We start from the raw sequence: 224,743 nt of genomic DNA on the forward strand, positions 1-224,743 counted from the left end.
CGGCAAGCCGGTGCACATCCTCACCACCAGCGCCAGCCCGCGCCGCATCCTCAACATGACCGCCATCGCCGCCGTCGACGCGCAGATCCGGCAGCAGAGGGAAGATGCGCGCAAGGGCTGAGGGGCCATTGCGGAGCCGGGCATGGCCGACGCCGATGCCTGTCGCCGGCTGAAGCCGGCTCCTGCGGGAAGGCGACGAAGCCCGGCCCCTGGGTAGGAGCCGGGTTGAGCCGGCGCCGCCCTGCCGGGCATGGCCGGCTACGGCCGCATGTCGCCGACGGGGGGCGGTCCCTGTGGCCGGCGCCTGCGGAAAGGGCGACGGAAGCGGGCGACTGCGCCCCGCGGCCGGCCACCGGCCGGCCCGGGAGGTGGTGGCCGGAGAAACCATCTGCGCCGCGCCGCCGCCCGGCCGCGTTTGCGGCGTGGCCGTGTCCCGAGGACAAGCCGCCACAGTGCCGCCCCGGCGCGGCATACGCCCCGGTAGCGAGGCAGGGGGTGCCGGCCTTGCGTTAAACTTGCAAACCCACAAGACATGAGATTGCCGCGCCTCCCGCGCGGCCACGGGAGTGATATGAACTGGCTCAACGAAGTCCTCCAGAACGATCCGGATCCGGTCGAGACCCGGGAATGGATCGAGTCGCTCAAGGCGGTCATCGACCGTGACGGCCCCGAGCGCGCCCACGGCCTGCTGGAGGACATGGTCGAGCTGACCCGCCGCTCCGGCGCGGTCCTGCCGTTCTCGCCCACCACCGAATACGTCAACACCATCGCCCCGCACCTGGAGGCCAAGAGCCCGGGCGACGCAGACCTGGAGTGGCGGATCCGCTCGATCATCCGCTGGAACGCGATGGCCACCGTGGTGCGCGCCAACCGCAAGCCCGGCGACCTGGGCGGCCACATCGCCTCCTTCGCCTCCTCGGCCACCCTGTACGACGTGGGCTTCAATCACTTCTGGCGCGCCCCGTCCGAGCAGCATCCGGGCGACCTGGTCTACATCCAGGGCCACAGCTCGCCGGGCATCTACGCCCGCTCGTTCCTGGAAGGCCGCATCACCCAGAACCAGTTGGACAACTTCCGCATGGAAGTGGACGGCCGCGGCATCTCCTCCTACCCGCACCCGTGGCTGATGCCCGACTACTGGCAGGCCCCCACCGTGTCGATGGGCCTGGGCCCGCTGACCGCGATCTACCAGGCGCAGTTCATGAAGTACCTGGAGCACCGCGGCCTGATCGAGAAGTCCGACCGCAAGGTGTGGTGCTTCATCGGCGACGGCGAGACCGACGAGCCGGAGACCCTGGGCGCCATCTCCCTGGCTGGCCGCGAGGGCCTGGACAACCTGGTGTTCGTGATCAACTGCAACCTGCAGCGCCTGGACGGCCCGGTGCGCGGCAACGGCAAGATCATCCAGGAGCTGGAAGGCGTGTTCCGCGGCGGCGGCTGGAACGTGATCAAGCTGCTGTGGGGCAGCTACTGGGATCCGCTCCTGGCCAAGGACACCAACGGCATCCTCAAGAAGCTGATGATGGAGACCGTCGACGGTGAGTACCAGAACTGCAAGGCCTTCGGCGGCGCGTATACCCGCGAGCACTTCTTCGGCAAGTACCCGGAGACGGCGGCCATGGTCGCCTCGCTGTCGGACGAGGACATCTGGCGCCTGAACCGCGGCGGCCACGACCCGCACAAGGTCTATGCCGCCTACCACCAGGCGGTGAACACCAAGGGCGTGCCGACCGTGATCCTGGCCAAGACGGTCAAGGGCTACGGCATGGGCTCGGCCGGCGAGTCGCTCAACCCGACCCACCAGACCAAGAAGCTGGACGACGACTCGGTGCGCGCCTTCCGCGACCGCTTCAACATCCCGATCAGCGACAAGGAACTGGCCGGGGCCGAGCAGGTCCCGTTCTACCTCCCCGGCGAGGACTCGCCGGAAGTGCAGTACCTCAAGGAGCGCCGCGCCGCCCTGGGCGGCTACCTGCCGCAGCGCCGCCGCAAGGCCTCCAAGTCCTTCACCGTGCCGGCGCTGGACAAGTACGAGCGCCTGCTCAAGGACAGCGGCGAGCGCACCTACTCCACCACCATGGCCTTCGTGCAGACCCTCAACATCGCCCTGCGCGACAAGGAGATGGGCCCGCGCCTGGTGCCGATCGTCGCCGACGAGGCGCGCACCTTCGGCATGGAGGGCCTGTTCCGCCAGATCGGCATCTACGCCCCGTTCGGCCAGAAGTACAAGCCGGTGGACGCCGACCAGCTCATGTACTACCGCGAGGACCAGTCCGGCCAGGTGCTGCAGCAGGGCATCAGCGAGCCGGGCGCCATCGCCTCGTGGATGGCCGCCGGCACCAGCTACTCGGTGTCGAACGTGCCGATGCTGCCGTTCTACATCTACTACTCCATGTTCGGCTTCCAGCGCGTGGGCGACCTGGCCTGGCAGGCGGCGGACATGCGTACCCGCGGCTTCCTGCTGGGCGGCACCGCCGGCCGCACCACCCTCAACGGCGAGGGCCTGCAGCACGAGGACGGCTTCAGCCAGATCGTGGCCGGCGGCATCCCCAACGTGCGCAGCTACGACCCGACCTTCGGCTACGAGGTCACCGTCATCGTCCAGCACGGCATGAAGTCCATGCTCCAGGACCAGATCGACGAGTACTACTACGTCACCCTGATGAACGAGAACTACACCCACCCGGAGATGCCCAAGGGCGCCGAGGCGGGGATCATCAAGGGCATGTACCTGCTCACCGACGCCGGCAAGCCGAAGAAGGGCGAACTGCGCGTGCAGTTGCTGGGCAGCGGCACCATCCTGCGCGAGGCCATCGCCGCGGCCGAGCTGCTGGACAAGGACTTCGGCGTCACCGCCGACATCTGGTCCTGCACCAGCTTCAACGAGCTGCGCCGCGAAGGCTTCGACGCCGAGCGCTGGAACCGCCTGAACCCGGAAGCCAAGGCCCCGCGCAAGGCCTACGTGACCGAGCTGCTGGAAGGCCGCCAGGGCCCGGCCATCGCCGCCACCGACTACGTGCGCGCCTTCGCCGACCAGATCCGCGCGTTCGTGCCGATGCAGTACACCGTGCTGGGCACCGACGGCTTCGGCCGCTCCGATACCCGCGCCAACCTGCGGCGGTTCTTCGAGGTGGACCGGTACTACATCGCCCATGCCGCCATCGCCGCGCTGGCGAAGGAAGGCAAGATGACCGGCAAGGACGTGGCCCGGGCGATCAAGCAGTACAAGATCGATCCGGAGAAGGCGAACCCGATCGGGGTTTGACGGCTCAAGGGCCCTGGGGCCCGCCGGTGGCAATGCCGTGTAGGTCCGGATTTCCCTCCGGAAAACATCTAAAGAAACGGGGCTTGGCTACAAAATGCCAAGCCCTTTTTTTGGTGGATGTGATTTATGGCCGCAACATTTCCCAGAGGACAGGGTCATCACCATCGAGCCGTTCCTGTCCACCCGCAGCCGGGTGGTGGTGGAGGCGGACGACGGCTGGACGCTGGTGGGTGCGAAGGGCAACCGCTTGGCGCAGTTCGAGCACACCCTGATCGTGACCCGGGGCGATCCGATCGTGGTGACCGTGCATTGAGCCTGTCGTCTGGTAACGCCGGGGATGCCATGCGCAAGTTCCGAGCGCGGATGCGAGCGGCCAGGGCGGTGGGGATCGTCCTGGTCCTCCTCGCTTCCATGGCCATGCCCATCCCGGTGGCCTGAACAAGGAGGGCTGCCACAACGGCCGCAAGAACGGTGGCTACCACTGCCATCGTGCCGCCGCGGCCGACAGCGCCTCGCGGTCGGCTCCGAAGCCCTCCGATGTCGCGCCTGTCCGCACGGTCCCGATGCAGGGGCGTGCATTCCGAAATTGCGACGAGGCGCGGCCCCGGTGCGGCGAGGCGAGCCGGGCTACGGGCCGCACCTCGACTGCGACAACGATGGCGTCGGGTGCGAGCCTTATCGCGGCCGCTAGCTGTGTAAACCCATGAGGTTGTTCAGCGGCAGTTGGAGTCGGCTGATAGGGGGCTTGTAGCCCAGGCTGGCGTGCGGTCGATGCCAGTTGTAGCGGTGCAGCCAGGCAGGAAGTGCCTGCTGGCGCTGGTGGGAGTTGTCATAGGAACGGGCGTAGGCCCATTCGCGCAACGCGGTCTGGACCAGCCGTTCGGCCTTGCCGTTGGTGCGTGGCGTATAGGGCCGTGTGCGCAGGTGTCGCAGCCCCAGGCGCTGCAGGAGTCGGCGGAACCGGCGGCTCCTGTAGCAGGCCCCGTTGTCGGTCATCACCCGGGTAAAGGTGACGCCGAGGGTTCGGTAGTAGCGCAGTGTCTGCAGCAATGCGCGACAGGCGCTGGAGCCACGCTCGTCGTTCTCGATGGTACCGAAGGCGACCCGGGAGTGGTCGTCGATGGCCAGGTGGACGAACTCCCATCCGGCGCCGTCGGATGCGCGTTGGCGATCACCGGTGACCCGGTGTCCGGGCCGCCAGAACCGTCCCAGTTTCTTGATGTCCAGGTGCAGCAGGTCGCCCGCCTGCGGGTACTCGTAGCGGTTGTCCGGGCGTGCCGGCGCGAGTTCCGCCAGTCGGTGCAGCCCGGCACGCTGCATCAGTCGGGCGATGGTGCTCAGCCCGACGGGCAAGGTCAGCGAGATCTGGCGATAGGTCTGTCGCTGGCGGCGCAGCGCGATCACCTGCGCAACCACCCCTGGCGGAGTCGCCGTGGGGGATCGGAGAGGACGCGAGGAGCGGTCATGCAACCTGTCCGGGCCTTCCTGGCGGAAACGGCGGAGCCACTTGTACGCCGTACGGATGCTCACCCCGGCGGCGTGGGCGGCTTCCTCGACCCGCAGGCCGTGGTCGATCACCCGCTCGACAAGCAGGGCTCGACCGCGAGGCGTAAGACGGGCATGTTTATGCAGGTTCATCCGGGGCTCCTGGGGGCTGGGTTGGCTTCGCAACCCCCATCTTCCAGAGATGCCCCGGATGAACAACCTACTGAGAGATCACAGCTAGTCGAGGATGTGGCGAACAGCACGCACGGTCATGGGCCGGGAGCAGGGATCGCCCTTTCGCCAGGCCGGTGAAGCGGTGCAAACAGCCTTCCCGCTGCCGCCTCCGTTGCCGTCGAAACTATGGCGGCGGCCTTCTGCAGACACCCATGCGCGCGTTAATATCCCCGTCCGATGGCCGGGCAGGGAGGTGCCCGGAATCGCGACGGCCGCGTCCTCGCTTGCCCGCGCTGGAGCGCCGTTTTCCTCGAATATCCCGTCCGACATGGAGGTCGCATACATGCCAGTCCGTTCGATCCTGGTTTTCCTGGGTGCGCTGTTCTGCGCGCAAGCATTGGCGGCTGAGGCGGCCGCGCCGGTGGAGCGCCCCGCGCGCATCCGCCTGTTCGGCCAGAACGGCGTCGCCCTGACCATGTACACGAATGCGCGGTGCGAGCGCGAGTACGACGAGGAGATCGATGCTTCCGGTTCGCTCTCGCATGGTTTCAGGACGCTGCTGGGGAAGAAGCGCCGGAACGTAACCATCGGCATTCCCGAGACGGACAACACCCGCAACCTGGCCGCGCGCGACAGGCTGATGGCCAACCCCTACTACCTGGAATATCCCCTGGTGCCGGGGCAGCCCGTGATGCTGGAAGCGCAGGTTTCGAACAACCCCCAAGGGTGGGGCTGCGCCCGCCGTGTGCAGGTCGCCTTCGTCCCCGAGCCTGGAGAGGACTACGAGGGCGACATGATCCGCGACTTCGAGAATGGGGTCTGCTTGATGGCGATCCGCCGTGTCGCGGTGGATGGCCAACTGAGCCCGGTCCGCGCCTTGCCCGTACGCCGCGCCTGCGAAGCGGAGCCGACCGAGGCGGTGCCGCTGATGGTCATGCTGTTCGAGCCGGACCGGCTGCAGTACCGGTCCGCGGAAGCGGGCGCCGGCGTGGAAGAGCTGGACGACGACGAGGACGACATCGAGGACTTCGAAGCGGCCATCGCGGAAGCGCCGATCCTGCCGGGCATGACGCTGTGCATCGTCGCGGCCGGGGACGCGGAGGCGAGCCCGCTCGGGAGCCGGCTCCCGGCCTTGCTGGAGGCGCGCGGCACGCAGGTCCGGGTGGTCCGGGGCGACGCCAATGCCCTGCAGGCGGAGTGGCGGCTCACCGAAGAGCGGCCACTGACCTTCCCGCTGGCCGAGTACTACTGCCGCTCCATCGCCGGCTACTGACGGAGCCCGTTCACCCATCGTCGCCGGGGCCTTGGCGCGCAGGCGCGTGGCATCGGCGCAGCGGGAGCTGCGCCGGCCCCGGGCTCTCGGTGCGGCATGCTCGGCGCGGTGGACGGCCGGCCGTGCAATGCCCGGCATGTCCGCAGCCGTGCCATGGCCCCTTGCGTTGGCGGGCACCACCGAATGGACCGGTACGGTGTTCACGGGGACGCCACCTGGCGGGGCGTTACGTTGGAGCCTCCCCCCCCATGGAGCCCCCACGATGGCCACCCCCGCCGAGCTGGAACGGAAATTCTGGAAGACCCTCAAGTCCGACATGACGCTGATGCTGGGCGTGGACGGGCTGGAGGACGGCCACACCCGGCCGATGACGGCGCAACTCGAGCACGAGGAACACGGCCCCCTCTGGTTCTTCGCTTCGAACGACAACGCGTTGGTGCGCCACGCCGGCACGCCACGACGCGCCGTGGCCGCCTTCTCCGCCAAGGGCCATTCGCTGTTCGCGAGCATCGGTGGCGTGTTGCGCGTGGACACCGACCGGGCCGTGGTGGAACGCCTGTGGAATCCGTTCGTCGCGGCCTGGTACGAGGGCAAGGACGACCCCAAGCTGGCACTGTTGCGGCTGGACCCGGACCGGGGCGAGGTGTGGTTGAACGAGAACAACCTGCTGGCCGGCGTGAAGATGCTGATGGGCATCGACCCGAAGAAGGACTACCGGGACAAGGTGGCCAAGGTCGACCTGAGCTGACGGTCGCACGGAACCTGCGGCGGTGCGCCGCCTGGCCTCAGCGGCCGTCGCGGTCGGCGTCTCCGGGCAGCGCGCGTTCGCGCCATGCCAGGCATCGCGGACCGCCGCCCGGGCATCGGTCCAGGCCATGCGCGAGGTGCCCTTGTTCTTCTCTCAGCCGCGCTCCAGGCCAGCCTCGAGTCCCTCGTCTCAGGTGCGCCCGGCATGGGAGTTGCGGGCGTAGGCGCCGTAGGTAGGCCGGGCGGTAGTCGTAATCGCCCCTGCAGTAGTCGGCCGAGCGGTACCGGTCGGCATGGTAGCGACCGGTGGCCTCGTAGGTGCGATAGGTACGGTCGGAGCGGTCGGAGCGGTCGAAGGCATCGTGTACTGCTTCCTTGGCCTGCTCCCACTCCAGTTGCGACTTGCCGTGGCCGTTTCCCAGCCCTGGCGGACGTCGGATTCGAGCGAACCGTCCCGGCGCCGGTCGGCGTACCGGCCGCGCACGCTGTTGCCGTACCCGTGCCGGCGCGTAGTCGGTGTCGTAGCTGTAGGTGTGATCGGGTAGGGCAGGTTGGCGTATTCGGTACGCCAGTAATCGGCTTCGCCGGTGGTGGGCGCAGGAAGCGACCCTGGCCTCATTACGGATTCGTCAGGAATGCTAGTATCGGTTAGCGCTAACATCCGGACGGGATGCCAGTGTTGTGCGCCTCACCGCACAGTCCTTGGGAGGGACACATGTCGATATCGTTTTCCGCACCCCCCACGCGTGGCCGAATCGCTCCGCGCCTGCTTCGCTCGCTCCTGGTCGCGGCCGGCGCGCTGCTGGCGGCGCCCGTCATGGCCCAGCCGTCCGGCGGCCCCTATGGGCCAATCCCGCAGTCCTACGCCGTGCCGGAGACGGGCACCGTCTACTACGTCGCCCCCGATGGCGACGCCGGCGTGCCGGGCACCGCGCTGGCCAAGCCCACCACCCTCGAGTCGGCGATCGCGCGGGTGGTCACCGGCGACAGCATCGTGCTGCGCGGCGGCACCTACCGCACCGGCGGCCTGCAGCTCAACCAGGGCATCACCCTGCAGCCCTACCTGGACGAGCGCCCGGTGCTGAAGGGCACGCGGGTCGCCACCGAATGGGAAGCGCTGCGCGACAACGTGTGGCGCACCAGGTGGGAGCACCTGTTCCCGGCGCGGCCGCTGGCCTGGTGGCGGCTGGAGCGCGAGGGCATGCGCACCCCGCTGCACCGGTTCAACAACGACATGGTCTTCGTCGACGGCCGGCTGCTGCTGTCGCAGGGCTGGGCCGGCGGGCTGGGCGATGAGGGCTACTACATCGACTACGACAACGGCTATGTCTACATCGGCGTCGATCCGGCCGAGCACCAGGTCGAGATCACCGCGCACGACATCGCCCTGCACCGGCCCTCGCGCGAGGTGCATGGCAAGCCGTCCGATGGCAAGGGCCCGACCATCCGCGGCCTGACCTTCACCCAGTACGCCTTCCGCGCCATCGACATCGAGGGCAAGAAGCCGTCCACCGGCCCCAACGACGAACCGACCGACGACCCGGTGGGCGTGTCCGCACGCCATGAGCACGGCAAGGAAGTGGTCGGCACCACGCTGGAGAACGTGACCATCAGCTTCACCTCGCGCGTGGCCGGCTACTTCCGGGGCGACAACCTCACCATCCGCAACTCGCTGATCAGCGACACCGGCACCGAGGGCATCTACCTCATCGGCTCGTCCGACTCGCTGCTGGAGCGCAACATCGTCCGGCGCAACAACATCGAGCAGTTGACCGGCTACTACCCGGCGGCGGTGAAGATCTTCAACCAGTCCTACGACGTGGTGGTGCGCGACAACCTGATCGTCGACCACCCGCACTCCAACGGGGTGTGGTACGACGTGGGCAACGTCGAGGGCGTGTTCGCGGACAACCACGTCGAGGGCACGCTGATCGGGCTGTTCTTCGAGATTTCCAAGGGCATCGTGGTGGCGGGCAACGTGTTCGTGGACAACCAGCAGGGCATCCGGGTGCTGAACAGCTCCGATGCCCGGGTCTACCACAACACCTTCTACAACTCGCCGGCGATGTTCGACCGCAACGAGCGCAGTGCGCAGGCCGACCATTTCGGCTGGCACCCGCAGACCGGCCCGGACGTGGACGAGCGCGAGGGGCACGTGTTCGAGGGCAACCTGCTGGTCGCCGGCGCGGGCTTCGCCGGGCCGCTGCTGCACTTCGACCAGCCGGCCGCCATGTGCGGCACGCTGAAGCGGCCGATGACCACCCGGGTGGACCACAACGCCTACGTGCGGGCCGACGCCGGCGAGCAGCCGCTGGTCACCTGGAGCCCGGTCGCGGGCAAGGACTGCCTGGCCGAGTTCGCCACGCTGGACGCCTTCCGCAAGGCTACCGGGCTCGAGAAGCAGGGCGTGTCCCTGCAGGGCTACGACGGCACGCTGTTCCGCAGCATGGAGCTGAGCCGCTTCGAGCTGGCGCAGCGTCCGCAGGGCATGCGGGAAGTGCCCGTCGCCGCTGAAGCGGCGAAGGTGCTCGGCTGGAGCGAGCAGCCGCGCCTGCCGGGCGCCTATCCGGCCGCCGCGTCGTCCACGCCGACGCGGTAACGCGAAGAAACCCGGACCCGTCCGCGCGACGGGTCCGGGAGCGGCCGTGCGACCCTCCGTCCGCACCGGGCGGCGTCTTCACATGCCCGTGCGCAGGCACGTAATAGCGTGCGCCGCCTCGGTAATCGAAGCGCCAGGCAATCCGCCTGGCGCCGCCGCGCGTCGCCCGGGCCTGCCGGTGCGCGCTGCCCGGCATACCGGACTGATCGCGCCGGCCGGGCGCTGGGACGGGTGGAATGGAAAGGCGCGAGGAAGAAACCGACCCGCAACTGGCGGGCTATCTGGAGCACGTGCGCGCGGTGCTCCAGGGGCCGACCCTGGCACTACAGGCGCTCGCGATCTCGCTGTGGTGCGTCTCGCTCGCGTTCAATCCGCAGGTGGAGCGCGGGGCGACCCCGGCCACGGTTGCGATGCTGGCGGCCCTGCTGGGCATATGCGTCTACAAGGGATGGAAGGCGAGCGTGCTGCGCTGGCGCGTGGGCAACATCCTGTACGCCATGCTGCTGGCCTCGGCGTTCAGGATGATGCTGTCGATGATGGTCCGCCCCCAGGAACTGCTGGTATTGCCGGTGGCCATCCTGGTGTCGCTGGGGTTCGCCAGCGTGGTGCCGCTGCGGCGCGACTACCTGCTCATCCTGGCGGCGGTGTGGGCGATCCTCATGTCGGGCCACCCGGGGGTGGACGCCGACAGCCTGGACCCGGAGAACCTGGCGATCCTGGTGGCGGCGTCGATCCTGGTGGCGCTGGGACTCAACCATGCGGTGGTCACCCACCTGCGGGCCACGTTCCGGCTCAAGGAGGATTTCCGTCGCCTGGCGGAGACCGATGCGCTGACCGGGCTGCCCAACCGCCGTGCGCTGCTGGCGCGGCTGGATGAGGCCTGCGCGGCGGACGGGCGCCAGGCGCGGCATTTCGCGCTGCTGGACCTGGACGACTTCAAGGACGTCAACGACCGCTTCGGCCACGATGCGGGCGATGCGGTGCTGCAGGCGCTGGCCGGCGACCTGCGCAGGCTGCCGCACGCGTTCGCCGGGCGGCTGGGCGGCGAGGAGTTCGGCGTGATCTTCGACGGCGCCGATGGCGAGGAGGTCGGCGCGCTGCTGGAGCGGATGCTCGGGGACGCCCGCCGCGGGGGGATGCGGGAGGGCGGTTTCTCCTTCAGCGCCGGGGTCGTGCGGACCCTGCCGGGAGAGCCTGCCGTGGACGTGCTGCGCCGCGCCGACGAGGCGATGTACCAGGCCAAGCGCATGGGCAAGCGACGGGTGGTCCGGGCGGGCATGGACGCGGGCCGGGGTGCGGGTTGGGCCGGGCCCGCCCTGCGGGTCCGCTGCGATCCACCCGCCGGAGGCGGCCGCCACGGCCCGCCGCCGGGTGCCCACTGGCGTCCGCAAACCTGGAGGTCGTGACGACCGCGAGGGGGAGCGCACGGCGGGATTGACCTGGATCAATGAGGGCCGCGGGGCACCGGGGGAGACTGCAAACACACCAGACGGAGAAGCAGACATGTACAAGCATCTTCTGGTTCCCACCGACGGTTCGCCGCTGTCCGACACCGCCGTCGACCAGGCCCTGGCGCTGGCCAGGGCGCTGGATGCCAAGGTCACCCTGTTCACGGCGGTCGAGCCTTTCCAGGTCTTCGCCTACCTGCCCGAGCAGGTCGCCGAGACCCGCGACGCCTACGAGCGGCACGCCCGGGCGGCGGCGGCCCGGCGCCTGGAGCAGGCGGCGCAGAAGGCCGCCGCGGCCGGCGTGGCGCACGCGAGCGCGGTGGCGGACAGCGCCGACCCGCACGAGTCGATCATCGCCACGGCGAAGGAAAAAGGCTGCGACCTGATTGCGATGGCGTCCCACGGCCGCCGCGGGGTCAAGGCGCTGGTGCTGGGCAGCGTGACCGCCAAGGTGCTCACCTACTCGAACATCCCGGTGCTGGTCTATCGCGACGCCGGCTGAGGCGCCTGGGCACCCCGGGCCGCGACCGCGTGGAGAACGCGGCCGCGGCCCGGTCGTCCGTGGCCGGCCGGTGCCGGCGGCATCGCGCTCCTCGCCTAGAATCGGGGTCTTCCCGCACGGACCGAGGCGACCCCATGGCCACCATCCTCATCACCGGCGCCAACCGCGGCATCGGCCTGTCCCTGGCCCGGCGGCTGCGCGCGCGAGGCGACGAGGTGATCGCGGTGTGCCGGCGCGGCGGCCCGGCGCTGGAAGCCACCGGGGCGCAGGTGGTGGACGGGGTGGACGTGTCCGACGCGCGGACGGTGGCCGCGTTGCCGCAGCGGCTGGCCGGGCGCGTGCTGGACACGCTGATCCTCAACGCCGGCATCTTCACCAACGAGACCCTGGACGCGCTGGACGCGGACGCCTTCGCGCGCATCCAGCGCCAGTTCGAGGTCAACGCGCTGGGGCCGCTGCGCGTGGCCGCGGCGTTGCAGGGGCAACTGGCGCAGGGCGCGAAGGTCGGCATCGTCACCAGCCGCATGGGCTCCATCGCCGACAACGGCTCCGGCGCCTACTACGGCTATCGCGCCTCCAAGGCGGCGGTCAACGCGATCGGCCGTTCGCTCGCCCGCGACCTGGCGCCGCGCGGCATCGCAGTGCTGCTGCTGCATCCGGGCCTGGTGGCCACCGAGATGGTCGGCGGCCACGGCGACTTCACCCCCGAGGAGGCGGCGGCCAACCTCATCGCCCGCCTCGACGGCCTGGACCTGGCCGGCAGCGGCGGCTTCCTGCACGCCAACGGCACGCCGCTGCCCTGGTAGGCCGGTCGCACGGCGCGGGCATCGGCAAGCCGGAACCCATGGACAGCCCGGCCGGCCGGCGCCACCATCGCCCGCATCCATGGGAAACGACGGAGGGGCGGGGATGGGGATGCCGTACCGCGCGATTCTGGCCGTGACGCTGCTGCTTGGCCTAGCGCCAGGCCGGACGCACGCGCAGCCGGGGACCCTCGACCTGACGCCCTACCTGAGGCAGGACGTCTACGAGCGGGTGAAGATTTCGCCCGATGGCGCCCACTACGCGGTGACCGTGCCGCTGGAGGACCGCACCGTGCTGGTGGTCGTCCGCCGCTCGGACCTGCAGCCCACCACCAAGATCCTCGGCCGCAAGGACTCGGCGGTGGATGGCTTCTGGTGGGCCAGCAACGAGCGGGTGGTGGTGTCGATGGCGCACAAGTACGGTTCGCGCGACCAGCCTATCGCCATCGGCGAGCTGCACGCGGTGAACGTGGACGGCACCCAGGCCCGGCTGCTCGCCAGCCCCTACGGGGTGGACGAGGCGCCGGGCATCGTCGCCCGCTACAAGGTGCAGCTCGAGCAGGCGGTGTACATGCTCGATCCCCTGGTGGACGACCCGCGCAACATCCTGGTGTACTCGATGCCGCTCAAGAGCGACCCGTACATCGCCATCGAGAAGCTGGACATCTACAACCGCCGCCGCGTCCTGGTTGCCGCCGCGCCGGTGCGCCGCGCCGACTTCGTGGCCGACGCCCAGGGGCAGGTGCGCTTCGCCCATGGCGCCGATGCCGACAACATGGCCAAGCTGTTCTACCGGGACGCACGCGGTGCGGAATGGCGGCTGGTCAACGACGAGCGGGCCAGCGGCCACCGCGTCTTCCCCCTGGGCTTGAGCGCCGATGGCGCCACGGCCTACCTGCAGGTGGAGCGCGACACCGGGCCGGATGCGGTGGTGGCCTGGAACCCGCACGGCGCCGGCTTCACCGAACTGCTGCGCGACCCGGCGGTGGACCCGTACCGCATCCTCTACGACCTGGACGGCCATACCCCGATCGGCGCGTCCTTCATGACCGACCGGGTGCGCAACCGCTTCTTCGACGAGGACGCGCCCGCGGCGCGCTTCTACCGCAGCCTGGAGAAGGCCTTCGGCACCGATGCCGTGCACATGACCTCGGCCACCGCCGACGGCCGGCTGGTGCTGCTGTACGTGTGGAGCGACCGCAACAACGGCGACTACTTCCTGTTCGACACGGCCCGGCGGTCGGCCGCGCGGGTGTTCAGCCGCCGCGAATGGTTCGTGCCCGACGCGGTCCCGGCGTCGAAGTACGTCCGCTTCCAGGCGCGCGACGGCATGGCCCTGCACGGCTACCTCACCGAGCCGCTGGCCGCCGCCGACGGGCCGCGGCCGATGGTGGTGCTGCCGCATGGCGGGCCGTTCGGCGTCTTCGACGGGTGGTCGTTCGACGACGACGCGCAGATCCTGGCGGCGGCCGGCTACGCGGTGCTGCGGGTCAATTACCGCGGCTCGGGCAACTACGGCCGCGCGTACATGCGCGCGGGCCTGCAGGAATGGGGCGGGCGCATGCAGGACGACCTTACCGACGCCACCGCCTGGGCGATCGGGCAGGGCATCGCGGACGCCTCGCGCATCTGCATCTACGGTGCCAGCTACGGCGGCTATGCCGCGCTGATGGGCGTGGCGCGCGAACCGGACCTGTACCGGTGCGCGGTCGGCTACGTCGGCGTCTACGACCTGGAGCTGATGCATCGCGCCGCCTCCAGCCGCAGCCGCTCCGGCCGGACCTGGGCGCTGGAATGGATGGGCGCGCGCGACACCCTGGCCGCGCGTTCGCCGACCCGGCTGGCCGGGCGGATCAAGGCGCCGGTCTTCCTCGCCGCCGGCGGCACCGACGAGCGCGCGCCCATCGAGCACAGCCAGCGCATGGAAAAGGCGCTGCGCAAGGCCGGCGTACCGGTGGAAACCTTGTACTTCCCCAACGAGGGCCATGGTTTCTACACCGAGGCGCACCGCCGCGAGTACTACACCCGGCTGCTGGATTTCCTGGCACGGCACCTGGGCGGGGCGACCGCGCAGCGCTGAGCCTGCGGCGCCGGGGCGACGGCGCCCTTCAGCGCCTGGACGCCAGGATGCCGTCCAGCGCCGGCTGCGCGCGGAACCCGGCCCTCTCCAGCCGCCGCGCCACCTCGCGCGGGACGTCGCGGCCGCTGGTCAGCCGGTTGGGAGTGCCGGTGTAGTGGAACAACCGGCCGCCGCGGCGCAGGACCCGGGCGAGCTGGTCGTAGAAGGCCTGCGCGTACAGCTCGCCGGCGATGCCGAAGCGCGGCGGGTCGTGCAGCACCGCGTCCACCGAGGCGTCGTCCACGCCGGCGATGGCCTGCGCCACGTCGGCATGGGCCAGGCGCAGGCGCCCGCCGCTTCCCGGCGCGTCCGGGTCGGGCGACCAGGGGTTGAGGGAGCGCAGCCAGAGCACGTCCGCGTTCTTCTCGAACGAGCGGATGCTCGCCACGCCGGCCTCCAGGCAGCAGGCGGCGAAGTAGCCCAGGCCGCCGCAGGTATCCAGCACCGCCTTGCCGCGCGGCGCCACCAGCGCCACCTTGCGGCGCGCGTCCTCGAACGGGGACACCCGGGAGGTGGGCAGCATCTTGATGCCGTCGATCTCGAAGGTCGGCGCGCCCCACCGGGTGGGCACCAGCTTGATCAGCGCGGCGGAGAAGCGCGCGGCCGGCCGCCAGCCGGTGCCGTCGAAGTAGTGGATCGTGCGGTCCTTGAGCGTGCCCGGGTACGGGTATGGCGCGCCCTGCCACTCCCAGCGATCCTGCAGGAGCGTGGCGGTGGCCTGGCTGCGTTCCAGGTCGAGCGAGCCGGTCCATGCCTCCATGCCCGCCTGTCGCGCGGCCAGCAGCGCGGTGGCGGTGTCGCGGGTCAGCAGTGGGCCGGCGGGATGGGGCACGGGCATGGGGACGATGCGGGGTGGGCGGCATCGTAACCGAGCACGGTGCCGCGGCCACGGTGCCTTCGTGCGCCTGTCGCGCGGGATCTCCGGCGGACCCGTGGGCACGAGGCTTCGCCGGCGCGGGCGGGTTGACGGGCCTGCGCGCTTGGGGTCGTATGGACGGTGGGGGGGTGCCGGGGGATCGGGCTTCACGTGGCCGTGGGCGCCGTCCGGTCAAGAATCCCGGCACCGGCCCGATAGTCGTTCTGGGCGAACGGGCTCCAAGCGCCCGCGGCCAGCCGATCCAGTGCGTTTCCCGCGTGGGCGCCGCGCCCGGCGCGGGGCCGCTCGTCTCCGCCGGGAAGCCTTCATGCCAGCGCAGGAAACGCCGCCAGCCTTGCCGGAAGCCATGGACGCCGCCGTGCCGCATGCGCCGGCGCTGGCCTCGCCGGTATGGGCGCTGCTGGTGCTGCTGGCGGGGCTGCTGCTTACCGGCGAACTGGCCCGGCGCGAGTGGGTCGACATGCACGAGCGCGCCGCCGCGATGCACCGCTCGCTGGCCGATGCGGTGCCGGGGCGCCTGCGCGAGCCGCTGGCCACCGCGGCGCTGGCGCTGCGCGCGATGCAGACCGTGTTCCTGTCCAACGACCGGATGGACCAGGCGCTGTTCGCCTACTACCACGACAACCTGCGCGTGCGCGACCGGTTGCCCGGCTACGTGGTCACCGCGTTCGCGCGCCGCCAGCAAGACCCGGCGGCGGAGCGGCCGTCCTATCGCTACGCGTTCGTCGCGCCGCTGCAGGGCAACGAGTCGCTGGTCGACTTCGACATCGCCGGGCAGCCGGAGAACCTGGCCGCGCTGGAGGCCTCGCGCGATGCCGACTGGCCGCTCGCCTCGGCGCCGTTCGACCTGCTCCAGTTCCGGGAAGCCGGCGGCGGCCAGGCGCTGGGGATCACGTTGCGCGTGCCGGTGTACTCGCGCGGGCCGGCGCCGGTCACGGTGGCCACGCGCCGCGCGCGCGAGATCGGCGCGCTGGCGATCAGCCTGCGGCTGGAGCCGATGGTGCGCAAGGCGCTGGAGGGGCGGACCCTGGAATCCATGCACGTGGACATCCGCGACCTGGGTGCCGCGCCCGGGCACGAGGCGGTGTTCGCGTCCGCGCCGGTGCCCGATGCCGGCGCGCAGATCCAGATGCGCCGGATCGAGTTCGGCGGGCGCCGCTGGGAGCTGCGCATGTGGCCGCGCTCGGCCAGGGTGGAGACCGGCCGGCTGTACCTCATCGTCCTGGCCGGCAGCGCGATCAGCATCCTGCTGTCGCTGCTGCTGTGGTCGCAGTCGACCATCCAGCGCCGGGCGCTGGAACTGGGCCGGCGCATGAGCGCGCGCTTCGGCGAGAGCGAGGCGCGCTTCCGCGTGCTCAACGAACTGCTGCCGGCGCTGGTGCTGCTGGCCGACGGCCGCGATGGCCGCATCGCCTATGCCAACCAGGCCGCGCGCCAGCGCCTGGGCGAGGTGGCCGGCGCGCCGCTGGCCTCGCTGTTCGCCGATCCGGAGATGGGGTCGACGGCCCTGGAGGAGGCCGCCCGCGGCGGCGGCTGGGCCAGCCGGGAGGCGGTGATCGTCGGCGGCGGCCGCCGCTTCTGGGCCAGCGCCTCGCTCGCCCGGATCGAGGTGGAGGGCGCACCCTGCCTGCTGATGGTGGCCAACGACACCAGCGAGCAGCGCGAACTGACCGAGCGGCTGCGCTACCAGGCCGCGCACGACGGGCTGACCGAGCTGCCCAACCGCCGCGAGTTCGAGCGCCGCCTGCAGCAGGCGCTGGCGGCGGGCCGGGAGCGTTCGGCGCCGTTCGCGCTGCTGTACATCGACCTGGACCAGTTCAAGCTGATCAACGACGTCGCCGGGCACATGGCCGGCGACCAACTGCTGGTGCAACTGGTGCACGCGATGCACCGCGAGCTGCGCGAGGGCGACCTGCTGGCGCGGCTGGGCGGGGACGAGTTCGGCCTGCTGGCCTTCGGCGTGGACGAGGAGCAGGCCATGGCGCTGGCCGAGTACATGCGCCGCTGCATCGAGGGCGTGGCGTTCGTGTGGCAGGAACGCGCCTACACGGTCAGCGCCAGCATCGGCGTGGTCCTGGCCGACCGCCAGGGCTGCACCCTGAAGGACCTGCTGGCCTGGGCCGACAGCGCCTGCTACCAGGCCAAGGAGGAGGGCCGCAACCGGGTGTGGGCCTACCGCGAGGACGCCGACACCACGCGCCGCCACAGCGAGATGGAATGGGTCAACCGCCTGCGCCTGGCGCTGGAGCAGGACCGCCTGCTGCTGGACTACCAGGAGGTGCTGCCGCTGGACCCGGCCTCGGACGACGGCCTGCACATCGAGCTGTTGCTGCGCCTGCGCGAGGAAAACGGCGAGACCGTGCTGCCGGGCGCGTTCCTGCCCGCCGCCGAGCGCTACGGGCTGATGCCCGCGCTGGACCGCTGGGTGATCCGCACCGCGCTGGCCCATTTCGGCGGGCTGCACCCGCAGGGCGACCGGCTGCGCACCTGCGCGATCAACCTCTCCGGCGCCAGCATCGAGGACGAGGACCTGGCCGAGTTCATCCTCGCCACCATGGACGAGTTCGCCGTGCCGGCGCAGCGGCTGTGCCTGGAGATCACCGAGACGGTGGCGGTGCGCAGCCTGCTCAAGGTGGTGCGGGTGATCGAGCGGCTGCGCACGGCCGGGTGCCGGATCGCGCTGGACGACTTCGGCGCCGGCATGTCCTCGTTCGGCTACCTGAAAAACCTGCCGGTGGACATGATCAAGATCGACGGCAGCTTCGTCCGCGACCTGGGCAGCGACCCGATGAGCCGGGTCATCGTCAACGCGGTGGCGCAGATCGGCCACCAGCGCGGCTTGAAGGTGGTGGCCGAGTGGGTCAGCGACGAGCGCACCCTGGGGGTGCTGCGCGGGCTGGAGGTGGACTACGGGCAGGGCTTCCTGCTGCACCGGCCCGAGCGGGTGGTGTTCCAGCGCCGGCGGGACGAGGGTGGCACCGGGCGGTGACCCGCCGGAGGCTTGCCGCATGGCGCGGGCGTCGCATGCGACGCCCGCGCGGCGATGCGCGCGGCCTGGCGCACCCGGGGCCGGAACAGGGTTCCGGCCGAGGCGCGCCGCCCGCCGCTACTGGCGCAGCAGGTCCTGCGCCGCGTGCACCAGGTAGATGTAGCTGGCGCCGAGGTTGATCACGTACTCGTTCTGGCCCCACAGGAACGGCCAGTCCTCCTTGTTCTCCGGGAAGTCCGGCTTGAGCACCAGCACCCCCGGCACCACGCCGCCGGCGATGAAGCTGAAGTCGGCGCGGTTGTTGCCGTAGGCCACCTGCTTGGACTTGGCGCCCACGGCCGAGACGAAGGAGATGTTGGAGTCGGGGTGGGTGCCGTACAGGTAGTTCAGGCCCTGCAGCGTGTCCTCGATGCCGAACAGGTCCGGGAACGCCTTGTGCAGGCGGTAGTTGGCGGCGGCCATGCCCACCACCGCGCCGTTGCCGGCCCAGCCGCCGCGGGTGATGAGCACCCCGTACGGGTTCTCGGACACCATGGCCGCGCGCTCGGCCTTGAACGCCTCCGCGCGCGCGCGCAGCTTCGCGCCGAAGGCCGCGTCCATCTTCGGCATCGCCGCCAGCGCGTAGGGCGCGTTGAACGGGAAGCGGGCGTCGATGGCCGGCCACAGCTCGCCGATGCGGGCGGCGTACCCGGCGTCATCGGTGGTCAACAGCAGTTGCACCGCCGCGCGCAGTTCCTCGTCCTCCGGGTTGCCGCCGGTGGTGTTGCCGACCTGGAACAGGTTGGGCTCGCGCGAATGCTCGAACTCCCACACCCGCTTGGCCGTGGCCAGGCATTCCTCGGCCAGCGCGTCGTTGTAGCCGCGCAGGGCGCGGCTGGCGGCGGCCAGGGCGGCGGCCGAGCCGTAGTTGAGCGCGGTGGTGTTGGTGGTGAAGGCCAGGCGGTCGTCGTTGGGCGAGTCCGGGTCGCTGGGGTCGTCCACCTTGCCGTCGGTCTTGGTCACCGCGTCGCCCAGGTGGGTGTACTGGCCCAGGTCGGGCTCGACGATGCCGGGGATGGCATGGCCGAACACGCGGTGCTGGGCGATCAGCATCAAGGTGCCGTGCTCGATCTGCTGCAGCATGTCGGGCACGCCGTCGGGCACGTGGATCTCCACGTGCTTCTTCTTCTGGTCGATGGTGGTCTCGTCGCGGGTGGGGCGGAACTGCTCCCAGGTGTCCACCAGCGACATCACCGTGGCGTAGTGGGTCTGGGTGCGCAGGTCGAAGTCGCCGGCGTCGAACCAGCCGCCGATGTCCAGCCCGGGGATGTGCTCGCCCGGCTGGAACGGCGAATCCAGGTCCGGGCCCTGGCCGTAGAGGTCGAAGTGCTCCTTGTTGGGCGCCACCTGGCGGGCGTCGTCCATGTGCGAGCGGCCGTGCCAGACGCGGTAGGCCTCGTTGACGAACATGTGGTCCATCTGCACCGGCATGAACACGTCCAGCGTGGGGTGCCAGGCGGTGGCGTAGACATCCTGCGCGATGCGGAAGGCATGGGTGCGCTGCCCGGCGGCCTCGATCACGTACAGGCCCGGCGTGCGCACGCCGGAGAAGTCGAAGGTGTAGTAGTCGTAGCGCAGGTATTGGCCCCAGCGCGCGGTGTCGGCGGCCAGCGCCTCGTGCTCGCTGCCGTCGGCGTCGATGCGCAGCAGGCGCGCGCTGCCCGGCGCCGGCGCGTTGCGGTCGTTCTCCAGCACCGCGACCTTGCGCTGGGCCGGGTGGTAGCCCACCTGCGAATGGCCGATGACCGTGGGCCGGGTCCAGCCGGGCACGGTGTTGCCGGACAGGGTCCACTCCATCACCGTGCCGCTCTTGCCGGCCGGCAGCAGGGTGCGCACCACGTACCAGCCGTTCTGCGCCTGGTTGCGGCCGTCGTACAGCCCCAGCTCCCCGGTATGGGCCTGGATGGTGACGCGGCGCTGCGGGTCCTCGGGCGCCAGGGTCAGGCGCTTGCCGGTGACGATGGGCAGGCGCACCGTCGCGCCGTCGGCGGCGCGTCCGCTGGGGCCGGTGGGATACAGCGGGAACTGGCCGTCGCGCGCGTCCATGGTCCACGACTTGCCGAAGTAGGCCGAGGGCAGGAACTCCATGTTGAAGCCGGCCCGGCCCTGCAGCGACTTGGGCAGCGGCTTGTCGAGCACGACCTGCATGCGCACGCCGCCGTCCTGCGGCGTCACCCGGATGTCGTACTCGAACTTCTCGTTGGGATAGCCCAGGCGGGTGGTGACCGTGCCGGTCTTCGCATCCACCTTGCGGTCCACCATCAGCGCCACCGGGTCCCACTGCTCGGGCGTGGGGCTCAGGCGCACGTCGCCGTTAGTGGCGGTGCGCACGCCGTGGTGGATCAGTTCCACGCCGGCGTGCTTGGAGTCGCTGAACAGGCCGTCGTAGTAGTTGTTGAACACCAGCACGTCCAGCCCCGGCCGGCTGAAGTACTCCTGCGCGTTGAGCTTCAGCCCCGCGTCGGCGGCCAGCGCCGGTGCGGCGGCGATCGCCAGGATGGCGGCGGCGAGGACGCGGCGATGCATCGGCGCGGGGGGACGGTTGCGATGGGTCATTGCGGGGGGCTCCTCCCTAGGATTCATGTGAACGCTAACATCGACGGCACCGGGATTCCTTCCGCAGCGCAGCACCCACGGCAGCGGCGCGCGCGAAAACCGCCGGACCGTCGACGTCGGTCCGCGTTCGGCGCTGTAGCCGACGGCTTCGGTCGGCGACCGTATTCGCAGCCAGCAAGGCCGGCCTGAACCCCTTACCGGCCGGCCAGGACGTCCCCGACATCGCCATCGCCCGGCGGCAGCGCCAACGCGCCGCGCACCTGTTCGACGTAAGCCTGCAACTGCGGGAAGAAGGCCTCGAAGCCGGCGGCGATCTCGGCCTCGTGGCGGCGCAGGTCGTGCAGGCCGTCCACCAGGCGCTCGCCGTTGCGCGACAGGCGGCCGGCGATGCGGGCCACCGCGCGGTCGACGTTGCCGCGCTCGCGGTAGCCGCCCAGCCAGTCGTGCGCGGCCATCAGCGGCGCGATCCGGCGCAGGCGCTCGGGCAGCGCGTCCAGGCGCTGCAGCAGGTAGGCGTAGAACGGCGCGGTGAACGCGTCCAGCGGCTGGTCGCTGTGGCGGCTCCACGCCCGGGCCAGGCAGTGGTCGTAGTACACGTCCAGGACGATGCCGGCATAGCGGCGCCGGCCCTCGGGGAACAGCGCCCGCGCCGCGGACACCCGCGGATGGGTGTCGGTGTAGCGGTCCACCCGGCGGTGGATCACGATCTCGCGGCGCACCTGCGGGGCGTAGTCCTCCAGCGCGATGCGGCCGAACACGAAGTCGCCCAGCAGCGCGCCGAGCATGGCGGGGTGGCTCTGGCGGGCCAGGTACAGGTGCGCGAGGTAGTTCACGGGCCGGGGCGCGGCGCCCTGCGGAAGGGGGGCGCCAGTGTGGCATGGCCGCCCGCTCGCTCCGCCGCGCGATCGTTGCATGAATGGACGGCAGCGTTCGCCCCGCCGATGCTTTCCGCGGTTGCTGCGCTGCAGCATAATGGCGCGCATGTCCTCCGCGCCCCTGCCCGCCGCCGCCCCGCCCGTCCCCGTCCCCGCGATCGGCCGTGGCCGCCACGCCCTGATCCTCACCGCCCTGACCCTGGGCGGCTTCGCCATCGGCACCAGCGAGTTCGCCGGCATGGGGCTGATGCCGAACATGGTGGCCGAGCTGGGCGTGAGCGAGCCGCAGGTCGGCCACCTGATCAGCGCCTACGCCCTGGGCGTGGTGGTCGGCGCGCCGCTGCTGGCGATCCTCGGCGGCACGCTGTCGCGCAAGGCCCTGCTGCTGGCGCTGATGTCGTTCTACGCCGCCGGCAACCTGGCCAGCGCGCTCGGGCCGGACTACCACAGCCTGCTGCTGTTCCGCTTCATCGCCGGCCTGCCGCACGGCGCCTACTTCGGCGTGGCGGCGCTGACCGCGGTGTCGATCAGCCCGCCGCACCAGCGCGGCCGGGCGGTGAGCCTGGTGATGCTGGGCCTGACCCTGGCGATCCTGGTCGGCACCCCGCTGGCCACCTGGATGGGGCAGATGGTGAGCTGGCGCTGGGCCTTCGCCGCGGTGTCGGTGATCTCCCTGGTCACCGTGGCCCTGACCGCCCTGTGCCTGCCCCGGATGGTGGACGGCCCGCGCGAGCGGGCGCTGGACGAACTGCGCGCCTTCAACCGGCTGCCGGTGTGGCAGGCGCTGCTGATCGGCGCCATCGGCTTTGCCGGCATGTTCTGCGTCTTCAGCTACCTGGCTCCGACCATGGTCCAGGTCACCGGGGTGGCCCCGGCGTGGATCCCGCTGGGCCTGGCCGGCTTCGGCCTGGGCGGGGTGATCGGCAACATGGTCGGCGGCTGGCTGTTCGACCGGCTGAAGTTCCGCGCCGTGCCGGTGGTGCTGGCCTGGGCCACGGTGATGCTGTTGCTGTTCCCGCTGGCCGCGCACGCACCGTGGAGCCTGCTGCTGGCCACCGTGTGCATCGGCTCGATGGGCGCGCTGGGGCCGATCCTGCAGTCGCACCTGATGGACGTGGCCGACGGCGCCCAGACCCTGGCCGCCGCCTCGCACCACGCCGCCTTCAACGCTGCCAACGCACTGGGCCCCTGGCTGGGCGGCATGGCCATCAGCGCCGGGCTCGGCTGGACCTCCACCGGCGTGGTCGGCGCGGCCACCGCGGTGGCCGGCATCGGCTTGTACCTGTGGGCCGCGCGCACCCGCGCGCGCCGTCGACAGGTCTGCCCGGTCGCTCCCTGAGCATCGCTGCAACCGATTGCGCAACGCCCCGGGGACGATCTCCCGGGACGGGGCAGGCCGGCTCGCCGTGTCTTGCCCCGCTTCGCCTTGCATCGCCGCGCCCTCGCACCCCCCGGCGCTTCGCGCCAGCGCCGAGGCGCGACACCGCGCGGCCCCATACGCCCGTGCAGGGCCATCCTCGCACCGGACCACTTAGACTGTGCCCACCCGACGGCGCCGTCGCGCCGCATCCCCGTTCCGCTTCACGAGAGAGTGCCGCGTGGTCATCCATCCCAAAGTCCGAGGCTTCATCTGCACCACCGCCCACCCCGAGGGCTGCGCGAAGAACGTGCGGGACCAGATCCGCCACGTGCAGGCGCACGGCGTGCGCAGCGACGGCCCCAGGCGCGTGCTGGTGATCGGCGCCTCCACTGGCTATGGCCTGGCCGCCCGCATCACCGCCGCCTTCGGCTTCGGCGCCGCCACCCTGGGCGTGTTCTTCGAAAAGCCCGGCACCGACAAGAAGCCGGGCAACCCTGGCTGGTACAACTCCGCCGCCTTCGACCGCCAGGCCAAGGAAGCCGGCCTGTGGAGCCGCTCGATCAACGGCGACGCCTTCTCCGACGAGGTACGGGCCAAGGCCATCGAACTGGCCCGCGAGATGGGCGGCCCGATCGACCTGGTGGTTTACTCGCTGGCCTCCCCGGTGCGCCGCCTGCCCGATACCGGCGAACTCAAACGCTCGGCGCTCAAGCCCATCGGCCAACCGTACGTCGCCACCGCCGTGGACACCAACCGCGACCAGATCATCCAGGCCACGGTCGAGCCGGCCACCGAACAGGAGATCGCCGACACGGTGACGGTGATGGGCGGGCAGGACTGGGAACTGTGGATCGACGCCCTGGACAAGGCCGGCGTGCTCGCCGCCGACGCCAAGACCGTGGCCTTCAGCTACATCGGCACCGAGATCACCTGGCCGATCTACTGGCACGGCGCGCTGGGCAAGGCCAAGGAAGACCTGGACCGCGCCGCCCACGCCATCGACGCCCGGCTCAAGCCGGGCGGCGGCCAGGCCAACGTGGCGGTGCTCAAGTCGGTGGTGACCCAGGCCAGCGCCGCGATCCCGGTGATGCCGCTGTACATCGCCATCGTCTACCGGATCATGAAGGAAAAGGGCCTGCACGAAGGCACCATCGAGCAACTGGACCGCACCTTCCGCGAACACCTGTACACGGCTGCGCCGCCGCCGCAGGACGACTCCGGCCGCCTGCGCCTGGACGACCGCGAGCTGCGCGACGACGTGCAGCAGGCCTGCCGCGACCTGTGGCCGGCGGTGACCAGCGAGAACCTGTTCGAGCTGACCGACTACGCCAGCTACAAGCGCGATTTCCTGAAGCTGTTCGGCTTCGAGCGCGACGACGTGGACTACGACGCCGAGGTCGACCCGGTGGCCGGGTTCGACGTGGTCGACATGACCGCCGGATGATCGCCAGCCGGCCGCGTGACGCGCGGCCGGCCCGGGACCTCCGGCCGCGACGGGCGCACCCTCGCGGGCGGCGCATCGCCCCGGGCTTGCGGCCAGGGCATGCGCGCGCGGCATGCGTGCATGGCCGGGAGCCGCATGGCGAACGCACCGGAACGGCGGCGTCCGGCCATCGGCGCCACTCGAACGCCAGGTGAAGGACCTGCCGCTGCCGCCGCCGCCGCGGGAACCGGCGATGGCCGCGCACGGTCAGGCTGGCGTGCCCTTCGCCTTCCCGCCCCGCCGCCGCTCGAACCCGATGTCCCGCGACGACGAGGTCCTGCCGCGGCTGGCCGCGGCCGCCGCGACCCTGGCGTTGCTGGCCCTGGCCGGCCGCCTGCTGAGCCTGGTGCCGGCCCCGGCGCCGGCGACGGCGCAGGAAACGCGCATCCAGATGCGTTTCGTGCCGCGCACCGTGGCCGTGGCGCCCTTGGCCGCCGGCGCGGAACGGCCATCCGGCGCGAAGGCGCCGCCGCCGTCCGCCCCGTCCGCCATGTCCGCCATGTCCGCCCCGGGGCTTCCCGCCGCGAGTGGCCCGCCGCCGCGGACGGATGCGGCGCCTACCGCCGCCGCCCCGGGCATGGCCCTGTACGACGAGGAAGGCCGCGTGCGCCTGCCCGCCGACACCGTGGCGGCCCCGGCCGTGCCGGCCACGCGCGATCCGCTGCGGCCGCCGAATCCGGTCGACTACCGCGGCACCCGCTTCGAGGACGACTGGATCAGCGACGGCGACGTGGCGGACGTGGCCGAGCAGCAGATCGCGCGTGGGTACCGGCGCGTGGCCGAATGGATGTTCGGCAAGGACGTGCAGCCGGCCCGGGCACGGCCCGCGCCGCAGGTGCGCTACAACCCGGCCCGCCACGAGCGTCCCTCCGACCTGGGCAGCGAGGCCACCGGCGACGCCTGGCGCGCCGCGCCCATCAGCTACGAGCCCGCGCCGGGCCTGGACGGCGAGGCCAGCCGCCGCATCCGCGCGCAGGTGGGCGAACTGGAGCGCACGCATGCCGGCTGCGACCCGCAGCGCCTGGGGCGGCTGATGGCGCCGGTGCGGCAGTACCTGGACGAACTGCAGCGCGCCGAATACGCCTTCGCCCATGGCGCCGACCCGATCCGGGCCGAACACCAGTTGCCGAGCACCGCCAACGGCGCCTATGACCAGGCGCGGCGCGCGCTGTGGTACGCGCAGCGGGAACTGGCCGACTGCCGCCGCTGAGCGCGGCCCGTTCCGGCATTCCTGCCGCAGTCCTGCCGTGCCTGCGCTGCGCATCGCCGGCGGTGCGCGCGCCTTTCGCCGGTACCGGCCGGCACGGGCCCGGCTTCAGGCCGGGTCGTGGAAGTACGGCTCGACCTTGCCCTTGACCTTGATCGTCATCGGGTTGCCGCGGCGGTCGCGCGAACGGCCGACCTGCACCCGGATCCAGCCCTCGCCGACCGAGTATTCCTCGACGTTGTCGCGCTCCACTCCGTTGAAGCGCACGCCCACGCCACGGTCGATCGCGGCGGCATCGTGGAAGGGGCTGCGGGGGTCCAGGGCGAGCCGGTCGGGAGGCGTGTCGGTCATCGTGTCGCGTCGTCCATCGCCGGAACCGCCGGCGCACAGGCGCCAAGGATACGGCCTGCGCGCATGGAAGGCGCGTGGCGCGCGTATCATGCCTTCCCCCCTTTTGCCCGTGCCCGCCGCCGCGCCCGCGCCGCGCCGCCACGGGCCGCAACAGGACATCCCATGGCGCTGAAGGCCACCGTGGTCCGGGCCGAGCTGCAGCTCAGCGACCTGGACCGCCATCACTACGGGACCTATCCGCTCACCCTGGCCCAGCATCCGTCCGAGACCGACGAGCGGCTGATGGTGCGGCTGCTGGCCTTCGCCCTGCATGCCGACGAACGGCTGGAGTTCGGCCGCGGCCTGAGCAACGACGAGGAGCCGGACCTGTGGCTGCGCGACTACACCGGCCAGGTGCAGTGCTGGATCGAGCTGGGCCAGCCGGACGAGTCGCGCATCCGCAAGGCCTGCGGCCGCGCCGCGCAGGTGGTGGTGCTCAACTACGGCGGCCGCGCCGCGGACCTGTGGTGGGACAAGCACGGCCGCGCGCTCGCGCGGCACGGCAACCTGACCGTGCTCGACCTGCCCGCCGCGCAGGTGCAGGCGCTGGCGGCGTGCTATGCGCGCGGCCTGCGCCTGACCGTGGTGATCGAGGACGGCGAGGTGCGGCTGCTGGACGAGGCCGGCGCCGAGGTGCTGCTGCAACCGGCCGTGCGCATGGCCCCGCGCGCGGCCTGAGCCTAGGGCGTGGCGGCCGATTACGATGTCCTGGTGGTCGGTGCCGGCGCCGCCGGGCTGATGTGCGCGCTCACCGCCGCCGGCCGCGGGCTGCGCGTGCTGGTGGTCGAGCATGCCAACAAGGTCGGCAAGAAGATCCTCATGTCCGGCGGCGGGCGCTGCAACTTCACCCACACCGGCGCCGGGCCGGGCAACTACCTGTCGGCCAACCCGCACTTCTGCAAGTCGGCGCTGGCGCGCTACACGCCCTGGCACTTCATCGAACTGGTGGACCGGCACCGCATCGCCTGGCACGAGAAGACGCCGGGGCAACTGTTCTGCGACGAGTCCTCCAAGCTGATCGTGCGGATGCTGCTGGACGAGTGCGCCGCGGCCGGGGCGCAGGTGCGCACCCATTGCGCGATCGAGCGGGTGGAGCATGCCGACGACGGCCGCTTCCGCCTGCATACCGCGCAGGGCGCGTTCGCCGCGCCGGCGCTGGTGGTGGCCAGCGGCGGGCTGTCGATCCCCAGCCTGGGCGCCAGCGGCTTCGGCTACGAGCTTGCGCGCCGCTTCGGCCATGCACTGCTGCCCACCCGCGCCGGCCTGGTGCCGCTGACCCTCAGCGGCAAGCACCAGGAGCGCCTGGCCGACCTGTCCGGCGTGTCGCTGGAAGTGGAGGCGCGCTGCAACGGGCACGGTTTCCGCGAGGCGCTGCTGTTCACCCATCGCGGGGTCAGCGGCCCGGCGATCCTGCAGATTTCCTCCCACTGGCAGGCGGGCGACGAACTGCGCCTGGACCTGCTGCCCGGCCGCGACGCGCACGACTGGCTGCGCGCGCAGCAGAAGCAGCGCCCCGACGCGGAACTGAAGACGGTGCTGGCCGAGGCGCTGCCGCGCCGTTTCGCCCAGCGCCTGTGCGAGGTCTGGCTGCCGAACCGGCCGATGCGCCGGTACGACCCGCCGCAACTGCGCCAGGCCGCCGCGCTGCTGGCCGACTGGCCACTGGTGGCCAGCGGCACCGAAGGCTACCGCACCGCCGAGGTGACCCTGGGCGGGGTGGATACCGACGGCGTGGCGTCTGCCACGATGCAGTCGCGCTCCGTGCCCGGCCTGTACTTCATCGGCGAGGTGCTGGACGTGACCGGCTGGCTGGGCGGCTACAACTTCCAGTGGGCCTGGGCCTCCGGCCACGCGGCGGGGATGGCGCTGGGCTGAGCGGCGGCGGGTTCGCGCCGGCGCTTCCTCGCCGCGCATGGCCGTCGCGCCCGCGGCGCCCGGCTTCACCCGCGTGCGACGGCCAGGCTGGGATGCTGCGCATGCAGGGGGCGGCATCCGCGCCTCGGCGTGGACGCCGGCGGCCGGCAGGAACGAACGACACCATGCACGACAAGCGCACACCGGCGCGCCCGGCGCTGTTGATCGACATCGACCGCGAGCGCGAGCACTGGAAGCCGCGCTACCCCGGACTGCCGCGGGCCAGGGCCATGCGCAGCTTCGCCCGCTACTGGCCGGTGCTGTGCGCGGCCTACGACGTATACCTCAACCATCCCCGCGCCGGCCGCGACGAGGCGCTGGGCCTGTTCCTGCAGCGCTCGGACGTGGCCGCCAGCCCGTTGACCGCCGGGGAGGCGGGCGAGGTGTTCGCGCGGGTGTGGGAACGCATCGGCGGCATGGTGCGGGACCCGCCGCCGCCGCGCTGAGCGCATGCGGCCCGGCGCGGGTCAGGGCGGCCCGGCCTCGGCGCCGCCGCGGCCGAGCGGGTCGGGCAGCGGTTCGCCCGCGCCGACGAAGCCCAGCGAGACCGAGTTCAGGCAGTGCCGCTCGCCGGTCGGCGGCGGGCCGTCGGGGAAGACGTGGCCCAGGTGGCTGCCGCAGCGCGCGCACACGACCTCGGTGCGGATCATGCCGTGGCTGGTGTCGCGGATGCGGGCCACGTGCGCGTCGTCGTAGGGGGCGAAGAAGCTGGGCCAGCCGGTGCCGGAGTCGAACTTGGCCGAGGAGCGGAACAGCGGCAGGCCGCACAGGCGGCACACGTAGGCGCCCTCGCGCTTGTTGTCCAGGAACGCGCCGCAGAACGGCGCCTCGGTGCCGTGCTGCAGGAGCACGCGGCGTTCCTCCGGCGACAGCGCCCCGGCCAGGGCCTGGCGCTGGGCATCCTCGGGCGGGGTGAGGTCGAAACGGGTCATGGCGGGCCTTCGGGAGGGACGAACGGGACCCATGATGCCGCAAGGCACGGGAAGAGGCGGCCACACGGGCGGTAAGGGGAGTGCACGGGCGATGGCCCGCGGTGGCCGGCCCAGGGCGACACCCGCGCCGACGCAATGGTGACTTCGCCTGCGCGGCGCGCTAACACGCCGCCGCGTAGGCTCGCGGCCGATCCCTCAACCATTGGGAGGTGCCATGCGCAGGATCCCGCGCGAAGCTTGGGTACTGGTCGCCGACGGCGCGTCGGCGCGGCTGTTCCGCAACCTCGGCAGCGAGACCGGGCAGGTCCGCCTGCACCAGGAGGAATCGCTGGTGCTGGACCCGGCCGAAGGCGTGATGCCGACGGTGCTGCCGGCCGACACCCCGCTGCGGGAGGCCGAGGAAGCCTCCTTCGCGCGCCAGTTGGCGCAGCGCCTCAACCAGGAGGCGCTGGGCGGGCGCTTCCGCCACCTGGTGCTGGCGGCCGACCCGCAGACCCTGGGCCAAATCCGCCCGCTGCTGCACGAGGAGGTGCGCGCCCGGCTGCTGGCCGAGGTGCCGAAGAACTACACCAACGCCCGCCGCGAGGACATCGAGCGGGCGCTGGCGCCGGAATTCTGAAAAAAACGCCCGATCGCGGGAACCGCGTGGCCGCCGATGCGAAGTCGCTCCGGCGGCCACCCATCTGGCGTGCCGTCCACCTGCAACCGGCCGGGCGAACGGCACGCCCGGGCCGGAACCTGCCGCGCGGCGGCGAGGCGCCGCCCGCGCCCGCGCCTATGCGCGCGGCGGGGCGGGCAGTTCGCGGCGCAGCCAGTCGTCGATCATCCGCTTCTCGTGGCGCAGCGGATCGGTGTTGCCGACCGAGCCGTTCATCAGGTAGTTGGTGTCGTAGAGCTTGCGCTCGCCCTCTTCCAGCACCTGGCCGTCGGCGTCGGTGATGCGCACGTTCACGGTCATGCGCGGCGGGTAGGTGTCGCGCAGGATCCGCACGGAGTCCATCTGGATGCCGCGCCACGGCTCGTAGCGGCCGGCGCGCTGGATATCGGTGATGGTCACGTCCATCCGCTGGCCGTCGGGCAGGCGCTTGCTGGCGCGGTCCTGCAGGTACTCGGCCAACTGGTTGACCCAGTCCCCGCGGTCCGCTTCCCAGCGGTTGCCGCTGAAGCGCAGCTCGGAGAACTGCGCCGGGTCGGTCCAGGACACGCTGACCGGGCCTTCCTGGGGCAGGGCGCGCGGCAGGTCCGGATCGGTGACCCGGGGGGTGGCGGCCAGGGCGGGCAGGCTCGCCGACAGGACCAGCAACAGGGCGGTGATTGGCAGGCGTTTCATGGCGGTGTCTCCAATATCGCTTGGGCCGAATATGCGCCCGCCGCCCGGGGCCGACAAGGCGCGCGCCGGTGGCCGTTGCGCGGGCTTCAGCCAGCGACGGCGGCGGCCGCGCCACTGCAACGCTGTTTCGTGCCGGCGGGCCGCAAGACGCTACCGATGGCACATTCCACGGGCCCGGCGCTGGACTAGAATCCGTCCTCGCATCCCCCCGCCCCCCCCACGCCCATGCATGCTCCCGCACAGGCCCCGGCCCACGCCGCCGGCCTGGCCGTCGTCGTCGCCCTGGCCATCGTCTACGTGGTCTGGGGATCGACCTACCTGGGCATCCGTTTCGCCCTGGAGGGCGGCTGGCCGCCGTTGACCGCGGTCTCCGGCGCGCGCTTCCTGGTGGCCGGCGGCGCGATGTACGCGTTCCTGCGCTGGCGCGGCGTGGCCGCGCCGACCCGCGCGCAATGGAGGAACCTGGCGGCGCTGGGCCTGCTGTTGCTGCTGCTGGGCAACGGCTGCGTGGTGCTGGCCGAGCAGAGCGTGTCCTCGGGCCTGGCCGCGGTGGCGGTGGCGTCGGTGCCGTTGTGGATGGGACTGTTCGGCGCGATGTTCGGGCTGCGGCCCAGCCGCACCGAGTGGCTGGGCATCGGCATCGGTTTCGCCGGCGTGCTCTGGCTCAACGCCGGCGCCAGCCTCAGCGCCAGTCCCGCCGGCCTGGTGCTACTGCTGATCGCACCGGTGGGCTGGGCGTTCGGCTCGGTGTGGTCGCGCGGGCGCGACCTGCCGTCGCCGTTCATGGCCGCGGCCGGGCAGATGCTGTGCGGCGGGGCGATGCTGCTGGCCGCCGGCCTTTTGCGCGGCGAGAGCCTGGCGGTCGCGCCGACCGTGCACGGCACGCTGGCACTGGCCTACCTGGCGGTGTTCGGCTCGGTCGTGGCTTTCAGCACCTACGTATGGCTGCTGCAGCGCGTGCGCCCGGCCCTGGTCAGCAGCTACGCCTACGTCAACCCGGCCATCGCCGTGGCCCTGGGCGCGTGGCTGGCCGGCGAGCGCTTCACCGCGCACGACCTGGGCGCGATGGCGGTGATCCTGGCCGGCGTGGTCATCATCACCCTGGCCCGGGTGATGCGCCGATGAGCGCGGCGCCGGCACAGGGCATCGACCGGCGCGGGCTGGCGGTCACCGCGGGCACCTTCGTCCTGTGGGGCGTGGTGCCGGTGTACTGGCACCTGCTCAAGACGGTGCCGGCGCTGCAGATCATGGCCCACCGGGTGATCTGGAGCGCGCTGCTGGTGGTCGGCTGGCTGCTGCTGCGCCACGGCGGGCAATGGCTGCGGCTGATCGCCGCGCAGCCGCGCGCGCTGGCCGCGCTGGCGCTGAGCGGGGTGCTGATCGCGTTCAACTGGGGCCTGTACATCTGGGCGGTGAACGCCGGCCACGTGGTCGAGACCAGCCTGGGCTACTTCATCAATCCGCTGGTCAACGTGGTGCTGGGCGTGCTGGTGCTGCACGAGCGGCTGCGCCGGCTGCAGTGGATCGCGGTGTCCTGCGCGGCGGCGGGCGTGGCCTGGCTGACCTGGAGCGCCGGTTCGCCGCCGTGGATCGCGCTGGGGCTGGCCGGCTCGTTCGGGCTGTACGGGCTGGTGCGCAAGCTGGTGGCGGTGGACCCGGTGGCCGGGCTGGGGCTGGAGAGCCTGTACCTGCTGCTGCCGTCGCTGGCCTACGTGCTGTGGGCCGAGGCGGGCCACGGCGGCGGTTTTTCCGGGCAGTGGAGCCTGGGCATCGACCTGCTGCTGGTGTTCGGCGGGGTGGTCACGGCGGTGCCGCTGATCGGCTTCGCCTACGGCGTGCGGCGGATCCCGCTGAGCGTGGTCGGGCTGCTGCAGTACATCGCGCCGACGCTGCAGTTGCTGCTGGGGGTGTGGTTCTTCCGCGAGCCGTTCGACGCCACCCGTGCGCTGGGCTTCGGCGCGATCTGGCTGGGGCTGGCGCTCTATGCGGGCGAAGGGGTGTGGCGCAGCCGGCGCAAGGCGCCGGTGGCGTAGGCAAAGAAGACCGGCGGGGCGAAAGCGGAAAGCGGGCGAAGGCGGCGCCACGGACGGTCTTGCGGGCGCCGACCGAAGTCGGCTCCTGCAGGAAGGCGGCGATGGACCGCAATCTCTCTCTTTCTGCAGGAGCCGAGCAGGCTGGCGCGCGCCATGCCGCACCGCCGACGCTTCCGTGGCTCCCGCGCCATGTCGCCGGCCATGGCCGGCTCCTGCGGATGCACGGATGCAGCGTTGCGGCCGCTTCCGCGCTGCGCTCAGACCTCGCGCAGCGCGGCGGTGATCGGCAGCCGCGCCGCGCGCAGCGCGGGGAACAGGCCGCCGACCAGGCCGATGCCCAGCGCCCACTTCAGGCCGCTCCACAGCAGGTCGGGCGTCACGCTGAACTTGAACACCACCGCGCTGAAGTTGCTGCCCATGGTCGAGGCGCTGTAGCCGTTGAACACCAGCCAGGCCAGCAGCCCGCCGAGCACGCCGCCGGCCAGCGCCAGCAGCATCGTCTCCAGCATCACCGCCATCACCACCGGCAGGCCGCGGAAGCCGATGGCGCGCATCGTCGCGATCTCGCGCGCGCGCCCGGCCACCGCCGCATACATGGTGTTGAGCGCGCCGAACACCGCGCCCACCGCCATGATCGCGCCGATCACCGTGCCCAGGATGGTCAGCAACTGGTTGAGCTGGCCGCTCTGCTTGGCGTAGTACGCCTTGGTGGTTTCCACGTCGAGCTTGAGCCGGGGGTCGGCGGCCATCGCCGACTTGAACTGCTCGAAGCCGGCCGCGCCCTCGGTGCGCACGCTGACCGACTGCCAGGCGCCGCGGTCGTAGGTGGCGGACAGGGTCTGCGCGTCGGTCCACAGCTCCGAGTCGTGGACGTCGCCGGAGGCGAACACGCCCACCACCGCCCATTGCTGGTTGCCCAGGGTCAGCGTGGCGCCCACGTCCAGGTCGCGGAACTGCTTGCGCGCGCCCTGGCCGACCACGATCTCGCGCAGGCCGGTGCCGAACTTGCGGCCTTCGACGATCCTGACCTTGTCGTGCACCGCCCAGGCGTGCTCGCCGACGCCGCGGAACTGCACGTTGACGTCGCTGCCGTCGTCGCGCGATACCAGGCTCACCACCTGCGAAAGTTCCGGCGAGGCGATCGGCCGGCCCTCCGCGTCGCGGGCGATGCCCGGCAGGCTGGAGATCAGCGGCACCTGGTCGCGCATGATCACCGAGTTGGTCTCCGCCTGCGAGCCGCCGCGCAGGACGATGGCGGTGGCCTCGTCGCCGGTGCCCGACACCGTGGACTGGAAGCCGCGGCCCATCGACAGCATCGCCACCAGCACGCCGACCACGCCGGCGATGCCCACGATGATGACCGACGAGGCGCCCCAGCGCTGCGGCAGGCTGGCGATGCCGATGCGGGTGGCGGCCAGCGCCAGCCGCCCGCCGCGGGCCAGCAGCAGCCACAGGGCCAGCGCGCCGGCCACCGCGAGCACGCCCCACCACGGCAGGGCCACCCACAGGACCAGGCCGGCGACCAGCGCCAGGACCGTGACGACGTTCAAAAGCCATTGCTTGTTCATGTCCGTCTCCGTTGTGCGCTCAGCGCCCGGCCAGCGCATCGACGATCTTCAGCCGCTTGGCGCGCAGTGCCGGCAGCACGCCCACCACCAGGCCGATCAGCACGATCAGCGCCAGGCCCAGGGCCCAGGTCTGCAGCGGGATGGTGGCCGGCAGCATGCCCTGTGCCCTGCTCGCCAGCCCCGGCAGGATCGCCCGCGCCAGCCCCAGGCCCAGCACGCCGCCCAGGCCCACCAGCAGCACCGACTCCACCAGCACCAGCCACAGCACCAGCCCGTCGCGGAAGCCCAGGGTCTTGAGCACGGCCAGCTCCGGGATGCGCTCGCGCACGGCCTGGGCCATGGTGTTGCCGGTCAGCAGCAGCAGGGTGAAGAACACCGCGCCCATGATCGAGGTGACGATCAGGCCGATGTCGGCGAACTGCTTGGCGAAGGCCTGCTGGAACGCCGACTCGGTCTGGGTCTTGGTCTCGCCGTCGGAGTTGGCCGACAGCGCGTCGACGGCCTGGGCCACGCGCGAGGCGTGGTCGGGGTTGTCCACGGTCACCGTGTACCAGCTCACCTGGCCCTTGATGTAGTCGTTGGACTCGTCGAAGTATTTCCAGTTCATCATCAACTGGCGCTCCTCGCCGCTGGCCGCGGCGCGGTCCCTGGAGCGGAAGACGCCCACCAGCTCCAGCGGCCAGTCGTTGCTGCCCTGGCGCGGGAAGATGGTGGCCTGCAGCGGGATGGTGTCGCCGATCTTCCAGCCGAACTCGTTGGCCAGGGTCTCGCCGACCACCGCGCCGGTGCGGGTGTCCTGGAACGCCTTGAGCTGCTCCGGCGGTAACTGCAGGTTGGAATAGACGTCGAAGTAGTTGGGCGCCACCGAGAAGCTGGGGAAGAAGTTCTTCGGGTCCTGGTAGATGCCGCCGAACCACATCGCGTAGGTCACGTCGCGGACCCCGGCCACGGTGCGGATCTGCTGCTCCAGGCGCACCGGCAGGCTCTGGGTGATGGACAGGCGCGAGGTGGTGACCAGGCGGTTGGCGCCGTCCACGCTGCCGCCGGAGTTGAACGCCACCCGCACCGAGTCGAGCATGCCGAACAGCAGGAACGCGGTGACCACCGACAGCAGGGTCAGCAGCGTCCGCGTCTTGCTGCGGAAGAGCTGCGCCCATACGAGCGAGAAATATTTCATCGCGGCGCTCCGTCAGTGCGGCGCCGGCGCATCGGCCAGCTCGCCCTTGTCCAGGTGGATGGTATGGGTGGCGTATTCGGCCGCCTTCGGGTCGTGGGTGACCATGATGATGGTCTTGCCGTGCTCGCGGTTGAGCAGTTGCAGCAGTTGCAGGATCTCCTCGGCCGAGTGCCGGTCCAGGTCGCCGGTGGGCTCGTCGCAGATCAGGAAGGTGGGGTCGGAGACGATGGCGCGGGCGATGGCCACGCGCTGCTGCTGGCCGCCGGACAGCTCGTTGGGGCGGTGGCGGCGGCGGTCGGCCAGGCCGACCAGGGTCAGCGCGATCTCGGCGTTGCGCTTGCGCTGCGCCGCGCCCAGGCGGGTCAGCAGCAGCGGCAGCTCCACGTTCTTCTGCGCGGTGAGCATCGGCATCAGGTTGTAGAACTGGAACACGAAGCCCACGTGCTGGCTGCGCCAGGTCGACAACTGGCCTGCGCCGAGCTGGTCGATGCGCTCGCCCTCGATCTCGATCTGGCCGCCGCTGGGCGTGTCCAGGCCGCCGATCAGGTTGAGCAGGGTGGTCTTGCCCGAGCCGGACGGTCCCATCAGCGCGACGAAGTCGCCGCGCGGGATGTCCAGGTCGATGCCGTGCAGCACCTGCACCTTCTCGGGGCCGCGCTGGTAGGTCTTGGTGACGTTGCGGAGGGTAACCAGGGCGGTCATCGCATGTTCCTCGTCGTGGCCTTCGCGCGCTGGCGTCGGCGGGTGTCCAGGGTGGTTCGCGCCGGGGCGCGGGGTGTCACATCGGTACGGCGTCAGCGCGTGCCGCCTTCGGCGGCCACGCGCACGCGGTCGCCGTCGTCGAGCGTTTCCGGCGGGTCGAGCACCACGGTCTCGCCGGCGCCCAGGCCCGACAGCACCTGCCGGTCCTTGCCCATCGCCATGCCGGCGCGGACCGCGCGCCGTTCCACGCTGTCGTCGCCGCCAAGCACGAACGCCGCCTCGGCGCCGGCGCGCTGGACGATGGCGGCGGCCGGCACGCGCACGCCCTGCGGCCGCTCCTGGCCGGCCTCGGGCGCCGCTTCCAGGAAGCTCACCCGCACGCCCATGTCCGGGACGATGCGCGGGTCCTTTTCCTTCAGCGCCACGCGCACCTTGACCGTGGCCTTGCCGCGGTCGGCGGCGGGGATGATGGCGATCACCTCGGCCGGGATGCGCCATTCCGGGTAGGCGTTGAGCGTGGCCACCACCGGCATCTCCGGGCGCACCCGGCCGATGTAGGACTCGCCCACCTCGACCTCGATCTCCAGCGACTCCATGTCCACGATGGTGCCGATGCCGGTGCGGGTGTAGCCGCCGGTGGCCAGCGGCGAGACGATCTCGCCGGGCTGGGCCGCCTTGGCGGTGACGATGCCGGCGAACGGCGCACGCACGATGGTGTTGTCCACGCCCTGGGTGGCGATGTGCAACTGGTCGCCGGCGACCTGGGCGTTGCGCCGGGCGGTGGCCAGTTGCGCGCGCAGGCTGTCGCGCTGGGCCACCGCCTGCTCGTACTGCGCGCGAGAGACCAGTTGCCGGCCGACCAGCTCGGACAGGCGCCGGGCATTGGCTTCGGCGTCCACCAGTTGCGCCTGCACGCCGTCGGCCTGGCTGTGCGCGGCGGCCACCTGCGAAGCGGCCAGGGCGCGCTGGGCATCGGCGTCGATCGGGTCCAGCCGCGCCAGGACCTGGCCCTCCTCCACGCGCATGCCTTCCTCGATCAGCACCTCCTTGACCCGGCCGGTCACCTTGGCCGAGACGGTGGCCATGCGCCGGGCGACGACGTAGCCGCTGGCGTCCAGCACCGAGGCGCTGGCATTGCCGGCGGCGATGGCCACCACCGGCGCGGTGCGCACTTCCGGGGCCTGCTCGCGGCCGAGCAGCGCCCAGGCCGCAAGCGCGGCCAGGGCCACCGCCGCGGCCACGGCCAGCCCGATCCACAGCCCGCGCCGGGACGGTGGCGGGGTGGATGGGGTCTTGCTGCGCTCGATGCGGAGTTCCTTGAGCAGTTCGGCGGAAGCGTTCATTGAGTTCTCTTTCGGATCCCGTGCCAGTGTCCGGCGCAAGGGTACAGGCAGACCAGTTGCCGGAAGTCACCAAAGCGGCCTTTCGGAGCGGTCCGCCCCCTCGCCCCGCTCCGCGCGGGCCAGAGCCGGTGCCTTGGCCTTCGACGGCTTCGAGCCGCGGGCCTCCCGCCTGTGCGCGGATGACGATAACGTGTCCGGACGTTCGCCCGTCGCGGCCGGGTCGCCCGGCGCGGCGGTGGACGGGTGCATCCTGCCGGCCCGGGGCCGGATGGCGTAGTGACGGCTGTCATGCCATCGGCATGAGGCGCACGACTGCCGGCGGCCGCTGCCGCGTCGGAGAATGGACGCCCCCGGTGGACTTCCCGCCCGGCCTTCCTGGCCCTTTCCTTCTTCCGGAATTCATCGCGATGTCCCGATCCGCGTTCCGCTGGCTCCCCGTGGCTCCCGATTCGCTGCTGGCCTCCAGCCAGTGCCAGGGCCGCCCGGCCTGGAGCGAAGCCATCCACCTGCTGTGGACGATGTGGGTGTTCATCGTGCCGGTGTTCACCCCGCAGGGCTATGACGCGACGTGGTGGCTGCTGACTGCGCTGTCCTACCCGGTATTCGTGCTGCTGTATGCCGCCGCGCTGTCGTCGCCGCTGCGCTGGGTGCCGGCGTGCGCGCTGGGCATGGCCGCCCTGAGCCTGGCGCTGCTGCGGTGGTATCCGTCGGGGATGAGCTATTTCGTGTTCGGCTGTGTGTTCCTGGGCAGCGGCCAGTGGCGCTCGCCATGGCGGTACGCGCTGTCGCTGCTGCTGCTCAACCTGGTCTTCGTGGGCTGGGCGCGGGCGATCGGCTTCCCCTGGTCGGCGATGCTGTGGATGCCCTTGACCACGGTGGTGGTCGGCCTGCTGGTGTACGTGGACCGCATGGGCCGGCAGAAGAGCGCCGCGCTGCGGCTTTCGCAGGAGGAAGTGCGGCGCCTGGCCGCCAATGCCGAGCGCGAGCGCATCGGCCGCGACCTGCACGACCTGCTCGGCCATACCCTGTCGCTGGTGGCGCTGAAGGCCGACCTGACCGGCAGGCTGCTGCACAGCGACCCGGCCGCGGCCCGGCGCGAGATCGCCGAGCTGGGCCAGGTCGCGCGCGACGCGCTGGGCCAGGTGCGGCGCGCGGTCACCGGCATCCGCGCCGCGGGACTGGCGGCCGAACTGGCCGCGGCCAGGCTGCTGCTGGAAGGCGAGGGCGTGTCGCTGCAGGTGGAGGTGGAAGACGCCGCGCTGCCGGCCGAGCAGGAAACCGTGCTGGCCCTGTGCCTGCGCGAAGCGGTGACCAACATCCACCGGCATGCGCGGGCCACGCGCGTGCGGGTGGGGCTGGGCGGCGATGCGGGAGGCTGGCGGCTGCACGTGGAGGACGACGGGCGCGGCGGTGCGATCCGCCCGGGCAACGGCCTGGGCGGCATGCGCGAACGGCTGGAGATGCTGGGCGGCAGCCTGCGTATCGAACCGGCGCCGCGCCGCGGCACGCGCCTGCTGGCGGAGCTGCCGCACGGGCATGCGGCCATGGCGGCGGTCCCGCCGGCGTTGCCTTGAGCCGCGCGCGGTTTGCTAACGTCGCTCCCATGCCCCTCCGGCGATGCCACCGATGATCCGCGTGCTGCTGGCCGAGGACCAGGCCATGGTCCGCGGCGCGCTGGCCGCATTGCTGGGCATGGAGCCGGACATCGAGGTGGCCGGCGCGGCGGCCGATGGCGAGAGCGCCTGGCGCGAGTTGCAGCGCCTGCGGCCCGACGTGCTGGTCGCCGACATCGAGATGCCCGGCCTGACCGGACTGGAGCTGGCCCAGCGCATCCAGCGCCATGCGCTGCCGGTGAAAGTGGTGATCGTCACCACCTTCGCCCGCGCCGGCTTCCTGCGCCGCGCGCTGGACGCCGGGGTGGTCGGCTACCTGCTCAAGGACGCGCCGGCCGAACGCCTGGCCGAGGCCCTGCGCAAGGTTCGCCACGGCGGCCGCGCGATCGACCCGGAACTGGCGGTGGAAGCGTGGAGCGAGGCCGACCCGCTCAACGAGCGCGAGCGCCAGGTGCTGCGCCTGGCCGGCGAGGGCCGCTCCTCCGGCGAGATCGCCGCGCACCTGGGCCTGTCGCAGGGCACGGTGCGCAACTACCTGTCCGAGGCCATCGGCAAGCTCGGCGTGGGCAACCGGATCGAGGCCTATCGCCTGGCCCGGCAGAAGGGCTGGCTGTAGCGCGCCCGCAAGGCCCGTCGGCGGATCGCCTTCCGCCGGCGTGGTCCAGGCATCCAGGCGCAGATCGGCGAACCAGTGCGCGGCGTGTTCCAGGCGCCGTTGCCGGACCGGCTCAGCGGCAGGTGTAGCCGCCGTCCACCGGCAGGGCCACGCCGGTGACGTAGGACGATTCGTCCGAGGCCAGCCACAGCGCGGCGTCGGCGACCTCGTGGGCCAGGCCGAAGCGCGCCATCGGGATCGCGGCCAGCAGCTTCCGCTCGTTGGCCGCGGTCTCCTCGGGATCGCCGCTGCGGCCGACGAAGCCCTGCTTCATCGGCGTCTCGGTCAGGCCCGGGCAGACCACGTTGACCCGGATGCCGTCGGCCGCGAAGCGCTGCGCGGCCGACTTGGCGAAGCCGACCACGGCGAACTTGGCCGCCGAGTACACCGGGCTCATCATCGAGCCGACCAGGCCGGAGACCGAGGCGGTGAAGATCAGCGAGCCGCCGCCGCGCGCGCGCATGTGCCGGGCCACCTCGCCGGCGGCCAGCACCGCCGAGGTGACGTTGAGGTCGATCGCGCGCCGGTACTCGTCCAGGTCCATGCCCTCGACCGTGGCCGGGCCGGGGATGCCGGCGTGGGCCCAGAGGACGTCGATCCCGCCCAGGCGCGCGGCCGCCTCGTGGATGCTGCCGCGCGCCTGGACCGGATCGGACAGGTCGGCGACGAGGGTCTCCAGCGGGGCATGGCCGTGCTCGGCGACCTCGATCGCCAGCTGTGCCAGCGCCTGCGCATTGAGATCGATCGCGGCCACCCGCGCGCCTTCGCGGGCGAAGCGCAGCACGCCTTCGCGGCCCATGCCCGAGGCGGCGGCGGTGACCACCGCCAGTTTGTCTTTCAGTCGCATGCTCGTGTTCCTGGTTGCGGAAGCGCAGCGGTCACTGCGCGTAGGGATCGGGGAAGCGGCCGGTGGTGCTGACCACGGTGGTGCGGGTTTCCAGGTAGGCGTCCAGGCCTTCCAGCCCGTTCTCGCGGCCCCAACCGCTGTGCTTCATCCCGCCGTAGGGCGTGGACCAGCGCAGGAAGCGGTAGGTGTTGACCCAGACGATGCCGGCCTCGATCCGCGCCGCCACCCGGTGCGCGCGGCTGGCGTCGCCGGTCCACAGGCCGGCGGCCAGTCCGTACTCGGTGGCGTTGGCCAGGGCGACGGCTTCCTCCTCGCCCTCGAACGGGATCAGCGCGGCCACCGGGCCGAAGATTTCCTCGCGGGCCACGCGCATGTCGTTGTTCACGTTGGCGAACACGGTGGGCGCGACGAAGTAGCCGCCGGCCAGCACGCCGTCGTCCAGGCGGGTGCCGCCGGCGACCAGCTCGGCGCCTTCGCCCAGGGCGATGCCGACGTAGGACAGGGTCTTTTCCAGTTGCGCGGCGTGCGCCTGCGGGCCCATGTGGGTGGCCTCGTCCAGCGGCATGCCCACTCGCACCTTCGCGGCGCGGCGGGCGAACTCCTCGACCACGCGGTCGTATACCGGGCGCTCGACCAGCACCCGCGAGCCCAGCGCGCAGCTCTGCCCGCACAGCGCCCAGGCCGAGCCGGTGGCGGCGTTGAGCGCCTGCTCGATGTCGGCGTCGGCGAAGATGATGTGCGGCGCCTTGCCGCCCAGCTCGAAGCTGAAGCGCTTGAGGGTGTCGGCGCCGTTGCGCAGGATCGCCTTGGCGGTGGCGCCCTCGCCGGTGAAGCTGATCTTGTCCACGCCCGGATGCGCGACCAGGGCCGCGCCCGCCTCCGGCCCGCCCGGGATCACGTTGACCACGCCCGGCGGGAAGCCGGCGGCCTCGACCAGCCTGGCCAGTTCCAGGCTGGAGACCGGGGTGTGCTCGGCCGGCTTGAGGATCACCGTGCAGCCGGCGGCCAGGGCCGGCGCCAGCTTCCAGATGGCCGACATCAGCGGTACGTTCCAGGGCGTGATCGCGGCGACCACGCCCACCGGCAGGCGCGAGGTGAACACGTGCACGCTGTCGTCGAAGGGGATGGTGCGGCCGGACAGCTTGTCGGCCAGCGAGGCGTACCAGTGCAGCCACTGGTGGTGGGCGCCGACGTCCACCCGGCTCTCGCGCAGGGCGCGGCCGTTGTCGCGCGATTCGATCCTGGCCAGTTGCGGCGCGTGCCGCTGGTACAGCTCGGCGAACCTGCGCAGCAGCGCGGCGCGCTCGTGCCCGGGCAGGCGCCGCCAGGGACCGGCGAAGGCCTCGCGCGCGGCGGCCACCGCGCGGTCCACGTCGCCCGGGCCGGCGAAGGCCACCCGCGCCCAGGGCCGGCCGGTGGCCGGGTCGATGCTGTCGACGTGCGCGCCGTCCGCCGGTTCGGCCCAGCGGCCGCCGATGAACAGGTGCGGGTAGGGTTCCAGGTCCGGAGTGGCCATGTTCGTCCAATAATTCCAATATGTGAATTTACAATGCACATATGTGATTTAATCGGCAAGCATTGGCGTGTCCCGCGTGTTTGCGCCACCGCGCCGTGGTTCCCATCCGATTGAATGGAAAGGACATTCTTGTGACTGGATCGAGCATGGCCTGCTGCAATGCAGCAGGCGGAAACGCCTGCCGGGGGTGGACGCCATGGGGCCGCTGAACGGGATCCGGGTGGTGGACCTGACCACCGTGCTGATGGGGCCGTACGCGACCCAGGTGCTGGCGCAGATGGGCGCGGACGTGATCAAGGTGGAGGCGCCGGAAGGCGACGTGATCCGCCACGTGGGGCCGGAACGCAACCCCGGGATGGGCGCGCTGTTCCTCAACTCCAACCGCGGCAAGCGCAGCCTGTGCCTGGACCTGAAGCGCCCGCAGGCGCGCGAGGCGCTGCTGGCGGTGCTGCGCGAGGCGGACGTGCTGGTGCACAACCTGCGGCCGCAGGCGCTGGCCCGGCTCGGCCTGGACCACGCCAGCCTGGCGGGCGCGTACCCGCGGCTGCTGCACGTCGGCCTCACCGGCTTCGGCCAGGACGGCCCCTACGCCGGCAGGCCGGCCTACGACGACCTGATCCAGGGCGCCTCCGGCCTGAGCGCATGGATGGCCACGGCCGGCGACGGCACCCCGCGCTACGTGCCCACCGCGCTGGCCGACCGGATGGTCGGCCTGGCCGCGGTCGGTGCCATCTGCGCCGGCCTGCTGCACCGCGAGCGCAGCGGCCGCGGCCAGCAGGTGGAGGTGCCGATGTTCGAGACCATGGCCGCGCTGGTGCTCAGCGACCACCTCGGCGGCCAGACCTTCCAGCCGCCGCTGCCGGGCGAGGGCTACCGGCGCCTGCTCTCCCCCTACCGGCGGCCGTACCGCACCCGCGACGGCCACGTCTGCGCGCTGGTCTACACCGACCGCCACTGGCAGTGCTTCCTCGATGCGCTCGGCCTGGGCGACCTGCCGGTGCACGACCGCCGCTTCGCCAGCTTCGCCAGCCGCACCGCGCACATCGACCACGTCTATGCCTTCCTGCAGGAGCGCTTCCGCGAGCGCACCACCGCGCAGTGGCTGGAACTGCTGGAACGGATCGACGTGCCGGCCATGCCGATGCACGACCTGGCCGGCGTGCTGGCCGACCCGCACCTGGCCGCCACCGGCTTCTTCCAGGAGATCGAGCATCCGAGCGAAGGCAGGCTGCGCGCCACCGCCCCGCCGGTGCGCTGGTCGGATACGCCGGCGCCGGACGTGCGCCCGGCGCCGCGGCAGGGCGCCGACGGCATCGAGGTGCTGCGCGAGGCGGGGTTGGCGGAGGAGGCGATCGGCGCGCTGCTCGCCTCCGATGCCTTGCGGCTGCCGCCCGGGCGGGCGCGGCCGGAAGGGTGAGCGGCGGTGCCGCCTGCGCGGGGATGGCGGGCGGGAGGGGGCACACTAGAATCCGTCGTCCCGCCCACGCCCAGGAAGCCGCATGCACGTCCGCCAGGCCGCCAACGTCCTCGAACTGCTGGAGTTCTTCGCTCGCCGCGGCTCGGTGGCGACCCTGGCCGAGATCGCCGACGAACTCGGCTGGCCGCGCTCGAGCACCTTCAACCTGGTCAACACCCTGGCCGACGCCGGCTTCCTCTACGAGCCGTTCGACCGCCGAGGCTATTACCCCACGCCGCGCTGGCTGATGCTGGCCCAGCGCGTGGCCGAGGCCGAGCCGCTGCCCGGGGCCATCCACGAACTGGCCGCGGAAGTGGCGCGCCGGACCGGCGAGACCACCGCCATCGGCGCGCCGGCCGGGGTGCATGCCAGCCTGCTGGACGTGGCCGAGTCCGCCCACGCGGTGCGCTTCTTCGCCCGGATCGGCGACCGCATCCCGATCCATGCCAGTTCCCTGGGCCGCGCGCTGCTGGCCCAGTACGCGCCCGCCGAGCGCCAGGCGCTGTACCGCAGGATCCGCTTCGAGCGGTACTCGCAGACCACGCCGATGGCGCCCGAGGCGATCGAGTCGGCCATCGCCGAGGGCGAGCGGCGCGGCTACCACCGCAGCGACCACGAGTACCTGCCGGATCTGGCCGGCGTGGCCCTGCCGCTGCCGCTGCCGCACCGGCGGCTGTCCATCGTGGTCGCCGGGCCGGTGTCGCGCTGCCTGGAGCACCGCGATGCGATCGCGCGCACCGTGCGGGACCTGCGCGACCGCTGCCTGGCGGCGCTGGAGGATGGCGGCGCGGGCTGAAGGCGAGGCCCCGCCGCGCCGCGCGCGGCGCCGTGCGTACCGCCTCAGCCGGCGGCGGGCGAGGGTGCGAGCGGATAGCCGCCGAAGGACTTCATCTCGTCCATCAGGAAGTTGGAGGTGATCTTCTCCACGCCGAAGCCGCCTTCCATCATCTCCAGCATCAGCCGCTTCCAGTCGTGCAGGTCGGTGACGACCACCCGCAGCATGTAGTCGTACTGCCCGCTCACCCGCCACGACTCGACCACCTCGCCGGTGCGCGCCACCCACTGGTCGAACCGGCCGAAATGGCCGGGCGAGTGCCGCTCGAACGAGACCTGGGCCAGGACGATGGTCACCGCGCGGATGCGGTCCACCGCCACGTGCGCGTGGTAGCCGGTGATCAGGCGCTTGCCCTCCAGCTCGCGCACCCGCCGCAGGCAGGCGCTGGGCGACAGCGCCACGCGGTCGGCCAGGGCCTGGTTGGAGATCCGCGCGTCCTGCTGCAGCACCTGCAGGATCTTCAGGTCGGTGCGGTCGATGGTGTCTTTCAGGGACATCTGCGGGTGGCCGTGGCGGGCGGAAGTGCCGGCAGTGTCCACAACGCTTCCCCGCGCCACAACCGTGCCCGATCGCGCGCGCGCGCGACCGCAGGATCTGTCGAATCGCCCCGCCCTGGCGTCGCACATCTGCGCAATTGCACCGCCCGGACGCGGGGATTGTTGCGCGCGACCGCAAGGAAATCCTTTTGCATCAATGGGTTGAAGCGATTCGGCGCATGCGCGTGGCGGCTGGACACGGGCCGGTGGCCGGGGCGTAGATAGGCCCGGGAAAACATCGTGCGCGTGTGCGGACTTCAACGCCGCGCACCGCCGGAACTTCGCGGCGCGGCCGCCGCCCATGCACCGCGCGACCTGGACGGGGAAGACGATGGACGAGGGACGCAAGGCAAATGCGCGCGCGCCGGCACGGCGCCCGGCCGCACCGTCGGCATGCGCGCGCGCCGCCGCTCCAGGACCGTCCGCCGACCCGCCCATGGCCGGCCGCCGCACCTTCCTCGCCGCTTGCGCCGGCCTGCTGGCGGGCGCCGTGTCGCCGCGGATCGCGGCGGCGGCCGCGTCCATCTCCGCGCCCTCTCCGTGGCCGCTGCCGCCGGCGGCAAGGCGGATCGCGGCCACGATCGGCCGCTTCGGCCATGCGCGCATCGACCCCTACGCCTGGCTGCGGCCGAAGGACTGGTTCGCGGTGCTGCGCGATCCATCCACGCTGGAGGCGCCGATCCGCGCCCAGATCGATGCCGAGAACGCCTACGCCCAGGCCATGCTCGCGCCGACGCGGCCGCTGCAGCGCCAATTGCGCGAGCGCATCGAACGGCTGGCCGCGCTGCCGCGCCCACTCGCCGGCCTGCGCAGCGGCGGCTTCCTCTACGCCACGCGCACGGCGGGCGGCAACACCGTGCACGTGCGCACGCCATCGGCCGGCGGGCCGGAACAGGTGCTCCTGGACGAGGCCGCCGACACCGGCGGCAAGGCGCCGGCGGCCACCCGCCATAGCGCCGACGGGCGCCTGTTCGGCTGGGCGGTCGAAACGGGCGAGGGACGCCACCGGCTGCGCGTGCGCACGGTCGCCGACGGCCGCCTGCGGGTGGACGACATCGACGATGGCACCGGTGCGTTCGCGTTCTCGCCCGACGGCCGCTGGCTGTTCTGGGCCGCGCACGGGGCCGACGGACAGGGGGCGAGCGTGCTGCGCCGCGACCTCGCCTCCGGCGCGCAGGACGTGCTGTACGCCGAGGCCGACGCCGCCTTCGCGCTGACCCTGCGCACCACCGCGGCCGGCGGCTACCTGGTCGTCCGCGCCGACGATGGCCAGGCCTCGGAGGTGCGGCTGCTGGCGTTGCGCGCACCCGGGGCCGCGTTGCGGCGGGTCGAGCCGCGCACGCCGGGCCTGCGCTACGACGTGGACGAATGGAACGGCGGCCTGCTGGTGCTGACCAATGCCGACGGCGCCCACGACTTCAAGCTGATGGCCGCGCCGCTGGAGCGGCCGGGCCGCGCGGCATGGACGCCCCTGGTGGCGCACGTGCCGGGCCGCCCGATCCACGCGGTGCATCCGTTCGCCGCCGCGCTGGTGCGCGAGGAATGGCGCGATGCCCTGCCGCGGCTGGTGCTGATGCACGCCGACGGTCGCGAGCGGGAGGTCGCGTTCGACGCGCCGGCCTGGGCGCTGCAGGTGGCGCCGGGGCAGGACTGGGACGTGGACGCGCTGGCGTTCGCCTTGCAGTCGCCGCGCATGCCGCCGCAGTCGCGCCTGCTCGACCTGGTGAGCGGCAGGCACGCGGCCGACGCCGCGCAGCCGGCGGCCGCGTCCTCGCCCGCGTTCGATCCGGAGCGCTACGAGGTGCGCCGTTTCGACGTCCGCGCCGACGATGGCGCGCAGGTGCCGGTCACGGTGGTGATGCGCGCCGGGCAGGCGCTGGACGGCAACGCGCCGCTGCTGCTGCGCGGCTATGGCGCGTACGGCCATTCGGCCGAGGCGGCGTTCGAGCCGCCGGTGCTGGCGCTGGTCGACCAGGGCTGGGTACACGCGGTCGCGCACGTGCGCGGCGGCGCCGAGCGCGGCAGCCGGTGGTGGGACGCGGTGCGGCGCACCGGCAAGAAGAAGACCTTCACCGACTTCATCGCCTGCGCCGAGCACCTGGCCGATGCCGGCTACACCGCGCGCGGGCGCATCGTCGGCTTCGGCCTGTCCGCCGGCGGCACCCTGGTGGGCGCGGCGTACACGATGCGCCCGGAATTGTGGGCCGGGATGATCGCGCCGGTCGCGTTCGTGGACGTGCTGACCTCGCTGGAGTACTACGAGGACCACCCGATCGGCGCCCGCGGCATCCCGGTCTGGGGCGACCCGGCCGACCCGGCCGAGCACGCCTACGTGGCCAGCTACTCGCCCTACGACAACCTGCGCGCGGCCGCGTATCCGGCGCTGCTGGCCACCGGCGTGGTCGACGACGACGCGGTCTCGTTCTGGGAGCCGCTGAAGTTCGCGATCAAGGCGCGCGTGCTGACCACGGCCGGGCAGCCGATCCTGTCGCTGACCGCTGCCGAGGGCGGCCACCTCGGGCCGCTGGGTGCGTATCCCGGCGTGGAGCAGCAGGCGATGTACCTGGCCTTCGCCATCTGGGCGGCGGAGCGGCGCTGGGGCGAGGTGCCGCAGCGCGCGCACGGGACCGCCCGGTGAACGGTGCCGCGCCCGCATTGCGCCGCGGCCTGACCTGGCGCTCGCTGCTGGTGCTGGGCATCGCCAACATCCTCGGCGCCGGGGTCTACGTGATGACCGGCACCGCGGCGGCGCAGTACGCCGGGCCGGCGGTGGTGGTGTCGTTCGGGCTGGCCGGGGCGGCCTGCGTCCTGGTCGGCCTGTGCTACGCCGAGCTGGCCGCGTGCATGCCCGAGTCCGGCTCGGCCTACACCTACTGCAGGCGCATGCTCGGGCTGGGGCCGGCATGGGCCCTGGGCTGGCTGCTGTTCCTGGAGTTCAGCGCCGGCGCGGCGCTGCTGGCGGTGGGGTTTTCCGGCTACCTGGGCAGCCTGCTCGGCGACCTGGGCCTGGCCCTGCCGGCGGCGCTGTCCACGCCGCTGGTGCGGGCCGGCGGCAGCGGCGGCCAGGTGGCGCTGGAACTCGGGCACGGGATCAACCTGGTGGCCGGACTGGCGGTGCTGGCGGCGGGCGCGGTGATGGCCTGGGGCATCTCGCATTCCTCGCGGGCCAACGCGGTGCTGGTGGTCATCAAGGTCGCGGTGCTGGTCGGCTTCGTGGCTGTGGGCGCCGGCGCGGTGGACGCGTCCCACTGGCGCCCGTTCGTGCCGCCCAACGAGGGCGGCTTCGCCTACGGCTGGCAGGGGGTGATGCGTGCGGCCTCGCTGCTGTTCTTCGCCTTCCTCGGCTTCGAGACCGTGTCCACCGCCGCGGCCGAGACCGCCGACCCGCAGCGCGACGTGCCGCTGGGCATCCTCGGCTCGCTGGGGGTGTGCACCCTGCTGTACGGGCTGGTGGCGGTGGTGCTGACCGGGCTGGTGCCGTTCCGCGAGCTGGGTGTGCCCGACCCGATCGCCATCGCGGTGGACCGGATCGGGATGCCGGGCTTCGCCGTGCTGATCAAGGTCGGCGCGCTGGCCGGGCTGGCCTCGGTGCTGCTGGCCAACGCCTTCGGCCATTCGCGGGTGTGCTACGCGATGGCGCGCGACGGCCTGCTGCCCGGCCTGTTCGCGGTGGTGCACGCGCGCCGCGGCAGCCTGTGGCAGGCCAACCTGGTGCTGGCGGCGCTGGCCGCCGTCGGCGCCGCGCTGCTGCCGATCGCGGTGATCGCCGACATCGTCAGCTTCGGCGTGGCCTTCATGTTCAGCACCGTGGCCTTCGCCCTGATGCGCCTGCGCGGCGGCCAGCCGCACGCCGGGCACCGCTTCCGCGTGCCGCTGGGCGGACCGACCGTGCGCGGCACCTGGCTGGGCGTGGTGCCGGTGCTGGCCATCGCCTGCAGCGCGGCCATGGTGCTGCCGGTGGCGCTGGACATCCTCGGCCAACTGCGCCGCGGCGACTGGCTGCCGGCGCTGCTGCTGGGCGCCTACGGCGCGCTCGGCGCCGCGCTGTACTTCGGCTATGGCCGCGCCCGTGCGCGCGGCCTCGCCGTGGCCTCGCTTCCCGTCCCCCCCGCTTCCACCGGAACCGTCGCATGAGCGCCACCCCCATGAGCCTGCGCCAGGCCTTCGAGATCGGGCGCCTGGATGCGCACGACCAGGCCGCGCTGCGCCGCCGCGGCGAGGTGTCCGCGCCGGAACTGGCCGAAGCCGCGCTGCTGCGGATCGAGGCGCTGGACCCATTGCTGGGCGCGGTCAGCCATCGCGCGCCGGAACGGGCGCGGGCGCGCGCGGCCGGCCCGCTGGCCGACGCGCCGCTGGCCGGGGTGCCGTGGCTGGCCAAGGATTCGCTGGACTACCCGGGCATGCCGACCCGCGCGTGCTCGCGCAGCCGCAGCGGGGTGCTGGCCGAGCGCGGCCATGCCTACGCCGAGCGGATGGATGCGCAGGGCCTGGTGGCGGTGGGCAAGTCGTCGATGCCGGAGTTCGGCCTGCTCGGCTCCACCGAGCCGCTGGCCGGCCCGGTGACCCGCAACCCGTGGTCGCCGCGGCATTCGCCCGGCGGCTCCAGCGGCGGCGCGGCGGCGGCGGTGGCCGCCGGCCTGGTGCCACTGGCGCAGGGCAGCGACGGCGGCGGTTCGATCCGCATCCCGGCGGCCTGCTGCGGCATCGTCGGGCTCAAGCCGGGGCGCGACAGCACGGTGCGGGTGCGCGCGCGGCACACGATCGAGGACCTGCTGGTCGGCGACAGCCTGATGGCGCGCAGCGTGCGCGACGTGGCCCAGGGCTTCGCCGCCGCGCACGTCGACCCGCGCCGCGCCGCGGTCGCACGCCCGGGCGCCGCGCGGCTGCGGATCGGCGTGATCCAGGCCGGCCTGCTCGGCGATGCGCCGCATCCGGACGTGGCCGAATCGATCCGCGCCAGCGCCGACCTGTGCGCCTCGCTGGGACACGCGGTGGAGGCGGCGCAGTGGCCGCTGGACGGCACGGCCATGCTGCACGCCTTCCAGGACATCTGGACCCACCTGGGCGCCGACTGCGTGGATGCCGCCCGGCCGCTGCTGGGCGGGCGCCGGCTGGAGGATGCGCTGGAGCCCTGGACCCTGGCCCTGGGCCGGCGCGCGCTGGAACTGCCCACCGCCGCGCTGGAACGCGGCTACGCGCAACTGGCGCGGCTGCCGGCGCAGATGGCCGCCTTCCACACGCGCTACGACGTGCTGCTGTCGCCGGTGGTCGCCGCGCCGGTGCCGCCGCTGGGCAGCTTCGGCCCGTCGCTCCCGGCGGAGGAACTGATGGGTACGATGTTCGACTGGATCGCCTACACGCCGCTGCAGAACCTGGCCGGCACCCCGGCCATCTCGCTGCCGCTGTCCTGCGACGCGCAGGGCCTGCCGCTGGGCAGCATGTTCGGCGCCGACCGCGGCGACGAGGACCTGCTGCTGGGCCTGGCGCTGGAACTGGAGCAGGCCCGGCCCTGGCAGGGGCGGTGGCCGCCCGTCTCGGTGGCTTCGCCGCCGGCGGCCGTTCCCGCACCTTCCTTTCCCCTGTCCGTGTGATCCGTCCATGAATCCTCTCTTTTCCGCGCGCGGGCCCGCCGACGCGATCGACCTCTTCGCCGGCCAGCCCCTGGCCTGGATCGTCACCGGCCAGGCCGGGCAGCTCGGCGCCAGCGTGCTGCCGCTGCAACTGGAGTGCGATGCCGAAGGCCGGCCCGTGCGCATCCTCGGCCACTTCGGCCGCGGCAACCCGCAGGTGCGCGCGCTGGCTGCCGACCCGCGCGCCACCATCCTGCTGTTGGGCCCGCACGGCTACATCTCCCCGTCCTGGTTCGCCGACCGCAGCCGCGCGCCGACCTGGAACTACGCCTGGGCGGTGTTCGAGGTGGAGGTCGAACTGCGCGACACCCCGGCCGACGCCGATGCCCTGATCGGCGGCCTGGTCGAACAGATGGAGGCCGGGCGGCCGGCGGCATGGAGCGTGCGCGACATGGGCGCGCGCTACGCGCAGCTCGCGCCGGGCGTGGTCGGCTTCCACGCCCACGTGCGCGCGGCGCGCAGTGCGTTCAAGCTGGGCCAGGACGAACGCGACGACGTGCTGGCCGACATCCTGCGCGGGCTGGACATCACCGGCCAGGACGCGCTGGCGGCATGGATGCGCCGCTTCGCCCAGGACCGGCCGCAGGCGCTGCCCGCGCCGATGCCGGCGCCGGCGCCGCTGGACCCGGAGATCATGCTGTTCATCGACGACGTGCGCGCGACCTGGCAACGCCTGAGCCAGGGCCGCGCGCTTGACTGGCCCGCCCGCCGCGCGCTGGCCGAGGCCTCGCGCGCGCCCTGGCGCGAGGGCGGTCCGGCGATGGGCCGGACCACCGAGCCGAGCGCGCCGACCGAGGCCGGCCCGGTGCGCCTGCGCATCCACGATCCCGCGCCGGGCCGGGCCAAGCCGACCCTGGTCTACATGCACGGCGGCGGCTGGGCGTTGTTCAGCCTGGACACCCACGACCGCCTGATGCGCGAGTACGCCCACGCCACCGGCATGGCCGTGGTCGGCGTGGACTACGCGCTGGCGCCGGAGGCGCGCTACCCGGCGGCGCTGGACCAGGTGGTCGGCGTGGTGCGCTGGCTGCGCGCGCACGGCGCCGACCACGGCCTGGACGGCGAGCGCCTGGCCCTGGGCGGCGACTCGGCCGGCGGCAGCCTGTCCATGGGCGCGGCGCTGAAGCTGCGCGACGCCGGCCAGGGCGATGCGGTCAAGGCGGTGCTGAGCATCTACGGCGGCTTCGGCCCGGACTTCTCCCCGACCGCCCTGCAGCGCTACGCCTCGCCCGAGGACATGCTCACCGCGCAGGAGATCCGCGAGTTCTGGGACAACTACGCCGGCCACGTCCACGACCGCCGCGATCCCTGCCTGGTGCCGCTGCTCGCGCGCCTGGACGGGTTGCCGCCGGTGTTCCTGGTGATCGCCGAGTGCGACGCGCTGGCCGAGCAGAACCTGCAGATGGCCGGCAGCCTGCTCGCGGCCGGCGTCGCGGTGGAGGCGAAGGTCTACCCGGGCGCGCCGCACAGCTTCATCGAGGCGATGGCGGTGTCCTCGACCGCGCGCCGGGCGATCGCCGACAGCGCGCGATGGCTGTGCCGGACCCTCGGCGTGGAGTATCCGGCGCCCGCCGCCGCCGACGGGCAGCGCGCCGACGGGTCCGGGGCCGGGCGCCGATGAGCGCCCGCATCGCGTTCGTCGGCGGCGGCCACATGGCGCGCTGCCTGGTCGGAGGATTGCTGCGGCAGGGCATGCCGGCCGCGGCGATCCGCGTGGCCGAGCCCGGCGCCGCGCAGTTGATGTCGGGTTCGGCGCGGCCTCCGGAGGAACTGCGCCGCCAGGTCGCATCGCCCGGCGGCACCACCGAGGCGGCGCTGTCCACGCTGGCGCAGGGGCGGTTCGTCCCCTTGCTGGTGGAGGCGGTGAGCCACGCCGCGCAGCGCGGGCCGGCGCATGCGGCGGAGGCCGCGCGCGTTGGCGCGGGGAATCGCCTTCACCTAGAATCCTGGCGGTCGGACGCCAGCCGCTCGCCACGTCCCCCACGACCGTCGCCGGTCCCGATTCCCGGGGGCACCATGGGCTTGCAAGTTGCCGCGCGCCGCGCCGGTCCGGCTCGGGATGCCGCCGCCTGCGATGGCATCCCGGCGGCGGGGCCGGCATGACGGCCGCCTGGCTGCTCCTTTCCCTGTTGGCCGCGCTGGGCTTCTACCTGGCCTGCGCGCACCAGAAGCTGTGGCCGCGGCGCGGCGGCCGCGTCCGCGCGCTGCGCATGGCGGCGGGGGCATGCGCGCTGCTGGCGTTGCTGGCGGCGATCGCCGCACTGGGCGTGTGGGCCGGCGTGTTCGCGGCGCTGACCGCGTTCATGCTGGCGGCGGTGCTGCTGCCGTACTTCGATGCCTGGCGCCAGGCGCGCGCGGCGGCGCACGAGGAGCCGCGCCATGTGGGGTAGGTCGCTGGCCGCCGCATTGCTGGGACTGCCGCTGGCGGTGGGCCTGGTGGGCCTGCTCGCCCTGGCGTGGCCGGGGCGGCTGGAGGCGACCACGCTGCCCTGGCTGCTGCTCGCGTTCCCGGTGTGGATCGCGGCGATGTCGCTGGCCTTCGCGTGCAGGACCGGGTTGCGCGCGTGGCTGTGGCTGGGCGGCGCCACGGCGCTGTGCTTCGGCCTGATCCACGCGTGCAAGTGGCTGGGGTGGGTGGAGGTGGGCGCATGAGGGCCGCCACGCTGCGCACCTTCCTGTCGGTGCATACCTGGGTCGGCCTGGTCGCCGGCATGGCGCTGTTCATTGCTTTCTACGCCGGGTCGGTCACCGTGTTCACCCACGAGCTGGGCGACTGGCAGCGCGCCGACGACGGCGCCGTCCACGCTCCGCTGGAACGGTCGCAGGCGCTGCTCGATGCGCTGCTGGCCGCGCACCCGGAGTCGGCCCACAGCGTGTTCCTGGTGCTGCCCGGCGAGCACGGCCCGCAGCCCTCGGCGTACTGGTACAACGAATCGAGCGGGCAATCGCGCCGCTTCGTGCTGGACGCCGCCGGCGTGCTGGAAGAGGCCCCGCCGCGCCTGGGCGCGGTCGACTTCGTCTACGACCTGCACTTCACCGCCGGCCTGCCGCGCACCTTCGGCACCTACCTGTTCGGGGTGGTCTGCGTCCTGTACGGGCTGGCCCTGGTCAGCGGCGTGGTGATCTACGCGCCGGGCCTGCTCAAGGATCTGTTCGCGCTGCGCCTGGGCCGCAACGTCAAGCGCCTGTGGCAGGACGCGCACAACGCGGTGGGCGTGCTGTCGCTGCCGTTCCACGTCGTGTTCGCCTGGACCGGGGCGGTGCTGGCCATCGGCCTGCTGCTGCTGGCGCCGTTCCAGTTCCTGGTCTACGAGGGCAGGCTGCTGGAGATCCTGGAGACGGATTTCGAGGTCGCCCCGCACGTGGAGCCGGCCGGCGTGACCAGGCCGATGCTGCCGCTGGACGAGCTGCTGCGCCGCGCGCAGCGGGAACTGCCCGCGCTGGAGATCAACTCGATCGGCTTCCACGATGCCGGCGACGCCAACGCCCAGGCCACGGTGTACGGCGAACTGGCGCAACGGCGCCTGACCAGCACCGGCGCGGTCGCCCTGAACGCGGCGAGCGGCGAGACGATCGCCACCTCCGAACCCCGCGACTATTCGCCGGGCCGGGCGTTCCTGTACGCGATGTACTCGCTGCATTTCGGCAACTTCGGCCACTACGCGGTGAAGTGGCTGTACTTCGTCCTCGGCCTGGCCGGCGCCTTCCTGTTCTACAGCGGCAACCTGCTGTGGATCGAGGCGCGGCGCAAGCGCAGGCAGGCCGGGCAGCCGCGCCGCACCCGGGTCATGGCGGGGCTGACCCTGGGCGTGTGCCTGGGGTGCGTGGCCGGCGTGTCGGCCACGTTCCTGGCCGGCGCGCTGCTGGCGGACCCGTGGGCGCCGCGCGGCTACTACCTGGTGTTCTTCGCCAGCCTGGCGTGGGCGCTGCTGCGCCCGCCGGCCCGCGCCGCGCACGAACTGCTGTGGGCGTGCGCGCTGCTGACCGCGGCGATCCCGCTGGCCGGGTTCGCCGCGTCCGGCGAACATCCGCTGGCGGCGATGCGGCATGGCCACTGGCACCGCTTCATGGTGGACGCCGTCGCCGTGGCGATGGCCGCCGCCTACTGGCGGATGGCCCGCGCCGCGCTGCGCCGCGGCCTGCACGGCGATCCGAACAGCGTATGGGCGCTGCCGCGGGCGGCGCGGGACTGATCCATGCCGCGGATGCGGCGCAATGGCCGATGCCGGCCGACCATGGGGGACTGCACATGCTGAGATGGATCCGTCGCGTCGCCTTGCTGCTGCTGGCACTGGCCGCGCTGGCCGCGCTTTCGGCCTGGGTGCTGCTGCGCGGCAGCCTGGCCGACCTCGACGGCGAAGCCGGCTTGCCCGGCCTGTCCGCGCCGGTGTCGATCCAGCGCGATGCCCTGGGCACGGTCACCGTGGAGGCGGCCGACGAGACCGACATGGCGCGCGCGCTGGGCTACGTGCACGCCCAGGAGCGCTTCTTCGAGATGGACCTGATGCGCCGCACCGCGGCCGGCGAGCTGTCCGAACTGTTCGGGCCGATCGCGGTGGAGTTCGACAAGCGGCACCGCGCGCATCGCATCCGCGCACGGGTGGCGGCCGACCTGGCGGCGTTCACCGGCGGCCATGCGGCGCAGTTGCAGGCCTATGCCGACGGCGTCAACGCCGGCCTGGCGGCGCTGGCCGTCCGTCCCTGGCCTTACCTGCTGCTGCGCCAGGCGCCGCGCCGGTGGGAGGTGGCCGATTCCGCGCTGGTCGGCTACGCCATGTACTTCGACCTGCAGGACGCGGGCAACGCGCGCGAGCTGGCGCTGTGGAAGATCAAGCCCCACCTGCCGCCGGCGCTGTACGCACTGCTGGCCCACGACGGCAGCCAGTGGGACGCGCCGCTGCTGGGCCAGGCGCGCGGCAATGCGGCCCTGCCCGATGCCGGCGAGGTCGACCTGCGGCGCCTGCCGGTGGCCGCCGCCGCGCGGCAAGGGCTGCCCGAGAGGCTGGCCCCGGGCAGCAACAACTGGGCGGTGGGCGGCGCCCTGACCGCCGACGGCCGCGCCATCGTCGCCGACGACATGCACCTGGGCCTGCGCGCGCCCAACCTGTGGTTCCGCGCGCGCCTGCGCTACGCCGATGCGCGGGCGCCCGGCGGCAGGGTCGAGGTTGCCGGCTTCACCCTTCCCGGCGTGCCGGCGGTGATCGCCGGCAGCAACGGGCACGTGGCGTGGGGGTTCACCAACGGCTACATCGACAACGCCGACTGGCTGGCGGTGCCCCGGGATTCGCCGGACATCCGCCAGTACGAGGAGACGGTCCGCGTCGCCGGGCAGCCGGCGCAGGTCCTGCGGGTGCGCGAGTCCGGCTGGGGCCCGGTCCTGGCCGAGGCGGGCGACGACCTGCTCGCGCTGCGCTGGACCGCCCAGCAGCCCGGCGCGATGAACTTCGCCCTCTCCGGCCTGGCCTCGGCCCGCGACCTCGACGCGGCCTTCGCCGTGGCCGACCTGGCCGGCATGCCGGCGCAGAACCTGGTGGTCGCCGACGCCGGCGGCCGGATCGGCTGGCGGTTGATCGGCGCGCGTCCGCACCGTTCCGGCGATTGCGATCCGGCCACGGTCGCGGCCGGCGCCTGCGAGCCATGGGCGATCGAAAGCGCCGGTGCGCCGAGCCTGGTCGACCCGCCCTCGCACCGCTTGTGGACCGCCAACAACCGCATCCTCGACGGCGCCGACCTGGCCCGCGCCGGCGATGCCGGCTACGCCCTGGGCGCGCGCGCCGGGCAGATCCGCGACGGCCTGTTCGCCCAGGAGCGCTTCACCGAGCGCGATCTGCTGGCCCTCCAGCTCGACGACCGCGCGTTGTTCCTGGAGCGCTGGTGGGCGCTGCTGCAGGCCGAGGCCGGCAAGGGCGCGGCGCTGGGCGAGCTGGCCGCGGCCGCGCGGCGCTGGGAAGGGCGCGCGAGCCCGGAGTCGGTCGCCTACCGGCTGGTCGGCGCCTGGCGCCTGGCGGTGCATGCGCGCATCGCCGATGGCTTGACCGCGCCGGCGCAGGCCGCGCTCGGCGAGGACTTCCAGATGCCGTGGCTGCCGCAGTTCGAGGGCGTGGCCTGGCCGTTGCTGGAACAGCGCCCGGCGCATCTGCTGCCGCCCCGCTTCGCCGATTGGGATGCGCTGCTGGAAGACGCGGCCAAGGAGGTCGGTGCGGACCTGGGCGGCCACGGCGCGCTGGCGCAGCGCCGCTGGGGCGAACTCAACACCGCGCGGATCTGCCATCCGCTGGCGGCCGCGCTGCCGGGCTGGGTCGGGTCCAGGCTGTGCATGCCGGCCGACGAACTGGCCGGCGACACCGACATGCCGCGCGTGGCCGCGCCCGCGTTCGGCGCCAGCCAGCGCATGGTCGTTGCCCCCGGACACGAGGCGGACGGCATCGTCCACATGCCGGGCGGGCAGAGCGGGCATCCGCTGTCGCCGTTCTGGGGCGCCGGGCACCGGGCCTGGGTCGACGGCGAGCCGACCCCGTTCCTGCCCGGCCCGGCCGAGCACGTGCTGGCCCTGTCGCCCTAGGCGCGGATGGACGGGCCAGGCGGATGCGGGCGGCCGCGGTGCGCGGCCGTGGCGCCCCGGCCGCGCGGCATCAGGCGCCGGCGTCCTTCATCGTCGGTGCTGCGCCGGTCCGCCCGCGCAGGCGCAGGACCGCCAGGTAGATGGCGGCGGCGAGCAGGGTCGCATCCAGCGTCGGCACCCCGGTCAGGGTCGCGCGGCAGGCCGACGCCAGCAGCGCGATCGCCACCGAGACGGCCCAGGTGGCCAGCGCCGGCCAGCGGATCGCGGGCAGGTCGCGCAGGGTGGCCGCCGCGTCCGCGTGGCGGAACACGGTGAAGCCGTCGATCACGTAGATCGCGGCGATGGGCGGGATGATCAGCCCCAGGAACAGCAGAAACGGGATGAACGCGTCGATGATGCCCATCAACGCGAAGCAGGCGCCGATCGCGCCGCCCAGCAGGGTGAACATCCACGGCCGCACCGCGGGGAAGGTGGCCGACAGGGACAGGCTGGCCGAATAGAGGTTGGCCGCGTTGATCGTCCAGCACGACAGCACCAGCATGGCCAGCGCCGGCACGCCCAGGCCGAAGCCGACGATCAGCTTCATGATGTCGGTCTGCCCGGTGGCCAGCGCCGGCAGCGCGGCGGCCACCATCAGCAGCGGCGCGGCGACCGGGAAGGACAGGGCCATGCCGGCCAGCGCGCCGCGGGCGGTGCGGATGTAGCGCGACAGGTCGGGCATCGCGGCCACGGTCAGCATGTTGCCGCCGACCAGCGCCGACAGGGCGATGCCGAAGCCCATCGGCACCGGCGGGTCGGGGCTGGGCTGGAGCACGAAGCCGTGCTTGCGCACCGCCGCCACGCACACCCACACCAGGATCGCGCCCAGCAGCGGCACCGCGACCAGGGCCAGCCGCTCCAGGGTGCGGAAGCCGTAGATCGTGGAGACCGTCATCAGCACGCTGCCGACCGCCACGAACGCGGAGAACGGCACCTGCACGCCGTAGAGCTGCTCGGTGGCGGCCACCATCGCGATGCCGAAGAACGACACGTTGACCCCGAACCACCCGTAGTGCACCAGCGCGATCACCAGGTTGACCACCGCCGCGCCGCGGCGCCCGAACGAGCGCTGCACCAGCAGGTAGGTGGTCAGGCGGCTGCGCACGCTGACCACCGAGGTCAGGCAGCCGCCGATGCACAGCAGCGCGCCGGCCAGCAGCGCGGCCAGCACCGCCTGGCCGAAGCCCAGGGCCAGGCCGGTCTGCGCGCCGTTGAGGAAGGCCGGCGCGGCGATGGAGAAGCTGGCCACGATCAGCGCCACGCGCCAGCCCGGGACCAACTGGTGCGCGGGCACCGGCGCGTTGGCGTACTGGGCCGTGGCCGGGGCCGTCATCGGCCGGCATCCCAGCCGTTGAGGGCCTCGATCGGCACGTAGCCCTCGGCGAAGCCGAACGCGGCCGGGCCGACGAAGTCCAGCGCGCGCGCCTCGCGCAGCATCGGCGGCGCCGCGGCGCCGACCACCTTGACCCGCTGCCCGTACTTGAGCCGCTCGGTGGTGATGCTGTCGGCGGTCTCGCGGTCCATCACCGTGATCAGGTCCGGCACCATCGCGCGGACCTGGCCGTCGCGGCGCGCGACCAGGTTCTCGTTCTGGAATTCCAGCAGCATCCGTCCCCCGTCCTCGCCGAAGCCCTCGATCGCCACCCGTCCGACCGAGAAGCCGTTGCGGGTCTCGCGTTCGAGGTCGACGATCTTGCCGTCGAACAGCACGCCGGCGCGAGCATAGAGGCCCGAGCGGCGCAGCGCGTCGAACAGCGCGGCGAACGGGTCGCCGCCGCCGCCGCGCGCCCGGCGCACCGCCGCGCCGATGGCGATGGCCGCCGAGACGCTGCCGCCGATGGCGTGCTCGCGCGCCTGGCGCCCGCTGAGCGGGTACTCGGCCATGTGCGCGATCCCGCCCATCGCCACCGAGACGCCGCGGGCGATGCGCTCGTGGGCCAGGTTGTCCACGCTTTCCACCACCACCAGCGAGCCGCCGGCGTCGGTCAGCACCGAGGGGCAGGCCGACAGCCCGCGGATGTTGAAGATGGCCATTTGCGACTCGGGGAAGGCGCGCCCCATGCCGTCGGCGTCGACCATCGGCACGCCCAGTTGCGCGGCCGCCGTCAGCGGCGCCAGGCCGTTGCCGCCGCCGATCTCCACCGGCATCACCGCGTCGATCCGGCGGTCCAGGATGCGCTCCATCCGGCGCAGGCCGGCGACGGTCTCGCGCCCGCTGGGCAGCTTCTCCACCGACACCGTAGGCGCGCCGATCCAGCCGCAGGGCACCACCAGCGCGTCGTCGGCCAGGTCCTCCAGCGCGACCAGGCCGATGGCGCCGTGGCGGGCCAGCTCGGCCTCGGCCAGCAGCCGGGCGTAATAGGGGTCGCCGCCGCCGCCGGACCCGAGGAAGGCGGCGCCGCAGGCCAGGTCGGCCAGGGCCGTGCGGTCAATGCGCATGGCGCACCTGTGCGGCCGGCAGGGAGGGGGCGCCCGTGGACGCCAGGTCGCCTACCGCGCGCACCCGCACCTGCGCCGCGCGCCCGGGCAGGTAGCTGAGGAATACCTCGTCCACCTCCACCACCTGCACCGTGCGCGGGTCGCCGCCGGCGGCCACGACCCGGCTGCAGGCTTCCGCGCGCAGGCCCTCCAGCGCCTGCGCCCGCGGCAGCGTGTCGTAGGCGACGACCTGCTCCACCTGCGCGCCGACCTGGGCGATGGCCGCGCCCACCGCGTTGGCGACCGCCGCGTGCGCGGGGCGCACCACCCGGGCCACGCCCTTGAGCGCCTCCGGGACCAGGAACGCGCCGCCGCCCACGGCCAGCACGGTGGCGTCCTCGCGCGAGGTCTTCATCCGGTCGGTGCCTTCCTCCAGCATGTGCCGGAAGCGGCCCAGCACCGCCGCCAGCACCGCCGGCGACAGCGCCGGCAGCCGGGCCGGGTCGCCGAAGCGGGCCAGCCCGGCGGCGACCGCCGCGTCGCTGGCGGTCAGGGTCGCGCCGCCGAACAGGCAGGCGTCCTCGGTGAGCCTGAAGCCGACCGAATCCGGGCCCACCCGTAGCGCCGCCTCGTCCAGCCGCGCGGCGCCGTACAGCGCCGGGTCGAGGTGGATGCGGGTGCCGCCGCCCAGGCCCAGGGCCAGGATGTCGGGCATGCGCGAGTTGATCCGCACCCCACCGATGTCCACCGCGATGGACGATTCGCGCGGGAAGCCGTTGCCGAGCACGCCGATGTCGGTGGTGGTGCCGCCCACGTCCATGACGATGGCATCGCCCACGCCGGTCAGGAAGGCGGCCCCGCGCATGCTGTTGGTCGGGCCGGAGCCGATGGTGGTCACCGGGTAGGCGGCGGCCTGCGCGTGCGAGATCAGGGTGCCGTCGTTCTGGCTGATGTACAGCGGCGCGCCCACGCCGATCGAGCGCAGCGCGTCGGCGAAGGCGGCCACGGTGCGCCCGCCCAGCGACGACAGCGCGGCATTGAGGATCGCCGCGTTCTCGCGCTCGATGAAGCCCAGGCGGCCGATGGCGCAGGACAGGGTGATGGCCGCGCGCGGGTGCTCCCGGCGCACGATCGCCGCCGCGCGCTCCTCCATGGCCGCGTTCATCGGTGCGAAGGCGCTGCTGATCGCCACCGCGTCCACGCCGGCCAGGCGCAGGCGGCGGGCCGCGTCGCGCACCCGCGCCTCGTCCAGCGGGGCGATCTCGCGGCCGTCGACCTCGTAGCCGCCGGGCAGCAGGAACACCCACCGGCCGCGCTCGCAGACATGCGCGACCAGTTCCTGCGGCCAGCCGGTCATCGGCGGCAGGGCCTCGCCGGACGGGCTGGCCAGGCGGATGACCCCGGCCGCGGCCAGCGCCCGGCGCTCGACCAGGGCGTTGGTGAAGTGGGTGGTGCCGATCATGACCGACGCCACCTGCGCGGCGTCCACGCCGGCCTCATCCAGCACCGTGCCGATCGCCTCGGCGATGCCCGAGCCGACGTCGCCGGTGGTCGGGCGCTTGGTCCACGCCGCCACCTCGCCGCCGTGCATCAGCACCGCATCGGTATTGGTCCCGCCCACGTCCACGCCCAGTCGCACCGGTCCAGCCCCGCCGTCGCACAAGTCGGGAACCATCCTAGGTGGCGGCGCTCGCGGCGGACAATGCACAAAACGGGTGCAGCGCGCGCCATGGCGGGTAAGCGCGCCGCCGCGACGGGTAATGGCGCGCGCGTCGGCCGGGCGGCCCGCCGGCGCGCGCGCCGGCATTGCTATGCTCGGCCGAAGGCCATCGCCGCCGCCGGCATCGAGCGGCGGTGGCCGCGCATGGGCAAGGACATCGACGTGGACGTGCTGATCCCGACGAAAATCGCGCCCCCCGTGTGGATGGGCGACCAGGTCCGGCGCGAGCTGCTGCTGTCGCGCCTGGACGGCGCGCTCGCGCGCCGGCTGACCCTGGTCCACGCGCCGGCCGGCTACGGCAAGACCAGCCTGCTGGCGCAGTGGCGGCAGCGCCACGACGACGGCTCCATCCTCACCGCCTGGCTGACCCTGGAGCGCGACGACTCCGACCTCAAGCGCCTGGCCCGCTACGTGACCCTGGCGATGAACGGTGGCGTGCACGGGGACGACGACGCGGCGGGCGGCACCGGCCTGCCGCCGCGCGCCGCGCTGTCGGCGATCGTGCGCCAGGTGGCCTCCGAGCGGCGGCCGGTGGTGCTGGTGTTCGACGACTTCCACCGCGCCGAGAGCCCGGCCCTGGCCGAGTTCCTCGGCTCGCTGATCCGGCTGGCGCCGGAGAACTGCCATTTCATCGTCGCCTCGCGCGACTACCCGATGCTGGGCCAGTCGGTGCTGGCCGCCGAGGACCAGGTGCTGGAGCTGACCGCCGAGGACCTGCGCTTCTCCGCGTGCGAGGCGCAGGCGATGTTCGCCCGCGGGCAGGGCCCGGCGATCGACAGCGCCGACGTGCAGCGCATCCTGGAGCGCACCGAGGGCTGGCCGATCGCCCTGCAACTGGCGTTCCTCTCGCTGCGCCGCGGGCTGGACCCGGGGCGGCTGCTCGCCGGGCTCAGCGGCTCCGGCTCGGAACTGGCGCGCTACCTGTCCGAGCAGGTGCTGGTGGGCCTGCCGGCGGACATGCAGGAGGCGGTGCTGCGCACCGCACTGGTCGACCGCCTGGACGGGGACGTGGCCAGCCTGCTGTGCGCGCGCGCCGACGGCTGGCAGGTGCTGGAGCGGCTGGAGCAGCAGGGCGTGTTCCTGATCCCGCACCCGGGCGAGGGCCAGGCCTACCGCTACCACCAGTTGTTCGCCGAGTGCATGCGCGAGCGGCTGGCGCGGCAGGACCGCGCGCTGTTCGTCGCCCTGCAGGGCGACGCCGCGCGCTGGTTCGCCGGGCGCGGCCACGTGACCGAGGCGGTCAACCACGCCCTGCAGGCCGAGGACGAAGCGTTGCTGGCCGGCATCCTGGAGGATGCCGGCGCCTGGCGGCTGATCCCGCGCGGGCTGCAGAACGTGGCCGCGCGCGGCCTGGAGCGGCTGTCGGACGCGGCGGTGTCCGCGCGCCCGCGGCTGGTGCTGGCGCGGGTGTACCTGGCGATCAAGCGCGGCGAGCTGGGCGCGGCCCGCGCCGACTACGACCGGCTGGCCGCGGCGATGGAGGCCGAGCGGCCGCCGGCCGGGCAGGCCAACGAGATCCGGATCGTCGGCGACGTGCTGGCCGAGTACGAGAACGCGCCGGTCACGCTGGAGGACCTGCTCGCGCGCGAGTCGCTGCTGCGCACCCTACCGTCCAGCGACCACCTGATGCTGGGCAACGTGTGCGAGTCACTGGGCGCCAAGTACTACGAGGGCGGCTGGCTGGAGCGGGCGATGGAGCCGACCCTGGCCGCGCGCGAGCACCACCAGGCCCAGGGCTCGCTCTACAGCGACCTGTTCACCCGCTTCCTGGAGGCGCGCATCCGCCGCGCCCAGGGCCGGCTGAAGGAGGCCACGGCGATCCTGGACGAGGCGCGCGCGCAGATCGCCGGCCACTTCGGCGACCGCTCCGACCTGGCCGCCAATTGCGCCGCCTTCGAGGCCGACCTGCTGTGCGAGCAGGACCGGCTGGCCGAGGCCGCGGCGCTGCTGGAGTGGTCGCTGCCGCACATGGAGCAGTCCGACGGCTGGGTCGACGTGTACGCGGCTGCCTACCTCACCGCCGCGCGCATCGCCTGCGCCCGCGGCGCGATGGAGGAGGCGCAGGCGGTGCTGGCGCGCGCGCGCCGGCTGGCCCGGCGCCGGCGCCTGGACCAGCTCGAACTGCTGGCCTGGCTGTGCGAACTGCAGTTGCGGCTGCGCCATGACGGCGCCGGCGACGGCGCGCGCGAACTGGCCGCGCAGCTCGGCCTGGACGCGCTGGCCGACGAGATGGCGCGCGAGTCGGCGGTCTACCGCCAGGTCGCCATCGCCGCCTCGCTGTGCCGCTGCGAACTGGCGCTGCTGGAGGGCGAGGTGGACGCCGCGCTGGCGGAACTGGCCGCGTTGCGGCGCTGGGCCAGCCGCCACGGCGCCGGCCGGCTGCTGATCGAGGTCGACCTGCTGGCGGCCCACGGCCTGCTGCGCTCGGGCGAGGCCGCCGCCGCGCAGGCGCGCTTCGACGAGGCGGTGGGCATGGCCATGTTCCAGGGCATCGCGCGGCCCTTCGTCGATGCCTGGCACCGGATAGAACCGCTGGTCCGCGACGCGCTGCACGGCGGCCCGCAGGGCGACCGGTTCCGCGAGCAGTTCCTGAAGGGGCTGGCGCGCTCGGTGCCGGCGCGGCCGCCGGCCGCCGGCGCGGCCGGGCTGCTGAGCGAGGCCGAGCTGGCGGTGCTCGAACCGCTGTGCCGCGGGCGCTCCAACAAGGAGATCGCACGGCTGATCGGGATGTCGCCGGACACGGTGAAGTACCGGCTCAAGTCGCTGTTCCGCAAGATCGGGGTGAGCAAGCGCCGCGACGCGGTGCGCGTCCTGCGCGAGCGCGGCCTGGTCGCGGGCGAGGACGCGCCGGCGCCCGCGGGCGACGCCTGAGCGCGGCGTCCGGCCGCACCCGCCGCACACCCCGCGTCCCACCTTCCGCCTACGCCCCCCGCGCGTGGCGCCGCCCCCAGCGGTGCCCGCCGCGTTACCCGTATTGCGCCGCCCTTTTACCCGAAAAGCCGCCGTGCGCCGGTTGCGGCTGTAGTTCAATCGGCCCAGGGAAATCGTCTTTTCTGGAGCGCGCACGGCGGCATCGGCGACCACGGATATCCGGCACACACCTGTAAACCTGGAGGGGGCTACGGCATGAAGATCGGGGACACATCGAAGGCGGGCGCGACACGTTGTACCGGAGGCGCATCGGCCATGCGCCGGGTGGCCAAACTTTCGGCATGCTGCGCGCTGGCACTGTCGCCGGCGGCCTTCGGCCAGGAGGCGGCCCCGCCCGCCGACGCGCGGCAGAGCCCGACCGAACTGGACACCATCGTCGTGACCGTGGACCGCGCGCTCACCGGCACCAAGACCGACACCAAGCTGATCGAGACGCCGCAGTCCATCAGCGTGGTGGCCGCCGAGCAGATCGCCGAGCGCACCGCGCTCAACTTCCAGGACGTGTTCCGCTACAGCGCCGGCGTGGCCACCGAGAGCCAGGGCCTGGACGTGCGCGGCGACTTCTTCTCCGCGCGCGGCTTCGCCACGGTGCAATACCTGGACGGGCTCAACCGCATGCCCGACTTCGTCTACGGCGCGCGCCTGGAGCCGTTCACCCTGGAGCGCGCCGAAGTGCTGCGCGGCCCGTCCTCGGTGCTGTACGGCGCCGGCGGCGCCGGCGGCCTGTTCAACGCGGCCAGCAAGCGCCCGCAGCAGGCGTTCGCCGGCGAGGTCGGCGTGGTCGTGGGCAACTACGGGCTGCGCCAGGTGCAGGTGGACGTCACCGGCGGGCTGACCGATTCGCTGGCCGGGCGCGTGGTCGCCCTGGGCCGCGACGGCGAACTGCAGTGGGACACCCAGGCCAACGACCGCACCCTGGTCAACCCGTCGCTGTCGTGGACCGGGCAGGACACCACGGTCACCCTGATCGGCCTGTACCAGAAGGACCGCATCGGCGTGATGAGCTACGCCCTGCTGCCCGAGCAGATGGACGCCAAGGGGCTGGACTACAGCAGCTTCTGGGGCGACACCGACTTCAACCGCATGAACACCGACTACACGTCGGCGACCCTGCTGGTGGACCACGCCTTCAGCGACCGCGTCCGCTTCGGCAGCCGCACCCGCTACTTCGACCAGCGCGTGGACTACCGCGAGCTGTACATCGACGTGGGCGACAGTTGGGAGTCGGTGTTCCTGGACCCGGCGCAGACCCTGCTCTCGCGCGAGTTCTACGTGCACGACGGCAGCTACAAGGGCTACAGCACCGACAACAGCGTGGCCTTCGACTTCGATACCGGCCCGCTCCGGCACAAGGTGCTGGTGGGCCTGGACTACACCGATTTCCGGCGCTCCACCCGCGAGGGCTATTCCTGCGACTGGGCCGAGGGCTATTGCTGGGGCGAGGCCGGCAGCATGCCGGGCAGCGGCAGCCCGCCGCCGCTGGACCTGAAGGACCCGAACCACCGGGTCGACTTCTCCTACGGCTACCTGCCGTGGCCGGAGACCAACGTCCGCGCCGACAGCACCAGCCTGGGCTACTACCTGCAGGACCAGGTGCGCATCGCCGACCGCGTCTCCGCGCTGCTGGGCGTGCGCCGCGACAAGGTGGACACCACCGTCAACGGCTTCAAGGTGCTGGACGGGCAGACCTCCACCACCTACCGCGTCGGCGTGATCGGCGAGGTCGGCGCGGGCTTCTCGCCCTACGTCAGCTATGCCGAGTCGTTCCTGCCGATCGTGGACGTGGACGTGTACGGCGACCCGTACAAGCCGCGCGAGGGCCGCCAGTACGAGGCCGGGGTGAAGTGGCAGCCCAACAGCTCGACCCTGGTCACCCTGTCGGCCTTCGACATCGAAGAAACCAACCACATGGTCCAGGACCCGGACAACCTGCAGAACTTCATCCAGGTCGGGTCGGTCGGCTCCAAGGGCTACGAGCTGGAGGCGGCGGTGCAGTTCAAGGGACTGGAGATCAACGCGGCCTGGAGCTACACCGACGCGCGCGTGCAGGAGGCCAGCGACGGCACCACCGGCCTGCGCGTGGGCGCGGTGCCGCAGCACCTGGCCTCGCTGTGGCTGAGCCGCTCGTTCTGGCTGGGCGACGACCTGCGCCTGCGGATCGGCGCCGGCGCGCGCTACACCGGCGACAAGTACGACACCTACATGCTCTACGAGACCGCGCCGGTGACCCTGTTCGACGCCGTGGCGAGCCTGGAGTACGGGGACTGGAGCCTGGCCCTGAATGGCTCCAACATCACCGGCAAGGACTACATGGCCCATTGCACCCTGTACCAGCCGCAGCTCAACCAGGGCGGCTGCTATGCCGGCGCTCCGCGGATCGTCACCGCGACCGTGCGCTACCGCTTCTGACGATGCGCGCGGCGGGGCGGCAGGCCGCGCCGATTCCTCCCCGACCTCGTTTCCCGAGCCTGTTCCCCCGGGCTTGTTCCCAGGAGCCGGAATGCCCGCCAATTTCCCCACCCCCGTCCGCGCGTGCGTCCGCCCGATCCTGTGCGCGCTGGCGCTGGCCGCCACGCCGGCCTGCCTGGCGTCGCCGCCGCCCGCCGCCGACCTGCTGCTGGGCAACGCCCGGGTCTACACCGTGGACCCGGCACGGCCATGGGCGCAGGCGGTGGCCGTGCGCGACGGCCGCATCGTCGCGGTGGGCAGCGACGCCGAGCTGGCGCGCTGGAAAGGCGCCGCCACGCGCGTGGTCGACCTCGGCGGGCGCCTGCTGCTGCCGGCCTTCGGCGACGCCCACGTGCATCCGGTGTTCGGCGGGCTGAGCCATTCGCGCTGCTCGCTGCACGAGGGCGAGAGCGTGCAGGACTACGTGCGGCTCATCGCCGCCTGCGTCGCCGCCGCGCCGGGCACCGGCACGGTCTACGGCGTGGGCTGGCGCGACGGCCTGTTCCCGCCGGACGGGGTGCCGCGCAAGGAGGTGCTGGACGCGATCTCGGACCAGCGCGCGCTGATCTTCGCCTCCACCGGCGGGCACAGCCTGTGGCTGAACTCGCGCGCGCTGCAGGTCGCCGGCATCGACCGCCGCACGCCGGACCCGGCCAATGGGCATATCGACCGCGACCCGGCCAGCGGCGAGCCGCTCGGCGGCCTGCAGGAGGCCGCGATGGAACTGGTGCAGGCGCAGATCCCGCCGCCCAGCGAGCGCGAGGTGGAGGATTCCATCGCCTGGGCGGCGCGGCACTTCAACCGCCTGGGCATCACCCACTGGCACGATGCCGGCATCGAGGTGAAGGCCGACGGCAGCAGCCCCACGCTGGAGGCCTACCGCGCCGTGCGCGACCGCGGCGAGCTGAGCGTGCGGGTGTCGATCGCCCTGGGCGGGTACGGCATGCAGTGGCAGGACGCGCGCGCGCTGGAGCAGTTGCCGGCGCTGTTCCGCGCCTCGGCGCATGCCCGCGAGCTGGGCCTGGCGGCCGATGCCGTCAAGCTGTATCTGGATGGCGTCATCGTCCAGCGCACCGCGGCGATGCTGGAGCCCTACGAGGGCGGCGGCGAGCGCGGCCAGACCCAGATCCCGGAGGCGGTGCTGCGCCAGGCGGTGGAGCGGATCGATGCGCACGGCATGCAGGTCCACGTCCACGCCATCGGCGACCGCGCGGTGCGCCAGGCGCTGGACGCCTTTGCCGCGGCGGCCGCGCGCAACGGCGTCGGCGACCGTCGGCACATGATCTCGCACCTCAACGTGATCGACCCGGCCGACCAGCCGCGCTTCGGCGAGCTGGGGGTGGCGGCGGTGTTCCAGCCGCTGTGGGCCTGCGAGGAGCCGTACATGCGGTTGACGATCCAGCGCATCGGCCCGCGCCGCAAGGCGCACGTCTACCCGGCCAACAGCGTGCTCCAGGCCGGCGGCCGGCTGGCCTACGGCTCGGACTGGCCGGTGGCCTCGGCCGATCCGCTGGAAGGGATCGAGGTGGCGCTGACCCGCGTCGCCCCCGGCGTGGACGGCACCGCGCCGCTGCTGCCCGAGCAGCGGGTGGGCCTGGCCGAGGCGATCAAGGCCTACACCCTGGACGTGGCCTACGTGAACCGGATCGACGGCATCGCCGGCTCGGTGGAGGTGGGCAAGAGCGCCGACCTGGTGGTGCTGGACCGCGACCTGTTCGCGATCCCGGTGCGGGAGATTTCCAAGGCGAAGGTGCTGCTGACCCTGTTCCAGGGCCGGCCCGTGCATGGCGCGCTGGATGCGCTGGAGCGCGAGTGAGGCGCCGTGCGCGTGCGCGCCGCCGGGCCGGCGCCGTCGCGGCGGCCGCGAGGCCGGCCGGCACCGGTCGTTCGTCGTAGTTGCCGGGAGGGATGGGCATGGATCCGAGAGAGGCGATAGACCGCCGGCCGATGAGCCGCCTGCAGATCGCGGTGGTGGCGCTGTGCATCGCGCTCAACGCGGTCGACGGCTTCGACGTGCTGGCCATCAGCTTCGCCGCGCCGGGCATCGCGGCCGAATGGAGCATCGATCGCGCCACCCTGGGCGCGGTCCTGTCGATGGAGCTGCTGGGCATGGCCGCCGGCTCGGTGCTGATCGGCAACCTCGCCGACCGGATCGGCCGGCGCCCGGTGATCCTGGGCTGCCTGGCGGTGATGGCCGTGGGCATGTTCCTGGCCGCCTGGGCCGACGGCGTGGCGACCCTGTCGGCGACCCGGCTGGTCACCGGCCTGGGCATCGGCGGCATGCTCTCGTCCACCAGCGCGATGGTCGCCGAGTTCTCCAACGCCCGGCGCCGCAGCCTCAACGTGGTCCTGAACATCGCCGGCTACTCGGCCGGCGCCATCGTCGGCGGCGTGATCGCCGCGGCGCTGCTGGAACGCACGGGGCAGTGGCGCTCGGTGTTCCTGGTCGGCGCGGCCGCCACCACCGCGCTGCTGCCGCTGGCGCTGCTGTTCCTGCCCGAGTCCATCGACTCGCAGATCGCACGGCGTCCGGACGGGGCGCTGGACAAGGTCAACCGCACCTTGCGCCGGCTGCGCCTGCCGCCCGCGCAGCGGCTGCCGGCACCGCCGGCGCGGGCCGAGCGGCCGTCGATCCTGGCGCTGTTCTCATCCGGGCACGCCGCCCCGACCGTGCTGCTGACCGTGGCCTACTTCGCCCAGATCATGGCGTTCTACTTCATCCAGAAGTGGACCCCGAAGGTGATCGTGGACATGGGTTTCGAGGCGGCCAGCGCCGGCCGCGTGCTGGTCTGCGCCAACATCGGCTGCCTGCTCGGCGCGCTGGCGGTGGGGCTGGCCTCGCAGCGCTTCCGCCTGCAGCCGCTGGTGGTGGGGTCGATGCTGCTCTCGTTCGCGGCGATCGCCGGCTACGGGCTGGTGCCGCGCGAACTGGGCTGGCTGGCGGCGGTGGCCGCGCTGGCCGGTTTCTTCACCAATGCCGGGGTGGTGGGCATGTACCCGGTGCTGGTGCGGGTGTTCCCGGCGCCGCTGCGCGCCAGCGGCACCGGCTTCGTGATCGGCGTCGGCCGCGGCGGCTCGGCGGTCGGGCCGATGCTGGCCGGCGCGCTGTTCGCCGGCGGCAGCGCGCTGGTGGTGGTGTCCACCACCATGGGCGCGGGCGCCTTGGTGGCGGCCTCGATGTTGCTGGCCTTGCAGCGGCAGCGCGGGCGCAGGATCGGTCCGGCGGCCGGGTCGACGTAGGGCCGGTCGCGGCGCCCGGGCATGCCGCGGGCACGCGGGCCACCTGGGTGTCCATGCTTGGCCGTTGCCGGTTGAGCGGGGACGTGCGGCGTGCCGCGCATCCCTGCGGGCGGGTTCAAGCGCCCGCGCGTGCCTTCAGCATCGCGTAGGCCGCGCGCAGGCCCAGCGCCTCGCCGCCGGGCGGGCGGCCGGGACGGGCGCTGTCGTTCCAGGCATAGGTGTCCAGGTGCGCCCAGGGCAGGCCTTCGGGCACGAACCGCTCCAGGTACAGCGCGGCGGTCACCGCGCCGGCCATGCGCGAGCCGGCATTGGCCAGGTCGGCCACGTCCGAGGTGAGGTAGCGCAGGTACGGGCGCCACAGCGGCATGCGCCACAGCGGGTCGCGGGTGGCGCGGCCGGCGGCCAGCCAGCTCTCGGCCAGGGCGTCGTCGTTGGCGAACAGCGCCGGCAGGTCCGGTCCCAGCGCCACGCGCGCAGCGCCGGTGAGGGTGGCGAAGTCCAGCACCAGGTCCGGCTTCTGCTCGGATGCGTAGGCCAGCGCGTCGCACAGGATCACCCGGCCTTCGGCGTCGGTGTTGTCGATCTCCACGCTCACGCCCTTGCGCGTGGCGACGATCTCGCCGGGGCGGAACGCATCGGGGCCGACCGCGTTCTCCACCGCCGGCACCAGCAGGGTGAGGCGCAGCGGCAGCCCGCGCGCCATCACCAGCCCGGCCAGGGCCAGCGCGTGCGCGGCGCCGCCCATGTCCTTCTTCATGTTGCGCATGCCGTCGGCCGGCTTGAGGTCCAGGCCGCCGGTGTCGAAGCACACGCCCTTGCCAACGATGGCCACGTGCGGGTGCGAGGCCTCGCCCCAGCGCAGCGCGATCAGCCGCGGCGCGCGGTGCGAGGCACGGCCCACCGCGTGGATGGCGGGGAAGCCGTGTTCCAGCAGCGTCTCGCCGGCGAACACCTGCACCTGCGCGCCGTGCGCGGCGGCCAGCTCGCCGGCGATGGCCTCCAGGTGCTCCGGGCCCATGTCCTGGGTAGGCGTGTTGACCCAGTCGCGCACGCGCATGCATGCATCCAGCACGTCCAGCGCCTCGGCGTCCAGCTCGGCCAGGCGCAGCCGCGCCGGCGTGCGCGGCGCCGCCTTGTAGCGCTCGAAGCGGTAGCTGCCCAGGCCCCAGCCCAGTTGCAGCGCGGCGCGCTCGGCCGGCGCCGGTTCGGCGGCGGGCACCCAGGCGCCGGACGGCAGCGCGGCGGGGCCGTGGGCATAGGCGTAGGGGTCCAGGCGGTCGCCGATGCCCAGCACCGCGCCGGCCACGCCGGCTTCGCCGGGCAGCAGCGCCGCGGTGCCCGGCGCGGCCTCGAAGCCCTGTGTCTGCAGCCAGGCGGCGGTGGCCGCCGGCAGGGCCGCAAGCCAGGCGGGGTAGCCGGCGCGATCCAGCAGGTGCAAGGGCAGGGCGGGGCCTTCGGTGCGGACGTAGGCGGGATGGCTCATGCGCGGGTCGGGTCGCTCGGAGGGGTGGGCGGAAGGTGCGCGTCCAGCCAGTCGGCCAGGGCGGCGAGGGTGTCGAACTGCAGGTCCGGGCGCAGGTCCTCGCGCTCCCAGCGCGCGCCGGTGCGGTTGATCCAGCAACTGCGCAGCCCGGCGCGGGCGGCGCCGGCCACGTCCATCTCCGCGTGGTCGCCCACGTGCAGCACCTCGCCGTGGCCGCAGCCCAGGCGCGCGCAGGCGGCGTGGAAGATGCCGGCCTCCGGCTTGGCCGCGCCGTGCTCGCGCGCGCCCAGTTGGAACGCGAAGTGGTGCATCAGGCCGATGCGTTCCAGGTCGGCGTTGCCGTTGCTCAGCGCGGCCACCGGGACGCGCGCGGCGATGCGGGCCAGGGCGTCCAGCGCGTCGGGGTAGCACTGGACCTGGTTGCGCGCGGCGTAGAAGACCTCGTAGGCCGGTTCCAGGAGGTCCAGCGGGGCGCCGCTTCCTTCCAGCGCCTCGTGCAGGGTCAGCCGGCGCAGCGCCGACATGTCGTGGCGCAGGTGGAGGTTGTCGCGGAAGGCGCGCTCGCGCAGTTCGCGCATGGCCGCCACCGGGTACATCGCGGCGGTGGCCGGGCTGTGTTCGAGCAGCCATTCGTGCAGCACCTGGTCCACCCGCGCGCCGATCGGCGCGAACGGCCACAGGGTGTCGTCGAGGTCGAGGGTGATGGCGCGGACGGTGAAGCTCACCGCGGCATTGTAGGCTTCCGCCTGCGGGCGTGCTCGTGGCGGGGGTTGGGCGGCGGAGGCTCTTGCGGCAAGGGCAACCGCAACCGCAAGAGCATGGGGCTTGGCCGGCTCCGGATGGAGCCGCGCCAGGCCCGGGATATCGCTCTCCCCTCGGGCGGGCATCCTGCCCGCACTCGGCGCCGCGGGACATCCATGTCCCGCTTGCCGCGATACCCCGGACCTGGCGCGCCTCGCGCGCGGCGGGTTCGAGGTTTCTTTGGGCGTCCTTCGCAGAGCGGGATTCCTCGCCGTAGGAGCCGGCGGCCGGCAACCGTCACGACCGACGGACCGCGGTCGTTGATCCATGCAGTTGTCGGAAGCCGGCTGCGAACGGCAACGGCAACGACCATGCGATACGCCCGCCTCCCCCGTCTTCGCGTCCGAAGGCGGTCTTGGCCGCATCGCCCGCCCTCTTCGTTCGCCATCGACACGGAATCGTCGCGTGCTTTGGCTTTTTCGCCAGGGCGGAAGAGGCGGGCCCGACGTTCGCGGAGGACGTCGTCCCATGGGGGGCATGGCGCAAGTGGCACATGGATGCGCCACGGCCCCGAGTGCGGACACGGAGGTCCGCCCGAGGGGTAAGCCGTGCCCCCATGGGACGGCGGCCCCTTCCGAAGCCGGCGCTTCTGCTTCGCTCCCGCCCGCCCGCTTGGCGCTGGCCTCCGCCCCGCTTCCAAGGACGAACGGCAGGATCACTCCAGCAGCCGGGCCCACCCATGCATGCCGTCCACCTGGGCCAGCACCAGCTTCACGCATACCAGCAGCGGCACCGCCAGCAGCAGGCCGATCATTCCCCACAGCGAGCCGAACAGCATCAGCGCCAGGATCAGCACCAGCGGCGACAGCGCCATCCGCCGCCCCAGCACGATCGGGGTGACCACCTGGCCCTCGAGCAGGTGCAGCAGCAGGTACAGCGCCGCCGGCAGCAGCGAGCGCCAGGTCTCGTCGAAGGCGATGAAGCCCACCAGCAGCATCAGGCAGGCGCCGATCAGCGGGCCCACGTAGGGCGCGTAGTTGAGCAGCATCACCACCGTGCCCCACAGCAGCGCCTCCTGCGGCGGGAAGCCCAGCAGGTACAGGATGCCGGCGAAGGCCAGCCCCACCACCGCGTTGATCAGGCTGATGGTCAGCACGTAGCGCGACACCTCGCGCTCGATCGCGTGCAGGATCTCCACCGTGAACTTCTTCTGCTGGCGCCCGGGCAGCAGCGCGATCGCGTTGCGCTGCAGGTTCTCGCCGTAGACCATGAAGAAGAACGTCAGCAGCGCCACCGCCAGCACCGAGGCGGCCAGGCGCGGGGTGCGGGCCAGCGCCGCGTACGGGTCGTCGACCCGGGTGCGCACCACCTGGACCTTGCGGCTGGCCTCGCCGGTGGCCGCGCGCGCCATGTCCTCGGCGATGCGGTTGGCCTCGTGCATCGGCCTGGTCACGTCCTGGAGCTGGCGGCCCAGCTTGCGCGCCTCGCGGGGGGCCTGCTCGGCCCAGTCGGTGGCCGGGCCGACCAGTTGCATGCCCAGCGCGCCGGTGCCGGTCAGGCCGGCCAGCAGCACCAGCAGCGCGGCCAGGAAGCGCGGGACGTAGAGCCGGCGCAGCAGCCGGATCACCGGGTTGCCGATCAGGGCGAAGAACATCGCCAGCAGGATCGGCAGGATCACTTCCTGCGCGGCCCACAGCGTATAGCCCACGGCCAGGGTGGCCAGCACCAGCAGCGCGGCCGAGGCGCGCGGCCGCAGCGGGTGCGCATCGGCGGCCACGGGGGCGGGCCCCGGCGCCGCCGGCGCGGGGACGGGGACCGGATCGGCGTCAGGGATGGAAGGCATGCGGCCTCGCGATGGCTGGCGCACCCGGGAGGCGGCCGGCGTCGGCGTGGAGGAAGCGGATCAGCGTTCGGAAATTTCGGTGGCCGCCTCGGCCGGGGCCGGCGGGCGCAGGTGGCCGGATGGATCGGAAGCCGGCGCACGCGTGTCCGCCGTGGCCGCGCCTGCGTCGTCGCTCGCCGGTGCAGGCGCCGGACCGGCCTGCGGTGAAGCCGTGTCCGCGGCGGCGGCATCGGCTTGCTGCGCGGCATCGGCGGCCTGCAGCGACGCCAGCAGGCTGGAAACGGTACCGAGCATCTGCAGCCAGCGTATGCCGCCCACCTTGGACAGCGGTTCGGCGCGGCCGACGAGAAAGCCGGACAGCAGCCCGGCGATCAGGATCCTTCCCGGCGACCAGGCGCGGCGCCAGGCCTGCCCAAGGGCGAGGCGCTGGGTTTGCGCCTGGTCGATGCGGCCGGCCACGCGCTGCTCGGCGCGCTCCACCCGCTGCCGCAGCAGTTCGAACCTCATGCGCGCGGCTCCTCCATCGGTGCCGGGACGGAGGGGCCCTCGGCGGTGCCGCCACGGCCGGCGCGCGTGCCGCGGGCCTCGCCTGGCGCGTCGTCGTCCTCGTCGTCGTGTTCGTCGAACAGGCCCATGCGGCTGAGCTGGCGGCGGGTGGCGTGCAGGCCCATGTAGTCGAAGAAGCGCGCGGTGCGCCATATCGCCAGGCAGGCGACCGCCAGGTTGAACAGCGCGGCGATGCTCAGCGAGGCCAGCCACGACAGGCCCAGCCACTGCATCAGGGCCACGCCCGCGGCGGTGGCCAGCAGCCAGCCCGAGGCGCCGAACACCACCGCCACCCCGGCCCAGGCCAGGCCGCGCCCCAATGCGCTGCGGGCCAGGGCCAGGTCGGCCGAGACCAGGGCGCGCAGGGCGCGCGCAGCGCCGAACGAGGCGTCCAGGGCGGCGCGTCCGGCCTGCCCGACTTCGTGGATGCTCTGGTCCAGCGGCGGCGGGGAAGCGTCCGCGCCGTCGCCGGAGGCGGGTGTCCCTGGGCCGCGCTCCCCTTCGTTCACGACGTCGCGCCGGTCAGCGGTCGCGGCGGCTCAGCGCGGCCACCAGCCAGCCGGCGGCGAAGGCCACGCCGAAGGAGGCCAGCGGGCGTTCGCGGATCAGCTCGGCGGCGCTGTCGACCAGGTCGCGGCCCTTGTCCATCAGCGCGTCCATCTGCTCGCGCGCGGCGTCCCCGCCCAGCTCGGCGGCGGCCAGCCCGGCCAGGGCGCTGTCGGCCAGCTCGGCCTTGACGTTGGCCTTGCCCAGGCGCAGTTCGTCGCCGGCCGCGCCGGCGGCGCCGCGGATGGCCTCGCCGGCCGCGCCGGCGGCCGACTTCAGGTGCGAGCCGGCTTCGCTCAGGTTGTCCTTCAGGTTCTCGGTGGAAGTGGGGCTCATGGGAGGTCTCCGTTCAAGGGTTGGGGCGATGCCGGCATGGCGCGGACCGTCATGGAAGCATGCGCACGGTGTAGGCCCCGTTACGGCCGTGCCGGCGGCGCATTGCGCACGGCGCGCAGGTCACTGCATGGTCAGCCGTCCCTGCACGTTACCGCGGACGATCAGCAGCACCAACTGCCGCGGCGGCTGGACCAGGGTGGCGCGCAACCCGGCCAGGTCGTCGAAGCCGCCGGCGCTGGTGGCGGTGATGACGTCGCCGCGGCGCAGGCCGTTCTGCGCGGCGCGGCTGCCGGCGGCCACGTCCTCCACCAGCACGCCGCGCCCGCGCGACTGGCGCAGCGCCTCGGGCAGCTCGGCCAGGCGCGCGCCGGCCATGCGCGGGTCCAGGGCGCCGCCGTCCAGGCTGCGCGGCGCCTCGCGCAGGGTGGCGGTGGCGGTGACCGCCTTGCCCTCGCGCAGCACCCGCAGCGGCACCCTGGCCCCGACCGGCTGCAGCCCTTCGTAGTTGTGCAGCGCCAGCGGGTTGGCGATGCGCTGGCCGCCGGCCTCGACGATCACGTCGCCCGGGCGCAGCCCCGCCGCCGCCGCGCCGGAGCCTTCGTGCACCCGCGCCACCAGTGCGCCCTGCTGTCCTTCCGGCAGGCCCAGCGAGCGCGCCAGGCGCGCGTCCAGCGGCTGCGCCTCCACGCCCAGGGTGCCGCGGCGCACCTCGCCCACCGTCACCAGTTGGTGGATCACGTCGCGCGCCAGGTTGGAGGGAATGGCCAGGCCCAGGCCGATGTTGCCGGCCGCGCTGCCTTGCGGGTTGAGGCTGGCGGTGTTGATGCCCACCAGCTCGCCGCGCAGGTCGACCAGCGCGCCGCCGGAGTTGCCGGGGTTGATGGAGGCGTCGGTCTGGATGAAGTTCTGGTAGCCCAGCCCGCGGATGCCGCTGCGGCCCACCGCCGAGACGATGCCCGAGGTCACCGTCTGGTTCAGGCCGAACGGGTTGCCGATGGCCACCACGTAGTCGCCCACCTGCAGCCGTCCGCTGTCGCCCAGCGGCAGCTCGGCCAGGTTCTCGGCCGGGATCCGGATCAGGGCCACGTCGGTGTCCGCGTCCGAGCCGAGGAACTCGGCCTTGAGCGTGCGCCCGTCGGCCAGCGACACCGACACGTCGTCGGCGCCCTCGATCACGTGGTGGTTGGTCAGCACGTAGCCCTGCGCCGCGTCGATGATCACGCCCGAGCCCAGCGACTCGTTGATCCGCTCCTGCGGCACCTGCGGGAACATGCGGCGGAAGAACGGGTCGTCGAAGAACGGGTTGCGGATGCGCACCCGCTGCTGGGTGTGCACGCTGACCACCGCCGGCATCACCCGCCGCAGCATCGGCGCCAGCGAGGGCAGCGGCTGGCCGTCCGCGGCGGCGGGCAGCGCGCCGGCGGCCATGGACGGCGCGGCGGCCGCGGCCGCAGGGGCGGGCGCGACGATCGCGGCGGGCGCGGCCTGCGCGCGGTTGTCCAGCGTCTGGTGCAGGGCGATGGCGGCGAAGCCGCCGAACGCGGCGGCGGCGGTGAGGGCGAGCAGGGTGGTCGCGGGGCGCATGCAGCAGGGTTCCTCGCAGGCGGTGGGACGGATGGGCGGCCTGGGAACGGCCATGCTCATCAAACTGAACAGAGTCTGCTGCGCCTGGATTTAACGTCCGGTGAAGTAGCCTGCGTCCTTCGCCGTGGCGCACGGCCGGCCGGGTCCGGCGCCCGCCGCGGGGCCTTCGCCGGCAAGGGCCGCGCGCGGCCCGTGGCGCGGTTGACAGCCAGCAGGGTGGGGGTTAGCTTGACGGTCTGTTGCGCCACTAGATATAGCGTTTTCTCGAAAGAAAGACCCAATCGATGGTGTTTTTCATGAATACGCATCAAAAGGTGCCAGAGCCGGAAGAGGCGACGGAATGAGGCAGGGAGTTGCCATCCACCGCCGCTGCGCCGGCTACCCACGACCCAGTATTTGACCCGGTCCGCGGTGCGGCTGGCGGCCACGCCATGCCCGCGACGGGACATGGAGCAAGATCCAGATGCGGAAGGAGAACCCATCAGCATGAGCACGGTGCGCCTCGAAGTGGTCCAGGACAACACCAAAGCCAGCGGGGAGATCCCCCTGCAGCCCGCGTCCCAGGACATCTGGGACAAGAAGTACCGCCTGAAGACCAAGGCCGGCGTGCCCCTGGACGCGGACATCGACGGCACCTACCAGCGGGTGGCCCGCGCCCTGGCCGACGCCGAGCGGACCGACGACAAGCGCGGCTACTGGTACGAGCGCTTCCTGTGGGCGCTGCGCCGCGGCGCGATCCCGGCCGGCCGCATCACCTCCAATGCCGGCGCGCTGGAACACAAGCCGGCCACCAGCACGATCAACTGCACCGTCTCGGGCACCATCACCGATTCGATGGACGGCATCCTGGAGAAGGTCCACGAGGCCGGGCTGACCCTGAAGGCCGGCTGCGGCATCGGCTACGAGTTCTCCACGCTGCGCCCGCGCGGCGCGTTCGTGGCCGGCGCCGGCGCCTACACCTCCGGGCCGATGTCCTTCATGGATATCTACGACAAGATGTGCTTCACCGTGTCGTCGGCCGGCGGCCGCCGCGGCGCGCAGATGGGCACGTTCGACGTGTCGCACCCGGACGTGAAGGACTTCATCCGGGCCAAGCGCGAGGACGGGCGCCTGCGCCAGTTCAACCTCTCGCTGCTGATCACCGACGGCTTCATGCAGGCGGTGGCCGACGACGCCGACTGGCCGCTGGTGTTCCCGATCAACCGCAAGGAAGAGGGTGACATCGACATCGCCGACGCGGCCAAGGTGGTCTGGCGCGACTGGCCCACCCACGACAACTACATCGTGCGCGACGACGGCCTGGTGGCCTGCAAGGTGTACGGGCACATCCGCGCCCGCCACCTGTGGGACATGATCATGGTCTCCACCTACGACTACGCCGAGCCGGGCTTCATCCTGATCGACAAGGTCAACGAGATGAACAACAACTGGTGGTGCGAGAACATCCGCGCCACCAACCCCTGCGGCGAGCAGCCCTTGCCGCCCTATGGCGCCTGCCTGCTGGGCTCGGTCAACCTGACCACCTTCGTGCGCGACGCGTTCACCGACAAGGCGCGCTTCGACTGGGAGGAATACAAGGAAGTGGTGCGGGTGTTCACCCGCATGCTCGACAACGTCGTGGAAGTGAACGGCCTTCCCCTGCAGCAGCAGCGCGACGAGATCATGCGCAAGCGCCGCCACGGCATGGGCTTCCTCGGCCTGGGCAGCACCCTGACCATGCTGAGGATGAAGTACGGCTCGGCGCCGAGCCTGGAGTTCACCGACCGCATCGCCCGTGACATGGCCGTGGCCGGCTGGGAAGTGGGCCTGTCGCTGGCCCGCGAGAAGGGCCCGGCGCCGATCATGGAGGAACGCTTCGCCGTGACCGCGCAGATGCTGCGCCAGCGCCCGGAGATGGCGAAGGATGGCTGGCGCGTGGGCCAGGAGATCGAGGGCAAGGTGCTGCACGCCCGCTACAGCCGCTACATGCAGCGCATCGCCTCGGTAGCGCCCGAGCTGGTGGAGGAACTGGCCGAGACCGGCGCGCGTTTCACCCACCACAGCTCCATCGCGCCCACCGGCACCATCTCCCTGTCGCTGGCCAACAACGCCTCCAACGGCATCGAGCCGTCCTTCGCCCACCACTACAGCCGCAACGTGATCCGCGAGGGCAAGAAGAGCAAGGAGAAGGTGGACGTCTACAGCTTGGAGCTGCTGGCCTACCGCCACCTGGTCAACCCGAAGGCCATGCCCTTCGCCGAGACCGCCGATGCGCAACTGCCGGACTACTTCATCTCCGCCGACGACATCCATCCCAAGGAGCACGTCGACGTCCAGGCCGCCGCGCAGAAGTGGGTGGACAGCTCCATCTCCAAGACCGCCAACGTGCCCACGGACTACCCGTACGAGGATTTCAAGGACATTTACCGCTACGCCTACGAGCAGGGCCTGAAGGGCTGCACCACGTTCCGCTTCAACCCGGCCGCCTTCCAGGGCGTGCTGGTCAAGGAGAAGGACCTGGAGAACACCACCTACCGGTTCGAGCTGGAAGACGGCTCGGTGGTGGAGGTCAAGGGCAACGAGGAGATCGAGTACGACGGCGAGACCCACACCGCCGCCAACCTGTTCGATGCGCTGAAGGAAGGGTATTACGGCAAGTTCTGAGCGAGGCCCGCGGGAGGCCATGGGGAGGCGCGGCGCGGGGCCCGGGCGGGAAGCCGGTGCCGCCGGCCTGTCGCGGTCCCGGTGAAGGCCCAGGGGCCCCGCCGATTCGAAGGCCGCGGCGCGCGCTGTTCCGGGCGCCCGCCGTGGCCGGTTCCACCGCGGTACGGCGCCCGGAAAGACGTAGCGAGTGTCCCGCACCACATACAGGCAAGAGTAGCGCCCCCCAGGAGGGCCCCATGAGCAATGGCAATGGTGTGACGGCGACTCTGTCCGAGGCCGCCGAAACCGTGAAGGAAACCGTCAGCGAGGTGGGCAGCAGCATCGCCGCCACCGCCAGCGAGGCCGTGGCCAGCGCCGGCGAGGCGGTGACCAAGGCCCGCAAGGCCGCATCCAAGCGCGCGGCCACGGTGAAGAAGGCCGCCACCCGCAAGGTCGCCGCCGCCAGGAAAGCGGTGAAGACCGACGTGGGCAAGGCGAAGAAGGTGGTGAAGAAGGCCGTGTCCAAGGCGAAGAAGAAGCTGACCGCCGCCAAGGACAGCGCCGCCGCCGAGGCCGCCGCCCTGCGCAGGAAGCTGGGCAAGAAGGCCCCGGCGAAGAAGGCGGTCGCCAAGAAGGCCGCCACGAAGAAGACGGCTGTCAAGAAGACGGCGACCAAGAAGGCCGCGAAGAAGCCAGTGGCGAAGAAGCCGTCCGCAAGGAAGGCCGCGCCCCGGAAGGCGGCCGGCCAGGCGCCGGCCAGGAAGGCCGCCGCGAAGAAGGCGGTGAAGAAAGCCGCGCCGAAGAAGGCCGCCAAGGCCGTGAAGAAGGCTCCGGCCAGGAAGGCGGTCGCCAAGAAGGCGAGGAAGTAATCCCGCACCGACACCCCTCCCCCTTCCGGCGAACACCGGGCGGGGAGGGGTGCCGCGGCGTCCGCGCCGCTCCACGCAAAGACCCGAGACACGATAAGGAAACCGCCGCCATGGCCGTCAAGATCGACCAGAAGATAAAGGGCTACGCCGTCGTCACCTCCGAGGACAAGGCGCGCGAGGCCGCCGCCCCGGTGCCGGCCGCCCCGGTCGACCGCGCCGGCGTTCAGGCCGAGGCCAAGGACAACGTCATCCACATGCACGAGCGCATCGAGCGCCCGGAAGTCCTGATCGGCAGCACCTACAAGATCAAGTCGCCGATGGTCGAGCACGCCATGTACGTGACCATCAACGACATCGTCCTCAATGCCGGCACCGAGCACGAGCTGCGCCGCCCGTTCGAGGTGTTCATCAACTCCAAGTCGATGGATCACTTCCAGTGGATCGTCGCCCTCACCCGGATCATGTCGGCCGTGTTCCGCAAGGGCGGCGACGTGACCTTCCTGGTGGAGGAGATGAAGGCCGTGTTCGACCCGCGTGGCGGCTACTTCAAGGCTGGCGGCGTGTACATGCCCTCGCTGGTGGCCGAGATCGGCGCGATCGTGGAGGAGCACCTGAAGTCGATCGGCATGATCCACGACCCGGAGATGAGCGAGCACCAGAAGGCGCTGATCGCCGAGAAGCGCAGGCAGTTCGAGAGCCGCTCGAAAAAAAACAGTGAGGTGAGCGCGGCCCCGGCCGCCGCCGCCCGCGAGGAGGACGTCGCCGTGACCGGCGACGGCACCCGCTTCCCGCCCAGCGCCACCATGTGCCACAAGTGCAGCACCCAGGCGCTGGTGATCATGGACGGGTGCGCGACGTGCTTGAATTGCGGTTATTCGAAGTGCGGGTAAAGGCGGGCAGGAGTTCCTGCCGCCTGCCTGGGTGACGGCCTCCGCGGCGCGGGCGCGGCGCGAGGCGTGGCCCCCGCGATCGGAACCGCGCCGGTGCGGCAGGGCGTTGGAACGAGCCTTGGCATTGTGGATATCGGGGAACCGGATGACGCGAAGCGTCCGCTCGATGTGTCGGCGGGGTCCGGCGATGGGCCTGATGGCGATCGTGCTGCCGTGCATCGGCCTGGCCGGACACGCGACCGAGGCGCGGCAGCCGGGACCGTCGCCCGGGCGGGTGTCCTACGCGATCCTGTACAAGGATGGCGTTCCGCATCGCGAGGCGACTGCGGCCGCGCTGGCGGCGCGCTTTCCTCCGGGCAGCGACGTGGAGGAACTGCTGCTGTTCGTGCGCGAGCGCCTCGGGACATCCCGCGTGCCGCCAGGGGCGGGGACGTTCTCGGTGGAGTTCGACCTGATTCCCTGCCTCTACTCGGCGGGCGCGAAAGGGACGATCGAGGGCGGCAGGATCCAGGCGATCCGCTTCGATGTGGCAACCTATTACTGCGACTGAAGATCACGCCGGCGGGGCGGGCCGGCTTTCCCCGGCAACGACAAGCGCTACCCCGCCCCCGGTGTCCGCGCAGGAAAACCAAGACATGGCAGGAAATGCCCGCGTCCCTCCGCTTGCCCGTGTGCTGGCCTCGCTGATGGCCATGGCCCTGTGCATGGCCGCCAATGCCGCCGAACCGGACGCCCGGCGGCCGGGCGACTATCCGCTCACCGCCGATTCGCTGAGCCACCCCGGCGTGCCGCACGGCCGGCTGGAGGGGCCGTTCGAGTTCCACAGCCGCATCCTCGCCGGCACCGTGCGCCGGTACTGGATCTACGTGCCGGTGCAGTACGACGGCAGCAAGCCGGCAAGCCTGCTGGTGTTCCAGGACGGCCAGCGCGCCACCAATCCACAGGGGCCGCTGCGCGTGCAGAACGTCCTGGACAACCTCATCCATCGCGGCGACATCCCCGTCACCCTCGGCCTGTTCGTCACCCCGGGCAACCGTTCCGAGCGCTACCCGGACGACCTGGGCATGGGCAACCCGGATCACCGCGCAGAGGAATACGACGCCCTCGACGATACCTATGCGCGCATGCTCATCGACGAGATGCTGCCGCTCGTCGGTGCGCGGTACCGGCTCACCGACGATCCCGGGCAGCGTGCGATCGGCGGCACCAGCAGCGGCGCCATCTGCGCGTTCACCGTCGCATGGCATCGTCCCGACGCGTTCGGCAAGGTCATCAGCATGATCGGCAGCTATACCTCGATCGGCTACAGGCCCGCGCAGGAGGGCAAGCCCATGGTGCCCGGCGGTGACCTGTACCCGGGCCTGATCCGCAAGAGTCCGATCCGCCCGATCCGCATCTTCCTGCAGGACGGCTCCAACGACCTGGACAACGAGCACGGCAACTGGTTCCTCGCCAACCAGCAGATGCTCTCGGCGCTGGAATGGGCCAATGCCAATGCCGACAGGAACGGTCTTCCCGGCCCGCGCTACGAGGTGACGCATGCCTGGGGCGACGGCGGCCACTCCGACGGCCACGGCGGCTCGCTGCTGCCGGACATGCTGCGGTGGCTGTGGAGGACGGCCCCTGCGCCTCGCCCCGATCCGTCCGCCGGCTGAGGGCGTGCCGGTCGCCTGGCCGCCTCCGCGGCGGGACCGCCACACAGTCCATGTCCAAGTTCCTCCTCGCCCTCCATGTCGCGCTCGGCGCCAGCCTGCTGCTCTGGCCGGCGCCTGCCTTCCTCGCGCTGTTCCTCCTCGATGCGCCGGGCATCGAGGGGAATCCCATGGCGCCGGCTTTCCTGGCGGCGCTGTTCGGTTATCCGGTTCCGGTTCTCGCCGGCGGCATCGCGTTCTGGCGGCTGCGCAGGGCCCGCCCGCGACGCCATCTCGCCGCATGGACCCTCGTCGCGTGTACCGGTCCCGCGGCGCTGTTCCTGTGCTGGGTCCTGGGCCGGTCGGCCTGAGGCGCGGGCCGCGTTGCCGGCCACCGGGGAATCCCGGCGCCGGGGCGTCGTCGCCCGGGCCTCGGGTAACATGCCGTGCGGTGCCCGGTCCGCGATTCCCGCTCGCGGCCCTGTCGCCCGCGCCCGTCTCGCCGGTACTCGGCCTGGCCCCGGCGGCGGTCTTCGCCATGGCGCGGGCCCTCGGTTTTCGTGCCAGGAACTAGGAATCCCACAGATATGCCCCGCATGGATATGTCCCGCGTCGCCCGCCGCCACCGCGTCCCCGGCGTTGCGCTTGCCGGCGCCTTGATGCTGGCGCTGTTCCCCGCCATGGCCGAATCCATCGATCCGGCGCCCGCCGCCGCAGCCGATCCGGCGCCTGCATGGTCCACGCCGGCCGCTCATGGAACGCCGACGGCGCGCCACGAGAACGGCCTGGTCGCGGTGGGCGGCCGCCTGTACCTGCTGGGCGGGCGGGATGAGCGCCCCCTGGACATCTTCGATCCGGCGACCGGGGCCTGGAGCCGGGGCGCCCGCCCGCCGCGCGAGATCCATCACATGCAGGCCGTCGCGCACGACGGCAGGCTCTACGTCGTCGGCGCCTTCACCGGCGGCTTTCCGGAGGAACGGCCGCTGACCCATGTGCTGGTCTACGATCCGGCCACCGACCGGTGGAGCGAGGGCCCCGAGGTTCCGGCGCATCGTCGCCGTGGCGCCGCGGGCGTGGCGGTGCACGATGGCCGCATCTATCTGGTCGGCGGCAATACCCGCGGGCACATGAGCGGGTACGTGCCGTGGCTGGACGTGCTCGACCCATGGACCGGGCAGTGGCGCGAACTGGCCGATGCGCCGCATGCGCGCGACCATTTCCATGCGGCGGTGATCGACGGGCGGATCTATGCGGCCGGCGGGCGCAAGACCTCGCACGACACCGGCGACACGTTGTCCATGACGATCGCGCAGGTGGACGTGTACGACATCGCCTCCGGGCAGTGGCAGACGCTGGAAGCGCCGCTGCCCACCCAGCGCGCCGGGGCCGGCACGGTGGCGATGGACGGCAAGCTGGTGGTGCTGGGCGGCGAGAGCGTGCGCCAGGTGCCCGGCCACAGCGAAGTGGAAGCCTACGATCCGGCCACGGCGCGGTGGACGACGCTGGCTCCGCTGCCGAGGGGCCGCCACGGCACCCAGGCGACCATGATCGGCCCCGCCCTGCACATGGTGGCAGGCAGTGGCGACCGTGGCGGCGGTCCGGAACTCGAGGATCACCTGGTATTCGAGTGAGAGCGCTTCGGTTCGGGCCATCGGAGGCGATGGCCGGGCGGTGCGGTCGAGGTGGGACGCGCCGCGGCGCTTGCGTACCGGCGGGAATGGAGTGGGCGAGGTCGAGCCTTCCGGCGCGCGCATGCGCGCCCGCGCCCGGAGCGGCTTTGTCCAGCCGCCGAAGCATTGATATCCTGCCGCCGCATTTCAATTCTCGGGGGAGGTGGTGCATGAGGTGGGGAACGATTCTGGGCATGGCCGTACTGATGTCGGCGATGCCCGCGTGGGGACAGACGCCGCTGCAGGAGTTCGCCTTCAGCCGCGGCACCATCGCCGTGGAATACGAGCGCGCCACGAGCGGGGAGGGTGAGGTCGCCCGCCTGGCGGCGGCGCGGGAGTCGATGCCGGTGCGGGTGGTGGTCATGGGCGAAGACACCCCGGACGTGGACGACGAAGTGGCCAAGGCCTACACCGAGGGTCTGCGTGCGCTGTTCGCCGACGTGGCGCGCAGCGAGGACGGCCGGGTGCCGGCCACCGGATACCTGGCCGTGGTCACGGTCGCCGCGGCCGACGAGGAGGTCGAGGGCCGCGAGCAGGTCTTCCAGATGCGCCAGCCCGGAGTGTCCTGCCGCAGCGCCGGCAATTCGGTCGAGTGCGGGGACTTCGGCGGGGTCGCCGTGCCGGTCGGCACGCGGAGCACGACGGAGACGGGCAAGCGCGTCGATACGGTGATCCAGTTCCATCGCCTCGACGGCAAGGGCGGATGGGTGACCGTGTTCGAGGAAAGCTATTCCCTCCATTACCGCGAACCGGAATGCAGGAACGGCATCACCGCCGCGGCCGTCCTGGCCGGTGCCCTGGCCGGGCAGGCGCTGTCCGAGCAGCCGAGGAAGATCCAATTCAACAGCAACGCCGAATTGCTGCGTTGCCGGAAATAGGCGCGTAGCAACGGCATCCGGCGGCCGCCGCACGGCCGCCGGGTGGGCACGCGCATGCATGAAGGCGGCGCGCCGGCCGCAGCGGTTATCGTGGGGGCCTGTTCCTGTGGATGGCCCGCCCATGAAGTCCGCGATCCCGATGTCCCTGGTCGCCGCGTTCGCGCTTGCGGCGTGCTCGCCCTCGCCGCCACCGCCGGCCGGAGCGTCCGCCGGCCCGGTCGCCGCCGCGACGCACGGCGAGGACGATGGCGCCTATCGCGCCTCGATCGAGCGATGGCGCGCCGAGCGCGAGCGGAAACTGCGCGATCCCGACGGCTGGCTCAGCTTCGCCGGGTCGGGCCAGGTCATGCCGGGGGCGCACACGGTGGGCAGCGCCGACGACAACGCCATCGTCGTGCCCGGCGGGCCGGCGCACTGGGGCGTGCTGCGGCTCGGGGCGCAGGGCGCGCTGGCCTTCCAGGCCGCCCCGCGGGCCGGGCTGAGCGTGGATGGCAAGCCGTTCGCCGGCGGGCCGTTGCTGACCCAACTGGACGAAGGCGGCCCGACCGGCATCCATGCCGGTAACCAGCGCTTCTACGTGGTGAAGACCGGGCAGGTGCACGGCTGGCGTTTCCGCGACCCCGAGGCGCCGGCGCTGAAGGCGTTCGCGGGCGTACCGCATTTCCCGGTCGACCCCTCCTGGCGGATCGAGGCGCGCTGGCAGGCCTTCGACGCGCCGCGCACGCTGGAGCTGGTCACCACCAACGGCACGCTGGAACAGGCGCGGGTGCCAGGCCGGGTGGAGTTCGAGCGCGACGGGCGGCGCCACACGCTCCTGCCGGTGCAGGAGAAGGAGGGCGACGACCTGTTCTTCATCGTCGCCGACCGTACCAGCGGCAGGGAGACCTACGGCGGCGCCCGCTTCCTGTATACGGAGCCGGCGCGGGACGGCACGGTGGTGCTGGACTTCAACAAGGCGCAGAACCCGCCCTGCGCGCTCAACGGCCACGTGGTGTGCCCCACCGCGCCGCCGGAGAACCGGCTGGACCTGCGCATCGCCGCGGGCGAGACGACCTACCCGCGCGTGGATTGAGGCGCGGCGGCCGGCGCCCGCCGGCACCTTCCAGGGCCGTCGTTCCACGCCGCCGTCGCGGGGCCTCATTGCACGGCCGGGCGACCTGCGAGGCAGGGGTGGGTGGGTTCTTCAGTCAATCCATACTCATGGTCAAGTAGTCAGGACTTTTCATCGCCATTGGTCCTGGGTGATGCCGCATTCTTTTCTCCACTGGCCCAGCGGCCAGCCCCCCACGAGAAAAGGAGATCGTCATGCAGTCGTTCAAGTTCCTCGCCCTGGCCTCCGCCATCGCCGCCGCTGCCTTCGGCCCCAACGCCGCGGCCGCCGATGCGCCGGACTCCTCCCGGACCACGGTCATCCTGGTGCACGGCGCCTTCGCCGAGTCCGCCAGTTGGGACGGCGTGGTCCCGCGCCTGGCCGCGCAGGGTTACCGCGTAGTGGCCGCCGCCAACCCGCTGCGCAGCGTGGCCGGCGATGCGGAGTCGATCGACGGCCTGGTCGAGCAGGCGCCCGGCCCGGTGGTGCTGGTCGGCCATTCCTACGGCGGTGCGGTGATCTCCAACGCCCGCGCCAACTCCAAGATCAAGGCGCTGGTGTACGTGGCCGCGTTCGCGCCGGACCAGGGTGAGAGCGTGCTGGAACTGACCGGCCGCTTCCCCGGCAGCACCCTGCCGGGCACGCTGGCCGAACCGGTGCAGCGCGCCGGTGGCGGCGAGGACCTGTACATCCGCCAGGATGCGTTCTGGCAGCAGTTCGCCGCCGACGTGCCGCAGGCGCAGGCGGCGGTGATGGCGGCCACCCAGCGCCCGGTGGCGAAGGCCGCGCTGGTCGAGGCGAGCGGGCAGCCGCGCTGGAAGGAGGTCCCGTCCTGGTTCGTCTACGGCGATGCCGACCGCAACATCCCGGCCGCGGCGCTGCAGTCCATGGCCGACCGCGCCGGCTCGCGCGGCACGGTGGTGATCCCGGGCGCCTCGCACGTGGTGATGACCTCGCAGCCGCAGCAGGTGGCGGCGCTGATCGGCCAGGCGGCGGAGCAGGCCGCGAACAGGTGAGGCAGGGGGTGCGGCGGTCGTGCCGATCGCCGCACCCGGTCCCGGCTCCAACCCTGAACGCTCCCGTTCCCCGCCTTCAAGAACCCGTTTCCCACGCCGATAACCGGCGCGACCCGGCATGGGCCGGAGAGCAGGCAGGAAGGAAGCAATGGATATCCAGAGGTACCATCGGGACCACGTGCGCATCCTCGGGCAGATCGAGTCGCTGCGGGCGCTGGCACGGGGAGGCGTACGCGAGAATGCCGAGGAAATCGGCGAATTGATCGTCAGCACCGCCAGCCACATCAAGTTCCACCTCGCCGCCGAGGACCAGGTGCTGTATCCGGCGCTGGCCCGCTCCGGCGATCCGGACCTGGCCAGGATGAGCGAGCGCTACAAGGCGGAGATGCAAGGACTGGCCGAGGCGTTTGCCGGCTTCGTCAAGCAGTGGCGCGTGCCGGCGCGGCTGGCCGCCGATCCGGAGGGCTTCCGGCACGGCGCCAACACCGTGCTCAAGGCGCTGTTCGAGCGCCTGCAGCGGGAGAACGCCGAGCTCTACCCGGCGGCCGAGAAGGCCTGAACGGGCGTTCCTCGCGGCGGCTACGACCAAAGCCGTGTCGCCGCATCGCGGCGGCGGGACTACGATGGCATGCAGTCCCTCCCCCGCACGCCCAGGACACATGGAAGGCCGCCATCCGCCGGGTGTCGCCGTGCACCGGCCCTCTCGCGCGAGCGACGCCGCGCACGCCCACGGCATCCACACCATCGATACCGGACATGTGCGCCCGCGCTTCGATGCGGCCTACCTGGTCGTCGAGGACGGCCGCGCGGCGTTCGTGGACTGCGGCACCCGGCACAGCGTCGCGGCGATGCTGGCCGCGCTGGAGGCGGCCGGGCTGGCCGCGCGGGACGTGGACTGGCTGATCCTCACCCACGCCCACCTGGACCACGCTGGCGGCGCCGGCGCATTGATGCGGCACCTGCCGGCGGCGCGGCTGGTCGCCCACCCGCGTGCGGCACCGCACATGATCGACCCCTCGCGGCTGGTGGCCGGCGCCACCGCGGTCTACGGCGCGGAGGAGTTCGCGCGCCACTACGGCCAGGTGCTGCCGGTGCCGGCCGAGCGCGTGGTGGTGGCCGGCGACGGTCACGTGGTCGACCTGGCCGGGCGCGCGCTGCGCTGCATCGATACGCCCGGCCATGCCCGCGACCACCTGTGCGTGTGGGACGCGCGCAGCGCCGCCTGGTTCACCGGCGACGCCTTCGGCCTGTCCTACCGCGAGATGGACGGCGCGCGCGGCGCCTTCATCCTGCCCACGTCCTCGCCGGTGCAGTTCGAGCCCGAAGCGATGCAGGCCTCGATCCAGCGGATGCTGGCCGAATCGCCGCAGGCCATGTACCTGACCCACTACGGCCGCGTCGCCGGCGTGGCGCGGCTGGCGGCCGAGCTGCACGAGCAGATCGACGCCATGGTCTCGCTGGCCCAGGCCTGCGACGGCGGCGCGGACCGGCACCGCGCGCTGGTGGCGGCGCTGTCGGGCTACTACCTGGAGCGCGCGCAGGCGCATGGCTGCCCGCTGGACGATGCCGGCGTGCTGCGGCTGCTGGAGGTGGACATCCAGCTCAATGCGCAGGGGCTGGAGATCTGGCTGGACCGCGCCCGGCGTCCGTAGGCATGGCGGTCGCCGGCTGTGTCCGGCTCCTGCATGCCTTCCTGCAGCCTTCGCTCCGTCGCCGGGCCGGCCCCTAGGCCGGCAGCTCCAGGTCGTCCAGCAGTGCGCGCAGGAAGCGTGCGGCCTCGCCGCCGGTGGCGGCGCGGTGGTCGAAGGTCAGCGAGATCGGCAGCCGGCGGTGCACCTCGATGCCGCCCATCACCGCGACCACGTCGTGGCCCAGGCGCCCGGCGCCGACGATGGCCACGCACGGCGGCACCACCACCGGGCTGGCGTAGCGGCCGGCGAACATGCCGAAGTTGGACAGCGAGAGGGTGTAGCCGCCCAGCTCGCTGGCCGGGATGCTGCGGTCCAGGACCTGGGCGCGCAGGCGGTCGATGCCGGCGCGGATGCCGTGCGCGTCGAGCATGTCGGCGTTGCGCAGCACGGGCACGAACAGGCCGTCGTCGGTATCCACCGCGATGCCCAGGTCCACCTGCGGGTGGTGGGTCACCGTCAGCGCCTGGCCGTCGAACCAGGCGTTGAGCGCGGGTACCGCGCGCGCGGCGGCGGCGATCGCGCGGACCAGGCGCACGGTGATGTCCTGCTTGCCGATCCAGGCGTGCAGGTCGGCATCGTCCACCAGCGTGGTCGGCACCACCTGCGCGTGCGCATCGGCCATGACCCGGGCCATGTTGCGGCGCACGCCCTTGAGCTGCTCGGGCTGGCCGCTCGCATCGGCCGAACCCGGCGGGCGGGTGCGCATCGGGCGCCCGGACGCGGACAGCGCGGTGCGCCGCGCCGCCTCGCGCATCTGCTGCGGTGCGGGGAGGGGCGCGGATGCGGAGGGAGATGCCGCCGCCGCCGCGCTTCCGTCGGCCGCGGCCCGCTGCACGTCCGCCAGGGTCGCGGTGCCGTCCGGGCCGCTTGCGCGCACGCGCGAAAGATCCACGCCCAGCTTCCTCGCCAGCGCGCGCACGGCGGGCATGGCCTTCACCCCGCCCACGGCCACCGCCTGTTCGCTGCGCACCGCGTCGGAGGACTGCATCGCGCCGACCACCGTGCCGGCGTCGTCGCGCCCGGCCGCGCCGGCGGGCGCCTCCGCCGCGCCGCCATGATGGTGGCCGGTGTCCTGGCCTTCGGCACGCTGGGGCCTGGCGGGGTCGGGCGCGAACACCGCCAGCACCGCGCCGGTGGCGATCACCGCGCCGGCCTCGCCGCCCAGCTTCACTACGGTGCCGGACACCGGCGAGGGTACCTCGACCACGGCCTTGGCGGTCTCCATCGAGACCAGCGGCTCGTCCAGGCCGATGCTGTCGCCTTCCTTCACGTACCACTCCACGATGGTCGCGTCCGGCAGGCCCTCGCCCAGGTCGGGCAGGTGGAAGGGGGTGTGCTCGCTCATCTGGTTCCTCTTCGGTGATCCGGGCGCGCGCGGGCGGGGAAAGGGCGTGGGCCGCGCGCCGTCAGCCGTGTTCCAGCGTCCGCCGCGCCGCGGCGACGATCCGCGCCACGCTGGGCAGGTACTTCATCTCCAGCCGGAACAGCGGCACGTGGGTGTCGTAGCCGGTGACCCGCTCCACCGGGGCCAGCAGGTCGAACATGGAGCGCTCGGCCAGGCGCGCGGCGACCTCCGCGCCGAAGCCGGCGCTGCGCGGGGCCTCCTGCACGATCACGCAGCGGCCGGTGCGCGCCACCGATTCGGCGATGGTGTCGAAATCCAGCGGGCGCAGGGTGGCCACGTCTATCACCTCGGCGCTCACGCCTTCCCGGGCCAGCGCGTCGGCCGCCTCCAGCGCCTCCTTCACCTGCGCGCCCCAGGCCACCAGGGTCACGTCGCTGCCGTCGCGCAGCACGAAGCACACGTCCAGCGGCAGCGCCTGGCCGTCGTCGGGCACGTGTTCCTTGTACTGGCGGTAGATGCGCTTGGGTTCGTAGTACACCACCGGGTCCGGGTCGCGGATGGCGGCCAGCAGCAGGCCGTAGGCGCGCTGCGGCGAGGATGGCATCACCACGCGCAGGCCGGGCACGTTGGTGAACATGGCCTCGTTGGCCTCGCTGTGGTGTTCCGGCGCGCGGATGCCGCCGCCCCAGGGCACGCGCAGCACCATCGGGCAGTGCAGGCGGCCGCGGGTGCGGTTGCGCAGGCGCGCGGCGTGGCTGACCACCTGGTCGATCATCGGGTAGACGAAGCCGTCGAACTGGGCCTCGGCCACCGGCTTCATGCCCTGCGCGGCCAGGCCCACGCTCAGGCCGGCGATGGCGGTCTCGTCCAGCGGCGTGTCGAGCACGCGCTGCGCGCCGAAGCGCCGCTGCAGTCCGGCGGTGGCGCGGAACACGCCGCCATTCACGCCCACGTCCTCGCCCAGCACCAGCACCGCCGGGTCGTGCGCCAGTTCCCAGGCCAGGGCCTGGGTCACGGCCTCGATCAGGGTGATGGGGGTGTCGGTCATCGGCTTTTCTCCGTGGCCGCCGGACGGGACGGGCTGGGCCTCGCCGGCGTCGGCGGGCGCGGGATGCAGCGCATCGCCGTGGCGCGGTTCATCCATGGCCGGCCTCCAGGGCGATGGCCGCCGCGCGCTGGGCCAGCACGTCCGGCGGCGGGTCGGCGTAGAGATGGTCGAACATGGCCTCCACCGGTTGCGACGGGGTGGCCAGGTAGGCGTCGACCTCGATCCCGATCAGGCGTTCGCACTCGGCCTTCCATGCCGCTTCCTCCTCCGCGCTCCAGGCGCCCTGCGTGGTCAGCCACGCGCGCAGGCGCGCGATCGGCTCGCGCTCCCAGGCGGCCTTGACCTGTGCGTCGTCGCGGTAGCGGCGCGCATCGTCGGCGGTGGTGTGGTCGGACAGGCGGTAGGTCATGAACTCGATCACCGTGCCGCCGCGCCCGGCGCGCGCGCGCTCGATGGCCAGGCGCATGGACTCCAGCACGGCCACCAGGTCGTTGCCGTCCACCTGCAGGCAGTGCAGGCCGCCGGCGATGCCCTTCTGCGCCAGGGTCTGGGCGCCGGTCTGCGCCTCGCGCGGCACCGAGATGGCCCAGCCGTTGTTGATCACCGCCAGCACCAGCGGCAGGTCGTAGGCGCCGGCGGAGTTGAGCGCGGCGTAGAAGTCGCTCTTGGAACTGCCGCCGTCGCCGCAGGCGGCCACCGCCACGTGCGGCTGCCCGCGCAGCTTGAACGCCAGCGCCGCGCCGGCCGCGTGCAGGCACTGGGTGGCGATGGGCACGCAGATGGGGAAGTCGATGGCCGCGTCGCTGTCGCGCGGGTAGTCGCTGCCGCGCTCGTCGCCGCCCCAGTACAGCAGCACGTCGCGCGGGCGCACGCCGCGCTCGAACATGGTGCCCACCTCGCGGTAGCTGGGCGCGAACACGTCGCCCGCGCGCATCGCCGCGCCGATGCCGATGTGGGTGGCCTCATGGCCCAGGCAGGGCGGGTAGGTGCCCAGCTTGCCGGTGCGCTGCAGGGCCACCGCCTTGGCGTCGAAGGCGCGGGCGAACAGCATGCGCCTGAACGCCGGCACCAGCGCGGCCGGGTCGCGCAATGCCACGGGCAGCTCGCGCACCGGCCGGCCGTCGGCGCCGAGGTACTGCAGGTATTCGATCTGGAAGCTTGCGGCGAGGGTCATCGCGTGCGTCACCAGCGCGGGAGTGCCTGCGGGAAGGTTGCATATGGTACGGACCGGCGCCGCAAATCCTGCCGTGCAGCGCAACAACGCTTTCAATCCATGTACTTGCGTGTGGCGCGCGGTCCAACCATGGCACCGATGATAACGGCGATGGGCCTTGGCCGTGACCACGCTGCGTTAACCTTGCCGTTTCGCGCCGCCGCGCCCGCCCCCACGCCGATGACCCTCGACCAGAACCAGCGCCCGCTCGAACCGGGCATCCACACCGACCTGCAGGGCCGGATGACCTACGCCGGCTATCTGCACCTGGACCGGCTGCTGTCGGCGCAGCAGCCCCTGTCGCAGCCGCCGCACCACGACGAGATGCTGTTCATCATCCAGCACCAGACCTCGGAGCTGTGGCTGAAGCTGCTGATGCACGAGCTGCAGGCCGCGCGCGCCTTCCTCAAGGGCGACCAGGTCTGGCAGTGCCGCAAGGTGATGGCGCGCAGCAAGCAGGTGCTGCGCCAGTTGACCGAGCAATGGTCGGTGCTGGAGACGCTCACCCCTTCCGAGTACATGGGCTTCCGCCACCTGCTGGGGCCGTCGTCGGGCTTCCAGTCGCTGCAGTACCGCGCGGTGGAGTTCCTGCTGGGCAACAAGAACCCGGCCATGGTGAAGGTGTTCGCCCACGACCCGGACGGTCAGGCGGCGCTGCGCCTGGAGCTGGAGGCGCCGAGCCTGTACGAGGAATTCCTGCGCTACCTGGCCCGCTTCGGCCACCCGATCCCGCAGCGCTACCTGGGCGAGGGCCACGACTGGACCGCCGCGCACGTGTCCGACCCGGCGCTGTTGCCGGTGTTCGAACACATCTACCAGGACACCGACCGCTACTGGCGCGAATACTCGCTGTGCGAGGACCTGGTCGACCTGGAGACCCAGTTCCAGACCTGGCGCTTCCGCCACATGCGCACGGTGATGCGGATCATCGGCTTCAAGCGCGGCACCGGCGGGTCCAGCGGCGTGGACTTCCTGAAGAAGGCGCTGGAGCTGACCTTCTTCCCGGAGCTGTTCGAGGTGCGCACCAGCATCGGCGCGGCGTAGGCCGCCGGCCGCCGCCGCCGCCGCTGCCACGCCGTTGCAGGAGCCGACTCCAGTCGGCGGCATGGCTCCGAATGCCGGAAACCGGGTCGGAAACCGGCTTCGGCGGCGGTGTTCGCATTGACGCCCGGCGGGGTCGTCGGTGATTCTCGGCCCACTCCGAAGGGCCGCAGGCCCTCCAATCCCATTCGCATCCAAGGATTCCCATGAGCGCCGACACCGTCGAGCCCAGCGCCGCCGCCCGCGGCCAGCCACCCGAGTTCGCCCAGGTCATGGGCCATCCGCGCCCGCTGTGGATGCTGTTCATGACCGAGCTGTGGGAGCGGTTCGCCTTCTACGGCATGCGCTGGGCGCTGGTGCTGTACATCGTGGCCCAGTTCCACGCCGGCGACGCCTCCGGCGAGGCGCCGGCCAGCGAACTCTACGGCGCCTACCTGGCGCTGGTGTACGCGGCCGCCATCTTCGGCGGCTACGTGGCCGACAAGCTGATCGGCTACCAGCGCGCGATCCTGCTCGGGGCCGTGTTCATGGCCGCGGGCCTGTTCATGATCACCGTGCCCAGCGATGCGCTGCTCAAGCTGGGCCTGGCCACGGTGATCGTCGGCAACGGCCTGTTCAAGCCGATCATCTCCACCCTGGTGGGCAAGGTCTACGCCAGCGGCGATCCGCGCCGCGATTCGGGCTTCACCATCTTCTACATGGGCATCAACATCGGCGCGTTCTTCGCCCCGATCCTCACCGGCGTGCTGGCCGAGAAGGTCTTCGGCAGCGATGGCATGCCGGCCTACAAGGTGGTGTTCATCGCCGCCGGCATCGGCATGCTGCTGAGCCTGGTGTGGTTCTGGTTCGGCCGCGCCCAGCTCAAGGGCATCGGCGCGGCCCGGGGCGCCACCGCGGGCACGGGCCGGCTGCTGGCGGTGGTGGCCGGCGTGCTGGCGGCGATCCCGGCGGTGTATCTGCTGTTGACCATCGATGCCGGCATGCTCAACTGGATCCTGATCGCGCTGTTCGTGGCGCCGGCGATCCTGCTGCTGGTGGAAGGCATGCGCGAGGGCGCGGTGCAGCGCGACATGGTCATCGCGATGCTGATCATCTTCGGCTTCAACGTGCTGTTCTGGATGTTCTTCGAGCAGGCCGGCAGTTCGTTCAACTTCCTGGCCCAGAACATCGTCGACCGCCAGTTCGGCGGCTGGATCTTCCCGGTGGGCTGGTTCCAGTCGGTCAACTCGGTGGCCATCATCACCCTGGCGCCGGTGCTGGCCTGGCTGTGGGTGAAGATGGGCTCGGCCAACCCGTCGATCCCGCGCAAGTTCGGCCTGGGTTTGATCTTCAACGGCCTGGCCTTCCTGCTGCTGATGTTCGCCCTGTCCAGCCTGGTCGACCCGCAGACCCTGAAGGTCCCGTTCTGGACGCTGTTCATGGTCTACGTCATCCAGTCGGTGGGCGAGCTGTGCCTGTCGCCGATCGGCCTGTCGATGACCACCAAGCTGGCGCCGTCGCGGCTGGCCGGGCTGGCGATGGGCGGCTGGTTCCTGTCCATCGCCATCGGCAACAACCTGTCGGGCATCTTCGCCTCCCGCGTCAGCGGCGAGGGCGGCATGACCGTGCAGTCCGCGCACGCCGGCTACACGTTCGGCTTCTGGGCGCTGCTGGGCTCGGGCGTGCTGCTGTTCCTGCTGGCGCCGCTGGTCAACAAGCTGATGCACGGGGTGAAGTGAGGATGACGGTAACCGGCGGCGGAAGCGGACGCGTGGTCGCCGGCATCGCGCTGGCCCTGCTGCTGGCGGCCTGTGCCGGCGAGGAACCGCCGGCCGTGTCCGGGCCGCCGCTGCCGGTGGACACCTCGCCGCAGAAGCCGGCGGTGGCCGACGCGAACGAGCCGGTGGCCTCGGGCAACACCCGCGCGGCGGCCGACGTGGCCGCCATCGCCGCGCTGGGCGCCGCGTTCGATCCGGCGCGCGACGCGGCGGCCGACCTGGAGACGGCCAAGGTGGAGGCCAAGCGCGGCCGCCGGCGCATCGTGCTGGAACTGGGCGACGCCTCCTGTACGCAGTGCGCCGCGCTGGACGCACTGATCGAGGGCCAGGCGCCGCTGCGCCACCTGCGCGACGCCGGCTTCGTGTGGGTCAAGGTGGACCGCAGCGCACCGGGCAACGCGGGGCTGCTGGCGGGCTATCCGGGAGGCACGGACGCGCCGGCGCCGTACCTGCTGGTACTCGATGCCGACGGCCAGGTGCTGCACGCGCAGCCGGGCCAGGACCTGATGCGCGATGACCGGCCGTGGCAACGCCAGGTGCGTGGGTTCCTCGAACGCTGGGCCCCGCCGGCGCCCTGAGCGTCCGATGGCCTGCGTCGGCCGCATCCGCTGCCTCACCGCCGCCCGCCGTCGTATCCGTCGCGCAAGCCCGCAGGAGCGCCCTTGGGCGCGATGCCTCCCCCGCACCGCTGCCGGGTGCGGCCAATGTGCGACGGCCATCGTGGGCAACGCATCGCGCCCAAGGGCGCTGTCGTGTCCATGCGGCGGGCAGCGGCCATCCCCGGCGCCGATGCGCCGGAACGAAGCCTTCCGGTTCTTTCCCTTGCTCCCCGGCACGGGCGCCCCGACGGCGCCGGCGTGCGTTTCGCCCTTCCCGGGCGCCGCGTCGCTCAGACGCCGTCGCGCAGCGCCGCCAGGCCCGGCCCGGCGAGCTTGCGCAGCAGCCGGTCGAGCACGGCCCGTTCCTGTTCGTCCAGCGTGGCCACCAGGCGCTGCTCGCAGGCCAGCGCCATCGGCGCGATCTCGTCGTAGACCGAATAGCCCACTTCCGACAGCGCCAGCACCGAGCGGCGGCGGTCGTCGCTGTGGATCTCGCGCTTGATCAGGCTGCGCTCCAGCAGGCGGGCCACCGCACGGCTGACGGCCACCTTGTCCATCGCGGTGCGCTCGGCCACCTCGTTGGCCGACAGGTCGGAGAAGCGGCCGAGCACGGCCATCACCCGCCATTCGGTGATCGCCAGGCCGAAGCGCTTCTGGTAGATGTCGGCGATGGTCTGACTGACGCGGTTGGACAGCACGCTCAGGCGGTAGGGAAGGAAGTGTTCCAGCTCCAGTTGCGCATGGCCGGCGGAGGCGTCGGCGTGGCGGCTGCCGGAGACTTCAGGGTCGGAAGAAACGGTCATTGCTGCGGGATACCTTGCATGTGGTTGCACACGTAACTATAAAGGGACCTTACCAGGCCCCGATCCCCGTCGGGGATGCTCAGGAAGCCATCATGAGCGTGCAACCGCAAGTGCTTTCGTCCAGTTCGCCCTCTCCCGGCGGCGCGGCCGCAGGGCGGCTCGAGAACCCCATGGGCATCGACGGCTTCGAGTTCGTCGAATTCGCCGCGCCGGCCGGGCAGGGTGCCGCGCTGCACGACTATTTCCGCAGGCTGGGCTTCGTCCGCATCGCCCGGCACCGCAGCCGGCCGATCAGCACCTACCGCCAGGGCGACTGCACCTTCCTCGTCAACGAGGACCCGGACTCCTTCGCCGCCGCCTTCGCCGCGCAGCACGGCCCCAGCGCCTGCGGCTTCGCCATCCGGGTCAAGAAGCTGGCCGACTGGGTGCGCACCCAGGCGCTGCGCAACGGCGCCGAGCCGTTCGGCGAGCGCGAGCAACTGGGCAAGGCGGTGGCCGCGCCGGTGATCAAGGGCATCGGCGGCTGCATGCTCTACATCGTCGACCGCTACGACGAGGCGGGCACCATCCACGACCCGGACTACGAATACCTGGCGGGCGCCGAGCGCATGCCCAAGGGCTTCGGCCTGACCTTCATCGACCACCTCACCCACAACCTCTACCCGGGCAACATGGCCAAGTGGGCGGACTACTACGAGCGGCTGTTCAATTTCCGCGAGATCCGCTATTTCGACATCAAGGGCGCCAAGACCGGGCTGCTGTCCAAGGCGATGACCGCGCCGGACGGCATGGTCCGCATCCCGCTCAACGAATCGACCGATCCCAAGTCGCAGATCAACGAGTACCTGGACGCCTACCGCGGCGAGGGCATCCAGCACATCGCCTGCTTCACCGAGGACATCCACGACACGGTGGAGAAGATGCGCGCGGCCGGGGTGGAGTTCCTGGACACGCCGGACACCTACTTCGACGTGATCGACCAGCGCATCCCCGACCACGGCGAGGACGTGGCGCGGTTGCGCCGCAACCGCATCCTGATCGACGCCGACCCGGAGACGGGCACCCGCAAGCTGCTGCAGATATTCACCCAGAACGCGGTCGGGCCGATCTTCTTCGAGATCATCCAGCGCAAGGGCAACGAAGGCTTCGGCGAGGGCAACTTCCAGGCGCTGTTCGAGAGCATCGAGCGCGACCAGATGCGCCGCGGGGTGCTTTGAACGGCCGCCTCGAAACGCCGGATCCGCGAAGCGGCGGCCCGGCCCGGCGCCCGGCACGAAGCGTGGCACGACATACAGCGAGGCGAGCATGACCCCCGAGCGTTCCGCCTACATGACCGGCTTCGGCAACGAGTTCGCCACCGAGGCGATTCCCGGCACCCTGCCCGAAGGCCAGAACTCGCCGCAGCGCGCCGCCCGTGGCCTGTACGCCGAGCAGTTCTCGGCCACCGCCTTCACCGCCCCGCGCGCGCACAACCGCCGCAGTTGGCTGTACCGCATCCGCCCGGCGGCCGTGCATGGCGACTTCGCCCCGTTCGCCCAGCATGCCTTCCACAACGACTTCGGCCGCGGCCCGGTGGCGCCGGACCAGATGCGCTGGGACCCGCTGCCGTCGCCGAAGGCGCCGACCGACTTCGTCGAGGGCCTGTACACGGTGGCCGGCAACGGCTCGGCCGAGGCGCAGCAGGGTGTGGCCATCCACCTGTACGCGGCCGACCGCGGCATGGCCGGCCGGTTCTTCTACGACGCCGACGGCGAACTGCTGCTGGTGCCGCAGCAGGGAAGGCTGCGCATCGCCACCGAGCTGGGCGTGCTGGAGCTGGAGCCGCAGCAGGTGGCGGTGATCCCGCGCGGCATCCGCTTCCGCGTCGAGCTGCCCGACGGGCCGTCGCGCGGCTACGTGCTGGAGAACTTCGGCGCGCACCTGCGCCTGCCGGAACTGGGGCCGATCGGTTCCAACGGCCTGGCCAACCCGCGCGACTTCCAGGCCCCGGTGGCCGCCTACGAGGACGTCGAGGGCGAGTTCGAGCTGGTGGCCAAGTTCCAGGGCCACCTGTGGCGCGCGGACATCGGCCACAGCCCCCTGGACGTGGTGGCCTGGCACGGCAACTGCGCCCCGTACCGCTACGACCTGCGCCGCTTCAACGCCATCGGCTCGATCAGCTTCGACCACCCGGACCCGTCGATCTTCACCGTGCTCACCTCGCCCAGCGACACGCCGGGCACGGCCAACGTCGACTTCGCCATCTTCCCGCCGCGCTGGCTGGTGGCGCAGCACAGCTTCCGCCCGCCCTGGTTCCACCGTAACGTGGCCAGCGAGTTCATGGGCCTGGTGCACGGCGCCTACGACGCCAAGGCCGAGGGCTTCCAGCCGGGAGGCGCGTCGCTGCACAACTGCATGAGCGGGCACGGCCCGGACGCGGCGACGTTCGACAAGGCCTCGAATGCGGACCTGTCCATGCCCGACGTGATCGCCGACACCATGGCCTTCATGTTCGAGACCCGCGCGGTGCTGCGCCCCACCGCGCAGGCGCTGGCGGCCCCGCATCGCCAGCAGGGCTACCGCCAGTGCTGGGCCGGGCTGAGGCGCAACTTCCAGCATCCGTAGGGCCGGGCGTGCGGGCCGGCGGCCCGCGATGCCGGCGCGCGGCCATTCCCGGCTTCGGGGCGGTGCCGGTCCTGGTGGGAGGCGCGGCGCATGCTGCGCTCTTCGCCTGGCGTTGACGACGCCTTTGCCAGCCTGCCCGCATCCACCGCGGGGAACACCATGCCGTTGCGATTGCCCGATGCCGCCACGCCCGGCGTGGCCCTGTTCCTGGCCCTGTTCCTGGCCGCCTGCACCCAGCCGCCGCCGGCCGCCGGCCGCTCCGACGCGCAGGCCGACGATCCGTTCATGGACCAGCCGGCCGAGGCCGTGCCGCCCGCCACCGCCCCCGGCGCGGCCGCCGCGCTGGCGCCGCCGACGGCAGACTTCTCCGGCCTCGGCCCGGTGCCCTTCGGTGCCGAGGCCGAGGCACTGAGGCGCGCCTGGGACGGGCCGCTGGAAGGCGCCCCCGATCCGGCCGATGCGGCGGCCTGCCATTACCTGTTCCCGCCGCCGCGCTCCGGGCAGGGCTACGGCACCGCGTTCATGGTCGAAGGCGGCCGCTTCGTGCGGGTGGACGTGGACGACCGCGCGGTCATCGCGCCCGGCGGCGGCCGCATCGGCATGCAGGCGGAGGACATCGCCCTGCTGTACGCGGGACGGATCGAGGAGCGCCCGCACAAGTACGTGGAAGGCGGCCGCTACCTGCGCATCGCCGGCGAGGGCAGCGACGCGGTGCTGGTGTTCGAGACCGATGCGCAAGGCACCGTACAGGCGTGGCGCATCGGCCTGCCGCCGCAGGTGGACTACGTGGAAGGCTGCAGTTGATCCGCCGCCGGCCGTGGCATGCGGCCGGTGGCCACGGCCGCCGCCGGGCATAGAATCGCCCGGGGAAGAACCGCGAGGGGATTGCAATGGCCGAGGCATTGGGATGGTTCGCGCTGGGCTTGCTGCTGCTGGGCCTGGGTGGCGATTCGGCGGTCAAGGGCGTATCCGGGCTGGCCCAGCGGCTGGGGATGCGCCCGTTCGTGGCCGGCCTGCTGCTGCTGGCCTTCGGCACCTCGCTGCCGGAACTGGCGGTCAACCTGCGCGCGCTGGCGCAGCAGCAGCCGCACCTGGCGCTGGGCAATGCCGTCGGCAGCAACCTGGTCAACCTGGGCCTGACCCTGGGCCTGGCGGCGCTGGCCGCGCCGCTGCTGCAGCGGGCGCGGATGCACGTGCCTCTGCTGGTGCTGCTGGCGGTGGCCTCGCTGGCGCTGATGGTGTTCGGCCTGGACGGCTATGTGGACCGCATCGAGGGCGCGGTGCTGCTGGCCGGCTTCGTGGCGGCGGTGGCGTTCCTGCTGCGCCAGGCGCGGCGCGAAGCGGGCGAGGTGCAGGGCGCGATCGCCGCCTTCGCCGCCACCCGCACGGAACTGGCGCTCAACCTGCTGCGCCTGGCCATCGCCATCGCGCTGCTGTTCTACGGCGCGCGCTGGGTGGTGGCCGGCGGCCTGGCCCTGGGCGAGGCCTGGGGCCTGACCCCGCTGATGGCGGGCCTGCTGCCGGTGGCCATCGGCACGGCGCTGCCGGAGATCGCCGCGGCGGTGATGGCCGCGCGGCGCGGGCAGGGCGACCTGGTGGCCGGGCACGTGATCGGTTCGAGCCTGTTCAACCTGCTGGTGATCGTGGGCGGCATGGCGGTGCTGCAGCCGCTGGCGCTGCCGGCCTCGTTCGTGAAGCTGGAGCTGCCCGCCGCCGTGGTGCTGGTGCTGGTGCTCTATCCGATGCTGCGCAGCGACCACCGGGTCGGCCGCGGCGAGGGGGCGGTGCTGGTCGCGGTGTTCGCGGCCTGGGTGGCGCTGGAGCTGCTGTTGATCTGATCGGCTCCGACGCCGGTAGCCCGTGGCGCGACGGCCCCATCCGAAGTCGGCTTCCCAACAGCAGCGTTGCCGCCGCCACCCGGCTCCATGCCGCGCACAAGGCCGGCCCCGTCGATCCGTCCCGGCTCAACTCGCCGCCGGATCGCCCTCGTCCGTGTCCGCTTCCGGCTCCACGCCGGGCTGCGGCGGGCGCTCGGCCATGTGCAGCGACAGCGCCGCCTTGGCCATCAGGTGCGCGCTGATCGGCGCGGTGATGAACAGGAAGGCGGTGATCAGCAGCTCGCGCGGCTGCGGGTCGGTGTCGGCCAGCACGTGGTAGCCGACCGAGGCCAGCAGCACGCAGCCCACGCCCAGGGTGCTGGCCTTGGTCGGCCCGTGCAGGCGCTTGAAGAACTCCGACAGCTTCACCAGGCTGTACGAGCCGACCAGGATGAAGAAGCAGCCCATGGCCAGCAGCAGGGTGAGCACGATGGCGAAGACCCAGCTCATTCGACGATGTCCCGGCGCAGCACGTACTTGCTCAGCACCACGGTGCCGACGAAGCCGAGCATGGCGATGATCAGCGCCACCTCGAAGTACACCGCCGTGCCCAGATGCATGCCGAACAGGATGGTCTGGGCGATGGTGGCCACGAACAGCGTGTCCAGCGCCAGGATCCGGTCCGGCACCGTGGGCCCGCGCAGCAGCCGGTACAGGGCCAGCAGCATGCCCACCCCCACCAGGTGCATGGCCACGATAATGGCGCAGGCCACCAGGTACTGCGGCGTCACGGGAAGATCTCCATCAGCGGCACCTCGTAGCGCGACTTGATTTCGGCGATCACCGCCTCCGGGTCCTTCAGGTCCAGCACGTGGACCAGGAGGTGGCGGCGGTCGTCGGACAGCGAGGCCGAGACCGTGCCCGGGGTCAGGGTGATGATGCTGGTCAAGGTGGCGATGCCGTGGATGTTGTCGATGTCCAGCGGCAGCCAGACGAAGCCCGGGGTGATCTTCGCCTCGTCGCCCAGCACCTGCCGGGCCACGGTGATGTTGCAGCGGACGATGTCCAGCAGGATCGTCGCCACCAGCCGCGGCAGCCGGTACAGGCGGCCGATCCTGGCGAACTCGCGGTCCAGGCGCGCGGCGAACGGCGGGATCAGCAGCGCCAGCAGCAGCGCCATCGCCACCTGGCCGGCGCTGATCTCGTCGTTCATCAGCAGCCAGAAGCAGAACACCATCACGCTCAGGGGAGGCGAGGGCAGCCAGCGCTTGCGCCATTTCCAGGCCATGCTCACGGCTCCCTGCGCACGGGCACGGTCCCGCGCACCTGCTGCACGTAGTCGCCCGGCGCCTGCAGTTGCGCCGCCGCGGCGCGGGTGTAGTCCAGCAGCGGCGCGGCGGCCAGCGCCATCGCGATGCCGTAGCCCACCAGCAGCATCGTGGCCGCCGTCTCCAGCGGCCGGCTGGGCGCCGGCGCCAGGGCGTCGGCCGGGGTGTATTCGGCCAGGCGCTCCGGCGTGGCGTCGGGCCAGGGCTCCACCCGCCAGAACAGGCGGGTGCCCGCGCGCGCCAGCCCGACCAGCATCATGAAGCTGCTGCCCAGCACCAGCAGCCAGATCCAGAACGTGCGCGGGCCGGCGGGGACCGCCTCCAGCAGCATGAGCTTGCCGATGAAGCCCGACAGCGGCGGCAGCCCCGCCAGCGAGACCGCCACCAGCAGGAACAGCACGCCGGGGACGGCGCGGTTGGGCAGCGCGGCGATGCGGTCCTTGTGGTCGTCCGCCCGGCCGCGGCGGCGGCGGATCAGGTCGGCCAGCAGGAACAGGGCCGCCCCGGCGAACGTGCTGTGCGCCAGGTAGTACAGCCCGGCGGCGACGGTGCCGGGTCGTGCCAGGGCGAAGGCGACGAACAGCGTCGCCGCCGAGGCCAGCACCAGGTAGGCGGCCAGCGCGCGCAGCCGCTGCACCGCCAGCACGCCCAGCGACGCCAGCGCCAGCGTGGCCGCGCCCAGCAGCAGCAGCGCCGGCCAGGCGAATCCGTCCAGCGGACCGGCCGCGCCGAAGCTCAGCGTGCCCACGCGCAGCACGGCGTACAGGCCCACCTTGGTCATCACCGCGAACAGCGCGGCCACCGCCGCCGGCGCATGGGTATAGGTTTCCGGCAGCCACAGGTACATCGGCAGCAGCGCGGCCTTGGCACAGAACACCACCAGCAGCAGGCCCGCGGCGGCCTGCACCAATGCCTGGTCCTGCGCCGGCGCTTCGGCCACGCGCACCGCCAGCTCGGCCAGGTTGAGCGTGCCCAGCAGCCCGTACAGCAGGCCCAGCGCGATCAGGAACAGGGTCGAGGCGGCGATGTTGAACGCCACGTAGTGCAGGCCGGCGCGCAGCCGGTCGCCGCGGCCGCCGCTGAGCAGCAGCCCGTAGGAGGCGATCAGCAGCACCTCGAAGAACACGAACAGGTTGAACACGTCGCCGGTGAGGAAGGCGCCGTTGAGGCCCATCATCTGGAACTGGAAGAACGCATGGAAGTGCGGCGCGCGCCGGTCCCAGCCGGCGCAGGCGTGCAGCAGGCAGGCCACCGCCAGCAGCAGGCCGACCAGCAGCATCAGCGCCGACAGCCGGTCCACCATCAGCACGATGCCCAGGCGCGAGGGCCAGTCGCCCAGCAGGTACACGGCGATGCGGCCGCTGTCGGCCTCGCGCGCCAGCAGGCAGGCCACCGCCAGCATCGCCGCCAGCGAGGTCCAGGCCACGATGCGCTGCGGCAGCATGCCGAAGCGGCGGTGCTCGAAGAACAGCGCCAGCGCCGCGGCGAACAGCGGGATCAGCACCGGCAGCAGCGGCAGGTGGTTCATGCGCCGCCCCCGGTCGGTGCGCCGCCGGCGTCCGCGGCCGCTTCCTCGGCGGCCTGCGCGGCCTCGCGCGCCTCTTCGAGGCGCCGCCGCTCGGCGCGCTGGAACTCCAGTTCCGCGCGCCTGCCGTCGACGTGGTCGCTGTGGTTGTCGGCGCGGCTGCGGATCGCCAGGACGATGCTCACCGCGGTCATGGCGAAGGCGATGACGATGGCGGTCAGCACCAGCGCCTGCGGCAGCGGGTCGGTGTGGTGGGCCAGGTCGGCGGCCACGCCGTCGCGCAGCACCGGCGGCATGCCCGGCACCAGCCGCCCGCCGGCGAAGATCAGCAGGTTGGTCGCATACGACAGCAGGGTCAGGCCCAGGATCACGTCGAAGCTGCGCGCGCGCAGCAGCAGGTACACACCCGCGGCGGTGAGGATTCCGATCGCGCTGGACATGGCCAGTTCCATCAGGCGTTCGGCTCCGCGGTGCGGGTGGAGCGCAGGCCCGGCTCGACGATGCCGGCATGCGCCAGGCGGGTGCGCGAAGGCTTGATCGTACCCAGCATCGACAGGATCAGCATGGCCCCGCCGAACACCACCAGGTACACGCCCGTGTCGAAGCCGATGGCGCTGGCCAGCGGCACCTGGCCGACCACCGGCAGGCGCAGGTCCAGGTGGCCGCTGGTCAGGAACGGCGCGTCGAACAGCAGCGAGGCCGCGCCGCTCAGCCCGGCCACCAGCAGGCCCACGCCGATGCAGCGGATGTAGTCGAAGCCGAAGCGCGACTCCACCGAGGCCGCGCCCTGGATCACGTACTGGATCAGCAGCGGCACCGCCAGCACCAGGCCGGCGATGAAGCCGCCGCCGGGCGCGTTGTGCCCGCGCAGGAACAGGAACACCGATACGGTCAGGGTCAGCGGGAACATCAACTGGGCCAGGTCGGCCGGCACCGGCAGCTTGATCGGCGGGCCGAACATGACCTTGTCCGGCGCCATCCGCGCGCGCCGCAGCAGGGCGTGCACGATCAGCGCGGCCACGCCGAACACGGTGATCTCGCCGAAGGTATCGAAGCCGCGGAAGTCCACCAGGATCACGTTGACCACGTTGCGGCCGTAGGCTTCCGGCAGCGAACGCGCCAGCATCTCCACGCTGGCCGGGTCGCCGAGCGGGCGGGTCATCACCGCATAGGCCAGCAGGCCGATGCCCAGGCCGGCGGCGGCGGCCACCGCGATGTCGCGCAGGCGCCGGCGCGGGGTGCGCTCGGGCGGCGAGCGCGGCGGCAGGTAGTGCAGGCCCAGCAGCAGCAGGGCCAGGCTGACCATCTCCACCAGCAACTGGGTCAGGGCCAGGTCCGGCGCGGACAGGAACACGAAGGTCAGGCTGACCACCAGCCCGGCGCCGCCGAGCACGACCAGCGCCAGCAGGCGCTGCCGGTACAGGCGGATCGTCCACGCGGTGCAGGCCACCAGCACCAGCCACAGCAGCCAGCCCAGCAGCGGCATCGGCTGCGGCGCGTGCCACTGCAGCGGCTCGTGCGCGCCGGACAGGAACGGCGCCGCGCCCGCGGCCACCGCGGCCAGCACCAGCCACACCAGGCTGCGCTGGAGGCTGCCGTTGGCCACGCGGGTGGTGAAGCGCTCGGCCAGCGCGTACAGCGCGTCCATGTTCCAGCGGAACAGGCGCCGGCCCAGCGAGCGGCGCACGATCGCGTGCAGGTTCAGCAGCCGGCGCAGGCCGAAGTACAGGGCGATGCCCCCGGCGATGCCGGCCAGGCTCATCAGCAGCGGGACGTTGAAGCCGTGCCAGGCCGACAGGCTGTAGGCCGGCATGGCCGGGCCGAGGATGGCGGCGGCGGCGGCGTGCAGCACGGGCGCCACGGTCCAGGTGGGGAACACGCCCACCGCCACGCACAGCAGCACCAGCACCTCCACCGGGATCTTCATCCAGCGCGGCGGCTCGTGCGGCTCGTGCCTGACCGCGCGCGGGCCACGGCCGAAGAAGGTCTCGTGCACGAAGCGCAGGCTGTAGGCCACGCCGAACATGGCGTACAGCAGCGCGGCCACGCCGATCGCCTGGCGCATGGCCTGGTGGCCGGAGATCTCCAGCGCCTGGGCGAAGAACATCTCCTTGGACAGGAAGCCGTTGAGCAGCGGGATGCCGGCCATCGCCAGCGAGGCGATGATCGCCAGCGCGCTGGTCATGGGCATGAACCGGCGCAGGTTGCCCAGCCGGCGCATGTCGCGGGTGCCGGTCTCGTGGTCGATGATGCCGGCGGCCATGAACAGCGAGGCCTTGAACGTGGCGTGGTTGATGATGTGGAACACGCCGGCCACCACCGCCATCGGCGTGGACAGGCCGAACAGCAGGGTGATCAGGCCCAGGTGGGAGATGGTCGAGTAGGCCAGCAGGCCCTTGAGGTCGTGCTGGAAGATGGCGAACCAGGCGCCCAGCAACAGGGTGATCGCGCCGACGCCGCTGACCACGTAGAAGAACAGGTCGGTGCCGGCCAGTGCCGGATGCAGCCGCGCCAGCAGGAACACGCCGGCCTTCACCATGGTGGCCGAGTGCAGGTAGGCCGACACCGGCGTCGGCGCGGCCATCGCGTGCGGCAGCCAGAAGTGCAGCGGGAACTGCGCGCTCTTGGTGAACACGCCGGCCAGCACCAGGCCCAGCGCCCACGGGTACAGTTCGCTGGCGCGGATCGCGTCGCCGGCGGCCAGCACCGCGTCCAGTTCGTAGCTGCCGACGATGCGGCCGATCAGCAGCACGCCGCCCAGCAGGGCCAGGCCGCCGCCGCCGGTGATCGCCAGGGCCATGCGCGCGCCCTCGCGCGCGTCCTGGCGCTGGTACCAGAAGCCGATCAGCAGGAACGAGCTGATGCTGGTCAGTTCCCAGAACACCAGCATCAGCAGCAGGTTGCCGGCCACCACCACGCCCAGCATCGAACCCATGAACAGCAGCAGGCAGCCGAAGAAGCGCGGGGCGCTGTCCTCCTCGGCCAGGTAGTAGTGCGCGTACATCACCACCAGCGCGCCCATGGCCAGCACCAGCCCGGCGAACATCCAGGCCAGGCCGTCCAGGCGCAGGCTCAGGTTCAGGCCGATCTGGGGAATCCAGGCATGGTCCGCGCGCGGCACCCAGCCCTGCAGCACCGCCGGGGTCAGCCAGGCCAGCAGCGCCAGGCCCAGCAGCGGGGCGGCGGCGGCGAGCCAGGCGCTGGCCGCCCGCGAGCGCGGGCGCAGCCACGCTATCGCCCCAGCCGCCACGAACGGCAAGGCGAGCAGGATTTCCAGGAATGGGATCATCCGGGAGGCGGGGATCGGTGGTCTTTCGGGGGCGCCCGAGTGTAGCAGCCAGGCGCTGAATCCCATGGCAGCGCGGCTCGCGGATGCAAGGCGAGCGGCCTCGACCCCGCGCCCCCAGGAGTGCGGACGGCGGCGGCGCTCGCGGGCGCACCCGCGCGATGAGCGGTCGCGCCGGACGGATGATTCGTTCCTCCGGCGGCGGGCGGGCGCTGCCCGCGCTTCCCGGTCGATGGGAATGGAGCGCCGCTATCCTGTGCCCTGGCGGACGGCATCGGCAGGACGGGGGGGCGGCATGGGCGGGCAGGCGCGGTGCGCGCTGGTGTTCGGGGGCAGCGGTCCGATCGGCCGCCGGGTCTGCGCGCGGCTGGTCGCGCGCGGCTGGCGGGTGACCGCGGTTTCGCGCGCCCCGGGGCTGGCGTCGGCCGGCGTGGAATGGCGGCGGGGGACGTTGCCGGCGGCGGGGGCCGGCGAGGGCTTCGACGCGATCGTCAGTTGCGGCCCGCTGGATCTTTTTTCGCGGTGGTACGCGGATACGCCGGCCGGCGCGGCGCGGGTGGTCGCGTTCGGGTCGACCAGCCTGCACGTCAAGCGCGATTCGTCGGACCCGTCCGAGCGCGACGTGGCCGCGCGCCTGGCCGATGCCGAGGCGCGGGTGGCCGCGGCGGCGCGGGCGCGGGGCGCGGCCGCCACGCTGCTGCGGCCGACCCTGGTGTACGGCGCCGGCGGCGACCGCAGCCTGAGCCGGGTCGCCGCGCTGGCGCGCCGCCATGGTTTCTTCGTGCTGCCGCACGATGCGCGCGGCCTGCGCCAGCCGGTGCACGTGGACGACCTGGCCGATGCGGCGCTGGCGGCGCTGGAGCGCCTCGCGGTGGACGTGCGCGCCTACGACCTGCCCGGCGGGGAGGCGCTGGCCTATCGGGAGATGGTGGCGCGGGTGCTCGCCTCGCTGCGTCCGCCGGTGCGGCTGTGGGTGTTGCCGGGGGCGCTGTTCGGCCTGGCCGCGGCGCTGGCGCGCCGGCTCGGCGCGCACGACGCCGGTGCGGCGGTACTGGCGCGGATGCGCGAGGACCTGGCATTCGATGCCGCGCCCGCACGCCGCGACCTGGGCTATGCCCCGCGCGGCTTCCGTCCCGAGGCGGGCATGTTCGAGCCGCCGCAGGCAGGCTCGACGCCGCGCTGATCGTCGAGGTGCGGCGCTCGCGCCATGCGCACGCCTCGCCTGTAGGAGCCGGCTTCGGTTGGCGATCCCTGGCCCGCGCGATTCGGCGGCATCGGCACGCCAGCCCGCGGTCGCCGGCCGTGCCCGGCGCCTATGGCCGGCCCGGCCGTGCGCGCGGCCGCTTCGCCTGCCGGCTCAGTACTTCCAACCCATCTGCCGGTAGAACTTGGCCAGCACCCAGGCCGGGCCGATCAGCAGGTAGACCAGGTCGGTGAGGAAGCTGGGCTTGCGGCCCTCGTACTTGTGGCCGATGAACTGCGCGATCCAGGCGAGCACGAACACCGCCACCGCCAGCCCCAGCAGCGCCGGCAGGCCCAGGCGGGCCTCCAGCAGCCGGCACAGGCAGCCGCAGAAGAAGAACACCGCCAGCATCCCCAGCCCCAGCGGCCGCGACATCCGGTAATAGAACATCCAGGCGAAGAACATCGCCAGCGCCGCCCACACCCCCGTCTTCAGCAGGGTGCCGAACACCGGGACGCACCACACCAGGGCCACCACCGACCACAGGATCGCGGGCACCGCGACCACGTGGATGCGCTGGTTCAGCCGGTTGCGGTGGTCGCTGGAGTAGCTGGCGAAGTAGCGGTCGATCGGACGTTCGGTGACGGCGTGCATCGGCTTCCCTCCCAGGCGTGCAGGCGAGCATACCTTCGCCGCCGGCCCCTTGCCCCGGCCGGGGCGCCGCCGCGGGACCGGCCGGCGCTCAGTCCAGCGCGATCCCGGCCAGCCTGCGCAGCGCCTCGGCGTAGCGGGCGCGGGTGCGCTCGATCACTTCCGCCGGCAGCCGCGGGCCGGGGGGCGTCTTGTCCCAGTCCCGGGTCTCCAGCCAGTCGCGCACGATCTGCTTGTCGTAGCTGGGCGGGCTGGTGCCGACCCGGTATTCGTCGGCCGGCCAGTAGCGCGAGGAATCGGGGGTGAGCATCTCGTCCATGATGTACAGGCGGCCGTCGGCGTCGGTGCCGAACTCGAACTTGGTGTCCGCCAGCAGGATGCCGTGCTCGGCCGCATGGGCGGCGGCGTAGCGGTACAGGCGCAGGGTGGCGTCGCGCACGCGCTCGGCCAGTTCGCCGCCCACCGCGCGCACCATCGCGTCGAAGTCGATGTTCTCGTCGTGGTCGCCCACGGCGGCCTTGGTCGAGGGGGTGAAGATCGGCTCGGGCAGGCGCTCGGCCTGGCGCAGGCCGTCGGGCAGGGCGATGCCGCTGACCTGGCCGGTGCGCAGGTAGTCCTTCCAGCCGCTGCCGATGAGGTAGCCGCGGGCGATGGCCTCCACCGGCACCGGGCGCAGCTTGCGGGTCACCACCGCGCGCTTGGCGTACAGCGCCGGGTCCACGCCTTCCGGCAGCACCGACGCCACGTCGATGCCGGTGAGGTGGTTGGGCATCAGGTGCGCGGTCTTGCCGAACCAGAAGTTGGAGATCTGGCACAGCATCTCGCCCTTGCCCGGGATCGGGTCCGGCAGGACCACGTCGAACGCGGACAGGCGGTCGGTGGCGACCATCAACAGGTAGCCGTCGGGCGAGACGCCCTCCTGGCCGGCGGCGGCCAGCGCCGCGTCGGGGATCGCCTCGCGCGGCAGGTCGAACACGTCGCGCACCTTGCCGCGATGGCGCAGCGGCAGGCCGGGGAGGTCGGACTGGAGCAGGGTGGTGGACAACGCAGTCTCCGGTGCAGGGCGGGGAACGTCCCGGCCCGCGCCAGACGGTGCGTCGTGCGGCGGCCGGTCGCACAGTGTACGGCGAGCGGGGGCGGCTGTGACGTAGAATCGGACGCTCCGCACGCTGCCCGCCGAATGAACCGCTGGTACGGAAAACTCCTGGGCCTGATCGCAGGCGCGCTGCTGTTCCGCCCCAACCCGCTGTTCGGCGCGGTGGTCGGCCTGCTGGTGGGCCATGCCTTCGACAGCGACTGGTTCGGCCTGCGCCGCCACGGCGACCCCTGGGCGGAGCTGGGCGTGGACGCCGACGCCAGCGACGAGGAGATCGAGCAGGCTTATCGCCGGCTGATCTCGCAGTACCACCCGGACAAGGTGGCCGGCGCCGCGCCGGAACTGCGCGCCCAGGCCGAGCAGCGCTCCCGCGCGATCAACGCCGCCTACGGCCGCATCCGCCGCCTGCGCGGGCGCTGAGCCCCTTCCTTCCCCCTCCCGCGAGCCGAGCATGCAGCCCACCGTCATCGCACCGTCCATCCTCTCGGCCGACTTCGCCCGCCTGGGCGAGGAAGTGGACGCGGTGCTGGCCGCCGGCGCCGACTGGGTCCATTTCGACGTGATGGACAACCACTACGTGCCCAACCTGACCATCGGCCCGATGGTCTGCCAGGCGCTGCGCAAGCATGGCGTCAGCGCGCCGATCGACGTGCACCTGATGGTCGAGCCGGTGGACCGCCTGGTCCCGGACTTCGCCCAGGCCGGCGCCAGCCTGATCAGCTTCCACCCCGAGGCCAGCCGCCACGTCCACCGCACCGTGCAGTTGATCAAGTCGCACGGCTGCCAGGCCGGCCTGGCGCTCAACCCGGCCACCCCGGTGGAGGCGCTGGACTGGGTGCTGGAGGAACTGGACCTGGTGCTGCTGATGTCGGTCAACCCCGGCTTCGGCGGCCAGGCCTTCATCCCCTCGGCGCTGGACAAGCTGCGCGCGGTGCGGGCCATGATCGACAGGACCGGCCGGCCGATCCGGCTGGAGATCGACGGCGGGGTCAAGGCCGACAACATCGCCGACATCGCCGCCGCCGGCGCGGACACCTTCGTGGCCGGCTCGGCGATCTTCAACGAGCCGCGGACCCGCGAGCACTACGCGGACGTGGTCGGGAAGATGAAGGCGGCGGTGGCCGCCGTGCGCGGCTGAGCCCGTGCCGGCCGGCGGCGCTTGCGCGCGCCGCCGGCCCCGCGAGAAACGGGAGGCAATCCCGCCTCCGCCCGTCGTCCCTGCTATGGCCTCCCATGCTGCGGGCCATCGGTGACAGGACGATGACCGCGCGCGGCCCCGCCGTCCGCCATCGCGCGGTTCCCGCGCCCGGCCTTTCCGGCGGCGGCCGGCCGGGCCGGCTGCGCAATGGGCGCCAATGCGGTTAAAGTTGGCGCCATGTTCGGCCAGACGATCAGGCTTCCCCGTTCTTCCGCGCGCCCGTGCTGGCGATGGCGGCCCCTTGCCGTCGTTTGCCATGCCCCGTTCCGCCGGAAGGAAGCCCGTCTTGATCACGCCCGAACAGTTCCAGCGCCACGCCGCTGAACACCGCGACCGCGCCCGCCACGCCCGCGTCCCCGTCGTCCGCGAGGTGCTGTCCGACCTGGACACGCCGCTGTCGGTCTACCTGAAGCTGGCCGACGCCCCGCACACCTACCTGCTCGAATCGGTCGAGGGCGGCGAGCGCTTCGGCCGCTATTCCATCATCGGCCTGCCGGCCAAGCGCACGGTGGCCTTCCGCGGCCACGCCATGGAGCTGCGCGAGGACGGCCAGGTGGTGGAGACGCGCCAGGTCGAGGACCCCTTCGCCGAGGTCGAGGCCCTGCGCGCGTCCTACGCGGTGCCCAGGCTGGAAGGCCTGCCCGGCTTCACCGGCGGCCTGGTCGGCTGGTTCGGCTTCGAGTGCATCGGCTACATCGAGCCGCGCCTGGCCGGCGAGGACAAGCCCGACGAACTCGGCACCCCGGACATCTACCTGATGCTGTCCGAAGAACTGGCGGTGTTCGACAACCTCAAGGGCCGGCTGTACCTCATCGTCCACGCCGACCCGCGCGAGCCCGGCGCCTGGGACCGCGCCCAGTTGCGCCTGGACGCGCTGACCGACAAGCTGCGCTGCCCCGGCAGCTACCCGCCGCCGCTGAGCCGCAACGTGCTGGACGAGAGCCACTTCGTCTCCGGCTTCACCCGCGAGGGCTTCATCGACGCGGTCGAGCGGTCCAAGGAGTACATCCGCTCCGGCGACGTGTTCCAGGTGGTGCTCAGCCAGCGCCTGAGCGTGCCGTTCAACGCGCGCCCGGTGGACGTGTACCGCGCCCTGCGCGCGCTCAATCCCTCGCCGTACATGTATTTCCTGGACACCGGCCAGGTGCAGGTGGTGGGTTCCTCGCCGGAGATCCTGGTGCGCCAGCAGGCCGGCGAGGTGACGGTGCGCCCGATCGCCGGCACCCGCCCGCGCGGCGCCACCCCGGCCGAGGACCAGGCGCTGGAGCAGGACCTGCTGGCCGACCCGAAGGAGCTGGCCGAGCACGTGATGCTGATCGACCTGGGCCGCAACGACGTCGGCCGGGTCTCGGAGGCCGGCAGCGTCGAGCTGGGCGAGCGCTTCGTGATCGAGCGCTACAGCCATGTCATGCACATCGTCAGCGAGGTCACCGGCACGCTGCTGCCCGGGCTGAGCTACGCCGACGTGCTGCGCGCCACCTTCCCGGCCGGCACCGTCAGTGGCGCGCCGAAGATCCGCGCGCTGGAAGTGATCCGCGAGCTGGAGCCGATCAAGCGCAACGTCTACGCCGGCAGCATCGGCTACATCGGCTGGCACGGCGACGCCGACACCGCCATCGCCATCCGCACCGCCGTCATCAAGGACGGCCGCCTGCACGTGCAGGCCGGCGCCGGCATCGTCTACGACTCGGACCCGCAGAAGGAGTGGGACGAGACCATGAACAAGGGCCGCGCGCTGTTCCGCGCGGTGGCGCAGGCGGCCAAGGGGCTGTGACCGGATGGACGGGAAGATCGTGACCAGGGGCGGGATGGCGGGATGGATGGCGCGCTGCCTGCTGGCGGCATGCGTGGTGCCGGCGGCGTGGGCGGACGAGGCCGCGCAGGTCCACCTGCGCGGCGAGACGATCGTGTACCGGGGCGACCTGTCGGACGAGGCCAACGCGCGGGTCCGCGCGCTGCTGGACGGCGGCCACGCCATCCGGTGGCTGGAGATCACCTCCGGCGGCGGCGACATCGCGCTGGGCATGGACCTGGGCGAGCTGGTGCGCGACCACGCGCTGGGCGTGGCGGTGCGCGACTACTGCGCGTCCTCCTGCGCCAACTACGTGTTCCCGGCCGGCAAGCGCAAGCGGCTTCCCGCCGATTCGGTGGTGGTCTGGCATGGCTCGGCGATCCAGGCCGGGATCGACGACATCGCCACGATGGATTTCTCGCAGGTCGAGCGGCAGATGGGGCGCGCGCTCGGCGACGAAGAGAAGGCGGCGCTGGCGGCGCAGGCCGGGCTGTCCGCGCACTTCGACGGCCTCAGGCAGCGGCAGGAGGCGTTCTACGCGGCCATCGGCGTGGACCCGCGGGTGACGGTCTTCGGCCAGGACGTGGGCTGCGACTGCGAATGGACGGTGCCGGTGGAGGACATGCGGCGCTTCGGCATCGACGCGGTGGAGGCGCCGGACGGCTATGGCGCGCACCTGCGGCCCAAGGGCCGGGCGGTGGCGCTGCTGCGGCTGGAGGATTATCCCGATTACGCGGCCGGCGCCGGTACGCCGCGCCCGCACGCGGCGGCGGGGGAGTAGAGCCATGCTTTTGATGATCGACAACTACGACAGCTTCACCTTCAACCTCGTGCAGTACCTGCAGACGCTGGGCGCGGAGGTGGAGGTGGTGCGCAACGATGCGATGACGGTGGAGCAGATCGGCAGGCTTGCGCCCGAGCGGATCGTCATCTCGCCCGGCCCGTGCACGCCCAACGAGGCGGGCGTGTCGCTGGAGGTGATCCGCAGGCTGGGGCCGGGCACGCCGATTCTGGGCGTGTGCCTGGGCCACCAGAGCATCGGCCAGGCCTATGGCGGCAAGGTGGTCCGCGCGGACAACATCATGCACGGCAAGACCTCGGCGATCCGGCACGGGGGCAAGGGCGTGTTCGCCGGCCTGGCGGACGGCTACCAGGCCACCCGCTACCACTCGCTGGTGGTCGAGCGCGGCTCGCTGCCCGCCGAGCTGGAGATCACCGCCTGGACCGAGAACCCGGACGGTTCGTTCGAGGAGATCATGGGCCTGCGCCACCGCGAGCACCCGGTGGAGGGGGTGCAGTTCCATCCCGAGTCCATCCTCACCGAACACGGCCACGCGCTGCTGAAGAATTTCCTGGAGCGCTGAAGGCGCGATCCCCGGTCGTCCCGCGTCGCGGCGCTCCGCGGCGGGAGGGCGTGCCGGGCCCGACGCCCCGTGTCCGTCAGCCCGCGATAGGGCGCACCCGCACCACCGCCGGGTCGTCCGCGTGGTCCAGCAGCAGGCGCCGCACCCGCGCCTGCCAGGCTTCGCCGAAGCGGCGGCGCTGCATGGCGTCGGCGCCGCCCTGCATCACCGCGGCCAGCAGGATGCGCTGTTCCGGGTCGGCGGGCACCGGCGAGGCGTCCAGTTCCACCTCCACCGTGGCCCCGGTATCGAGCCGGCGCAGGCGCAGCGCGCCGGCCCGCGCATCGCCGTAGCGCAGCAGGGCGTTGCGCGCGTGGCGCCCGCCCAGGCCCTTGAAGCCGCCCGCGCCGGCCGCGCCGGTGACCAGGGTCAGCACCTGGCCGACGACGCCGGCCACGCCCGCGTCCTCGGCCTCGGGCAGGCTCACCGCCACCCCGCCACGCTCGGGCAGGTCCTGGCCGTACAGCGCGCGCAGGCCGGCGCGGGCGCACAGCCAGGCGCCGGCCACGGTGGGGCAGGAGTGGCCGGCCAGGCGCACGGCATCGGCGTAGCGGTATTCGACGATGCCGTCCGGCGCGGCGCCGAGCAGTTCGGCCAGCCCGTCGCGCAGGCGCAGCACCGGCGCCTGGTCGAAGAATGCGGGGAAGGCCATGGCTCAGGCCCGCACCACGAAGTCGATCACGATGGCGCCCTGCTGGCGCTGTCGGTACAGGATCTCGATGCGGTCGCCGAAGCGCTCGCTCAGTTGGGCCAGCAACGGCAGCGGGTCGTGGTCGTTGACGAAGCGCATCGCCTCGCCCGGCTCCAGCGCGCCCAGCGCGCCGAAGATGGCCGAATGGCGGAAGCGCCGGGCGATGCCGCGGGCGTCGAAGGGGTGGGCGGTGTAGTCGGGTGCGGCGGTGGAATCGCTCACGGCGGTCTCCTGGTGGAAGGAGCGTCCAGCCTGCGGCCGCGCCGGCGCGGCGGCCCTGATCCAGGTCATGTCGGCCGCAGTCGGCCCGGGTCCGGCGGGGCCGCGGGACACCCGGCGCGCGCGTCCGGCGGATGCGCTCAGCGGTACACCAGCCGCCGCATGAGGAAGAAGTTGGCCAGGGCCAGCCCGCCCTCGACCACCGGCTTGGCCAGCCAGGCCCAGCGCAGGCCCAGCCGCGCTTCCACCAGGCTCACCAGCAGCGTGCTCAGCGCGGTCATCGCCAGCCACAGCAGCCAGAAGCGGACGAAGCGGCGCCAGCCCAGGCGGCAGCCTTCGTCGCCGGCGAAGGTGTAGCGGCCATTGAGCCAGAAACCCAGCATCGCCCCGCCGCTGCGGCCGAGCACGTTGGCCGGGGCGGCGGGCATGCCGGCCGCGGTCGCCGCCACGAACACCGCCCAGTCCAGCAGCAGTTGCAGCAGGCCGAATGCGAGGTACTGGCTGCCCTGGCGAAGGAGCGGCATGGAGATGGGGTCCTGGTGGGCGGGTCGGGGGCCGGTGCGCTGCGCAGTCTAAACCCGCGGCCATCGCCGTCCCGCGGAGGCGGCCGTGCCCGTCGGTGAAGGCTGCGGTTGCGGACCGGCATGCCGCCCGGCGCGCGCGTCACTGCCGCCTTGCGGCGGCCGTATAGAATCCGGGGCTGGCGCACACCGTCCAGGAAGCGGATCGCATGACCCAGGCATTGCACGTGGTGATCCTCGCCGCCGGCGAAGGCAAGCGGATGAAGTCGGCGCTGCCCAAGGTGCTGCAGCCGGTGGGCGGGCGGCCGATGCTGGCCCACGTGATCGACACCGCGCGCGCGCTGCGGCCGGCCGGCATCCACGTGGTCTATGGGCATGGTGGCGAGGCGGTGCGCGCCGCGTTCGCCGGGCAGGCGGACCTGGACTGGGCCGAGCAGGCCGATCAACTGGGCACCGGCCACGCGGTGCAGCAGGCGCTGCCGCAGATCCCGGCGGCGGTGGACGTGCTGGTGCTGTACGGCGACGTGCCGTTGACCGCGCCCGCCACCCTGCGCCGCCTGCTGGCCGCGCCCGGCCTGCTGCGGGTGCTGGTGGCCGAGCCGGACGACCCGGGCGGCTACGGCCGCATCGTGCGCGACTCGCAGGGCCGGGTGGCCGCCATCGTGGAGCATCGCGACGCCGACGAGGAGCAGCGCCGCATCGGCATCGTCAACACCGGCATCGTGGCCGCCGAGTCCGACGCGCTCAAGCGCTGGCTGGAGCGGCTGTCCAACGACAACGCGCAGGGCGAGTACTACCTCACCGACATCTTCGCCATGGCCGCCGAGGAGTACAACGCGGCCGAGCTGGTGGCGGTGGCCGACCCGCTGGAGGCCGAGGGCGCCAACGACCCCTGGCAGTTGGCGCACCTGGAGCGCGCGTTCCAGCGGCGCTGCGCGCGTGCGCTGTGCGCGCAGGGTGCGCGCCTGCTGGACCCGGCGCGCTTCGACCAGCGCGGCATCGTGCGCGTGGGCTACGACGTGGAGATCGACGCCAACGTGGTGCTGGAGGGCGAGGTGGAGCTGGGCGACGGCGTGCGCATCGGCCCGTTCACCCGGCTCAAGGACGTGCGCCTGGGCGCGGGCACCGTGGTGCGCGCGCACTGCGACCTGGACGGCGTGATCAGCGAAGGCGCCGCGCAGATCGGCCCCTACGCCCGGCTGCGCCCGGGCACGGTGCTGGCCGACGGCGTGCACATCGGCAACTTCGTCGAGACCAAGAAGACCGTGCTGGGCGTGGGCAGCAAGGCCAACCACCTGGCCTACCTGGGCGATGCGCAGGTGGGGGCGGGGGTCAACATCGGCGCCGGCGCCATCACCTGCAACTACGACGGGGCGAACAAGTCGGCCACGATCATCGGCGACGGCGTCTTCGTCGGTTCCAACGCCGCGCTGGTGGCGCCGGTGGAGATCGGGGCGGGCGCCACCATCGGCGCCGGCTCGGTGATCACCCGCAACGCGCCGGCCGGCATCTTGACGGTATCGCGTTCGCGCCAGACCAGCGTCGAAGGCTGGAAGCGGCCGCAGAAGAAGCCGAAGCCCTGACTCCCGCCGCGTCCCCCGCCGTCGCAGGCGCCCGGTCCAGCCGGCGACCCGGGCGCAGGGCGCACCAGGCAGTCGCCCGTGCCGAGTGGCGTGCCGCCGGTTGAAGCCGGCGCCTGCAGGGCGATATCGGGCGGCGCGCCGGGCCCGTCAGGCCTCGGCCGCGGGCAGCATCACCGCCACGCACAGGCCGCCGCTGCCGCGGTTGCGCAGCGACAGGCGCCCGCCATGCGCCTCGACGATCTCGCGGGCCAGGGCCAGGCCCAGGCCGGTGCCGTTGCGCTTGGTCGAATAGAACGGCAGCAGCGCGTTGTGCAGCACCGCCTCGTTCATGCCCGGCCCGCGGTCCAGCACTTCCAGCCGCGTCCAGCCGGGCAGGTGCAGCAGGCGCACCCGCACCTCGCCGCCCGGCTCCGCCGCCTCGGCGCCGGCCTCGTGCGCGTTCTTGAGCAGGTTGAGCAGGGCCTGCTCCATCTGCGCCGGGTCCAGGCGCGCGTGCACCCCGGATACGGTGCCTTCCAGCTCGAAGCCGATCTGGCACTGCAGGCGGCCGAGGAACTGCGCCCACGGCACGCGCTGCAACTGCGGCTGCGGCAGCTTGGCGAAGCGCGCATAGCCGCGGATGAAGCCCTCCAGGTGGCGGGCGCGGTCCTCGATGGTGGAGAACACCTCGCCCAGCCGCTCGTGGCGGCCGCGCCGGACCAGCTCGGCGCCCGAATGGGCCAGCGAGGCGATGGGCGCCAGCGAGTTGTTCAGTTCGTGGCTGATCACCCGGATCACCTTCTTCCAGGTATGCACTTCCTGCCGCCGCAGCTCGGGAGTGAGCAGGCGCACCAGCAGCAGGTCGTGGCGGCGGCCGTTGAGGCTGAAGCGGCGCCGCGACAGGTGGTAGACCTCCTCCTCGTCGCCCTCGCCGGGGACGGCGAACAGGCTGTCGCCTCCCCGCGCCATCGCCTCGCGCAGCTCCACCGGCAGCGCGTCCAGCAGCGGCCCCATGCGCTGGCCTTCCAGCTTGCGGCCGTCGTTGAGCAGCTTGCGCGCGGCCAGGTTGGCGTAGACCACGCGGTGCAGGCCGTCGCCGCCCTCGGCCGACAGCAGCATGGCCACCGGCGTGTTCTGGACCATGGTGTCCAGCAGCAGTTCGCGCTGGACCAGGGCCTGGCGCTGCTCGCGCAGGACCCGGCCCAGCTCGGCATGGGCGCCGACCAGTTCGCCCAGTTCGTCGTCGCTGCGCCAGTGGACCCCGGAGTTGAACTCGCCGTCGCGGTAGGTGTTGACGCTGCCGGCCAGCGCCCGGAACAGCGCGCGCATCGGCGCCAGCGCGCGGTGCAGGCTCCACCACATCAGCGCCAGCAGCACCGCCAGCGAGGTGCAGGCCAGCACCCAGCCGCGGTCGATCCAGTAGGCGAACGCCCACGGCAGCGCCGCGGCCAGGGCCAGCACCGGCAGCAGGCGCAGGAACAGGCGCAGGGTGAGGGTGCGGCGGATCATCCGGGCCGGCGGCTCAGGGGGCCTTCAGGCCGTGGCGCTCCATGCGCCGGTACAGGGCCTGCCGGCTCATGCCCAGCTCGGCGGCGGCCTGGGCGATCACCCCGCCGGCGTGCGCCAGCGCGGCCTCGATCTGCTCGCGCGCCGGTTCCTGCGCCGGGCTGCCGCGGCCGGCCGGCGCCCGCGGCAGGCCCAGGTCGGCGGCCTCGATCCGCGCACCGGCGGCCAACAGTTGCGCGCGCTGGATCACGTTGCGCAGCTCGCGCACGTTGCCCGGCCATGGATGGCGCTGCAGCGCGGCGGCGGCGGCGGGCGCCAGCGGGCGGCCGCCGTCGAGGAAGCGCTCGGCCAGCGGCAGGATGTCGCCGGGGCGTTCGGCCAGCGGCGGCATCGCCAGTTCGATGGTGTTGAGCCGGTAGTACAGGTCCTCGCGGAACGTGCCCTCGCGGATCATCGCCGGCAAGTCGGCGTTGGTCGCGCTGACCACGCGCACTTTCACCTGGCGCTCGCGGTTGGCGCCCAGGCGGGCGAAGCGGCCGGTCTCCAGCACCCGCAGCAGCTTCACCTGCCCGGCCGGCGGCAGGTTGCCGATCTCGTCCAGGAACAGGGTGCCGCCGTCGGCGGCCTCGAACTTGCCCTCGCGCGCCCGGTTGGCGCCGGTGTAGGCGCCGGCTTCGGCGCCGAACAGCTCGGCCTCGATCAGCTCGGCCGGCAGCGCCCCGCAGTTGAGGGTGACGAACGGTCCGTCCTTGACCGGCGAGTTGGCCTGCACGATCTCGGCGATCTTCTCCTTGCCGCTGCCGTTGGGGCCGGTGACCAGCACCGGCAGTTCCGAGCGCGCCACCTGGCAGGCCAGCGCGATCACCCGCTCGCTGGTCGGGTCGGCGAACACCGCCCCGCGCAGGTCGTAGCGGCGGGCCAGGTCGTCGCGGCGGCGGCGCTCGCCGTCGCGGCGCTGGTCCAGCTCGCGCCGGGCCTCGCCCAGTTCCAGCAGGTTGTTGACCGTGGCCAGCAGCTTGGCGTCCTGCCACGGCTTGGCCACGTAGTCGGCGGCGCCGGCCTTGATCAGCTCCACCGCGCTTTCCAGGTGGGTCCAGGCGGTGAGCAGGATCACCGGCAGGTCCGGGTGGCACCGCCGGATCGCGGCGAACAGCGCGCGGCCCTCGTCGCCGGAGGTGGTGTCGGCGCTGAAGTTCATGTCCTGGATCACCAGGTCCACCGGCTCGGCATCCAGCAGCGCCAGCCCGGCCTCCGGCGTGGCCGCGTGCACGGTCGCCAGGTCGTGCAGCGAGAACAGCACCTCCAGCGCGGTGGCGACGGCGGGGTTGTCGTCGATGACCAGGATCGTGGACATGCGCATCCTGTGGTGGGTAGGAAGCCGGTGCGCCAGCTTAAACGCTGCGGGTGGCGATCGCCGGCGGCACCGAGGCCGCCCTGCGCGCCGGTGCGTAGACCGCAAGCTGGCCCAGGCCCCACAGCAGCGCCGCGCCGACCGGCAGGTAGTACAGCGGCAGCCGGGCCATCTCGTACTTGCCCATCAGCCACTGGTTGATGGCGAAGGCCAGCAGCATGCCCAGGACGATGCCGATGCCGGCCAGCAGGAAGTTCTCCATCTGGAAATAGCGCAGGATCTGCCCGCGGGTGGCGCCCAGCGCGCGGCGCACGCCGATCTGCTTGGTGCGCTGCTGCACCCAGAAGCTGGCCAGGCCGACGATGCCCAGCGCGGTGATCAGCAGCAGCGTCACGCAGACGATGCCCAGGAGCCAGGCCATCGAGCGCGGACCCTGGTAGAACTCGCTGCGCAACTGTTCCATGGTCTTGCTGTCGTCGTCGATGATGATGCGGTCGGCGCCACCGCCGCGCAGCACGGCCTTGGCCGCCTCCAGCACCTCGGCGCGCCGCTCGGGCATGGTGCGGATCACGTAGTTGCCGCCGAGGTTGTAGTGCGGGCGCAGCGGGAACACCATCGAGTACTCGCGCGCGGCCGGTCCGCCGAACTGGCTGGGGCGCACCAGGTGCTCGACCACGCCCACCACCCGGATCGGCTCCTCGCCCCAACTGTAGAAGCTCTTGCCGATGGGGTCCTGGCCCGGGAACAGACGCTCGGCCAGGGAGCGGGTGATGATCGTGGCGGGGATCGAATCCAGCCCGCTGGCGCCGTCCAGCAGCGAGGCGGCCTCGCGGTACTCCTCGGCGGTGAAGTCGCGGCCGGCCGCCAGGGTCAGGCCCAGGGTCTCCACGAACCGGTCCTCGGCCATGTAGGTGGTGGCGTTGAGGGTGGACTGGCGCTGGTCGGCGCTCAGGCGCACGCCGCTGTTCCACGAGGAATTGACGAACGGCACCTGGTTGACCACGGTCGCGTCCTTCACCCCGGGCAGGGCGCGCAGCGCGGCCAGGTCGGCGCGGGTGCGCGCGGACTGCTCCGGGTTGTCCAGGCCGGCGACCTGCACCCGGACCAGCTCGTCCTCGGCCAGGCCGCTGACCTCGCGCACCTGGGCCAAGCGGTCGCCGATCATGAACAGCGCGTTGCAGATGATCGCGCAGGTCAGCGCGATCTCGACGACGATCAGCGCCGCGGCGGTCTTGTGCCGCATCAGGGTGGAGAGGATGGGGCGGATGTCCATGGAAGGCCTCCGTTGTGCCCGCCGTTCCCACGAAAGCGGGGACGGCGGGAGGTCATTGGGATTTGAGCTGGATCGCCGGCGCCACCTGCATCGCCCGCCAGGCCGGCAGCAGCCCGGCCAGCACGCTGGCCGCGATGGCCAGGGCGAAGGTCAGCAGCAGCATGCCCAGGTCCAGCCGGGCCAGTCCGGCGTAGCTGGCCGGCTGCTGGCGCACCGCCCACAGCCCCAGCAGCGACAGCCCCAGGCCGAGGATGCCGCCGGCCAGCCCGACCGTGCCGGCCTCGACCAGGCACTGGGCGAAGATCGCCCCGCGCGAGGCGCCCAGCGCGCGGCGCACGCCGATCTCGCTGCCGCGGCGCAGGAACTTGGCCAGCAGCAGGCCGACGGTGTTGACCAGGCACACCAGCAGGAAGCCCATGCCCAGCCACAACTGCATCACCACGTCCCCCGGCACGACCTTGGCGAACGCCAGCCACTCCATCACGTCGCGCAGGCGCACGTTGGTCGGGCGCTTGTAGCGGCCGGCCGCGCGCTGCTGGTCGGAGTAGTCGACCAGGTAGTCCCGGTAGGCGGCGGCCTTGGCCGGGGAGTCCAGCTCCACCCAGTACTGGATCCATACGCAGGGCGCATTGGGGCCAGTGGAGTCACCGCCGCTGTCGCCCCAGCAGTCCATGCTGCCGCTGCGGCTCATCTTCAGGTCGCGCGAGGTGGTGAACGGCAGGAATACATCCTCCAGCTCGCCGTAGCGGTCGCTGTTCATGTCGTAGAAGCGAGGAGTCGGCCGCCATTCGTCGATCACGCCGACCACGGTGAAGTCGGTCCGGTCGATGCGCAGTTGCTTGCCGGTGCTGTCGCCATCGCCGAATACCCGATTGTTGAGCGCGCTGGAGATGACCACGACCCGCGCATGGTCCTCGTCTTCCTTCGCGTTCCAGCCCCGGCCATGGAGCATGGGCGCGTCGAACATCGCGAAGAAGTCGGCGCTGGTGTAGCGCGCGCTGCGCATGAACGGCGCCATGCCATCGCGGTCCGGGGTGATGGAGACGCCGCCGCCGGTCATCATCGCCTGGCGATCGCCGCGCTTTTCGCGCAGCAGCGCCTCGGCGTCGTGGCGGGTGACCTGAAGGGCGGGTTCCTCGCCCGGGGTGTAGTCGTTCATCTCCGCCGGGTCCAGCTGCACGTAGAACAGCCGGTCGCTCTTGCCCGGCATCGGGTCGCCGGACAGCACGTGGAACACGGTCAGCGTGGTCATGCACGCGCCGATGCCCAGGGCGATGGCCAGCACCATCAGCACGGTCAGGGCCTTGTCGCGGCGGAAGCTGCGCAGGGCCAGGTTGCAGTAGTAGGCGAACATGGGCGTCCTCCGGTCACAGTCCGCGGGTGGCGATGGCCGGCGGCACGCCGGCGGCCTTGCGCGCCGGGCCGAACACCGCCACCTGGCCGATCGCCCAGAGCGCGGCGGCGCCGGCCGGCAGGTACTGCAGCGGCAGGCGCGGCAGTTCGTAGTGGCCCATCAGCCACTGGTTGAGGGCGAAGGCCAGCAGCATCCCCAGGGCGATGCCGGCGCCGACGATGAGGAAGTTCTCGGTCTGGAAGTACCGCGTGATCTGCGCCCGGGTGGCGCCCAGCGCGCGGCGCACGCCGATCTGGCGGGTGCGCTGCTGCACCCAGAAGTTCGCCAGGCCCGCGATGCCCAGCGCGGTGACCAGCAGCAGCGCGAGCGTGACCGTGACCAGCAGGCCGATCATCTCGCGGTCGTTCCGGAAGTAGCCGTTGCGCACTTCCTCGTAGCTGCGCCGCTCCTGGACCAGGCGGTCGGGATCGATCCGCTCCAGCGCGGCCACGGCCTGCTCCAGGATCTCGTCCCGGCGCGCCGGGTCGGCCACGCGCAACAGGTAGAGGCCGCCGTTGTCGTAGTTGAGGCGGACCGGGAAGACGACCGAATGGCTGGTATTGCCGTCCATGACCCCGGGCCGGGCCAGGGTGTCGACGACGCCCACGATGGTCAGCGGTATCGTCCCCAGGTAGACGGTCCTGCCCACCGCGCCCTGCTCGGGGAACAGGCGCCGGGCGGCGGAGGCGCTGACGATGATGGTGCCGCGCACGCCGCTGAGGTCCTCCATCTGGTACAGCTTGGAGCCGTCCTCGTATTCGTCCGCCAGGAAGTCGCGGCCGGCGACCAGGCGCAGGCCGAAGGTGTCCAGCAGGCCGGGATGGGTGTCGTACTTGGCCGCGCTCAGGGTCGGGTTCACCTGGTCGGGCGACAGCGACAGCACGGTGTTGGACCCATGGCCGTGGAACGGCACCTGGTTGGCGACGGTGGCGCTGGCCACGCCGGGGATGGCGCGCAATGCGGCCAGGTCCTCGGCGGTGCGCGCGTCGGCGTCGGCGCGGCTGCCGATGCCGCCCAGCCGGATCTGCAGCAGTTCGCTCTCGGCGATGCCGCTGGGCTGGCCGATGTTGTCCAGCCGCTGCGAGACCAGGAACAGCGCATTGCACAGGATCGCGCAGCTCAACGCGATCTCCAGGACGATCAGCGCGGTGGCGATCTGGTTCTTGCGCAAGGTGGAAAGGATGGGGCGGATTTCCATGGCGGCGGTCTTTTCCGGTTTTCCTCCCCGCTCGGGGGAGGGGGCGGGTCATTGGGATTTGAGCTGGATGGCCGGGGTCACCTGCATGGCCCGCCATGCCGGGAGCGCTCCGGCCAGCATGCTGGCGGCGACCGCCAGGACGAAGGTCAGCGCCAGCATCGGCAGGTCGATGTGCGCCAGCGCGGCGTAGCCGGTTGGCCGCTGCCTGACCGCCCACAGCCCGATCAGCGCAAACCCCAGGCCCACCAGGCCGCCGGCCAGGCCGATGGCGCCGGCTTCCATCAGGCATTGCTTGAAGATCTCCGCCCGGGTGGCTCCCAGTGCGCGGCGCACGCCGATCTCGCCGCTGCGGCGCAGGAACTTGGCCAGCAGCAGGCCGACGGTGTTGAGCAGGCACACCAGCAGGAAGCCGAACGCCAGCCACAGTTGCAGGCGCACGTCGCCCGGCACGATCCGGTGGTGGTCCAGCCACTGCATCACGTTGCGCAGCCGGGTGTTGGGCGGGCGCTCGAAGCGGCCGGCGTCCCTTTGCTGGGCGGAATACTGGTCCAGGTAGGCCTTGAATTCCCCCGCCTGCGCGGGCCGCTCCAGCTCCACCCAGTACTGCACCCAACTGCAGGGCTTGTTGAGGGCGGTGTAGTCGCCGCTGACCGGCTGGTGGCTGAAGCAGTTCATCAGGCCGCTGCGGTTGAGGTGCAGGTCCACCGCGGTCTGGAACGGGACGAAGACCTGCTCGGTGTCGCCGAAGCTGCGCATCCACAGGTTGTAGAAATGCGGTTGCGGCGCCCATGCATCGAGCACGCCGACGACCTGGAACGCGTGGCCGTCGATGCGCAGCTCGCGGCCGGTGCTGTCCGCGCCGCCGAACAGCTTCTCGTTCAGCTCCGGCGCGATCACCGCCACCCGCGCACGCGCCGCGTCGTCCCCGGCCGACCAGCCCCGCCCGTGGCGGAACGGGACCTCGAACATGGCGAAGAAGTCCGAGGAGGTGAAGTGCATCGACACCGAGAACGGCTTGAGCGTGCGCCCGTCCGGATGGACGATGCCGTTGCCGCCGGCCATCATCGCCTGCCGCCGCGCCCGTTTCTGGCGCAGCAGTTCCTCGGCGTCGAAACGGGTCAGCATCCGCTCCGGCTCCTCCCCGGGCACGCGGTTGGCGGCCGGGCGCGGGTCGAGCTGGACGACGAACAGGCGCTTGCTCTTGCCGGGTATCGGGTCGCCGGACAGCACGTGGAACACGGTCAGCGTGGTCATGCACGCGCCGATGCCCAGGGCGATGGCCAGCACCATCAGCGCGGTCAGCACCCGGTTGCGGCGGAAGCTGCGCAGCGCCAGCAGGGAGTAGTAGCCGAACAGGGCCCGGTTCATGCGTGGCTCGCCTGCGACGGGGGCGCATGCGCCGCGCGCAGCCCCGGCTCCACCGACAAGTCGGTGGCCACGCCGTCGACGATGTGCACGTTGCGCTGCGCGCGCGCGGCCAGCTCCGGGTCGTGGGTGACCATCACGATGGTGGTGCCTTCGGCGTTGATCTTCTCCAGCAGTTCCATCACCCCGCGCGCCATCTGCGAGTCCAGGTTGCCGGTGGGCTCGTCGGCCAGCAGCAGGCGCGGCTCGCCGGCCAGGGCGCGGGCGATGGCCACGCGCTGCTGCTGGCCGCCGGACAGCTCGGCCGGGTAGTGCTTCATCCGCGAGGACAGGCCGACCTGGTTCAGCGCGCGCTCGATCCGGGCCTTGCGCTCGGACGAGGGCATGCCGCGGTAGCGCAGCGGCACGTCCACGTTGTCGAACAGGTTCAGGTCCGGGATCAGGTTGAAACCCTGGAAGATGAAGCCGATCTTGCGGTTGCGCAGGCGGCTGCGGGCGTCGTCGGACAGGCCGCGCACGTTCTCGCCGTCGAGCAGGTAGTCGCCGTCGCTGAAGGTCTCCAGCAGACCGGCGATGTTGAGGAAGGTGGTCTTGCCCGAGCCGGACGGGCCGGTGACGGCGACGAACTCGCCCTCGCGCACGTGGAGGTCGAGCGAGCGCAGGGCGTGGGTTTCGACCATCGCGGTGCGGTAGACCTTGGAGACCTGGCGCATTTCCAGCATGACGGGATTCCTGTGTGTCGTGATCGGGAGTTGGGGAATGGGAAGCGGGTTCTTCAGTTGATCGCCACGCGCTGCGCGTCGCCGAACTGGTCGGCGCCGGAGACGACGATGCGCTCGCCCTCGCGCAGGCCGGAGACGATCTCCACGTAGCCCAGGCTGCTGACGCCGGTCTGGATCGGGCGGCGCTGGGCACTGCGCCCGTCCACCACCCAGGCCCAGTGGCCGCCGTCCTGCTCGACGAACGGCCCGCGCTCGACCATCAGCACGTCCTTGCGGGTGTCCAGCACGATCCGGGTCGACAGGCGCTGGTTCTGGCGCAGGCCCGGCGGCTGCCGGCCCTGGTCGAAGCGCAGGCGCGCGTTGACCTCGCCGTCGACCACTTCCGGGGAGACCGCCGAGACCTTGGCCGGGTATTGCCGGCCCTGGCTGGTGACCTGGGCCGGCACGCCGATGGCCAGGTCGCGGGCGAAGCTCTCCGGCACCCGGATCTCGACCTCGAACTCGCGCAGGTCCACCACGCTCAGGATCGGCGCGTTGATCGTCACGTTGGTGCCCTGGGCGATCTGCACCTGGCCGACCTGGCCGTCGAACGGGGCGCGCAGGGTCAACGCCTCCACCTGACGCCGCAGCTCGGCCACCACCGCCTGCTGGCGGTCGGCGAGCAGGCGCTTGTTGCGCGCGTCCAGCACCGCGCCCTGCGCCTGCAGGCCGGCGTCGCTCTGCGCGGCCTGCAGGCCGACGTCGGCCTTCTTGAGCTCGTCCTGGGCGCGGGCCAGCTCGTTGTTGGAGACCGCGCCGCCGGCATGGGCGCGCTCGTAGCGTTCCAGGTCGCGCTGCGCGGCGGTGTGGTCGATCCGGGCCTGGTCCAGTGCCTTGCGCGCGTTGAGCCGGGCGATCTGCGCATCCAGTTGCGCGCGGCTGGCCTCGGCCTCCATGCTGGCCAGGGTCGACTCCTCCTGCACCAGCTTGCTGCGCAGCTCGGGGCTGTCGATCACCGCCAGTTCCCGGTCCTTCTCCACCACGTCGCCGGCCACCACCTTCAGCGTCACCGTGCCGCCGGCGATGGCGTACAGGGTGGGGCTGTTGGCGGTGATGACCTTGCCGTCGGCGGAGATGTCGCGCACCAGGTCGCCGCGCGCGACCTGGGCGATGCGGATGCGCGAGGCGTCGTAGGAGCGCGAGCCGGCGCCCCAGCCGGCCACCACCCAGCCCAGCAGCGCCAGCGCGGCCATCGCCCCGGCGGCCGGCCACAGCCAGCGGCGCCAGGCCGGGCGGGGCGTGGTGGAGAGCGGGCGGTCCTGGGCGGAGGTGTCGGGGATCATCGCGGTTCGTGGTGGGGGTTCGCGGTCAAGCAACGCATGCACCGTGCCAATTCCAAGTGATTGATCCGGAATGGTTTGCGTGGCCGGCCCAGGTGTCCGTGGTGTCCGCCGGACGTGGCGCGGACAGGAGGGCGCATCCGCGGGCGCGGGCGCGGCCCGGCCTGTCTGCCGCATGTCCGCGGCATGGCCTGCGCGGGGCGGGGCATGTCCGGCCTCCGGTAGAATCGGCGCCCTGCTTCCGTTGGAATACGACATGTGCGGCATCGTCGGCGCGATCGCGGATCGCGATGTGGTCCCGGTCCTGGTCGAAGGACTCAAGCGCCTGGAATACCGCGGCTACGATTCCTCCGGCATCGCCATCGCCGACGCCGCCGGCGTGCGCCGCGTGCGCCGCACCGGCCGCGTGGCCGAGATGGAACAGGCGGCGGCGGCCGAGGGTTTCCGCGGCACCCTGGGCATCGGCCACACCCGCTGGGCCACCCACGGCGGGGTGACCGAGGCCAATGCCCACCCGCACATCAGCCACGGCGACCTGGCGCTGGTCCACAACGGCATCATCGAGAACCACGAGCAGCAGCGCGAGCGCCTGCGCGCGCTGGGCTACGCCTTCGAATCGCAGACCGACACCGAGGTCATCGCCCACCTGATCCACCACCACATGGTGCAGGGGCAGGCGCCCGGGACCGACCCGGGACGGCGCCTGCTGGCCGCGCTGCAGGCGGCGGTGAAGGAACTGACCGGCGCCTACGCGCTGGCCGTGCTCAGCCGCGCGGCGCCCGACCGCCTGGTCTGCGCGCGGATGGGCTGCCCGCTGCTGGTGGGGCTGGGCGAGGGCGAGAACTTCGTCGCCTCCGACGTGTCGGCCATCGTCCAGGCCACCCGCCGCGTGGTCTTCCTGGAGGAGGGCGACACCGCCGAGATCCGCCGCGAAGGCGTGCGCGTGTTCGACGCCGGCGACCGCGAGGTACGGCGCGAGGTGCACGTCTCCGACGTGTCGCTGGCCTCGCTGGAACTGGGCCCGTACCGGCATTTCATGCAGAAGGAGATCCACGAGCAGCCGCGCGCCATCGCCGACACCCTCGAGGCGGCGATCGACGTCGGCGGCTTCGAGGCGGAACTGTTCGGGGCGAGGGCCGGGGAAGTCCTGCGCGGGGTGACCGGCGTGCAGATCCTCGCCTGCGGCACCAGCTACTACGCCGGCCTGACCGCGCGCTACTGGATCGAGGCCATCGCCGGCCTGCCGTGCTCGGTGGAGATCGCCAGCGAGTACCGCTACCGCGACGCCTACGCCGATCCCGACCACCTGATCGTGACCATCTCCCAGTCCGGCGAGACCCTGGACACGATGGAAGCGCTGAAGTACGCCAAGTCGCTCGGCCATCGCCACACACTGTCGATCTGCAACGTGCCCGAGAGCGCGATCCCGCGCGCCAGCGGGCTGGTCTGCTACACCCGCGCCGGCGCGGAGATCGGCGTGGCCTCGACCAAGGCCTTCACCACCCAGTTGGCGGCGCTGTTCCAGCTCACCGTGGTCCTGGGCAAGCTGCAGGGCAGGGTGGCGCCGGAACGGGAGGCCGGCTACCTGGAGCAGTTGCGCCGCCTGCCCGGCAGCGTGCAGCACGCGCTCAACCTGGAGCCGCAGATCGCCGCCTGGGCCGAGCGCTTCGCCGGCAAGCACAACGCGCTGTTCCTGGGCCGCGGCCTGCACTACCCGATCGCCCTGGAAGGCGCGCTCAAGCTCAAGGAGATCTCCTACATCCACGCCGAGGCGTATCCGGCCGGCGAGCTGAAGCACGGCCCGCTGGCGCTGGTGGACGCGGCCATGCCGGTGGTGGTGATCGCACCCAACGACCGCCTGCTGGAGAAGGTCAAGTCGAACATGCAGGAAGTGCGCGCGCGCGGCGGCGAACTGTTCGTGTTCGCCGACCAGGACAGCAACTTCACCCAGTCCGAGGGCGTGCACGTGATCCGCACCCCGCGCCATGCCGGCGTGCTCAGCCCGGTGATCCACACCATCCCGGTGCAATTGCTGGCCTACCACACCGCCCTGGCCCGCGGCACCGACGTGGACAAGCCGCGCAACCTGGCCAAGTCGGTGACGGTGGAATAGGCCCGGCTCTTCCGGCCGCGGGCCAGGGCGCGCGCCGCCGGGCGGGTCCCTGCGTGCGTTCCGCCATCCGTCGTGTTCTCTCCGGAGCCGGCATAGGGGCATGATGGACGAAGATCTACTTGGAGAGGTGCGCCATGGTGGCTAAGAACAAGCCGTCCGATGAACGCGAATCCAGCGCCGAGGCCGCGCTCGTGGACGACGTGGACGCCCGCGCGGTGCAGGCGCTCATAGGCTTCAGGCTGCGGATGGCCCAGGTGGCGGTGTTCCGCGACTTCGTGGAAACGCTGCGCCCGCTCGACCTGCGCCCCAGCCACTACGCGGCGCTGAAGCTGATCGCCACCAATCCCGGGCTGCGCCAGCAGCGCCTGGGGGAAACCCTGGAGATCAAGCGCCCGAACCTCGTCCTGCTGGTGGCCGACCTCAAGCGGCGCGGCTGGCTGGAGCGCCGCCGCAGCCGCAGCGACATGCGTTCCTATGCGCTGCACCTGACCGCCAAGGGCAGCGACCTGGTGGCCGCGGCGGATGCCGCCCACGAAGTGCACGAGGGGCGCCTGCGCCGACTTCTGGGCAAGGACCTGGAGCGTTTCTGCCGGGCATTGGACCTGATACGCATCGATCTGACCGGCGGTCGGGCCCGGCGCGGGGCCACCGGGAACTCCTCGGCCACCCGCGCCGCGCCGTAGCCTGGCCGCTCGTCGACGCAGGGCGCCTGCCGGCACCGGCGGCGGAAGCCCATGTTCCGCCATGCTTGCGCGGCAACTGAGAAGCGGCGGGCGGGCGCCGGGGACGGCCGCCGCCTGACACGCACGGTCCCGGGCGCTACGCTTGGGCATGGATTCCGAACGCCCTCCCTACGCCACGGCCTGCAGCGTCGACGATTTCCGGCGCAACCTGGAGGCGGCGCGCGCGCGCATCGCCGCCGCCTGCATGCGCGCCGGGCGCGATCCGTCCGGGGTGCGCCTGCTCCCGGTCAGCAAGACCGTGCCCGAGGCGCGCCTGCGCCTGGCCTACGCCGCCGGATGCCGCGAACTGGGCGAGAACAAGGTCCAGGAGGCGCAGGGCAAGGCCGAGGCGATGGCCGACCTGACGGACCTGCGCTGGTCGGTCATCGGCCACCTGCAGACCAACAAGGCCAAGCACGTGGCGCGCTTCGCCAGCGAGTTCCAGGCGCTGGACAGCCTGCGCGTGGCCGCCGCGCTCGATCGCCACCTGCAGGCCGAAGGGCGCGCGCTGGACGTGTTCGTGCAGGTCAACGCTTCCGGTGAGGCCAGCAAGTTCGGCCTGGCCCCGGAGGACGTGGCCGGCTTCGTGCGCGAGCTGCCCGCGTTCGCGTCGCTGCGCGTGCGCGGGCTGATGACCCTGGCCCTGATGTCCAGCGATCCGGACCGGGTGCGCCCCTGCTTCGCCCTGTTGCGCGGGCTGCGCCAGCGTTTGCGCCAGGAGGCGCCCGACGGCATCGGCATGGACGCGCTGTCGATGGGCATGTCCGGGGATTTCGAACTGGCCGTCGAAGAAGGCGCGACCGTCGTGCGCATCGGCCAGGCCATTTTCGGTGCGCGCGCACTGCCCGACAGCCACTACTGGCCGGAGCCCGGGCGCGGTTCCGAAGGCGGCTAGCGGGCCCGCAGCCCGGTGGATCGCCGCCGGAGCGGAGCGGGCCGGATGCGTCCCGCGCATCCGCGTGCCTTGGGCCACGTGGCAGCCCCGCCTGCAGGCGCGGTGGGGGCAAGTAGAATCGAGGCATCCCCGTTCGAGTTCCCGCCATGACCCAGCGCGACTGGGTGGCCGCCGCCATCCACAAGATCGAGGCCGACTTCAACCGCTCGGCCGATACCCACCTGATCCCGCTGCCGCTGCCGGCCTGGCCGGACATCGACGCCTACCTCAAGGACGAATCCAGCCATCCCACCGGCAGCCTCAAGCACCGCCTGGCGCGCTCGCTGTTCCTGTACGCGCTGGCCAACGGCTGGCTGCGCGAGGGCAGCACGGTGGTGGAGGCCTCCAGCGGCTCGACCGCGGTGTCGGAGGCCTATTTCGCCCGGCTGCTGGGATTGCCGTTCATCGCGGTGATCCCGGCCTCCACCTCGCCGGAGAAGATCGCCGAGATCGAGTTCCACGGCGGGCGCTGCCACCTGGTCGAGAGCGCGTGCTCGATCAACGCCGAATCGGCGCGGCTGGCGCGCGAGACCGGCGGCCACTTCATGGACCAGTTCACCTACGCCGAGCGGGCCACCGACTGGCGCGCCAACAACAACATCGCCGAGTCGATCTTCAAGCAGATGGCGCAGGAGCCGCATCCGGTGCCAGCGTGGATCGTCTGCGGCCCGGGCACCGGCGGCACCAGCGCCACCCTGGGGCGCTACGTGCGCTACCGCCAGCACGACACCCGGGTGCTGTGCGCCGACCCGGAGAGCTCGGTGTTCTTCGACTACTACCGCGGCGCCCGCGAAGGCCGCGCCGACCCGTCGCTGGCGCGGACCGGCGGCTCGCGCATCGAGGGCATCGGCCGGCCGCGGGTGGAGCCCAGCTTCATCGCCGGCTGCGTGGACGCGATGCTGCAGGTGCCCGATGCGCTGAGCCTGGCGGGCATGCGCCACGTCAGCGCGGTGCTCGGGCGGCGCGTGGGCGGCTCCACCGGGACCAACTTCGTCGGCGTGCTGCATGCGGCCCGGGCCATGCACGAGGCCGGGCAGGGCGGCTCCATCGTCAGCGTCCTGTGCGACAGCGGCGAGCGCTACGCGCACAGCTACTACAACCCGGAGTGGTATGCGCACCAGGGCATCGACGTGGCCGGCGCCGACCGTGCCATCGCCGCGGCCGTGGCCGGCGCCCCGTTGCCGCCCCTGCCGAGTTGCGGCCCGTCGTAGGGCGCCGGGTACAGCCGGCGGTCGCCATGCCGGCGCGCCGGACGTTGCCGGTTCCCGATCCGCTCGCCGACCGGAGTCGGCTCCTGCAGGGGGAATGCGGGGCTCGCGGGCCCACCGGTTGATTTTCCGGGCCGCCGTGCGCATCTGTACCCGATGGGCCGGCGCGCGTGCGCCGCGCCGCTCGATCCGTACCGTCTACCGAGGCCTCCATGGACAATCCCCTGCTCGACTTCTCCGGCCTGCCGCGCTTCGATGCGATCGGCGCCGAACACGTCGGCCCCGCCATCGATGCGTTGCTGGCCGAGGCGCAGGCCGCGGTGGTGGCCGCGGAGAACGTCGCGCCGGTCACCTGGGACAGCTTCCTCGCCCCGCTGGAGGACGCCACCGAGCGGCTGTGGCGGGCCTGGGGCCAGGTCGGGCACCTGCAGGCGGTGGTCAATACGCCCGAGCTGCGCGAGGCCTACAACGCCAACCTGCCCAAGGTGACCCGTTTCGGCAGCGCGCTGGGCCAGAACCTGGCCCTGTTCGCGCAGTACAAGGCGCTGGCGGCCTCGCCGGAATACGCCGGCTACGATGCCGTCCGCCGCAAGGTGGTGGAGAACGCGCTGCGCGACTTCCGCCTGGGCGGCGCCGAGCTGGACGATGCGGCCAAGGCGCGGTTCTCGGCGGTGCAGGAGGAGCTGGCGGCGCTGTCGGCCAGGTTCTCGCAGAACGTGCTCGACGCCACGGACGCGTTCGCGCTGTACGTGGAGGACGAGGCGCGGCTGGCCGGGCTGCCCGCCGAGGTCGTGGCCGCCGCGCGCGCGGCCGCGGATAAGGACGGCCGCGCGCCGGGCAAGCGCCGCGGCTGGAAGCTGACCCTGCAGATGCCCTGCTACCTGCCGGCGCAGGCCTATGCCGACGACCGCGGCCTGCGCGAGGCGCTGTACCGGGCCAACGGCCTGCGCGCCTCCGAGGCCGGCCCGGCCGAGCTGGACAACAGCGGCCACATCGGCCGCATCCTCGAGCTGCGCGCCGAACTGGCCGCGCTGCTGGGCTTCCCCAGCTATGCCGAATACTCGCTGGCGACCAAGATGGCGCAGTCGTCGGCGCAGGTGCTGGAGTTCCTGCGCGACCTGGCCGGCCACGCGCTGCCGTTCGCGCGCCGCGACCGCGCCGAACTGGAAGCCTTCGCCCGCGACGAAATGGGCCTGGACGAACTCCAGCCCTGGGACCTGGGATACGCCAGCGAGAAGCTCAAGCAGGCCCGCTACAGCTATTCCGAGCAGGAGGTGAAGCGCTACTTCACGGAGGCACGCGTGCTGGCCGGCCTGTTCGGCGTGATCGAGTCGCTGTACCGGGTCGTGGTGAAGCCGGACAGCGCGCCGGTGTGGCACGAGGACGTGCGCTTCTACCGCGTCGAGGACGGCGACGGCCGTCTGCTCGGCCAGTTCTACCTGGACCTGTACGCGCGCGAAGGCAAGCGCGGCGGCGCCTGGATGGACGACTGCCGCAACCGGCGGGCCAAGGCTTCCGGCACGCAGACCCCGCTGGTGTACCTGGTCTGCAATTTCGGCAAGGGCGTGGACGGCAAGCCGGCCACCTTCGGCCACAACGAGGTCACCACCCTGTTCCACGAGATGGGCCATGGCCTGCACCAATTGCTGACCGCCATCGGCGAGCTGCCGGTGGCCGGGATCAACGGTGTGGAGTGGGACGCGGTGGAACTGCCCAGCCAGTTCATGGAGAACTTCTGCTGGGAGTGGGAACGGGTGCGGGCGATGACTGCGCACGTGGATACCGGGCAGCCGCTGCCGCGCGAGCTGTTCGAGAAGATGCTGGCGGCGAAGAACTTCCAGAGCGGCATGTTCACCGTGCGCCAGTTGGAGTTCGCGCTGTTCGACATGGAGCTGCACAGCCGCTTCGAGCCGGCCCGGGACAGCGTGCTGCGGCTGCTGGAGCGGGTGCGCGACGAGGTGGCGGTCAACCGCGCCCCGGCCTGGCATCGCTTCCCGCACCAGTTCAGCCACATCTTCGCCGGCGGCTACGCGGCCGGCTACTACAGCTACAAGTGGGCCGAGGTGCTCAGCGCCGACGCCTACGCCGCGTTCGAGGAAGCCCCGGACCGGCTTGCCGAGACCGGTGCGCGCTTCCTGGCCGAGGTGCTCTCGCGCGGCGGCAGCCGCAGCGCGCTGGAGAACTTCACCGCCTTCCGCGGCCGCGCGCCGAGCATCGACGCGCTGCTGCGGCATAGCGGCATGGGGAAAGGCCAGTCCCGCGATGCGGACCCGGTCCCCGAAGTCCGCTGAACGAACTTCGGGCCCCGCGCATCGGCTTCCGAATCCCCCGCGGCTTCGCCGCGCCGCCTTTGCCAAAGGAGGCTCTTCTTGCGGATGGACCCGCTCAGGCCCGCGCGAACACCAGCGTGCCGTTGGTCCCGCCGAAGCCGAAGCTGTTGGACATCACCAGGTCCAGGCGCGCGTCGCGGCTCTGGCGCACGATCGGGAAGCCCTCGGCCTGCGGGTCGAGGTTCTCGATGTTGGCCGAGCCGGCGATGAAGCCGTCGCGCATCATCAGCAGGCAGTAGATCGCCTCGTGCACGCTGGCCGCGCCCAGCGAGTGGCCGGACAGCGCCTTGGTCGAGGACAGCGGCGGCACCTGCGCGCCGAACACCTCGCGCACCGCGGCCAGCTCGGTGATGTCGCCCAGCGGGGTGGAAGTGCCGTGGGTGTTGAGGTAGTCGACCTTGCGGCCCTGCATCCCTTCCAGCGCCATGCGCATGCAGCGCACCGCGCCTTCGCCGGACGGGGCGACCATGTCGGCGCCGTCGGAGGTCACGCCGTAGCCGACCAGCTCGGCATGGATGCGCGCCCCGCGCGCCACCGCGTGGTCCCAGTCCTCCAGCACCAGCATGCCGCCGCCGCCGGCGATGACGAAGCCGTCGCGGCCGGCGTCGTACGGCCGCGAGGCCGCTTCCGGACGGTCGTTGAACGCGGACGACAGCGCGCCCATCGCGTCGAACATCACCGTCATCGTCCAGTCCAGGTCCTCGCCGCCGCCGGCGAACACGATGTCCTGGGCGCCGTGGCGGATCAGGTCGGCGGCCGCGCCTATGCAGTGCGCCGAGGTCGCGCAGGCCGCGCCGATCGAATAGCTCAGGCCCTTGATCTTGAACGCCGTGGCCAGGTTGGCCGACACCGTCGAGCACATCGTGCGCGGCACCATGTACGGGCCCACCTTGCGCACGCCGCGCGCGCGCAGCAGGTCGGCCGCCTCCACCTGCCAGCGGCTGGAGCCGCCGCCGGAACCGGCGATCAGGCCGGTGCGCGGGTGGCTGACCTGCGCCTCGTCCAGGCCGGCGTCGGCCATGGCGTCGCGCATGGACACGTAGCTGTAGGCGGCCGCATCGCTCATGAAGCGCTTGAGCTTGCGGTCGATGGCCGCGTCCAGGTCCAGCTCGACCGGGCCGCCGACCTGGCTGCGCAGCCCGCGCTCGACCGAGTCGGGCAGGGTGCGGATGCCGGCGCGTCCCTCGCGCAGCGAGGCGGACACGGTATCCAGGTCGTTGCCCAGGCAGGAGGCGATGCCCATGCCGGTGATCGCGATGCGACGGCTCATGCTCAGAAGTTCTCGGTAGAGGTGAACAGGCCCACGCGCAGGTCCTTGGCGGTGTAGATCTCGCGGCCGTCGACGGACATGCGGGCGTCGCCCTGGGCCATCACCAGCTTGCGGTTGATCACGCGGCTGATGTCGATCTCGTAGGTCACCAGCTTGGCCTTGGGCAGCACCTGGCCGGTGAACTTGACCTCGCCGCAGCCCAGCGCGCGGCCGCGCCCGGGCGCGCCCAGCCAGGTCAGGTAAAAGCCGACCAGTTGCCACATGGCGTCCAGGCCCAGGCAGCCGGGCATCACCGGGTCGCCGATGAAGTGGCACTGGAAGAACCACAGGTCCGGGCGGATGTCGAGTTCGGCGCGGATGAAGCCCTTGCCGTGCGCGCCGCCGTCGTCGTTGATCTCGACGATGCGGTCGAACATCAGCATCGGATCGGCGGGCAGGCGGGCGTCGCCGGTGGGGAACAGTTCCCCGCGACCGCTGGCGAGCAGTTGTTCGCGGGTGAACGAGGATGCGCGATTCATGCAGAGTCCGGGGGAGAAAACGCTAAAGCGTGCCTGAGGGATGACGTTTCAATCAAATGTTTGGACATACGCCGGCGTGTGTTGGGTGGGGGCGGCCAGGCGGGAACGGTGGCCGGCGGCGGTCCGGGCTGGCGGCCCGGTCGGCGTGTATCCGGTGGCACGGGCACCGGGCGCGGGGCGCGCCCCCGCAAGGTACACCTCTTTGCGCGCCCCACGGCGCAGAATAGGCACGCATGGACCTGCAGGCCGCGCCGCCGCGCAAGATCATCCACGTCGACATGGACGCGTTCTACGCGTCGGTGGAGCAGCGCGACGACCCTTCGCTGCGCGGGCGCCCGGTGGTGGTGGCCTGGCGCGGCGCGCGCTCGGTGGTGTGCGCGGCCTCGTACGAAGCCAGGAAGTTCGGCGTGCGCTCGGCGATGCCGGCCGTGCGCGCCGAGCGGCTGTGCCCGCAGGCGGTCTTCGTGCCGCCGGATTTCGCCCGCTACAAGGCCGTGTCGCGGCAGGTGCGCGAGATCATGCTCGCCCATACCGACCTGGTCGAACCGCTGTCGCTGGACGAGGCCTACCTCGACGTCACCGTGCCCCGATCGGCCCTGCCCAGCGCCACCGCCGTGGCCGAGGCGATCCGCGCCCGGATCCGCCGGGACACCGGGCTCACCGCCTCGGCCGGAGTGGCGCCCAACAAGTTCCTGGCCAAGATCGCGTCGGACTGGAACAAGCCCGACGGCCTGTTCGTGATCCGCCCGCGGCAGGTGGAGCGCTTCCTCACGCCGCTGCCGGTCGGGCGCATTCCCGGCGTGGGCCGGGTGATGCGGGGCAAGCTGGAAGCCCTGGGCATCGCCACCGTCGGCGACCTGCGCGGGATGCCGCTGGAAGAACTGCAGCGGCGCTTCGGCAGCTTCGGCGCGGCCTTGTACCGCCGCGCGCGCGGGATCGACGAGCGCCCGGTGGAGCCGGACCAGCCGGTGCAGTCGGTCTCCTCCGAGGACACCTTCGCCCAGGACCTGCCGCTGGACGCGCTGGCGCCGGCGATCCGGCAACTGGCGGCGAACACCTGGCAGGCGGCGAGGAAGACCGACCGGGTGGCCCGCACCGTGGTGCTCAAGCTCAAGACCGCCCAGTTCCGCATCCTCACCCGCAGCCACACGCCGGAACAGCCGCCGGCCTCGGCCGGCGAGCTGGCGGAACTGGCGGTGGCGCTGCGCGACCGGGTCGCGCTGCCGGCGCAGACGCGCTATCGCCTGGTCGGCGTCGGCCTGTCCGGCTTCCGCGAGCCGGAGGAAAGGGTGCCGCAGGGCGAACTGTTCGATCCGGGCCCGCCGATGGGCGCGTCGGTGAAGCGATAGGAAATCGGGGCGCCGGCTGAAGCCGGCCCCTCGCGGAAAAGGCGGTGCCCGCACTCGGCCGCGCGGAGGCGGCCGGTGCGCCGGGCCGGCTCAGTCCCGCCAGTCGAACGCCAGGGTCTCGTCGCGTGCAAACCGCTGCAGGTGCGATTCGATCACCTGCTGCAGCCGGGCCAGCCCGGCGGCATCCGCGTGGACCACGCGGATCGCCAGGGCATCGCCCTCCACGTCGAAATCGGCCGTGGCCGCTTCGGCGAAGGGGATATGGGCATGGGTGTCGCTGTCGCGCCGCAACTCGAACTTGTGGCGCCAGTGGTTGCAGAGAGTGCGCAGGAGGCGTGCGGCGTCGTTGGAGGCCACGGTCGTGCGGCTGGCGGGCATGGGGGGCATCCCGGGAAGCATTGGGGGAAACCGAGTATAGGCTCGGCCCGCCGCGCCACCGCCGCCACCTGCGCAATGCTGCGTTACGCCCCGGCGGCGCGCCCGCCCGGCCATGCGCGGCGGGCGGGCGTGCCGGGGCGGCGGTGGATCAGCGCGCCGACTGCCAGCGCAGGTTCAGCCCGTACTCGCGGCCCGGCTGGTTGTACCAGGCGATGGTCTCGTACCGGCGGTCGAACACGTTGCTGGCCCTGGCCTGCAGGGTCCAGTCCCGGGCCAGCGCGTATTCCACGCGCAGGTCGACGGTGCCGTGGCCGGCCAGGCGCGTACCGTTGGCGACGTCGTCGTAGCGGTGGCTGGCGCCCTTGGCGCTGATGCCCAGCTTCAGCGCCCCGAACGCGCGGTCCAGGTCCACCCGCCCGGTGTTGCGCGCGCGCCGCGGCAGCCAGTTGCCGTCGTTGATGCCGTCGCTGTCGTTGCGCGGGTCGACATGGCTCAGCTCGGCGTTGATCTGGACGCCGGCCAGGGTCGCGAAGCCGGTCAGCTCGGCGCCGCGGAGGCGCGCCCGGTCGATGTTCACCAGGTTGAAGCCCACGTCGTAGCCGATCATCCGCTCGATCCGGGTATCGAACACGTTGAAGGTCCAGTTCCACCCGTCGCCGTACTGGGCCACGCCCAGGTTCGCGCTGCGCGATTCCTCCGGCCGCAGGTCCGGGTTGCTGAAGCCGGGGTAGTACAGGTCGTTGAAGGTCGGCGCCTTGAAGCCGGTGCCGGCGCTGGCGGTCAGGCGCCAGCCGTTGCCCAGGGCCAGCCCGTAGCCCAGGCTGCCGGTGCTGTGGTTGCCGAACTGCTCGTTGTCGTCGTTGCGCACGCTGGCCTGCAGGGTATGCGCGCCGAAGCGGCCCTGGTATTCGACGAAGCCGCCCAGGTTGTCGCGGTTGTCGGCGTCGAAGGCGGTGGTGCTGGTGATGCGGTCTTCCTGCCAGTCCAGCCCGGCGCTGAGCAACTGGTCGCTGCCGAAGCCGACGTCGGCCTGCAGCGAGGCCTGGTCGCGGCGGGTATCGAAGACGCTGACCAGGCTGCGCGCGCCGCCCTCGGCGAAGTAGCTGTCGGCATCGTCGTTGCCGCGGCCGAACTGGGCGCGCAGCGCCACGCGCTCGCCGGCCTGCCAGTCCAGCCGCCCGCCGAGCACCTGCTGGCGATTCTCGGCTTCGTTGCCGCCGAACACGCTGCCGTCGTACTCGTTGAAGCTGCTGGCGTCCAGCAGGTGGCCTTCCACGCGCAGCGTGTCGGTCAGGGCCAGGCCGGCGCGCAGGTTGACCGATGCGTTGCGGTAGCCGTCGCGGTCGGGCTCGTCGGCGAAGCAGCCCGCGCCCCAGCCGGCGGCGGTGCCGCGGCAGGCGTCGATGCCGTCGGTTTCCTGGTAGCCGGCGCGCGCGGAGACCCAGCCGCGCTCGCCGCGGTTGGACAGCCCGGCGCTGGCCTGGCGCAGGCCGTGGCTGCCCACGCCCAGGGCCACGTCCTGGCGCAGGCCGGGGCCGGCGGCGCGGGTGAACACCTGGATCACGCCGCCGATGGCCTCCGAGCCGTACAGGCTCGAACGCGGGCCGCGCACGATCTCCACCCGCTCGATCTGGTCGATCGGCAGGTCCTGCAGCGCCGGCATGCCGCTGCTGACCGAGCCGACCCGCATGCCGTCCACCAGCAGCAGCACGTGGTCGGACTCGGTGCCGCGCAGGAACAGCGAGGTCAGCTTGCCGGGGCCGCCCTGCTGGGTGAGGTTGATGCCGGCGCGGCCCTGCAGCAGGTCCGGCAGCGAGATGGCCTGGCTGCGCTCGATCGCGGCGCGGTCGATCACCTGCACCGGCACCAGGCTGTCCTCGACGGCCACCTCGGTGCGGGTGCCGGTGACCACGACCCCGTCCAGGTCGGTGGCCGCCTCGCGGGCGAAGGCCGGCGCGGCCAGCAGGGCCACGCCCACGGCGAGGGAAAGGGGAAGGTACTGCGGCTTCATGGATGTCTCCTGGCGTCGCGCGCTCCCGCGCGAACGTTGGCTTGGGGGTTGCCGAGGAGAGGAATGCCGACGGAGGGAGCCATGCATGCACGGCGCGCTGCCGCCGCCATGCCCTCCGCATCGCAACCAGTCGTCTTCCGGGCCGGTCTCCGGGCTCGCAGGCCGGAAGGCGCGCTGCCTTCCCCATCCGGGCGCCTTCCCATGCGCATGCACAGTGGCGTCGTGCCCAGATGGTCCTGCCTACCGTTGCGGGGGCAGCGCCGGAATGCCCGGCAGGCGGCCGTCGCGGCCGCGCCCGGGGTCACCGGCTTCCCGTTTCAACCCGCCGCGCGAGGCTGCAGGTCACCCGAAAGTGCGCGCAGTCTATGCGATCGGCCGGGTGCCGGCAAAAGCGGGTGGCGCCGGCGCGGGGGCTAGAATGCCGGCCGTTTCCGCGTTCCTGGGCCGCCGATGATCCCCGCCTGGCTCCACCGTCCCTGCCGCCCGGTTTCCGACGCTTACCGGCAGCAGGCCCTGGCGCGGCAGTCGCAGTTGACCAAGCCCGCCGGCGCGCTGGGCCGGCTGGAGGCGGTAGCGGTGGAACTGGCCGGCCTGCAGGGCCGTGCGCGGCCGCGCGCGGCGCGGGTGCCGGCGCTGCTGTTCGCCGCTGACCACGGCATCGCCGCGCAGGGCGTGTCGGCCTACCCGGCCGAGGTGACGGTGCAGATGCTGCGCAACTTCGTCGGCGGCGGCGCGGCGATCTCGGTGCTGGCGCGCGAGCTGGGGCTGCCGCTGCGGGTGCACGACGTCGGCACCCTGGCCACCGAGGCGATCGACGGCGTGGTCGCCGACAAGTGCCGGCGCGGCACCGCCGACTTCAGCGCCGGCGAGGCGATGGATGCGGCGGCGCTGGCGCATGCGCTGGACGCCGGCCGCCGCGGGCTGGATGCCGCCTGCGCCGCGCCTGCCGACCTGCTTCTGCTGGGCGAGATGGGCATCGGCAACACCGCCTCGGCCAGCGCCCTGGCCGCGCTGCTGGGGCCGTTGCCGCTGGCCGAGGTGGTCGGCGCCGGCAGCGGCCTGGACCCGGCGCGGCAGCGGCACAAGCAGGCGGTGCTGGAACGCGCGCTGGCGCTGCATGGCGAAGCGGTGGCGCGATCGTCCTGCCCGGTGCCGGAAGCGCTGCGCCGCGCCGGCGGGCTGGAGATCGCCGCCCTGGCCGGGGCGATGGTCGCCGCCGCGCAGCAAGGCACGCCGGTGCTGGTGGACGGCTTCATCGTCTCGGTGGCCGCGCTGGCCGCGGTGCGCCTGAATCCGGGCGTGCGCGACTGGCTGCTGTTCTCGCACCGCTCGGCCGAGCGCGGCCATGCGCGCGTGCTCGATTGCCTGCGGGCCGAGCCTCTGCTGCAGCTCGACCTGCGCCTGGGCGAGGGTTCCGGCGCGGCGGTGGCGCTGCCGCTGCTGCGCCTGGCCTGCGCCCTGCACAACGGCATGGCGACCTTCGCCGAGGCGGCGGTGGCCGGCCGCGACGGACACGCCGCGTGATCCTGGACCTGCTCCGCCACGCCTCCACCGGCCGCGCCGGCCATCTCGACGGCCGCAGCGATCCGCCGCTGTCGCCCGGGGCCTGCGACGCCCCGTGCGCAGGCTATGCGGGACTGGACTGGTCGCGGGTGGTCGCCTCGCCGCGCCGGCGCGCGCGCGATACCGCGCAAGCGCTGGCCGCTCCGCGCGGGCTGCCGGTGGAACTGGACGAAGGCTGGGCCGAACTCGATTTCGGCCAGTGGGACGGCCGTTCCGGCAGCGAACTGCCGGCGGCGGCCGTGGCCGCCTTCCACGCCGATCCGCTCGCCCACCCGCCGCCGGGCGGCGAGCCGTGGGATGCCTTCGCCCGCCGCATCGAAGCACGCCTGCGTGGGTTGCTCGAAGGCGATGCCGGCGATGCCGCGCCGGTGTTGGTGGTCAGCCATGGCGGGCCGTTGCGCATGGCGCTGTCGCAGGCGTGCGGCTGGCCGCTGGCGCAGGCCTGGACGCTGCGGCTGGATTACGGCAGCCGCCTGCGCCTGCGCGTGGAGGCCGGAGGCGATGGCCGCCTGTGGGGCGAGCTGCTGGAGCTGCAGCAGCCATGATCCTGCGCCAGATCGTCCTGGCGGTGCAGTTCATGACCCGGCTGCCGACGCCGCAGGTGCGCGACTTCCGCGCCGACGACCTCACCCGCAGCGCGCGCTGGTTCCCGCTGGTGGGCCTGCTGATCGGCGCGCTGCTGCTGGCGCCGCTGTGGGCGCTGGACGCGCGGCCGGCGCTGGCGGCGGTGCTGGCGCTGCTGCTGTGGGTGTGGGTCACCGGCGCCCTGCACCTGGACGGGCTGGGCGACGTGGCCGATGCGTTCGGCGCGGCGCACCGCAGCCCGGAGCGCTTCCTGGAAGTGCTCAAGGACCCGCACCTTGGCGCGTTCGGCATGGTCGCCATCGCCATGCAGTTGCTGCTCAAGGGCGTGCTGCTGTTCGAACTGTCCGGATCGCCCTGGCCATGCGGCATCGTGCTGCTGCCGGCCTGGTGCCGCTGGTCCACGTTGCTGTGGAGCCGGCGCCTGCCGCCGCTGCAGGCAGCGGGCATGGCCGAGCGCTTCGCCTGGCGGCTGGGGGCGGGCGCGCTATGGAGCTGGGCGCTGCTGCTCGGCGCGCTGAGCCTGTGGCTGGCGCCGCCGCTGCTGCTGGCGCCGTCGTTGGCGATGCTGGGCGTGGGCTACTGGCGGAGCCGGCTGGGCGGCATTTCCGGCGACTGCCTGGGGGCGGGCATCGAAGCGATGGAGACGCTGCTGCTGCTGGCGCTGGTTCTCGGCGCACTGCTCTTCATGGGCTGAGCGGCGTCGGCGCTCGGCAAGCGTTGCAGGAAGTGGCGATGCGGAGGCCACACGGGCTTGTGCAGGCATGCCCGCCAATCACGGATGAACGGGCTGCATCGTGGCGCCTGCGCGGGCTCATCAGGCAGGGCGGTCGCCGCCGTCTTCCGCGTCCGGGGAGGTTTTTTCCTGCTCGCCGGCGCGGCTGCTGCCGTCCTCCTCGGCGTTGCCGCCGTAGAAGGCCGTGGTGGTCACCGGCCCGCCCACCGGGCGGCCGCGCGCCGCTGGCAGCGCGGCGCTGGCCTCTTCCACTTCGGCCAGCAATTGTTGCCGGCGCGCCTCGGGAACGTCGTGCCAATGGCAGTCCTGCAGCGCGCCTTCCAGCGCGTAGAGCAGGTTCAGGCTGGGCCGGAAGCCGGCGCGCCGGACCCTGACGAAGGCCTGCACCGCACCGGCGGCCGCCAGGTCCTGCGCGCTGCGCAGCCCCACCTGGCGCAGCCAGGCCGCGCTCTTGGGGCCGATGTTGCGCAGCGTGTCGGTGCCGCTCATCGCAGCGCCTGCACGTAGGCCGCGGCGATCGCTTCCAGGCCGTGCTGGTCGTCGGCGTCGAACCGGTCCGGCTGCGGGCTGTCCAGGTCGAACACGCCGACCAGTTCGCCGCCGCGCAGCAATGGCACCACCAGTTCCGAACGCGACGCCGAGTCGCAGGCGATGTGGCCGGGGAAGGCGAACACGTCGGCCACGCGCTGGGTCGCGCGGGTGCTGGCGGCGGCGCCGCACACACCCTTGTCCAGCGGGATGCGGATGCAGGCCGGCAGGCCCTGGAACGGGCCGACCACCAGTTCGGTGCCGTCGTAGAAGTAGAAGCCCACCCAGTTCAGCGCCGGCAGCGCGTGGTACACCAGCGCCGAGAGGTTGGCCGCGTTGGCGACGCGGTCGTGCTCGCCGTGCATGAGGGCGCGCGCCTGTTCCAGCAGTTGCGCGTAGCGCTCAGGCTTGCTGCCGCTCAGGGGGATGGTGGAGAAGGACATGCGCGCATGTTACCCCGCTGCCGGCGCGTCGTTGCCGATGCCGGGCGTATCATTCAGGGCCGATGATCCAGGACACAAGCCGTGCGTGCGCCTTGCCGGCGATCCGGCCCGGCGACGCGCACGCCCGATGGATCGCCTCTCCGCGCGCCGCACCGGCCGCGCTGCCGCGCCCCCCGCAACCGGAGCCTCCATGCCTGCAACCGTGACCGACCGACTCTACGTGACCGGCACCGACACCGGCGCCGGCAAGACCCTGGCCAGTTGCACCCTGCTGCACGCCCTGCGCGCGCGCGGCCTGCGCGCGGTGGGGATGAAGCCGGTCGCCAGCGGTTGCGCACGCACGCCGCAAGGGTGGCGCAACGAGGACGCGCTGGCGCTGCAGGCCGCCAGCCACCCCTCACCGGCGTACGACGACCTCAATCCGTTCGCGCTGCCCGAGCCGCTGGCGCCGGAACTGGCCGCGCGCGCGGCCGGCGTCGAAGTCGCGCTGCCGCCGCTGCTGGGGGCATTCGAGCGCCTGCGCGCGCAGGCCGACGTGGTGGTGGTCGAGGGCGTGGGCGGCTGGGCCGCGCCGTTGGCGGTCGATCTGGACCAGTGCGACCTGGTGCGCGCGCTGCGCCTGCCGGTGGTGCTGGTGGTGGGGATGCGGCTGGGCTGCCTCAACCATGCGCGCCTGAGCGCCGCGGCGATCGCGGCCGACGGCGGCGCACTGGTTGGCTGGATCGCCAGCGAGGTCGACCCGGGCATGGCCTGCCGCCGCGAGAACCTGGAGCTGCTGTCCGCGCGGTTGTCCGCGCCCTGCCTGGGCCACCTGCCGTACGTACGCGACCCGCAGCCGTCCGCGCTCGCCGTCCGCCTGTCGCCGCCGGCCTAGGCACAGCCGCGCCAGGCTTGGCGGAAACGCAAAAAAAAAGGACCCGGCAGCGGGAGGGGAGGCTGCCGGGTCCTGGCTTTGCGCGGCGGGAGGGAGCCGCGCAAATTCGGTTGAACGTGGAGCGGAAGATCAGCGCTTGGCGGCCTTGGCCACCTTGGCGACCGTGGCTTCGGCCTGGTCGGTGGCGGCTTCGAACTGGTTCTTGGCCAACTGGCCGAGCGCCTCGGTGGTCTTGAGGGTCAGGCCGAACACTTCCTGGCCGGCGGCGGCAACGCGCTCGGCGTTGTCGCGGGCGACCTGCAGGGCCTTCGGCCACAGGGTCTTGTAAGCCTCGAGGTCGCGGGCCTCGGCGAGCTCGCCCAGGTAGCTGGTGGCCGCGTCGACGTTCTTCTCGAACGTGCGCAACTGCACCCCGAACACCGTCTCGGCGCTTTCCAGGGCCAGGCGGTTCACGCGCGCGGCGGCAGCGGCGAACTGATGAGTGTAAGCGCTGAACTGGTCGTTGAACTGGTAGGACATGGCGTACTCCGTGCGGGATTTACCTCTATGGTGCGACGCAGCATACGGCAGCTTTTGCTGCAATGCAACACCGCAAGGCGAAATTCTTCAGGAATTCTTGGAAACGCTGAATAATCAATGCGTTGAGCGCAAGAAAAAGGGCGCCGAACCCCGTGCCCGGCCTCCCGGCTTGAGGCCGCCGCGATTTTCCGCGTCGCCTTGCCGGCAGATCAGCCGCGGTAGCGACAGCCGGAGGTGCAGGTCTCGTGGACCACCACTTCGCTGAGCAGGGGCAGGGCCGGCTTGAGGCGGTCCCAGATCCACATCGCCAGGCGCTCGCTGGTGGGGTTCTCCAGCCCTGGGACGTCGTTGAGGCAGTGATGGTCGAGCTGGTCGTACAGCGGCTCGAACGCGGCCTTGATCTGGGCGAAGTCCATCACCCAACCGGTGTGCGCGTCGGGCTGGCCGGACACGTGGATCTCCACCCGGAACGAATGGCCGTGCAACCGCGCGCACTTATGGCCGGCGGGCACGTGAGGCAGGCGGTGCGCCGCCTCCAGGGTGAAGACCTTGAAGATATCCATCCGTGCATTGTCGGCCGCGGCCAGGGGGACGGCAATCGAGGGAGGGTCTTCACATGTTGTAAATGATTCTCAACAGCGTATAAACTGCGCACCTCGTTCACTGCCAGCCGTTCGGAGCCGATCCGAAGCGCCAGCGCTCTTCGTCTGTCGCTTGAGGAAGGTATCCGCATGAAGCTCTCCCCGTCGCTTGCGCTGGCCGTGGCCGCGCTGTTCCCCGCCGTGTTCCTCCCCGGCACGCTGCAGGCGCATACGCCCTACCTGGCCCCCTCCGAATTCGCCCCGCGTGCCGGGTCCACCGTGACCCTGGACGCCTCCTTCGCCGAGACCTTCTTCGTGCCGGAAGTGGCTTTCGACAACGGCAGCTTCGAGGTGACCGGCCCGGACGGCGCCAGGACCGTCCCCGATACCGTGCAGGTGCTCAAGACCCGGACCGTGGTCGAGCATCGGCTGGTCGGCGCGGGCACCTACCGGGTCGGCACCGGCCACCGCCTGGGCGCGGTGTTCCGCACCTGGGAACTGGACGGCAAGACCCAGGGCAGCCGCGACGCGGCCCAGCCGCTTCCGGCCGGGGCGAAGCTGCTGTCCCACTTCCAGTCGCGCACGCGCGCGGAGACCTACCTGACCGTGGGCGCGCCCGACCGCGCCGCGCTGCGGCCGCACGGCGAAGGCCTGGAACTGGTGCCGCTGACCCACCCGGGCGACTTGTACGCCGGCGAGCGCTTCGAGTTCGAGGTGCGCTTCGACGGCCGGCCGCTGGCCGATCACAAGGTCGAGATCGTCGAGGCGGTGTGGACCTCCGACCGCAAGCCGGCCGAGGTCTCGCTGCTGACCGACGCGCAGGGCCGCGCCGCCTTCAACCTGGACCGGCCCGGCACCTGGGTGGCGCTGGTGCGGCATCGCGCGCCGGCGCCCGCCGGTGCCGCCGCGCCGGAGTACAGCCACGGCTACACGCTGACCTTCCGCGTGCTCGAGCAATAACCCGCTCCACTTCCGACAAGGGGAAAGACCATGCATCCCATCGCTTCCAGTGTCCTCGCGCTGGCGCTTGCCGCCTGTCTGGCACCGGCATCCGCGCAGGCGCCGGCCGCCGCCGAGGCCGGCGGCCGGCAGGCGTTGCGCCCGGCCGAGAACCATCGCGCCGCGCCGTCGTCGTTCCTCGAACAATTCGACGAGGACAAGGACGGCAAGGTCGACGCCGCCGCGTTCGAGGCTTTCCGCCGCGCGCGCTACGCCGCTACCGACGAGGACGGGGACGGCAGCGTCGACGTGGAGGAATACGTCAACGAATACGCCGGGCGCCTGGACCGCAGCATGGAGGCCGCGCGCGCGGGCCAGGTCAGGCAGACCCACACGCGCTTCGCCGCGCTGGACCGCGACCGCGACGGCTACGTGAGCCGCGCCGAGTACGACGCCTCCGGCGAGCGCGCCTACGCCGCCTACCTGGAAAGCGCGGGCAAGCCGCAGGCGCCGGTGCGCATGGGCGTGGCCAGCCGCGACCCGATCGGCATGCCGACCACGCACAGCCGCGCCGGCATGCTGGCCATGTACGACCGCGATGGCGATGGCGAGGTCCCGCGCGCCGAGTACGACGCCGGGCGCGCCGAGGCCTTCGCCCGCATCGATGCCGATGGCGACGGCCGCCTGGACAAGGACGAGTACCTGGCCGAGTTCGAGGACCGCCTGGACCGGCAGATCGCCGCCCGGCGCGAGGCGGCGCTGCAGCAGGCGCGGGTGCGCTTCGGCGCGCTGGATGCCGGCAAGGACGGCCGCGTGTCGTGGGACGAGTACGCCGCTTCGGGCAAGCGCCTGTTCGAGCGCGCCGACGTGGACGGCAACGGCACGGTCGACGCCGCCGATGCGGCGGCCGCGCCGCCGCCGCCGGCCGCCGCCCCGCATCCGCACGCGCCGGCCGCCGCCGCGCGCTGAACGGCCGACGGGAGGAACGAAGACGATGCATGCCCCAGGGGCCGGCGCATGGGGGCTGGTGCTGGCCTGCGCCATGGTGCCGCACGCCGGCGCGGTGGAGCGCTTCCATCGCGAGCCGGTGCTGGGCACCTCGCTGGAACTGCAGGTGGCCGGCACGGACGCGGCCACCGCCCAGCGCATGCTGGCCGAGGCGCTGGACGAGATCGCGCGGCAGGACGCCGTGCTCAGCGGCTGGCGCGCGGACAGCGCGCTGGCGCGCCTGAACGCGGGTGCCGCCGATGCCGATCCGCCCGCCGCGCTGCGCGAGGTGCTGGTGGCGTGCGAACAGTGGCGCGCGCGCACCGCCGGCGCCTTCAGTTGCCGGCTGGGCGCGCTGGCCGGGCGCTGGCGGCAGGCCGAGGCGGAGGCGGCGCTGCCCGAGCGCACCGCACTGCGCCGGGCGGCGCGGGCGATCGACGCGGCGCGGTTCGACCCGCAGGCGCCGGCGCTTGCGCTCCCGGACGGCGTGCGCATGGACGTGGACGGACTGGCCAAGGGCTACATCCTCGACCGCACGCTGGAACGGCTGCGCGCGCGGTTCCCGCAGGTGCGCGGGATCGCGCTCGACATCGGCGGCGATGGCGCCTACTGGGGCGAGGGCGACGATGGCCGGCCATGGCCGGTGGTCGTCGCCGACCCGGCCGCACCGGAGGACAACGGCGACAGCCGCGGCATCGCCCGCCTGCGCGTGCGCGCGGGCGCGGTGGCCGCCAGCGGCCATTCCAGTCGCGGCTACCGCGTGGGCCGGCGGCGCTTCAGCCACATCCTCGATCCGGCCGACGGCTGGCCGGTCGTCTATGCACCCTCGGCCACGGTCGTCGCGCCGGACGCGGCCACCGCCGACGCGCTGGCCACGGCACTGACGGTGATGCCCATCCGCGACGGCCTGGCGCTGGTCGATGGCCTGCCCGGGGTGGCCGCGCTGATCGTGGGCGAGCAGGGCGTGCCCTTCGCCTCCGCGCGCTGGTCCGAACACCTGGACCCGGCCTTCGCCGGCACGGTGCCGGCGCGGCGCGCGCAGCCGTGCCGGTTGCAGGTCGACTACCAGATCCCCGGCATCGAGGCCGACCGCTACCGCAACCCCTACCTGGCGCTGTGGATCGCGCGCGCCGACGGCACCCCGGTGCGGCAACTGCTGGTGCTGGGCGATCGCGGCCGCTGGCTGGGCGAACTGCCGGCCTGGTGGCGCCACTACGGCCGCAACGACCCGGCCGCCGCGCAGGGCATCGCCCGGCCCACGCGCAGGCCCGGCGCCTACCGCGTCGGCTGGGACGGCCGCGACGATGCCGGGCGCGCCGTCGCGGCGGGCGCCTACGTGCTGCATGCCCAGGCCGCGCGCGAGCACGGCGGCCGCGAATCGCTGCACCTGCCTTTCGACTGGAGCGCGCAGGCGCGCGCGGCCTCGGCGCGGGGCCATGCCGAGATCGGGCGGATCGACCTGCGCCCGGTCTGCCGGACCGACTAGCGGGACGCCGGCACGGCCGGCGCCCGGTTCCCAGCGACGCGAGGCCACGCACGTGGCGAATACCGCAGCCAGGAAGTGCCCGCCAAGCGGCGGGAATGCCTTTCCCCACTTCCAACCTGCGGAGTTCCACCATGAAGACATCCCACACCCTGCTCGCCCTGGCCATCGGCGCCGGCCTGGCGGCGGCGGCCCATGCCGAGCCTGCGGCCACCGCCGCGACCGACGGCGCCAGTACCCTGGACGCCATCCAGGTGCACGGCGAGCGCGAGAAGGCGCGCTCGGCCAACCAGAACGTCACCGTGCTCGGTGCCCGCCAGCTCGAGGACGAGATGGCGCAGAGCATGGAGGACCTGACCCGCTACATCCCCGGCGTGAGCATCGCCGACCTGGGCCGCTTCGGCGACAACGGCTTCAACATCCGCGGCATCGAGGGCGACCGGGTGGCGATGACCATCGACGGCCTGAGCATGGCCGAGGGCCTGGAGACCGCGCGCAGCTACGAGTTCTTCCGCGCCGGCCGCGGCGGGGTGGACATCGACTCGCTCAAGAGCGTGGAGGTGGTCAAGGGCGCCGACTCCATCGGCGCCGGCAGCGGCGCGCTGGGCGGGGCGGTGATGTTCACCACCAAGGACCCGGCCGACTACCTCAAGGCCCAGGGCAACGACACCTACGGCAGCCTCAAGCTGGGCTACACCGGCTACAACGAAGAGAAGCTGGGCTCGTTCACCCTGGCCAACCGCAGCGGCATCGTCGAGTCGATGCTGGTCTACACCCGGCGCAAGGCCCACGAGGCCGAGGCCTGGTACGACAGCACCGAGGCGCAGATCGGCAGTGCCCGCCGCCTGCCCGACCCGATCGACCACGACAGCACCAACGTGCTGGGCAAGATCGACTTCGTCATCGGCCAGGCGCACCGGCTGGGCGTCGTCTACGAGCGCAACCGGGTGGAGAACCTGGTCGAGAACCTCACCCGCGTGGCACCGCCCAGCTACATGGAGCGCTGGGGCGAGGACAGCAACGACCGCGACCGCTACGGCCTGCGCTACACCTGGTCCGCCGGCAACGCCGCCTTCGACACCCTGGAGGCGAAGATCGACCGCCAGGAGACCGAGAGCCGCGGCATCACCCGGGTGCTGACCGGTAGCGGCACCTCGGCCAACCCCACGCCCACGCCCGGCACCACGCCCTGCACCCCGGCGCTGCCCTGCGACCGCGCCGAGGACCGCTCGACCGGACAGGTGCTGGACCGGGTGGCGCTGGACTTCGACAAGCGCGCCGGCGCCCATGCGCTGGCCTACGGCGCGGCCTGGCAGCAGCGCGACATCGACTTCACCGCCATCGACTACCGCTGGAACAACGCCGGTGAGCTGGACACCGCCACGATCGACCCGGCGCAGGTGCCCGGCACCGAGGCGACCTCGTGGAATCTTTACCTGCGCGACCGCATCGCCCTGCACGACGACCGCGTGCGCCTGACCCTGGGCCTGCGCTACGACCGCTACGACTACTCGCCGCGGTTGAGCGAGACCTTCGGCGATGACACCGGCACGGTGCGCGACGTCAGCTTCTCCGCGCCGAGCGGTCAGGTGGGCATCAGCTACGAGTTCCTGCCCAGCCAGTCGCTGTGGTTCCAGGCCGGCCGCGGCTTCCGCGCGCCGACCACCGGCGAGATGTACGCACCGACCAGCACCGCCATCATCGACGAGGTGGCCACCGGCAATGCCGTGGAAGTGCCGACCAGCGCGGCCAACCCGGACCTGGAGGCGGAGACCAGCCTCAACCTGGAGCTGGGCTACCGCTGGGAGAGCGAGAACGCGCGCCTGGGCGTGTCGGTGTTCCGCGACCGCTACGAGGACTTCATCGAAAGCGTGCGCCTGACCGCCAACCCGGGCACCGAGTACCGGACCTGTACCCGCGGCGTGTGCACCACCCGCCTGGGCTACGACTACAACACCCTGGCCAACGTCGGCCAGGTCACGGTGAAGGGGGTGGAGCTGGAGGGCCTGTGGCGGCTGGGCGAGGCCTGGCTGCTGCGCGCGGTCGCCTCGCACAGCCAGGGCGAGCAGAAGGACGGCAGCCCGCTGGACAGCATCAATCCCGACCGCGGGCTGCTGGGCCTGAGCTGGCAGGGGCTGGACAACCGCCTGCGCATCACCGGCAACCTGACTCATGCGCTGGCCAAGAAGCGCGGCGACGTGCATATCGAGCCGGACGTCTTCGGCGCGGTGGCCGAGCCGTTCCTGAGCGAGGCCTACACCGTGGCCGACCTGTTCGGCAGCTTCCAGTTCAACGAGCGCCTGCGGGTCAACGCGGGCGTCTACAACCTGTTCGACGAGAAGTACTACCAGTGGGCGCGGATCCGCAACGTGACCCGTGGCGACTTCTACCTGTACGGCTATGCCACCGACGAGGGCATCGGCCGCTACAGCGAGCCGGGGCGCAACTTCCGCGTGTCGCTGAGCTGGGCGTTCTGAGGTCGGGGCGGGCAAATGCGAACGGCAGCCCTGTGGCTGCCGTTCGCGTCCGTACCGGTTTTCCGCGGCGCGTCAGCGCGTGGCGTCGCGTCGCGGCCCGCCGCCGCCGGGGTTGCCGCCTCCACGCCGCCGCCCGCGGCCGGCCTCGGCCGGCTTGCGCGCGGCCTCGCGCGGCCCGCCGTGCGACTTGGCGCCGGCATGCGCATGGCGCTGGCCATCGCCGCCGCCGGCATGCGGACGGCGGCCGCGGCCGCCACCGGGCTTGCGCGGGGCGCGCTCGCCGCCGGGCACCTCGGCCTTGCCCGGGGCGCTGTTGCCCCAGCGGATCGGCACCTGCGGCTCGAAGCCGGGCAGGTCGCGGATCTCCATGTCGCGGTCGAGCAGGCGCACGATCTGGCGCAGCAGCTTGGCGTCCTCCTGCGAGACCAGCGACAGCGCCTCGCCGCTGGAACCGTTGCGGCCGGTGCGGCCGATCCGGTGCACGTAGTCCTCGGCCACCATCGGCAGGTCGTAGTTGATCACCCGCGGCAACTGGTCGATGTCGATGCCGCGCGCGGCGATGTCGGTGGCCACCAGCACCTTGACCTTGCCCGACTTGAAGTCGCCCAGGGCGCGCTGGCGCTGGCCCTGGCTCTTGTTGCCGTGGATCGCGGCGGCCTGCACCCCGGACTTCTCCAGGAACGTGGCCAGCTTGTCGCTGCCGTGCTTGGTCTTGGCGAACACCAGGGTCTGCACCCGCGCATCGGCGGCCAGCAGGTGCAGCAGCAGTTCGCGCTTGCGCGCGGCGTCGACCGGGTGCACGCGGTGGGAGATGTTCTCGGCCACCGTGTTCTGCGGGGTGACCTGGACCTGGCGCGGGTTGCGCATGAACTCCATCGCCAGTTGCTTGATGCTTTCCGGGAAGGTGGCCGAGAACAGCAGGGTCTGCCGGTTCTGCTTGGGCAGCTTGGCCAGGATGCGCTTGATCGAGGGCAGGAAGCCCATGTCGAGCATGCGGTCGGCCTCGTCCAGCACCAGCACTTCGATGCCCGACAGGTCGACGCTGCGGCGCTCCATGTGGTCGATCAGGCGGCCGGGGCAGGCGACCAGCAGGTCCACGCCGCGGCGCAGCGCGTCGAGCTGGTTGCCCATGCCCACGCCGCCGTAGATCACGGCGCTGGGGATGCGCAGGTGCTTGCCGTAGCCGCGCAGGCTGTCGTGCACCTGGGTGGCCAGTTCGCGGGTGGGGGTGAGGACCAGCACGCGCGGCTTGCGCGGGCCGTGGCCCACCGCCTGCGGGGCGGTGCCCAGGTGCTGCAGCAGCGGCAGGCCGAAGGCGGCGGTCTTGCCGGTGCCGGTCTGGGCGCCGGCGAGCAGGTCGTGGCCCTCCAGCACCAGCGGGATGGCCTGCTGCTGGATCGGGGTGGGGGTTTCGTAGCCCTGTTCGGACAGGGCACGCAGCAGGAAGGGCGCCAGGCCCAGCGATTCGAATGACATCTTGGAAAACTCCGTGGCAACGTCCCGCAGGCGCATGCCTGCAGGCTGATCGGTATCGATCGGTGGCTCGGAGCGTTCCCGTGAACCGCGCTGCGAGAAGGGGACGACCGGCAGGTGCCGGTCCGATTGCATGGCGGAAGGCGTCGGAGTGAGACGGGCGCCGGACGGATCCGGCGCGGACCGGCCCCGGAGGGAAACGGACGGCCGCAGGCAATCAGGGCGCGGATTCTACGGGATAGCGCCCGCAAGCGCGAATCCCGTGGCCCCGGCCCCCGCGTGCGCGAGGGGTGCCATTCAGCAGCGGTCCTGCGCGCAGGCGGGTCTTGGCGCATGGTGCGGGAGCCGGATGGGACGGGGCGATCGGCATATCGTCCACTTGCCGTTCCTGGCTTCGGGACCGTGCGGGGCCATTCCCGGCTCCGCGGGCGGCTGGAGTCGGCGGCCGTCTGCAAGGTTTGTCGCCCGGAATGCGTTTCATATGAAACGAAGTCCGTGAATTCCGTACAATCGCCGTTCCAGCCCCCGGGAGCACACGCCGCGATGAAGCTCGCAACCCTCAAGGAAGGCGGCCGCGATGGCACCCTCGTGGCGGTCTCGCGCGACCTGGCCCGGGCCGTGCGCGCCACCGGCGTCGCCGCCACCCTGCAGCAGGCGCTGGACCAGTGGCAGCATGCCGCGCCGCGCCTGGATGCCCTGGCCCGGGCGCTGGAGGCCGGCACCGCGGCGGAGGCCTTCGACCTGGACGTCCACGCCCTGGCCGCGCCGCTGCCGCGCGCCTACGAGTTCGTCGACGGCAGCGCCTACCTGCCGCACGTGGAGCGCGTGCGCCGTGCCCGCGGCGCCCAGGTGCCGGAGAGCTTCTACACCGACCCGCTGATGTACCAGGCCACCAGCGCCGGGTTCCTCGGCCCCCGCGAGCCGGTGCGCGCGATCAGCGAGGACCACGGCATCGACCTGGAGGCCGAGATCGTGGTGGTCACCGACGACGTGCCGATGGCGGTGACGCCGGAGCAGGCCGCCGGACATATCCAGTTGGTCGGTCTGGTCAATGACGTCTCCCTGCGCAACCTGATCCCGGGCGAACTGGCCAAGGGCTTCGGCTTCCTCCAGTCCAAGCCGCGCTCGGCGCTGTCGCCGGTGTTCGCCACCCCCGACGAACTGGGCGAGGACTGGCGCGGCAACAAGCTGCACCTGCCGCTGCTGACCCACGTCAACGGGCGATGGTTCGGCGCGCCGGAGGCCGGCGAGGACATGCAGTTCGACTTCGCCCGGCTCGTCGCCCACGCCGCCCGGACCCGGCCGCTGGCCGCCGGCACGCTGGTGGGCTCGGGCACCATCGCCAACCAGGACGTGTCCCGCGGCGCCTCGTGCTTCGCCGAGCGGCGCACGGTGGAGGCGCTGCGCGACGGCGCGCCGAGCACCCCGTTCCTGAAGTTCGGCGACACGGTGCGCATCGAGATGCTGGACCGCGCCGGGCGCAGCCTGTTCGGCGCGATCGAGCAGCGGATCGAGCGCCAGCCGCTGCCGTAGCAGTCACCGGCGGCGGGCGTGCCGGTGCATGGAGAGGCCGGCTTCGACCGCCGCCCAGGCGTCATTGCCGGCCCGTATCGCCGGCCGGGGCCGGCTCCTACAATCGTGTCGTGAAGGCCAGGGCAGAGAGTGCGCGATGTCGACCGAACTCCAGCTCTATACCTACTGGCGCTCCAGCGCCGCCTATCGCGTGCGCATCGGCCTCGGCCTCAAGGGGCTGGAGTGCGTGCAGCAGCCGGTGCACCTGCTTGAGGGCGGCGGCCGCCAGCACGCGCCCGACTACGCCGCGCTCAACCCCCAGCACCTGGTGCCGGTGCTGATGCACGGCCGCCGCGCGGTGCGGCAGTCGCTGGCGATCCTCGAATACCTGGACGAGGCCTGGCCCGACCGCGAGCCGCTGTTGCCGGACAGCGCCCGCGACCGCGGCCGCGTCCGCGCGCTGGCGCAATTGGTGGCCTGCGACGTGCACCCGCTCAACAACCTGCGCGTGCTGCAGTTCTTCGAGCGGCAATGGAACGTGCCGCGGGACGAGCGCGACGACTGGGTGCGGCACTGGATCGGGGAGGGCATGGGCGCGTTCGAGGCGCTGGTCGCGGACGATCCGTCCACCGGCGAGTTCTGCCATGGCGACGCGCCCGGCCTGGCCGACTGCTGCCTGGTGCCGCAGTTGTACAACGCGCGCCGCCATGGCATGGACGTGGCGGCCTGGCCGACGCTGGCGCGGATCGAGCGGGCCTGCCTGGCGCTGCCCGCGTTCCGTGCCGCCGCGCCCGAGGCGCAGCCGGACGCCCCGCCGCAGGTGGCGTGATGCCCGCCGGCCCGGCATTCGCCGGGACGGTGGCCCGGGCGGCCTTCAGCCGAAGCCGTGGGTGATGGACGGCGAGGCCGGGGCGTTGAGATCGGCGTAGGGGTCGTGCTCGCCGTCGGCGCCTTCGGACAGGCGGAACTTCAGCGCCAGGCCGTCGCGCGAGTCGGCCGCGCGCAGCGCCTCCTCCTGCTCGATCTGGCCTTGCTTGACCATCCGGAACAGGCACTGGTCGAAGGTCTGCATGCCTTCCTCCAGCGAGGCCTCCATCGCCTGCTTGATCTCGTGCACCTGGCCGCGGCGCAGCAGGTCGCGGATCAGCGGGGTGTTGATCAGCACCTCGCTGGCCGGCAGGCGGCGCTCGTCCATGCCCTTGACCAGGCGCAGCGAGACCACCGCGCGCAGGTTCAGCGCCAGGTTCATCAGGATGTTCTTGTGCGCGCTCTCTGGGAAGAAGTTGAGGATGCGCTCGATGGTCTGGTCGGCGTTGTTGGAGTGCAGCGTGGCCAGGCACAGGTGGCCGGTCTCGGCGAAGGCGATGGCCGCCTCCATGGTGGTGGCGTCCAGGATCTCGCCGATCAGGATCACGTCCGGCGCCTCGCGCATGGCGTTCTTCAGCGCGTTGTGGAAGGCGTGGGTGTCCAGGCCCACCTCGCGCTGGTTGACGATCGACTTCTTGTGCCGGTGCAGGTACTCGATCGGGTCCTCGATGGTGAGGATGTGGCCGGTGATGTTGCTGTTGCGGTGGTCGATCATCGAGGCCAGCGCGGTGGACTTGCCCGAGCCGGTGGAGCCGACCAGCAGCACCAGCCCGCGCGGGGTCATGATGATGTCCTTGAGCACCTGCGGCAGGTTCAGCTCCTCGATGGAGGGGATCGCGCTGCGGATGGCGCGGATCACCATGCCGACCTCGCCGCGCTGCTTGAACACGTTGACCCGGAAGCGCCCGGAGTCCTGCAGGGCGATGGCCATGTTCATCTCCAGGTCGCGCTCGAACTGCGGCACCTGGCCCTCGTCCATCAGCGAGTAGGCGATCTTCTTCACCATCCCCGGCGGCAGGCCGGTATTGCCCAGCGGGTAGAGCTTGCCCTCGATCTTGATGTAGACCGGCGCCCCGGTGGTCAGGAACATGTCCGAGGCGTTCTTCTCGGTCATCAGCTTCAGGAAGTAGCCGATATCCATTACGCGACGATCCCCACGTGTTTGAATGGTCCGCAACCGCGGCGTTGCATGCGCGGCGCCGGCTTCCGACAATGGCCGCGACCTTCCGGATGCGGCCTTCCCCAAATGAACGATCCTAGCTTCGCACACTTCCGGCGACGCCTGTATGCGCTGGCGGTCGCTTCGGTGCTGTCGGTCACGGCCCAGGCCCAGGCCCTGCCCGAGGTGCAGCGCGCCGAGCAGGCGGTCATGCAGGCCCAGCAGGCCGATGCCGACCACTACGCGCCCGACCTGATCGGTGCGGCCCGGCAGGCGCTGGTCCAGGCCCAGGCCGGGGCCGCCTCGCGCAGCCGCACCGACCGCCGCCAGGCCGCCGCGCTGGCCGAGCGCGCCGCCGCCGATGCCGACCTGGCCCGGGTGCGCAGCGAGCAGGCCCGTGCCGAATCCGCGCTGCGCCAGCGCCAGGGCGAGATCGCCGAGCTGCGGCAGCGGCTGGGCCTGGACGGGGAGGGCGCGCCATGAGGCCCCTTTCGATGTCGGCCCGGGCACTGGCGCTGGCCGCCGGCCTGCTGTGGCTGGCCGCACCCCCGGCCCGGGCGGCCGAGGATGCCGAGGCCTCGCGGCTGCAGGCGCGGCTGGCCGCGCTCCAGGGCGACCCGGTGCAGGCGCGGCTGGGCATCTACGAGCGGCTGGACGCGCAGCAGGCCGTCGCCGCCCTGGCCAAGGCCCGCCGCGCCGAGCGCGCCGACGCGCTGTACCTGGCCGAGCGCCGGGTGGAGATTGCCGAGATCGCCGCCGGCAACGAGGCCGCCCAGCGCGAACTGGTCCGCCTGGACATGCAGCGCAGCGAACTGCTGCTGGAGGCCAGCCGGCGCGAGGCCGAGCGTGCACGCCGCGAGAGCGAGCGCCTGCGCATCCAGGCCCAGATCCAGGCCGAGGAGGCCGAGCGCCTGCGCATGGCCGCCGAGGCCGAGGCCGCCGCCCGCAGCGAGGTCGAGGAAGCGCTGGGCAAGGCCACCGGCCGCCAGACCGCGCAACTGAGCGCGGCCCGGCGCAAGGAGGCCGAACTGGCCCGGCAGGAGGCCGAGCTGGTTTCCGGCAAGAAGCTGCCGCCGTCCCGCTTCGAGGGCCAGGGCGAGGTCTTCGTCCTGCCGGGCGATGCCTACGGGCCCGGCAAGGCGGCGCTGAGCGCGTCCGGCAAGTCGGCGGCGTCCGCGCTGGCCGTGTACCTGCAGATCGGCAAGCGCGGAGTGCGGATTGCCGCATGGGACAACGACGCCAAGACCGCCCAGGCGCGTGCGGCGGCGTTGCGCGACGCCCTGGTGGAGGGCGGCGTGCCGGCCGCGCGGATCAAGGCCGAGGGCCGGCGCGGCGCGGCCACGGCCAAGCGCTCGGCCGAGGTGACGCTGGCGCCATAGGGGCGTTCCGGCGGGATCGGCGGGCGCGTTCCGGCCTCGGTCTCGTGCTGTCATGGGACCTCCACGGCCGCCGGTCGCAAATCGGCGCAAGGCGGCTTGCCGCTGCCCATCGGGTGGAGTAGGGTCGATTCTCCAGAGGGTGCTTCTGCCCTTTGGACGACCGGAGCCACTGCCGATGCAGCCATCCGTTCCGCCAGAGGAGACCGCCGCCGGGTTTCGCACCCCGACCGGCGGTGTCCGCCAGAGTGGAAGCGCATCGGACCCGTTCCGTCCCGACAACGCCCCGGCCGCAAGGTCCGGGGCGTTCGTTTTTCCGCCGGCCAGGCTGGCCGGACCACGTGGAATGGACGCGCCACTCCCAGGAGGTGCATACATGTTCGAAGGGCAACCGCAGGACCAGATCGATGCGCTGATGAAGCGAGACCCCGAGTTCAAGCAGCTCTACCAGCGGCACCGCCTGCTGGACAAGAAGGTGATGGACGCCGAGCTCGGCGTGCTGCCGATCGACACCAACACCCTCGGCCAGATGAAGCGCGAGAAACTGGTCGCCAAGCAGCGCCTGCTGCGCATCTACGACCGCGACCACTGACGGCCCGGCGGCCTCCCGCCGCGGGCGGCGGTGGCGGCTTCGTGCGCCGCGCCGCCGCCGCCCGTGCCGCGTTCCGGCGCACGCCGCCGCGGCCGTGGCGGCCCCTACCTGACGCCGACGCCGCTTCCGGCGGATAATCCAGGTTCCGCTGCGTCCGCGCGGCACCGCCACCCGGAGCGATGATGGCCCCGCATGCCTCCGTGCTCGAACTGATCGGGCGCACGCCCATGGTCAAGGCCCGGCGCCTGGACACCGGCGTCTGCGAGCTCTACCTCAAGCTGGAGAACGCCAACCCCGGCGGTTCGATCAAGGACCGCATCGGCCTGGCGATGATCGAGGCCGCCGAGCGGCGCGGCGAACTCGCGCCGGGCGCCACCCTGGTGGAAGGCACGGCCGGCAACACCGGCATCGGCCTGGCCCTGGTGGCGCAGCAGAAGGGCTACAAGCTGATCCTGGTGGTGCCGGACAAGATGAGCCGGGAGAAGATATTCAACCTCCAGGCCATGGGCGCGCAGGTGGTGCTGACCCGCTCGGACGTGGGCAAGGGCCACCCGGACTACTACCACGACCTGGCCGCGGCCATCGCCGCGCGCACGCCCGGCGCCTACTTCGTCAACCAGTTCGGCAACCCGGACAACCCCGCCGCGCACGAGGCCGGCACCGGGCCGGAGATCGTCGAGCAGATGGGTGCGGTGGGCGGGTTCGACGCGATCGTCTTCGGCTGCGGCAGCGCCGGCACCATGACCGGCCTGTCGCGCTGCTTCGCGCGGATGGCGCCGCAGGTGGAGCTGGTGCTGGCCGACCCGGCCGGCTCGATCCTGGCCCAGTACGTCAACGAGGGCACGCTCAGCGACCACCTGGGCAGTTGGATGGTGGAAGGCATCGGCGAGGACTTCCTGCCGTCCATCGCCGACTTCGGCCGGGTGAAGAAGGCCTATTCCATCACCGACGCGGAGAGCTTCCACGCCGCGCGCGAACTGCTGGCCAGGGAAGGCATCCTCGGCGGCTCCTCCACCGGCACCCTGCTGGCCGCGGCGCTGAAGTACTGCCGCGAGCAGGCCGCGCCGAAGAAGGTCGTGGTACTGGTGCCGGACACCGGCAACAAGTACCTGTCGAAGATGTACAACGACGACTGGATGCTGGACAACGGCTTCCTGGAGCGCCCGCGCCACGGCGACCTGCGTGACCTGATCCTGCGCCCGCACAGCCGCAACGACACCATCGTGGTCGGTCCGGACGACCTGCTGGTCACCGCCTACCAGCGGATGAAGCTGTACGACGTCTCCCAGTTGCCGGTGATGGAGGACGGGCAACTGGCCGGCATCGTCGACGAGAGCGACGTGCTGCTGCACGTCTACGGCGACGAGGCCCGCTTCCGAGACCCGGTGCGCACCGCCATGGTCAGCAAGCTCGACCGCCTGGACGTGAACTCGCCGATCGAGGCGCTGCTGCCGGTGTTCGACCGCGGCCAGGTGGCCATCGTGACCGACGGCGAGCGCTTCCTCGGCCTGATCACCCGCATCGACCTGCTCAATTACCTGCGGCGGCGGGTGCAGTAGGGCGCATCGCCTTCCCGGCAAGCCGCAATCGCATCCGTATCCCAGACCATCATCGAGGAATCCATGGCCGAACACGCGCCTGCCGAAGACCGTCCGCTCTCGTTCGCCACCTTGGCCATCCACGGCGGGCAGTCGCCCGATCCCTCCACCGGCGCGGTGATGCCGCCCATCTACGCCACTTCGACCTACGCGCAGAGCAGCCCTGGCGAGCACCAGGGCTTCGAGTACTCGCGCACCCACAATCCCACCCGCTTCGCCTGGGAGCGCTGCGTGGCCGCGCTGGAGGGCGGCAGCCGCGGCTTCGCCTTCGCCTCGGGCCTGGCCGCCACCTCGACCGTGCTGGAACTGCTGGACAGCGGCGATCACGTGCTGGCGATGGACGACCTGTACGGCGGCAGCTACCGCCTGTTCGAGCGCGTGCGCCGGCGCAGCGCGGGGCTGGACTTCGGCTTCGTCGACATGACCGACCTGGCCGCGTTCGAGGCCGCGATCACGCCCAGGACGCGCCTGGTCTGGATCGAGACCCCGACCAACCCGATGCTCAAGATCGTCGACATCGCCGCCGTGGCCGCGATCGCGCGCAGGCGCGGCCTGCTGGTGGCGGTGGACAACACCTTCGCCTCGCCCGCGCTGCAGCGCCCGCTGGAACTGGGCGCGCACCTGGCGGTGCATTCGGCCACCAAGTACCTCAACGGGCATTCGGACATGGTCGGTGGCGCGGTGGTGGCCGGCGATGCCGACCTGGGCGAGCGCATCGCCTTCCTGCAGAACGCGGTCGGCGCGGTGCAGGGCCCCTTCGACAGCTTCCTGGCCCTGCGCGGCGCCAAGACCCTGCCGCTGCGCATGCGCGCGCACTGCGACAATGCGCAGGCCCTGGCGGAGTGGCTGCAGGCGCATCCCGCCGTGGAGAAGGTGATCTATCCGGGGCTGGCCTCGCACCCGCAGCATGCGCTGGCAGGGCGGCAGATGCAGGGTTTCGGCGGCATCGTCTCGGTGGTGCTGAAGGGCGGCTTCGAGGCCGCCAAGCGCTTCTGCGAGCGTACCGAGCTGTTCACCCTGGCCGAATCGCTGGGCGGCGTGGAAAGCCTGCTCAACCATCCGGCGGTGATGACCCACGCCTCGGTGCCGGTGGAGCGGCGCGAGCGGCTGGGGCTGAGCGATGCGCTGGTGCGGCTGAGCGTGGGGATCGAGGACGTGGCGGACCTGCGCGCCGATCTGGATCGGGCGCTGGCTTCCGCGTAGGCAAGCCCTCCGGTGTGCCTTCCTCCTCCGGCGGCGCGATGCTCCGGGCGGTGTGTCAGCCGCCCTTGGCTTCGGTGAGCAGCTTGCAGGGGACGGCGATCCCGTCGTGTCCGGCGGTGCCCAGCGTGTCCCAGTAGAAGGCGCAGGCCAGCAGGTTCTCCGGCGTGCTCTTGCGGCCGGAGGTGGTGTTCACCATGACCTGCGGCTGGCCGACGATCTGGTCCAGGCGGCTGCGGTCCACCGCCGACTCGGGCACCTCCACCACGCCGCTGCCATCGAGCTCGAACACTTTCTTGCCCAGTTCGATCATGCCCAGCTCGTTCGGCGTGAGGGTGGCCTCGGGCGCCGGGTCTCCGCCGTAGACCACTTCCACGCGCACGCTCTCGCCGCTGGCCTTGAGCTTCTGCTCGGCGGCCGGAGACAGCGTCACCTCCACCTTGAGTGCGGCCACTTCCTTGGGCGGCGCCGGAGCCTGTTCCTGGGCGGCTGGAATGCCGGTTTCTTCCGCAATGGCGTCGTCGTCCGCTTCGCGGCGGGCGCAACCGGAGGCGACGAGGCCGAGCAACAGGCAAAGGGCGAGGGTCTTGGTGTTCATGGCGTGCTTGGAAGGCCGGGTGTCAGGGGCGTGACGGAGCGTAGGACGGCGGGAGTGCCGCGGGCGTGGAGCGAGGAAGCATGGGCGCGGGTACCGGATAGGGCGGCGGTTGCGGCGCCAATGCCTGATCCAGGTCGAGCAGGTCGAAGCGCTCGATCACCGCCTGGCTCAGCTCGGTCGCGCGGTCGTCGGTCTCGACGATGTAGGGCACGATGATGAGGACCAGTTCGGTGCGGTTCTTCTTGATCGACTTGTTCTTGAACAGGCTGCCCAGCACCGGCACGTCCTTGAGCAGGGGAATGCCCGAGTCGCTGTTGGTGGTGCGGTCGGAGATCAGGCCGGCCATGACCACCGAGCCGCCGTCGCGCAGGGTGAGCGAGGTGTTGAGGCTGCGATTGAAGATCGAGGGCGAGTTGGCGGTCGCGCCGTCGTCCAGGGGCAGCGCCTCGCTCACTTCCTGGCTGATGTCCAGGTCGATGCGGTCGTCGGAGTAGACGGTGGGCTTGATGCTCAGGATGATGCCGGTCTTGCGGTACTGGATGGACTGCAGCAGGTTGGTGTTGCCATCGGTCTGCTGGTTGGAGGTGGTGGTCATGGTCACCGTCGGCACCTCGGTGCCGACGTCGATGTTGGCCTCGCTGCCGCTCTTCACCAGCAGCCGCGGGGTGGACAGGATGCTGACCCGGTTGTCGTTGGCGAAGGCGGTCAAGGCCACCCGGTTCTGGCCGGCCACGTCGAGCAGGTAGGTCAGGCCGTTGCCGGACGCGCCCGGAGACGCCCCGCCCGACCCGGTGCCCTTCCAGATGCTGCCGTCGAACCGCCCGAACCCGCCCTTGGCGAACCAGCTCAGGCCGTATTCGTTGTCGTCGTTGAGGGTGACCTCGGCGATGGTGACCTCGATCATCACCTGGCGCGGGGCCCGGTCCATCTGCTTGATCAATGTCAGCAGACGCTCCCATTGCGCCGGATCGCCCTGGTAGATCAGGGCGTTGCGGGGTTCGTCGACCATGATGCCGGAGGTGGCGATCGGGCTGCGGGAGGGCGCACGCGCCGGAGTTGCGCCGCCCGCGTTCGGGTCGGTTGCGCTTGTCGCCGCCGCATTCGTGCTCTGCTCCTGGCTGCGGATGCTGGAGGTGAGGACATCGGCGATGTCCTTGGCCTTGGTGTTGCGCACCTGGTAATAGAACATCGACTGGGTGCCGGCGTGCTGGCTCGGCCGGTCCAGTTCGCGCGCCCAGGCCACCGCGTAGTCCATCGTCTCCTGGCTGGCGGCGAACACGATCACCGAGTTGGCCGCCGCGATCGGCAGCACGATCACGCTGGAGGGCGATCCGGCCGTGCGGTTGGCGCTGTAGCCCTGCAGGTTGAGTACGTCGGTCAGGCGCGCGGACAACTCGTCGGCCGTGAGGAACGCCGGTTCCAGGCGGGTGCTGATGCGGCCGCGCATCAGCGGGCGGTCGAACACGCGCAGCGCCTCGATGGCCTGGCGCACCTGGCTGGGGCGGCCATTGATGAGGATCGCGTTGCGCGCGGTCTCCTCGGTGACCTTGAGTTCCGAGCCGAACAGGGTGTTGAGCCAGCGCACCGCGTCGCCGCTGCGGATGACCTCCAGTTCGATCATCTGGAACACCGGGCGATGGCTCATCGGGACGCTGGGCAGCGCCTTGCCGCTGATCACCAGCGGGGGCACGGCCGAGCCGCCCTTCGGCGCCAGGCGCAGGTTCACCAGCCGGCCTTCCACGCTCACCGCCACGCCGTATTCGGCCAGCACCTGGCGGGTGAGGTTGAACAGCTCGGCCGGCCTGAGGTTGTCGGCGCTGTTGAGGGTCACCAGTTCCTGCAGCGAGGCCACCTGCGGCTCGATGTTGACGCTCAGGCCCAGGATGTTGCCGAACACCTCGTTGGCCAGCACCGGCACCGGCAGGTCCTGCACGTTGACGCTCACCGGAGTGTTGCCCAGCGGCGGAAGCGCATCGCCGCTGTCCAGGCTGGCGGTCGCCGAACTGGACATCTCCACCCGCGGGGTGACCGTCTGGGTCAGCTCGGTGGGGGCCAAGCGGTTGCCCACCGGCTCGGCGTCGAGCGAGGCGGCGGGCTTGGCGGGCAGCGCCAGCGGCGGCGGCACCGTGACCTTCTGCGACGTGCTGGCGCAACCGGCGAGGAGGGTGATGGCGAAGACGGCCAGGCCGATCGCACTGCGTGACGGGATCATCGGGCTTCCTCTACTCCGTATCGGGTGTGCCGGCGCTGCACGGGCCGGAAGTACGGATGGGTTGGGAACGGTGGAGCTGGTAGACGAGCGTGCAGGCGCCGCGCTCGACGGTTGCGGTGTCGCCCTCGATGGCGGCCAGGCGGCTGCCGTCGGGGAGCGTGGCGCCGGGTTCCAGGCGGAAGCTCTGCTTCTGCTTGCCCGGGGTCACCACCAGCGCCACTGGCTGGGGCGTCTGCAGGATGCCGGCCAGGCGCCATTCCTGGCTTGCCTGGCCGTCGCCATCGGCGCCTTTTTCGCCCAGCCAGCGGACCTGCCCGGCCCGGGTCACCGCGTCCCGCGGCAACCGCTCCAGGGCATCGGCCGGCAGCGTCCATTCCGCCGCGTCCTCGCGGCTCTTGGGGATCGGCGGCGGCGGCCACGCGGCGCCCAGGGCCACGCCCGTGGCGGCGCCTGCGGCCAACAGCAACACCGTGCGTCCGCGCCGGGTCATGGCTGCGCCCCGGCGCCGGACGCGGGCAGGCGGTAATAGGCGTTCATGCCGATGGAGGCATTGGGGTTGCTGTCGCTGCGGATGTCCAGCGATTCGATCACCACGAGGTCGCGGCCGCCTTCGACCTGGCGGGCGATGTTCAGCGCCTCGCGCGGGCTCATGCCGCCGCGCAGGGTGGCGCGCAGGCGCACCACGCCGGGCAGCGCCTCCACCGGCGCGGTGCCTTCCACCGCAGTGCGCACCTTCTGCGGGTCCGAGGTGCTGTTGGCCAGGCTCTGCAGCCAGCTCTGCAGCGCGGCCTGGGCCGCGCCGGGCGTGTTGGCCGGCGGGATCTGCGCCAGCAGCGCCTCGCGCAGGGCGGCCGATTCCTTTGCTCGGGCCAGCCACACGTCCTGGCCCTGCAGCGCCTTGATCCGGCGCAGCTTGACCTCCTCGTCGATGGCCTGCTTCTGGGCCTGGGTGCGGACCTGCTCCAGTCCCTGCAGCACCAGCAGCGCGGCCAGCGCGGCGATCGCCAGCAACGCCCAGCGCAGCCAGGGAGTGGCGTCCAGTTGCCGGCGCAGTTGCGCGGCCAGCGGCGAGGCGGCCAGGTTCATGGAGCCGCCGGCCCGGTGGCGGGGAGGACGCTGGCGCGGATCACGACCTCGCCGCTGCGCGTGAGCAGGTCGGTGGTGACATCGGCGAACATCGGCGATTCCTCCCAGGTGGCGACCAGCTTCTGCGGATCGGCATCCGGCATGGCCAGGGTCACTTCGATACGCTCGGGCGTGGGTTGGTTCCACTGGCGGATCTGCCAGTCGCGCCCCGGCAGCAGGCGTGCGGCTTCGGCCAGCAGCACGACGGAGCTGCGGCCGTTGTGCAATGCGAGTACCTGGGCGATGGAGGCCATGTCGCGGTCGCTGCTCTCGCGCGCGGCCAGGATGCGCTTGAGCGGCTCGTCCAGCGCCTCGGCCGCCTGCTGCGCGCGCCAGATGTCGATCCGGCTGCGCAGGATGCTGCCCAGTTGCACCGAGGCTACCAGCACGACCACCAGGCCCAGCCCCAGGGCCGCGCGCGGCAGGTGGCGCTCCAGGCCGGACAGCCCGGACAGCGCCATCCGCGGCCGGCCGCGCCGGCTCCAGGGCTGGCGGGCGAGCGCGGCGGGCAACGCCTGCGGCGCGCCGGCCGAAGCCTCGCCCGGCAGGCCGGCCGATCGCAGGAACGCCTGCCATTCCGCGGCCGAAGGCGCGGCCGGCCACCAGCGGTCGGCCACCAGGCGCGCATTGCGCCATACCCGGGCCTCCACGCCGTCGTGCAGCTCCAGCAACTCGATTCCGTCGTCCCCGGTCCCGGTGGCGCCGGCGTACAGGGCCTCGGGCACGAACTCGGTCCGGCGCGCGTGCACGCCGCGCTCGGCCAGCAGCCCCTGTACCCGCGAACGCGACCAGTACCATGCCGCGCCCTGGCCGTCCGCTTCCCAGGCCACGCCGAACTCCGGGTCCGGGAACGGCGCCGCGCGGCGCACCGCCAGCGCGGCGAGATTGCGGCGTTCCTTGTCCGGCGCCTTGCTGGCGTCCACCCGGACGAACAGGCACAATCCCCGCGCGACCAGGCAGACGAGCGCATCGCCGCCGCCGCCTTCAAGTGCGTGGTTCGACTCCGTTCCCAGCAGCATCCTGCGGGGCAAGAAGCGGCGTTGCAGGCGCTTCAGCCACGGCATCATCGGATTCGTCGTCACGCGGAAGGATGACCTCGTAGTCGATCTGCCAGGGCGGTCCGCCGTCGGCGAGCGGCGTCAGGCGCCAGTGCGCAAGCCTTTTCGCGCCGAAACGGCGATCCCGCAGGATAAGGTTGCCGGATATGTTTGGAAAGAGGGTCAGGCTCTCTTCCATGAACGGCGTGATGGGAAAGGACTGGCGCAGCGTCCAGAACGAGGTGATCGGCATCTGCCGGCGCATCGCCGCCAGGCGCTGGGCCTGTTCGTGGTCCATGCCCGGGATCAGGGCCAGGACCTCGACCGGAGCGCTGTTCACGTTGATCGTCGCCCCGCGCCGGGTGGTGAGCGTGCGCAGCAGTTGGCCGTCGTCCAGCCCTTCCAGCAGCCGGTCCCATTCCAGGATGCGCCGGAACTCCAGCGGCGTGGCCACGGCGCGGTTGGTCGGGGGCGGGCGGCCATGCTTGAGGTATTCGTCCTCCTCCGCGCCGCCCAGCCGGTGCAGCGAGTCCGGGTCCTGGTAGTCCAGGCGCTTGGCATCCAGGTCGTTCCAGATGCCCGACGGCGCGCCGCGGGATGCATAGAACGCATGAACGATGCTCGGCGACATCCAGTTCGGGTTCAACAACCCGCGGTCGTCCTGCAGCGCGAACTGCGCATCGCCCAGCCCGCGGTAGAACGACCCGTCCAGGCGGATCTCGTTGCCCAGCGGCAACGCATGGCTGCCTTCGTCGTCGTCGTCGAGCATGGCCAGGGTCACCGGCGCGGTCGCCTGCGGCACCAGCCCGCCGATGTTGCGGCGCTGGGTGGCCAGCATGTACAGCACCGTGTCCTGGGTCGAGCGCATGTCCAGTTCGCCCTGGAAGCGGTCGATCTCGTCCTGGGCCTCGGCCACGGCACGGCTGCCGGAGGCGGCCACCGCCGCGGCCAGCAAGGTGAGCACCACCAGCAAGGTCAGCACGATGACCAGGACGAAGCCGCCCTGTCGGCGTGCGGGCCGGGCCGGGTCAGTCCTGCTCGGCTTCATAGGGCATGACTACCGGGTTGCGGATGCCGACGATGCTCGCGCTCCACAGGCGCTGCTCGCCGGTGTCGCCGGCCAGGCGCAGGACCACGGCGGCCGGCAGGTGGTCGTGCAGGCCCAGCGCCGGCGGCCATTGCGGGTGGAAGGCGCCTTCCTTGTCCAGGTAGGAAAATTCGGCGCGGGCCACGCGCTCCAGCGGCAGGGCCAGCGAGCGTCCGCCTTCCTCTATCTCCAGGTGGACCCCGCCGCCGGAAGGCACGGCCTTCCACGCCACCGGGGTGGCTCCGCCCTGGGTATCGAGCAGGGGCTGCAGGGTGACGCCGGAAAACCCGGTCGCGTCCCCGGAGAACGCCTCCTCCTGGATCGGCATGAGCGCGCGCACCGACGATTCCAGCCAGCCGCGGGTGAGCGAGGCCTGGCGCGTCTGCGCGGTCAGGCCGTTGATCGCCGCGTCCGCGCGCCGCCATTGCCCCAGCGACTGGAAGCCGATGGCCAGGGCCATGCCGGCGATGATCAGCACCACCAGCATCTCCAGCAGGGTCAGGCCCGAGGCGCGCCGGGACGTCATTATTCGGCCTCCAGGTTCGGCGGTCGCACGACTTCCCAGCCGGCCCTGCGCAGGTCGAACCGGCGCATGGGCCGGCCGTCGCGCAGCACTTCCACGTCCATCCGGTAGAGGATGAAGTCGAATTGGGTGGGCAGGCCGATGCGGCTCAGGCCGGGCCTGCGTTCGGTCAGCGGCCGCGACCGCCAGCGCACGGCCAGGGGCGCGGCCAGCCGCTCGCCGTCCGGTTCGGCCATCGGGTTGATGTCCTCCACCAGCGCCAGCGCGGCGCGCGCATCTTCGAGCGCGAGCGCTTGTGCCTGGGCGCGGTTCAGCGCCAGGGTGGACGTGGACAGCCAGCTATACAGCGCCAGCAGGGACGTGGCCATGATCACCATCGCCACGATCGCCTCCAGCAGGGTGAACCCTCCCTGGGCCGCCCGCCCGCGACGGTTCATGAGCGGCCCGCGCCCGCGGGTTCCCGCCGCACCCGGCAGAACGGCGCCTCGATGCGGAACGGCAGCGCCTGCCGCGGCGTGACCAGTACCCCGTCGGCGTCCGAGCAGGCGCCGTTGGCGCGTACCGTCAGCGGGTTGCGCATCTGCAGGCGCCAGCCCTCGGGCAGTGGCAGCAGGTCCGTGCCCGCGGTGCCGGCGTCGGCATCGGCCGGGGCGTCCGCCGCCGGTGGCGGGGTCGCCAGTTCCAGGGCCCGGCCTTCGTTGCGGGCGCGCAGCGACAGCGCGGCGATGGCCTGCATCACCCGCTCCACCTCGTCGGCCTCGCGCCAACTGGCGATCATGCGGTAGCCGGCCGGCGCCACCATGCTCGTGGCCAGGGCCAGCAGCGCCACCACCACCAGCATTTCCAGAAGCGTATAGCCCCGGGCCGGGATCATTGCGTGGGCAGTTGGCCGATGTCGGCGTCGTTGCCCTCGCCGCCGGCCTGGCCGTCCGCGCCGAAGGAATACAGGGTGATGGCGTGATGGCCGGACGGGCGCGGCGAGTACTGGTAGGGGTTGCCCCAGGGGTCCTGCGGAACGCCGTCCTCCAGGTACGGGCCTTGCCAGCGCTGGCCTACGGCTTGGTCGGCCGGCCGCGAGGTGAGCAGTTGCAGGCCTTCCTCCTGGGTGGGGAAGCGGCCCAGGTCCAGGCGCATGGTCTCCAGCGCTCCGCGCAGCATCCGCACCTGGGTCTCGGCGGTCTGCACCTTGGCCTTGTCGGCCTGGCGGAACAGGCGTGGGCCGACCAGGCCCATGATCAGGCCGATGATGACCAGCACCACGATCATCTCCAGCAGCGTAAAGCCGCGTACGGCGCGGCGGGAAACGGACGGGAGGCGCTTGCGCATGCGGGGAATCCGGATAAGGCCTGGAAGCGCGTGATTCTAGCGCCAAGCTCTGGCTCCAGGCTGTACGGCCGCCCCGGCGGCCCTCATCCCGGCACGCGGATCGTTCCACGGCTCCGGAGCCGTGTCGGCGGCTGAAGTCGATTCTTACAGATTGAGGAAGCCGGGTGGCCGGCCCCCTCCCGGCACGCCGTCGTTCCGCCGCTCCGATGCCGGATCGCCGACCGAAGCCGGCTCCTGCGGCAGGCCGTGCCCGGCCTGCTACCCTTCGCGTTTTTCCTGCGCGCACAAAATGCCGATCCCCACCCCCCGGCGCCTGGCCGAGCTGGCTTCCCTCTGGCGCACCCTGGTCGTACAGGATCTGGCCATCCGCTACCGCGGCACCCTGCTGGGGCGGGTCTGGCCGGTGCTGATGCCGCTGCTGATGCTGGCATTGTTCGGCTTCATGTTCGGCGTCATCTTCCGCTCGCGCTGGCCCGGGGTGGCCGAGGACGACCACCTGGGCTTCATCCTCAACCTGTTCACGGGGCTGCTGGTCCATGGCGTGCTGGCCGAGGCGATCGGGCAGGCGCCCACCCTGATGCAGCGCAACAGCAACTTCGTGCGCAAGATGGTGTTCCCGCTGCCCGTGCTGGTGGCGGTGCCGGTGGGCGCGGCGCTGGTGCATGCGGCCATCGGCTTCGCGCTGCTGGTGGCGATCAACGGCCTGTTCGGCAGCGGGCTGCACCTGTCGGCGCTCGCGGTGCCGCTGGTGCTGGTGCCCTACCTGGTGCTGCTGTACGGCCTGTCCCTGGTGTTCGCGGCGCTTGGGGTGTACGTCCGCGACCTGGGCCAGGTGGTCGGCGTGCTGGTGACCGCGATGCTGTTCACCGGTGCGGTGTTCTTCCCCGCCAACCTGGTGCCCGCCGCGCTGGCCGGCGTGGTCCGCTTCAACCCCATCACCTGGCCCATCGACGCGGTGCGCGGCTGCCTGCTGCGCGGGCAGTGGCCCGATCCGCTGGCCTTCGGCCTTTATTCGCTGGCGGCGGTGGCGGTGCTGCTGGTCGGGCTGTGGGTCTTCTCCCTGCTGCGCCGCGGCTTCGCCGACCTGCTGTAGGGCGCCCTTGGGCGCGACACCCCCGCGCCGATGTACCACAATGCCGTTTTCCGACTTCCAGGTCCCTCCCTCGCGATGAACGCCATGCCCGCACCGCTGGATGCCCCGCTGCTGCTGGGGCAGTTGCTGCTGGAGCGCGGCGCGATCCGCCAGGCCGACCTGGACCGCGCGCTGGAACTGCAGGGCGGCGTGGGCGGCCGCATCGGCAGCTTGCTGGTGCGCATCGGCGCGCTCTCGGAAGACCAGTTGATCGAGGCGCTCTCGGCGCAGTTGCGGTTGCCCGTGGCCGGGCGCGAGCTGCCTCTGCCGGCGGGCCTGGCCGACTGGCGCCTGCCCGGCGGCGCCGACGTGGCCCTGGACTGGATGCAGGACCGCGACGTGCTGCTGTGGGAGGACGACCAGGGCCGGGCCTGGTGCGCCAGCCGCGATCCGCTCGATTCGGAGCTGCTGGAAGCGCTGGCCTACCTGTGGCCGCAGCGCGCCATCGGCATGGTGCTGGCGCCCAGCCAGTTGCTGGAGCGCACCCTCGACACCCTCGTCCAGGAGCAGCGCGGCGGCGACGCCTGGGCCAGCGACGACGTGCGCCACCTGCGCGAGCTGGCCGAGGAGGCGCCGGTGGTGGAACTGGTCAACAGCCTGCTGGCTCAGGCGGTGGAGCAGCGCGCCTCGGACATCCACCTGGAGCCGGAGGAAAGCCAGTTCGTCGTGCGTTTCCGCATCGATGGCGTGCTCTATTCGCGCCTGCGCCTGCCGCGCGAGCGCTTCAACGCGGTCGCATCGCGCCTGAAGCTGATCTCGGGCATGGACATCGCCGAGCGCCGCCTGCCCCAGGACGGCCGCCTCAGCGTGCGTGCCAGCGGCCAGGCCATGGACATCCGCGCCTCGGCGCTGCCGGGCGTGCACGGCGAATCCATCGTCCTGCGCCTGCTGCCCAAGGAGCGCAAGGACCTGGGCCTGGAACGCCTGGGCATGGCGCCGGACCACCTGCACATCCTGCGCGGCTGGAGCCGGGAGGCGCACGGCATCGTCCTGGTCACCGGTCCCACCGGCTCGGGCAAGTCGACCACGCTGTACGCCACCCTGGCGGCCAGCAACGACGGCATGAAGAAGATCATCACCGTCGAGGACCCGGTCGAATTCCAATTGCCCGGCATCACCCAGATCCAGACCCAGGCCGACATCGGCCTGACCTTCGCCAGCGTGCTGCGTTCGATCCTGCGCCAGGACCCGGACGTGATCATGGTCGGCGAGATCCGCGACCGGGAGACGGCCGAGATCGCCATCCAGTCCGCGCTCACCGGCCACCTGGTGCTGTCCACGGTGCACACCAACGACGCGCTCGCGGCCTTCACCCGGCTGATCGACATGGGCGTGGAGCCGTTCCTGGTCGCCACCCCGCTCAAGGGCGTGCAGGCCCAGCGCCTGGTGCGCCGGCTGTGCCCGCATTGCGCGCGGCCCGCCCAGGTGCTGCCCGACGCCATCGTGGAGGAGACCGGACAATGGGCGGCGCGCGTATACGGCGCCGACGCGCCGCCGGCGAAATGGATGGAAGCGGTTGGCTGCCCGCGCTGCCAGAACACCGGCTACCAGGGCCGCGTCGGCATCTACGAGCTGGTGCCGGTGGACGAGGCCATGCAGCAGGCGGTGGTGTCCGGCGCCACCCACCCGCAGTTGCGGGCGATGGCGCGCGAGCGCGGCTTCCGCTTCCTGCGCGAGGACGGCCTGCTCAAGGCCTGGCAGGGCATCACCACGGTGGATGAAGTGTTGCGGGTGACGGCGGTCTGATGGCCAGCTTCCGGTTCAAGGCGGTCAACGCCGAGGGCGCGAGGCTGGATGGCGAGATCGCCGCCGCCGGCGAGCGCGAGGCCGCGCGGCTGCTGGAGCGCCGCGGGCTGTCGGTACTGGCCCTGGAACCGGCCGCCGCCGCGCCGCGCGCACGCTTCGCCCGCGGCCGCCGCCTGAAGGACCGCGACATCGTCCTGGCCCTGCACGAGCTGGCGACGCTGCTGGCCTCGGGCGTGTCCCTGGCCGAGGCGGTGGCCGCGCAATCGCGCTCGGCCCACCACCCCCGCCTGCTGGCCGCGTTCGAGGCCGTCTCCACGGGCCTGCGCCAGGGCCAGCCGTTCTCGCAGGCGCTGCTGGACACCGGGCTGCCGCTGCCGGCCTATGTCGGCACCCTGGTGCGCAGCGGCGAGAAGGCGGGCCAACTGGGCAAGGCCGTGCAGGACGCGGTGTCGCAGATGGAATACGACATGCAGGTGCGCGGCGAGATCCGCCAGGCGTTGACCTACCCCACGGTGCTGGTCGCCGCCGGCCTGGGCGCGGTGGTGATGATGTTCACCTTCGTCGTGCCCAAGTTCGCCGCCCTGCTGGACCGCGCCGACGACCTGCCATGGCTGGGCTGGGCGGTACTGAGTACCGGCATGTTCGCCCGCCAGTACTGGTGGCTGGTGCTGCTGGCACTGGCGGTTGCCGCCGTGTCGGTCTACCGTCTGCTGCGCGATCCGGCCGCGCGCGCGCGCGGCTACGAACGCCTGGAGCGCCTGCCCGTCATCGGCGCGTGGCGCATCGAGTCGGAGACCGCCGCCTGGGCGCGCATCCTGGCCACCCTGCTGGGCAACCGCGTACCGCTGCTGGACGCCCTGTCGCTGGCCCAGGCGGGGGTGCGCGCGCCCGGCCGCCGCGCCCGCCTGGAGGAGGTGGCCCGCAACGTGCGCGCCGGTGCCACCCTGGCCGACTCCCTGGAGGAGCAGGCCACCCTGACGGCCACCGGCTACAACCTGGTGCGGGTGGGCGAGCGTTCCGGCGAGTTGCCGGCCATGCTGCGCTCGCTGGCGCGCCTGTGCGAGGAATCGGGCCGGGCCCGCATGAAGCAGTTCCTGGCCCTGCTGGAGCCGGTGGCCATCCTGCTGATCGGCTCGGTGATCGGCGTGATCATGATCGGCATCATCCTGGCCATCACCAGCGCCAACGACATCGTCGTCTAGACTGCCCCTTCTCGTCGCCCCGGGCTGGCGGGGGGAGGGGCTTTTGGTAAGCTCGCCCCACGTCGTGCATGCCGGCACGGCCTCCGTCGCGTACCGGGGAAGCGCCGCACGGGGCATGGGTAAACCCGAAGGTTCGCCTTGAAACCGCCTGCCGGGGCGCACCGCACAGAATCGTGCGGCGGGGGACGGTGTTCTACTTGACGGTCTGGTAAGGCCCGGTTAACGTTCCGGCGTAGCTTGCGGTCGAAGGGTCCGGGGAGATGGCTTTTTCGTCTTGAAGGGTTCACGGAAGCGACCGGTTGCCAGAGGGCTAGCCCGACGGTACCGGGGATAGCAGGTAACCGGTAAGAGCTACTTGCAGTAACTAAATTTAGTTGCCTAAACCTCAATGGAGTTGATTCATATGACGAAGTTCAACAAGAGCCTGCTGACCGCGGCCGTGGTCGGTGCTCTCGCACTGCCGGGCCTGGCGTCGGCGGCCGACCTGTCCTACGTGGCGGGCAAGCAGATCTCGTTCGCCAAGGACCTGATCGTCAACGACGGCACCACCATCTACACCGCCAACGGCCTGCGCCTGACGGCGGAAGCCGCCGACGCTGCGCGTCTGGGCACGGTCGCCGGCGACGACATCACCGTCAAGGTCACCCTGACCAATGGCGCCAAGTTCGACACCACTGCCGATGCCCCGACCCTGGTCGCCGGCTTCCTGGAAGGCGTGCAGACCGGCGGTGCTCCCGTCGCGCTGGGTGCCGGTCCCACCATCGTCGGTACTCCGTACTACTCCACCAGCGGTCAGGAGTTGAACTTCACCTACACCGCCACTGGTGCCGGTGTCGTCGGCGCTGCCGGTGACTTCTTCCTCGAACTGAACAGCCTGCAGATCACCAGCCTGGTGCAGGGCCTGTTCACCGGCAACAGCGTCGGCGCGGAAATCACCGTGCAGAACTCGTCGGGCCAGCAGATCCTGGCATCGAGCGCCACCATCGCCACCTCCAAGTGGGGCCTGGCCGTCAGCGACGACACCAGCCTGGGCGACGCTAACAAGACCATCGACGTCGCGGCGACCCCGCGCAAGAGCCTGTTCTCGCCGACCGGTGCCGTGGGTGGCTCGGCTGGTGCGGCTGGCAACGGTTACTTCAACGCCGGTGCCCTGATCGTCGACATCGCCACGGCCGTGCCGGTCGGCGGCGGCGCCGAGACCTACATCAACAACTACAGCGCCGTGGCTGCCTCGCCGCAGTACAACATCGTCGCGACGGCGGACATCACCGTCACCGTCACCGGCTCCGACCTGGATGCCTTCGACGGCGGCAACGTGTGGCTCGACCAGGTTGCCACCTGCGACAGCGGCGTGGACCTGGCGGGTACCGTCAGCGGCGCCGACGCCACCTTCACCAGCGATGCCAGCGATCCGCTGTGGGCCAGCGTGACCGGTGCCCCTCCGGGCCCCTCGACCGTCTTCGTGTGCTTCGGCGCCCATGACGACGTCGAGATCAATGCCCAGGACCTGTCGGGTTCGGTCTCGGTCGACTACAAGCTGCCGACCCAGCGCGTCAACCCGCCGGCCGCTTCGTTCGCGCTGCTGCCGCTGCGCCTGAACGGCACCACGCTCTACTTCCAGAACGTGAACCCGGGTGACAACCCGACCGCCCAGTCGTTCCTGCGCCTGAGCAACCACAACACCCAGATCTGCCCGGTCACCATCGACGCCAAGGACGACAAGGGCCGCCTGAGTGGTGAGGTCAACCTGACCCTGAAGCCGCACGCTTCGGCCCAGCTGAACACCACGTTCCTGGATACCGGCTCGTTCCCGGCTGGCCTGGTCACCGAGACCGGTGCTGCTGGCGCGTTTGGCGACGGTGCGGGCAAGTGGTACGTCCGTGTGACCGCCGAGTGCACCAACTTCACCGCTTCGGCGCTGAACCGCAACAATGACTCCGGTACGGTCACCGACCTGACCCCTGAGAAGGGCAACGGCGCTCAGTGGTCCACCCCGACCGATCGCCTGTAATCCAGGGCAGTCGTTCGGCCTGCAGCAACACCGCAGGCAAGCAACACGGGACGGGTGGCGCAAGCCACCCGTCCTTTTTTGTGGGCCTTTGTCGGCCTTCTGCGGGCCGGAACCGCTGTCTCCCCCCGCAATCGCATCGGGTGGATGCCAGCGTTTCTTCCGTGGGAATGCCCTTTTCGTAGGAATGCCCCCGGCGCACATGGCTTGTCCCGTCACAGGGCTGGAGGGCTTCGCGCTGGGGGGCTCCTGCCGACCCCCGGAGAGACGGCACCCTGTGATCGCTTCGTAGCATCGGAGCCCTGCGGTTGGGCGGCTCTGAAGTTAGTGCAATAAAAAAGCCCGCTTGCGCGGGCTCTATTCCGTGGACGGATGCCAGGTACCGCTTCAGGGCGCCTGCGGCGGCGCACCCACCTTGTCCTTGGTCTTGGACAATACGGCCGCATAGCGTTCCGCCTGCTTGAGCCATTCCTCGGCATAGGCGCGCAGGGCCGGACTATCCGCCTTGGGGCACTCGCGGTCCGCGGCGGTGCAACGGACTGCCAACAGACTCTCGGCTTCCTGCCGGATGCCCGGCCTGATCCTCTGGATCGAGACGCCGTGCTTGGCTTCCAGGCCTTTGGCCGCCTCTTCCAGAGCGGCCCGGTGTGCGGCGGCGATGCCGCTCTTGCCCTTGTACCAGGCCGGCCGGCCGGTGCCGTCGAGCAGTGCTTCGCCGCGCAGGGCCCAGGTCACCCGCATCTGCCAGGAGGCGTACTGGATCGCTTTGGACAGGCCCTTGGCTTTTTCGCTGGTGCAGTCCAGCGATGCCTCCGCGGCCACGGCCTGCCGCGCGGCCGCCTCCGGGTGCCCGGCCTGCCCGCCATGGGCGTTGAACCAGGCCAGGCGCTCCTGCGCCGTAGCGTCGAGGGCGGTACGGGCGGCCGGTTCAAGCCAGTGGCAGCGCTTGTCCAGCGAGAGCATCTGCTGCAGTTCCGCGTACTGGCGCGAGGCCAGTTGCAACTGCTGGGTGGGATCGGCTTCGTCCGTGGCGGGCTTGGCCGTTTCCGCGTGGGCGCTGCCAAGGGCCAGGCCCAGGGCGGCGGTCAGCAGGCCCAGTGCGGGAGAGATGCGCCGAGAGGTGGGAATAGGCGACATGGTTTCCTGGTGTCTGGGAAGGGGACGGCAATGATGCCTGAACCGGCTGCCCTCGGCATGGCGCGCGTCCTCGCGCCATATGCATGCCCGGGCCCGCACCGGTATCCTTGCCGGCTCGATGAGCCGCTCCGACTCCGCCACTGCCGCTCCTCCCGCGCTGCGCGTCCGCGAGGTCGGCAAGACCTACCGTCTCTGGTCCACCCCGGCCAGCCGGCTGTGGGTGCCGTTGATGTACCGCGCCTCGGCCTGGCTGCGCCCGCTGCCGCCGCTGTCGCGCTGGCTGCAGCGGCATGCCGCCGCGCGGGTGCATTACCACCAGGCCCTGTCCGGGGTGGACTTCGAGCTTCGGCGCGGCGAGGCGCTGGGCATCATCGGCCACAACGGCAGCGGCAAGAGCACCCTGCTGCAGATCGTGGCCGGCGTGCTGGAGCCCACCGCCGGCAGCGTGGAAGTCCATGGCCGGGTGGCCGCGCTGCTGGAACTGGGCTCGGGCTTCAACCCGGAACTGACCGGCCGCGAGAACGTGCGGGTCAACGCCGCCATCCTCGGCCTGACGCCCACGCAGGTGCGCGAGCGGATGGACGACATCGTCGCCTTCGCGGACATCGGCGACTACATCGACGAGCCGGTCAAGACCTACAGTTCCGGCATGGCGTTGCGCCTGGCCTTCGCCGTGCAGGTGCATACCGACCCGGACATCCTGATCGTGGACGAGGCCCTGGCGGTGGGCGATGCGGCCTTCCAGGCCAAGGCCATGACCCGGATCGACGAGATCCTGCGGCGCGGCACCACGCTGCTGTTCGTCGGCCACGACCTCAACGCGGTCAAGGCGTTCTGCCATCGGGCAATGCTGCTGGAGAAGGGGCGCATCGTGCTGCAGGGCCTGCCGGACGAGGTCATCACCGAATACCTGCACCGTACCCACAAGCGCGCGTTGCAGGCGCAGCAGGACGAGCGCGCCTCCTCGCTGGAGCGCATCGATGGCGGCTACGGCCTGCAGGACGCCTGCGTGGTCCAGGCCAGCGTCAACGGCGCGCGGCACACGGGCGTGCAGCACGCGGAGCGGCTGGAGTTCGTGCTGGACGTGCGCCGCAACAAGGATGTCGGCCATCCCTGCCTGATCTTCGACGTGCTCGACGGCCGCGGCCTGCAACTGACGGGGCGCCGCGTGGAACTGCCCCCGGGCGAGGGCGCGGCGCGGGTGTGCATCGGCCTGGACGCGTCTTTCCAGCAGGGCATCTACCGGATCCGCACGCGGGTGGTGGATTCGCCCGCGCTGGAACGCACCACGGTGCTGTCCCGGCAGGAAGGCTGGCTTTCGTTCGAGGTGGTGGACGACAGCCGCGCCCGCTTCACCGGCCTGTTTCCCGTGCCGATGGACATCCGGGTCGCGGACGGCGAAGGCGCCGCCGCCGGTAAGCCGGCATGAGTCGCGGGCGGATGCTGTTCCACCGCGACGTCCAGGAATACACCGGGGGCCATGGCAAGGTCTGGGACTATTTCAACCATGCCCTTGCGCTGGGCTGGGACGCGCGGGTGTACCTGACCCCGGGCTCGCGGCGCGACCGGGCCAACCCCTGGATGTCGGTACCCGGGCGGATCGAGCCGCAGTGGCAGCCCGGGCTGGCCGACGCGCTGTTCCTGGGCGGCCATGACTGGAGTGCGGTACCCGAAGGGACCGAACACCGGGTTCCGGTGATCAACCTGGTCCAGGGCCTGCGCCATGCGGATGCGGCTTTGCCCCTGCATGGCTACCTGGGCCGCCAGGCGCGGCGCATCTGCGTCGGCCAACCCGTGGCCGATGCGATCGGGGCGACGGGTCGGCTGCGCGGGCCGACCTGGGTGATCCCCGCCGCGCTGAACCTTCCGCCGGACGTGGCGGCGCAGGCGCATGGCGGGCAGGGCGTGTTCGTCGCCGCGCAGAAGAACCGCGCCCTGGGCCAGGAACTGGCTGCATCGCTGCGCGGGAAGGGCATCGAAGCGGTTCTGGCCGAGGAATGGATGCCGCGGCAGGACTACCTGCAAGCATTGGCCCGGGCGCAGGTGGCGGTGGTGTTGCCACTGCCCGCCGAAGGGTTTTTCCTTCCCGGGTTGGAGGCGATGGCGCTGGGATGTGCGGTGGCCATGCCCGATGCCATCGGCAATCGCCAGTACGCCATCGACGGCGTCAACTGCCTGATGCCCGCCGCCACGCCGGAGGCGATGGCGCAGGCGGTGGAGCGGATGCTGGGCGATGCGGCATTGCGTGCGCGGCTGCGGGCGGGCGGGCGGGAGACGGCCGCCGGGCACAGCCTGTCGGCTGAGCGCGAGGCCTTCGCCGCGGTCTTGGCGGACATGCAGCCATGAGTGGGCGCGACCTGGCCCTGACCGGCGTGCCGCGCTCGGGGACCACCCTGTGCTGCCACCTGCTCGGGAGGGCGCATCGCACCGTGGCCCTGTTCGAGCCGATGGAAGTGGCCCGGCTGCCGCGCGAGCGCTCCGCGGCGCTGGAGCAGGTCGCCGCCTTCTACGCCGATTCGCGCGCCTCGCTGGTGGCCGAAGGCACGGCCTGGAGCCAGCAGGTGGATGGGCGCGTGCCGGACAATCCCTTCGCCAGCCACCGCGCCGCCGATGGTCGCCGCCGGCACGAGGCCGAGCGAGGCCGCATCCGCCTGGATGCGCCGATGGACCCCGGCTTCGCCCTGGTGGTCAAGCACAACGCCGCCTTCACCGCGCTGTTGCCGGAACTGGCGGACCGCTTCCAGACGTGCGCCATCGTGCGCAACCCGCTGGCGGTGCTGGCGTCCTGGCATTCGGTCGACCTGCCGGTGTCGCACGGGCGCCTGCCCGCCGGCGAGCATTTCGATCCCGGGCTGGCGCGGCGCCTGGATGCCGAACCCGACCGCATCGCGCGGCAGTTGCTGATCCTGGACTGGCTGTTCGCGCGCTATGGGCGGTACCTGCCGCCCGAGCGCGTGCTGGCCTACGAGGAGGTGGTGGCCAGCGGCGGCGCGGCGCTGGCCGCGGCGTTCGGCCTGCAACTGGAGCCGCAGCCCTTGCGCGAGCGCAATGCCAGCCGGCTCTACTCGCCGCGCACCTGCGAGGAACTGGCGTTGCGCCTGCAGGGTGATCGCGGCGCATGGCGCTCGCGCTACGGCGATGCGGACGTGGAGGCGCTGCTGCAGCGCATGCGTGGGGAAGCGCCATGAGCCCGCGCATCGGCTTCGTGGTCGGTGGCGTGCAGAAGGGCGGCACCACCGCCCTGGCCAATTTCATCGGCCAGCACCCGCAGGTGCGCCTGCCGGCGGACAAGGAGGCGCACGTCTTCGACGCCCCCGGCTTCGACGAGGCCTGGGATGCGGCGGCAGTGGACCGCCGCTACCTGCCGCATTTCGGCGGCGCCCTGGACCGGGGCGCCCTGCATGGCGACGCCACCCCGATCTATTGCTTCTATCCGCGGGTGATCGAGCGCATCGCCCGCTACAACCCTGCCATGCGCTGGATCCTGATCCTGCGCCATCCGGTGGACAGGGCCGTATCCCAGTACCGGATGGAACATGCGCGCGGCTACGACGCCTGGCCATTGTGGGCCGCGGCGCTGCTGGAGCGCTGGCGCGTGGCCGGGCGCTGGGACGATTTCGACTGCGATTCGCCCGTGCGGCACGTCACCTACCTTTCGCGCGGCGACTACGCTCGGCAGTTGGATGCGCTTTACCGCCATTTCCCGCGCGATCAGGTGCTGTTGCTGCGCAACGGGGAGCTGGCGGGCGCTCCGGATGAGGTGATGGTCCGGGTGTGGCGGTTCCTGGGGCTGGCGCCGCCGCCGGTGCAGCCCACCTATGGGCGCGTCTTCGATGGCGGATACGCGCCGTTGCCGCAGTCGGCGCCGACCCGGCGCCTGCTCGGCCTGCTGCTGCGCCGGCCCATGCGTGAAGCGGCGCGGCGCCACGGCATCCACTGGTAGCACGCAGGAGCGCCTTGGGCGAGGTGGTCTTTCACGCCTTGGCCGGACCATCGCGCCGCGCTCCCGCCCAGGCGACGATCGGGCCTGATCGTGAGCAGAACCCAAACGCACGCACGGGGCGCGCAAGGGGGCTCGGCTATAATCACGCGCCGCCGATTGGGCCCGGGCTCCGATCCGGCCGGATCCCGGCCGCGACCACCGCGAACACGAGCGATCCCATGGCCCCTGGCGCCGAGCTTCCCACTCTTCCTTCCGCATGTCGTCGATGACCGAATCGCCCGCGCCTGCCGTGGGGGCCGTCCGCGTGCCCCGCGCCCTGCTGGTACTGGGCATGCACCGCAGCGGTACCTCCGCGGTCGCCGGCGCCTTGCGCCTGGCCGGCGTGGACCTGGGCACCGACCTGATGGCGGCCGGACCCGACAATCCGAAGGGATTCTGGGAGCACGCAGGGGTGGTGGCCATCCACGACCGCCTGCTGGCGGCTCTGGGGCGCGCCTGGAACGACCCACGGCCGCTGCCGCGGGACTGGTTGGCCTCGCCCGCCGCGGGCGCGGCTTCGGCTGCGCTGGAAGCCCTGCTGCGCGCCGAGTTCTCCGCCTCGCCCCTGTGGGCGGTGAAGGACCCGCGCATGTGCCGCCTGCTGCCGCTGTGGTGGCCGGTACTGGCGCGCATGGGCGTGGCGCCGGCGGCGCTGTTCGTGCTGCGCCATCCCGACGAGGTGGCCGCATCGCTGGCGGCGCGCAACCAGTGGCCCGAAGGGCTGTCGCGCCTGTTGTGGATCCAGCACCTGCTGGATGCGGAGGAGACCACACGGAGGGTGGCGCGCACAGTGGTTCCGTATGCCTCGCTGCTGGCGGACGCACCGGGGACCCTGCGGCATGCGTTCGCGGCCGTGTCGGTGGACCTGCCCGAGCAGAAGGGTTCGCTCGAAATCGCGCTGGCCGGCTTCGTTTCCGCGGGCGATCGCCACCACATGGCTGCCACGGCCGAGGACGCGGACGCCGAGCTGGCGCAGCGCATGTACGAGGCGATGCGCGCGGACGCTCCCTGGAAATCGCTGCAGCCTTTACGTGCGCGTTATCTGGATGCGCAGCGGTTGTTCGGCGAGGCCATGGACGAATGCGTCGGCCTGGAGGCGCGTGCGCATGCCGCGCTCGGCGACGCCCAGCGCCAGATCGAGCAGGCCCGGCCGCTGCTGGAAGAGCGCGAGCGCCTGCTCGTCGAGTTGGCCGAGCTGCAACGGGACCATCGCAAGCTGCACGATGTGCACCTCGACCTGCACGAGATGCACCGCGACCTGTACCAGGCGCACCTGGGCCTGCAGCGGGAGCATGAGGAACGGACCCGCTGGGCGCTGGACATGGATGCGGAGATCGCCCGGTGGCGCGGCGCGGTGGCGCCCCTGGGGCGGATCGAGGATGCCTGGGTGGATACCGGCTCGGCGGAAACGGCCGCCGAAGGCATCGACCGGCTGGCGACCCGCCACGACGAGTTGCACCGGTCGCGTAACGAGCTGGACGAGCGCATGCGGCTGATCCTGGGTTCGCGTTCCTGGAAGCTGACCCGGCCGCTGCGCGTCGCCGCCCGGCTGGCGCGAGGCGATTGGCGCGAAGTGGCCGATGCCCTGCGCGCTTCGGGATTGTCGCGCTCGCGCTGGCTGGCGCCCTTGCGGCCGCTCGCGCGGCGCTGGCTGGCGCGCAAGGTCGAGGCCGCCACCGCCGAACCGCTGCCGCATGGCGCGGGACCGGCCGCGCAGAATACCGATGTCGGCGACCTTTCCTTCCCCGCATTCGACGCGCCGCGTGTGTCGGTCGTCATCCCCACCTACGGCAACCTGCCGTACACCGCCGCCTGCCTGCGCTCGATCCTGGCCCATCCGCCTGCGGTCGCCTACGAGGTGATCGTGGCCGAGGACGCGTCCGGCGATGCGGCCATCGGCCGGCTGCGCCAAGTACCGGGCCTGCATTACCACGAGAACCCGCAGAACCTGGGCTTCCTGCGTTCCTGCAACCATGCCGCGGCCCTGGCGCGCGGCGAGTTCGTGCTGTTCCTCAACAACGACACCGAGGTCACCGCGGGCTGGCTCGATTCGCTGGTGGCGGTGTTCGATCGCCAGGACGCCGGGCTGGTGGGCTCCAAGCTGGTCTATCCCGATGGCCGGCTGCAGGAGGCCGGCGGCATCGTCTGGAGCGACGGCAGCGCCTGGAACTACGGCCGCCTGGACGACCCGCGCAAACCTGCCTACAGCTATCTCAAGGAAGCCGACTACGTCTCCGGCGCCTCCATCATGCTGCGCAGGGCGGTGTTCGAGCGGCTCGGTGGCTTCGACGAGCGCTACGCCCCGGCCTACTACGAGGACACCGACATCGCCTTCCGGGTCCGCGAGCTGGGTCTGAAGGTGTACATGCAGCCGGCCTCGGTGGTGGTGCACCACGAGGGCGTGTCCAGCGGCACCGACGAGTCCACCGGGGTGAAGGCCTACCAGGCGGTCAACCGGGAAAAGTTCCTGGAACGCTGGCGGCCTACGCTGCAGGCCGGCCACTTCGCCAACGGCCAGCAGGTGTTCCTGGCGCGCGACCGCTCGCGCGACCGGCCGCACGTGCTGGTGGTGGACCACTACGTGCCGCAGCCGGACCGGGATGCCGGCTCGCGCGCGACCTGGCATGTGATCGCGATGCTGGTCGAGCGGGGGCACCAGGTCACGTTCTGGCCGGACAACCTGCGCCGCGACCCGGCCTATGCGCCGCCCTTGCAGCAGCTCGGGGTGGAGGTGATCCATGGGGGCGAGTACCGCGGCCGGTTCGACGCCTGGATGGCGGAACACGGCCGCCACCTGCAGGCGGTGGTGCTCAACCGGCCGCACGTGTCGGTGAACTTCATCGATGCGGTGCGCAGGCACAGCCAGGCGCGCATCGTCTATTACGGTCACGACGTGCACCACCTGCGCCTGCTCGAGCAGTTGCGCCTGCAGCCCGACGCGAAGCTGGAGGTCGAGGCCGCGCGCTTCCGCGCGATGGAGCACGACCTGTGGCTGCGCTCGGACGTGGTCCTGTACCCATCCACCGACGAGACCGCGCACGTGCGCCAGTGGCTGCAGGACCGGGACGGCAAGGCGCTGGCCCGGACCGTGCCGCTGTTCGCCTACGAGCCGGTGCCGGATGCGCAGGTGCCCGGGCCCGGACAGCGGCGCGACATCCTCTTCGTGGCCGGGTTCGCGCATCCGCCGAACGTGGATGCCGCGCGCTGGTTCATGGGCGAGGTGCTGCCGCGGGTCAGGCGCGAGCTGCCGCAGGTGCGGGTGTCGCTGGTCGGTTCCAATCCCCACCCGGAGGTGAAGGCCATGGCCGGCGAGGGCGTGGAGGTCACCGGTTATGTCAGCGACGAGCGCCTGGCGGCGTATTACCGCAACGCGCGGGTGTCGGTAGCGCCGCTGCGCTTCGGCGGCGGGGTCAAGGGCAAGGTGCTGGAGAGCCTGCGCTTCGGCGTGCCCTGCGTCACCACGCCGACCGGCATGCAGGGCCTGGGCGGGGCGGCCGGCTTCATGCAGTCCAGCGCCGATGCCGACCGGTTCGCCGCCATGGTGGTGCGCCTGCTGCGGGACGACGACCATTGGTGCCGGACCTCACAGGCCTCGCGCACGTTCATCACCGACCACTATTCCCCGCGCGCGTTGTGGGACGTGCTGTCGGCGGCGGTCGCGCAGCCCTGATGCAGGACGGCGGCAATGCTCATCCAATGGCAGGGGTTGGCGGCATGCACGGCGACCGCCACGCTGCGGCCCATGCCGACGGGGCCACGGTTCAGAAGGCCGGGCGGGGGCTGCTGCTAGAATCCACCGCCACCGATACGGGCATGGACAGCATGCTGGCTGGTTTTCCGCCCAATGGCGCACGAACGACAGGTCCGGCCGGCTGCGTATCCGCCGCGGCCCTGTGCCTGTTGCTGGCCGCATGCTGTTCGGAGAACAGCCCCATCGTGCAACGGTTGCGAGCGCAGCAGGCCGCGGTGGAGCAGGCCGGGTACGCCTCGAAGACACTGGCAGCGGAAGGCATGGAGTTCGCCGTCGATGCGCGCGAGGGCATCGAGTTGGTCCCGGAGGTCGTCGAAACCACCTGCGCCGGCGCAAGGAAAGCCACCGTGCGCATCTCCTGGAACGTGGCCCTGCCCGGCGTCGTGCGCGTGCGGGCAGAGGTGGGCGAGGGCGGCGACGCGGCCGTCTGGGCCGATGGCGGAGGCCAGGGGGCCGCGCTCACGGGTCCGTGGGTGGTGGACGGTACGGTTTTCGTGTTTTCCGACCTGGGCAGCGGCACGCGGCTGGGGACGATCCGGGCCGTCGGTCTGCCGTGCTCGGGGGCCGCGCGGTGAGCGTGTCCGCCCGGGAGGGAGGGTCGGGCTGGCGGCTGCCGCAATTCGGTTTCGGGACCTGCCGGCTGGTGCTGGCATCGCTCGTGGCCGCCTCGCACCTGTGGTCGGGCATGATCCATGGCTACGCCGCCTATGCGGTGTGGGCCTTCTTCGCGCTCAGCGGGTTCCTGATGACGCTGGTGCTGACCACCCGCTACGGGGTGGATCGCCGCGGCCTGGGGGCCTACGCGTTCAACCGCTTCATGCGCATCTTCCCGCTGTACTGGCTGGCCACGCTCATGGGGGTGGCCACCCTCTGGTACTACGGGCGCTGGGGCGTGGACTTGCGGCTGATCAACGGCGAGTTCTACATGCCCGCCAGCCTGCGCGAATGGAGCTACGTGCTGACCCTGTTCCCGGGCATCCACCGTGGCGGCCTTCCGGTGCCGGTATCCAACGCATTGGCGATCGAGGTGGGCTACTACATGCTCATGCCGCTGATGGCGCGTTCGCGCAGCACCGCCTGGTTCGCCGTGGCCGTGGCGGTGATGCTCAACCTGGAAATGGGCATCGTGGGCAGCTCTTTCGGCGAGCGCTACTCCACGTTCCTGCCGTGCATGCTGCCGTTCGCCGCCGGATCGCTGGCCTGCCACTACCGCGAAGCCCTGTCGCGATTCAGCATGCCGTGGACAAGCTCGCTGGCATGGCTGGCGCATGGGCTGCTGTGGCTGAAGTTTCCCCATTGGCCCTGGACGTGGGGGCTGTACGCCTCGGCGGTGCTGTCGGTGTGGATGGTGGTTTCGCTGCACCGGCAGCGGTCGGGCAAGGTCGATCGCCTGTTGGGTGACCTCAGCTACCCGGTTTACCTGATCCATACCACCGTTGCGGCATGGTTCCTGTGCCTGTGCGGCGAGATCCGCACGCCTGCGTTCTTCCTCAAGGCGTTCGCGCTGACCCTGGCGCTGTCCTGGCTCATCGTGGCGCTGATCGACCGGCCGCTGTCGCGCATGAAGCGCAAGGCGCCCGGCGACACGCCCAATGGCGGCAGGATCGGGGGGCTGGCGTGAAGCCAGCCCTCGCGCAGCGGCTCGTGCGGTGGGTTTCGTCGCACGGGCGGCATGGCCTGGCCGCAGCGCTGCCATTGTTGTGGGTGGCGCAGGCCATGGCGCTGTGGCGGCTGGACCGGCACGCGGTCGGGGTGGCGGCCGAAGCCTATGCCGGGGCGGGGAACATCCTGCTCAACGCGCTGCCCGGCTGGGCGTTCGCGTTGTGCCTGGCGGCGCTGACCCGGCGCCTGCTGTTCCCGCTGCTGGTGACCAGTGCGATCCAGGTCGCCGTCTATCTGGCTTCGCTCAAGAAGCTCGAGGTCCTCGGCAGCCCGTTCGCGCTGCAGGACGTGTACTTCCTCACCACGATCAATCGCGCGACCCTGGAGCTGTTCGGCTCCTATGTGGAGCATCCGGCGTGGTGGCTGGCTGCCACGGCCGGGTTCCTGGGGTTGTTGGCGGCATGCTTCTGGCTTGAGCGCCCGTGGTTCCGGTGGTTCGGCGCCGTCCAGGCCGTGCTGCTGCTCGCCATGGGTGTCGCGCTGTATACGCTGGACGCCGGCAAGCAGCCCTGGGCATCGTTCTATGACGCCCAGCGCGTGCGCCCGTCGACGATGAGCCTGACCCCGGCGGTAGTGCGGTCCGGGCTGTTCAGCAGCCTGGTCTACAAGCACCTGCAGGCGCGGAACATGCGCTTCGAGATCGACGGCGATGCGCTGCGCGATGTGCTCGCCGGCCTGGAGCCGGCTCCAGCACGCCCGCTTGCGGCCAGCGCACCGCCGGATGTGGTGATCGTGCTCAGCGAATCGTTCATGGACCCGCGGATCCTCAACGGCCTGTCCGCCACGCAGGACACCATCCCCGCCACGCGCGCGCTGATCGGTGCGGGCCACGGCGGTACGATGACGGTGCCGACGTATGGCGGGGGCACGGTGCGGACCGAGTTCGAGGTGCTTACCGGCATGCCTGCCGAGGCCTTCCCGGACGCGTTCTATCCCTACGTGGATCTCGACCGCACGGTGCTGCCGTCGCTGCCGGGGCTGTTGCGCCGCCAGGGCTATGCAACCGTGGCGGTCCACGGAAATTCCGGGGCGTTCTGGAACCGGAGCGACACTTACGCGTCGATGGGTTTCGATCGTTTCGTGACCGGGCGCGAGTTCGCGCGGCGCGGGATGAAGCGGGAGGGGACCTGGTACTCCGACAGCGCGATGACCGACATCGTGCTGCAGGAACTTGCGGAGCATGGCGGCCCGACATTCGTCATGGCGGTGAGCATCCAGAACCACGGCCCTTACACCACGCTCCCGAAGGACGTCGACCAGGGCGCCTGGAAGGCCATCGAGCTTCCTCCGGGGCTGGAGGGGGAGGGGGCGCTGGAGCTGCGCAACTGCCTGTACCACCTGCATCGTGCCGACGCCCAGTTGGCGCGCCTGCTGCAGGCGCTGGAGGCGCGCGGGCGGCCCTATGTGCTGGCCTTCTTCGGGGACCACCTCCCGGCGCTGGGCAGTGCCTATGCCAGCCTGGGCTTCGTGGATGGCGCGCCTCCGGAACGCCAGCGCGTGCCCTGGGTGCTGGTTGCCGGCGAGGGGACGCAACGGCGCGCGGCATCCGCCACGCGCCACCTCTACTCGTGGGAACTGCCGGCCCAGGTTCTGGACGCGGCGGGCATCTCCGATTCCTACTTCCGCTTCATCCAGGCGCTAGGCCTGCGTCTGGAACACGCCACCGAAAGCGATGAAGAGCAGCGGCTGCGGCGCGGGCTGGTCGCCGGCGCCAATGCACGCATGGAGTTCAAGTTCGAGGAGTACGCCGATGCCCATTAGGTGGAAGAGCATGGCGGTACTGGTCCTGCTCGCGGCCGGCTGCTCCCGGAACGATGTGCTGCTGGAGATTCAGCCGGCGCAGGTGAGCGAGTGCGACCTGCCCGTGGCCGTGCAGGTGACCTGGGACGCTTCGGGCCGTGGCCTGGACTTGGCGCAACTGGAAGTGCACAACCCCGGCCGGCGGCCGACGCTGTGGATCCAGAACGCGGCCGTCGGCAGCGCGGCCACCGGGAAGTGGGCGATGGACGGCTTCACCGTGACCCTGCGTACCCGGGAAGGCCGGGAACTGGCGCGCCGGTCCCTGACCACCACGCCGTGCTCAGAGCCCTAGGCTCTCCCCCCCGTCCTCGTTCAGCCCAGCGCCGCTTCCAGCTCCGGCAACACCGCGAACAGGTCTCCCACCAGGCCGATGTCGGCCACCTCGAAGATCGCCGCGTCGGCGTCCTTGTTGATCGCCACGATCGTGCCGGCGTCCTTGATCCCGGTCAGGTGCTGGATCGCGCCGGAGATGCCGATCGCCAGGTACAGCTCCGGGGCGATGATCTTGCCGGTCTGGCCCACCTGCATCTCGTTGGGGCAGTAGCCGGCATCCACCGCCGCGCGCGAGGCGCCCACGGCCGCGCCGAGCTTGTCGGCCAGGGCGTAGACGATGCGGAAGTTTTCCTCCGAACCGACGCCGCGGCCGCCGGAGACCACCCGGCGCGCGCTCTGCAGGTCGGGGCGGTCGGACTGGCCGGCGACCAGGCCCAGGTGGCGGGTATGCGTGGGCACGGTGGCCTCCACCTGCGCGGCCTCCACCGTGGCGTTGCCGCCGCCTGCGGCCTGCGGCCAGGACGCCGTGCGCACCGTGGCGACCACGGTCCGGTCCGCGGGGGCCTCGAGGGTGACGATGGCATTGCCGGCGTAGATGGGGCGCCGGAAGGTGTGTTCGCCCTCGACCGTCATCAGGTCGGACACCTGGTTGACCCCCAGCAGCGCGGCCACCACCGGCATCAGGTCCTTGCCGAAGGTGGTGGAGGGGCCGAACACGTGGCTGTAGCCGGCCGCCAGCGCGGCGACCTGCGGACCCAGCACCTGGGCCACGGGCTGGGCATTGGCCGGGTGGGCGACGGCGAGCACGCGGCCGACGCCGGCGATCTGCGCCGCTTGCGCGGCCACCGCGGCCGGGTCGGCGGCCAGCACGGCGATGTCGATGGATTCGGGCGCCAGCGCCAGCGCGGCGCTGACGGTGCGGGCGGTGGCGGCGTTGAGCCTGCCGTCGAGGTGTTCGGCGATGACGAGGACTTTGGACATCGGAGTGCTCCGTTTTTCTATCTGGGAGCCGGCTTGCCGGCGACCATGGCAATCACGAGGGGGAACCGGGTTGCCCGCATGGCGGTGGCCGAACGAAGCCGGCTCCAGACATGGGGAAACCGGCACGCCGGATCAGGCGTGCCCGATCAGGCGTGCCCGATCAGAGCAGGCCCCTGGCCTTGAGCGTGGCCACCAGCTCGGCCGCGTCCTTGACCATCATGCCCCTGCCGCGCCCGGGCGGCGGCGCGTAGGCGGTGGTCTTCAGCTCGGGGCCGGCGTCCACGCCCAGGTCGGCCAGGGCCAGGGTCTCCAGCGGCTTGCTCTTGGCCTTCATGATGTCCGGCAGCTTGATGAAGCGCGGCTCGTTCAGGCGCAGGTCGGTGGTGACCACCGCCGGCAGGTCCACTTCCAGCGTCTCCAGGCCGGCGTCGACCTCGCGCACGACGGTGGCCTTGCCGTCGGCGATGTCGACCTTGCTGGCGAAGGTGGCCTGCGGGCGGCCCCACAGGGTGGCCAGCATCTGCCCGGTCTGGTTGGCATCGTCGTCGATGGCCTGCTTGCCCAGGATCACCAGGTCCGGCTGCTCCTTCTCCACCAGCTTGAGCAGGGTGCGGGCGGCGGCCAACGGCTGCACCGGGCCGTCGGCGACCACGTGGATGGCCCGGTTGGCGCCCATGGCCAGGCCGTTGCGCAGGTGCGCCTGGGCGTCGGCCGGGGCGATGGTGGCGACCACCACCTCGCTGGCGATGCCCTTGTCGCGCAGGCGCAGGGCCTCTTCCAGGGCGATCTCGTCGAACGGGTTGGGCGAGAGCTTCACGCCCTCGGTGACCACGCCGGACCCGTCCGGCTTGACCTGGATGCGGACGTTGTAGTCCACCACGCGCTTGTAGGCGACCAGGATCTTCATCGTGGGATTCCTTGCGAAGGCTGATGGACGCCCGGCGGCGGCGGGCGTGGGGGGGGGGGATGGAGAATCCGTGGGCCGATTCTACCGGCCGGGTGCGGTCCGGTGCGACCTGGCGCGCGCGCATGACCCGCCGCTGGGCGCCTTTTGCCCGCCGTAAACTGCCGTTGTGCGGCAGCGGCCGCTAGAATCCGGACATGGGCTTCCAACGAGGGCAGGCATGGCCGCTTCCAAACTCTATCCCGACGCCAGGCGCGCGCTGGCCGACCTGGTCGCCGACGGCCAGGTCCTGGCGGTCGGCGGCTTCGGCCTGTGCGGCATCCCCGAGGCGCTGATCGCCGCGCTGCGCGATTCGGGCGTCAAGGGCCTGACCGCCATCTCCAACAACGCCGGCGTGGACGGCTTCGGCCTGGGCCAATTGCTGGAGACCCGCCAGATCCGCAAGATGATTTCGTCCTACGTGGGCGAGAACAAGGAGTTCGAACGCCAGTTCCTGGCCGGCGAGCTGGAGCTGGAGTTCAATCCGCAGGGCACCCTGGCCGAACGCCTGCGCGCCGGCGGCGCGGGCATCCCGGCGTTCTACACCGCCACCGGCTACGGCACGGTGGTGGCCGAAGGCAAGGAGACGCGCGAGTTCGACGGCAAGCACTACGTGCTGGAAACCGCGCTGGTGGCCGATGTCTCGCTGGTCAAGGCGTGGAAGGCCGATGCCGCCGGCAACCTGGTGTTCCGCAAGACCGCGCGCAACTTCAACCCGGCCTGCGCGATGGCCGGCAAGGTCTGCGTGGCCGAGGTGGAGCAGGTGGTGGAGGTGGGGGCGATCGAACCGGACCAGGTGCACCTGCCCGGCATCTACGTCGACCGCATCGTGCACAACCCCACCCCGGAGAAGCGCATCGAGCAGCGCACCGTGCGCACGGCAGGAGACAAGTAATGGCCTGGACCCGCGACGAGATGGCGCAGCGCGCCGCCCGCGAACTGAGCGACGGCGCTTACGTGAACCTGGGCATCGGCCTGCCCACGCTGGTGGCCAACCACATCCCCGAGGGCGTGGACGTGTGGCTGCAGTCGGAGAACGGCCTGCTGGGCATCGGCCCGTTCCCGACCGAGGACGAGATCGACGCCGACCTGATCAACGCCGGCAAGCAGACCGTGACCGAGCGCGAGGGCGCCAGCTACTTCGGCAGCCACGATTCCTTCGCGATGATCCGCGGCGGCCACATCGACCTGGCGATCCTGGGCGCGATGCAGGTCACCGACAAGGGCGACCTGGCCAACTGGATGGTGCCGGGCAAGATGGTCAAGGGCATGGGCGGGGCGATGGACCTGGTCGCCGGCGTCAAGCGCGTGGTCGTGCTGATGGAGCACACGGCGAAGAACGGCGAACACAAGATCCTGCCCGAGTGCACCCTGCCGCTGACCGGCGTGGGCGTGGTCGACCGCATCATCACCGACCTGGGCGTGTTCGACGTCACCGAGGCCGGCCTGAAGCTGGTGGAAACCGCCGATGGCGTGAGCGTGCAGGAGCTGGAGGAAAAGACCGGGGTGCCGTTCGCGGCCTGAACCCGGATCGGGTGGGCCGGCAGGGTCCGCTGCGGACCGCAGCGGTCCGGCAAGCCTCAGCGCCGCGCCACCAGGGTCCACATGCCATAGGGCAGGCCGGCCGCGAGCGAATAGGGCATGGCCATCTCCACGTGCCGGAAGCCGGCGTCGCGCCATGCCTCCAGCATGTCCCAGCCGAAGTGGTAGTAGCACAGGATGCCGCCGCCGATCGGGTCGCCATGGTATTCCGGCGGTTCGAGGTGTTCGATCCCGCCGGCGGCGTCGAAGCGCGCGCGCACCAGGGTTCGCGGCCGGTCGTTGAAAGGGTAGGTCGCCACGCATACGCCGCCGGGCCTGAGTACCCGGGCGAACTCGGCGAGGGCCCGGGTATGGTCCGGCACATGTTCCAGCACGTCGAAGCTGACTACCGCGTCGAGTACGCCGTCGGCGAAGTCCAGGCGGGTGACGTCCCGGAATACGATCTCGCCGCGGCCACCCATCCGGACCAGCGAGGCCGACAGGGATTTGCGGCGCTCGACGTCCGGTTCGAACTCGCCCCCGTGCACCACGGCATCGAGATGGCGCTGCATCCACACGTAGGTGGGAGACGCCTGCTCGGTGACGTAGATCGCCGGGACGCCCGCGGATACGGGTTCCGGAACGCCCAGGCCCAGGCGCGCGAGTGCGGCGCGCATGCGTGTGATGGGCGGCCGCGGGGCCGGCGCCATATGCTCGAATAGAAGGCCGAGGGCGGCGCGGACCCGCGAATTGCATCCGCAGCGCCGGCATATCAGGCCCTCCCTGACATCCGGGTTCTCCGGGTCGGAAAGCAGCCGGAAGGGCGTTTCCTGGGCGCACAATCCGCACCGGGCGCGCAGGGCGCCCCAATCGCAACGGGCCAGGAAGTTCTGCGACTCCAGCCATGCATCGCGCAGGCCGGTATGCTGGTCCCGCGCTTGCCATGAATCGAACGCAAAGCGCATGTCGGTCGATCCGCAACGGACTCGGTCGTCGATCCTATCGCGCCGGCGGTCATTCGAGCTATCGCGAGGACGCGAAGAAAGAAGCGGTGCGTTCCTCCGTGAGGGAGCGACGGCGGAACGCCGCCGTTCCCGTCCGGAAGGCATCGCGTACGAGAACGCGCCTTCACGGGCCATCGTGGATCGCCGTCTCGACGGGAGCCTCACAAATTCTGGTAGTTCGGCCCCGATCCGCCCTCCGGCGTGACCCAGGTGATGATCTCGTAAGGGTCCTTGATGTCGCAGGTCTTGCAGTGCACGCAGTTGGCGGCGTTGATCTGCAGGCGGCGGCCGCGGCTCCCATCGGGCCCGGCGTCCTCCACCATCTCGTAGACACCGACCGGGCAGAAGCGGGTGCAGGGGTTGGCGTACTCGACCGTGCAGCGGTCCACGCAGATGGAGGGGTCGGCCACCTTCAGGTGCACGGGCTGGTCCTCGTCGTGCTCGGTGGCCGCGTAGTACACGCCTTGCAGGCGGTCACGCGGGGGCAGGGTGCGTTCGACGTAGTCGCGCCTGGGCTGCTCGTGCTCGCCCACCTTGTCCAGCGAGGACCAGTCCGGGGCCACCTTGAGCGTCCACGGCGAGGCGCCCTTCACCACGGTTTCCCAGGCGGCGTTGGCCAGGCCGAACCACAGGCCCTTCTTGAAACCGGGCTTGATGTTGCGCACCTGCCTCAGTTCGGCCGCCGCCGCGGAGGCGCGCAGCCTGGCGTCGAAGCCGGCCGGCTGCAGGCCGTTGCCGGCCAGGTGCTCGGCGGCGAGCATGCCGCTGCGGATTGCCTGGTGGGTGCCCTTGATTTTGGGGACGTTGAGCAGGCCGGCGGTGTCGCCGATCAGCAGCGCGCCGGGCATCTCGACCCTGGGCAGCGATTGCCAGCCGCCGGTGACGATGGCGCGCGCGCCGGCCGAGAGGATGCCTCCGCCCTCCAGCAGCGGCGCGACCAGCGGGTGGTTCTTCCATTGCTGGAAGGCCTCCCACGGCTTGTAGTGCGGATCGCGGTAGTCCAGGCCGCTGACGTAGCCCAGCGCGACCTGGTCGTTGCGCAGGTGGTAGAGGAAGCCGCCGCCATAGGTATGGGTGTCGGCCGGCCAGCCCAGGGTGTGCACGATCTTGCCGGGCACGGCCCGCCCTTCCGGCACCTGCCACAGTTCCTTGATGCCGATGGAATAGCCCTGCGGGTCGCTGCCCGCGTCCAGGCCGAAGCGCCCGACCAGGCGCTTGGTCAGGTGGCCGCGTGCGCCCTCGGCCAGCACCGTGACCTTGGCCCTGATGTCGATGCCGGGGGTGTAGCCGGGCTTGTGCGAGCCGTCCCTGGCCACGCCCATGTCGCCGATGCGCACGCCCAGCACCGCGCCGTCGGCATCGTGCAGCGTATGCGCGGCGGCGAAGCCGGCGTAGATCTCCACGCCCAGCGCCTCGGCCTGCGGCGCCAGCCAGGCGCACATCGCGCCCAGGCTGACGATGAAGTTGCCATGGTTGCGCATGCCGGGCGGCACGAACGGCAGCTTGCGCCCGCCGTCCTTGCCCAGGAACCAGAACTCGTCCTCGCCTGCGGGCACGCAGATCGGCGGCGGGGTGTCGCGCCAGCCGGGCAGCAGCGCGTCCAGTGGGCCGGGCTCGATCACCGCGCCCGACAGGATGTGTGCACCGACGGTGCTGGACTTCTCGATCACGCAGACCGAGATCCCCGGATCGAGTTGCTTGAGGCGGATGGCGAACGCCAGGCCGGCCGGGCCGGCGCCGACGGTGACGACGTCGTACTCCATCACGTCGCGCTCGATGGCATCGTCGGCTTCGGGAGGCACAGGGAGGGGGAGATCCTGCATCGTTCGGCTCCGGCTTGGCTGTTATGGCTAATACCCATTTTCGGGGTTCGGCGCGGGTGGGGCAAATCGCGGCGTCCCGGCCATCATGCGGTCGCGCAACCTGCCGCGGATGCGTTCCTGGGCGCGATGAGCTTCCTCGCGTGGGTCGGGGGCCGCAAGAGCCATCGCTCGAAGGCGCTCCGCGCGAGGCGGTGCTAGCGTGGCGGCCCATGGAATGGATCGATTTCCAGGTGCCCGACGCGCGCCTGCGCCTGGCCCGGGGCTGGCTGGCGCCGGACGCCGCGGCCTCGCTGATGGAGGCGCTGCTGCACGAACTGCCGTGGAGCGTGCACCGGGTGCGGCTGTTCGGCCGCGAGCTTCCGTCGCCGCGGTTGAGCTGCTGGGCGGGGGATGCGCAGGCGGCGTACCGCTATTCCGGCAGCCGCTTCGAGCCGCAGCCCTGGACGCCGGCCCTGGTCGCGCTGCGCGACCGCCTGGTGGAGGAACTGGCGCATCCGTTCAACAGCGTGCTGGCCAACCGCTACCGCAGCGGCGCCGATGCGATGGGCTGGCACAGCGACGACGAGCCGGAGCTTGGCCCCGAACCGATGATCGCCTCGCTGAGCCTGGGGGCGACGCGCCGCTTCCTGCTGCGCCATCGGCACGACCCGGGGCAGCGGCTGTCACTGGTCCTGGCGCCGGGCAGCCTGTTGCTGATGGGCGGCTCCACCCAGCGTTGCTGGAAACATGCGTTGCCGCGCACGGCGCGGCCGGTCGGGGAGCGGATCAACCTGACCTTCCGCCACGTCGTCGCGCGGTAGCGGCGGCCGCCTCATCCCTTGCGGGGGCCGGCTTGCGCCGGCGACCGTATCCGAACCAGGAATGGCCGGCGCGCCCGGCGTGGCGGCCGCCGGCCCTGCCCGGCTCCTGCATGGGCGCCGCGCTCAGCCGCTTTCCGTGGTCGGCACGCCGGCATGCCGGCCATCGACCATGCCCGGTGCCCCTACGGCGGCGGGTGGCGCCGGGTATCGGCCTGGCCCTGGGCGAGGGTCCAGCCGGCGATCTCCGGGGTGATGGCGCCCAGCGCTTGTTCGAAGGCGGCGGCCACGCTGGCGATGTCGGTAGCCGCGGCGGGCAGCGCCTGCCGGAAGGTGCGGCTGGCGACTACGCGCTGGTCGGTGTTGTGCAGCAGCTTGGCCGCGACCTCGATGGTCGCCGCCGGGCCGCCGCCGGCGTAGTCGGCCTCGAAGCGGCGCACGTCCATCGCCAGCCGGTAGTCGGCGCGCAGGCCGGTGGCCACCCGTCCGACCGCGGCGATCTTCCCCGAGTCCTCCAGCGCACGCAGCACCGCGCCTTCGAGCAGGTCCGTCGGCGGTTGCGCCCAGACCGCGCCGCGGTACACCTGCAGTTCGCCCGGCACCGGGCGGACGCCGATGCGGGGACTGTCGATCAGGCGCGACGCGCTGGGCTTGGAGACGGCCAGTTGCCAATCCACCTGTGGCCAGGCGGGGTCGGTCTGTACCTGCACCTGGGGCGCGTAGATGGTCACCGGGTCGCGCTGGCTGCCGGTGAGCAGCGAGCAGCCGGCCAGCAGCAGCGCGCCGGCCATCGCCAGCGCGGTGCGCAGCGGCCGGACGCGCTCGCGCCGCCGGCTTCCGGCCCGCGTGCCGGCGGTCCGGCCCGGCTCCGATGCGGCGTGCCGTACGCGCCGGCATGCCGTTGTCGCTTCCATCCCTTCCATATGCGTTCCTCCGGCCGCGGTGGCGGCGCGCGCGTGCATCATCGGCTCCATTCCCGCTATCCCGGTCGCCGGCCTCACGGCTCGAACTCCTTGGGCCCGTCGCGCCCGAGCAGGAAGCGGCTGGGGTTGTTCTCCAGCCGGTCGCTGATCTGGCGCAGGTCGCGAATCAGGCCGCGCAGCTCGGTCAGGGTCGGGCCGAGCTGGGCCAGGCCGTCGTTGGCGAAGCTGTTGATGGCCGCGCGATTCTCGCCGAGGATCGCATCGGCGTTGCCGGCGGCCGAGTCCAGGCGCGCCAGGGTGGAATCGAGCTTGGCGACGATGGCCGGCAGCTCGCGCACCAGGTTCCGGTCCAGGCGCTGCATGGTGCCGTTGGTGGTCTGCAGGGTGGTGTCCAGGCTGCGCGCGGCGTCGCGCGCGCTGACCAGCAGCGCTTCCATGCCCTGGTCCTTTGCGGCCAGCGAGCCGGTGATGCTCTCGATGTTCTCCAGGGTCGCGGTCACCCGCGCCACGTTGCCGTCGCTGAGCATCTGGTCCAGCCGCTCGACGATGCGGCTGGCGGTGTCGGTGATGTTCTGCAGGGCCGAGGGCGCGGTCTGGATCAGCGGGGTGTCGCGCGGGTCCACGGCGGTGAGCATCGGCGCCCCCGGGGTGCCGCCGGAGAGCTGGATGATGGCCGGGCCGGTGAGGCTGGTGATGGCCAGCTTGGCGCGGGTGTCGGTCTTGATCGGCGCGGTGGCGTCGGCGCGGATGATCGCCACCACCCGGCGCGGGTCGTTGGGGTCCAGCGAGAGCTTGTCGATGGAGCCGACCGAGATGCCGTTGTACTGCACCGGGCTGCCCACCGACAGGCCGGTGACCGCCTCGTCGAACACGATCTGGTAACGCTGCCAACTGCGCTCGGACGAGTACTTGGCCGCCCATAGCCCGAACAGCAGAAGGCCGATCGACACCACCAGGGTGAACGCGCCGATCAGCACGTAGTTGGCCTTGGTCTCCATGGGTCAGTCCGCCTCCGTTGGCGTGGCCGGTGGGCCGTAGGTGTCGCGTGCCCTGCGCGCGGACCGGGCGCGCGGGCCGTGGAAGTATTCCTGCACCCAGGGGTGATCGAATCGCTCGACCTCCTCCAGCGGCGCGTTGACCACCACCTTGCGGTCGGCCAGCACCGCCACCCGGTCGCAGATAGCGTACAGGGTGTCCAGGTCGTGGGTGATGAGCAGCACGGTCAGGCCCAGCGCTTCCTGCAGGGTCGCCAGCAGGCGGTCGAAGGCGTCCGCGCCGATCGGGTCCAGGCCGGCGGTGGGCTCGTCCAGGAACAGCAGCGGCGGGTCCAGCGCCAGCGCCCGGGCCAGGCCGGCGCGCTTGCGCATGCCGCCGGACAGTTGCGAGGGCAGCTTGTCGATGGCGTCGGCCGGCAGCCCGGCCAGCTTCACCTTCAGCAGCGCCAGTTCGTAGCACCAGCTTTCCGGCAGGTCGCGGTGGTGCTCCTTCAGCGGCACCTGCACGTTCTCGCCCACGGTCAGCGAGGAGAACAACGCGCCGTCCTGGAACAGCACGCCGCTGTTGCGCTCGATGTGCAGGCGCTGCGCGCGGTCCTCGGACAGCGCGTCCGCGCCCAGCACGCGGATGCTTCCGCCGGCCGGCTTCTGCAGCCCCAGGATGCTGCGCATCAGCACCGACTTGCCGGTGCCCGAGCCGCCCACCACGCCGAGGATCTCGCCGCGGCGCACGTCCAGGTCCAGGCCGTCGTGCACCACCTGCTCGCCGAAGCGGTTGACCAGGCCGCGCACGGAGATGGCGGCTTCGTCTTCCGTTCGCTGTTCGCTGTTCGCTGTGCCCGGCTTCATCGTCACCAGTCCATGTGCATGAACCACAGGGCGGCCAGCGCGTCGATGACGATCACCAGCGATATGGCCTGGACCACGCTGGAGGTGGTGCGCTCGCCCACCGACTGCGCCGTGCCCTTCACCTGCAGCCCCTCCAGGCAGCCGATCAGGCCGATCACCAGGGCGAACACCGGCGCCTTGGACAGCCCGACCAGGAAGTGCCGCACTTCCATCGTGTCCTGCATCCGCGCCAGGTACATCTGCGGCGGGATGTCCAGGTCGAACGCGCCCACCGTGACGCCGCCGGCCAGGCCGGCCACCATCGCCACGAAGGTCAGCAGCGGCAGCATCACCAGCAGCGCCAGCAGCCGCGGGATCACCAGCAGGTCGACCGGGTCCAGGCCCAGGGTGCGGATTGCGTCGATCTCCTCGCGCGCCTTCATCGCGCCGATCTGCGCGGTGAAGGCCGAGGCGGTGCGCCCGGCCAGGACAATGGCGGTGAGCAGCACCGCGAACTCGCGCAGGAAGGCGATGGAGACCAGCTCGACCACGAAGATCTCCGCGCCGAAGTCGCGCAGGATGGTCGAGCCGAGGAAGGCGATGACCGCGCCGACCAGGTAGGACAGCAGCGCCACCAGCGGCACCGCGTCCAGGCCCACCTGCTCCATGTGCGCGACCGTGGCGGTGACGCGGAAGCGGCGCGGCTCGCGGACCATGCGCGCCAGCTTGCTCAGGTTCTCGCCGGTGAAGCCGACCAGCGCCACCACTTCGCGCAGGTTGGCCTGGACCGCGCGGCCCAGGCGCTCCAGCGCGGCGGCCACGCCGAAGTCGCGGCGCGCGCGCGGGCGGTCGTCGGCTACGTCCTCGATCGCCTTCACCAGCGCGGTGTGGTCCCTGCCGAAGTGCAGCGCCGCCTCGTCCAGCGAGCGGCGGCGGGCGAAGCGGATCAACTGCATGACCCCGGCCGAGTCCAGCCGGTCCACCCCGGCCGCGTCGATGGCGGCCGCGTCCTGCGGCACCTCGCGCAGGGTCTCGCCCATCGCCACGGCGTGCGCCAGCGTCCACTCGCCGGCCAGGCGGATGCGGCCGTCGGAGGGATCGCGCTGCCAACTGGGCGGGTTCGGGGGCGAATCGCGCATGGTCGCGGGCGAGCATACAGGCAAGCGGCCGGGGTGTTGCATCGTGCCCGGCAACGGGGCGGCGGGCCATACTAGGCCGATGTCCACCGCCACGCCCCGCCACCCGGCCAGCTATGCGCAGCGCATCGCGTTCGTCGCCGAGATGGCCGCGCGCCTGCATCGCTACGGCACCACCGCGCAGCGGCTGGAGGCAGCGACCACCGCGCTGTCGCAGCGCCTGGACCTGGAGTGCGAGCCCTGGTCCAACCCGACCGGCCTGATCCTGAGCTTCAACGACCCGGGCAAGCCGCCGGGCAGCAGCGACACCACCCGGGTGATCCGCCTGCCGCCGGGCGAGAACGACCTGCACAAGCTGGGCGAGGCCGACCGCATCGCCGAGGCGGTGGCGGGCGGGCAGTTGACCATCGCCCAGGGCCACACCGCGCTGCGCACCCTGGACCGCGCCCCGCTGGCCCGTACCCGGGTGATGCAGGTACTGGCCTTCGGCCTGGTGGCCGCGGGCGTGGCCGGACTGTGGCGGCTGCCGTGGCTGGACATGGCCACCGCCGGGTTCACCGGCTTGCTGATCGGCCTGCTGGACCAGTACACCGGCCGGCACCCGGCGCTGAAGGAGGCCGGCGAGGCCCTGGCCGCGCTCACCGCCGGCGCGGTGGTGACCGGCGTGGCGGCGCTGGTGGCGCCGTTGAACCTCAACACCGTGATCATCGCCTCGCTGGTCGTACTGTTGCCCGGCATGTCGCTGACCAACGCCATGAACGAGCTGTCCAGCCAGCACTGGGTCTCGGGCACGGTCCGCTTCGCCGGGGCGCTGACCACGGTGCTGAAGCTGACCGTGGGCGCGATGGTGGCGGTCATCCTGCTGGACCTGCTCGGCCTGGAACCGCAGGTACGGGCCTGGCGGCCGCAGCCGGACTGGGTGGAATGGGTCTCGATGGGCGTGGCCGCGTTCGCCTTCGCGGTGCTGTTCAAGGCCAGCCGGCGCGACTATCCCTGGGTGATGGGCGCGGCCATCGCCGGCTACCTGATCTCGCGCCATGCCGGCCAGGCCTGGGGCAGCCCGGCGGGCATCTTCCTCTCGGCGCTGGCGCTGACCGCGGCCGGCAACGGCTTCGGGCGCTGGGCGCACCGGCCCGGTGCGGTGATCCGGCTGCCGGGCATCATCATGCTGGTGCCCGGCAGCGCCAGCCTGCGCGGCCTGCTCACCCTGGTCCAGCAGCAGGACATGGACGTGGGGCAGAGCGCGCTGCTGGGCGTGCTCAACATCATCATGGCGCTGGTGGCCGGGCTGCTGTTCGGCAACCTGCTGATCCCGGCGCGCAAGAACCTGTAGCGGCCGATGGCGGGTGCCCGGCGGTGCCCCTCGTGGGCGCTTCGTTCGTGGCGGTCGGTGCCGCCGGTCGAGATCGGGTTCTACAGGAAAGGCCGTCGAGCCGGCTGTCGTAGGAGCCGGGTACGGCCGGCGGCCGCCTTGCCGGCGACCAGCCGTCGTGGGCCGCCCGATCCTGTCGCCGGCTGAAGTCGGCTTCGACAGGAAAGGTATTTGGGCGCCGGGGAATAACGATATCCGGAAAACGAGGACGCCGGCGGTTGCCGGCGTCCTCGTGGCGATTACTTCTTCGCTTTCTTGACCACGCGCTTCTTGGCGGCGGGCTTGGATTTGGACGTGGGCTTGGCCGCGCCGGGGATCACGAATTCACCCAGGTCGCGGCCCTGGCCGGTATAGGCGGCCAGCCAGCGCGGCTGCTTGCCGCGGCCGGTCCAGGTTTCCTTGGGGTTGGCGGGATTGCGGTACTTGGGCGCGACCTTGCCCAGCTTGCGCCCTGCGCGGACCGGCGCGGCGGCCTTGCGCGCGCCCTTTGCGGCGGTACCGAACAGCTCCTCGACGGTATAGCCCTCGGCTTTGGCCAGCCGGGTCAGCTTGTTGCGCACCTGCGCCAGGGGCGCGCGCTTGGACAGCAGGGCCTGGCGCTTCTTGGCGGTGGTGATGAGGGAGCCCAGTTCGCGGGGCGAGAGTGTGGCGAGGTCGATCGGCATCGGGTTGAATCTCCGGTTTTCATGGCGGGAAGGCGGGGAAAATATGCCCCTCCCTGGACACGCCTGACCCGGAGGATAATGCACGCGCATTATCACGGCAATGGAAACCGCGTGAAAACCGTCCGATTATCGCCGCATAATCACGGCGCGGCCGTGATATGGGATTCCCCGGCGCGGTCAGGCGCCGCGCAACCGCTCCAGCAGCCGGGTGCGGTCCAGCGCTTCGGCTTCGCCCGCGGTGCGTGCGCGATACTCGAACGTGCCGGCGGCCAGGCCGCGCTCGGATACCACCACCCGGTGCGGAATGCCGATCAGCTCGATGTCGGCGAACATCGCGCCCGGGCGCAGCCCGCGGTCGTCCAGCACGGCCTCGATGCCGGCGGCCCGCAGTTCGTCCAGCAGCGCCTCGGCGGCCGCGTCCACCGCCGCGTCCTTCTTCGGGTTGATCACGCATACCGCCACCGCCCACGGCGCCATCGGCACCGGCCAGACGATGCCGGCCTCGTCGTGGTTCTGCTCGATCGCCGCGGCGACGATGCGGGAGACGCCGATGCCGTAGCAGCCCATCGCCGGCACTGCGGCCTTGCCGGTCTCGTCGAGCACGGTGAAGCCCATCGCTTCGGAATACTTGCGGCCGAGCTGGAACACATGGCCGACCTCGATCCCGCGCGCCAGGCGGATTGCGCCGCCATCGGCCGCGCGGTCGCCGGCCACGACGTTGCGGATGTCTGCGACCACGTCCGGTTCGGGCAGGTCGCGGCCCCAGTTGACGCCGGCGATGTGGAAGCCGGCCTCGTTGGCGCCGACGACGAAGTCGGCCATCGCCGCCACTTCGCGGTCGGCGACGATGCGGATCGCCTGCCGGGGAGCGACCGGGCCCAGGAATCCCGGCTCGCTGCCCAGGTGCTGGGCGATCTCCGCCTCGGTGGCCGGCCGGTAGTCGGCCAGTCCGGCGACCTTGCCCAACTTGATCTCGTTGACCATGTGGTCGCCGCGGACCAGCGCCAGGACGAACCCGTCGCTGCCCATCACCGCGACCGACTTGACCGTGCGCTGCAGCGGGATGCCCATCAGCGCGGCGACTTCCTCGCAGGTCTTCTGGGTCGGCGTATCGATCTTGCGCAGCGCTTCGCCGGCCGCAGCGCGCGGCGCCGGCTCGGCGGCCTGCGCGGCTTCGACGTTCGCGGCGTAGTCCGAGCCGGTGGAGAAGGCCAGCGCATCCTCGCCCGATTCGGCCAGCACGTGGAATTCCTGCGAGGCGTCGCCGCCGATGGCGCCGGAGTCGGCCTGCACCGCGCGGAACTCCAGGCCCAGGCGGGTGAAGACGCGGGTGTAGGCGGCCTTCATGTTCTCGTACTCGCGCGCCAGGTCGGCGTCGCTGGTGTGGAACGAGTAGGCGTCCTTCATCAGGAACTCGCGCGCGCGCATCACCCCGAAGCGCGGGCGGATCTCGTCGCGGAACTTGGTGTGGACCTGGTAGAAATTCACCGGCAACTGCCTGTAGCTGCTCAGCTCCTGGCGGGCGAAGTCGGTGATGGCTTCCTCGGCGGTGGGGCTGTAGCAGTATTCGGCCTCCTTGCGGTCCTTGATCTTCAGCAACTGGCCGCCGAACTGTTCCCAGCGGCCGGTTTCCTCCCACAGCTCGCGCGGCTGGATGGTGGGCAGTTGCAGCTCCACCGCGCCGGCGCGGTCCATTTCCTCGCGGACCACGGCCTCGACCTTGCGCAGCACGCGCAGGCCCAGCGGCGACCAGGTGTACAGGCCGGCGGCGAGCTTGCGGATCATGCCGGCGCGCAGCATCAGCTTGTGGCTGACCAGTTCGGCGTCGGCCGGGGTTTCCTTGGTGGTGTGCAGGTGGAAGCGGGAAAGGCGCATTGCGGGCATTCTGGGGCGGGAGACCGGACATTCTGCCAGCAACGGGACGGAGCCTGCGCCGTGGCGGCGCTTCCGGCATTGCGGCGGGTGGCGGAAGGGGCGGGAATCCCGCCTCCGGCCGCTACGGGGCGGAGGCGGCCGGCGATCGGCATGCCGGTGTGCCGATGGATTCTTGACTTCGTCGCGGCTTGTCGCCGGCCGAGGCCGGCGCCCGCAACGGCCTCGGCAACGAAGGCGGGTTCTAGCGGCCCGCTTCGATCCGGATGCCGGACTCCGGTTCGCGGGCGATGCGTTCGTAGGGGCCGCTCCCGGGCGGGGCGTCGGTGATCTGCAGGTTGCCGGCGGCGTCGCGCCAGCGGTAGAGCGGGCGCAGGGCGTCCTCGGCCTGGGCCGCGGCAGCCCGCTCGGCGCGTTGGTGGGCCTCGGGCGAGCGCTCGGGGGAGGCGTCGCGGCCCAGCCACCAGGCCAGGCCGCCGCCGAGCGCCAGCCCGGCCAGGATCGCCCAGGCCGCGCGCATGTTCAGCCCCGGCAGTAGGCCTTGACCGCGGCTTCGGCCAGGCCCTTCTGCGCCTCGCGCTCGTCGGCGCTGAGGGTGTGGTCGGGCGTGCCGTCGCCGTCGGTGTCCTGCTGCACCGCGACGCTGCCCTGCAGCAACTTCAGGTTGTTGCGCGCGTCGACGCACTGCGGCGTCTCCACCGAGGTGGCCGGGAGGGCGGCCTCGGCGGTCTGGCCGTGGTGGTCGATGCGGCGGACGTCGTACTGCTGGCCCGGCGGCGGCTTGTCGGAAGAGTGGGTGACGCCGTTGGCGTCTTTCCACTGGTAGACGTTGCTGGCCAGGGCCGCGGTGCTGAGGCCGGCGGCCAGGAACAACAGGCAGGACCGGGACAGGATGCGCATCGTGGGCTCTCCGGGAGCGGGGGACGGGCCGATTGCAGCACCGGGCCGGCGGGCTGGCAAGTCGGGGCGGTTCGCAGGCGGCCGGCCGGCCCGTACACTGGCGCCCATGGACCTGGACCGCCCACCGCCGCGCGCACGCGGGATCTACCTGCTGCCGAACCTGTTCACCACCTGCGGGTTGTTCGCGGGTTTCTACGCGATCATCGCCGCGGCCAACAGCCAGTTCACCGCCGCGGCCATCGCCGTGTTCGTGGCCGGGCTGGCCGACGGCATCGATGGCCGGGTGGCGCGGCTGACCGGCACCAGCAGCGCCTTCGGCGTGCAGTACGACTCGCTGGCCGACCTGGTCAGCTTCGGCCTGGCCCCGGCGCTGGTGATGTACCACTGGTCGCTTTCGGCGCTGATGCTGGACAACGCGACCATGGGCCGGGTGGGCTGGGCGGTGGCCTTCCTCTATGCGGCCTGCGCGGCCCTGCGCCTGGCCCGTTTCAACACCCAGGTCGGGGTGGTGGACAAGGGCTGGTTCGTGGGCCTGGCCAGCCCGGCCGCGGCGGGGCTGATGATGGCCTTCGTCTGGGCCTTCGCCGATGGCGGGCTGGGCTGGAACGGGGAGGAACTGCGCTACGTCGCCCTGGGCGTGACCCTGTGCTCGGCCTTGCTGATGGTCAGCCGGGTGCGCTACTGGAGCTTCAAGGGCAGCGGCGAGGGCGGGGCGCGCGCCGACCGGGTGCCGTTCGCGGTGCTGCTGGTGGTGCCGGTGGCCATCGCCGTGCTGGTGATCGACCTGCCGCGGGTACTGCTGGCGGTGGGCGTGCTGTACGCGCTGTCCGGGCCGCTGCTGGCGGCGTGGCTGCGCTGGCGCCGGCGGTCCGGGCCGGCATGAGCGCTCCGGCGCCCGGCGGTTCGCTCTGGAGCCCGCAGCAGCGCGGCTGGCTGCGGGCGCTGGGCTATGCGCTGTATCGCACCGGTTCCGGCGCGGCCGAGGACGCCGTGCCGGAACCGGAGAATGCGCCGCCGCGCGAAGCCATGGCATCCGTGCCCCGACCCCATCCCGAGCCGGCGCCCCGGGGCGCATCGCCCGCGGCTGGCGCGCACCGGGCGCCACCGCATCGCGGCCACGCCGATCCGGACGCCGTTGCCGAGGCGCCGGCGACGGCGCCTGCACCGGCCTTGGCGCCGCCTCCCACCCGCCGTCCGGCGCACCTGCCCGATCGGCTGCAACTGGCCCTGCTGCGCGCTTCCGGCATGGACCCGTCCGACCCGGCCACGCAGGCGGCGATGGCGCAATGGCCGGTGGAGCGGCTGCGCGGCGATGCCGCGGCCAAGCGCGCGTTCTGGCCGCAGTTGCGCGCATTGAGGCGCCGTTCGTGAGCGTGGCCGCCTACCGCGCGCTGGCGCCGTCCTGGCGCCTGCGCGCCATGCGCGAGGGCGACCTGGATGCGGTGATGGCGATCGAGCGCCGCGCCTATCCCTTCCCGTGGAGCCGCGGCACGTTTCGCGACTGTCTGCTGGCCGGCTACCCGTCCCTGCTGGCCCTGGAGGACGATCGCCCGGCCGGCTACGGGGTGATGAGCGTGGCCGCCGGCGAGGCGCACCTGTTGAACCTGTGCACCGCGCCGGAGCGGCAGTCGCGCGGCCTGGGCCGGCACCTGCTGCGCGCGCTGCTGCGCACGGCGCGCGACCGCGGCACCCGGCGCATCTTCCTGGAGGTGCGGCCCTCCAACCCGCCGGCCATCGCCCTGTACCGCAGCGAGGGCTTCGACGAGATCGGCCGCCGCCCGCGCTACTACCCGGCCGTACAGGGCCGCGAGGACGCCCTGGTGATGGCGATGGAACTGGTCACCGGCGAGATGGAGCGGATGCCGCCGCTGTAGCCGCCGCCATGCGCGGTCGCCGGCTGAAGCCGGCTCCTGCGGGGGGGCCGGGCATCGGGAATGCGTACGCCCGCCTCAGAGCCGCTCGCGCTGCGCCTGCAGGCCGGCCAGTTGGGTGCTCCAGTCGGCCAGGCGGGCGCGCTCCTGCTCGACCACCGCGGCGGGCGCGTTGGCGACGAAGGTGGCGTTGCCGAGCTTGCCGTTGCACTTGCCGATCTCGGCCTGCACGCGCTTGATCTCCTTGTCCAGGCGCACGCGCTCGGCGTCCAGGTCCACCAGGCCTTCCAGCGGCACCAGCAGCTTCAGCTCGCCGACGATGGCGGTGGCCGAGGCGGGCGCGTCGGCGCCGGCGTCCAGCCATTCGATCGCCTCCAGCCGCAGCAGGAAGCGCAACTGCGAGGCGAAGCGCTCGATGCGGTCGCGGTCCTGCGCGGTGCCGGCGGCCAGCAGCAGGCGCACGGCCTTGCCCGGGGAAACGCCCAGCTCGCTGCGCACCCGGCGCAGCGCCGAGACCATGGACTTGAGCCATTCCACGTCGGCCTCGGCGGCGGCGCAGCCCTGGCCGGCGAAGTCGCCCGGGAGCGGATACGGGCGCAGCGAGATCGAGTCGCCTTCCACCCCCACGCGCGGGGCCGCCTGTCGCCACAGTTCCTCGGTCACGAACGGCACCAGCGGGTGCAGCAGGCGCAGCAGCGACTCGAGCACGTACAGCAGGGTGTGGCGGGTGCTGGCGGCGGCTTGCGCGTCATCGCCGCCCAGCGCCGGCTTGGCCAGTTCCACGAACCAGTCGCAGAACTCGTTCCACGCAAACTCGTACAGCGCCTGCGCCAGCAGGTCGAAGCGGTAGGCGGCGAAGTGTTCCTGCGCCTGCGCGGCGACCGCGGCCAGGCGGGCGAGGATCCACTTCTCGGCGTCGGTCGCGGGCCGCGGCGCGCCGGAGAAGCTCGCACCCTCGGTGTTCATCAGCACGAAGCGGCTGGCGTTCCACAGCTTGTTGCAGAAGTTCTTGTAGCCCTCGGCGCGGCCGAGGTCGAACTTGATGTCGCGGCCGTGGCCGGCCAGCGCGGCGATGGTGAAGCGCAGGGCGTCGGCGCCGTGGGCGATGATGCCGTCGGGGAATTCCTTGCGCGTGGCCTTCTCGATGCGCTCGGCCAGCCTGGGCTGCATCAGGCCGCTGGTGCGCTTGGCGACCAGGTCCTCCAGGGCGATGCCGTCGATGATGTCCAGCGGGTCCAGCACGTTGCCCTTGGACTTGGACATCTTCTGGCCCTGGGCGTCGCGGATCAGGCCGGTGATGTAGACGTCGCGGAACGGCACCCGCCCGGTGAAGCTGTCGGTGGCCATGATCATCCGCGCCACCCAGAAGAAGATGATGTCGAAGCCGGTGACCAGCACCGACGAGGGCAGGTAGCGGTCGAAGCCGCGCTGCGCCATGGCGGCCTCGTCGGGCCAGCCCAGGGTGCTGAACGGCCACAGTTGCGAGGAGAACCAGGTCTCCAGTACGTCGCTGTCCTGGTTCAACGCGACCTCGGCGCCGAGGCCGTGCCTGGCGCGCACCTCGTCCTCGCTGCGGCCGACATGGCACGTGCCGTCGGCGTCGAACCACGCCGGGATGCGGTGCCCCCACCAGAGCTGGCGGCTGATGCACCAGTCCTGGATGTTCTCCATCCAGTGGCGGTAGGTGTTGACCCAGTTCGGCGGGACGAATTTCACTTCGCCCGATTCCACGAGTTCCAGGCCGCGCTTCGCGAGCGCGTCCATCTTCACGAACCACTGGTCGGTCAGGTACGGCTCGATCACCTGGCCGGTGCGGTCGCCGCGCGGTACCTGCAGCTTGTGCGGCCTGGTCTCCGCCAGCAGGCCCAGATCCTCCAGGTCGGCGAGCACGGCCTTGCGCGCGTCGTAGCGGTCCAGGCCGCGGTACTTTTCCGGCGCGCTGTCGTTGAGCGCGGCCACCGGGGTGAACAGGTTGATCAGCGGCAGGCCATGCCGCACGCCCACCTGGTAGTCGTTGAAGTCGTGCGCCGGGGTCACCTTGACCACGCCGGTACCGAAGGCGCGGTCGACGTAGTCGTCGGCGATCACCGGGATGCGGCGGCCCGTCAGCGGCAGTTCGACCTGCTTGCCGACCAGCGACGCGTAGCGCGGGTCCTCCGGGTGCACCATCGCGGCGGTGTCACCGAGCATGGTTTCCGGGCGGGTGGTGGCCACGATCAGGTAGTCGCGGGTCTCGCGCAGGACCTCGTTGCCGTCGGCGTCGACCTCGACGTGCTCGTAGGCCGCGCCGTCGGCCAGCGGGTAGCGGATCGACCAGAGGAAGCCGTCCTCCTCCACGTTCTCCACTTCCAGGTCGGAGATCGCGGTCTTCAGCACCGGGTCCCAGTTCACCAGTCTTTGGCCGCGGTAGATCAGGCCCTGCTCGTACCAGCGCACGAACGCCTCGACCACCGCCGCCGAGGGCTGAGGGTCCATGGTGAAGGTGCTGCGCGACCAGTCGCCGGAGGCGCCCAGGCGGCGCATCTGCCGCTCGATGGTGTCGCCGGACTGCGCCTTCCACTCCCAGACCTTGGCCACGAAGCCCTCGCGGCCCAGCGAGTCGCGGGTCTGGCCGCTGCCTTCCAGCGCCAGGTTGCGGCCGACCACCATCTCGGTGGCGATGCCGGCGTGGTCGGTGCCCATCTGCCACAGGACATCGAAGCCGCGCATGCGGTGGTAGCGCACCAGCGCGTCCATCAGCGTGTGCTGGAAGGCGTGGCCCATGTGCAGGGTGCCGGTGACGTTGGGCGGCGGCAGCAGGATCGCGTAGGGCTCGCCCCGGCCGCTGGGCTTGAAGCAGCCGCTGGCCTCCCATTCGGCGTACAGGCGCGTTTCGAAGGTCTTGGGTTCGTAGCCGGAGGGCAGGGAGGTCATGGCGGAAGCGGGGTCCGGTGAAGAGAGGCGGTCAGGCGCGCTGTCGCAGCGCACGCCGGATTTTCTGGTCGGTGCTGTACTGGCTCAGCGCGTAGACCGCCCAGATCGTGGCCGGCAGCCAGCCCAGCACGGTCAGTTGCAGGAACAGGCACAGCAGGCCGGCGAAGGGGCGGCCGATGGTGAAGAAAGTCAGCCAGGGCAGCAGCAGGGCGATGATCAGGCGCATGTGGAAGGAGTCGGGCGGCGGGGGATGGACGTTACATGTCGTGCTTGTTCAGGGCGTAGCCCAGCGCCTGGTACTGCTTCCAGCGCTCGCGCAGCGGGCCGCGCGCGGCCGGGTCGGCCGGCACCACTTCCAGCACGCGCTCGCAGGCCTCGCGCCAGGCCTCGTCGCGCAGGTTGATCACCAGCGGCCGCGGCGGCGCCTCGGTGCCGGGGGCGACGATCAGTACCGGGGTGGCTTCGTCGTCCTCGTCGTCGCCGGCGATCTGGTGCGGGATGTAGGCGTCCGGATCGAACGACCACAGCAGGTCGTCCAGCGCCTCGGCCTGGGCCGCGTCGCGCGCCAGCACCAGGGTGAACTGGTTGGCGTCGCAGGCACGGCGGGCCAGTTCGCAGACCAGCAGCAGCGGCTGCTCGGCGAAGCGGGGCTTGGCGATGAGGTAGAAATCGGCGCGGGGCATGGGCTGGCGCTTACCCGGCCCGGTCCAGCAGCCACTGGCTCAGCAGCCCGACCGGGCGGCCGGTGGCCATGCCGCGCTTGCCCTCGTCGCTGGCCGAGCCGGCGATGTCCAGGTGCGCCCAGCGCTGTCCTTCGGCGAAGCGGGCCAGGAAGCAGCCGGCGGTGATCGCGCCGCCCCAGCGGCCGCCGATGTTGTAGACGTCGGCGAAGGTCGATTCCAGCAGGGTCTGGTACTCGTCCCACAGCGGCAGGCGCCAGGCGCGGTCGAACACCTGCTCGCCGGCGGCCAGCAGTTCGTCGGCCAGGTCGTCGTGCTTGCTCATCAGGCCCGAGGCGTACTTGCCCAGGGCGACCATGCACGCGCCGGTCAGGGTGGCCACGTCGACCAGCGCCTGCGGCTCGAAGCGCTGCGCATAGGTCAGCGCGTCGCACAGGATCAGGCGGCCCTCCGCGTCGGTGTTGCCGACCTCGATGGTCTTGCCGGACATGGAGGTGATCACGTCCGAGGGACGGTAGCTGTTGCCGTCGATCGCGTTCTCCACCGCCGGGGCGATCGCCACCAGGTTCAGCGGCAGCTTCATCTTCACCGCGGCCACGAAGGTGCCCAGCACGCTGCCGGCGCCGAGCATGTCGTACTTCATCTCCTCGATGCCGCCCTGGGTCTTGAGGTTGACGCCGCCGGTGTCGAAGGTGATGCCCTTGCCGACCAGCACGTAGGGCTTGGCGTCGCCGCCGCCGGACCACTTCAGCACCACCAGGTGCGGGCGGTTGACCGAGCCGCGGGCCACGGCCAGCAGCGAGCCCATGCCCAGCGCCTCCATCTGCGCCTCGTCGAGGATCTCGGCCTCGGCGCCCTCGTGGGCGGCGGCGAACGCGCGCGCCTGCTCGGCCAGGTAGGCGGGGTTGCAGACGTTGGGCGGCAGGTTGCCCAGCTCCCGGGTGAAGGCCACGCCGGCGGCGATGGCCTCGCCCTGGGCCAGGGCGGCGGCGTCCTCGCCGGCGATGGCCAGTTCGCGCAGGCCCGGCTCGTCCTTCTTCTTGCCCAGGGTGGCGGTGTAGCGGTAGGCGGCATGGTCGGCGGCGATGACCGCCTGGCGCACGTTCCACGCGGCGTCGCGGCCGCCCACGGCCGCTTCGCTGATCGTGAACAGCGCCTTGCCCACCGGGCCCGTCTTCAGCGCGCGCACCGCGTCGGCCACCGCCTTGAGGTACTGGGGCACGCCGAACTTGGCCTTCTCGCCCAGGCCGACGACCAGCACGCGCGGCGCGGACACGCCCGGCAGGTCGTGCAGCAGCAGGCTGCGGCCGGTGCGGCCGCTGAGGTCGCCGCGCTCGATCAGGGTGGCCAGGCGGCCGCCGCTGGCCGCGTCGATGGCCAGGCCCGCGGGCGTGAGCGACTTGTCGGCATGGAGGCCGACCACGACGCAATCGAAGGCGGCCGCGGCGGCGGCCTCGCGGTTCAGGGTGAATTGCAGGGCCATTGATCAGATTCCCGGGGGCGGTTGCGTACAATCGCGGATCGCCCGCGGCGGGCCGGTGGCCGGCACGCCGGGAAATCCGCAAGCGAACCCGGGATTTTATAGGACTGGCCCGTTCGATGCCGAAGCTCGACCGTTACCTGCTGCGCGACTTCGTCCAGAGCTTCCTGGCGACCCTGATCGTGTTGCTGACGGTGAGCCTGGGCGGCGTGCTGGTGGACGTGCTGGGCGAGATCGCCGACGGCGGCCTGCCGGCGCGGCTGCTGCTGTCGCAACTGGGCCTGCAACTGCTGGTCTACCTGCCGCTGGTGCTGCCGCTGGCCTTGATGCTGGGCCTGATGCTGGCCGTGGCCCGGCTGTACCGGGATTCGGAGATGGCGGTGCTCAACGCGGTCGGCGTGGGCCCGCGCCGGCTGCTGCGGCCCCTGCTGATGACGGTGCTGCCGGTGGCGGCGGCGGTCGGCCTGTGTTCGCTGTGGCTGGGGCCGTGGGCCCAGCGCACCGCCGCGCGGATGGTCGAGCAGGCCCACCGCAGCCTGATCGTCGCCGGGCTGGAGCCGGGCCGCTTCACCGCGCTGCCGGGCGGCGGCGGGATCGTCTACATCGACGGCATGAGCGAGGACGGGCGCCAGTTGCAGGGTGTGTTCCTGCAGCGCGAGCGCGAGGGCCGGGTGGACGTGGTCACCGCGCGCACCGGCTCGCTGGAGTTCGAGGGCGACCGCGACCGCTACCTGCGCCTGCTCGACGGCCACCGCCTGGAAGGCCCGCTGGAAACCGGGCTGGACTTCCGCCTGATGCGCTACGCGGTCAACGAGGTGGCGCTGCCCGACCGCACGGAGACCCGCCAGAGCGACGACCCGGCGCTGGCCCCTACCTGGGCGCTGCTGGGCGATGCCCGCCCGTCGGCGGTGGCCGAGCTGCATGCGCGCCTGACCCCGCCGTTGCTGGCCCTGGCCTTCGCCCTGCTCACCGTGCCGCTGGCGCGCAGTTCGCCGCGGCAGCAGCGCTACGGCCGGGCGCTGCTGGGCTTCCTGGCCTACCTGGTGGGGGTGAACCTGATGTTCATCGGCATCCGCCTGCTGGCCGACGGCGAAGTGCCGCGCATGCTGGGCCTGTGGTGGCTGACCGTGCCGCTGCTGGCGCTGTCGGTGTGGCTGTACCTGCGCGACGGCCGCCTGCCGCGCCCGCGCAAGGAAGCGGCATGACCCTGCGCCTGCACGACCTCTACCTCGGCCGGATGGTGCTGGGCACGGTGCTGCTGGCCTGGGCGGTGCTGGTGGGGCTGGACGTGGTGATGGCCCTGTCCGGCCAGCTCGGCGATCTGGGCAAGGGCAGCTACGACTTCCCCACCGCGCTGGCGGTGGTCGCCTACTCAGTGCCGCGGCGGGCGTACACGATCTTCCCCTATGCGGCGGTGATCGGCGCGCTGCTGGGCCTGGGCCAACTGGCGGCGACCTCGGAACTGACCGCGTTGCGCGCGCTGGGCCTGTCGCGGCGGCGGCTGTCGATCTCCGCCGCCGCCGCGCTGGCGCTGCTGACCGGCCTGATGGTGCTCGCCGGCGAGACCGTGGCGCCGTGGGGCCAGCGCCAGTCCGACCAGATCAAGCTGGCGGCCAAGACCAACAACGTGGCCATGGCGCGCTACTCCGGGCTGTGGGCGCGCGAGGGCGACACCTTCCTCAATGCAGTCGACGGGCAGGAACGCATGGTCGACGGCCAGCGCGTGCTGGAACTGCGCGACGTGCGCCTGTACGAGGTCGGCGACGACGGCCGCCTGCACGCCCTGACCCGCGCCGCGCGGGTGGTGCACGACCAGGACGGCTGGAGCCTGCGCAAGGTGCGGCGGGTGGCGTTCGGCGCCGGCTCGGCGCGCGAGGAACGGGTGGAGGAACAGCGTTGGGAGTCGCAACTGGACGCCAACGCCCTGGCCGCCGGCGTCACCCGGCCGCGCAACCTGTCGGCGGCCGACCTGCAGGCCAGCATCGAGTACCGGCGCCGCAACGGCCTGGATGCGCGCGACTACGAGGACACGTACTGGAGCCGCTGGTTCTACCCGGTCAACGTGCTGGCCCTGTGCCTGGCGGCGGTGCCGTTCGCCTTCGGCAGCCTGCGCAGCGGCGGCATGGGCAAGCGCCTGTTCCTGGGCATCGTGTTCTCGCTGGGGTTCATGCTGCTGCAGATGCAGTTCGGGCGCCTGGCCGGCGCGTTCCGCTTCGACTACCGCATCGCCTACGCGCTGCCGCCGGTGCTGATGCTGGCCACCTCGTGGTGGCTGTTCCGGCGCAAGTCGGGCTGAGGCGGGCGCTCCGGCCCCGCTTCCCCGCCGCTGTCTCCGGGACGCACGCACGCCGTGCAATGGCGGTCAGCCGGCTGAAGTTGGCCCCCAACCAGGAGCCTGGGCCCGCCATCAGGCCTTCGGCAGCCGTACCAGCCGGGTCGCGCTGGCGCGGTCGTGCCAGGCCAGGCGGTCGCGGTCGAGCCAGGCCCACCAGAAGCCCAGCCCGCCGGCCAGCAGCGACAGGCTGCCGACCGCATAGCGCAGCCACAGCCGTCGCCGGGTAGGCGGCGTGCCGTCGGCCGCCTGCAGCCGCAGCCGCCAGGGGCGCATGCCCAGGGTCTGGCCGCCGCGGCGCCAACTGGCCGTCGCGTACAGTCCGGTCACCCCCCAGCAGGCCAGCCACAGCAGCCACCCCAGCACGCTGTAGGGCGCGATGTTGTGGCGGGTATCGCCGTCGTGCAGGGCGATGTCCAGCAGCACGAACGGCACCGCGGCGACCATCCACAGCGCCAGCACCGGCCACAGGTCGTAGAACAGGGCGAGCAGGCGCCAGGGCACCAGCGTGCGGGGCCGGGCGGAGGCGGGTGCCGGTGCGGGCGGCAGGTCGGTGGCGGGGGCGGGGTCCATGGCGGCACAGGATAGCGGGAGCCGGCGGCTATCCTGTCGCACATGGCTTCCGTTCCGGGTACCGCCGCCGATCGCCGCCGCCTTGCGCACGGCCTGCCGCCGCTGCGCGAGGCCGATGCGCGCGCCATCGGCCGCTTCGTGGAGGCCGCCTGGGCCGAGCATGGCCTGGCCCGCCAGAGCCAGGATGCCTATCGCCGCGACCTCGAGCAGTTCGCGCGCTGGCGCGACGGCGCCGGGGGCGGGCTGGAGGGCGCCGACCGCGCCACCTTGTTCGACTACCTGGCCTGGCGCCATGCGCACGGCTACCAGCCGCGCAGCAATGCCCGCCTGCGGGCCAGCCTGCGCGCGTTCTATGCCCACCTGGTGCGGCTGGGCGTGCGCGCCGACGACCCGGCCGCGCTGCTCGACCCGCCACGGCTGCCGCGTTCCCTGCCCAAGGCGCTGACCGAGTCGCAGGTCGAGGCATTGCTGGCCGCCCCCGACGTCGATACCCCGGAAGGCCTGCGCGACCGCGCGATGCTGGAACTGATGTATGCGGCCGGCCTGCGCGTGAGCGAACTGGTGGGCCTGCCGGCCAACGCCGTGAACCTGCGCCAGGGCGTGGTCCGGGTGCTGGGCAAGGGCGGCAAGGAGCGGCTGGTGCCGCTGGGCGAGGAGTCGCAGGACTGGCTGGAGCGCTACCTGGCCCAGGCGCGTCCGCGGCTGGCCGGCGGCAAGCCGGTGCCGGCCGACGCCGCCGGCAACGTGCCGCTGTTCCTGACATCCGCGCGCCGCGCGCCCACCCGCCAGGCCTACTGGCAATCGATCAAGCGCCATGCCGCCGCGGCCGGCATCGACCCGCGCACGGCCACCCCGCATGGCCTGCGCCACAGCTTCGCCACCCACCTGCTCAATCGCGGCGCCGACCTGCGCGTGCTGCAGTTGCTGCTGGGCCACGCCAGCCTGTCGACCACCCAGATCTACACCCTGGTCGCCCGCCAGCACCTGCAGCGCCTCCACGCCCGGCACCACCCGAGGGGGTGAGCCGGATGCCGGCATGCCGCCATCCGGGAGGACGCCCGGGCCGGGGCCTGCCGGAGCCGACTTCGGTCGGCGGCACGTTCCCCGGCCAGGGAAAACCCGGGGGCCGGGCTGGCTCCGCCGCCGGCTGAACCCGGCTCCTGCAACGGCCGGGTCCGCGGCGGCCTTGCCGCATCCGCATGCCGTGCGGCAGGGTCCCGTTGTGCGGCGGTATGCGAAACTCGCGCCATTCTCTCCCCGCCACGGTCCGCCGCATGTATCGAATTCTTGCCACCGCGCTCCTGGGCGCGTTCAGCCTGGGCGCCTGCGCGCAGCCCGCCCCGCCGGCCGGTGGCGCCTCGCCCGCCGCCAAGCCCGCGGCCGCCGGCAGCGCCGAACAGCATGCCCGCCAGGCCCTGGCGCAACTGGTGCCGGGGGCGCAGCCGGACTACATCGGCGACGCGCCGTTCGCCGGCTTCCGCGAGGTGCTGCTCAGCGGCCAGGTCCTGTACGTCTCCGACGACGGCCGCTTCCTCATGCAGTCGCAGCCGTTCGACATCCAGGCCCGGCGGCCGGCCGCCAGCCCCGGGCTGATGGCGTTCCGCCGCCAGGCGCTGGAGGGCGTGCCGGAGCAGGAGCGGATCGTGTTCTCGCCGCCCAACCCGAAGTACACGATCAGCGTGTTCACCGACGTGGAGTGCGGCTATTGCCGGCGCATGCACCAGGAGATCGCCGAGTACAACCGGCTCGGCATCGCCGTGGAGTACCTGGCGTTCCCGCGCATGGGCATGGGCAGCGACGATTTCCGCGACATGGTCTCGGTCTGGTGCTCGGCCGACCGCAAGCGCGCCCTCACCCAGGCCAAGGCCGGCACCCGCGTGCCGGGCAAGCAATGCACCAGCCCGGTGGCGATGCACTACGCCCTGGGACAGCGCATCGGGGTGACCGGCACGCCCGCGGTGTTCGCCCAGGACGGCAGCCAGTTGGGGGGCTACATGCCGCCGCAGCAGATGATCCAGGCGCTGGAGCGGATGTCGGCCGAGGCCGGCGGCGCGCGCTGAACCCCGGGCCGGGCGGCACGCCGGCCGTGCCGTCCCGGCTCCGGTACAATGGCGGGCCTTTCGCTGCCACTTGGCCGGACATGATCGTCCTTGAGGGCGCCGCCGCCCTTTCGCCGTTCCGCAGGCAACGGCTCCAGACCCGCCTGCAGTCCCTGGCCCCCGGCCTGCGCATCGAAGGCGCCTGGCACGTCTATTTCGTCCAGCCGGGCGAGGTGGCCGCCGATCCGGCGGCCCTGCACCGCATCCTCCAGGCCGGCGACGCCCCGGCCCCGCGCGCCGAGGGCGCGCTGTCGCGCTACGTGGTGCCGCGCCTGGGCACGCGCTCGCCGTGGTCGAGCAAGGCCACCGAGCTGCTGCGCGGCGCGGGCCTGGACGTGGCGCGGGTGGAGCGCGGCCTGCGCCTGGACCTGGCCGGCTGGCCGCGGGACGCGGCCGCGCAGGCGGCGGTGGGCCGGCTGCTGCACGACCCGATGACCCAGTCGCTGCTGGACGCCCGCGAGGGCGCGCAGGCGCTGTTCGCCACCCCGCCGCGCGGCCGGCTGGAGCGCATCGCGCTGGATGGGCTGGAGGCGGCCAACGCGCGCCTGGGCCTGGCCCTGGCGCAGGACGAGATCGACTACCTGCGCGAACGCTACGCCGAGCTGGGCCGCGACCCGTCGGACGTGGAGCTGATGATGTTCGCCCAGGCGAACTCGGAGCACTGCCGGCACAAGATCTTCAACGCAAGCTGGACCATCGACGGGCAGGCGCAGGAGCGCTCGCTGTTCCGGATGATCAAGCACACCCACCAGAAGACGCCGCAGCACACGTTGAGTGCGTACAGCGACAACGCCGCGGTGATCGGCGGCCATGTCGCCTCGCGCTACCGGCCCGACCCGGCCAGCGGCCAGTACCGCGCCGAGGCCGCGGTGCCGTCCGCGTTCCAGATCAAGGTCGAGACCCACAACCACCCGACCGCGATCTCCCCGTTCCCGGGCGCGGCCACCGGCGCGGGCGGGGAAATCCGCGACGAGGGCGCCACCGGCCGCGGCGGCAAGCCCAAGGCCGGCCTGACCGGCTTCACCGTCTCGCACCTGCGCATCCCCACCCTGCCGCAGCCCTGGGAGGGCGAGCGCCCGCTCAACCCGCGCATGGCCCCGGCGCTGGAGATCATGCTCGACGGCCCGCTGGGCGGGGCGGCGTTCAACAACGAGTTCGGCCGTCCCAACCTGCTGGGCTACTTCCGCAGTTTCGAGCTGCCGGAAGGGGCGGACCTGGCCCGCGCCTACGACAAGCCGATCATGCTGGCCGGCGGGCTGGGCGCGATCGACCGGATCCAGGTCGAGAAGATCCGGCTGCAGCCCGGCGATGCGGTGATCGTGCTCGGCGGCCCGGCGATGCTGATCGGCCTGGGCGGCGGCGCGGCCAGTTCGCTGGCCTCCGGCGAGAGCGCCGAGGACCTGGACTTCGCCAGCGTGCAGCGCGAAAACCCGGAGATGGAGCGGCGCGTGCAGGAGGTCATCGACCGCTGCGTGGCGATGGGCCCGGCCAATCCGATCCACTTCTTCCACGACGTCGGCGCCGGCGGCCTGTCCAACGCCATTCCCGAGCTGCTGCACGACTCCGGCGTGGGCGGGGTGATCGACCTGGGCAAGGTGCCCAGCGACGATCCCTCGCTGTCGCCGCTGGAACTGTGGTGCAACGAATCGCAGGAACGCTACGTGCTCGGCGTGCCGGCCGGCCGCCTGGACGAGTTCGCCGCGATCTGCGCGCGCGAGCGTTGCCCGTTCGCGGCCGTGGGCGTGGTCACCGCGGAGGAACGCCTGGTCGTGGGTTATGGCGCGACTGTCGAGAGCGTTTACGGCGCCGCGCCCGGAGCCCCCGGCCCGGCGCAGCGCGCCGGGCGTTCGGATGAGCCGCGCGGCAATGCCGCGCAAGCGGCCCATCCTCACCCCATCGACCTGCCGATGGACGTGCTGTTCGGCAAGCCGCCCAAGATGCACCGCGATACCGCCCGCCCGCCGGCGGCGCCGTGGCCGGCGCTGGTCACCGGGGCGCTGCATCCCGGGTCGAGCCCCGGGCAGGCGCTGCACCGGGCGGGCCTGCGCGTGCTGGCCCACCCCACGGTGGCGTCCAAGAACTTCCTGGTCACCATCGGCGACCGCAGCGTCGGCGGGCTGACCGCACGCGAGCAGATGATCGGCCCCTGGCAATTGCCGCTGGCCGACTGCGCCATCACCCTGGCCGACTACGAGGGCGCGGCCGGCGAGGCGATGTCCATCGGCGAGCGCACCCCGCTGGCGCTGCTCGACGCCGCCGCCGCCGCGCGCATGGCGGTGGGCGAGGCGATCACCAACCTGTGCGCGGCGCCGGTGGAGGCGCTGGAGCAGGTCAAGCTGTCCGCCAACTGGATGGCCGCCTGCGGCCACCCGGGCGAGGACGCGCTGCTGTACGACGCGGTGCGCGCGGTGGGCATGGAACTGTGCCCGGCGCTGGAGGTGAGCATTCCGGTGGGCAAGGACTCGCTGTCGATGCAGGCGCAGTGGGTGGACGCGGGGCAGGCGCACAAGAGCGTTTCGCCCGTCTCGCTGATCGTCTCCGCGTTCGCGCCGGTGGCCGACGTGCGCGGGCAGTTCACCCCGATGCTGGCGCAGGACGACGACAGCGAGCTGTGGCTGATCGGCCTGGGCGGCGGCAAGCAGCGCCTGGGCGGCTCGGTGCTGGCCCAGGTCCACGCCGAGGGCGACCTGCCGGCCTTCGGCGGCGAGGTGCCGGACCTGGACGATCCCGAGCGCCTGCGCAACTTCTTCGCCCTCATCCGCGACGCGCGCGAGGCCGGCCTGTTGCTGGCCTACCACGACCGCAGCGACGGCGGCGCCTTCGCCGCGCTGTGCGAGATGGCCTTCGCCTCGCGCCGCGGCCTGGACATCACCCTGGACGCCTGGGGCGAGGACCCGTTCCGGACCCTGTTCAACGAGGAACTGGGCGCCATCGTCCAGGTGGCCGACGAGGACCGCGCGGCGTTCGCCGACCTGGTCGAGCGCCATGCGCTGATCGAGTGCACGCAGCGCATCGCCCGTCCGGGCGCGGTGCCGCGGGTGCGCGTGCGCCTGGACGGCGAGCTGCTGGTCGAATGGCACTGGGAGGAATTGTTCGACGCGTGGTGGTCGGTGACCCACGCCATGCAGAAGCTGCGCGACAACCCGGACAGCGCCGACGAGGAGCGCGCGACGGCGCGCGACTTCGCCGCGCCGGGGCTGAAGCCGAAGCTGGGCTTCGACCCGGCCGAGGACGTGGCCGCGCCCTTCATCGGCGCCGGCGCGCGTCCCCGGGTCGCGATCCTGCGCGAGCAGGGCGTCAACGGCCAGATCGAGATGGCGCGCGCGTTCGATCGCGCCGGGTTTGCGCCCATCGACGTGCACATGAGCGACCTGATCGCCGGGCGCATCGCGCTGGACGGCTTCGCCGGCCTGGCGGCCTGCGGCGGCTTCAGCTACGGCGACGTGCTCGGCGCCGGCCGCGGCTGGGCCACCTCGATCCTGGAGCGCCCGGAACTGCGCGAGGCATTCGCCGCGTTCTTCGCCCGTACCGACACCTTCGCGCTGGGCGTGTGCAACGGCTGCCAGATGCTGAGCCAGCTCAAGGACATCATCCCCGGCGCGCAGCACTGGCCCAGGTTCCTGCGCAACCGCAGCGAGCAGTTCGAGGCGCGCACCAGCTTGCTGGAGGTGGTGGAATCGCCGTCGATCCTGCTGCGCGGGATGGCCGGTTCGCGCATCCCGGTGGCGGTGGCGCACGGTGAGGGCCGGGCGGAGTTCGACAGCGCGGTCGACCAGGCCGCCGCGCGGGTGGCGCTGCGCTACGTCGACGGCGACGGCCACGTGGCCACGACCTATCCGCTCAACCCGAACGGATCGCCGGACGGCATCACCGGCCTGTCCAGCGAGGACGGCCGGGTCACGATCCTGATGCCGCACCCGGAGCGGGTGGTACGCAGCGTCAACCTGAGCTGGCACCCGGCCGGGTGGGGCGAGGATTCGCCGTGGATGCGGATGTTCCGCAATGCGCGGGTCTGGGTGGGCTGACGCTTCGGCGGAACAGCGGGTTCCCCATGATTCCCATGAAGCGATGACCGGCGGCGCCCGCGAGGGCGCCGCTTCCTTTTTGCGCACCGGCGGCCCGATCGTCGATGCCGATCGGCAACCGCAACCGCAATCGCGGAGGCTGGAGCAAAGGCCAACGACAGGAGCGGAAGCTTTGGGGGCCTGCCGCGGCTCTGCGCGCTGTGGGTTCGGTACTGCTTCCAGGCGCTGGGGATCGCGTACTACTTTGCGGGGGGAGGGGGCAGCGGCTTTGCGCTTGCGTAGAGCGGGGCATGCCCCGCTGCTCTTCGCGCACCGCTCCAAAAGCCTGGGGCGGGCTCTGCTCTACGCGAAGACGCCCCTCTGTAGGAGCCGTCTTGCCGGCGGCCCCGTCCAGAGCCAGTGCGTTTGCTCGGGGAGTCCGTCCGCTCCCCGGGCCGGCGTTCCCGCCTCGTGCGCGAGGCATGGCGACGCTGGCCGGGGCCGGGATCCTTGGCCCTGCTAAAGTCTGCGCCGTTACCAGAAGGAATCCGCGTCCCCCGTGAGCGACCTGCCCATCGTGCTGCTGCCGCTCGGTGCCGACGAGGATGCGCTCGATGCCTGCCTGGCGGCGCTGGATGCGGCCACGCCGGCGGGCACGCCGGTGTGGCTGGCCGACGATGCGCAGGCCGGGCCGCGCGGCGTCGCGGTCGCCGAGCGCTGGCTGCAGCGCACCCGGCTGCGGGCGGAATACACGCGCCGTCCGCGCCCGATCGGCGAAGCCGCGCACCTGCAGGAGATGCTGCAGGTCTGCGGCGGCGCCGACGTCGTGGTGCTGGCCGCCGACGCGCAGCCGCTGCCGGGCTGGCTCGCGCAACTGGCCGCCTGCCTGGCGCGCGACCCGTCCATCGCCACCGCCACGCCGTGGTGCAACGCCGGCGAAGTGGCGGGCTGGCCGCGCCTGGGCGAGATAGCGCCGCCGCCGGCCGATCCGGCGTGGACCGCGCAGGCCTGCGCGGCGATGTCGCCGCAGCACCCGGAACTGCCGGCCGCGGTCGCCCACGCGGTGGCCCTGCGCGGCAGCGCGCGCCTGCGCGCCGGCGGCCTGGACACGGCCAGCTTCGGTTCCTGGTACGCGGCCCTGCTCGACCTGTCGCTGCGCCTGTCCGGCCTGGGCTGGCGCAACGCGCTGTGCGAGACCGCGTTCGTGGCGCGTGGCGGCGAGGGCGGCATGGCCGAAGGCGACCTGGACGTGCTGGCCGCGCGCTGGCCGGCCTGGCATCGCCGGCTGGCCGACTTCCTGATGCGCGATCCGCTGCACGGCATGCGCGAGCGCCTGCAGGCGCTGCACGGCCAACTGCGGCAGAGCCCGCAGGACGACCTGTTCGATGCGCCGGCCGCGGAGCCTGTGCGATGAGCGCGCGGGCGCACGGACAGGGGCACGGGCAAGGTATCGCCGCGGTGGTGGTCAGCTACCGCAGCGCTTCGACCCTGGACGAATGCCTGCTGCGGTTGCGCGCCGCGCGCGCGGTGGCCCAGATCCGCATCGTCGACAACGGATCGGACGACGGCACCCTGGAGATCCTGCAGCGCCATGCGCTGGCCGATGCGCGCCTGCGCTTCATCGCCAACCCGGACAACCCCGGCTTCTCGGTGGCCTGCAACCAGGGCGCGGCCGACAGCGACGCGCCGTGGCTGGCCTTCGTCAATCCGGACCTGCAGGTCCGGCCCGATACCCTGGAGCGCTTGCGCGCCCATGCCCTGGCACTGGGCGGCGAGGCGCTGCTGGGCGCGGACCTGCACGGTGCCGACGGCACCCGCGACGGTGCCGCGCGCCGCCGCGACCCCGACTTCGCGGCGATGCTGCGCACGCCGTCCGCCGGTGCGCGGCTGGACGTGGCCATGGATGCCGCGCGCGCGTTGCAGCCGGTGGACGCGGTGTCCGGCGCGCTGATGCTGGTGCCGCGCGCATTGTTCGAGCGGGTCGGCGGCTTCGACGAGGGCTATCGCCTGCATGCCGAGGACCTGGACCTGTGCCGGCGCGTGCGCCAGGCCGGCGCGGCGGTCGCGGCGGCCAACGATGTCCCCGTGCTGCACCTGCGCGGCGTGTCCAGCCGCTCGCGGCCGCTGTTCGTGGAATGGCACAAGCATCGCGGCCTGTGGCGCTACTTCGGCAAGTTCGAGGCGGCGCGGCGCGGGCCGGCCACGCGCGCGGCGGTGTTCGCCGCGATCTGGGCGCACTTCCTGGCGGGCCTGCCGCGCCGCCTGCCGCCGCGCTGAGGCCCGTTCCCCGGAGGCGCACATGGAGACGATCGTCCCTTCGCTGCTCGATACCGACCTGTACAAGTTCACGATGATGCAGGCGGTGCTGCACCAGCACCCCGGCGCACAGGTCGAGTACCTGTTCCGCTGCCGCACGCCCGGCGTGGACCTGGCCCGCCGCCTGGAGGCGATCTCGGCGCAGATCGACGCGCTGTGCGCGCTGCGCATGCGGCCGGAGGAACTGGACTACCTGCGCGGCCTGCGCTTCCTCAAGCCGGACTTCGTCGATTTCCTGGGCCTGTTCCACTTCGACCGAAAGTACGTGCGGCTGCGCCGATCGGGCACGGAGAACGGAGGGATCGAGCTGCGCCTGCGCGGGCCGTGGCTGCACACCATCCTGTTCGAGGTGCCGTTGCTGGCGATCGTCAGCGAGGTCCACATGCGCGGCGAATACGGCGAGCCGGACCGCACCGAGGGCCTGCGCCGGCTGCGGGCCAAGACCGCGCTGCTGCGCGATGCGGTGGGCTTCCAGGACTGCGCGATCACCGACTTCGGCACCCGCAGGCGGTATTCCCGCGCCTGGCACGGCGAACTGCTGCCGCACCTGCGCGCGGAACTGGGCGAGCGCTTCGCGGGCACCTCGAACGTGCACTTCGCCAGGAAGCACGGGCTGGTGCCGCAGGGCACGATGGCGCACGAGTGGCTCCAGGCATTCCAGGCGCTGGGGCCGCGGCTGCGCGACTCGCAGGCGGCGGCCTTCGACGCCTGGGCGCGCGAATACCGCGGCGACCTGGGCGTGGCGCTGACCGACGTGATCGGGCTGGAGGCGTTCCTGCGCGACTTCGACCTGTACTTCTGCAAGCTGTTCGACGGCATGCGCCACGATTCGGGCGACCCGGTGGAGTGGGGCGAGCGCATCATCGCCCACCTGCGGGCGCACCGGATCGACCCGCGGACCAAGACCCTGGTGTTCAGCGACGGCCTGGACGTGGAGCGGGTGATGGCGCTGCACGCGCACTTCCGGGGCCGCTGCCGGATGTCGTTCGGGGTGGGTACCCACCTGACCAACGATCTGGGCCGGCCGCCGCTGCAGATCGTGCTGAAGATGGTCCGCTGCAACGGCCAGCCGGTGGCCAAGCTCAGCGACACGCCCGGCAAGACCATGGTCGACGATGCCGGCTACCTGGCCTACCTGCGCCAGGTGTTCGAGGTGCCGGCCCCGGCTCCGGGCCCGGCCGGGGCGGGTGGCGTAATCGCCTGACGCCCCGCGTCACTTCCCGACGCCGTTCAGCGTGAGGGCGTGCCGGACTGGATTTTGAGACCTGTTTCACATATTTTTGATGCGCCTGCGGATTGGCATCCTTCTTGCTCGATCCGCTCCGTACCTGATTTCCCCCTGCGTATCGATCCTGCTTTTCCCCCCGATGAACGCCCCCGGACCGCTCGACTACTACCGATCCCAGGCCTGCAGCCTCCAGTGGCGAGGCTTCGTGCGTGCATTGGGCGAGGAATTCGAACTGGCGCTGGAGGAGGCCGATCGGCTGCGCCTGATGGCCAGGATCGGGACGCGCTTCGCCCTGGCCCACCCGCTGCCCGGCGTCGCCAGCCTGGATGCGCTGCAGGGTGCGGCCAACGCGGCATGGGCGGCGCTGGACTGGGGATACGCCACCTTCGAGGAGCAGCACGACCGCGTGCTCATCCGCCACGGCGCCTCGCCGCTGGCCGCGGCGATGGGCGGCCCGTCCGCGTTCGTCGCCGGCTTCCTTGAGGGCGTCTACCGCCAATGGTTCCGGGACGCGGGCATGTCCCCCGGCCTGGACGTGCGCGCCGGCGCGGCCGAGTCCCAGGACGTGGCCACGTTCCTTCTTTCCCGCGCGCCATGACCCGATGCCCGCCATGAGCCGACCCAAGCCCTCCGCCCCTTCCCCCGCCGCGACCGCCTGCGACGACGACGTCGCCGACCTGTTC

Annotated in this window: 198 protein-coding genes, 2 pseudogenes and 1 riboswitch (1 of these 201 cut by a window edge); of the genes and pseudogenes, 115 read left to right on the forward strand and 85 right to left on the reverse strand. The window is 72.0% G+C overall.

Translation table 11 applies throughout. From position 1 onward, the window contains the following. Positions 1-571 precede the first annotated feature (571 nt). The 4 genes and pseudogenes from aceE (at position 572) to HNR76_RS15725 (ending at position 3,956) form a co-directional block, all read left to right on the forward strand. On the forward strand, positions 572-3,265 hold the full coding sequence (gene aceE, locus HNR76_RS00005; RefSeq protein ID WP_162312289.1) for a pyruvate dehydrogenase (acetyl-transferring), homodimeric type: 2,694 nt from the start codon (positions 572-574) through the stop codon (positions 3,263-3,265). Between the two features lie 94 nt (positions 3,266-3,359). Further along, positions 3,360-3,578 (forward strand): M24 family metallopeptidase, encoded by a 219-nt coding sequence (locus HNR76_RS00010; RefSeq protein WP_211373208.1) that lies wholly within the window; start codon positions 3,360-3,362, stop codon positions 3,576-3,578. 112 nt (positions 3,579-3,690) lie between these two features. Then, positions 3,691-3,744: pseudogene (locus tag HNR76_RS15720) on the forward strand (hypothetical protein); the annotation flags it as partial. A gap of 107 nt (positions 3,745-3,851) precedes the next feature. Further along, positions 3,852-3,956, forward strand: a complete 105-nt coding sequence (locus HNR76_RS15725; RefSeq protein ID WP_211373207.1) for an excalibur calcium-binding domain-containing protein — start codon at positions 3,852-3,854, stop codon at positions 3,954-3,956. Here the strand turns inward: HNR76_RS15725 and HNR76_RS00025 are convergent. After that, entirely contained in the window at positions 3,953-4,903 is a 951-nt protein-coding gene (locus HNR76_RS00025; protein ID WP_162312288.1) for an IS481 family transposase, read from the reverse strand. The genes HNR76_RS15725 and HNR76_RS00025 overlap by 4 nt on opposite strands. Before the next feature lie 349 nt (positions 4,904-5,252). Here HNR76_RS00025 and HNR76_RS00030 point away from each other — a divergent pair, with 349 nt between their 5' ends. The 7 genes from HNR76_RS00030 to HNR76_RS00060 all read left to right on the forward strand — a co-directional run bounded on the left by HNR76_RS00030 (position 5,253) and on the right by HNR76_RS00060 (position 14,376). Next, positions 5,253-6,197 carry a hypothetical protein gene (locus HNR76_RS00030; protein ID WP_162312287.1) on the forward strand — a complete coding sequence of 315 codons (945 nt, stop codon included), beginning with the start codon at positions 5,253-5,255 and terminating at the stop codon, positions 6,195-6,197. 262 nt (positions 6,198-6,459) lie between these two features. Then, a complete protein-coding gene (locus tag HNR76_RS00035) occupies positions 6,460-6,945 on the forward strand; it encodes a pyridoxamine 5'-phosphate oxidase family protein (RefSeq protein WP_162312286.1) in 486 nt (161 codons plus the stop codon). 816 nt (positions 6,946-7,761) lie between these two features. Then, complete coding sequence (locus HNR76_RS00040) at positions 7,762-9,543, forward strand: right-handed parallel beta-helix repeat-containing protein (protein ID WP_211373206.1); 1,782 nt, start codon at positions 7,762-7,764, stop codon at positions 9,541-9,543. Between the two features lie 236 nt (positions 9,544-9,779). Beyond that, on the forward strand, positions 9,780-10,949 hold the full coding sequence (locus HNR76_RS00045) for a GGDEF domain-containing protein (RefSeq protein WP_162312284.1): 1,170 nt from the start codon (positions 9,780-9,782) through the stop codon (positions 10,947-10,949). A gap of 97 nt (positions 10,950-11,046) precedes the next feature. Then, entirely contained in the window at positions 11,047-11,493 is a 447-nt protein-coding gene (locus tag HNR76_RS00050) for a universal stress protein (protein WP_162312283.1), read from the forward strand. A gap of 134 nt (positions 11,494-11,627) precedes the next feature. Continuing rightward, entirely contained in the window at positions 11,628-12,299 is a 672-nt protein-coding gene (locus HNR76_RS00055) for an SDR family oxidoreductase (protein ID WP_162312282.1), read from the forward strand. 109 nt (positions 12,300-12,408) lie between these two features. Next, positions 12,409-14,376, forward strand: coding sequence for an alpha/beta hydrolase family protein (locus HNR76_RS00060; protein ID WP_162312292.1), 1,968 nt, complete (start codon positions 12,409-12,411; stop codon positions 14,374-14,376). Between the two features lie 28 nt (positions 14,377-14,404). Here HNR76_RS00060 and HNR76_RS00065 read toward each other — a convergent pair whose 3' ends face one another. Next, positions 14,405-15,253 carry a class I SAM-dependent methyltransferase gene (locus HNR76_RS00065; RefSeq protein ID WP_183982036.1) on the reverse strand — a complete coding sequence of 283 codons (849 nt, stop codon included), beginning with the start codon at positions 15,251-15,253 and terminating at the stop codon, positions 14,405-14,407. A gap of 373 nt (positions 15,254-15,626) precedes the next feature. Here HNR76_RS00065 and HNR76_RS00070 point away from each other — a divergent pair, with 373 nt between their 5' ends. Beyond that, positions 15,627-18,281 (forward strand): bifunctional diguanylate cyclase/phosphodiesterase, encoded by a 2,655-nt coding sequence (locus HNR76_RS00070; protein ID WP_246428947.1) that lies wholly within the window; start codon positions 15,627-15,629, stop codon positions 18,279-18,281. 117 nt (positions 18,282-18,398) lie between these two features. Here HNR76_RS00070 and HNR76_RS00075 read toward each other — a convergent pair whose 3' ends face one another. Next, positions 18,399-20,876 (reverse strand): glycoside hydrolase family 9 protein, encoded by a 2,478-nt coding sequence (locus HNR76_RS00075; protein ID WP_162312280.1) that lies wholly within the window; start codon positions 20,874-20,876, stop codon positions 18,399-18,401. A 194-nt stretch (positions 20,877-21,070) separates the two neighbouring features. After that, positions 21,071-21,709 (reverse strand): acyl carrier protein phosphodiesterase, encoded by a 639-nt coding sequence (locus HNR76_RS00080; RefSeq protein ID WP_162312279.1) that lies wholly within the window; start codon positions 21,707-21,709, stop codon positions 21,071-21,073. A 148-nt stretch (positions 21,710-21,857) separates the two neighbouring features. Between HNR76_RS00080 and HNR76_RS00085 the strand changes: the two genes are divergently transcribed. From HNR76_RS00085 to HNR76_RS00095, 3 genes are all read left to right on the forward strand, one after another. Next, positions 21,858-23,090, forward strand: coding sequence for an MFS transporter (locus HNR76_RS00085; RefSeq protein WP_183982038.1), 1,233 nt, complete (start codon positions 21,858-21,860; stop codon positions 23,088-23,090). 259 nt (positions 23,091-23,349) lie between these two features. Next, complete coding sequence (fabV, locus tag HNR76_RS00090; protein ID WP_162310862.1) at positions 23,350-24,555, forward strand: enoyl-ACP reductase FabV; 1,206 nt, start codon at positions 23,350-23,352, stop codon at positions 24,553-24,555. Positions 24,556-24,850: 295 nt separating this feature from the next. Next, the gene (locus HNR76_RS00095) at positions 24,851-25,804 is read left to right on the forward strand and encodes a hypothetical protein (RefSeq protein WP_162310861.1); all 954 of its coding nucleotides are present in this window, start codon (positions 24,851-24,853) and stop codon (positions 25,802-25,804) included. Between the two features lie 105 nt (positions 25,805-25,909). On the opposite strand, the gene HNR76_RS00100 is transcribed toward HNR76_RS00095, so the two are convergent. Continuing rightward, positions 25,910-26,152 (reverse strand): DUF3297 family protein, encoded by a 243-nt coding sequence (locus tag HNR76_RS00100; protein WP_162310860.1) that lies wholly within the window; start codon positions 26,150-26,152, stop codon positions 25,910-25,912. Positions 26,153-26,314: 162 nt separating this feature from the next. On the opposite strand from HNR76_RS00100, the gene HNR76_RS00105 reads away from it, so the two are divergent. From HNR76_RS00105 to HNR76_RS00115, 3 genes are all read left to right on the forward strand, one after another. Beyond that, positions 26,315-26,869: a YaeQ family protein gene (locus HNR76_RS00105; RefSeq protein ID WP_162310859.1), complete on the forward strand. Its 555-nt coding sequence runs from the start codon at positions 26,315-26,317 to the stop codon at positions 26,867-26,869. A 9-nt stretch (positions 26,870-26,878) separates the two neighbouring features. Continuing rightward, a complete protein-coding gene (locus HNR76_RS00110) occupies positions 26,879-28,066 on the forward strand; it encodes a BaiN/RdsA family NAD(P)/FAD-dependent oxidoreductase (RefSeq protein ID WP_162310858.1) in 1,188 nt (395 codons plus the stop codon). Between the two features lie 164 nt (positions 28,067-28,230). Continuing rightward, positions 28,231-28,551, forward strand: coding sequence for a hypothetical protein (locus HNR76_RS00115; RefSeq protein ID WP_162310857.1), 321 nt, complete (start codon positions 28,231-28,233; stop codon positions 28,549-28,551). Between the two features lie 21 nt (positions 28,552-28,572). Here HNR76_RS00115 and msrB read toward each other — a convergent pair whose 3' ends face one another. Continuing rightward, positions 28,573-29,037 (reverse strand): peptide-methionine (R)-S-oxide reductase MsrB, encoded by a 465-nt coding sequence (msrB, locus tag HNR76_RS00120; protein ID WP_162310856.1) that lies wholly within the window; start codon positions 29,035-29,037, stop codon positions 28,573-28,575. A 214-nt stretch (positions 29,038-29,251) separates the two neighbouring features. On the opposite strand from msrB, the gene HNR76_RS00125 reads away from it, so the two are divergent. Next, positions 29,252-29,656: a baeRF12 domain-containing protein gene (locus HNR76_RS00125; protein ID WP_162310855.1), complete on the forward strand. Its 405-nt coding sequence runs from the start codon at positions 29,252-29,254 to the stop codon at positions 29,654-29,656. 156 nt (positions 29,657-29,812) lie between these two features. On the opposite strand, the gene HNR76_RS00130 is transcribed toward HNR76_RS00125, so the two are convergent. Next, the gene (locus tag HNR76_RS00130; RefSeq protein WP_162310854.1) at positions 29,813-30,367 is read right to left on the reverse strand and encodes a DUF3016 domain-containing protein; all 555 of its coding nucleotides are present in this window, start codon (positions 30,365-30,367) and stop codon (positions 29,813-29,815) included. A 225-nt stretch (positions 30,368-30,592) separates the two neighbouring features. Between HNR76_RS00130 and yedA the strand changes: the two genes are divergently transcribed. After that, complete coding sequence (yedA, locus tag HNR76_RS00135; protein WP_162310853.1) at positions 30,593-31,492, forward strand: drug/metabolite exporter YedA; 900 nt, start codon at positions 30,593-30,595, stop codon at positions 31,490-31,492. Next, on the forward strand, positions 31,489-32,400 hold the full coding sequence (rarD, locus tag HNR76_RS00140; protein ID WP_162310852.1) for an EamA family transporter RarD: 912 nt from the start codon (positions 31,489-31,491) through the stop codon (positions 32,398-32,400). The genes yedA and rarD overlap by 4 nt, the downstream gene beginning before the upstream one ends. A gap of 257 nt (positions 32,401-32,657) precedes the next feature. Here rarD and HNR76_RS00145 read toward each other — a convergent pair whose 3' ends face one another. The 4 genes from HNR76_RS00145 to HNR76_RS00160 form a co-directional block, all read right to left on the reverse strand. After that, the gene (locus HNR76_RS00145; RefSeq protein WP_162310851.1) at positions 32,658-33,968 is read right to left on the reverse strand and encodes an ABC transporter permease; all 1,311 of its coding nucleotides are present in this window, start codon (positions 33,966-33,968) and stop codon (positions 32,658-32,660) included. Positions 33,969-33,987: 19 nt separating this feature from the next. Beyond that, positions 33,988-35,145 (reverse strand): ABC transporter permease, encoded by a 1,158-nt coding sequence (locus HNR76_RS00150; protein WP_162310850.1) that lies wholly within the window; start codon positions 35,143-35,145, stop codon positions 33,988-33,990. Positions 35,146-35,157: 12 nt separating this feature from the next. After that, entirely contained in the window at positions 35,158-35,847 is a 690-nt protein-coding gene (locus tag HNR76_RS00155) for an ABC transporter ATP-binding protein (RefSeq protein ID WP_162310849.1), read from the reverse strand. A gap of 92 nt (positions 35,848-35,939) precedes the next feature. Then, positions 35,940-37,190: an efflux RND transporter periplasmic adaptor subunit gene (locus tag HNR76_RS00160; RefSeq protein ID WP_162310848.1), complete on the reverse strand. Its 1,251-nt coding sequence runs from the start codon at positions 37,188-37,190 to the stop codon at positions 35,940-35,942. Positions 37,191-37,597: 407 nt separating this feature from the next. On the opposite strand from HNR76_RS00160, the gene HNR76_RS00165 reads away from it, so the two are divergent. Both HNR76_RS00165 and HNR76_RS00170 read left to right on the forward strand, forming a co-directional pair. After that, positions 37,598-38,764 carry a sensor histidine kinase gene (locus tag HNR76_RS00165; RefSeq protein WP_162310847.1) on the forward strand — a complete coding sequence of 389 codons (1,167 nt, stop codon included), beginning with the start codon at positions 37,598-37,600 and terminating at the stop codon, positions 38,762-38,764. A gap of 52 nt (positions 38,765-38,816) precedes the next feature. Continuing rightward, positions 38,817-39,419 carry a response regulator transcription factor gene (locus HNR76_RS00170; RefSeq protein ID WP_162310846.1) on the forward strand — a complete coding sequence of 201 codons (603 nt, stop codon included), beginning with the start codon at positions 38,817-38,819 and terminating at the stop codon, positions 39,417-39,419. A 112-nt stretch (positions 39,420-39,531) separates the two neighbouring features. On the opposite strand, the gene HNR76_RS00175 is transcribed toward HNR76_RS00170, so the two are convergent. Together HNR76_RS00175 and HNR76_RS00180 are read right to left on the reverse strand one after the other, a co-directional pair. Further along, positions 39,532-40,305, reverse strand: a complete 774-nt coding sequence (locus HNR76_RS00175) for an SDR family NAD(P)-dependent oxidoreductase (protein ID WP_162310845.1) — start codon at positions 40,303-40,305, stop codon at positions 39,532-39,534. Between the two features lie 31 nt (positions 40,306-40,336). Next, positions 40,337-41,821 (reverse strand): aldehyde dehydrogenase, encoded by a 1,485-nt coding sequence (locus tag HNR76_RS00180; protein ID WP_162310844.1) that lies wholly within the window; start codon positions 41,819-41,821, stop codon positions 40,337-40,339. Between the two features lie 196 nt (positions 41,822-42,017). Here HNR76_RS00180 and HNR76_RS00185 point away from each other — a divergent pair, with 196 nt between their 5' ends. Further along, positions 42,018-43,238: a CaiB/BaiF CoA transferase family protein gene (locus HNR76_RS00185; protein ID WP_162310843.1), complete on the forward strand. Its 1,221-nt coding sequence runs from the start codon at positions 42,018-42,020 to the stop codon at positions 43,236-43,238. 82 nt (positions 43,239-43,320) lie between these two features. Then, on the forward strand, positions 43,321-44,073 hold the full coding sequence (locus HNR76_RS00190; protein ID WP_162310842.1) for an IclR family transcriptional regulator: 753 nt from the start codon (positions 43,321-43,323) through the stop codon (positions 44,071-44,073). Between the two features lie 44 nt (positions 44,074-44,117). Here the strand turns inward: HNR76_RS00190 and HNR76_RS00195 are convergent, their stop codons facing one another. Beyond that, entirely contained in the window at positions 44,118-44,609 is a 492-nt protein-coding gene (locus HNR76_RS00195; protein WP_162310841.1) for an Lrp/AsnC family transcriptional regulator, read from the reverse strand. Between the two features lie 475 nt (positions 44,610-45,084). Here HNR76_RS00195 and HNR76_RS00200 point away from each other — a divergent pair, with 475 nt between their 5' ends. The 9 genes from HNR76_RS00200 to HNR76_RS00240 are packed head-to-tail and all read left to right on the forward strand — an operon-like array spanning position 45,085 to position 56,840. Continuing rightward, the gene (locus tag HNR76_RS00200; protein ID WP_162310840.1) at positions 45,085-47,286 is read left to right on the forward strand and encodes a prolyl oligopeptidase family serine peptidase; all 2,202 of its coding nucleotides are present in this window, start codon (positions 45,085-45,087) and stop codon (positions 47,284-47,286) included. Further along, positions 47,283-48,782 (forward strand): amino acid permease, encoded by a 1,500-nt coding sequence (locus HNR76_RS00205; RefSeq protein ID WP_162310839.1) that lies wholly within the window; start codon positions 47,283-47,285, stop codon positions 48,780-48,782. The genes HNR76_RS00200 and HNR76_RS00205 overlap by 4 nt, the downstream gene beginning before the upstream one ends. After that, complete coding sequence (locus HNR76_RS00210) at positions 48,779-50,239, forward strand: amidase family protein (protein WP_162310838.1); 1,461 nt, start codon at positions 48,779-48,781, stop codon at positions 50,237-50,239. The genes HNR76_RS00205 and HNR76_RS00210 overlap by 4 nt, the downstream gene beginning before the upstream one ends. A gap of 7 nt (positions 50,240-50,246) precedes the next feature. Then, on the forward strand, positions 50,247-51,899 hold the full coding sequence (locus HNR76_RS00215) for an alpha/beta hydrolase fold domain-containing protein (protein ID WP_162310837.1): 1,653 nt from the start codon (positions 50,247-50,249) through the stop codon (positions 51,897-51,899). After that, complete coding sequence (locus HNR76_RS00220; RefSeq protein ID WP_162310836.1) at positions 51,896-52,381, forward strand: pyrroline-5-carboxylate reductase family protein; 486 nt, start codon at positions 51,896-51,898, stop codon at positions 52,379-52,381. Before HNR76_RS00215 ends, HNR76_RS00220 begins: the two co-directional genes overlap by 4 nt. Continuing rightward, positions 52,378-52,668: a hypothetical protein gene (locus HNR76_RS00225; protein WP_162310835.1), complete on the forward strand. Its 291-nt coding sequence runs from the start codon at positions 52,378-52,380 to the stop codon at positions 52,666-52,668. The genes HNR76_RS00220 and HNR76_RS00225 overlap by 4 nt, the downstream gene beginning before the upstream one ends. Continuing rightward, positions 52,658-52,930: a hypothetical protein gene (locus HNR76_RS00230; protein ID WP_162310834.1), complete on the forward strand. Its 273-nt coding sequence runs from the start codon at positions 52,658-52,660 to the stop codon at positions 52,928-52,930. Before HNR76_RS00225 ends, HNR76_RS00230 begins: the two co-directional genes overlap by 11 nt. After that, positions 52,927-54,471 (forward strand): PepSY-associated TM helix domain-containing protein, encoded by a 1,545-nt coding sequence (locus HNR76_RS00235; protein WP_162310833.1) that lies wholly within the window; start codon positions 52,927-52,929, stop codon positions 54,469-54,471. Before HNR76_RS00230 ends, HNR76_RS00235 begins: the two co-directional genes overlap by 4 nt. A gap of 56 nt (positions 54,472-54,527) precedes the next feature. Next, on the forward strand, positions 54,528-56,840 hold the full coding sequence (locus tag HNR76_RS00240; protein WP_162310832.1) for a penicillin acylase family protein: 2,313 nt from the start codon (positions 54,528-54,530) through the stop codon (positions 56,838-56,840). A 70-nt stretch (positions 56,841-56,910) separates the two neighbouring features. Here HNR76_RS00240 and HNR76_RS00245 read toward each other — a convergent pair whose 3' ends face one another. Genes HNR76_RS00245 through HNR76_RS00255 form a run of 3 tightly spaced genes read right to left on the reverse strand, consistent with a single transcriptional unit; the run spans position 56,911 to position 60,936 of the window. Beyond that, positions 56,911-58,212: a purine-cytosine permease family protein gene (locus HNR76_RS00245; protein ID WP_162310831.1), complete on the reverse strand. Its 1,302-nt coding sequence runs from the start codon at positions 58,210-58,212 to the stop codon at positions 56,911-56,913. Beyond that, complete coding sequence (locus tag HNR76_RS00250; protein WP_162310830.1) at positions 58,209-59,318, reverse strand: S-methyl thiohydantoin desulfurase family protein; 1,110 nt, start codon at positions 59,316-59,318, stop codon at positions 58,209-58,211. Before HNR76_RS00250 ends, HNR76_RS00245 begins: the two co-directional genes overlap by 4 nt. Then, on the reverse strand, positions 59,308-60,936 hold the full coding sequence (locus HNR76_RS00255; RefSeq protein ID WP_162310829.1) for a hydantoinase/oxoprolinase N-terminal domain-containing protein: 1,629 nt from the start codon (positions 60,934-60,936) through the stop codon (positions 59,308-59,310). The genes HNR76_RS00250 and HNR76_RS00255 overlap by 11 nt, the downstream gene beginning before the upstream one ends. A gap of 225 nt (positions 60,937-61,161) precedes the next feature. On the opposite strand from HNR76_RS00255, the gene HNR76_RS00260 reads away from it, so the two are divergent. From HNR76_RS00260 to HNR76_RS00275, 4 genes are all read left to right on the forward strand, one after another. Next, a complete protein-coding gene (locus tag HNR76_RS00260) occupies positions 61,162-63,888 on the forward strand; it encodes a helix-turn-helix transcriptional regulator (protein WP_183982040.1) in 2,727 nt (908 codons plus the stop codon). A 315-nt stretch (positions 63,889-64,203) separates the two neighbouring features. Continuing rightward, positions 64,204-66,357 (forward strand): TonB-dependent siderophore receptor, encoded by a 2,154-nt coding sequence (locus HNR76_RS00265; protein ID WP_162310827.1) that lies wholly within the window; start codon positions 64,204-64,206, stop codon positions 66,355-66,357. 91 nt (positions 66,358-66,448) lie between these two features. Next, positions 66,449-68,212 carry an amidohydrolase gene (locus tag HNR76_RS00270; protein WP_162310826.1) on the forward strand — a complete coding sequence of 588 codons (1,764 nt, stop codon included), beginning with the start codon at positions 66,449-66,451 and terminating at the stop codon, positions 68,210-68,212. 98 nt (positions 68,213-68,310) lie between these two features. Further along, positions 68,311-69,636: an MFS transporter gene (locus HNR76_RS00275; RefSeq protein ID WP_221301305.1), complete on the forward strand. Its 1,326-nt coding sequence runs from the start codon at positions 68,311-68,313 to the stop codon at positions 69,634-69,636. Between the two features lie 115 nt (positions 69,637-69,751). Here HNR76_RS00275 and HNR76_RS00280 read toward each other — a convergent pair whose 3' ends face one another. The 7 genes from HNR76_RS00280 to HNR76_RS00310 all read right to left on the reverse strand — a co-directional run bounded on the left by HNR76_RS00280 (position 69,752) and on the right by HNR76_RS00310 (position 76,715). Next, positions 69,752-71,119 carry a leucyl aminopeptidase family protein gene (locus HNR76_RS00280; protein ID WP_162310824.1) on the reverse strand — a complete coding sequence of 456 codons (1,368 nt, stop codon included), beginning with the start codon at positions 71,117-71,119 and terminating at the stop codon, positions 69,752-69,754. Then, complete coding sequence (locus HNR76_RS00285; RefSeq protein WP_162310823.1) at positions 71,116-71,844, reverse strand: HAD family hydrolase; 729 nt, start codon at positions 71,842-71,844, stop codon at positions 71,116-71,118. Before HNR76_RS00285 ends, HNR76_RS00280 begins: the two co-directional genes overlap by 4 nt. Positions 71,845-72,575: 731 nt before the next feature. Next, on the reverse strand, positions 72,576-73,703 hold the full coding sequence (locus HNR76_RS00290; RefSeq protein WP_162310822.1) for an AI-2E family transporter: 1,128 nt from the start codon (positions 73,701-73,703) through the stop codon (positions 72,576-72,578). Positions 73,704-73,763: 60 nt separating this feature from the next. Then, complete coding sequence (locus tag HNR76_RS00295; RefSeq protein ID WP_162310821.1) at positions 73,764-74,210, reverse strand: protein sip-5; 447 nt, start codon at positions 74,208-74,210, stop codon at positions 73,764-73,766. Next, positions 74,207-74,758 carry a phage holin family protein gene (locus HNR76_RS00300; protein ID WP_425501780.1) on the reverse strand — a complete coding sequence of 184 codons (552 nt, stop codon included), beginning with the start codon at positions 74,756-74,758 and terminating at the stop codon, positions 74,207-74,209. Before HNR76_RS00300 ends, HNR76_RS00295 begins: the two co-directional genes overlap by 4 nt. 13 nt (positions 74,759-74,771) lie before the next feature. Then, positions 74,772-75,131 (reverse strand): hypothetical protein, encoded by a 360-nt coding sequence (locus HNR76_RS00305; protein ID WP_162310820.1) that lies wholly within the window; start codon positions 75,129-75,131, stop codon positions 74,772-74,774. A 120-nt stretch (positions 75,132-75,251) separates the two neighbouring features. Then, positions 75,252-76,715 carry a Do family serine endopeptidase gene (locus tag HNR76_RS00310; RefSeq protein WP_162310819.1) on the reverse strand — a complete coding sequence of 488 codons (1,464 nt, stop codon included), beginning with the start codon at positions 76,713-76,715 and terminating at the stop codon, positions 75,252-75,254. A gap of 486 nt (positions 76,716-77,201) precedes the next feature. On the opposite strand from HNR76_RS00310, the gene HNR76_RS00315 reads away from it, so the two are divergent. The 12 genes from HNR76_RS00315 (at position 77,202) to HNR76_RS00370 (ending at position 89,033) form a co-directional block, all read left to right on the forward strand. Beyond that, positions 77,202-79,358, forward strand: coding sequence for an adenosylcobalamin-dependent ribonucleoside-diphosphate reductase (locus HNR76_RS00315; protein ID WP_162310818.1), 2,157 nt, complete (start codon positions 77,202-77,204; stop codon positions 79,356-79,358). Positions 79,359-79,594: 236 nt separating this feature from the next. After that, complete coding sequence (locus HNR76_RS00320) at positions 79,595-80,206, forward strand: hypothetical protein (protein ID WP_162310817.1); 612 nt, start codon at positions 79,595-79,597, stop codon at positions 80,204-80,206. Between the two features lie 110 nt (positions 80,207-80,316). Further along, on the forward strand, positions 80,317-81,096 hold the full coding sequence (locus HNR76_RS00325) for a TSCPD domain-containing protein (RefSeq protein ID WP_162310816.1): 780 nt from the start codon (positions 80,317-80,319) through the stop codon (positions 81,094-81,096). A 196-nt stretch (positions 81,097-81,292) separates the two neighbouring features. Continuing rightward, entirely contained in the window at positions 81,293-81,646 is a 354-nt protein-coding gene (locus tag HNR76_RS00330) for a hypothetical protein (protein ID WP_162310815.1), read from the forward strand. 85 nt (positions 81,647-81,731) lie between these two features. Then, positions 81,732-82,751, forward strand: coding sequence for an alpha/beta hydrolase (locus HNR76_RS00335; protein WP_246428948.1), 1,020 nt, complete (start codon positions 81,732-81,734; stop codon positions 82,749-82,751). Positions 82,752-82,801: 50 nt separating this feature from the next. Then, a complete protein-coding gene (locus HNR76_RS00340; RefSeq protein WP_162310814.1) occupies positions 82,802-83,098 on the forward strand; it encodes a hypothetical protein in 297 nt (98 codons plus the stop codon). Between the two features lie 288 nt (positions 83,099-83,386). Next, entirely contained in the window at positions 83,387-84,358 is a 972-nt protein-coding gene (locus tag HNR76_RS00345; RefSeq protein ID WP_162310870.1) for a Kelch repeat-containing protein, read from the forward strand. Between the two features lie 233 nt (positions 84,359-84,591). Continuing rightward, a complete protein-coding gene (locus HNR76_RS00350) occupies positions 84,592-85,275 on the forward strand; it encodes a hypothetical protein (RefSeq protein WP_162310813.1) in 684 nt (227 codons plus the stop codon). A 121-nt stretch (positions 85,276-85,396) separates the two neighbouring features. Further along, positions 85,397-86,347, forward strand: a complete 951-nt coding sequence (locus HNR76_RS00355) for a DUF1684 domain-containing protein (RefSeq protein ID WP_162310812.1) — start codon at positions 85,397-85,399, stop codon at positions 86,345-86,347. Between the two features lie 233 nt (positions 86,348-86,580). Further along, entirely contained in the window at positions 86,581-87,381 is an 801-nt protein-coding gene (locus HNR76_RS00360) for an alpha/beta fold hydrolase (RefSeq protein ID WP_162310811.1), read from the forward strand. A gap of 148 nt (positions 87,382-87,529) precedes the next feature. After that, positions 87,530-87,940, forward strand: coding sequence for a hemerythrin domain-containing protein (locus HNR76_RS00365; RefSeq protein ID WP_162310810.1), 411 nt, complete (start codon positions 87,530-87,532; stop codon positions 87,938-87,940). A 130-nt stretch (positions 87,941-88,070) separates the two neighbouring features. Further along, positions 88,071-89,033, forward strand: coding sequence for an MBL fold metallo-hydrolase (locus HNR76_RS00370; RefSeq protein ID WP_249065640.1), 963 nt, complete (start codon positions 88,071-88,073; stop codon positions 89,031-89,033). Between the two features lie 73 nt (positions 89,034-89,106). On the opposite strand, the gene HNR76_RS00375 is transcribed toward HNR76_RS00370, so the two are convergent. The 3 genes from HNR76_RS00375 to pdhA all read right to left on the reverse strand — a co-directional run bounded on the left by HNR76_RS00375 (position 89,107) and on the right by pdhA (position 92,639). Continuing rightward, positions 89,107-90,417 (reverse strand): dihydrolipoamide acetyltransferase family protein, encoded by a 1,311-nt coding sequence (locus tag HNR76_RS00375; protein WP_162310808.1) that lies wholly within the window; start codon positions 90,415-90,417, stop codon positions 89,107-89,109. A gap of 61 nt (positions 90,418-90,478) precedes the next feature. Next, a complete protein-coding gene (locus tag HNR76_RS00380) occupies positions 90,479-91,561 on the reverse strand; it encodes an alpha-ketoacid dehydrogenase subunit beta (protein WP_425501779.1) in 1,083 nt (360 codons plus the stop codon). Next, a complete protein-coding gene (gene pdhA, locus HNR76_RS00385; RefSeq protein ID WP_162310807.1) occupies positions 91,554-92,639 on the reverse strand; it encodes a pyruvate dehydrogenase (acetyl-transferring) E1 component subunit alpha in 1,086 nt (361 codons plus the stop codon). The genes HNR76_RS00380 and pdhA overlap by 8 nt, the downstream gene beginning before the upstream one ends. A 219-nt stretch (positions 92,640-92,858) precedes the next feature. On the opposite strand from pdhA, the gene HNR76_RS00390 reads away from it, so the two are divergent. The 3 genes from HNR76_RS00390 to HNR76_RS00400 all read left to right on the forward strand — a co-directional run bounded on the left by HNR76_RS00390 (position 92,859) and on the right by HNR76_RS00400 (position 96,054). After that, a complete protein-coding gene (locus HNR76_RS00390) occupies positions 92,859-93,722 on the forward strand; it encodes a tryptophan 2,3-dioxygenase (RefSeq protein ID WP_162310868.1) in 864 nt (287 codons plus the stop codon). A gap of 203 nt (positions 93,723-93,925) precedes the next feature. Further along, complete coding sequence (locus HNR76_RS00395; RefSeq protein ID WP_162310806.1) at positions 93,926-95,437, forward strand: peptide MFS transporter; 1,512 nt, start codon at positions 93,926-93,928, stop codon at positions 95,435-95,437. Between the two features lie 2 nt (positions 95,438-95,439). Beyond that, positions 95,440-96,054, forward strand: coding sequence for a thioredoxin domain-containing protein (locus tag HNR76_RS00400; protein WP_162310805.1), 615 nt, complete (start codon positions 95,440-95,442; stop codon positions 96,052-96,054). Positions 96,055-96,365: 311 nt separating this feature from the next. On the opposite strand, the gene HNR76_RS00405 is transcribed toward HNR76_RS00400, so the two are convergent. Beyond that, a complete protein-coding gene (locus HNR76_RS00405) occupies positions 96,366-96,878 on the reverse strand; it encodes a MarR family winged helix-turn-helix transcriptional regulator (RefSeq protein WP_162310804.1) in 513 nt (170 codons plus the stop codon). 92 nt (positions 96,879-96,970) lie between these two features. Between HNR76_RS00405 and hppD the strand changes: the two genes are divergently transcribed. The 4 genes from hppD to HNR76_RS00425 all read left to right on the forward strand — a co-directional run bounded on the left by hppD (position 96,971) and on the right by HNR76_RS00425 (position 101,320). Further along, the gene (gene hppD / locus HNR76_RS00410) at positions 96,971-98,095 is read left to right on the forward strand and encodes a 4-hydroxyphenylpyruvate dioxygenase (protein ID WP_162310803.1); all 1,125 of its coding nucleotides are present in this window, start codon (positions 96,971-96,973) and stop codon (positions 98,093-98,095) included. 88 nt (positions 98,096-98,183) lie between these two features. Next, positions 98,184-99,482 (forward strand): homogentisate 1,2-dioxygenase, encoded by a 1,299-nt coding sequence (gene hmgA, locus HNR76_RS00415; RefSeq protein WP_162310802.1) that lies wholly within the window; start codon positions 98,184-98,186, stop codon positions 99,480-99,482. A 159-nt stretch (positions 99,483-99,641) separates the two neighbouring features. Further along, positions 99,642-100,286, forward strand: a complete 645-nt coding sequence (locus HNR76_RS00420; protein ID WP_162310801.1) for a hypothetical protein — start codon at positions 99,642-99,644, stop codon at positions 100,284-100,286. An 86-nt stretch (positions 100,287-100,372) separates the two neighbouring features. Further along, the gene (locus tag HNR76_RS00425) at positions 100,373-101,320 is read left to right on the forward strand and encodes a sodium:calcium antiporter (RefSeq protein ID WP_162310800.1); all 948 of its coding nucleotides are present in this window, start codon (positions 100,373-100,375) and stop codon (positions 101,318-101,320) included. A 126-nt stretch (positions 101,321-101,446) separates the two neighbouring features. Here HNR76_RS00425 and HNR76_RS00430 read toward each other — a convergent pair whose 3' ends face one another. The 6 genes and pseudogenes from HNR76_RS00430 to HNR76_RS00455 form a co-directional block, all read right to left on the reverse strand. After that, the gene (locus HNR76_RS00430) at positions 101,447-101,809 is read right to left on the reverse strand and encodes a Na+/H+ antiporter subunit G (RefSeq protein WP_162310799.1); all 363 of its coding nucleotides are present in this window, start codon (positions 101,807-101,809) and stop codon (positions 101,447-101,449) included. Next, positions 101,806-102,090, reverse strand: a complete 285-nt coding sequence (locus HNR76_RS00435; RefSeq protein WP_162310798.1) for a K+/H+ antiporter subunit F — start codon at positions 102,088-102,090, stop codon at positions 101,806-101,808. Before HNR76_RS00435 ends, HNR76_RS00430 begins: the two co-directional genes overlap by 4 nt. Next, a complete protein-coding gene (locus HNR76_RS00440) occupies positions 102,087-102,587 on the reverse strand; it encodes a Na+/H+ antiporter subunit E (RefSeq protein WP_162310797.1) in 501 nt (166 codons plus the stop codon). The genes HNR76_RS00435 and HNR76_RS00440 overlap by 4 nt, the downstream gene beginning before the upstream one ends. Positions 102,588-102,589: 2 nt before the next feature. Further along, positions 102,590-104,155: a monovalent cation/H+ antiporter subunit D gene (locus HNR76_RS00445; protein WP_162310796.1), complete on the reverse strand. Its 1,566-nt coding sequence runs from the start codon at positions 104,153-104,155 to the stop codon at positions 102,590-102,592. Between the two features lie 125 nt (positions 104,156-104,280). Beyond that, a pseudogene (locus HNR76_RS00450) lies at positions 104,281-104,604 on the reverse strand (Na+/H+ antiporter subunit C); the annotation flags it as partial. Further along, positions 104,604-107,441, reverse strand: a complete 2,838-nt coding sequence (locus tag HNR76_RS00455) for a monovalent cation/H+ antiporter subunit A (protein ID WP_162310794.1) — start codon at positions 107,439-107,441, stop codon at positions 104,604-104,606. The gene HNR76_RS00455 and the pseudogene HNR76_RS00450, both read right to left, overlap by 1 nt. A gap of 292 nt (positions 107,442-107,733) precedes the next feature. Between HNR76_RS00455 and HNR76_RS00460 the strand changes: the two genes are divergently transcribed. Further along, entirely contained in the window at positions 107,734-108,621 is an 888-nt protein-coding gene (locus HNR76_RS00460) for an SDR family oxidoreductase (protein ID WP_162310793.1), read from the forward strand. A gap of 174 nt (positions 108,622-108,795) precedes the next feature. Here HNR76_RS00460 and HNR76_RS00465 read toward each other — a convergent pair whose 3' ends face one another. Beyond that, positions 108,796-109,275 carry an Mpo1 family 2-hydroxy fatty acid dioxygenase gene (locus tag HNR76_RS00465; protein ID WP_162310792.1) on the reverse strand — a complete coding sequence of 160 codons (480 nt, stop codon included), beginning with the start codon at positions 109,273-109,275 and terminating at the stop codon, positions 108,796-108,798. Between the two features lie 88 nt (positions 109,276-109,363). Beyond that, the gene (locus tag HNR76_RS00470; protein ID WP_162310791.1) at positions 109,364-110,317 is read right to left on the reverse strand and encodes a phosphoribosylaminoimidazolesuccinocarboxamide synthase; all 954 of its coding nucleotides are present in this window, start codon (positions 110,315-110,317) and stop codon (positions 109,364-109,366) included. A gap of 135 nt (positions 110,318-110,452) precedes the next feature. Between HNR76_RS00470 and HNR76_RS00475 the strand changes: the two genes are divergently transcribed. The 5 genes from HNR76_RS00475 to HNR76_RS00495 all read left to right on the forward strand — a co-directional run bounded on the left by HNR76_RS00475 (position 110,453) and on the right by HNR76_RS00495 (position 114,722). Next, positions 110,453-110,788 carry a J domain-containing protein gene (locus HNR76_RS00475; RefSeq protein ID WP_162310790.1) on the forward strand — a complete coding sequence of 112 codons (336 nt, stop codon included), beginning with the start codon at positions 110,453-110,455 and terminating at the stop codon, positions 110,786-110,788. A 31-nt stretch (positions 110,789-110,819) separates the two neighbouring features. Continuing rightward, positions 110,820-111,506, forward strand: coding sequence for a ribulose-phosphate 3-epimerase (rpe, locus tag HNR76_RS00480; protein WP_162310789.1), 687 nt, complete (start codon positions 110,820-110,822; stop codon positions 111,504-111,506). 346 nt (positions 111,507-111,852) lie between these two features. Next, complete coding sequence (gene trpE / locus HNR76_RS00485; protein ID WP_162310788.1) at positions 111,853-113,340, forward strand: anthranilate synthase component I; 1,488 nt, start codon at positions 111,853-111,855, stop codon at positions 113,338-113,340. A 46-nt stretch (positions 113,341-113,386) separates the two neighbouring features. Beyond that, a complete protein-coding gene (locus HNR76_RS00490) occupies positions 113,387-114,139 on the forward strand; it encodes a hypothetical protein (protein ID WP_162310787.1) in 753 nt (250 codons plus the stop codon). A 4-nt stretch (positions 114,140-114,143) separates the two neighbouring features. After that, the gene (locus HNR76_RS00495) at positions 114,144-114,722 is read left to right on the forward strand and encodes an anthranilate synthase component II (protein ID WP_162310786.1); all 579 of its coding nucleotides are present in this window, start codon (positions 114,144-114,146) and stop codon (positions 114,720-114,722) included. Positions 114,723-114,798: 76 nt separating this feature from the next. Here the strand turns inward: HNR76_RS00495 and HNR76_RS00500 are convergent, their stop codons facing one another. From HNR76_RS00500 to HNR76_RS00510, 3 genes are all read right to left on the reverse strand, one after another. Continuing rightward, positions 114,799-115,413 carry a hypothetical protein gene (locus HNR76_RS00500; protein WP_162310785.1) on the reverse strand — a complete coding sequence of 205 codons (615 nt, stop codon included), beginning with the start codon at positions 115,411-115,413 and terminating at the stop codon, positions 114,799-114,801. Between the two features lie 3 nt (positions 115,414-115,416). Next, positions 115,417-115,674, reverse strand: coding sequence for a DUF2249 domain-containing protein (locus tag HNR76_RS00505; protein ID WP_249065636.1), 258 nt, complete (start codon positions 115,672-115,674; stop codon positions 115,417-115,419). A gap of 137 nt (positions 115,675-115,811) precedes the next feature. Further along, positions 115,812-116,195: a GtrA family protein gene (locus tag HNR76_RS00510; protein WP_162310783.1), complete on the reverse strand. Its 384-nt coding sequence runs from the start codon at positions 116,193-116,195 to the stop codon at positions 115,812-115,814. Positions 116,196-116,401: 206 nt separating this feature from the next. Between HNR76_RS00510 and glmU the strand changes: the two genes are divergently transcribed. After that, positions 116,402-117,775 carry a bifunctional UDP-N-acetylglucosamine diphosphorylase/glucosamine-1-phosphate N-acetyltransferase GlmU gene (gene glmU, locus HNR76_RS00515; protein ID WP_162310782.1) on the forward strand — a complete coding sequence of 458 codons (1,374 nt, stop codon included), beginning with the start codon at positions 116,402-116,404 and terminating at the stop codon, positions 117,773-117,775. A 147-nt stretch (positions 117,776-117,922) separates the two neighbouring features. Here the strand turns inward: glmU and HNR76_RS00520 are convergent, their stop codons facing one another. The 8 genes from HNR76_RS00520 to HNR76_RS00555 are packed head-to-tail and all read right to left on the reverse strand — an operon-like array spanning position 117,923 to position 127,884. Next, complete coding sequence (locus tag HNR76_RS00520; protein WP_162310781.1) at positions 117,923-119,263, reverse strand: sensor histidine kinase; 1,341 nt, start codon at positions 119,261-119,263, stop codon at positions 117,923-117,925. Positions 119,264-119,276: 13 nt separating this feature from the next. Beyond that, positions 119,277-120,614: a sigma-54-dependent transcriptional regulator gene (locus HNR76_RS00525; RefSeq protein ID WP_162310780.1), complete on the reverse strand. Its 1,338-nt coding sequence runs from the start codon at positions 120,612-120,614 to the stop codon at positions 119,277-119,279. A 37-nt stretch (positions 120,615-120,651) separates the two neighbouring features. Continuing rightward, positions 120,652-121,884: an ABC transporter permease gene (locus HNR76_RS00530; protein WP_162310779.1), complete on the reverse strand. Its 1,233-nt coding sequence runs from the start codon at positions 121,882-121,884 to the stop codon at positions 120,652-120,654. Positions 121,885-121,936: 52 nt separating this feature from the next. Next, positions 121,937-123,238 (reverse strand): ABC transporter permease, encoded by a 1,302-nt coding sequence (locus HNR76_RS00535; RefSeq protein ID WP_162310778.1) that lies wholly within the window; start codon positions 123,236-123,238, stop codon positions 121,937-121,939. A gap of 13 nt (positions 123,239-123,251) precedes the next feature. Continuing rightward, positions 123,252-124,475, reverse strand: coding sequence for an ABC transporter permease (locus HNR76_RS00540; RefSeq protein WP_162310777.1), 1,224 nt, complete (start codon positions 124,473-124,475; stop codon positions 123,252-123,254). A gap of 48 nt (positions 124,476-124,523) precedes the next feature. Continuing rightward, positions 124,524-125,831: an ABC transporter permease gene (locus tag HNR76_RS00545; RefSeq protein ID WP_162310867.1), complete on the reverse strand. Its 1,308-nt coding sequence runs from the start codon at positions 125,829-125,831 to the stop codon at positions 124,524-124,526. Between the two features lie 8 nt (positions 125,832-125,839). After that, a complete protein-coding gene (locus HNR76_RS00550; protein WP_162310776.1) occupies positions 125,840-126,562 on the reverse strand; it encodes an ABC transporter ATP-binding protein in 723 nt (240 codons plus the stop codon). A 53-nt stretch (positions 126,563-126,615) separates the two neighbouring features. Continuing rightward, positions 126,616-127,884, reverse strand: a complete 1,269-nt coding sequence (locus HNR76_RS00555) for an efflux RND transporter periplasmic adaptor subunit (protein WP_162310775.1) — start codon at positions 127,882-127,884, stop codon at positions 126,616-126,618. Positions 127,885-128,137: 253 nt separating this feature from the next. Here HNR76_RS00555 and glmS point away from each other — a divergent pair, with 253 nt between their 5' ends. From glmS to HNR76_RS00580, 5 genes are all read left to right on the forward strand, one after another. Then, complete coding sequence (glmS, locus tag HNR76_RS00560) at positions 128,138-129,994, forward strand: glutamine--fructose-6-phosphate transaminase (isomerizing) (RefSeq protein ID WP_162310774.1); 1,857 nt, start codon at positions 128,138-128,140, stop codon at positions 129,992-129,994. A gap of 134 nt (positions 129,995-130,128) precedes the next feature. After that, on the forward strand, positions 130,129-130,677 hold the full coding sequence (locus HNR76_RS00565) for a MarR family winged helix-turn-helix transcriptional regulator (protein WP_162310773.1): 549 nt from the start codon (positions 130,129-130,131) through the stop codon (positions 130,675-130,677). 148 nt (positions 130,678-130,825) lie between these two features. Beyond that, the gene (locus HNR76_RS00570; protein ID WP_162310772.1) at positions 130,826-131,611 is read left to right on the forward strand and encodes a YggS family pyridoxal phosphate-dependent enzyme; all 786 of its coding nucleotides are present in this window, start codon (positions 130,826-130,828) and stop codon (positions 131,609-131,611) included. Between the two features lie 146 nt (positions 131,612-131,757). Further along, a complete protein-coding gene (locus tag HNR76_RS00575) occupies positions 131,758-132,861 on the forward strand; it encodes a PLP-dependent cysteine synthase family protein (protein ID WP_162310771.1) in 1,104 nt (367 codons plus the stop codon). Positions 132,862-133,070: 209 nt separating this feature from the next. Then, positions 133,071-135,149, forward strand: a complete 2,079-nt coding sequence (locus HNR76_RS00580) for a M3 family metallopeptidase (protein WP_162310770.1) — start codon at positions 133,071-133,073, stop codon at positions 135,147-135,149. Positions 135,150-135,243: 94 nt separating this feature from the next. Here HNR76_RS00580 and fabB read toward each other — a convergent pair whose 3' ends face one another. Next, the gene (gene fabB / locus HNR76_RS00585) at positions 135,244-136,458 is read right to left on the reverse strand and encodes a beta-ketoacyl-ACP synthase I (RefSeq protein WP_162310769.1); all 1,215 of its coding nucleotides are present in this window, start codon (positions 136,456-136,458) and stop codon (positions 135,244-135,246) included. 2 nt (positions 136,459-136,460) lie between these two features. Next, positions 136,461-136,976 carry a 3-hydroxyacyl-[acyl-carrier-protein] dehydratase FabA gene (gene fabA, locus HNR76_RS00590; protein WP_162310768.1) on the reverse strand — a complete coding sequence of 172 codons (516 nt, stop codon included), beginning with the start codon at positions 136,974-136,976 and terminating at the stop codon, positions 136,461-136,463. 233 nt (positions 136,977-137,209) lie between these two features. Between fabA and dinB the strand changes: the two genes are divergently transcribed. Next, positions 137,210-138,325, forward strand: a complete 1,116-nt coding sequence (gene dinB / locus HNR76_RS00595) for a DNA polymerase IV (RefSeq protein WP_162310767.1) — start codon at positions 137,210-137,212, stop codon at positions 138,323-138,325. A 90-nt stretch (positions 138,326-138,415) separates the two neighbouring features. Here dinB and HNR76_RS00600 read toward each other — a convergent pair whose 3' ends face one another. Then, entirely contained in the window at positions 138,416-138,703 is a 288-nt protein-coding gene (locus tag HNR76_RS00600; protein WP_162310766.1) for a DUF2218 domain-containing protein, read from the reverse strand. Positions 138,704-138,851: 148 nt separating this feature from the next. Continuing rightward, a complete protein-coding gene (gene btuB, locus HNR76_RS00605; protein WP_162310765.1) occupies positions 138,852-140,714 on the reverse strand; it encodes a TonB-dependent vitamin B12 receptor in 1,863 nt (620 codons plus the stop codon). A gap of 123 nt (positions 140,715-140,837) precedes the next feature. Further along, positions 140,838-141,079, reverse strand: a riboswitch (cobalamin riboswitch). Positions 141,080-141,164: 85 nt separating this feature from the next. Here btuB and cobT point away from each other — a divergent pair. Genes cobT through cobS form a run of 3 tightly spaced genes read left to right on the forward strand, consistent with a single transcriptional unit; the run spans position 141,165 to position 143,556 of the window. After that, positions 141,165-142,238, forward strand: a complete 1,074-nt coding sequence (gene cobT, locus HNR76_RS00610) for a nicotinate-nucleotide--dimethylbenzimidazole phosphoribosyltransferase (RefSeq protein ID WP_162310764.1) — start codon at positions 141,165-141,167, stop codon at positions 142,236-142,238. Continuing rightward, complete coding sequence (locus tag HNR76_RS00615; protein ID WP_162310763.1) at positions 142,235-142,822, forward strand: histidine phosphatase family protein; 588 nt, start codon at positions 142,235-142,237, stop codon at positions 142,820-142,822. Before cobT ends, HNR76_RS00615 begins: the two co-directional genes overlap by 4 nt. Beyond that, positions 142,819-143,556: an adenosylcobinamide-GDP ribazoletransferase gene (gene cobS, locus HNR76_RS00620; protein ID WP_170298595.1), complete on the forward strand. Its 738-nt coding sequence runs from the start codon at positions 142,819-142,821 to the stop codon at positions 143,554-143,556. Before HNR76_RS00615 ends, cobS begins: the two co-directional genes overlap by 4 nt. Positions 143,557-143,676: 120 nt before the next feature. Here cobS and HNR76_RS00625 read toward each other — a convergent pair whose 3' ends face one another. Both HNR76_RS00625 and HNR76_RS00630 read right to left on the reverse strand, forming a co-directional pair. After that, a complete protein-coding gene (locus HNR76_RS00625) occupies positions 143,677-144,084 on the reverse strand; it encodes a TfoX/Sxy family protein (RefSeq protein ID WP_162310762.1) in 408 nt (135 codons plus the stop codon). Then, on the reverse strand, positions 144,081-144,566 hold the full coding sequence (locus HNR76_RS00630) for a GAF domain-containing protein (RefSeq protein ID WP_162310761.1): 486 nt from the start codon (positions 144,564-144,566) through the stop codon (positions 144,081-144,083). The genes HNR76_RS00625 and HNR76_RS00630 overlap by 4 nt, the downstream gene beginning before the upstream one ends. A 190-nt stretch (positions 144,567-144,756) precedes the next feature. On the opposite strand from HNR76_RS00630, the gene bioD reads away from it, so the two are divergent. Further along, positions 144,757-145,440, forward strand: coding sequence for a dethiobiotin synthase (bioD, locus tag HNR76_RS00635; RefSeq protein WP_162310760.1), 684 nt, complete (start codon positions 144,757-144,759; stop codon positions 145,438-145,440). Positions 145,441-145,569: 129 nt separating this feature from the next. Here the strand turns inward: bioD and HNR76_RS00640 are convergent, their stop codons facing one another. Continuing rightward, a complete protein-coding gene (locus HNR76_RS00640) occupies positions 145,570-145,959 on the reverse strand; it encodes a phasin family protein (protein ID WP_162310759.1) in 390 nt (129 codons plus the stop codon). A gap of 209 nt (positions 145,960-146,168) precedes the next feature. Next, entirely contained in the window at positions 146,169-146,522 is a 354-nt protein-coding gene (gene queD, locus HNR76_RS00645; RefSeq protein ID WP_162310758.1) for a 6-carboxytetrahydropterin synthase QueD, read from the reverse strand. A 168-nt stretch (positions 146,523-146,690) separates the two neighbouring features. On the opposite strand from queD, the gene HNR76_RS00650 reads away from it, so the two are divergent. The 4 genes from HNR76_RS00650 to HNR76_RS00665 all read left to right on the forward strand — a co-directional run bounded on the left by HNR76_RS00650 (position 146,691) and on the right by HNR76_RS00665 (position 152,426). Next, positions 146,691-147,500 carry a DUF4198 domain-containing protein gene (locus HNR76_RS00650; protein WP_162310757.1) on the forward strand — a complete coding sequence of 270 codons (810 nt, stop codon included), beginning with the start codon at positions 146,691-146,693 and terminating at the stop codon, positions 147,498-147,500. Between the two features lie 30 nt (positions 147,501-147,530). Next, the gene (locus HNR76_RS00655) at positions 147,531-148,448 is read left to right on the forward strand and encodes an EF-hand domain-containing protein (protein ID WP_162310756.1); all 918 of its coding nucleotides are present in this window, start codon (positions 147,531-147,533) and stop codon (positions 148,446-148,448) included. Positions 148,449-148,473: 25 nt separating this feature from the next. After that, positions 148,474-149,952 (forward strand): DUF2271 domain-containing protein, encoded by a 1,479-nt coding sequence (locus HNR76_RS00660; RefSeq protein ID WP_162310755.1) that lies wholly within the window; start codon positions 148,474-148,476, stop codon positions 149,950-149,952. Positions 149,953-150,083: 131 nt separating this feature from the next. Further along, positions 150,084-152,426 (forward strand): TonB-dependent hemoglobin/transferrin/lactoferrin family receptor, encoded by a 2,343-nt coding sequence (locus HNR76_RS00665; protein WP_162310754.1) that lies wholly within the window; start codon positions 150,084-150,086, stop codon positions 152,424-152,426. 72 nt (positions 152,427-152,498) lie between these two features. Here HNR76_RS00665 and HNR76_RS00670 read toward each other — a convergent pair whose 3' ends face one another. Then, positions 152,499-153,902, reverse strand: coding sequence for a DEAD/DEAH box helicase (locus tag HNR76_RS00670; protein ID WP_162310753.1), 1,404 nt, complete (start codon positions 153,900-153,902; stop codon positions 152,499-152,501). A gap of 540 nt (positions 153,903-154,442) precedes the next feature. Between HNR76_RS00670 and HNR76_RS00675 the strand changes: the two genes are divergently transcribed. Both HNR76_RS00675 and maiA read left to right on the forward strand, forming a co-directional pair. Then, on the forward strand, positions 154,443-155,432 hold the full coding sequence (locus HNR76_RS00675) for a fumarylacetoacetate hydrolase family protein (protein ID WP_162310752.1): 990 nt from the start codon (positions 154,443-154,445) through the stop codon (positions 155,430-155,432). A gap of 136 nt (positions 155,433-155,568) precedes the next feature. Then, the gene (gene maiA, locus HNR76_RS00680; protein WP_162310751.1) at positions 155,569-156,240 is read left to right on the forward strand and encodes a maleylacetoacetate isomerase; all 672 of its coding nucleotides are present in this window, start codon (positions 155,569-155,571) and stop codon (positions 156,238-156,240) included. A gap of 45 nt (positions 156,241-156,285) precedes the next feature. Here the strand turns inward: maiA and HNR76_RS00685 are convergent, their stop codons facing one another. Next, entirely contained in the window at positions 156,286-157,419 is a 1,134-nt protein-coding gene (locus HNR76_RS00685) for a PilT/PilU family type 4a pilus ATPase (protein WP_162310750.1), read from the reverse strand. Positions 157,420-157,524: 105 nt separating this feature from the next. Here HNR76_RS00685 and HNR76_RS00690 point away from each other — a divergent pair, with 105 nt between their 5' ends. From HNR76_RS00690 to HNR76_RS00710, 5 genes are all read left to right on the forward strand, one after another. Further along, positions 157,525-157,920, forward strand: coding sequence for a DUF4398 domain-containing protein (locus HNR76_RS00690; RefSeq protein ID WP_162310749.1), 396 nt, complete (start codon positions 157,525-157,527; stop codon positions 157,918-157,920). Continuing rightward, positions 157,917-158,816: a hypothetical protein gene (locus HNR76_RS00695; RefSeq protein ID WP_183982042.1), complete on the forward strand. Its 900-nt coding sequence runs from the start codon at positions 157,917-157,919 to the stop codon at positions 158,814-158,816. Before HNR76_RS00690 ends, HNR76_RS00695 begins: the two co-directional genes overlap by 4 nt. 373 nt (positions 158,817-159,189) lie before the next feature. After that, positions 159,190-159,405 (forward strand): HP1242/YdcH family protein, encoded by a 216-nt coding sequence (locus HNR76_RS00700; protein WP_162310748.1) that lies wholly within the window; start codon positions 159,190-159,192, stop codon positions 159,403-159,405. A 182-nt stretch (positions 159,406-159,587) separates the two neighbouring features. Then, entirely contained in the window at positions 159,588-160,964 is a 1,377-nt protein-coding gene (locus HNR76_RS00705) for a pyridoxal-phosphate dependent enzyme (protein ID WP_162310747.1), read from the forward strand. 63 nt (positions 160,965-161,027) lie between these two features. Beyond that, positions 161,028-162,206: a cystathionine gamma-synthase gene (locus HNR76_RS00710; RefSeq protein WP_162310746.1), complete on the forward strand. Its 1,179-nt coding sequence runs from the start codon at positions 161,028-161,030 to the stop codon at positions 162,204-162,206. Positions 162,207-162,261: 55 nt separating this feature from the next. On the opposite strand, the gene HNR76_RS00715 is transcribed toward HNR76_RS00710, so the two are convergent. The 10 genes from HNR76_RS00715 to gspG are packed head-to-tail and all read right to left on the reverse strand — an operon-like array spanning position 162,262 to position 170,111. Then, on the reverse strand, positions 162,262-162,801 hold the full coding sequence (locus HNR76_RS00715; RefSeq protein ID WP_162310745.1) for a hypothetical protein: 540 nt from the start codon (positions 162,799-162,801) through the stop codon (positions 162,262-162,264). 22 nt (positions 162,802-162,823) lie between these two features. Continuing rightward, positions 162,824-165,013, reverse strand: a complete 2,190-nt coding sequence (locus HNR76_RS00720) for a secretin N-terminal domain-containing protein (protein WP_162310744.1) — start codon at positions 165,011-165,013, stop codon at positions 162,824-162,826. Positions 165,014-165,023: 10 nt separating this feature from the next. Further along, positions 165,024-165,503, reverse strand: a complete 480-nt coding sequence (locus tag HNR76_RS00725) for a hypothetical protein (protein WP_162310743.1) — start codon at positions 165,501-165,503, stop codon at positions 165,024-165,026. After that, positions 165,500-166,099 carry a hypothetical protein gene (locus HNR76_RS00730; RefSeq protein ID WP_162310742.1) on the reverse strand — a complete coding sequence of 200 codons (600 nt, stop codon included), beginning with the start codon at positions 166,097-166,099 and terminating at the stop codon, positions 165,500-165,502. The genes HNR76_RS00725 and HNR76_RS00730 overlap by 4 nt, the downstream gene beginning before the upstream one ends. After that, entirely contained in the window at positions 166,096-167,157 is a 1,062-nt protein-coding gene (locus tag HNR76_RS00735) for a hypothetical protein (protein ID WP_162310741.1), read from the reverse strand. The genes HNR76_RS00730 and HNR76_RS00735 overlap by 4 nt, the downstream gene beginning before the upstream one ends. Beyond that, positions 167,123-168,223, reverse strand: coding sequence for a type II secretion system protein GspK (locus tag HNR76_RS00740; protein ID WP_162310740.1), 1,101 nt, complete (start codon positions 168,221-168,223; stop codon positions 167,123-167,125). Before HNR76_RS00740 ends, HNR76_RS00735 begins: the two co-directional genes overlap by 35 nt. Then, positions 168,204-168,788: a pilus assembly FimT family protein gene (locus HNR76_RS00745; RefSeq protein ID WP_162310739.1), complete on the reverse strand. Its 585-nt coding sequence runs from the start codon at positions 168,786-168,788 to the stop codon at positions 168,204-168,206. Before HNR76_RS00745 ends, HNR76_RS00740 begins: the two co-directional genes overlap by 20 nt. Continuing rightward, on the reverse strand, positions 168,788-169,222 hold the full coding sequence (locus HNR76_RS00750) for a PulJ/GspJ family protein (protein ID WP_162310738.1): 435 nt from the start codon (positions 169,220-169,222) through the stop codon (positions 168,788-168,790). Before HNR76_RS00750 ends, HNR76_RS00745 begins: the two co-directional genes overlap by 1 nt. Beyond that, a complete protein-coding gene (locus HNR76_RS00755) occupies positions 169,219-169,659 on the reverse strand; it encodes a prepilin-type N-terminal cleavage/methylation domain-containing protein (protein WP_162310737.1) in 441 nt (146 codons plus the stop codon). The genes HNR76_RS00750 and HNR76_RS00755 overlap by 4 nt, the downstream gene beginning before the upstream one ends. After that, on the reverse strand, positions 169,656-170,111 hold the full coding sequence (gspG, locus tag HNR76_RS00760) for a type II secretion system major pseudopilin GspG (protein ID WP_162310736.1): 456 nt from the start codon (positions 170,109-170,111) through the stop codon (positions 169,656-169,658). The genes HNR76_RS00755 and gspG overlap by 4 nt, the downstream gene beginning before the upstream one ends. 289 nt (positions 170,112-170,400) lie before the next feature. Between gspG and HNR76_RS00765 the strand changes: the two genes are divergently transcribed. The 4 genes from HNR76_RS00765 (at position 170,401) to HNR76_RS00780 (ending at position 176,202) form a co-directional block, all read left to right on the forward strand. Further along, positions 170,401-171,204, forward strand: coding sequence for an ABC transporter permease (locus HNR76_RS00765; protein WP_162310735.1), 804 nt, complete (start codon positions 170,401-170,403; stop codon positions 171,202-171,204). 84 nt (positions 171,205-171,288) lie between these two features. After that, entirely contained in the window at positions 171,289-172,989 is a 1,701-nt protein-coding gene (locus tag HNR76_RS00770; protein ID WP_162310734.1) for a GspE/PulE family protein, read from the forward strand. After that, positions 172,989-174,191, forward strand: a complete 1,203-nt coding sequence (locus tag HNR76_RS00775; protein WP_162310733.1) for a type II secretion system F family protein — start codon at positions 172,989-172,991, stop codon at positions 174,189-174,191. Before HNR76_RS00770 ends, HNR76_RS00775 begins: the two co-directional genes overlap by 1 nt. A 403-nt stretch (positions 174,192-174,594) precedes the next feature. Next, positions 174,595-176,202 carry a hypothetical protein gene (locus HNR76_RS00780; protein WP_162310732.1) on the forward strand — a complete coding sequence of 536 codons (1,608 nt, stop codon included), beginning with the start codon at positions 174,595-174,597 and terminating at the stop codon, positions 176,200-176,202. A gap of 384 nt (positions 176,203-176,586) precedes the next feature. Here HNR76_RS00780 and HNR76_RS00785 read toward each other — a convergent pair whose 3' ends face one another. Next, positions 176,587-177,336 carry a hypothetical protein gene (locus HNR76_RS00785; RefSeq protein ID WP_162310731.1) on the reverse strand — a complete coding sequence of 250 codons (750 nt, stop codon included), beginning with the start codon at positions 177,334-177,336 and terminating at the stop codon, positions 176,587-176,589. Between the two features lie 118 nt (positions 177,337-177,454). Here HNR76_RS00785 and HNR76_RS00790 point away from each other — a divergent pair, with 118 nt between their 5' ends. From HNR76_RS00790 to HNR76_RS00830, 9 genes are all read left to right on the forward strand, one after another. Next, a complete protein-coding gene (locus tag HNR76_RS00790) occupies positions 177,455-178,765 on the forward strand; it encodes an ABC transporter ATP-binding protein (protein ID WP_211373175.1) in 1,311 nt (436 codons plus the stop codon). Next, positions 178,762-179,682: a glycosyltransferase gene (locus HNR76_RS00795; protein ID WP_162310730.1), complete on the forward strand. Its 921-nt coding sequence runs from the start codon at positions 178,762-178,764 to the stop codon at positions 179,680-179,682. Before HNR76_RS00790 ends, HNR76_RS00795 begins: the two co-directional genes overlap by 4 nt. Then, entirely contained in the window at positions 179,679-180,524 is an 846-nt protein-coding gene (locus HNR76_RS00800) for a hypothetical protein (RefSeq protein WP_162310729.1), read from the forward strand. Before HNR76_RS00795 ends, HNR76_RS00800 begins: the two co-directional genes overlap by 4 nt. Beyond that, positions 180,521-181,279, forward strand: coding sequence for a sulfotransferase family protein (locus HNR76_RS00805; RefSeq protein ID WP_162310728.1), 759 nt, complete (start codon positions 180,521-180,523; stop codon positions 181,277-181,279). Before HNR76_RS00800 ends, HNR76_RS00805 begins: the two co-directional genes overlap by 4 nt. Positions 181,280-181,544: 265 nt before the next feature. Then, on the forward strand, positions 181,545-184,988 hold the full coding sequence (locus tag HNR76_RS15345; protein WP_246428949.1) for a glycosyltransferase: 3,444 nt from the start codon (positions 181,545-181,547) through the stop codon (positions 184,986-184,988). A gap of 44 nt (positions 184,989-185,032) precedes the next feature. Then, positions 185,033-185,644 (forward strand): hypothetical protein, encoded by a 612-nt coding sequence (locus HNR76_RS00815; protein ID WP_162310727.1) that lies wholly within the window; start codon positions 185,033-185,035, stop codon positions 185,642-185,644. Positions 185,645-185,712: 68 nt separating this feature from the next. Further along, the gene (locus tag HNR76_RS00820) at positions 185,713-186,690 is read left to right on the forward strand and encodes an acyltransferase family protein (RefSeq protein WP_162310726.1); all 978 of its coding nucleotides are present in this window, start codon (positions 185,713-185,715) and stop codon (positions 186,688-186,690) included. Continuing rightward, on the forward strand, positions 186,687-188,492 hold the full coding sequence (locus HNR76_RS15645; protein WP_162310725.1) for a sulfatase-like hydrolase/transferase: 1,806 nt from the start codon (positions 186,687-186,689) through the stop codon (positions 188,490-188,492). The genes HNR76_RS00820 and HNR76_RS15645 overlap by 4 nt, the downstream gene beginning before the upstream one ends. 10 nt (positions 188,493-188,502) lie before the next feature. Beyond that, positions 188,503-188,823: a hypothetical protein gene (locus tag HNR76_RS00830; protein ID WP_162310724.1), complete on the forward strand. Its 321-nt coding sequence runs from the start codon at positions 188,503-188,505 to the stop codon at positions 188,821-188,823. A 20-nt stretch (positions 188,824-188,843) separates the two neighbouring features. Here HNR76_RS00830 and HNR76_RS00835 read toward each other — a convergent pair whose 3' ends face one another. After that, positions 188,844-189,785, reverse strand: coding sequence for an electron transfer flavoprotein subunit alpha/FixB family protein (locus tag HNR76_RS00835; RefSeq protein ID WP_162310723.1), 942 nt, complete (start codon positions 189,783-189,785; stop codon positions 188,844-188,846). A gap of 160 nt (positions 189,786-189,945) precedes the next feature. Continuing rightward, positions 189,946-190,692, reverse strand: a complete 747-nt coding sequence (locus HNR76_RS00840) for an electron transfer flavoprotein subunit beta/FixA family protein (protein ID WP_162310722.1) — start codon at positions 190,690-190,692, stop codon at positions 189,946-189,948. A 217-nt stretch (positions 190,693-190,909) separates the two neighbouring features. Here HNR76_RS00840 and HNR76_RS00845 point away from each other — a divergent pair, with 217 nt between their 5' ends. After that, entirely contained in the window at positions 190,910-191,623 is a 714-nt protein-coding gene (locus tag HNR76_RS00845) for a CoA transferase subunit A (RefSeq protein ID WP_162310721.1), read from the forward strand. Continuing rightward, entirely contained in the window at positions 191,623-192,252 is a 630-nt protein-coding gene (locus HNR76_RS00850; RefSeq protein WP_162310720.1) for a CoA transferase subunit B, read from the forward strand. Before HNR76_RS00845 ends, HNR76_RS00850 begins: the two co-directional genes overlap by 1 nt. Before the next feature lie 56 nt (positions 192,253-192,308). On the opposite strand, the gene HNR76_RS00855 is transcribed toward HNR76_RS00850, so the two are convergent. After that, positions 192,309-192,926: a class I SAM-dependent methyltransferase gene (locus HNR76_RS00855; RefSeq protein WP_162310719.1), complete on the reverse strand. Its 618-nt coding sequence runs from the start codon at positions 192,924-192,926 to the stop codon at positions 192,309-192,311. Positions 192,927-193,414: 488 nt separating this feature from the next. After that, the gene (locus tag HNR76_RS00860; RefSeq protein WP_246428976.1) at positions 193,415-195,016 is read right to left on the reverse strand and encodes an electron transfer flavoprotein-ubiquinone oxidoreductase; all 1,602 of its coding nucleotides are present in this window, start codon (positions 195,014-195,016) and stop codon (positions 193,415-193,417) included. 269 nt (positions 195,017-195,285) lie between these two features. On the opposite strand from HNR76_RS00860, the gene HNR76_RS00865 reads away from it, so the two are divergent. Further along, on the forward strand, positions 195,286-195,876 hold the full coding sequence (locus HNR76_RS00865; RefSeq protein ID WP_162310717.1) for an alpha-ketoglutarate-dependent dioxygenase AlkB family protein: 591 nt from the start codon (positions 195,286-195,288) through the stop codon (positions 195,874-195,876). A 182-nt stretch (positions 195,877-196,058) separates the two neighbouring features. Here HNR76_RS00865 and HNR76_RS00870 read toward each other — a convergent pair whose 3' ends face one another. From HNR76_RS00870 to HNR76_RS00885, 4 genes are all read right to left on the reverse strand, one after another. Next, entirely contained in the window at positions 196,059-196,664 is a 606-nt protein-coding gene (locus HNR76_RS00870) for an ABC-type transport auxiliary lipoprotein family protein (protein ID WP_162310716.1), read from the reverse strand. A 206-nt stretch (positions 196,665-196,870) separates the two neighbouring features. Continuing rightward, positions 196,871-197,794 carry an MlaD family protein gene (locus HNR76_RS00875; protein WP_162310715.1) on the reverse strand — a complete coding sequence of 308 codons (924 nt, stop codon included), beginning with the start codon at positions 197,792-197,794 and terminating at the stop codon, positions 196,871-196,873. Between the two features lie 3 nt (positions 197,795-197,797). After that, positions 197,798-198,640 (reverse strand): ABC transporter ATP-binding protein, encoded by an 843-nt coding sequence (locus tag HNR76_RS00880; protein WP_162310714.1) that lies wholly within the window; start codon positions 198,638-198,640, stop codon positions 197,798-197,800. Positions 198,641-198,642: 2 nt separating this feature from the next. Next, on the reverse strand, positions 198,643-199,758 hold the full coding sequence (locus HNR76_RS00885; RefSeq protein ID WP_162310713.1) for an ABC transporter permease: 1,116 nt from the start codon (positions 199,756-199,758) through the stop codon (positions 198,643-198,645). Between the two features lie 79 nt (positions 199,759-199,837). Here HNR76_RS00885 and HNR76_RS00890 point away from each other — a divergent pair, with 79 nt between their 5' ends. Beyond that, positions 199,838-201,088: a threonine/serine exporter family protein gene (locus HNR76_RS00890; RefSeq protein ID WP_162310712.1), complete on the forward strand. Its 1,251-nt coding sequence runs from the start codon at positions 199,838-199,840 to the stop codon at positions 201,086-201,088. Between the two features lie 278 nt (positions 201,089-201,366). On the opposite strand, the gene HNR76_RS00895 is transcribed toward HNR76_RS00890, so the two are convergent. From HNR76_RS00895 to HNR76_RS00910, 4 genes are all read right to left on the reverse strand, one after another. Further along, complete coding sequence (locus HNR76_RS00895) at positions 201,367-201,792, reverse strand: H-NS histone family protein (protein WP_162310711.1); 426 nt, start codon at positions 201,790-201,792, stop codon at positions 201,367-201,369. A gap of 177 nt (positions 201,793-201,969) precedes the next feature. Beyond that, positions 201,970-203,667, reverse strand: coding sequence for a proline--tRNA ligase (locus tag HNR76_RS00900; RefSeq protein ID WP_162310710.1), 1,698 nt, complete (start codon positions 203,665-203,667; stop codon positions 201,970-201,972). 241 nt (positions 203,668-203,908) lie between these two features. Continuing rightward, entirely contained in the window at positions 203,909-204,184 is a 276-nt protein-coding gene (locus HNR76_RS00905; protein WP_162310709.1) for a DUF4124 domain-containing protein, read from the reverse strand. Between the two features lie 2 nt (positions 204,185-204,186). Then, positions 204,187-204,564, reverse strand: a complete 378-nt coding sequence (locus HNR76_RS00910) for a DUF4124 domain-containing protein (RefSeq protein ID WP_162310708.1) — start codon at positions 204,562-204,564, stop codon at positions 204,187-204,189. 106 nt (positions 204,565-204,670) lie between these two features. Here HNR76_RS00910 and HNR76_RS00915 point away from each other — a divergent pair, with 106 nt between their 5' ends. From HNR76_RS00915 to rimI, 3 genes are read left to right on the forward strand one after another with little or no spacing between them, the layout of a single operon-like run. Next, the gene (locus HNR76_RS00915) at positions 204,671-205,447 is read left to right on the forward strand and encodes a CDP-alcohol phosphatidyltransferase family protein (protein WP_162310707.1); all 777 of its coding nucleotides are present in this window, start codon (positions 204,671-204,673) and stop codon (positions 205,445-205,447) included. Next, positions 205,444-205,935 (forward strand): hypothetical protein, encoded by a 492-nt coding sequence (locus HNR76_RS00920; protein WP_162310706.1) that lies wholly within the window; start codon positions 205,444-205,446, stop codon positions 205,933-205,935. Before HNR76_RS00915 ends, HNR76_RS00920 begins: the two co-directional genes overlap by 4 nt. Before the next feature lie 47 nt (positions 205,936-205,982). Next, complete coding sequence (gene rimI / locus HNR76_RS00925) at positions 205,983-206,438, forward strand: ribosomal protein S18-alanine N-acetyltransferase (RefSeq protein WP_246428977.1); 456 nt, start codon at positions 205,983-205,985, stop codon at positions 206,436-206,438. Positions 206,439-206,513: 75 nt separating this feature from the next. Here the strand turns inward: rimI and HNR76_RS00930 are convergent, their stop codons facing one another. The 4 genes from HNR76_RS00930 to HNR76_RS00945 are packed head-to-tail and all read right to left on the reverse strand — an operon-like array spanning position 206,514 to position 211,511. Continuing rightward, the gene (locus HNR76_RS00930; RefSeq protein ID WP_162310704.1) at positions 206,514-209,348 is read right to left on the reverse strand and encodes a valine--tRNA ligase; all 2,835 of its coding nucleotides are present in this window, start codon (positions 209,346-209,348) and stop codon (positions 206,514-206,516) included. Between the two features lie 31 nt (positions 209,349-209,379). Then, on the reverse strand, positions 209,380-209,574 hold the full coding sequence (locus tag HNR76_RS00935; protein ID WP_162310703.1) for a YqaE/Pmp3 family membrane protein: 195 nt from the start codon (positions 209,572-209,574) through the stop codon (positions 209,380-209,382). 31 nt (positions 209,575-209,605) lie between these two features. Continuing rightward, a complete protein-coding gene (locus tag HNR76_RS00940) occupies positions 209,606-210,031 on the reverse strand; it encodes a DNA polymerase III subunit chi (RefSeq protein WP_162310702.1) in 426 nt (141 codons plus the stop codon). A 10-nt stretch (positions 210,032-210,041) separates the two neighbouring features. Next, positions 210,042-211,511 carry a leucyl aminopeptidase gene (locus tag HNR76_RS00945; protein WP_162310701.1) on the reverse strand — a complete coding sequence of 490 codons (1,470 nt, stop codon included), beginning with the start codon at positions 211,509-211,511 and terminating at the stop codon, positions 210,042-210,044. Positions 211,512-211,627: 116 nt separating this feature from the next. On the opposite strand from HNR76_RS00945, the gene lptF reads away from it, so the two are divergent. Beyond that, positions 211,628-212,713, forward strand: a complete 1,086-nt coding sequence (gene lptF, locus HNR76_RS00950) for an LPS export ABC transporter permease LptF (protein ID WP_162310700.1) — start codon at positions 211,628-211,630, stop codon at positions 212,711-212,713. Then, a complete protein-coding gene (gene lptG / locus HNR76_RS00955) occupies positions 212,710-213,804 on the forward strand; it encodes an LPS export ABC transporter permease LptG (RefSeq protein WP_162310699.1) in 1,095 nt (364 codons plus the stop codon). The genes lptF and lptG overlap by 4 nt, the downstream gene beginning before the upstream one ends. Positions 213,805-213,915: 111 nt before the next feature. On the opposite strand, the gene HNR76_RS00960 is transcribed toward lptG, so the two are convergent. Further along, positions 213,916-214,413: an RDD family protein gene (locus tag HNR76_RS00960; protein ID WP_162310698.1), complete on the reverse strand. Its 498-nt coding sequence runs from the start codon at positions 214,411-214,413 to the stop codon at positions 213,916-213,918. 42 nt (positions 214,414-214,455) lie between these two features. On the opposite strand from HNR76_RS00960, the gene xerD reads away from it, so the two are divergent. The 8 genes from xerD to HNR76_RS01000 form a co-directional block, all read left to right on the forward strand. Further along, positions 214,456-215,436, forward strand: coding sequence for a site-specific tyrosine recombinase XerD (gene xerD, locus HNR76_RS00965; RefSeq protein ID WP_162310697.1), 981 nt, complete (start codon positions 214,456-214,458; stop codon positions 215,434-215,436). A gap of 251 nt (positions 215,437-215,687) precedes the next feature. Next, a complete protein-coding gene (locus HNR76_RS00970; protein WP_162310696.1) occupies positions 215,688-216,473 on the forward strand; it encodes a thioredoxin fold domain-containing protein in 786 nt (261 codons plus the stop codon). 80 nt (positions 216,474-216,553) lie between these two features. Then, positions 216,554-220,537: a phosphoribosylformylglycinamidine synthase gene (gene purL, locus HNR76_RS00975; protein WP_162310695.1), complete on the forward strand. Its 3,984-nt coding sequence runs from the start codon at positions 216,554-216,556 to the stop codon at positions 220,535-220,537. 538 nt (positions 220,538-221,075) lie between these two features. Next, a complete protein-coding gene (locus tag HNR76_RS00980) occupies positions 221,076-221,930 on the forward strand; it encodes a glycosyltransferase (protein WP_162310694.1) in 855 nt (284 codons plus the stop codon). Beyond that, the gene (locus HNR76_RS00985) at positions 221,927-222,793 is read left to right on the forward strand and encodes a glycosyltransferase family 2 protein (RefSeq protein ID WP_162310693.1); all 867 of its coding nucleotides are present in this window, start codon (positions 221,927-221,929) and stop codon (positions 222,791-222,793) included. The genes HNR76_RS00980 and HNR76_RS00985 overlap by 4 nt, the downstream gene beginning before the upstream one ends. A gap of 22 nt (positions 222,794-222,815) precedes the next feature. Then, on the forward strand, positions 222,816-224,036 hold the full coding sequence (pncB, locus tag HNR76_RS00990) for a nicotinate phosphoribosyltransferase (protein ID WP_162310692.1): 1,221 nt from the start codon (positions 222,816-222,818) through the stop codon (positions 224,034-224,036). A 163-nt stretch (positions 224,037-224,199) separates the two neighbouring features. Further along, the gene (gene bcsD / locus HNR76_RS00995) at positions 224,200-224,658 is read left to right on the forward strand and encodes a cellulose biosynthesis protein BcsD (RefSeq protein WP_162310691.1); all 459 of its coding nucleotides are present in this window, start codon (positions 224,200-224,202) and stop codon (positions 224,656-224,658) included. Between the two features lie 13 nt (positions 224,659-224,671). Beyond that, positions 224,672-224,743 carry the 5' portion of a hypothetical protein gene (locus tag HNR76_RS01000; protein WP_183982045.1) on the forward strand. It continues 324 nt past the right edge of the window, so only the first 72 of its 396 coding nucleotides appear in the window; its start codon is at positions 224,672-224,674; its stop codon lies off the right edge, out of view.

It is taken from the genome of Pseudoxanthomonas broegbernensis, from assembly GCF_014202435.1.
GTDB lineage: Bacteria > Pseudomonadota > Gammaproteobacteria > Xanthomonadales > Xanthomonadaceae > Pseudoxanthomonas > Pseudoxanthomonas broegbernensis.

What these genes read in the sequence shown, in the direction of transcription:
- aceE (WP_162312289.1), top strand. Translation starts at nt 572, where the DNA reads ATGAACTGGCTCAACGAAGTCCTCCAGAACGATCCGGATCCGGTCGAG.
- HNR76_RS00010 (WP_211373208.1), top strand. Translation starts at nt 3,360, where the DNA reads ATGCCAAGCCCTTTTTTTGGTGGATGTGATTTATGGCCGCAACATTTC.
- HNR76_RS00025 (WP_162312288.1), bottom strand. Translation starts at nt 4,903, where the DNA reads ATGAACCTGCATAAACATGCCCGTCTTACGCCTCGCGGTCGAGCCCTG.
- HNR76_RS00030 (WP_162312287.1), top strand. Translation starts at nt 5,253, where the DNA reads ATGGAGGTCGCATACATGCCAGTCCGTTCGATCCTGGTTTTCCTGGGT.
- HNR76_RS00035 (WP_162312286.1), top strand. Translation starts at nt 6,460, where the DNA reads ATGGCCACCCCCGCCGAGCTGGAACGGAAATTCTGGAAGACCCTCAAG.
- HNR76_RS00040 (WP_211373206.1), top strand. Translation starts at nt 7,762, where the DNA reads ATGGCCCAGCCGTCCGGCGGCCCCTATGGGCCAATCCCGCAGTCCTAC.
- HNR76_RS00045 (WP_162312284.1), top strand. Translation starts at nt 9,780, where the DNA reads ATGGAAAGGCGCGAGGAAGAAACCGACCCGCAACTGGCGGGCTATCTG.
- HNR76_RS00050 (WP_162312283.1), top strand. Translation starts at nt 11,047, where the DNA reads ATGTACAAGCATCTTCTGGTTCCCACCGACGGTTCGCCGCTGTCCGAC.
- HNR76_RS00055 (WP_162312282.1), top strand. Translation starts at nt 11,628, where the DNA reads ATGGCCACCATCCTCATCACCGGCGCCAACCGCGGCATCGGCCTGTCC.
- HNR76_RS00060 (WP_162312292.1), top strand. Translation starts at nt 12,409, where the DNA reads ATGCCGTACCGCGCGATTCTGGCCGTGACGCTGCTGCTTGGCCTAGCG.
- HNR76_RS00065 (WP_183982036.1), bottom strand. Translation starts at nt 15,253, where the DNA reads ATGCCCGTGCCCCATCCCGCCGGCCCACTGCTGACCCGCGACACCGCC.
- HNR76_RS00075 (WP_162312280.1), bottom strand. Translation starts at nt 20,876, where the DNA reads ATGACCCATCGCAACCGTCCCCCCGCGCCGATGCATCGCCGCGTCCTC.
- HNR76_RS00085 (WP_183982038.1), top strand. Translation starts at nt 21,858, where the DNA reads ATGTCCTCCGCGCCCCTGCCCGCCGCCGCCCCGCCCGTCCCCGTCCCC.
- HNR76_RS00095 (WP_162310861.1), top strand. Translation starts at nt 24,851, where the DNA reads ATGTCCCGCGACGACGAGGTCCTGCCGCGGCTGGCCGCGGCCGCCGCG.
- HNR76_RS00100 (WP_162310860.1), bottom strand. Translation starts at nt 26,152, where the DNA reads ATGACCGACACGCCTCCCGACCGGCTCGCCCTGGACCCCCGCAGCCCC.
- HNR76_RS00105 (WP_162310859.1), top strand. Translation starts at nt 26,315, where the DNA reads ATGGCGCTGAAGGCCACCGTGGTCCGGGCCGAGCTGCAGCTCAGCGAC.
- HNR76_RS00115 (WP_162310857.1), top strand. Translation starts at nt 28,231, where the DNA reads ATGCACGACAAGCGCACACCGGCGCGCCCGGCGCTGTTGATCGACATC.
- msrB (WP_162310856.1), bottom strand. Translation starts at nt 29,037, where the DNA reads ATGACCCGTTTCGACCTCACCCCGCCCGAGGATGCCCAGCGCCAGGCC.
- HNR76_RS00125 (WP_162310855.1), top strand. Translation starts at nt 29,252, where the DNA reads ATGCGCAGGATCCCGCGCGAAGCTTGGGTACTGGTCGCCGACGGCGCG.
- HNR76_RS00130 (WP_162310854.1), bottom strand. Translation starts at nt 30,367, where the DNA reads ATGAAACGCCTGCCAATCACCGCCCTGTTGCTGGTCCTGTCGGCGAGC.
- yedA (WP_162310853.1), top strand. Translation starts at nt 30,593, where the DNA reads ATGCATGCTCCCGCACAGGCCCCGGCCCACGCCGCCGGCCTGGCCGTC.
- rarD (WP_162310852.1), top strand. Translation starts at nt 31,489, where the DNA reads ATGAGCGCGGCGCCGGCACAGGGCATCGACCGGCGCGGGCTGGCGGTC.
- HNR76_RS00145 (WP_162310851.1), bottom strand. Translation starts at nt 33,968, where the DNA reads ATGAACAAGCAATGGCTTTTGAACGTCGTCACGGTCCTGGCGCTGGTC.
- HNR76_RS00150 (WP_162310850.1), bottom strand. Translation starts at nt 35,145, where the DNA reads ATGAAATATTTCTCGCTCGTATGGGCGCAGCTCTTCCGCAGCAAGACG.
- HNR76_RS00155 (WP_162310849.1), bottom strand. Translation starts at nt 35,847, where the DNA reads ATGACCGCCCTGGTTACCCTCCGCAACGTCACCAAGACCTACCAGCGC.
- HNR76_RS00160 (WP_162310848.1), bottom strand. Translation starts at nt 37,190, where the DNA reads ATGAACGCTTCCGCCGAACTGCTCAAGGAACTCCGCATCGAGCGCAGC.
- HNR76_RS00165 (WP_162310847.1), top strand. Translation starts at nt 37,598, where the DNA reads ATGTCCCGATCCGCGTTCCGCTGGCTCCCCGTGGCTCCCGATTCGCTG.
- HNR76_RS00170 (WP_162310846.1), top strand. Translation starts at nt 38,817, where the DNA reads ATGATCCGCGTGCTGCTGGCCGAGGACCAGGCCATGGTCCGCGGCGCG.
- HNR76_RS00175 (WP_162310845.1), bottom strand. Translation starts at nt 40,305, where the DNA reads ATGCGACTGAAAGACAAACTGGCGGTGGTCACCGCCGCCGCCTCGGGC.
- HNR76_RS00180 (WP_162310844.1), bottom strand. Translation starts at nt 41,821, where the DNA reads ATGGCCACTCCGGACCTGGAACCCTACCCGCACCTGTTCATCGGCGGC.
- HNR76_RS00185 (WP_162310843.1), top strand. Translation starts at nt 42,018, where the DNA reads ATGGGGCCGCTGAACGGGATCCGGGTGGTGGACCTGACCACCGTGCTG.
- HNR76_RS00190 (WP_162310842.1), top strand. Translation starts at nt 43,321, where the DNA reads ATGCACGTCCGCCAGGCCGCCAACGTCCTCGAACTGCTGGAGTTCTTC.
- HNR76_RS00195 (WP_162310841.1), bottom strand. Translation starts at nt 44,609, where the DNA reads ATGTCCCTGAAAGACACCATCGACCGCACCGACCTGAAGATCCTGCAG.
- HNR76_RS00200 (WP_162310840.1), top strand. Translation starts at nt 45,085, where the DNA reads ATGGCCGGCCGCCGCACCTTCCTCGCCGCTTGCGCCGGCCTGCTGGCG.
- HNR76_RS00210 (WP_162310838.1), top strand. Translation starts at nt 48,779, where the DNA reads ATGAGCGCCACCCCCATGAGCCTGCGCCAGGCCTTCGAGATCGGGCGC.
- HNR76_RS00215 (WP_162310837.1), top strand. Translation starts at nt 50,247, where the DNA reads ATGAATCCTCTCTTTTCCGCGCGCGGGCCCGCCGACGCGATCGACCTC.
- HNR76_RS00220 (WP_162310836.1), top strand. Translation starts at nt 51,896, where the DNA reads ATGAGCGCCCGCATCGCGTTCGTCGGCGGCGGCCACATGGCGCGCTGC.
- HNR76_RS00225 (WP_162310835.1), top strand. Translation starts at nt 52,378, where the DNA reads ATGACGGCCGCCTGGCTGCTCCTTTCCCTGTTGGCCGCGCTGGGCTTC.
- HNR76_RS00230 (WP_162310834.1), top strand. Translation starts at nt 52,658, where the DNA reads ATGTGGGGTAGGTCGCTGGCCGCCGCATTGCTGGGACTGCCGCTGGCG.
- HNR76_RS00235 (WP_162310833.1), top strand. Translation starts at nt 52,927, where the DNA reads ATGAGGGCCGCCACGCTGCGCACCTTCCTGTCGGTGCATACCTGGGTC.
- HNR76_RS00240 (WP_162310832.1), top strand. Translation starts at nt 54,528, where the DNA reads ATGCTGAGATGGATCCGTCGCGTCGCCTTGCTGCTGCTGGCACTGGCC.
- HNR76_RS00245 (WP_162310831.1), bottom strand. Translation starts at nt 58,212, where the DNA reads ATGACGGCCCCGGCCACGGCCCAGTACGCCAACGCGCCGGTGCCCGCG.
- HNR76_RS00250 (WP_162310830.1), bottom strand. Translation starts at nt 59,318, where the DNA reads ATGCGCATTGACCGCACGGCCCTGGCCGACCTGGCCTGCGGCGCCGCC.
- HNR76_RS00260 (WP_183982040.1), top strand. Translation starts at nt 61,162, where the DNA reads ATGGGCAAGGACATCGACGTGGACGTGCTGATCCCGACGAAAATCGCG.
- HNR76_RS00265 (WP_162310827.1), top strand. Translation starts at nt 64,204, where the DNA reads ATGCGCCGGGTGGCCAAACTTTCGGCATGCTGCGCGCTGGCACTGTCG.
- HNR76_RS00270 (WP_162310826.1), top strand. Translation starts at nt 66,449, where the DNA reads ATGCCCGCCAATTTCCCCACCCCCGTCCGCGCGTGCGTCCGCCCGATC.
- HNR76_RS00275 (WP_221301305.1), top strand. Translation starts at nt 68,311, where the DNA reads ATGGATCCGAGAGAGGCGATAGACCGCCGGCCGATGAGCCGCCTGCAG.
- HNR76_RS00280 (WP_162310824.1), bottom strand. Translation starts at nt 71,119, where the DNA reads ATGAGCCATCCCGCCTACGTCCGCACCGAAGGCCCCGCCCTGCCCTTG.
- HNR76_RS00290 (WP_162310822.1), bottom strand. Translation starts at nt 73,703, where the DNA reads ATGCCTTCCATCCCTGACGCCGATCCGGTCCCCGTCCCCGCGCCGGCG.
- HNR76_RS00295 (WP_162310821.1), bottom strand. Translation starts at nt 74,210, where the DNA reads ATGAGGTTCGAACTGCTGCGGCAGCGGGTGGAGCGCGCCGAGCAGCGC.
- HNR76_RS00305 (WP_162310820.1), bottom strand. Translation starts at nt 75,131, where the DNA reads ATGAGCCCCACTTCCACCGAGAACCTGAAGGACAACCTGAGCGAAGCC.
- HNR76_RS00310 (WP_162310819.1), bottom strand. Translation starts at nt 76,715, where the DNA reads ATGCGCCCCGCGACCACCCTGCTCGCCCTCACCGCCGCCGCCGCGTTC.
- HNR76_RS00315 (WP_162310818.1), top strand. Translation starts at nt 77,202, where the DNA reads ATGAGCACGGTGCGCCTCGAAGTGGTCCAGGACAACACCAAAGCCAGC.
- HNR76_RS00320 (WP_162310817.1), top strand. Translation starts at nt 79,595, where the DNA reads ATGAGCAATGGCAATGGTGTGACGGCGACTCTGTCCGAGGCCGCCGAA.
- HNR76_RS00325 (WP_162310816.1), top strand. Translation starts at nt 80,317, where the DNA reads ATGGCCGTCAAGATCGACCAGAAGATAAAGGGCTACGCCGTCGTCACC.
- HNR76_RS00330 (WP_162310815.1), top strand. Translation starts at nt 81,293, where the DNA reads ATGGCGATCGTGCTGCCGTGCATCGGCCTGGCCGGACACGCGACCGAG.
- HNR76_RS00335 (WP_246428948.1), top strand. Translation starts at nt 81,732, where the DNA reads ATGGCAGGAAATGCCCGCGTCCCTCCGCTTGCCCGTGTGCTGGCCTCG.
- HNR76_RS00340 (WP_162310814.1), top strand. Translation starts at nt 82,802, where the DNA reads ATGTCCAAGTTCCTCCTCGCCCTCCATGTCGCGCTCGGCGCCAGCCTG.
- HNR76_RS00345 (WP_162310870.1), top strand. Translation starts at nt 83,387, where the DNA reads ATGCTGGCGCTGTTCCCCGCCATGGCCGAATCCATCGATCCGGCGCCC.
- HNR76_RS00350 (WP_162310813.1), top strand. Translation starts at nt 84,592, where the DNA reads ATGGCCGTACTGATGTCGGCGATGCCCGCGTGGGGACAGACGCCGCTG.
- HNR76_RS00355 (WP_162310812.1), top strand. Translation starts at nt 85,397, where the DNA reads ATGAAGTCCGCGATCCCGATGTCCCTGGTCGCCGCGTTCGCGCTTGCG.
- HNR76_RS00360 (WP_162310811.1), top strand. Translation starts at nt 86,581, where the DNA reads ATGCAGTCGTTCAAGTTCCTCGCCCTGGCCTCCGCCATCGCCGCCGCT.
- HNR76_RS00365 (WP_162310810.1), top strand. Translation starts at nt 87,530, where the DNA reads ATGGATATCCAGAGGTACCATCGGGACCACGTGCGCATCCTCGGGCAG.
- HNR76_RS00375 (WP_162310808.1), bottom strand. Translation starts at nt 90,417, where the DNA reads ATGAGCGAGCACACCCCCTTCCACCTGCCCGACCTGGGCGAGGGCCTG.
- HNR76_RS00380 (WP_425501779.1), bottom strand. Translation starts at nt 91,561, where the DNA reads ATGGATGAACCGCGCCACGGCGATGCGCTGCATCCCGCGCCCGCCGAC.
- pdhA (WP_162310807.1), bottom strand. Translation starts at nt 92,639, where the DNA reads ATGACCCTCGCCGCAAGCTTCCAGATCGAATACCTGCAGTACCTCGGC.
- HNR76_RS00390 (WP_162310868.1), top strand. Translation starts at nt 92,859, where the DNA reads ATGACCCTCGACCAGAACCAGCGCCCGCTCGAACCGGGCATCCACACC.
- HNR76_RS00395 (WP_162310806.1), top strand. Translation starts at nt 93,926, where the DNA reads ATGAGCGCCGACACCGTCGAGCCCAGCGCCGCCGCCCGCGGCCAGCCA.
- HNR76_RS00400 (WP_162310805.1), top strand. Translation starts at nt 95,440, where the DNA reads ATGACGGTAACCGGCGGCGGAAGCGGACGCGTGGTCGCCGGCATCGCG.
- HNR76_RS00405 (WP_162310804.1), bottom strand. Translation starts at nt 96,878, where the DNA reads ATGACCGTTTCTTCCGACCCTGAAGTCTCCGGCAGCCGCCACGCCGAC.
- hppD (WP_162310803.1), top strand. Translation starts at nt 96,971, where the DNA reads ATGAGCGTGCAACCGCAAGTGCTTTCGTCCAGTTCGCCCTCTCCCGGC.
- hmgA (WP_162310802.1), top strand. Translation starts at nt 98,184, where the DNA reads ATGACCCCCGAGCGTTCCGCCTACATGACCGGCTTCGGCAACGAGTTC.
- HNR76_RS00420 (WP_162310801.1), top strand. Translation starts at nt 99,642, where the DNA reads ATGCCGTTGCGATTGCCCGATGCCGCCACGCCCGGCGTGGCCCTGTTC.
- HNR76_RS00425 (WP_162310800.1), top strand. Translation starts at nt 100,373, where the DNA reads ATGGCCGAGGCATTGGGATGGTTCGCGCTGGGCTTGCTGCTGCTGGGC.
- HNR76_RS00430 (WP_162310799.1), bottom strand. Translation starts at nt 101,809, where the DNA reads ATGAGCTGGGTCTTCGCCATCGTGCTCACCCTGCTGCTGGCCATGGGC.
- HNR76_RS00440 (WP_162310797.1), bottom strand. Translation starts at nt 102,587, where the DNA reads ATGGCCTGGAAATGGCGCAAGCGCTGGCTGCCCTCGCCTCCCCTGAGC.
- HNR76_RS00445 (WP_162310796.1), bottom strand. Translation starts at nt 104,155, where the DNA reads ATGAACCACCTGCCGCTGCTGCCGGTGCTGATCCCGCTGTTCGCCGCG.
- HNR76_RS00455 (WP_162310794.1), bottom strand. Translation starts at nt 107,441, where the DNA reads ATGATCCCATTCCTGGAAATCCTGCTCGCCTTGCCGTTCGTGGCGGCT.
- HNR76_RS00460 (WP_162310793.1), top strand. Translation starts at nt 107,734, where the DNA reads ATGGGCGGGCAGGCGCGGTGCGCGCTGGTGTTCGGGGGCAGCGGTCCG.
- HNR76_RS00465 (WP_162310792.1), bottom strand. Translation starts at nt 109,275, where the DNA reads ATGCACGCCGTCACCGAACGTCCGATCGACCGCTACTTCGCCAGCTAC.
- HNR76_RS00475 (WP_162310790.1), top strand. Translation starts at nt 110,453, where the DNA reads ATGAACCGCTGGTACGGAAAACTCCTGGGCCTGATCGCAGGCGCGCTG.
- rpe (WP_162310789.1), top strand. Translation starts at nt 110,820, where the DNA reads ATGCAGCCCACCGTCATCGCACCGTCCATCCTCTCGGCCGACTTCGCC.
- HNR76_RS00490 (WP_162310787.1), top strand. Translation starts at nt 113,387, where the DNA reads ATGGCGCGCTGCCTGCTGGCGGCATGCGTGGTGCCGGCGGCGTGGGCG.
- HNR76_RS00495 (WP_162310786.1), top strand. Translation starts at nt 114,144, where the DNA reads ATGCTTTTGATGATCGACAACTACGACAGCTTCACCTTCAACCTCGTG.
- HNR76_RS00500 (WP_162310785.1), bottom strand. Translation starts at nt 115,413, where the DNA reads ATGGCCTTCCCCGCATTCTTCGACCAGGCGCCGGTGCTGCGCCTGCGC.
- HNR76_RS00510 (WP_162310783.1), bottom strand. Translation starts at nt 116,195, where the DNA reads ATGCCGCTCCTTCGCCAGGGCAGCCAGTACCTCGCATTCGGCCTGCTG.
- glmU (WP_162310782.1), top strand. Translation starts at nt 116,402, where the DNA reads ATGACCCAGGCATTGCACGTGGTGATCCTCGCCGCCGGCGAAGGCAAG.
- HNR76_RS00520 (WP_162310781.1), bottom strand. Translation starts at nt 119,263, where the DNA reads ATGATCCGCCGCACCCTCACCCTGCGCCTGTTCCTGCGCCTGCTGCCG.
- HNR76_RS00525 (WP_162310780.1), bottom strand. Translation starts at nt 120,614, where the DNA reads ATGTCCACGATCCTGGTCATCGACGACAACCCCGCCGTCGCCACCGCG.
- HNR76_RS00530 (WP_162310779.1), bottom strand. Translation starts at nt 121,884, where the DNA reads ATGGACATCCGCCCCATCCTCTCCACCCTGATGCGGCACAAGACCGCC.
- HNR76_RS00535 (WP_162310778.1), bottom strand. Translation starts at nt 123,238, where the DNA reads ATGTTCGCCTACTACTGCAACCTGGCCCTGCGCAGCTTCCGCCGCGAC.
- HNR76_RS00540 (WP_162310777.1), bottom strand. Translation starts at nt 124,475, where the DNA reads ATGGAAATCCGCCCCATCCTTTCCACCTTGCGCAAGAACCAGATCGCC.
- HNR76_RS00550 (WP_162310776.1), bottom strand. Translation starts at nt 126,562, where the DNA reads ATGCTGGAAATGCGCCAGGTCTCCAAGGTCTACCGCACCGCGATGGTC.
- HNR76_RS00555 (WP_162310775.1), bottom strand. Translation starts at nt 127,884, where the DNA reads ATGATCCCCGACACCTCCGCCCAGGACCGCCCGCTCTCCACCACGCCC.
- glmS (WP_162310774.1), top strand. Translation starts at nt 128,138, where the DNA reads ATGTGCGGCATCGTCGGCGCGATCGCGGATCGCGATGTGGTCCCGGTC.
- HNR76_RS00565 (WP_162310773.1), top strand. Translation starts at nt 130,129, where the DNA reads ATGGTGGCTAAGAACAAGCCGTCCGATGAACGCGAATCCAGCGCCGAG.
- HNR76_RS00570 (WP_162310772.1), top strand. Translation starts at nt 130,826, where the DNA reads ATGGATTCCGAACGCCCTCCCTACGCCACGGCCTGCAGCGTCGACGAT.
- HNR76_RS00575 (WP_162310771.1), top strand. Translation starts at nt 131,758, where the DNA reads ATGACCCAGCGCGACTGGGTGGCCGCCGCCATCCACAAGATCGAGGCC.
- HNR76_RS00580 (WP_162310770.1), top strand. Translation starts at nt 133,071, where the DNA reads ATGGACAATCCCCTGCTCGACTTCTCCGGCCTGCCGCGCTTCGATGCG.
- fabB (WP_162310769.1), bottom strand. Translation starts at nt 136,458, where the DNA reads ATGAGCCGTCGCATCGCGATCACCGGCATGGGCATCGCCTCCTGCCTG.
- fabA (WP_162310768.1), bottom strand. Translation starts at nt 136,976, where the DNA reads ATGAATCGCGCATCCTCGTTCACCCGCGAACAACTGCTCGCCAGCGGT.
- dinB (WP_162310767.1), top strand. Translation starts at nt 137,210, where the DNA reads ATGGACCTGCAGGCCGCGCCGCCGCGCAAGATCATCCACGTCGACATG.
- HNR76_RS00600 (WP_162310766.1), bottom strand. Translation starts at nt 138,703, where the DNA reads ATGCCCGCCAGCCGCACGACCGTGGCCTCCAACGACGCCGCACGCCTC.
- btuB (WP_162310765.1), bottom strand. Translation starts at nt 140,714, where the DNA reads ATGAAGCCGCAGTACCTTCCCCTTTCCCTCGCCGTGGGCGTGGCCCTG.
- cobT (WP_162310764.1), top strand. Translation starts at nt 141,165, where the DNA reads ATGATCCCCGCCTGGCTCCACCGTCCCTGCCGCCCGGTTTCCGACGCT.
- cobS (WP_170298595.1), top strand. Translation starts at nt 142,819, where the DNA reads ATGATCCTGCGCCAGATCGTCCTGGCGGTGCAGTTCATGACCCGGCTG.
- HNR76_RS00625 (WP_162310762.1), bottom strand. Translation starts at nt 144,084, where the DNA reads ATGAGCGGCACCGACACGCTGCGCAACATCGGCCCCAAGAGCGCGGCC.
- HNR76_RS00630 (WP_162310761.1), bottom strand. Translation starts at nt 144,566, where the DNA reads ATGTCCTTCTCCACCATCCCCCTGAGCGGCAGCAAGCCTGAGCGCTAC.
- bioD (WP_162310760.1), top strand. Translation starts at nt 144,757, where the DNA reads ATGCCTGCAACCGTGACCGACCGACTCTACGTGACCGGCACCGACACC.
- HNR76_RS00640 (WP_162310759.1), bottom strand. Translation starts at nt 145,959, where the DNA reads ATGTCCTACCAGTTCAACGACCAGTTCAGCGCTTACACTCATCAGTTC.
- queD (WP_162310758.1), bottom strand. Translation starts at nt 146,522, where the DNA reads ATGGATATCTTCAAGGTCTTCACCCTGGAGGCGGCGCACCGCCTGCCT.
- HNR76_RS00650 (WP_162310757.1), top strand. Translation starts at nt 146,691, where the DNA reads ATGAAGCTCTCCCCGTCGCTTGCGCTGGCCGTGGCCGCGCTGTTCCCC.
- HNR76_RS00655 (WP_162310756.1), top strand. Translation starts at nt 147,531, where the DNA reads ATGCATCCCATCGCTTCCAGTGTCCTCGCGCTGGCGCTTGCCGCCTGT.
- HNR76_RS00660 (WP_162310755.1), top strand. Translation starts at nt 148,474, where the DNA reads ATGCATGCCCCAGGGGCCGGCGCATGGGGGCTGGTGCTGGCCTGCGCC.
- HNR76_RS00665 (WP_162310754.1), top strand. Translation starts at nt 150,084, where the DNA reads ATGAAGACATCCCACACCCTGCTCGCCCTGGCCATCGGCGCCGGCCTG.
- HNR76_RS00670 (WP_162310753.1), bottom strand. Translation starts at nt 153,902, where the DNA reads ATGTCATTCGAATCGCTGGGCCTGGCGCCCTTCCTGCTGCGTGCCCTG.
- HNR76_RS00675 (WP_162310752.1), top strand. Translation starts at nt 154,443, where the DNA reads ATGAAGCTCGCAACCCTCAAGGAAGGCGGCCGCGATGGCACCCTCGTG.
- maiA (WP_162310751.1), top strand. Translation starts at nt 155,569, where the DNA reads ATGTCGACCGAACTCCAGCTCTATACCTACTGGCGCTCCAGCGCCGCC.
- HNR76_RS00685 (WP_162310750.1), bottom strand. Translation starts at nt 157,419, where the DNA reads ATGGATATCGGCTACTTCCTGAAGCTGATGACCGAGAAGAACGCCTCG.
- HNR76_RS00690 (WP_162310749.1), top strand. Translation starts at nt 157,525, where the DNA reads ATGAACGATCCTAGCTTCGCACACTTCCGGCGACGCCTGTATGCGCTG.
- HNR76_RS00695 (WP_183982042.1), top strand. Translation starts at nt 157,917, where the DNA reads ATGAGGCCCCTTTCGATGTCGGCCCGGGCACTGGCGCTGGCCGCCGGC.
- HNR76_RS00700 (WP_162310748.1), top strand. Translation starts at nt 159,190, where the DNA reads ATGTTCGAAGGGCAACCGCAGGACCAGATCGATGCGCTGATGAAGCGA.
- HNR76_RS00705 (WP_162310747.1), top strand. Translation starts at nt 159,588, where the DNA reads ATGGCCCCGCATGCCTCCGTGCTCGAACTGATCGGGCGCACGCCCATG.
- HNR76_RS00710 (WP_162310746.1), top strand. Translation starts at nt 161,028, where the DNA reads ATGGCCGAACACGCGCCTGCCGAAGACCGTCCGCTCTCGTTCGCCACC.
- HNR76_RS00715 (WP_162310745.1), bottom strand. Translation starts at nt 162,801, where the DNA reads ATGAACACCAAGACCCTCGCCCTTTGCCTGTTGCTCGGCCTCGTCGCC.
- HNR76_RS00720 (WP_162310744.1), bottom strand. Translation starts at nt 165,013, where the DNA reads ATGATCCCGTCACGCAGTGCGATCGGCCTGGCCGTCTTCGCCATCACC.
- HNR76_RS00725 (WP_162310743.1), bottom strand. Translation starts at nt 165,503, where the DNA reads ATGACCCGGCGCGGACGCACGGTGTTGCTGTTGGCCGCAGGCGCCGCC.
- HNR76_RS00730 (WP_162310742.1), bottom strand. Translation starts at nt 166,099, where the DNA reads ATGAACCTGGCCGCCTCGCCGCTGGCCGCGCAACTGCGCCGGCAACTG.
- HNR76_RS00735 (WP_162310741.1), bottom strand. Translation starts at nt 167,157, where the DNA reads ATGCTGCTGGGAACGGAGTCGAACCACGCACTTGAAGGCGGCGGCGGC.
- HNR76_RS00740 (WP_162310740.1), bottom strand. Translation starts at nt 168,223, where the DNA reads ATGAAGCCGAGCAGGACTGACCCGGCCCGGCCCGCACGCCGACAGGGC.
- HNR76_RS00745 (WP_162310739.1), bottom strand. Translation starts at nt 168,788, where the DNA reads ATGACGTCCCGGCGCGCCTCGGGCCTGACCCTGCTGGAGATGCTGGTG.
- HNR76_RS00750 (WP_162310738.1), bottom strand. Translation starts at nt 169,222, where the DNA reads ATGAACCGTCGCGGGCGGGCGGCCCAGGGAGGGTTCACCCTGCTGGAG.
- HNR76_RS00755 (WP_162310737.1), bottom strand. Translation starts at nt 169,659, where the DNA reads ATGATCCCGGCCCGGGGCTATACGCTTCTGGAAATGCTGGTGGTGGTG.
- gspG (WP_162310736.1), bottom strand. Translation starts at nt 170,111, where the DNA reads ATGCGCAAGCGCCTCCCGTCCGTTTCCCGCCGCGCCGTACGCGGCTTT.
- HNR76_RS00765 (WP_162310735.1), top strand. Translation starts at nt 170,401, where the DNA reads ATGCCGATCCCCACCCCCCGGCGCCTGGCCGAGCTGGCTTCCCTCTGG.
- HNR76_RS00770 (WP_162310734.1), top strand. Translation starts at nt 171,289, where the DNA reads ATGCCCGCACCGCTGGATGCCCCGCTGCTGCTGGGGCAGTTGCTGCTG.
- HNR76_RS00775 (WP_162310733.1), top strand. Translation starts at nt 172,989, where the DNA reads ATGGCCAGCTTCCGGTTCAAGGCGGTCAACGCCGAGGGCGCGAGGCTG.
- HNR76_RS00780 (WP_162310732.1), top strand. Translation starts at nt 174,595, where the DNA reads ATGACGAAGTTCAACAAGAGCCTGCTGACCGCGGCCGTGGTCGGTGCT.
- HNR76_RS00785 (WP_162310731.1), bottom strand. Translation starts at nt 177,336, where the DNA reads ATGTCGCCTATTCCCACCTCTCGGCGCATCTCTCCCGCACTGGGCCTG.
- HNR76_RS00790 (WP_211373175.1), top strand. Translation starts at nt 177,455, where the DNA reads ATGAGCCGCTCCGACTCCGCCACTGCCGCTCCTCCCGCGCTGCGCGTC.
- HNR76_RS00795 (WP_162310730.1), top strand. Translation starts at nt 178,762, where the DNA reads ATGAGTCGCGGGCGGATGCTGTTCCACCGCGACGTCCAGGAATACACC.
- HNR76_RS00800 (WP_162310729.1), top strand. Translation starts at nt 179,679, where the DNA reads ATGAGTGGGCGCGACCTGGCCCTGACCGGCGTGCCGCGCTCGGGGACC.
- HNR76_RS00805 (WP_162310728.1), top strand. Translation starts at nt 180,521, where the DNA reads ATGAGCCCGCGCATCGGCTTCGTGGTCGGTGGCGTGCAGAAGGGCGGC.
- HNR76_RS15345 (WP_246428949.1), top strand. Translation starts at nt 181,545, where the DNA reads ATGACCGAATCGCCCGCGCCTGCCGTGGGGGCCGTCCGCGTGCCCCGC.
- HNR76_RS00815 (WP_162310727.1), top strand. Translation starts at nt 185,033, where the DNA reads ATGCACGGCGACCGCCACGCTGCGGCCCATGCCGACGGGGCCACGGTT.
- HNR76_RS00830 (WP_162310724.1), top strand. Translation starts at nt 188,503, where the DNA reads ATGGCGGTACTGGTCCTGCTCGCGGCCGGCTGCTCCCGGAACGATGTG.
- HNR76_RS00835 (WP_162310723.1), bottom strand. Translation starts at nt 189,785, where the DNA reads ATGTCCAAAGTCCTCGTCATCGCCGAACACCTCGACGGCAGGCTCAAC.
- HNR76_RS00840 (WP_162310722.1), bottom strand. Translation starts at nt 190,692, where the DNA reads ATGAAGATCCTGGTCGCCTACAAGCGCGTGGTGGACTACAACGTCCGC.
- HNR76_RS00845 (WP_162310721.1), top strand. Translation starts at nt 190,910, where the DNA reads ATGGCCGCTTCCAAACTCTATCCCGACGCCAGGCGCGCGCTGGCCGAC.
- HNR76_RS00850 (WP_162310720.1), top strand. Translation starts at nt 191,623, where the DNA reads ATGGCCTGGACCCGCGACGAGATGGCGCAGCGCGCCGCCCGCGAACTG.
- HNR76_RS00855 (WP_162310719.1), bottom strand. Translation starts at nt 192,926, where the DNA reads ATGCGCGCCGCACTCGCGCGCCTGGGCCTGGGCGTTCCGGAACCCGTA.
- HNR76_RS00860 (WP_246428976.1), bottom strand. Translation starts at nt 195,016, where the DNA reads ATGGAGTACGACGTCGTCACCGTCGGCGCCGGCCCGGCCGGCCTGGCG.
- HNR76_RS00865 (WP_162310717.1), top strand. Translation starts at nt 195,286, where the DNA reads ATGGAATGGATCGATTTCCAGGTGCCCGACGCGCGCCTGCGCCTGGCC.
- HNR76_RS00870 (WP_162310716.1), bottom strand. Translation starts at nt 196,664, where the DNA reads ATGGCCGGCGCGCTGCTGCTGGCCGGCTGCTCGCTGCTCACCGGCAGC.
- HNR76_RS00875 (WP_162310715.1), bottom strand. Translation starts at nt 197,794, where the DNA reads ATGGAGACCAAGGCCAACTACGTGCTGATCGGCGCGTTCACCCTGGTG.
- HNR76_RS00880 (WP_162310714.1), bottom strand. Translation starts at nt 198,640, where the DNA reads ATGAAGCCGGGCACAGCGAACAGCGAACAGCGAACGGAAGACGAAGCC.
- HNR76_RS00885 (WP_162310713.1), bottom strand. Translation starts at nt 199,758, where the DNA reads ATGCGCGATTCGCCCCCGAACCCGCCCAGTTGGCAGCGCGATCCCTCC.
- HNR76_RS00890 (WP_162310712.1), top strand. Translation starts at nt 199,838, where the DNA reads ATGTCCACCGCCACGCCCCGCCACCCGGCCAGCTATGCGCAGCGCATC.
- HNR76_RS00895 (WP_162310711.1), bottom strand. Translation starts at nt 201,792, where the DNA reads ATGCCGATCGACCTCGCCACACTCTCGCCCCGCGAACTGGGCTCCCTC.
- HNR76_RS00900 (WP_162310710.1), bottom strand. Translation starts at nt 203,667, where the DNA reads ATGCGCCTTTCCCGCTTCCACCTGCACACCACCAAGGAAACCCCGGCC.
- HNR76_RS00905 (WP_162310709.1), bottom strand. Translation starts at nt 204,184, where the DNA reads ATGCGCGCGGCCTGGGCGATCCTGGCCGGGCTGGCGCTCGGCGGCGGC.
- HNR76_RS00910 (WP_162310708.1), bottom strand. Translation starts at nt 204,564, where the DNA reads ATGCGCATCCTGTCCCGGTCCTGCCTGTTGTTCCTGGCCGCCGGCCTC.
- HNR76_RS00915 (WP_162310707.1), top strand. Translation starts at nt 204,671, where the DNA reads ATGGACCTGGACCGCCCACCGCCGCGCGCACGCGGGATCTACCTGCTG.
- HNR76_RS00920 (WP_162310706.1), top strand. Translation starts at nt 205,444, where the DNA reads ATGAGCGCTCCGGCGCCCGGCGGTTCGCTCTGGAGCCCGCAGCAGCGC.
- rimI (WP_246428977.1), top strand. Translation starts at nt 205,983, where the DNA reads ATGCGCGAGGGCGACCTGGATGCGGTGATGGCGATCGAGCGCCGCGCC.
- HNR76_RS00930 (WP_162310704.1), bottom strand. Translation starts at nt 209,348, where the DNA reads ATGACCTCCCTGCCCTCCGGCTACGAACCCAAGACCTTCGAAACGCGC.
- HNR76_RS00935 (WP_162310703.1), bottom strand. Translation starts at nt 209,574, where the DNA reads ATGCGCCTGATCATCGCCCTGCTGCTGCCCTGGCTGACTTTCTTCACC.
- HNR76_RS00940 (WP_162310702.1), bottom strand. Translation starts at nt 210,031, where the DNA reads ATGCCCCGCGCCGATTTCTACCTCATCGCCAAGCCCCGCTTCGCCGAG.
- HNR76_RS00945 (WP_162310701.1), bottom strand. Translation starts at nt 211,511, where the DNA reads ATGGCCCTGCAATTCACCCTGAACCGCGAGGCCGCCGCCGCGGCCGCC.
- lptF (WP_162310700.1), top strand. Translation starts at nt 211,628, where the DNA reads ATGCCGAAGCTCGACCGTTACCTGCTGCGCGACTTCGTCCAGAGCTTC.
- lptG (WP_162310699.1), top strand. Translation starts at nt 212,710, where the DNA reads ATGACCCTGCGCCTGCACGACCTCTACCTCGGCCGGATGGTGCTGGGC.
- HNR76_RS00960 (WP_162310698.1), bottom strand. Translation starts at nt 214,413, where the DNA reads ATGGACCCCGCCCCCGCCACCGACCTGCCGCCCGCACCGGCACCCGCC.
- xerD (WP_162310697.1), top strand. Translation starts at nt 214,456, where the DNA reads ATGGCTTCCGTTCCGGGTACCGCCGCCGATCGCCGCCGCCTTGCGCAC.
- HNR76_RS00970 (WP_162310696.1), top strand. Translation starts at nt 215,688, where the DNA reads ATGTATCGAATTCTTGCCACCGCGCTCCTGGGCGCGTTCAGCCTGGGC.
- purL (WP_162310695.1), top strand. Translation starts at nt 216,554, where the DNA reads ATGATCGTCCTTGAGGGCGCCGCCGCCCTTTCGCCGTTCCGCAGGCAA.
- HNR76_RS00985 (WP_162310693.1), top strand. Translation starts at nt 221,927, where the DNA reads ATGAGCGCGCGGGCGCACGGACAGGGGCACGGGCAAGGTATCGCCGCG.
- pncB (WP_162310692.1), top strand. Translation starts at nt 222,816, where the DNA reads ATGGAGACGATCGTCCCTTCGCTGCTCGATACCGACCTGTACAAGTTC.
- bcsD (WP_162310691.1), top strand. Translation starts at nt 224,200, where the DNA reads ATGAACGCCCCCGGACCGCTCGACTACTACCGATCCCAGGCCTGCAGC.